Annotated in this window: 218 protein-coding genes, 1 pseudogene and 2 riboswitches (1 of these 221 only partly in view); of the genes and pseudogenes, 90 read left to right on the top strand and 129 right to left on the bottom strand. The window is 65.6% G+C overall.

All coding sequences use genetic code 11. The features are described from left to right. Positions 1-375 carry the 5' portion of a GntR family transcriptional regulator gene (locus FG94_RS10470; protein WP_036210762.1) on the bottom strand. The gene continues 24 nt to the left of window position 1, outside the view, so the window shows 375 of its 399 coding nt (coding positions 1-375); it begins with the start codon at positions 373-375; its stop codon lies beyond the left edge, outside the window. A gap of 197 nt (positions 376-572) precedes the next feature. Between FG94_RS10470 and FG94_RS28170 the strand changes: the two genes are divergently transcribed. The 4 genes from FG94_RS28170 (at position 573) to FG94_RS10455 (ending at position 3,239) form a co-directional block, all read left to right on the top strand. After that, positions 573-2,159 carry a PAS domain S-box protein gene (locus FG94_RS28170; RefSeq protein ID WP_051996428.1) on the top strand — a complete coding sequence of 529 codons (1,587 nt, stop codon included), beginning with the start codon at positions 573-575 and terminating at the stop codon, positions 2,157-2,159. Continuing rightward, positions 2,150-2,473, top strand: coding sequence for a sensor histidine kinase KdpD (locus FG94_RS28165; RefSeq protein WP_051996426.1), 324 nt, complete (start codon positions 2,150-2,152; stop codon positions 2,471-2,473). The genes FG94_RS28170 and FG94_RS28165 overlap by 10 nt, the downstream gene beginning before the upstream one ends. 106 nt (positions 2,474-2,579) lie before the next feature. Further along, entirely contained in the window at positions 2,580-3,020 is a 441-nt protein-coding gene (locus tag FG94_RS10460; RefSeq protein ID WP_036210759.1) for a hypothetical protein, read from the top strand. A gap of 3 nt (positions 3,021-3,023) precedes the next feature. Then, complete coding sequence (locus tag FG94_RS10455) at positions 3,024-3,239, top strand: helix-turn-helix transcriptional regulator (protein ID WP_229445904.1); 216 nt, start codon at positions 3,024-3,026, stop codon at positions 3,237-3,239. Positions 3,240-3,403: 164 nt separating this feature from the next. On the opposite strand, the gene FG94_RS10450 is transcribed toward FG94_RS10455, so the two are convergent. The 4 genes from FG94_RS10450 to FG94_RS10435 all read right to left on the bottom strand — a co-directional run bounded on the left by FG94_RS10450 (position 3,404) and on the right by FG94_RS10435 (position 6,496). Beyond that, positions 3,404-3,988: a TerD family protein gene (locus tag FG94_RS10450; protein WP_036210757.1), complete on the bottom strand. Its 585-nt coding sequence runs from the start codon at positions 3,986-3,988 to the stop codon at positions 3,404-3,406. Positions 3,989-4,010: 22 nt separating this feature from the next. After that, a complete protein-coding gene (locus FG94_RS10445) occupies positions 4,011-4,706 on the bottom strand; it encodes a TIGR00266 family protein (RefSeq protein ID WP_027867020.1) in 696 nt (231 codons plus the stop codon). 54 nt (positions 4,707-4,760) lie between these two features. Beyond that, positions 4,761-5,336 carry a TerD family protein gene (locus FG94_RS10440; protein ID WP_027867019.1) on the bottom strand — a complete coding sequence of 192 codons (576 nt, stop codon included), beginning with the start codon at positions 5,334-5,336 and terminating at the stop codon, positions 4,761-4,763. A gap of 113 nt (positions 5,337-5,449) precedes the next feature. Further along, positions 5,450-6,496, bottom strand: a complete 1,047-nt coding sequence (locus FG94_RS10435) for a DUF475 domain-containing protein (protein ID WP_036210752.1) — start codon at positions 6,494-6,496, stop codon at positions 5,450-5,452. 158 nt (positions 6,497-6,654) lie between these two features. Between FG94_RS10435 and FG94_RS10430 the strand changes: the two genes are divergently transcribed. The 7 genes from FG94_RS10430 (at position 6,655) to FG94_RS10400 (ending at position 13,137) form a co-directional block, all read left to right on the top strand. Then, entirely contained in the window at positions 6,655-7,563 is a 909-nt protein-coding gene (locus tag FG94_RS10430; protein ID WP_036210749.1) for a LysR family transcriptional regulator, read from the top strand. A 47-nt stretch (positions 7,564-7,610) separates the two neighbouring features. Continuing rightward, complete coding sequence (locus FG94_RS10425; protein WP_036210746.1) at positions 7,611-8,957, top strand: hemolysin family protein; 1,347 nt, start codon at positions 7,611-7,613, stop codon at positions 8,955-8,957. A gap of 113 nt (positions 8,958-9,070) precedes the next feature. Continuing rightward, positions 9,071-9,886 carry an alpha/beta fold hydrolase gene (locus FG94_RS10420; RefSeq protein WP_036210743.1) on the top strand — a complete coding sequence of 272 codons (816 nt, stop codon included), beginning with the start codon at positions 9,071-9,073 and terminating at the stop codon, positions 9,884-9,886. A gap of 4 nt (positions 9,887-9,890) precedes the next feature. Next, positions 9,891-11,483 (top strand): ATP-binding protein, encoded by a 1,593-nt coding sequence (locus FG94_RS10415; protein WP_036210741.1) that lies wholly within the window; start codon positions 9,891-9,893, stop codon positions 11,481-11,483. Positions 11,484-11,610: 127 nt separating this feature from the next. Beyond that, positions 11,611-11,826, top strand: a complete 216-nt coding sequence (locus FG94_RS10410) for a hypothetical protein (RefSeq protein WP_036210738.1) — start codon at positions 11,611-11,613, stop codon at positions 11,824-11,826. A 58-nt stretch (positions 11,827-11,884) separates the two neighbouring features. Continuing rightward, entirely contained in the window at positions 11,885-12,307 is a 423-nt protein-coding gene (locus FG94_RS10405; RefSeq protein ID WP_036210735.1) for an HIT family protein, read from the top strand. A gap of 74 nt (positions 12,308-12,381) precedes the next feature. Beyond that, positions 12,382-13,137 carry a TerC family protein gene (locus tag FG94_RS10400; protein WP_036210732.1) on the top strand — a complete coding sequence of 252 codons (756 nt, stop codon included), beginning with the start codon at positions 12,382-12,384 and terminating at the stop codon, positions 13,135-13,137. Here the strand turns inward: FG94_RS10400 and map are convergent. The 9 genes from map to FG94_RS10355 all read right to left on the bottom strand — a co-directional run bounded on the left by map (position 13,134) and on the right by FG94_RS10355 (position 20,389). Further along, a complete protein-coding gene (gene map / locus FG94_RS10395) occupies positions 13,134-13,898 on the bottom strand; it encodes a type I methionyl aminopeptidase (RefSeq protein WP_036210729.1) in 765 nt (254 codons plus the stop codon). The two genes, FG94_RS10400 and map, sit on opposite strands and share 4 nt — an antisense overlap. Next, positions 13,895-14,137, bottom strand: a complete 243-nt coding sequence (locus FG94_RS10390; RefSeq protein WP_051996465.1) for a ParD-like family protein — start codon at positions 14,135-14,137, stop codon at positions 13,895-13,897. The genes map and FG94_RS10390 overlap by 4 nt, the downstream gene beginning before the upstream one ends. 74 nt (positions 14,138-14,211) lie before the next feature. After that, positions 14,212-15,024 (bottom strand): DUF6624 domain-containing protein, encoded by an 813-nt coding sequence (locus tag FG94_RS25965; protein ID WP_051996423.1) that lies wholly within the window; start codon positions 15,022-15,024, stop codon positions 14,212-14,214. 93 nt (positions 15,025-15,117) lie between these two features. Further along, positions 15,118-16,185 carry an AI-2E family transporter gene (locus FG94_RS10380; RefSeq protein ID WP_036210726.1) on the bottom strand — a complete coding sequence of 356 codons (1,068 nt, stop codon included), beginning with the start codon at positions 16,183-16,185 and terminating at the stop codon, positions 15,118-15,120. A 73-nt stretch (positions 16,186-16,258) separates the two neighbouring features. Further along, the gene (locus FG94_RS10375; RefSeq protein WP_036210723.1) at positions 16,259-16,849 is read right to left on the bottom strand and encodes an SCO family protein; all 591 of its coding nucleotides are present in this window, start codon (positions 16,847-16,849) and stop codon (positions 16,259-16,261) included. 2 nt (positions 16,850-16,851) lie between these two features. Next, complete coding sequence (gene cyoE / locus FG94_RS10370; protein WP_036211055.1) at positions 16,852-17,745, bottom strand: heme o synthase; 894 nt, start codon at positions 17,743-17,745, stop codon at positions 16,852-16,854. A 92-nt stretch (positions 17,746-17,837) separates the two neighbouring features. Continuing rightward, positions 17,838-18,950: a heme A synthase gene (locus FG94_RS10365; RefSeq protein WP_036210720.1), complete on the bottom strand. Its 1,113-nt coding sequence runs from the start codon at positions 18,948-18,950 to the stop codon at positions 17,838-17,840. Positions 18,951-19,005: 55 nt separating this feature from the next. After that, complete coding sequence (locus tag FG94_RS10360; RefSeq protein ID WP_036210717.1) at positions 19,006-19,617, bottom strand: cytochrome c oxidase subunit I; 612 nt, start codon at positions 19,615-19,617, stop codon at positions 19,006-19,008. Then, on the bottom strand, positions 19,604-20,389 hold the full coding sequence (locus FG94_RS10355) for an SURF1 family protein (protein WP_051996421.1): 786 nt from the start codon (positions 20,387-20,389) through the stop codon (positions 19,604-19,606). Before FG94_RS10355 ends, FG94_RS10360 begins: the two co-directional genes overlap by 14 nt. 33 nt (positions 20,390-20,422) lie before the next feature. On the opposite strand from FG94_RS10355, the gene FG94_RS10350 reads away from it, so the two are divergent. After that, positions 20,423-20,623 (top strand): twin transmembrane helix small protein, encoded by a 201-nt coding sequence (locus FG94_RS10350; RefSeq protein WP_027867006.1) that lies wholly within the window; start codon positions 20,423-20,425, stop codon positions 20,621-20,623. Positions 20,624-20,777: 154 nt separating this feature from the next. Here FG94_RS10350 and FG94_RS10345 read toward each other — a convergent pair whose 3' ends face one another. From FG94_RS10345 to FG94_RS10325, 6 genes are all read right to left on the bottom strand, one after another. Beyond that, positions 20,778-21,635 carry a cytochrome c oxidase subunit 3 gene (locus FG94_RS10345; protein WP_036210714.1) on the bottom strand — a complete coding sequence of 286 codons (858 nt, stop codon included), beginning with the start codon at positions 21,633-21,635 and terminating at the stop codon, positions 20,778-20,780. A 128-nt stretch (positions 21,636-21,763) separates the two neighbouring features. Then, positions 21,764-22,336 (bottom strand): cytochrome c oxidase assembly protein, encoded by a 573-nt coding sequence (locus FG94_RS10340; protein WP_036210711.1) that lies wholly within the window; start codon positions 22,334-22,336, stop codon positions 21,764-21,766. Between the two features lie 13 nt (positions 22,337-22,349). Next, positions 22,350-22,460 carry a cytochrome oxidase small assembly protein gene (locus tag FG94_RS28160; protein ID WP_209587845.1) on the bottom strand — a complete coding sequence of 37 codons (111 nt, stop codon included), beginning with the start codon at positions 22,458-22,460 and terminating at the stop codon, positions 22,350-22,352. 2 nt (positions 22,461-22,462) lie between these two features. Beyond that, entirely contained in the window at positions 22,463-24,058 is a 1,596-nt protein-coding gene (gene ctaD, locus FG94_RS10335) for a cytochrome c oxidase subunit I (protein WP_036210709.1), read from the bottom strand. Between the two features lie 40 nt (positions 24,059-24,098). Beyond that, the gene (gene coxB, locus FG94_RS10330; protein ID WP_081925914.1) at positions 24,099-25,286 is read right to left on the bottom strand and encodes a cytochrome c oxidase subunit II; all 1,188 of its coding nucleotides are present in this window, start codon (positions 25,284-25,286) and stop codon (positions 24,099-24,101) included. 345 nt (positions 25,287-25,631) lie between these two features. Continuing rightward, complete coding sequence (locus FG94_RS10325) at positions 25,632-26,525, bottom strand: methyltransferase domain-containing protein (RefSeq protein ID WP_051996419.1); 894 nt, start codon at positions 26,523-26,525, stop codon at positions 25,632-25,634. Positions 26,526-26,622: 97 nt separating this feature from the next. Here FG94_RS10325 and FG94_RS10320 point away from each other — a divergent pair, with 97 nt between their 5' ends. The 5 genes from FG94_RS10320 (at position 26,623) to FG94_RS10300 (ending at position 30,735) form a co-directional block, all read left to right on the top strand. Then, positions 26,623-27,357: a ComF family protein gene (locus FG94_RS10320; RefSeq protein ID WP_051996417.1), complete on the top strand. Its 735-nt coding sequence runs from the start codon at positions 26,623-26,625 to the stop codon at positions 27,355-27,357. An 11-nt stretch (positions 27,358-27,368) separates the two neighbouring features. Then, positions 27,369-27,839 carry a tRNA (uridine(34)/cytosine(34)/5-carboxymethylaminomethyluridine(34)-2'-O)-methyltransferase TrmL gene (gene trmL / locus FG94_RS10315; RefSeq protein WP_036211046.1) on the top strand — a complete coding sequence of 157 codons (471 nt, stop codon included), beginning with the start codon at positions 27,369-27,371 and terminating at the stop codon, positions 27,837-27,839. A 164-nt stretch (positions 27,840-28,003) separates the two neighbouring features. Continuing rightward, positions 28,004-28,558 carry a PEP-CTERM sorting domain-containing protein gene (locus FG94_RS10310; RefSeq protein ID WP_036210699.1) on the top strand — a complete coding sequence of 185 codons (555 nt, stop codon included), beginning with the start codon at positions 28,004-28,006 and terminating at the stop codon, positions 28,556-28,558. Between the two features lie 157 nt (positions 28,559-28,715). After that, a complete protein-coding gene (locus tag FG94_RS10305) occupies positions 28,716-30,044 on the top strand; it encodes a TrkH family potassium uptake protein (RefSeq protein WP_036210696.1) in 1,329 nt (442 codons plus the stop codon). Continuing rightward, a complete protein-coding gene (locus FG94_RS10300; protein ID WP_229413147.1) occupies positions 30,034-30,735 on the top strand; it encodes a TrkA family potassium uptake protein in 702 nt (233 codons plus the stop codon). The genes FG94_RS10305 and FG94_RS10300 overlap by 11 nt, the downstream gene beginning before the upstream one ends. 2 nt (positions 30,736-30,737) lie before the next feature. Here FG94_RS10300 and FG94_RS10295 read toward each other — a convergent pair whose 3' ends face one another. The 4 genes from FG94_RS10295 to FG94_RS10280 all read right to left on the bottom strand — a co-directional run bounded on the left by FG94_RS10295 (position 30,738) and on the right by FG94_RS10280 (position 34,274). Further along, positions 30,738-31,145: a YgiW/YdeI family stress tolerance OB fold protein gene (locus FG94_RS10295; protein WP_036210693.1), complete on the bottom strand. Its 408-nt coding sequence runs from the start codon at positions 31,143-31,145 to the stop codon at positions 30,738-30,740. A gap of 63 nt (positions 31,146-31,208) precedes the next feature. Then, positions 31,209-32,570 carry an ATP-binding protein gene (locus tag FG94_RS10290; RefSeq protein WP_036210690.1) on the bottom strand — a complete coding sequence of 454 codons (1,362 nt, stop codon included), beginning with the start codon at positions 32,568-32,570 and terminating at the stop codon, positions 31,209-31,211. Then, complete coding sequence (locus tag FG94_RS10285) at positions 32,563-33,225, bottom strand: response regulator transcription factor (RefSeq protein ID WP_027866993.1); 663 nt, start codon at positions 33,223-33,225, stop codon at positions 32,563-32,565. Before FG94_RS10285 ends, FG94_RS10290 begins: the two co-directional genes overlap by 8 nt. 83 nt (positions 33,226-33,308) lie before the next feature. Further along, positions 33,309-34,274, bottom strand: coding sequence for a fasciclin domain-containing protein (locus FG94_RS10280; RefSeq protein ID WP_051996415.1), 966 nt, complete (start codon positions 34,272-34,274; stop codon positions 33,309-33,311). Between the two features lie 237 nt (positions 34,275-34,511). On the opposite strand from FG94_RS10280, the gene FG94_RS10275 reads away from it, so the two are divergent. From FG94_RS10275 to FG94_RS10265, 3 genes are read left to right on the top strand one after another with little or no spacing between them, the layout of a single operon-like run. Continuing rightward, positions 34,512-35,723 carry an efflux RND transporter periplasmic adaptor subunit gene (locus FG94_RS10275; RefSeq protein WP_036210687.1) on the top strand — a complete coding sequence of 404 codons (1,212 nt, stop codon included), beginning with the start codon at positions 34,512-34,514 and terminating at the stop codon, positions 35,721-35,723. A 3-nt stretch (positions 35,724-35,726) separates the two neighbouring features. Further along, positions 35,727-36,929: an ABC transporter permease gene (locus FG94_RS10270; RefSeq protein WP_036210684.1), complete on the top strand. Its 1,203-nt coding sequence runs from the start codon at positions 35,727-35,729 to the stop codon at positions 36,927-36,929. After that, complete coding sequence (locus tag FG94_RS10265; RefSeq protein ID WP_036210681.1) at positions 36,922-37,644, top strand: ABC transporter ATP-binding protein; 723 nt, start codon at positions 36,922-36,924, stop codon at positions 37,642-37,644. Before FG94_RS10270 ends, FG94_RS10265 begins: the two co-directional genes overlap by 8 nt. Here the strand turns inward: FG94_RS10265 and FG94_RS10260 are convergent. Beyond that, positions 37,641-38,474 (bottom strand): metallophosphoesterase, encoded by an 834-nt coding sequence (locus FG94_RS10260; RefSeq protein ID WP_036210678.1) that lies wholly within the window; start codon positions 38,472-38,474, stop codon positions 37,641-37,643. The two genes, FG94_RS10265 and FG94_RS10260, sit on opposite strands and share 4 nt — an antisense overlap. Before the next feature lie 99 nt (positions 38,475-38,573). Next, positions 38,574-40,364 carry a S8 family serine peptidase gene (locus FG94_RS10255; protein WP_036210675.1) on the bottom strand — a complete coding sequence of 597 codons (1,791 nt, stop codon included), beginning with the start codon at positions 40,362-40,364 and terminating at the stop codon, positions 38,574-38,576. Positions 40,365-40,458: 94 nt separating this feature from the next. Continuing rightward, positions 40,459-40,544, bottom strand: a riboswitch (cyclic di-GMP riboswitch). Positions 40,545-40,956: 412 nt separating this feature from the next. On the opposite strand from FG94_RS10255, the gene FG94_RS10250 reads away from it, so the two are divergent. Continuing rightward, the gene (locus FG94_RS10250) at positions 40,957-41,715 is read left to right on the top strand and encodes a PEP-CTERM sorting domain-containing protein (RefSeq protein WP_081925913.1); all 759 of its coding nucleotides are present in this window, start codon (positions 40,957-40,959) and stop codon (positions 41,713-41,715) included. A 38-nt stretch (positions 41,716-41,753) separates the two neighbouring features. Here FG94_RS10250 and FG94_RS10245 read toward each other — a convergent pair whose 3' ends face one another. Both FG94_RS10245 and FG94_RS10240 read right to left on the bottom strand, forming a co-directional pair. Further along, positions 41,754-42,227, bottom strand: coding sequence for an adenylyltransferase/cytidyltransferase family protein (locus FG94_RS10245; protein WP_036210669.1), 474 nt, complete (start codon positions 42,225-42,227; stop codon positions 41,754-41,756). Between the two features lie 14 nt (positions 42,228-42,241). Then, the gene (locus FG94_RS10240; RefSeq protein ID WP_036210666.1) at positions 42,242-43,429 is read right to left on the bottom strand and encodes a PilT/PilU family type 4a pilus ATPase; all 1,188 of its coding nucleotides are present in this window, start codon (positions 43,427-43,429) and stop codon (positions 42,242-42,244) included. Positions 43,430-43,573: 144 nt separating this feature from the next. On the opposite strand from FG94_RS10240, the gene FG94_RS10235 reads away from it, so the two are divergent. Beyond that, complete coding sequence (locus FG94_RS10235) at positions 43,574-44,515, top strand: hydrogen peroxide-inducible genes activator (protein WP_036210663.1); 942 nt, start codon at positions 43,574-43,576, stop codon at positions 44,513-44,515. Between the two features lie 12 nt (positions 44,516-44,527). On the opposite strand, the gene FG94_RS10230 is transcribed toward FG94_RS10235, so the two are convergent. From FG94_RS10230 to FG94_RS10220, 3 genes are all read right to left on the bottom strand, one after another. Then, entirely contained in the window at positions 44,528-45,001 is a 474-nt protein-coding gene (locus FG94_RS10230; protein WP_036210660.1) for a YaiI/YqxD family protein, read from the bottom strand. A 71-nt stretch (positions 45,002-45,072) separates the two neighbouring features. Continuing rightward, on the bottom strand, positions 45,073-45,642 hold the full coding sequence (locus tag FG94_RS10225) for a PEP-CTERM sorting domain-containing protein (protein WP_036210657.1): 570 nt from the start codon (positions 45,640-45,642) through the stop codon (positions 45,073-45,075). Between the two features lie 28 nt (positions 45,643-45,670). Next, positions 45,671-47,185, bottom strand: coding sequence for a PhoX family phosphatase (locus FG94_RS10220; protein WP_036210654.1), 1,515 nt, complete (start codon positions 47,183-47,185; stop codon positions 45,671-45,673). Between the two features lie 206 nt (positions 47,186-47,391). Here FG94_RS10220 and ubiA point away from each other — a divergent pair, with 206 nt between their 5' ends. Genes ubiA through FG94_RS10200 form a run of 4 tightly spaced genes read left to right on the top strand, consistent with a single transcriptional unit; the run spans position 47,392 to position 49,281 of the window. After that, positions 47,392-48,246, top strand: a complete 855-nt coding sequence (gene ubiA / locus FG94_RS10215) for a 4-hydroxybenzoate octaprenyltransferase (RefSeq protein WP_036210651.1) — start codon at positions 47,392-47,394, stop codon at positions 48,244-48,246. A gap of 43 nt (positions 48,247-48,289) precedes the next feature. Next, positions 48,290-48,610, top strand: a complete 321-nt coding sequence (locus FG94_RS10210) for a YqjD family protein (RefSeq protein WP_051996413.1) — start codon at positions 48,290-48,292, stop codon at positions 48,608-48,610. Between the two features lies 1 nt (position 48,611). Then, the gene (locus FG94_RS10205; RefSeq protein WP_036210648.1) at positions 48,612-48,989 is read left to right on the top strand and encodes a phage holin family protein; all 378 of its coding nucleotides are present in this window, start codon (positions 48,612-48,614) and stop codon (positions 48,987-48,989) included. Next, the gene (locus tag FG94_RS10200; protein WP_036210642.1) at positions 48,979-49,281 is read left to right on the top strand and encodes a hypothetical protein; all 303 of its coding nucleotides are present in this window, start codon (positions 48,979-48,981) and stop codon (positions 49,279-49,281) included. The genes FG94_RS10205 and FG94_RS10200 overlap by 11 nt, the downstream gene beginning before the upstream one ends. Positions 49,282-49,392: 111 nt before the next feature. Here FG94_RS10200 and proC read toward each other — a convergent pair whose 3' ends face one another. Both proC and FG94_RS10190 read right to left on the bottom strand, forming a co-directional pair. Further along, entirely contained in the window at positions 49,393-50,223 is an 831-nt protein-coding gene (gene proC / locus FG94_RS10195; RefSeq protein WP_036210640.1) for a pyrroline-5-carboxylate reductase, read from the bottom strand. 12 nt (positions 50,224-50,235) lie between these two features. After that, on the bottom strand, positions 50,236-50,940 hold the full coding sequence (locus FG94_RS10190; protein ID WP_036210637.1) for a YggS family pyridoxal phosphate-dependent enzyme: 705 nt from the start codon (positions 50,938-50,940) through the stop codon (positions 50,236-50,238). A 55-nt stretch (positions 50,941-50,995) separates the two neighbouring features. Between FG94_RS10190 and FG94_RS10185 the strand changes: the two genes are divergently transcribed. The 4 genes from FG94_RS10185 to FG94_RS28560 all read left to right on the top strand — a co-directional run bounded on the left by FG94_RS10185 (position 50,996) and on the right by FG94_RS28560 (position 55,457). Next, positions 50,996-52,039, top strand: coding sequence for a type IV pilus twitching motility protein PilT (locus FG94_RS10185; RefSeq protein ID WP_036210635.1), 1,044 nt, complete (start codon positions 50,996-50,998; stop codon positions 52,037-52,039). A 19-nt stretch (positions 52,040-52,058) separates the two neighbouring features. Further along, positions 52,059-53,195, top strand: a complete 1,137-nt coding sequence (locus FG94_RS10180; protein ID WP_036210633.1) for a PilT/PilU family type 4a pilus ATPase — start codon at positions 52,059-52,061, stop codon at positions 53,193-53,195. A 220-nt stretch (positions 53,196-53,415) separates the two neighbouring features. Continuing rightward, on the top strand, positions 53,416-53,745 hold the full coding sequence (locus FG94_RS10175) for a chemotaxis protein CheW (protein ID WP_051996410.1): 330 nt from the start codon (positions 53,416-53,418) through the stop codon (positions 53,743-53,745). A gap of 20 nt (positions 53,746-53,765) precedes the next feature. Further along, positions 53,766-55,457: a methyl-accepting chemotaxis protein gene (locus FG94_RS28560; protein WP_036210631.1), complete on the top strand. Its 1,692-nt coding sequence runs from the start codon at positions 53,766-53,768 to the stop codon at positions 55,455-55,457. 78 nt (positions 55,458-55,535) lie between these two features. On the opposite strand, the gene FG94_RS10165 is transcribed toward FG94_RS28560, so the two are convergent. Then, a complete protein-coding gene (locus FG94_RS10165; RefSeq protein WP_051996459.1) occupies positions 55,536-56,222 on the bottom strand; it encodes a pentapeptide repeat-containing protein in 687 nt (228 codons plus the stop codon). 88 nt (positions 56,223-56,310) lie between these two features. Continuing rightward, a complete protein-coding gene (locus tag FG94_RS10160; RefSeq protein ID WP_081925912.1) occupies positions 56,311-58,620 on the bottom strand; it encodes a TonB-dependent receptor domain-containing protein in 2,310 nt (769 codons plus the stop codon). A 158-nt stretch (positions 58,621-58,778) separates the two neighbouring features. Here FG94_RS10160 and FG94_RS10155 point away from each other — a divergent pair, with 158 nt between their 5' ends. After that, positions 58,779-59,261: a glutathione peroxidase gene (locus FG94_RS10155; protein WP_036210629.1), complete on the top strand. Its 483-nt coding sequence runs from the start codon at positions 58,779-58,781 to the stop codon at positions 59,259-59,261. Between the two features lie 129 nt (positions 59,262-59,390). Here the strand turns inward: FG94_RS10155 and FG94_RS10150 are convergent, their stop codons facing one another. From FG94_RS10150 to FG94_RS10130, 5 genes are all read right to left on the bottom strand, one after another. After that, complete coding sequence (locus FG94_RS10150) at positions 59,391-61,439, bottom strand: glycoside hydrolase family 97 protein (RefSeq protein ID WP_036210626.1); 2,049 nt, start codon at positions 61,437-61,439, stop codon at positions 59,391-59,393. Positions 61,440-61,535: 96 nt separating this feature from the next. Continuing rightward, positions 61,536-61,850 (bottom strand): hypothetical protein, encoded by a 315-nt coding sequence (locus FG94_RS10145; protein WP_036210623.1) that lies wholly within the window; start codon positions 61,848-61,850, stop codon positions 61,536-61,538. 79 nt (positions 61,851-61,929) lie between these two features. Next, positions 61,930-63,156, bottom strand: a complete 1,227-nt coding sequence (gene glcF, locus FG94_RS10140; protein ID WP_036210620.1) for a glycolate oxidase subunit GlcF — start codon at positions 63,154-63,156, stop codon at positions 61,930-61,932. A gap of 1 nt (position 63,157) precedes the next feature. After that, positions 63,158-64,204: a glycolate oxidase subunit GlcE gene (glcE, locus tag FG94_RS10135; protein WP_036210617.1), complete on the bottom strand. Its 1,047-nt coding sequence runs from the start codon at positions 64,202-64,204 to the stop codon at positions 63,158-63,160. 3 nt (positions 64,205-64,207) lie between these two features. Beyond that, complete coding sequence (locus FG94_RS10130) at positions 64,208-65,689, bottom strand: FAD-linked oxidase C-terminal domain-containing protein (RefSeq protein WP_036210614.1); 1,482 nt, start codon at positions 65,687-65,689, stop codon at positions 64,208-64,210. 91 nt (positions 65,690-65,780) lie between these two features. Between FG94_RS10130 and FG94_RS10125 the strand changes: the two genes are divergently transcribed. Continuing rightward, the gene (locus tag FG94_RS10125) at positions 65,781-66,335 is read left to right on the top strand and encodes a cob(I)yrinic acid a,c-diamide adenosyltransferase (protein ID WP_027865747.1); all 555 of its coding nucleotides are present in this window, start codon (positions 65,781-65,783) and stop codon (positions 66,333-66,335) included. A gap of 16 nt (positions 66,336-66,351) precedes the next feature. Then, entirely contained in the window at positions 66,352-67,053 is a 702-nt protein-coding gene (locus FG94_RS10120; protein WP_036210611.1) for a 2OG-Fe(II) oxygenase, read from the top strand. A gap of 161 nt (positions 67,054-67,214) precedes the next feature. On the opposite strand, the gene dxs is transcribed toward FG94_RS10120, so the two are convergent. The 3 genes from dxs to FG94_RS10105 are packed head-to-tail and all read right to left on the bottom strand — an operon-like array spanning position 67,215 to position 70,219. Then, complete coding sequence (dxs, locus tag FG94_RS10115; RefSeq protein ID WP_036210607.1) at positions 67,215-69,086, bottom strand: 1-deoxy-D-xylulose-5-phosphate synthase; 1,872 nt, start codon at positions 69,084-69,086, stop codon at positions 67,215-67,217. Beyond that, positions 69,087-69,977, bottom strand: a complete 891-nt coding sequence (locus FG94_RS10110; RefSeq protein WP_036210603.1) for a polyprenyl synthetase family protein — start codon at positions 69,975-69,977, stop codon at positions 69,087-69,089. Beyond that, a complete protein-coding gene (locus FG94_RS10105) occupies positions 69,974-70,219 on the bottom strand; it encodes an exodeoxyribonuclease VII small subunit (protein WP_027865751.1) in 246 nt (81 codons plus the stop codon). The genes FG94_RS10110 and FG94_RS10105 overlap by 4 nt, the downstream gene beginning before the upstream one ends. A 334-nt stretch (positions 70,220-70,553) precedes the next feature. Between FG94_RS10105 and FG94_RS10100 the strand changes: the two genes are divergently transcribed. Genes FG94_RS10100 through FG94_RS10080 form a run of 5 tightly spaced genes read left to right on the top strand, consistent with a single transcriptional unit; the run spans position 70,554 to position 74,452 of the window. Then, entirely contained in the window at positions 70,554-71,654 is a 1,101-nt protein-coding gene (locus FG94_RS10100; RefSeq protein WP_036210601.1) for an aromatic ring-hydroxylating dioxygenase subunit alpha, read from the top strand. A gap of 14 nt (positions 71,655-71,668) precedes the next feature. Beyond that, the gene (locus tag FG94_RS10095) at positions 71,669-72,595 is read left to right on the top strand and encodes a DMT family transporter (protein ID WP_036210598.1); all 927 of its coding nucleotides are present in this window, start codon (positions 71,669-71,671) and stop codon (positions 72,593-72,595) included. An 8-nt stretch (positions 72,596-72,603) separates the two neighbouring features. Further along, a complete protein-coding gene (locus FG94_RS10090; RefSeq protein WP_036210595.1) occupies positions 72,604-73,470 on the top strand; it encodes a sulfurtransferase in 867 nt (288 codons plus the stop codon). A gap of 16 nt (positions 73,471-73,486) precedes the next feature. Continuing rightward, a complete protein-coding gene (locus FG94_RS10085; protein WP_152570937.1) occupies positions 73,487-74,071 on the top strand; it encodes a hypothetical protein in 585 nt (194 codons plus the stop codon). 6 nt (positions 74,072-74,077) lie between these two features. Then, complete coding sequence (locus FG94_RS10080) at positions 74,078-74,452, top strand: Fur family transcriptional regulator (RefSeq protein ID WP_036210592.1); 375 nt, start codon at positions 74,078-74,080, stop codon at positions 74,450-74,452. A 126-nt stretch (positions 74,453-74,578) separates the two neighbouring features. Here the strand turns inward: FG94_RS10080 and FG94_RS10075 are convergent, their stop codons facing one another. The 7 genes from FG94_RS10075 to FG94_RS10045 form a co-directional block, all read right to left on the bottom strand. Then, a complete protein-coding gene (locus tag FG94_RS10075) occupies positions 74,579-74,962 on the bottom strand; it encodes a MerC domain-containing protein (protein WP_036210589.1) in 384 nt (127 codons plus the stop codon). Then, positions 74,962-77,046 carry a TonB-dependent receptor domain-containing protein gene (locus tag FG94_RS10070; RefSeq protein WP_036210583.1) on the bottom strand — a complete coding sequence of 695 codons (2,085 nt, stop codon included), beginning with the start codon at positions 77,044-77,046 and terminating at the stop codon, positions 74,962-74,964. The genes FG94_RS10075 and FG94_RS10070 overlap by 1 nt, the downstream gene beginning before the upstream one ends. A gap of 129 nt (positions 77,047-77,175) precedes the next feature. Next, positions 77,176-77,913: a ZIP family metal transporter gene (locus FG94_RS10065; protein ID WP_229445903.1), complete on the bottom strand. Its 738-nt coding sequence runs from the start codon at positions 77,911-77,913 to the stop codon at positions 77,176-77,178. 113 nt (positions 77,914-78,026) lie between these two features. After that, positions 78,027-78,908, bottom strand: coding sequence for a dienelactone hydrolase family protein (locus FG94_RS10060; RefSeq protein WP_036210575.1), 882 nt, complete (start codon positions 78,906-78,908; stop codon positions 78,027-78,029). 74 nt (positions 78,909-78,982) lie between these two features. Then, complete coding sequence (locus FG94_RS10055; protein ID WP_036210572.1) at positions 78,983-80,185, bottom strand: DUF4382 domain-containing protein; 1,203 nt, start codon at positions 80,183-80,185, stop codon at positions 78,983-78,985. Positions 80,186-80,344: 159 nt separating this feature from the next. Continuing rightward, positions 80,345-80,998, bottom strand: coding sequence for a uridine kinase (gene udk / locus FG94_RS10050; protein WP_036210569.1), 654 nt, complete (start codon positions 80,996-80,998; stop codon positions 80,345-80,347). Between the two features lie 46 nt (positions 80,999-81,044). After that, positions 81,045-82,184, bottom strand: a complete 1,140-nt coding sequence (locus FG94_RS10045) for a DUF5700 domain-containing putative Zn-dependent protease (RefSeq protein ID WP_036210566.1) — start codon at positions 82,182-82,184, stop codon at positions 81,045-81,047. Between the two features lie 162 nt (positions 82,185-82,346). Between FG94_RS10045 and FG94_RS10040 the strand changes: the two genes are divergently transcribed. Continuing rightward, positions 82,347-82,766: a hypothetical protein gene (locus FG94_RS10040; RefSeq protein WP_036210563.1), complete on the top strand. Its 420-nt coding sequence runs from the start codon at positions 82,347-82,349 to the stop codon at positions 82,764-82,766. Between the two features lie 26 nt (positions 82,767-82,792). On the opposite strand, the gene FG94_RS10035 is transcribed toward FG94_RS10040, so the two are convergent. Beyond that, a complete protein-coding gene (locus tag FG94_RS10035) occupies positions 82,793-83,779 on the bottom strand; it encodes an aldo/keto reductase (protein ID WP_036210560.1) in 987 nt (328 codons plus the stop codon). A gap of 25 nt (positions 83,780-83,804) precedes the next feature. Then, a complete protein-coding gene (gene polA / locus FG94_RS10030; RefSeq protein WP_036210558.1) occupies positions 83,805-86,579 on the bottom strand; it encodes a DNA polymerase I in 2,775 nt (924 codons plus the stop codon). Between the two features lie 146 nt (positions 86,580-86,725). On the opposite strand from polA, the gene FG94_RS10025 reads away from it, so the two are divergent. Genes FG94_RS10025 through FG94_RS10015 form a run of 3 tightly spaced genes read left to right on the top strand, consistent with a single transcriptional unit; the run spans position 86,726 to position 89,009 of the window. Then, positions 86,726-87,214 (top strand): hypothetical protein, encoded by a 489-nt coding sequence (locus tag FG94_RS10025; protein WP_036211024.1) that lies wholly within the window; start codon positions 86,726-86,728, stop codon positions 87,212-87,214. A gap of 56 nt (positions 87,215-87,270) precedes the next feature. Then, the gene (locus tag FG94_RS10020) at positions 87,271-88,230 is read left to right on the top strand and encodes a homoserine kinase (protein WP_036210555.1); all 960 of its coding nucleotides are present in this window, start codon (positions 87,271-87,273) and stop codon (positions 88,228-88,230) included. After that, positions 88,227-89,009, top strand: coding sequence for a BPSS1780 family membrane protein (locus FG94_RS10015; protein ID WP_036210552.1), 783 nt, complete (start codon positions 88,227-88,229; stop codon positions 89,007-89,009). Before FG94_RS10020 ends, FG94_RS10015 begins: the two co-directional genes overlap by 4 nt. 118 nt (positions 89,010-89,127) lie before the next feature. Here FG94_RS10015 and FG94_RS10010 read toward each other — a convergent pair whose 3' ends face one another. Next, the gene (locus FG94_RS10010) at positions 89,128-91,440 is read right to left on the bottom strand and encodes a UvrD-helicase domain-containing protein (RefSeq protein WP_036210549.1); all 2,313 of its coding nucleotides are present in this window, start codon (positions 91,438-91,440) and stop codon (positions 89,128-89,130) included. A gap of 154 nt (positions 91,441-91,594) precedes the next feature. Between FG94_RS10010 and FG94_RS10005 the strand changes: the two genes are divergently transcribed. Further along, positions 91,595-92,092, top strand: coding sequence for a hemerythrin domain-containing protein (locus tag FG94_RS10005; RefSeq protein ID WP_036210547.1), 498 nt, complete (start codon positions 91,595-91,597; stop codon positions 92,090-92,092). Between the two features lie 28 nt (positions 92,093-92,120). Here FG94_RS10005 and FG94_RS10000 read toward each other — a convergent pair whose 3' ends face one another. Beyond that, positions 92,121-92,525, bottom strand: a complete 405-nt coding sequence (locus tag FG94_RS10000; protein WP_036210544.1) for a GFA family protein — start codon at positions 92,523-92,525, stop codon at positions 92,121-92,123. Between the two features lie 221 nt (positions 92,526-92,746). On the opposite strand from FG94_RS10000, the gene FG94_RS09995 reads away from it, so the two are divergent. After that, complete coding sequence (locus tag FG94_RS09995) at positions 92,747-93,295, top strand: SRPBCC family protein (RefSeq protein WP_081925909.1); 549 nt, start codon at positions 92,747-92,749, stop codon at positions 93,293-93,295. 107 nt (positions 93,296-93,402) lie between these two features. On the opposite strand, the gene FG94_RS09990 is transcribed toward FG94_RS09995, so the two are convergent. Together FG94_RS09990 and FG94_RS09985 are read right to left on the bottom strand one after the other, a co-directional pair. Continuing rightward, positions 93,403-95,223: a M56 family metallopeptidase gene (locus tag FG94_RS09990; RefSeq protein WP_036210541.1), complete on the bottom strand. Its 1,821-nt coding sequence runs from the start codon at positions 95,221-95,223 to the stop codon at positions 93,403-93,405. A 384-nt stretch (positions 95,224-95,607) separates the two neighbouring features. Beyond that, positions 95,608-96,714 (bottom strand): S-(hydroxymethyl)glutathione dehydrogenase/class III alcohol dehydrogenase, encoded by a 1,107-nt coding sequence (locus FG94_RS09985; RefSeq protein ID WP_036210538.1) that lies wholly within the window; start codon positions 96,712-96,714, stop codon positions 95,608-95,610. Positions 96,715-97,043: 329 nt separating this feature from the next. On the opposite strand from FG94_RS09985, the gene FG94_RS09980 reads away from it, so the two are divergent. Beyond that, complete coding sequence (locus tag FG94_RS09980; RefSeq protein ID WP_036210535.1) at positions 97,044-98,606, top strand: S8 family serine peptidase; 1,563 nt, start codon at positions 97,044-97,046, stop codon at positions 98,604-98,606. Between the two features lie 48 nt (positions 98,607-98,654). On the opposite strand, the gene FG94_RS09975 is transcribed toward FG94_RS09980, so the two are convergent. The 10 genes from FG94_RS09975 to thiC all read right to left on the bottom strand — a co-directional run bounded on the left by FG94_RS09975 (position 98,655) and on the right by thiC (position 106,625). Beyond that, positions 98,655-99,176, bottom strand: coding sequence for a GNAT family N-acetyltransferase (locus FG94_RS09975; RefSeq protein WP_036210532.1), 522 nt, complete (start codon positions 99,174-99,176; stop codon positions 98,655-98,657). Further along, entirely contained in the window at positions 99,173-100,612 is a 1,440-nt protein-coding gene (locus FG94_RS09970) for a M28 family metallopeptidase (RefSeq protein WP_036210529.1), read from the bottom strand. Before FG94_RS09970 ends, FG94_RS09975 begins: the two co-directional genes overlap by 4 nt. A gap of 60 nt (positions 100,613-100,672) precedes the next feature. Beyond that, positions 100,673-100,918 (bottom strand): hypothetical protein, encoded by a 246-nt coding sequence (locus FG94_RS09965; RefSeq protein WP_036210526.1) that lies wholly within the window; start codon positions 100,916-100,918, stop codon positions 100,673-100,675. A 24-nt stretch (positions 100,919-100,942) separates the two neighbouring features. Further along, the gene (locus tag FG94_RS09960; RefSeq protein WP_036210523.1) at positions 100,943-101,437 is read right to left on the bottom strand and encodes a hypothetical protein; all 495 of its coding nucleotides are present in this window, start codon (positions 101,435-101,437) and stop codon (positions 100,943-100,945) included. 124 nt (positions 101,438-101,561) lie between these two features. After that, entirely contained in the window at positions 101,562-102,275 is a 714-nt protein-coding gene (locus FG94_RS09955) for an ion channel (protein WP_036210521.1), read from the bottom strand. Between the two features lie 39 nt (positions 102,276-102,314). Further along, complete coding sequence (gene thiE, locus FG94_RS09950; RefSeq protein ID WP_036210519.1) at positions 102,315-102,929, bottom strand: thiamine phosphate synthase; 615 nt, start codon at positions 102,927-102,929, stop codon at positions 102,315-102,317. A gap of 25 nt (positions 102,930-102,954) precedes the next feature. Further along, a complete protein-coding gene (locus FG94_RS09945; protein ID WP_036210517.1) occupies positions 102,955-103,698 on the bottom strand; it encodes a hydroxymethylpyrimidine/phosphomethylpyrimidine kinase in 744 nt (247 codons plus the stop codon). Next, positions 103,698-104,492, bottom strand: a complete 795-nt coding sequence (locus FG94_RS09940; protein WP_081925908.1) for a thiazole synthase — start codon at positions 104,490-104,492, stop codon at positions 103,698-103,700. Before FG94_RS09940 ends, FG94_RS09945 begins: the two co-directional genes overlap by 1 nt. 16 nt (positions 104,493-104,508) lie before the next feature. Then, positions 104,509-104,712, bottom strand: coding sequence for a sulfur carrier protein ThiS (gene thiS / locus FG94_RS09935; RefSeq protein WP_036210512.1), 204 nt, complete (start codon positions 104,710-104,712; stop codon positions 104,509-104,511). After that, positions 104,712-106,625, bottom strand: a complete 1,914-nt coding sequence (gene thiC, locus FG94_RS09930) for a phosphomethylpyrimidine synthase ThiC (RefSeq protein ID WP_036210509.1) — start codon at positions 106,623-106,625, stop codon at positions 104,712-104,714. Before thiC ends, thiS begins: the two co-directional genes overlap by 1 nt. Before the next feature lie 68 nt (positions 106,626-106,693). Next, positions 106,694-106,799: riboswitch (TPP riboswitch) on the bottom strand. A gap of 91 nt (positions 106,800-106,890) precedes the next feature. Here thiC and FG94_RS09925 point away from each other — a divergent pair. The 4 genes from FG94_RS09925 to FG94_RS09910 all read left to right on the top strand — a co-directional run bounded on the left by FG94_RS09925 (position 106,891) and on the right by FG94_RS09910 (position 111,195). Then, complete coding sequence (locus FG94_RS09925) at positions 106,891-109,689, top strand: valine--tRNA ligase (RefSeq protein WP_036210507.1); 2,799 nt, start codon at positions 106,891-106,893, stop codon at positions 109,687-109,689. Between the two features lie 148 nt (positions 109,690-109,837). Continuing rightward, positions 109,838-110,284, top strand: coding sequence for a DUF2147 domain-containing protein (locus FG94_RS09920; protein WP_036210504.1), 447 nt, complete (start codon positions 109,838-109,840; stop codon positions 110,282-110,284). A gap of 58 nt (positions 110,285-110,342) precedes the next feature. After that, positions 110,343-110,684 (top strand): SMR family transporter, encoded by a 342-nt coding sequence (locus tag FG94_RS09915; RefSeq protein ID WP_036210501.1) that lies wholly within the window; start codon positions 110,343-110,345, stop codon positions 110,682-110,684. A gap of 88 nt (positions 110,685-110,772) precedes the next feature. Beyond that, positions 110,773-111,195 (top strand): hypothetical protein, encoded by a 423-nt coding sequence (locus tag FG94_RS09910; protein WP_036210498.1) that lies wholly within the window; start codon positions 110,773-110,775, stop codon positions 111,193-111,195. 6 nt (positions 111,196-111,201) lie between these two features. Here the strand turns inward: FG94_RS09910 and FG94_RS09905 are convergent, their stop codons facing one another. From FG94_RS09905 to tyrS, 14 genes are all read right to left on the bottom strand, one after another. Beyond that, entirely contained in the window at positions 111,202-111,807 is a 606-nt protein-coding gene (locus tag FG94_RS09905) for a response regulator transcription factor (RefSeq protein WP_036210495.1), read from the bottom strand. Then, a complete protein-coding gene (locus FG94_RS09900; protein WP_036210492.1) occupies positions 111,804-112,913 on the bottom strand; it encodes a sensor histidine kinase in 1,110 nt (369 codons plus the stop codon). The genes FG94_RS09905 and FG94_RS09900 overlap by 4 nt, the downstream gene beginning before the upstream one ends. Positions 112,914-112,931: 18 nt before the next feature. Continuing rightward, the gene (locus FG94_RS09895; protein ID WP_051996404.1) at positions 112,932-114,749 is read right to left on the bottom strand and encodes a CIA30 family protein; all 1,818 of its coding nucleotides are present in this window, start codon (positions 114,747-114,749) and stop codon (positions 112,932-112,934) included. 101 nt (positions 114,750-114,850) lie between these two features. Continuing rightward, a complete protein-coding gene (locus FG94_RS09890) occupies positions 114,851-116,272 on the bottom strand; it encodes a right-handed parallel beta-helix repeat-containing protein (protein ID WP_161783961.1) in 1,422 nt (473 codons plus the stop codon). Between the two features lie 313 nt (positions 116,273-116,585). After that, positions 116,586-117,653 (bottom strand): Holliday junction branch migration DNA helicase RuvB, encoded by a 1,068-nt coding sequence (ruvB, locus tag FG94_RS09885; protein WP_036210486.1) that lies wholly within the window; start codon positions 117,651-117,653, stop codon positions 116,586-116,588. Further along, positions 117,650-118,228 carry a Holliday junction branch migration protein RuvA gene (gene ruvA / locus FG94_RS09880; protein ID WP_036210484.1) on the bottom strand — a complete coding sequence of 193 codons (579 nt, stop codon included), beginning with the start codon at positions 118,226-118,228 and terminating at the stop codon, positions 117,650-117,652. The genes ruvB and ruvA overlap by 4 nt, the downstream gene beginning before the upstream one ends. Before the next feature lie 20 nt (positions 118,229-118,248). Then, positions 118,249-118,785 carry a crossover junction endodeoxyribonuclease RuvC gene (gene ruvC, locus FG94_RS09875; protein ID WP_036210481.1) on the bottom strand — a complete coding sequence of 179 codons (537 nt, stop codon included), beginning with the start codon at positions 118,783-118,785 and terminating at the stop codon, positions 118,249-118,251. Positions 118,786-118,984: 199 nt separating this feature from the next. Continuing rightward, positions 118,985-120,571, bottom strand: coding sequence for a bifunctional phosphoribosylaminoimidazolecarboxamide formyltransferase/IMP cyclohydrolase (gene purH, locus FG94_RS09870; RefSeq protein WP_036210478.1), 1,587 nt, complete (start codon positions 120,569-120,571; stop codon positions 118,985-118,987). Between the two features lie 91 nt (positions 120,572-120,662). Next, a complete protein-coding gene (locus FG94_RS09865) occupies positions 120,663-120,896 on the bottom strand; it encodes a helix-turn-helix domain-containing protein (protein ID WP_027865797.1) in 234 nt (77 codons plus the stop codon). Between the two features lie 98 nt (positions 120,897-120,994). After that, positions 120,995-122,020, bottom strand: a complete 1,026-nt coding sequence (gene dusB, locus FG94_RS09860) for a tRNA dihydrouridine synthase DusB (protein ID WP_081925906.1) — start codon at positions 122,018-122,020, stop codon at positions 120,995-120,997. A gap of 130 nt (positions 122,021-122,150) precedes the next feature. After that, positions 122,151-122,813, bottom strand: coding sequence for a histidine phosphatase family protein (locus FG94_RS09855; protein ID WP_036210473.1), 663 nt, complete (start codon positions 122,811-122,813; stop codon positions 122,151-122,153). 29 nt (positions 122,814-122,842) lie between these two features. Next, positions 122,843-123,508 carry a YbhB/YbcL family Raf kinase inhibitor-like protein gene (locus FG94_RS09850; protein ID WP_036210471.1) on the bottom strand — a complete coding sequence of 222 codons (666 nt, stop codon included), beginning with the start codon at positions 123,506-123,508 and terminating at the stop codon, positions 122,843-122,845. A 48-nt stretch (positions 123,509-123,556) separates the two neighbouring features. Further along, positions 123,557-124,024 carry a D-aminoacyl-tRNA deacylase gene (gene dtd, locus FG94_RS09845; protein WP_036210468.1) on the bottom strand — a complete coding sequence of 156 codons (468 nt, stop codon included), beginning with the start codon at positions 124,022-124,024 and terminating at the stop codon, positions 123,557-123,559. Further along, the gene (gene tyrS / locus FG94_RS09840; protein WP_036210465.1) at positions 124,021-125,298 is read right to left on the bottom strand and encodes a tyrosine--tRNA ligase; all 1,278 of its coding nucleotides are present in this window, start codon (positions 125,296-125,298) and stop codon (positions 124,021-124,023) included. The genes dtd and tyrS overlap by 4 nt, the downstream gene beginning before the upstream one ends. A 159-nt stretch (positions 125,299-125,457) precedes the next feature. Here tyrS and FG94_RS09835 point away from each other — a divergent pair, with 159 nt between their 5' ends. From FG94_RS09835 to FG94_RS09825, 3 genes are all read left to right on the top strand, one after another. Further along, positions 125,458-126,822 carry a peptidoglycan DD-metalloendopeptidase family protein gene (locus tag FG94_RS09835; RefSeq protein ID WP_036210463.1) on the top strand — a complete coding sequence of 455 codons (1,365 nt, stop codon included), beginning with the start codon at positions 125,458-125,460 and terminating at the stop codon, positions 126,820-126,822. A gap of 189 nt (positions 126,823-127,011) precedes the next feature. Continuing rightward, positions 127,012-128,175, top strand: coding sequence for a dienelactone hydrolase family protein (locus FG94_RS09830; RefSeq protein ID WP_051996402.1), 1,164 nt, complete (start codon positions 127,012-127,014; stop codon positions 128,173-128,175). Between the two features lie 28 nt (positions 128,176-128,203). Beyond that, a complete protein-coding gene (locus FG94_RS09825) occupies positions 128,204-128,731 on the top strand; it encodes a nuclear transport factor 2 family protein (RefSeq protein ID WP_051996400.1) in 528 nt (175 codons plus the stop codon). A 62-nt stretch (positions 128,732-128,793) separates the two neighbouring features. On the opposite strand, the gene FG94_RS28555 is transcribed toward FG94_RS09825, so the two are convergent. Beyond that, positions 128,794-130,422: a methyl-accepting chemotaxis protein gene (locus FG94_RS28555; protein WP_051996398.1), complete on the bottom strand. Its 1,629-nt coding sequence runs from the start codon at positions 130,420-130,422 to the stop codon at positions 128,794-128,796. Between the two features lie 326 nt (positions 130,423-130,748). Here FG94_RS28555 and FG94_RS09815 point away from each other — a divergent pair, with 326 nt between their 5' ends. Next, complete coding sequence (locus FG94_RS09815; protein WP_036210461.1) at positions 130,749-131,846, top strand: anhydro-N-acetylmuramic acid kinase; 1,098 nt, start codon at positions 130,749-130,751, stop codon at positions 131,844-131,846. Between the two features lie 229 nt (positions 131,847-132,075). Here the strand turns inward: FG94_RS09815 and erpA are convergent, their stop codons facing one another. The 4 genes from erpA to FG94_RS09795 form a co-directional block, all read right to left on the bottom strand. Next, positions 132,076-132,444, bottom strand: a complete 369-nt coding sequence (gene erpA / locus FG94_RS09810) for an iron-sulfur cluster insertion protein ErpA (RefSeq protein WP_027865807.1) — start codon at positions 132,442-132,444, stop codon at positions 132,076-132,078. Between the two features lie 74 nt (positions 132,445-132,518). Next, positions 132,519-132,923 (bottom strand): polymer-forming cytoskeletal protein, encoded by a 405-nt coding sequence (locus FG94_RS09805; protein WP_027865808.1) that lies wholly within the window; start codon positions 132,921-132,923, stop codon positions 132,519-132,521. A gap of 186 nt (positions 132,924-133,109) precedes the next feature. Further along, positions 133,110-134,147 carry an N-acetyl-gamma-glutamyl-phosphate reductase gene (argC, locus tag FG94_RS09800; protein WP_036210458.1) on the bottom strand — a complete coding sequence of 346 codons (1,038 nt, stop codon included), beginning with the start codon at positions 134,145-134,147 and terminating at the stop codon, positions 133,110-133,112. 148 nt (positions 134,148-134,295) lie between these two features. Further along, entirely contained in the window at positions 134,296-134,874 is a 579-nt protein-coding gene (locus FG94_RS09795) for a TetR/AcrR family transcriptional regulator (protein WP_036210455.1), read from the bottom strand. Positions 134,875-134,994: 120 nt separating this feature from the next. On the opposite strand from FG94_RS09795, the gene FG94_RS09790 reads away from it, so the two are divergent. Then, the gene (locus tag FG94_RS09790) at positions 134,995-135,753 is read left to right on the top strand and encodes an SDR family NAD(P)-dependent oxidoreductase (RefSeq protein ID WP_036210452.1); all 759 of its coding nucleotides are present in this window, start codon (positions 134,995-134,997) and stop codon (positions 135,751-135,753) included. A 90-nt stretch (positions 135,754-135,843) separates the two neighbouring features. Here the strand turns inward: FG94_RS09790 and FG94_RS09785 are convergent, their stop codons facing one another. Next, the gene (locus FG94_RS09785; RefSeq protein ID WP_229445902.1) at positions 135,844-136,614 is read right to left on the bottom strand and encodes a helix-turn-helix domain-containing protein; all 771 of its coding nucleotides are present in this window, start codon (positions 136,612-136,614) and stop codon (positions 135,844-135,846) included. 143 nt (positions 136,615-136,757) lie between these two features. Between FG94_RS09785 and FG94_RS09780 the strand changes: the two genes are divergently transcribed. Beyond that, positions 136,758-137,030 (top strand): hypothetical protein, encoded by a 273-nt coding sequence (locus FG94_RS09780; RefSeq protein ID WP_152570936.1) that lies wholly within the window; start codon positions 136,758-136,760, stop codon positions 137,028-137,030. 93 nt (positions 137,031-137,123) lie between these two features. Here FG94_RS09780 and rpsI read toward each other — a convergent pair whose 3' ends face one another. Further along, a complete protein-coding gene (gene rpsI, locus FG94_RS09775; protein WP_005667904.1) occupies positions 137,124-137,516 on the bottom strand; it encodes a 30S ribosomal protein S9 in 393 nt (130 codons plus the stop codon). Positions 137,517-137,525: 9 nt separating this feature from the next. Then, positions 137,526-137,954 carry a 50S ribosomal protein L13 gene (rplM, locus tag FG94_RS09770; protein ID WP_036210443.1) on the bottom strand — a complete coding sequence of 143 codons (429 nt, stop codon included), beginning with the start codon at positions 137,952-137,954 and terminating at the stop codon, positions 137,526-137,528. A gap of 293 nt (positions 137,955-138,247) precedes the next feature. Between rplM and FG94_RS09765 the strand changes: the two genes are divergently transcribed. From FG94_RS09765 to FG94_RS09750, 4 genes are all read left to right on the top strand, one after another. Beyond that, the gene (locus FG94_RS09765) at positions 138,248-139,708 is read left to right on the top strand and encodes an alpha/beta fold hydrolase (RefSeq protein ID WP_036210440.1); all 1,461 of its coding nucleotides are present in this window, start codon (positions 138,248-138,250) and stop codon (positions 139,706-139,708) included. A gap of 12 nt (positions 139,709-139,720) precedes the next feature. Then, positions 139,721-140,452: an ATP-binding cassette domain-containing protein gene (locus tag FG94_RS09760; protein ID WP_027865817.1), complete on the top strand. Its 732-nt coding sequence runs from the start codon at positions 139,721-139,723 to the stop codon at positions 140,450-140,452. Continuing rightward, the gene (locus tag FG94_RS09755; RefSeq protein WP_036210438.1) at positions 140,449-141,633 is read left to right on the top strand and encodes an ABC transporter permease; all 1,185 of its coding nucleotides are present in this window, start codon (positions 140,449-140,451) and stop codon (positions 141,631-141,633) included. The genes FG94_RS09760 and FG94_RS09755 overlap by 4 nt, the downstream gene beginning before the upstream one ends. Before the next feature lie 94 nt (positions 141,634-141,727). Beyond that, positions 141,728-142,150 (top strand): OsmC family protein, encoded by a 423-nt coding sequence (locus tag FG94_RS09750; RefSeq protein ID WP_036210435.1) that lies wholly within the window; start codon positions 141,728-141,730, stop codon positions 142,148-142,150. Between the two features lie 30 nt (positions 142,151-142,180). On the opposite strand, the gene coq7 is transcribed toward FG94_RS09750, so the two are convergent. Both coq7 and FG94_RS09740 read right to left on the bottom strand, forming a co-directional pair. Then, a complete protein-coding gene (gene coq7, locus FG94_RS09745) occupies positions 142,181-142,825 on the bottom strand; it encodes a 2-polyprenyl-3-methyl-6-methoxy-1,4-benzoquinone monooxygenase (RefSeq protein WP_036211006.1) in 645 nt (214 codons plus the stop codon). Positions 142,826-142,878: 53 nt separating this feature from the next. Next, complete coding sequence (locus tag FG94_RS09740) at positions 142,879-143,310, bottom strand: hypothetical protein (RefSeq protein ID WP_036210432.1); 432 nt, start codon at positions 143,308-143,310, stop codon at positions 142,879-142,881. A gap of 206 nt (positions 143,311-143,516) precedes the next feature. Between FG94_RS09740 and FG94_RS09735 the strand changes: the two genes are divergently transcribed. From FG94_RS09735 to FG94_RS09720, 4 genes are all read left to right on the top strand, one after another. Beyond that, entirely contained in the window at positions 143,517-144,413 is an 897-nt protein-coding gene (locus FG94_RS09735; protein WP_036210431.1) for an ABC transporter ATP-binding protein, read from the top strand. 3 nt (positions 144,414-144,416) lie between these two features. After that, entirely contained in the window at positions 144,417-148,016 is a 3,600-nt protein-coding gene (locus FG94_RS09730) for a M1 family aminopeptidase (protein WP_036210429.1), read from the top strand. Positions 148,017-148,058: 42 nt separating this feature from the next. Further along, positions 148,059-148,265, top strand: coding sequence for an addiction module protein (locus tag FG94_RS09725; protein WP_027865824.1), 207 nt, complete (start codon positions 148,059-148,061; stop codon positions 148,263-148,265). Positions 148,266-148,351: 86 nt separating this feature from the next. Further along, complete coding sequence (locus tag FG94_RS09720) at positions 148,352-149,569, top strand: serine hydrolase (RefSeq protein WP_036210426.1); 1,218 nt, start codon at positions 148,352-148,354, stop codon at positions 149,567-149,569. On the opposite strand, the gene FG94_RS09715 is transcribed toward FG94_RS09720, so the two are convergent. The 9 genes from FG94_RS09715 to FG94_RS09675 form a co-directional block, all read right to left on the bottom strand. Then, positions 149,526-150,059, bottom strand: coding sequence for a hypothetical protein (locus FG94_RS09715; protein WP_036210423.1), 534 nt, complete (start codon positions 150,057-150,059; stop codon positions 149,526-149,528). The genes FG94_RS09720 and FG94_RS09715 overlap by 44 nt on opposite strands. Beyond that, a complete protein-coding gene (locus FG94_RS09710; RefSeq protein WP_081925903.1) occupies positions 150,056-150,373 on the bottom strand; it encodes a Dabb family protein in 318 nt (105 codons plus the stop codon). Before FG94_RS09710 ends, FG94_RS09715 begins: the two co-directional genes overlap by 4 nt. Positions 150,374-150,395: 22 nt before the next feature. Continuing rightward, complete coding sequence (locus tag FG94_RS09705) at positions 150,396-151,160, bottom strand: alpha/beta hydrolase (RefSeq protein ID WP_036210417.1); 765 nt, start codon at positions 151,158-151,160, stop codon at positions 150,396-150,398. Positions 151,161-151,182: 22 nt separating this feature from the next. Beyond that, on the bottom strand, positions 151,183-151,569 hold the full coding sequence (locus FG94_RS09700; RefSeq protein WP_036210416.1) for a hypothetical protein: 387 nt from the start codon (positions 151,567-151,569) through the stop codon (positions 151,183-151,185). An 86-nt stretch (positions 151,570-151,655) separates the two neighbouring features. After that, positions 151,656-153,359: a methyl-accepting chemotaxis protein gene (locus tag FG94_RS09695; RefSeq protein ID WP_051996394.1), complete on the bottom strand. Its 1,704-nt coding sequence runs from the start codon at positions 153,357-153,359 to the stop codon at positions 151,656-151,658. Between the two features lie 242 nt (positions 153,360-153,601). Next, the gene (locus FG94_RS09690; RefSeq protein WP_036210415.1) at positions 153,602-156,268 is read right to left on the bottom strand and encodes a DNA topoisomerase III; all 2,667 of its coding nucleotides are present in this window, start codon (positions 156,266-156,268) and stop codon (positions 153,602-153,604) included. Between the two features lie 257 nt (positions 156,269-156,525). Next, on the bottom strand, positions 156,526-156,984 hold the full coding sequence (locus tag FG94_RS09685) for a DUF494 family protein (protein ID WP_036210414.1): 459 nt from the start codon (positions 156,982-156,984) through the stop codon (positions 156,526-156,528). A gap of 227 nt (positions 156,985-157,211) precedes the next feature. Further along, positions 157,212-158,345, bottom strand: coding sequence for a DNA-processing protein DprA (gene dprA, locus FG94_RS09680; protein WP_229445901.1), 1,134 nt, complete (start codon positions 158,343-158,345; stop codon positions 157,212-157,214). Positions 158,346-158,537: 192 nt separating this feature from the next. Continuing rightward, complete coding sequence (locus tag FG94_RS09675) at positions 158,538-159,647, bottom strand: LysM peptidoglycan-binding domain-containing protein (RefSeq protein WP_036210413.1); 1,110 nt, start codon at positions 159,645-159,647, stop codon at positions 158,538-158,540. A gap of 276 nt (positions 159,648-159,923) precedes the next feature. Here FG94_RS09675 and def point away from each other — a divergent pair, with 276 nt between their 5' ends. After that, positions 159,924-160,463 (top strand): peptide deformylase, encoded by a 540-nt coding sequence (def, locus tag FG94_RS09670; protein ID WP_036210412.1) that lies wholly within the window; start codon positions 159,924-159,926, stop codon positions 160,461-160,463. Positions 160,464-160,474: 11 nt separating this feature from the next. Continuing rightward, on the top strand, positions 160,475-161,422 hold the full coding sequence (gene fmt, locus FG94_RS09665; protein WP_036210411.1) for a methionyl-tRNA formyltransferase: 948 nt from the start codon (positions 160,475-160,477) through the stop codon (positions 161,420-161,422). A gap of 30 nt (positions 161,423-161,452) precedes the next feature. Here the strand turns inward: fmt and FG94_RS09660 are convergent, their stop codons facing one another. After that, positions 161,453-161,686 (bottom strand): BrnA antitoxin family protein, encoded by a 234-nt coding sequence (locus FG94_RS09660; RefSeq protein ID WP_027865836.1) that lies wholly within the window; start codon positions 161,684-161,686, stop codon positions 161,453-161,455. Positions 161,687-161,929: 243 nt separating this feature from the next. Here FG94_RS09660 and metH point away from each other — a divergent pair, with 243 nt between their 5' ends. Together metH and FG94_RS09650 are read left to right on the top strand one after the other, a co-directional pair. Then, positions 161,930-165,700, top strand: a complete 3,771-nt coding sequence (metH, locus tag FG94_RS09655) for a methionine synthase (protein ID WP_200879964.1) — start codon at positions 161,930-161,932, stop codon at positions 165,698-165,700. 110 nt (positions 165,701-165,810) lie between these two features. Further along, positions 165,811-166,185, top strand: a complete 375-nt coding sequence (locus FG94_RS09650) for an SPW repeat protein (protein ID WP_036210995.1) — start codon at positions 165,811-165,813, stop codon at positions 166,183-166,185. A 126-nt stretch (positions 166,186-166,311) separates the two neighbouring features. On the opposite strand, the gene FG94_RS09645 is transcribed toward FG94_RS09650, so the two are convergent. The 7 genes from FG94_RS09645 to rsmB all read right to left on the bottom strand — a co-directional run bounded on the left by FG94_RS09645 (position 166,312) and on the right by rsmB (position 174,485). Continuing rightward, entirely contained in the window at positions 166,312-167,580 is a 1,269-nt protein-coding gene (locus tag FG94_RS09645; RefSeq protein ID WP_036210409.1) for an EAL and HDOD domain-containing protein, read from the bottom strand. A gap of 100 nt (positions 167,581-167,680) precedes the next feature. Then, a complete protein-coding gene (locus tag FG94_RS09640) occupies positions 167,681-168,457 on the bottom strand; it encodes a class II glutamine amidotransferase (protein WP_036210407.1) in 777 nt (258 codons plus the stop codon). Between the two features lie 75 nt (positions 168,458-168,532). Further along, positions 168,533-168,790, bottom strand: a complete 258-nt coding sequence (locus FG94_RS09635; protein WP_027865841.1) for a DUF3567 domain-containing protein — start codon at positions 168,788-168,790, stop codon at positions 168,533-168,535. Positions 168,791-169,344: 554 nt separating this feature from the next. Next, positions 169,345-170,088 carry a response regulator gene (locus FG94_RS09630; RefSeq protein ID WP_036210405.1) on the bottom strand — a complete coding sequence of 248 codons (744 nt, stop codon included), beginning with the start codon at positions 170,086-170,088 and terminating at the stop codon, positions 169,345-169,347. A gap of 51 nt (positions 170,089-170,139) precedes the next feature. Continuing rightward, complete coding sequence (locus FG94_RS09625; RefSeq protein WP_036210403.1) at positions 170,140-172,458, bottom strand: ATP-binding protein; 2,319 nt, start codon at positions 172,456-172,458, stop codon at positions 170,140-170,142. After that, entirely contained in the window at positions 172,455-173,018 is a 564-nt protein-coding gene (locus FG94_RS09620; protein ID WP_036210401.1) for a DUF4390 domain-containing protein, read from the bottom strand. Before FG94_RS09620 ends, FG94_RS09625 begins: the two co-directional genes overlap by 4 nt. Before the next feature lie 57 nt (positions 173,019-173,075). Then, positions 173,076-174,485: a 16S rRNA (cytosine(967)-C(5))-methyltransferase RsmB gene (gene rsmB / locus FG94_RS09615; protein WP_051996453.1), complete on the bottom strand. Its 1,410-nt coding sequence runs from the start codon at positions 174,483-174,485 to the stop codon at positions 173,076-173,078. Positions 174,486-174,805: 320 nt separating this feature from the next. Here rsmB and argS point away from each other — a divergent pair, with 320 nt between their 5' ends. From argS to FG94_RS09580, 7 genes are read left to right on the top strand one after another with little or no spacing between them, the layout of a single operon-like run. After that, positions 174,806-176,545, top strand: coding sequence for an arginine--tRNA ligase (gene argS / locus FG94_RS09610; RefSeq protein ID WP_036210988.1), 1,740 nt, complete (start codon positions 174,806-174,808; stop codon positions 176,543-176,545). Positions 176,546-176,573: 28 nt separating this feature from the next. Beyond that, complete coding sequence (locus FG94_RS09605; protein ID WP_036210399.1) at positions 176,574-177,266, top strand: SPOR domain-containing protein; 693 nt, start codon at positions 176,574-176,576, stop codon at positions 177,264-177,266. A 28-nt stretch (positions 177,267-177,294) separates the two neighbouring features. After that, the gene (locus tag FG94_RS09600) at positions 177,295-177,960 is read left to right on the top strand and encodes a thiol:disulfide interchange protein DsbA/DsbL (RefSeq protein ID WP_036210397.1); all 666 of its coding nucleotides are present in this window, start codon (positions 177,295-177,297) and stop codon (positions 177,958-177,960) included. After that, positions 177,957-178,742: an SDR family oxidoreductase gene (locus FG94_RS09595; protein WP_036210395.1), complete on the top strand. Its 786-nt coding sequence runs from the start codon at positions 177,957-177,959 to the stop codon at positions 178,740-178,742. The genes FG94_RS09600 and FG94_RS09595 overlap by 4 nt, the downstream gene beginning before the upstream one ends. After that, positions 178,739-179,512, top strand: coding sequence for a biotin--[acetyl-CoA-carboxylase] ligase (locus FG94_RS09590; RefSeq protein WP_036210393.1), 774 nt, complete (start codon positions 178,739-178,741; stop codon positions 179,510-179,512). The genes FG94_RS09595 and FG94_RS09590 overlap by 4 nt, the downstream gene beginning before the upstream one ends. Before the next feature lie 7 nt (positions 179,513-179,519). Then, on the top strand, positions 179,520-180,260 hold the full coding sequence (locus FG94_RS09585) for a type III pantothenate kinase (RefSeq protein WP_036210391.1): 741 nt from the start codon (positions 179,520-179,522) through the stop codon (positions 180,258-180,260). Positions 180,261-180,276: 16 nt separating this feature from the next. Then, positions 180,277-180,990 (top strand): SPOR domain-containing protein, encoded by a 714-nt coding sequence (locus FG94_RS09580; protein WP_036210389.1) that lies wholly within the window; start codon positions 180,277-180,279, stop codon positions 180,988-180,990. Between the two features lie 69 nt (positions 180,991-181,059). On the opposite strand, the gene FG94_RS09575 is transcribed toward FG94_RS09580, so the two are convergent. From FG94_RS09575 to FG94_RS09550, 6 genes are all read right to left on the bottom strand, one after another. After that, positions 181,060-182,058, bottom strand: coding sequence for a septal ring lytic transglycosylase RlpA family protein (locus tag FG94_RS09575; protein ID WP_036210387.1), 999 nt, complete (start codon positions 182,056-182,058; stop codon positions 181,060-181,062). A 17-nt stretch (positions 182,059-182,075) separates the two neighbouring features. Continuing rightward, positions 182,076-183,191: a rod shape-determining protein RodA gene (gene rodA / locus FG94_RS09570; protein ID WP_036210386.1), complete on the bottom strand. Its 1,116-nt coding sequence runs from the start codon at positions 183,189-183,191 to the stop codon at positions 182,076-182,078. A gap of 3 nt (positions 183,192-183,194) precedes the next feature. Beyond that, entirely contained in the window at positions 183,195-185,177 is a 1,983-nt protein-coding gene (gene mrdA, locus FG94_RS09565) for a penicillin-binding protein 2 (RefSeq protein ID WP_036210385.1), read from the bottom strand. A gap of 25 nt (positions 185,178-185,202) precedes the next feature. Next, positions 185,203-185,721, bottom strand: coding sequence for a rod shape-determining protein MreD (mreD, locus tag FG94_RS09560; protein ID WP_027865857.1), 519 nt, complete (start codon positions 185,719-185,721; stop codon positions 185,203-185,205). After that, positions 185,721-186,818 carry a rod shape-determining protein MreC gene (gene mreC, locus FG94_RS09555; RefSeq protein WP_036210383.1) on the bottom strand — a complete coding sequence of 366 codons (1,098 nt, stop codon included), beginning with the start codon at positions 186,816-186,818 and terminating at the stop codon, positions 185,721-185,723. The genes mreD and mreC overlap by 1 nt, the downstream gene beginning before the upstream one ends. Before the next feature lie 122 nt (positions 186,819-186,940). Continuing rightward, positions 186,941-187,984, bottom strand: a complete 1,044-nt coding sequence (locus tag FG94_RS09550) for a rod shape-determining protein (RefSeq protein ID WP_027865858.1) — start codon at positions 187,982-187,984, stop codon at positions 186,941-186,943. A 312-nt stretch (positions 187,985-188,296) separates the two neighbouring features. On the opposite strand from FG94_RS09550, the gene gatC reads away from it, so the two are divergent. Genes gatC through gatB form a run of 3 tightly spaced genes read left to right on the top strand, consistent with a single transcriptional unit; the run spans position 188,297 to position 191,609 of the window. Then, complete coding sequence (gene gatC / locus FG94_RS09545) at positions 188,297-188,596, top strand: Asp-tRNA(Asn)/Glu-tRNA(Gln) amidotransferase subunit GatC (protein WP_027865859.1); 300 nt, start codon at positions 188,297-188,299, stop codon at positions 188,594-188,596. 42 nt (positions 188,597-188,638) lie between these two features. Beyond that, the gene (gene gatA, locus FG94_RS09540) at positions 188,639-190,114 is read left to right on the top strand and encodes an Asp-tRNA(Asn)/Glu-tRNA(Gln) amidotransferase subunit GatA (RefSeq protein WP_036210381.1); all 1,476 of its coding nucleotides are present in this window, start codon (positions 188,639-188,641) and stop codon (positions 190,112-190,114) included. A gap of 34 nt (positions 190,115-190,148) precedes the next feature. After that, entirely contained in the window at positions 190,149-191,609 is a 1,461-nt protein-coding gene (gene gatB / locus FG94_RS09535) for an Asp-tRNA(Asn)/Glu-tRNA(Gln) amidotransferase subunit GatB (RefSeq protein WP_036210379.1), read from the top strand. 117 nt (positions 191,610-191,726) lie between these two features. On the opposite strand, the gene pyrE is transcribed toward gatB, so the two are convergent. Beyond that, positions 191,727-192,386: an orotate phosphoribosyltransferase gene (pyrE, locus tag FG94_RS09530; protein WP_036210377.1), complete on the bottom strand. Its 660-nt coding sequence runs from the start codon at positions 192,384-192,386 to the stop codon at positions 191,727-191,729. A 138-nt stretch (positions 192,387-192,524) separates the two neighbouring features. On the opposite strand from pyrE, the gene FG94_RS09525 reads away from it, so the two are divergent. Further along, on the top strand, positions 192,525-193,295 hold the full coding sequence (locus tag FG94_RS09525; RefSeq protein WP_027865864.1) for an exodeoxyribonuclease III: 771 nt from the start codon (positions 192,525-192,527) through the stop codon (positions 193,293-193,295). Between the two features lie 14 nt (positions 193,296-193,309). Here FG94_RS09525 and FG94_RS09520 read toward each other — a convergent pair whose 3' ends face one another. The 12 genes from FG94_RS09520 to FG94_RS09465 form a co-directional block, all read right to left on the bottom strand. Beyond that, the gene (locus tag FG94_RS09520) at positions 193,310-194,284 is read right to left on the bottom strand and encodes a pseudouridine synthase (protein WP_051996392.1); all 975 of its coding nucleotides are present in this window, start codon (positions 194,282-194,284) and stop codon (positions 193,310-193,312) included. A 12-nt stretch (positions 194,285-194,296) separates the two neighbouring features. Continuing rightward, complete coding sequence (locus tag FG94_RS09515) at positions 194,297-195,202, bottom strand: M48 family metallopeptidase (protein ID WP_036210375.1); 906 nt, start codon at positions 195,200-195,202, stop codon at positions 194,297-194,299. 131 nt (positions 195,203-195,333) lie between these two features. Beyond that, positions 195,334-195,951 carry a methionine biosynthesis protein MetW gene (metW, locus tag FG94_RS09510; protein ID WP_036210373.1) on the bottom strand — a complete coding sequence of 206 codons (618 nt, stop codon included), beginning with the start codon at positions 195,949-195,951 and terminating at the stop codon, positions 195,334-195,336. Beyond that, positions 195,948-197,102: a homoserine O-acetyltransferase gene (locus FG94_RS09505; RefSeq protein ID WP_152570935.1), complete on the bottom strand. Its 1,155-nt coding sequence runs from the start codon at positions 197,100-197,102 to the stop codon at positions 195,948-195,950. Before FG94_RS09505 ends, metW begins: the two co-directional genes overlap by 4 nt. A 23-nt stretch (positions 197,103-197,125) precedes the next feature. Continuing rightward, entirely contained in the window at positions 197,126-198,901 is a 1,776-nt protein-coding gene (ptsP, locus tag FG94_RS09500; protein WP_036210981.1) for a phosphoenolpyruvate--protein phosphotransferase, read from the bottom strand. A gap of 41 nt (positions 198,902-198,942) precedes the next feature. Further along, on the bottom strand, positions 198,943-199,212 hold the full coding sequence (locus tag FG94_RS09495; RefSeq protein WP_027865870.1) for an HPr family phosphocarrier protein: 270 nt from the start codon (positions 199,210-199,212) through the stop codon (positions 198,943-198,945). Positions 199,213-199,264: 52 nt separating this feature from the next. Continuing rightward, a complete protein-coding gene (locus FG94_RS09490; protein ID WP_036210366.1) occupies positions 199,265-199,672 on the bottom strand; it encodes a PTS sugar transporter subunit IIA in 408 nt (135 codons plus the stop codon). A gap of 1 nt (position 199,673) precedes the next feature. After that, the gene (gene gshB / locus FG94_RS09485; RefSeq protein WP_036210363.1) at positions 199,674-200,624 is read right to left on the bottom strand and encodes a glutathione synthase; all 951 of its coding nucleotides are present in this window, start codon (positions 200,622-200,624) and stop codon (positions 199,674-199,676) included. A 205-nt stretch (positions 200,625-200,829) separates the two neighbouring features. Then, entirely contained in the window at positions 200,830-202,131 is a 1,302-nt protein-coding gene (gene gshA / locus FG94_RS09480; protein WP_036210361.1) for a glutamate--cysteine ligase, read from the bottom strand. 141 nt (positions 202,132-202,272) lie between these two features. Then, positions 202,273-203,673 (bottom strand): ammonium transporter, encoded by a 1,401-nt coding sequence (gene amt / locus FG94_RS09475; RefSeq protein ID WP_036210358.1) that lies wholly within the window; start codon positions 203,671-203,673, stop codon positions 202,273-202,275. Positions 203,674-203,684: 11 nt separating this feature from the next. Beyond that, on the bottom strand, positions 203,685-204,023 hold the full coding sequence (gene glnK, locus FG94_RS09470; RefSeq protein ID WP_027865875.1) for a P-II family nitrogen regulator: 339 nt from the start codon (positions 204,021-204,023) through the stop codon (positions 203,685-203,687). Between the two features lie 31 nt (positions 204,024-204,054). Further along, the gene (locus tag FG94_RS09465) at positions 204,055-204,786 is read right to left on the bottom strand and encodes a TorF family putative porin (RefSeq protein ID WP_036210353.1); all 732 of its coding nucleotides are present in this window, start codon (positions 204,784-204,786) and stop codon (positions 204,055-204,057) included. A 296-nt stretch (positions 204,787-205,082) separates the two neighbouring features. Between FG94_RS09465 and FG94_RS09460 the strand changes: the two are divergent. Then, positions 205,083-205,310 (top strand): annotated as a pseudogene (locus tag FG94_RS09460) (accessory factor UbiK family protein); the annotation flags it as partial. Between the two features lie 136 nt (positions 205,311-205,446). After that, a complete protein-coding gene (locus FG94_RS09455) occupies positions 205,447-207,912 on the top strand; it encodes an adenosylcobalamin-dependent ribonucleoside-diphosphate reductase (protein WP_036210349.1) in 2,466 nt (821 codons plus the stop codon). Between the two features lie 106 nt (positions 207,913-208,018). On the opposite strand, the gene FG94_RS09450 is transcribed toward FG94_RS09455, so the two are convergent. Further along, a complete protein-coding gene (locus FG94_RS09450; RefSeq protein ID WP_051996390.1) occupies positions 208,019-209,188 on the bottom strand; it encodes a hypothetical protein in 1,170 nt (389 codons plus the stop codon). A gap of 346 nt (positions 209,189-209,534) precedes the next feature. On the opposite strand from FG94_RS09450, the gene FG94_RS09440 reads away from it, so the two are divergent. Genes FG94_RS09440 through FG94_RS09430 form a run of 3 tightly spaced genes read left to right on the top strand, consistent with a single transcriptional unit; the run spans position 209,535 to position 212,866 of the window. Then, positions 209,535-210,812 carry an MFS transporter gene (locus tag FG94_RS09440; protein ID WP_036210343.1) on the top strand — a complete coding sequence of 426 codons (1,278 nt, stop codon included), beginning with the start codon at positions 209,535-209,537 and terminating at the stop codon, positions 210,810-210,812. After that, the gene (locus FG94_RS09435; RefSeq protein WP_036210340.1) at positions 210,809-212,449 is read left to right on the top strand and encodes a glycoside hydrolase family 43 protein; all 1,641 of its coding nucleotides are present in this window, start codon (positions 210,809-210,811) and stop codon (positions 212,447-212,449) included. Before FG94_RS09440 ends, FG94_RS09435 begins: the two co-directional genes overlap by 4 nt. Before the next feature lie 36 nt (positions 212,450-212,485). Continuing rightward, positions 212,486-212,866 (top strand): SirB2 family protein, encoded by a 381-nt coding sequence (locus tag FG94_RS09430; RefSeq protein ID WP_036210337.1) that lies wholly within the window; start codon positions 212,486-212,488, stop codon positions 212,864-212,866. A 55-nt stretch (positions 212,867-212,921) separates the two neighbouring features. Here FG94_RS09430 and FG94_RS09425 read toward each other — a convergent pair whose 3' ends face one another. After that, the gene (locus tag FG94_RS09425) at positions 212,922-216,503 is read right to left on the bottom strand and encodes a M1 family aminopeptidase (RefSeq protein ID WP_036210334.1); all 3,582 of its coding nucleotides are present in this window, start codon (positions 216,501-216,503) and stop codon (positions 212,922-212,924) included. A 9-nt stretch (positions 216,504-216,512) separates the two neighbouring features. Continuing rightward, the gene (locus tag FG94_RS09420) at positions 216,513-217,445 is read right to left on the bottom strand and encodes an ABC transporter ATP-binding protein (RefSeq protein WP_036210331.1); all 933 of its coding nucleotides are present in this window, start codon (positions 217,443-217,445) and stop codon (positions 216,513-216,515) included. 319 nt (positions 217,446-217,764) lie between these two features. On the opposite strand from FG94_RS09420, the gene FG94_RS09415 reads away from it, so the two are divergent. The 7 genes from FG94_RS09415 (at position 217,765) to FG94_RS09385 (ending at position 223,878) form a co-directional block, all read left to right on the top strand. Next, entirely contained in the window at positions 217,765-218,277 is a 513-nt protein-coding gene (locus FG94_RS09415) for an adenine phosphoribosyltransferase (protein ID WP_051996388.1), read from the top strand. A 98-nt stretch (positions 218,278-218,375) separates the two neighbouring features. Further along, positions 218,376-219,890, top strand: a complete 1,515-nt coding sequence (locus FG94_RS09410) for a YifB family Mg chelatase-like AAA ATPase (protein WP_036210328.1) — start codon at positions 218,376-218,378, stop codon at positions 219,888-219,890. Between the two features lie 45 nt (positions 219,891-219,935). Further along, the gene (locus tag FG94_RS09405) at positions 219,936-220,448 is read left to right on the top strand and encodes a hypothetical protein (RefSeq protein WP_051996386.1); all 513 of its coding nucleotides are present in this window, start codon (positions 219,936-219,938) and stop codon (positions 220,446-220,448) included. After that, a complete protein-coding gene (locus tag FG94_RS09400; protein WP_229445899.1) occupies positions 220,445-221,182 on the top strand; it encodes an ABC transporter ATP-binding protein in 738 nt (245 codons plus the stop codon). Before FG94_RS09405 ends, FG94_RS09400 begins: the two co-directional genes overlap by 4 nt. Before the next feature lie 10 nt (positions 221,183-221,192). After that, positions 221,193-222,743 carry a hypothetical protein gene (locus tag FG94_RS09395; RefSeq protein ID WP_036210325.1) on the top strand — a complete coding sequence of 517 codons (1,551 nt, stop codon included), beginning with the start codon at positions 221,193-221,195 and terminating at the stop codon, positions 222,741-222,743. A gap of 72 nt (positions 222,744-222,815) precedes the next feature. Continuing rightward, entirely contained in the window at positions 222,816-223,157 is a 342-nt protein-coding gene (locus tag FG94_RS09390) for a DUF1840 domain-containing protein (RefSeq protein ID WP_036210321.1), read from the top strand. Positions 223,158-223,353: 196 nt separating this feature from the next. Beyond that, positions 223,354-223,878 carry a YbhB/YbcL family Raf kinase inhibitor-like protein gene (locus tag FG94_RS09385; protein WP_051996384.1) on the top strand — a complete coding sequence of 175 codons (525 nt, stop codon included), beginning with the start codon at positions 223,354-223,356 and terminating at the stop codon, positions 223,876-223,878. The last annotated feature ends 96 nt before the right edge of the window (positions 223,879-223,974 follow it).

Genomic DNA, 223,974 nt, shown 5'->3' with positions numbered 1-223,974 from the left:
GGTGAAAAGGGAAAGGACGGTGTCGGAGTCGAGTTCGAGTTCGCGTGCCTCGCGCGCGGCGCGCTCCAGGGTCGGGCGCAGCAGCGCGATCCGCTCGGCCCTGCCCTGCGCGGCGCGCGGACGCTCGGCCACCAGCATTCCGAGGCCGCGCCGGCGCACCAGCAGGCCCTCGGCCTCGAGCAGGCAGTAGGCCTTGGACACGGTCATCGGATTGACGGCAAGCGTTTGCGCTACCTCGCGCACCGAGGGCAGTTCGTCGCCGGGCGCCATCTGGCCGCCGGCCACCAGGCGGCGCACCTGCTCGACGAGCTGCCGGTAGATCGGTTCGGTCGAGCCGGGCGTAATCGAAAACAGCTGGGGTGGATGGATCGGCATGGGCGGGGTTCGTTGACGCTGCGTATATGTGTATTAATTGAGTAATACACTATCCGCGCCAGTTTTTCCTGTCAAGCGACTGGCGCAAGTTATGCCCTATGTATATTTCCCGTCTTAAACAAATCTATGACATGATGCGCACGCCGAGGCCGCGTGGATGCCGCTTCCATGCACCGAAAAGAGACGAACAAGGAACCATGTCCCCCACTGCAGAAACAGGCGCCGGCGCCGCATCCCAGGCCTATCCCGAAGTCCGCTTCCGGGAACTGTTCGAGCAGGCGCCCGTCAGCTTGCAGATCCTCGACCCGCAGGGCTACACGATGCGGGTGAACCGGGCCTGGGAAGCGCTCTGGCACATCCACGAAGGCAGCGCGCTGAAGCGCCACGTGATGAGCCGCGACTACAACCTGCTGCGTGACCCCCAGCTGGTCGCCACCGGCGTCGCCGCCTGCCTGGCGCGCGCGGTGGCCGGCGAATCGGTCGAGATCCCCGCGATCCATTACGACACCGCCGCGCTCGGGCAATCCGGCCGGGCGCGCTGGGTCACCGCGCGCGCCCATCCCATCAAGGATGAACAGGGCCGGGTGGTCGAGGTCATGCTGATGCACGAGGACATCACCGAACGGATCCAGGCCGAAACCATCCTGCGCGAACGCGAGGAACGCTTCCGCACCCTGGCGATGGCGACCTCGCAGATCGTCTGGAGCAGCACCGCCAATGGACAGATCCTCGAGGATTCGCCGTCGTGGCGCGCCTTCACCGGCCAGCGCTATGAAGAGTGGCGTGGCTACGGCTGGCTCGATGCCGTCCACCCCGACGATCGCGAGCGTACGCGCCAGGCCTGGGACGCTTCCATCGCCAGCCACGCCGCCTACGAAACCGAATACCGCCTGCGCCGTGCCGACGGCAGCTACCGCTGGACGGCGGTCAAGGGCATTCCCCTCCTCTCGCTTGACGGCAGCGTGCGCGAATGGGTCGGCGCCAACCGCGACATCCACGACAGCGTGACCCAGCAGGAAGGACTGCTGCAGCGGCTGGACAGCGAGCGGCGCCAGTCGGCCCTGCTGGCCAAGGTGGCGAGCGCCGCGCGCACCCTGCACACGGCGCTGTCCAGCGAAGACATCGCCGATGCCTTGAGCCAGGAAGTGCGCGCCATCCTCGGCGCGGCCGAGGTCGACGTCGCGCTGGATGGCGATACCGGCGACGCCTCCGCGGCCGCGCCGGGCGCAGCGCCCGGCGCCAGCCTGGCGCTGCCCCTGCTCGACCGCAAGGGACGGCGGATCGGCCACATCCGGGTTGCCGGCAAGGCTGGCGGCTTCGACGAGCAGGACGAAGCCATCCTGGCGCAGCTGGCCGCGCTGGCGGCCACCGGTTTCGCCAACGCCCGGCTGTATCGCTCCTTGCGCGAGCAGGACCGGCGCAAGGACGAGTTCCTCGCGATGCTGTCCCACGAGCTGCGCAACCCGCTGGCGCCGATCGCCGCCGCCGCCGAGGTGCTGAGAATCGCCGCCGATCCCGGGCGCGTCCGCGTTGCGAGCGAGGTGATCGCGCGCCAGGTGCGGCACATGACGTCGCTGGTGAACGACCTGCTCGATGTGTCGCGCGTGACGCGCGGGCTGATCAAGCTGGACAAGACCCTGGTCGGCATCGGGACGGTGGTGGCCAGCGCGGTCGAGCAGTCGCGCCCGCTGGTCGAAGCGCGCGGTCATGCATTGACGCTCGAGATGGCGCCGGACCTGGGCGCGGCCCGGGTGCATGGCGATGCACCCACCTGGTGCAGGTGATCGCCAACCTGCTGGGCAATGCCGCCAAGTACACCCCGGACGGCGGCAGGATCGCCCTCGGCGCCGCCCGTGACGGCATGCGCGTGCGGCTGTGCGTGGAGGACAACGGCATCGGCATCGATGGCGGGCTGCTGCCGCAGGTCTTCGACCTGTTCACCCAGGCCGAGCGCACGCCCGACCGTTCGCAGGGCGGCCTGGGCATCGGCCTGGCCTTGGTGCGGACCATGGTGGCGCTGCACGGCGGCGAGGTGCAGGCGCACAGCGATGGACCGGGCAATGGCTGCAGGTTCACTGTCTGGCTGCCTTTGGCCTGATCGGCTCAAAAAAGCCACCCAAGCGACTCTTTGTGTAACTTATCGGTTTCTTTTTGTCCATCTTGTGTTACAGTGCTCCATATCAACAAATAAAGGAGACACTGTCATGAAAACCGCCGTTCACGATCACCAGGACGAGCTCGTCGCATTTTCGCGCCGCCAGTTGTGGTTTGCGCTGGGAGCCGTACTCGTGCTCGCCGCCGCCGCTGTCGGCCTGCTGGCATTTCCCGGTGCAGAAGCGCCGGCGCGCCTGTTCTCCCTCCTGCCGATCGCGATCGTGCTTGCCCTGGCCGCCCTGAAGACGGGCGGCGGGCGCGGCGCCCCGACCAGCGCCGAGGTCCGCGCGCTGGTGGACGACGAGCTGCGCCAGGCAAGCCAGCAGAAGGCCAGCCGCAATGGCTTCCTCGCCGTGCTGGCGGCGCAGGTCGTGCTGGCGCCCGGCCTGGCCTGGCTGTCCACGCCCTACCCGGTCGCGCTGATGGCGGTCCTGACGATCGCGACCGGTCTCACCGTGTTCCTCGGCAGCTTGCTGTATCACGACCGCTGAACCATGACGGAACACTTGAAGACGACGATGAAAGTGCAGCGCGCCAGGCTCGACCTGACCCAGGCCGGGCTGGCAGATCGGGCGGGCGTCACGCGCAAATCCATCAACGCCATCGAGACCGGGGCCATGGTGCCCTCGACGATCCTGGCGCTGAAGCTGGCGCGGGCACTCGGCGTCAGCGTCGAAGAACTGTTCTCGCTGGAGGAAGCCCCGGACTGAGCCCACCTCATAGGGGTCAGGTCTGACATTCGGACACGAGCTCGAGCATTAGCGTGCTGTACTGCTCAGTCCGTGTCTAAATGTCAGACCTGACCCCGGTAAGAAGAAGCGGCGTAAACGAAAAGAGCCGGGCAAGCCCGGCTCTCCAATACATCAAGCGATGATCACAGGTGCGGCGTGATCAGCGGCATCAGGTCGTCGAAGGTACGGCCCGAGCCGTTTTCGCCGATCGCATGCATCTTCCACTCGCCGTTGTGGCGGTACAGCTTGGCCATGATCTGGGCCGTGTGCGAGCCCTGCACCGACAGGTTGAAGCGCGCCACTTCCTGGTTGTTGCCGGCGTTGAGCAGGCGGCAGTAGGCGTTTTCCACGGTCGAGAAGTTCTGGCCGGTGAAGCTGTTCACGGTGAACACCAGCGACTTCACGCTGGCGGGCACGCGCGACAGGTCGACCTGGATCTGCTCGTCGTCGCCATCGCCGGCGCCGGTGCGGTTGTCACCGGTGTGGGTGATGCTGCCGTCCTTGCTCTTGAGCTGGCGGAACCAGACCACGTCGATCGGACGGTTCGATTCGTCGAACATCACGACCGATGCGTCCAGGTCGACCGGCTGGCCGGCGCCGCCGCCGAAGCCGAAGAAACCCTTCGACTTGGCCACGTCCCAGCCCAGGCCCATCGTCACGCGGCTCAGTGCTCCGCCGGCTTCCTTGTCCAGCGAGATTTTCTGGCCCTTGCTCAGATTTACTGACATATCGTTCTCCCTAATTTAAACTTCAGCGCGCCGGCGTCTGCATCCAGGCCTTGAATGCCATCCGGTTGCGCGAACATACATACACCCGACCCTTGCCCGAGAAGCGCAATACCATGCCCTCGCCGCTGGTCTGGCTGTTGATCAGGTTGCCCAGGAAGCCGCCACTCTGGCCGGTCGTGATCGAGATCTCGTAGCGCAGCCCGCTGTCCCAGCAGACCACGTGCGAGTTGTCGATGATCGCGTCCTTGCCCGGTTCCACCTCCAGCATCGACATCGAACCGAAGCCCGACACCACCACTTGGCCGCTGCCGGTCGTCTCGGTGACGAAGAAGCCGCCGCTCTGCGCGAACAGGGCGTTGCCGAGACTCTGGGTGCGCACCTTCAGGTCCACGCCCGAGGTGGCGGCGACAAACGCGCCGTCGCTGATGATGTACTGGTTCGGACCGCAGTCGATGGTCTGCATCGCGCCCGGCAGGGTCGGCGACAGCAGGCAGTCGCCGTCGCCGCGGGTCGCCTCGATGTGCTGCTGGAAGAAGGACTCGCCGTTGGCGAAGGTGCGCATCAGCGCGCTGCCCAGGCCGCCCTTCATCTTGCCTTTCAGGTCGAGCGTCGACTCCATCATCACCATCGCATCCGATTCGCAATAGATGGTTTCGCCGCGCCGCATCGAGACATGCAGGAAGGGATCGACGTCCCCGGTCACGGTAAATACTGGCATGTGGACTTCCTTTCGTAAGCGGCCCGCACCTGGCGCGGGCCGCGAGCATGGTAATTAAACGTTGACGCCGTAGTTCTTGGCGAGAGGCCCCAGGCCGCCCGCGAAGCCCTGGCCGATCGCGCGGAACTTCCAGTCGGCGCCGTTACGATACACCTCGCCGAAGATCATCGCCGCTTCGGTGGAGCTGTCTTCCGACAGGTCGTAGCGCGCGATCTCGCTGTTGTTGGCGGCGTTGATGCAGCGGATGAAGGCCTTGCCGACCATGCCGAAATTCTGGCGGCGCGCTTCGGCGTCGTGGATGGTCACGGCCAGCACGACCTTGTCGACGTCGGCCGGCACCTTGCTCAGGTCGATCGACACGGTTTCGTCGTCGCCCTCGCCTGCGCCGGTGGTGTTGTCGCCCGAGTGGACCACCGAGCCGTCGGCCGACTTCAGGTTGTTGTAGAAGATGAAGTCGCCATCCGAACGCACCTTGCCCGACGAGTTCAGCAGGAACACCGCGCCGTCGAGGTCGAACGCTGCGCCGTCGGTGGCGCGGGTGTCCCAACCGAGGCCGACCTTCAGCTGGGTCAGGCCGGGAGCTTCTTTCGACAGGTTGACGTTGCCGCCTTTTTGCAGACTGATTGCCATGATTGTGACTCTCCTAAAAATGACTTCTTGAACACCGGGGGTATGAGCACAGCGAGCTGGTGTTCTGCCACTTGCCGTGCGGTTCTTGCAGGGCAGGCCAGGCCTGCCCTTGTTTATGCTTCGATTGCCGCGTGCTTCTTCTTGTGCTGGATCGAGCTCCACAGCGAGGCCAGGATGAAGGCCAGACCAACGCCGCCGGTGATCAGCTCCGGCACGTGCATGTGCATGCTGACCAGCATAATCACGGCCAGGATACCGATCGCATAGTGCGCGCCGTGCTCCAGGTAGACGAACTCGTCGAGCGTGCCCTGGCGCACCAGGTAGACCGTCATCGAACGCACGAACATCGCGCCGATCGCCAGGCCCAGCATGATGATCACGACGTCGCTGGTGATCGCGAAAGCGCCGATCACGCCGTCAAAACTGAACGATGCATCCAGCACTTCGAGGTACAGGAAGCCGCCGATACCGCCGCGCTTGACCATCTCGCCCACGTCGCTGCTTGCGTCCGACTCGCTCTTTTCGAGCAGGCCGGAAATCATGTCGACACCGATGTACACCAGGATGCCCCACAGGCCGGCGATCAGGACGATCATCTTCTGCCCTTCGGCGATCCAGCTGGTCGAGTACATCAGCGCAGCCAGCGCCACCAGCACCGAGATCGAGGACACCTTGCCGAGCGAGCCGATCTTGCGCTCGATGTTGCCGAGCCAGTGCACTTCCTTCTCGTCATCCAGCATGAAGTTCAGGAACACCAGCAGCAGGAACATGCCGCCGAAGGCCGCCACTTCCGCATGGTGCTCGGTCAGGTGACCCGAAAACTCCTTCGGATTCGTCAAGGCCAGGTTCCAGACCTCCATCATGCCCAGGTCGGCCGCCACGGCGACGATCACCAGCGGGAATACCAGGCGCATGCCGAACACGGCGATGATCATGCCCAGGCCCAGGAACAGCTTGAGCCAGAACTCGTCCCAGCCTTTCAGCACCGAGGCGTTCACCACCGCGTTGTCGAAAGACAGTGAGACTTCCATGACCGAGAGGATGGCCGTCACGCCCAGCGCCGTTATCATGCCGGCGACGCCGCCATGGTCGTAACCCCACCAGCCTGCCAATGCCATACAGACTGCGGTCACGATGAATGACCACGTAAAGTGCTTCATGTTGTCGTTTCCCCTTATTTTTCAGTTAAGTTTTTGAATATGCGATGAGTTGTTGTGTCAGTATCATTTTTCGTCCAGAAGACCCACGCAGTATGAGGCCTGGCCGAATATTGAAAAAGCGAAGATAATCGAAGAGTTACTTCGCAAAAACAGAAGATATGAACCATACGCCTCCGAATTTCCGCCACCTGTACTACTTCTGGGTCGTCGCCAAGGAAGGCAGCATCACGCGTGCCGCCGAACGCCTGGGCCTGGCGATCCAGACCGTCAGTACCCAGCTGGCACAGCTCGAACTGTCCCTCGGCAAGTCCCTGTTCACCCAGCAGGGCCGGAGACTGACTTTAACCGAGGCCGGGCGCCTGGCCTTGTCCTACGCCGACCAGATCTTCCTTCTGGGAGAGCAGATGCAGGAAGCGCTGGCCGAGTCCGACAGCGCGCGCACCCGCCTGACGGTCGGCATTTCCGATTCGTTGCCCAAGCTGACCGCCTACCGGCTGCTGGAAATCGCCACCCAGCTGCCGCGCCCGGTGCGCCTGGTCTGCTACGAAGGCGAGTTCGACGAGCTGCTGGCCGACCTGGCCCTGCACAAGCTCGACGTGGTGCTGACCGACCGCGCGGTGCGCTCGGGCACGACGCTGCGCGTGTTCAGCCATCTGCTGAGCGACAGCGAGACCATCGTGGTCGGCGCGCCCGGCCTGGTGAAGGACTGGGGCGCGGACTTCCCGCGCTCGCTGAACGGCGCGCCCTTCCTGCTACCGACCCGCAATAATGCCTTGCGCGGCAAGATCGACGAATGGTTCGAGCTGCAGGGCGTGCGCCCCGACATCGTCGGCGAGTTCATGGACAATGCCCTGCTCAACACCTTCGGCCGGCGCGGACTGGGGCTGTTCTTCGCTCCGGCCGCCCTGGTGCACGACCTCGAGGAGCAGTTCAACGCGCTGCTGGTGGGGCGGGTGCCGCAGGTGCGCGAGCACTTCTATGCGATCTCGAACGAGCGCAAGATCAAGCATCCGGCCGTCGAAGCCATCCTGTCGGCGGTCCATAAGGGCGTGCTCGCGGGTACATAGCGGTACAATGATGTCGGCTATTGCCATTTTTTAACTAAATCTCTTCAATGGAAAACTTTCTGTTCGTCGTTCTCGCCCTGTTCCTGGTGGCGCTGAACGGCTTCTACGTGGCGGCTGAATTCAGCATCGTCACGTTGCGCAAGACCCGCGTCCATGCCATCGCCAAGACCACCGGCCTGCGCGGACGCATCCTCGGCAAGGTCCACGGCCAGCTCGACGCCTACCTCTCGGCCTGCCAGCTCGGCATCACCCTGGCTTCGCTGGGCCTGGGCTGGGTCGGCGAACCGGCCTTTGCCAGCCTGCTCGAACCGGTGTTCGCCATGCTGGGCGTCACCTCGCCCGAGCTGATCCACGGCGTCTCCTTCGTGGTGGCCTTCTCGGTCATCTCCTTCCTGCACATCGTGGTGGGCGAACTGGCGCCCAAGTCGCTCGCGATCCGCCTGCCGGAAGCGGTGGCGCTGTGGTGCGCCATCCCGCTGTACGCCTTCTACTGGGCGATGTATCCGGCGATCGCCCTGCTCAACGCCAGCGCCAACATGGTGCTGCGCGTGGCAGGCCTGGCCGGCGCCGGCAGCCACGACACCCATTACTCGACCGACGAGCTGAAGATGATCCTGCGCTCCAACACCAGCGCGCCGGGCGAGAAATTCACCAACGACGAACGCAACATCCTGGCGCAGTCGCTCGACTTCAGCCAGCTGGCCGTGTCCGACCTGATGCGGCCGATCAACGAGGTCAGCGCGCTGTACGCCAGCCGCTCGCTCGAGGAAAACATGGAGACGGTGCGCCGCAACCGCTTCTCGCGCTACCCCTACTTCGACGAGGAAGGCGAGGAAGTGCTGGGCGTGATCCACCTGAAGGACCTGTTCTTCGCCCAGCAGGCCGGGCGCACCATCACCGACCTGACCCAGCACCTGCGCCCGGTCGAGACCATCTCGGCGCGCACCAAGGCGCAGGACATCTTCCGGCGCTTCAAGAGCGGCGCCCCGCACTTCGCCCTGATCGGCGAAAAGGGCAAGCGCCCGGTCGGCTTCATCACGCTCGACAACCTGCTGGGCGCCATGGTGGGCGAGATCCGCGACGAGTTCCGCATGAACGAGAACGACTGGATGTCCCAGCCCGACGGCACCTGGATCGGCAAGGCCAGCCTGCCGATCTTCTCGCTCGAGCGCCTGCTCGGGATCGACATCGACAACGAGGAGATGGGCCTGGACGACGTCGAATCGGTGGGCGGCCTGCTGATGGCCAAGCTGGGCGACATCCCCAAGCAGGGGCAGCGCATCGGCTTCCCGCAGTTCGACGTGGTGGTCAAGAAGATGAACGGTCCGCGCATCCTCCTGGTGAAGGTCTTTCCAAAGGGAGAGCGCGAGGACGGACACGACGAACGCGACTGAAGGATTGAAACCTTTCCAGCATTGAAATATACAAAGTTGTTGCGCTTGCAATACTCCTGACGCATACTCGTGGACGACGGGATTCCCGGCGGTAGCGACCACGAGGAGCCATGATGTCCCTGCAAGTCCGCAACAACGTGCATGTTTCCGGCCAGGGCGGGGCCACCATGCTGTTTTCCCACGGCTTCGGCTGCGACCAGACCATGTGGCGCTATCTGGCGCCCGCCTACGAAGACCACTTTCGCGTCATCACCTACGACCTGGTCGGCAGCGGCCGCTCCGACCTCTCCGCCTATGACCTAACCCGCTACGCCAGCCTGCACGGCTATGCCGGCGACCTGCTGGAGATCCTCGACGAATTCGCGACCGGGCCGGTAATCCTGGTCGGCCACTCGGTGAGCGCCATGATCGGCATGCTCGCCGCCATCGAGGATCCGGGCCGCTTCGTGGCCCAGGTGATGGTGGCGCCCTCGGCCTGCTATATCAATGACCTGAGCAAGCATCCCGGCTATGTCGGCGGCTTCGAGCGCGAGGACATCGCCGAACTGCTCGAGACCATGGAAGCGAACTACATGGGCTGGTCGAGCAGCCTGGCGCCCGCCATCATGGGCGCGCCCAACCGCCCTGCCCTGCGCCAGGAACTCACCGACAGCTTCTGCCGCAACGATCCCGACATCGCCAAGCACTTCGCGCGCGTCACCTTCCTGTCCGACCACCGCGCCGACCTGCCCCGCTCCGCGACGCCGGCTTTGATCCTGCAGTGCAGCGACGACCTGATCGCCCCGCGCAGCGCCGGCGAGTACCTGGCGCGGCACCTGCCCCGCTCCCAGCTGCATGTGATCGACAACATCGGGCATTGCCCGCACATAAGCGCGCCGACCGCCAGCTCGCGCGCGATCGACGCCTTCCTGGCCGCCACCCTGGACTGAAGCCATGGACAGCGCCGCCACTTCCCTTGACGCGCTGTACGACGACGCCCCCTGCGGCCTGCTGCTGGCCGACGCCGACGGCCTGCTGCTGCACGCCAACGCGACCGCCTGCGCCTGGCTGGGCTTCACGCTGCCGGAGCTGGCCGGGATCGTGCGCATCCAGGACCTGATGACCGTCGGCGCGCGCCTGTTCCACCACACGCACTGCGAGCCGGTGCTGCAAGCGCGCGATTCGGTGGCGGAACTGCAGATCGACCTGCGCCACCGCGACGGCACCCGTCTGCCGATGCTGGTCAACATCGTGCGGCGGCGCGAAGCCGGCCCGATGGGCGATGCCGTCCGCGACCAGTGGGCCCTGTTCATGGCCACCGAGCGCCAGTCCTACGAGCGCGAGCTGCGCAACGCGCGCCGCGCCGCCGAGGAAGCGCTGGAAGCGCGCCGCGGCGCCGAACTGCAGCTGCAGGCCCTGAACGCCGCGCTGTCCGAGGCCGACCGGCGCAAGGACGAATTCCTGGCCACGCTCTCGCACGAGCTGCGCAACCCGCTGGCGCCGCTGCGCAGCGCCCTCGAGGTGATGCGCCATTCCGCGATGGCGGAGGACACCAGCGCGCGCCTGCTGCCGGTGTTCGACCGCCAGCTGCACCACCTGACCCACCTGGTCGACGACCTGATGGAAGTCTCGCGCATCACCCAGGACAAGATGGAACTGCGGCGCGAGACCGTGGACCTCGCCCTGCTGGCGCGCGCCGCCGTATGCGACACCGCCGGCCTGATGGAGCAGGCCGGGCACCGCCTGTCGGTCGAGTTGCCGCCGCATCCGGTCACGGTCGACGCCGACCCCACGCGCATCAACCAGGTGGTCGTCAACCTGCTCACCAACGCCGCCAAGTACACCCCCGACGGCGGGCGTATCGCGCTCTCGCTCGCGGTCGACGAGGGCACGGCGCTGCTGTCCGTGCGCGACAACGGCATCGGCCTGCCGCGCCACGCGCTGGCGACCGTGTTCGACATGTTCTCGCAGCTGGAACCGGCGCTGCAGCGTTCGCGCGGCGGCCTGGGGATCGGGCTGTCGCTGGTGCGCGGCATCGTGGACCTGCATGGCGGCAGCATCGCCGCCGAGAGCGAGGGCGAAGGCCGGGGCAGCTGCTTCACGGTACGCCTGCCGCTGGCCCAGCTTGCCGCACTGCCGGAACCGGCGGCGGCGCCCGCGCCGGCGCCGGCGCGCATCCTGGTAGTGGACGACAATGCCGACGCCGCCGAGATGCTCCTGATGGCGCTGGAAACCTTCGGCTGCGAGGTGCGCGCGGCCCACAGCGCCAGTGCGGCGCTGGCCATGGCCCAGGAATTCGCGCCGGAAGTCGCCTTACTCGACATCGGCCTGCCGGACCTGAACGGCTACGAGCTGGCGCGGCGCCTGCGCGCTACCGATACGGGCCGGCACATGCGCCTGATCGCCGCCACCGGCTGGGGCCAGGAAAAGGACCGCCAGCGCGCCTTCGACGCCGGCTTCGACCACCATCTCACCAAGCCGATCGACTTCGACCGGCTGCGCAGCGTGCTGGGGTCGAACCAGCATGGCCAGAACCTGTCCGGCTGATTCCGGCCGGCGCTCGGATCGTATGCGAGGCACGCGAACAGTAGCAGTGACAATGTGCAAATTTTGGCCTGCCTCCACGGTGCTATGCTCAGCGCTTCTGCGTTGACATGGATTTCCCGAGGCTCCCTTGAAAATTTTTGCGCTTTCCTTACGCGTCCAGCTGGCCTTCTACGCCTTCGCCCTCACACTGCCGACAGCAGGAATCTGGGGTTTTTCCCTGGCGAGCGGCATTTCGGTTCCGGGCGGCTTTTACTTCCTTGGCGCCGTCGTCAGCGTCCTCGTCTTCTGGACCTTTTTCGTCTTCATGTGGAACGTGATGTCCTGGGACCGTGAGTTAACATAACGAAGGCCTGGCCGGACCTTGTCCGTCGGGCGCCGATCGACTTCGACGGAGCAAGCAAATGGAATACGATCCCAACAACCCCTTTGCCCGCATCCTGCGCGGCGAACTCCCCTGCATCAAGGTCTACGAAGACGAGCACACCCTCGCCATCATGGACATCATGCCGCAGGCCCCCGGCCATGTGCTGGTGCTGCCGAAAGAGGCGGCCGTCGAGCTGTTCGGCCTGTCCGACGACGCGGCCGCGGCCTGCATCCGCAGCACCAAGAAGGTGGCGGCCGCAGTCAAGGCCGCGATGGGCGCGCCGGGCATCATGGTTGCCCAGTTCAACGGCAGCGCGGCGGGCCAGACCGTCCCGCACGTGCACTTCCATATCGTGCCGCGCGAGCAGGCGGCGGCGCTGCGGCCGCACGCCGCGGTACCGGCGGATACCGGGCAGCTGCAACAGATCGCCGCCCGTATCGTGGCCGCCCTGCACGCCTGATCGGGTGTCGCCGCGGCTGTGCTCTGCATAATGCCGGAGGCTGCTACCATGGCCTTTTTCACAATGGAGCGGCCATGGAACTGCTAGCGGACCCGAACGTCTGGATCGCCTTCCTCATGCTGAGCGCCCTCGAGATCGTGCTCGGGGTCGACAACATCATCTTCATTTCGATCCTGGTCGGCCGCTTGCCGCCCGATATGCGCGACAAGGCAAGGCGCCTGGGCCTGGGCTTTGCCATGGTCTCGCGCCTGCTGCTGCTGTTCTCGCTGAGCTGGGTAATGGGGCTCACCGCGGACCTGTTCAATGTATTCAATCAGGGCATTAGCGGGCGCGACCTGGTGCTGCTGTTCGGCGGCCTGTTCCTGCTCTACAAGGCCTCGCACGAGATCTTCGTCGAGGTGGAAGCCAAGGACCAGGCCGGGCCGCAGGACGTGGCCGGCACCGCCGCCGCCGCGGCGGCGACCAACAAGCTGTTCTGGAGCATCATCGGCCAGATCGCCGTGATCGACATCGTGTTCTCGCTCGACTCGGTCATCACCGCGGTCGGCATGGTGGACCAGATCAGCGTGATGGTGGCGGCCGTGATCTTCTCGGTGCTGGTGATGCTGGTGGCGGCCAAGCCGATCGGCGACTTCGTCGACCGCCACCCTTCCGTCAAGGTGCTGGCGCTGGCCTTCCTGGTGATGGTCGGCATGGCGCTGACGGCGGAAGCCTTCGAAGCGGACATTCCGAAGGGCTATATCTACGCCGCGATGGCGTTCTCGCTGGTGGTGGAAGCGCTGAACATCCGGGCCCGCGCCAAGCGCAAGGCCCTGCCGCCGAGGATCTAGAGCATCGTCTCGCCGGGGCGCAGGGTCAAGACCCGCACGCCCTGGCGCGTGACCGCGACGGTGTGCTCGAACTGCGCCGACAGCTGGCCGTCGCAAGTGACGACGGTCCAGCCGTCGTCTTCGGTACGCACGGCATGCCGGCCCTGGTTGAGCATCGGTTCGATGGTGAAGGTCATGCCTTCGCGCAGTACCAGCCCGGTCTGCGGCCGTCCCCAGTGCAGCACCTGGGGCGGCTCGTGCATCTCGCGCCCGATGCCGTGGCCGCAGTAGTCGCGCACCACCGTATAGCCATGCTTGCGCGCGTGGCGCTCGATGGCGTGGCCGACGTCGCCCAGGCGCGCGCCGGGACGCACGGCCCGGATGCCCTTCCACATGGCCTCATAAGTCACCTTCACCAGCCGCCTGGCGGCGGGCGACACTTCGCCCACCAGATAGGTCTTGCTGGAGTCGGCGATGTAGCCGTTCTTCTCGAGCGTGATGTCGAGGTTGACGATGTCGCCGCTCTGCAGGATCTCGGTGTGCGAGGGCATGCCGTGGCAGACCACGTTGTTGCGGGAGGAATTCAGCGCATAGGCATAGCCGTACTGGCCCTTGCTGGCCGGACGTGCGCCCAGCGCATCGACGATGAAGCGCTCGACCAGGTCATTGACCTGCATGGTCGACATGCCGATCAGGTTCAGGCTGTCCAGGTGGGCGAACACGCCCGCCAGCAGCCGGCCCGATTCGGCCATCAGCACAATTTCTTCAGGCCGCTTGGTCATGCCGCCGCTGCCTTGACGGCGTCCGGCGGTCCTCCCGCTACCCGCACGCTTTCCGGCGCCACCCCGGCGGCCTTCAGTTCGCGCGCGACGATCTCATTGAAGCTCATCGTCGGGTTCATCTCGCACAGCATGCCGATCTTGATCCAGAAGGCCGCCTGCGCGTTGATCGAGCGGCAGGACACACTGCTCGCCTTGCGGATCTGGTCATGTACTTCGTCGTCGATGTTTACGATGCCCACCATATTCTCCATATACGTTCCATATATGTATTATATACACATCAGGTACGAGCGCAAGTGACGCCGGTCAATCCTTACTTGCCCTTGGGCGTGTAAGCCAGCCCGAAACGCTTGGCGTAGTCGGCCAGCGGCTCCAGGCCGATGCTGCGCCGGCGCTCGTCGACACGGGCTTCGTCCTCGATCGGGTCGAAGCGCAGCGGATCGCCGCTCAGCTGGCTGCCGTACAGCTGGGGCTTGCCCTCCCTGATGCGAACGCGGTCCTCGAGCATTGCCAAGTGACTGCCGAGTGCGTCGCTGCGCCCGACCGCATCGCGCAGCAGCGGCAGGTATGTGCGCTGGCTGGCCGGATCGGCGTGCTGCAGCACGGCGAACGCGGTCTGCGAGGCCGCGCCGGCAAAGCGCAGGCCGGGCCAGCCGAAGCTGTCGATGATCTCGGCCAACCGCTTCATGTTGGCCACGTCGATGGCCGTCTGCTGCTTCCATTCGTCCGCACTGAGCTGGCCGGTCAGCGAACGGCCGCGGTACAGCTGGTCGGAGGCCGCCATCGCTTCGAGGTCGCGCACGGCGCGATGCCGTTCGGCGCTGATCGCTTCGCTGCTGAACACCAGTTCGTCGCCGAACAGGATCACCTCCCCGGCCGGGACCGTGATCCGGCCCTGCACGTTGCCTGCATAGCGGACCTGCCTGTCGTCCGTGTCGATAAGGTTGGCCACGGCCGAGGTCTTGACCTTGGCGCCGATCGGGAAGATCAGCCCGCCGACCGGTTTGCCGCCGGCATGGACGGAGATCGTGGTCTGGGTCAGTCCATCATCCGCTTGGGCCATCTGGGCCATTTGGGCGATGCAGGCAAGGATGGCCAGGTGCAGGCAATGCGCGCGCAGTCTCATTCGAAGCTTCTCCAGCTAAAGTACGGGCGAGGAGTCTAGCAGCTGCGAATGACGGGAAATCTCACGCAATGCCACGGCTTGCACGGGCAGGGTTCAGGTGCCGGCATCCTGGCGGATCACCCGGTCCGGCGTACCGGTCCAGTCAGTCATCAGGGAGTAGCCGACCGCCAGCAGGGTCGGCCCGATGAACATGCCGACGAAGCCGAAGGCGATCACCCCGCCCAGCACGCCCAGCAGGGTGAGCAGGAAAGGCAGGCTGCTGCCGCGGCTGATCAGCATGGGGCGCACGACGTTGTCGACGCCGCTGATCAGGAAAGTGCCCCAGATCACCATGAAGATCGCCCAGCCGGTCTCGTGATGCATGAACAGCCAGAAAGCCGCGCCGCCCCAGATGAGCGGCGGGCCGACCGGGATCAGGGACGAGATGAAGACCATCACCGACAGCAGCGGCACCGCCGGCACGCCCGCGATGGTGAAACCGATCGCCGCCACCACCGCCTGCGCCAGCGCGGTGCCGAGCAGGCCGTACATGACGCCGCGCACCGTCTGGCTCACCGTGTTGGCGACCGATTCGGCGCCCTCGCCCATCACGCGCCGCATGGTCACGGCGATCACCTCGAGCAGGGCCTTGCCGTCGCGGTAGAAGAAGAAGCTGACGAAAGCGGCCAGGCTGAGCTGGATCACGCCGGTGCCCAGCATCAGGCCACCGGCGATCAGGTAGCGCCGCGCCGGCTCCAGCATGCGCTGGGCCAGTGCGATCATCTGCTCGCGGCTGGCGACGAGCTCGCGCAGGTAGTTGTCGATCGTTGCGCCCACCAGCGGCAGTTCGCGTATCCAGGACGGCGGAATCAGTTCACGGTGCTCGACCGCCGTGCGCAGTTCGCTGAAGCCCCTGGCGACGTCGTCGGCCAGGTTGTAGGCGACCATCGACAGCGGGATGATGACGAGCAGGGTGAGCGACAGCGTCATGGTCAGCGCCGCCAGGGTGCGGTGCCCGCGCATCGCGTACTGCAGGCGCAGGTAGAGCGGCCAGGAGGAGATCACGACGCAGGCCGCGAACAGGATCGCGGCCAGGAAAGGCTTGAGGACGTAGAGGCAGCCCAGCGTCAGCAGGACGACAATGGCGATGCGGGTGTAGTTCCTGCCCTGGCGTTGTTCCATGCCGTCCCTGTCGAGTAGTCTTTACCTCATCATAACAGCAGACTTGTTAAGGATGGCTTAGAGGAACGGACGCTTACAGGAGCTGGCGCAGGTCCGATGCGATTGCACCCGGCTCGGCCTCGTGACGCACCAGCAGGCGCACCCTGCCCTCGCGGTCGAACACATAGCTGCCGGTCATGTGGTCCACTGTGTAGTTCTTGGGATCGTCGCCGGACGGGGTCTTGGCGTAGAACACCTTGAATTCCTTGGCCGTGCGTGCGGTGGCCTCGGCGTCGCCGCGCAAGCCGATAAAGCTCGGGTGGAAGGCCGGCACGTAGGCATTCAGCAGTTCCTGGGTGTCGCGCTCCGGGTCGAGCGTGATGAACAGCACTTGCACGTCCTTGCTTGCCGGGCCGAGTTCCTTCATCACGGTGGCCATCTTGGCCATCGTGGTCGGGCACACGTCCGGGCACTGGGTATAGCCGAAGAACACCACGACCAGCTTGCCGCGGAAGTCCTGCAGCGTGCGCGGCTTGCCGGTATGGTCGGTCAGCGAGAAGCCCTTGGCGTAATCGAGGCCGGTGATGTCGGTATTGACGAAGGCCGGGGTCTTGTTCGACAGCTTGTCACAGCCGGCGGCCAGCACCGCCGCGGACAGCATCAGGGCGGTCAGCAGTTTTTTCATGGTCAGAACTTGAAGTAATGGTCGACCAGCAGCGCGGCGAACAGCAGCGACAGGTAGACGATGGACCAGGTAAAGGCATTACGCGCAGCCATGTCGCTGTAATGCTTGTGCACGCGCCACGAGTGGCGCAGGAAGACCGCGTTCAGCACGACGGCCGCGGCCAGGTAGATCAGGCCGCTCATGCCGACCGCGAACGGCAGCAAGGTGGTCGCCGCCAGCGCGATGGTGTACAGCCACACCTGCAGGCCGGTGTACTGCATGCCGTGGGTAATCGGCAGCATCGGCAGGCCGGAGCGGGCGTAGTCCTCACGGCGGTACATGGCCAGCACCCAGAAGTGCGGCGGGGTCCAGACGAAGATGATGAGCACCAGCAGCCAGGCTTCCATCGGCACTTCATTGGCGACGGCGGCCCAGCCCAGGGCCGGCGGCATGGCGCCCGACAGGCCGCCGATGACGATGTTCTGCGGCGTGGCCGGCTTGAGCAGCATGGTGTAGATGAAGGCATAACCGACGAAGGTGACGAAGGTCAGCCACATGGTGAGCGGATTGACGAGGAAATACAGCACGCCCATGCCCAGGCCGCCGATGATCGTCGAGAAGATGATCGTCTGGGTGCTGGTGAGCTCGCCCATGGCGGTGGCGCGGCGCGCCGGGCGCGCCATGCGCGCGTCGATCTCGGCCTCCACCAGGCAGTTCACGGCGAAGGCGGCGCCCGCCAGCAGCCAGATGCCGGCGGTGCCGGCAACCAGCACCTGCCAGCCCGGGAAACCGTCGGTGGCAAGGAACATCCCGATCACCGCGCAGAACACGGCCAGCTGCGTGACCCGTGGTTTGGTCAGGGCCCAGTACTGGGCAACGCGGCTCGGGGGTTTATGGAGGGCTGTCTGGGTCGTCATCGATGGGGTGCGTGGGGACTCGAACCGCGGCAAGGCCGGGGTCGCGGTGGCGCCGGCCAGGTCGCGGCTCTCGTCGAGGCTCAATTCGCTGCTCATCCGGCGCGGTTCACTTCAAGTTGCTGTCTCACCCGATAGTTTAACATGGTCACCAGCAGGACCAGCAGGGCCGCCCCCGCGTTATGCATTACGGCAATGGCGAGCGGGAAGTCGAAGTAGACCGTGGCCACCCCGGTCAGCAGCTGGACGACCAGCACCCCGGCCAGCCATTTGGCGTGTTTTGCCAGATAGGCATGGCGCAAGGCGCGCCACACCAGCAAGCCGACGACGGCGACCACCAGGATGGCGAAGTTGCGGTGCACCCAGTGGATCGCCACCAGGGCCGAGAACGGCAGGTAGTGGCCGGCCGCCGTCTTGCCCAGCTCGCGCCACAGGTGGAAGCCGTGCTCGAAATCCATGTCCGGCACCACTCGGCCGTCGCACAGCGGGAACTCATCGCAGGCCAGGGTCGCGTAGTTAGTGCTCACCCACCCGCCCAGCGCGATCTGCACGGTGATGACGACCGCCGCCAGCAGCGCCAGCGTGCGGATGTTGCGCAGCGCGGCGTCGTCGCCGGCGCGTGGCGGCTTGTGCATGAGGTAGTCTTCACGCCCGCCGAGCCAGGTCAGCAGGGCCAGCAGGCCCATGCCCAGCAGCAGGTGGATGGTCACGATCACCGGCTGCAGCTTCAGGGTGACGGTCCAGGCACCGAAGGCGCCCTGGATGCACACGAAGATGAACAGCGCCAGCGGGATGCCCGGCTTGAAGGCCTGCATCTTCGTTTTGCGCCACTGCACGGTGGCGGTGATGAGCAGGGCCATGATGATCACGCCGATGCCCATCGCCAGGTAGCGGTGGATCATCTCGATCCAGGCCTTGACCACGGTGACCGGCCCGGTCGGCATGGCCGCCTCGGCCGCCGAGATCTGCTCGTGCGCCAGGAAGGGGTTGGCCATGCCGTAGCAGCCCGGCCAGTCCGGGCAGCCCAGGCCCGAGTCGGTCAGGCGGGTAAAGCCGCCGAAGACGATCAGGTCGAAGGTCAGGAAGACGGCGACCCATACCAGCTTGCGGAACTTGTTGGGGTCCGAGGACATCCAGACCATCGACAGTGGCAGGATGGCCACGAGCACGCCCATCAGGGCCAGTTGGATCAGGGAAGAAGCTTGCATTATCTATCAGGGTGTCGCGGGCCATGCGCATGGCCCTGGATGGGATCGGGCCTGGTCAGCCGATCGCGGAAGCCTTGAGCAGCTTGGCGATATCCTTGTGTACCTTGCTCGGATCCGGATTGACGGGGAAGCGCATCATCAGGTTGCCGAGCGGGTCGATCAGGTAGATGTGGTCGGACGGCTGCGTGCCCTTGTCGGACGGCAGCCACTTGTCGACGGCCTCCTTCGGCGCGCGCAGCAGGTGCATGCCGTCGTATTGGCGGATCGTCATCGTGTCGAGCGGCTGATTGTCGGTGACGAGCCAGACGCGTTCGACGCGGTCCATGTTCTTGCCCTGCATGGTGCGCCACTGGCGCATCGCGAACAGCTGCTTCTGGCAGGCTTCCAGGCATTCGCCGCCGCCGACCTTCAACATGATCCACTTGCCCGCGTACTGCTCCAGCGTTTCGGGGCGGCCGTCGAGCGTGGTACTGGCCATGGCCGGGATCGGCCTGCTGCGCGGGTCGATCAGGGTGCCGTAGTTGGTGCGCCCGGTCGGCTTGATGACGTAATAGGTGAGATAGGACAGGATCATCGGCGCCGCGCAGACCAGCAGCACGGCGAACAGTTTCCAGCGGCCCGTGCGGCGGGCCTTCACCGGATCCTTGGCGGGATCAATTGCCTGCATCACTGGTTTCTGCTTCAGGTTTTCCTGCATCGGCTTGTTTTGCTCCACTCTTTGCTCCACTTCGGAACCCTGTTATCACAAAAAATAGGATGGCCATGACCGCCAGCGCATACCACTGGAAGGCGTAGCCGCGGTGCTTGTCGATGCCGCTCGAGGGCGAGGGCCAGACCCGCAGCAGCATGTCGTCCAGCTCGCCCGGCTGGTCCGGCCCGGTCTGCTGCACAAAGAAGGGCTGCAGCACCAGTCCGGTGGCCTTGGCCACCAGCGCCGGATCGATGTTCTGGACGATCGCCTTCGGCGCCAACGGCGCGGCGTCGCCCAGGTCCATCACGTGCCCGGCCGAGGCCACGACGATGCCTTCGACCGTGACCGTGCCCGAGGGCGTGGTGAAGGCCGGCAGCTTGCCGTATTCCGCTTCGCGTGGCAACCAGCCGCGCATTACGAGCACATGTGTGTTCGATCCCGCGATTTTAAACGGCATCACGAGGTAGTAGCCAGGACGGCCGGCCATCGGGCGGTTGGCCAGGAACAGCGGCCAGCCGGCGACGAACTCGCCGCTGACGCTGACATGCCGGTATTCGAGTTGGGCGGCGGGCGTGAGGGCGCTGCCGAGCGCCATGGGTGCTTCGGTGGCGAGGGTGGCCAGCTTTTCCTGCACGGCCAGCTTGTATGCGGCCCTGCCCTGCTGCCAGTTACCCAGCGCAATACCTACCAGGGCAACAAGCAGTGCGGCGATGAAGGGAATGAGGCGAAAATGGAAGGGGAAGCGCATTACAATGATGCCTCAACCTTGACTGGGCCAACCATGAAACTGCTTGTTGCGATTGCCTTCATCCTAATCCTAGCCAGCCTTGCGTCGGCCCTTTTCTTCCTGATGCGCGACAAAGGCCAGAGCAACCGGACGGTGCATGCGCTGGCGCTGCGGGTCGGGCTGTCGATTACCCTGTTCCTGTGCCTGCTCGGCGCCTACAAGATGGGGTGGATTGCCCCGACCGGGATTCGCTGAACGCCATCCGAAATACCACACAAAACGTAGCGTGGGCGGGTTCCCCGCCCACGCGGTCAACGGACGGGAAATAATTGCAACGCCAGCCCGCCAACGTTATTTGACCGCGTGGGCGGGAGACCCGCCCACCCTACCTGTTACCTTGAAGCTGCGGTTACAGCCAGTACACGACGACGTACAGGCCCAGCCACACCACGTCGACGAAGTGCCAGTACCAGGCCGCGCCTTCGAAGCCGAAGTGGTTGTCCGCCGTGAAGTGGCCCTTGAGCACACGGTACAGGATCACCGACAGCATGATCGCGCCCATGGTCACGTGGAAGCCATGGAAGCCGGTCAGCATGAAGAAGGTCGAGCCGTAGATGCCCGAGGTCAGCTTCAGGTTCAGGTCCGCGTAGGCGTGCATGTATTCATAGACCTGGAAGCCCATGAAGATCGCGCCCAGCAGGATGGTGGCGAACAGCCAGAACGCCGTCTTGGAACGGTGGCCGGCGCGCAGGGCGTGGTGCGAAATCGTCAGGGTGACGCCCGACAGCAGCAGCAGCGCGGTGTTGATGGTCGGGATCGGGAACGGACCCATGGTCTGGAACTGGTCCACCACGCCGGCCGGGCCGGTGTTGCCCCAGGTCGGAGCGAAGTCCGGCCAGATGATCTTGTGGTCGAGGTCGGAGAGCCAGGGCATGGTGACCGCGCGCGCGTAGAACAGCGCGCCGAAGAAGGCGCCGAAGAACATCACTTCCGAGAAGATGAACCAGCTCATCGACCACCGGTAGGACAGGTCGATGCGCCTGCCGTACATGCCCGACTCGGATTCCTTGATGGCGTCGCCGAACCAGAAGTACAGCACCACCAGGGTGGCGGCGATGCCGCCCAGGCACACTGCCGGGCCCCAGGGGGCGCTGTTGACCCAGCCGGACGCGCCGGCCATGGTGACCAGCATCGAAATGCCGGCGCACATCGGCCAGCGCGACGGGCCTGGCACGAAATAGTAGGGCGCGGTTTGTGGCGAACTCATTTTCATCTCCTCATCTACTCTTTGTGTTATCGGGTGATTCTTTTGTGTCGCTAAGAGCGCCAACAATTCCCCCGATGGCTTGCCTCGGGGTTTTGTTAGGCGCTCCACTCCTGTTCTACTGCGCTTGCTTATTGTGCCACCGCCGCTTTCGCCGACGCCGTCTGCACCGCGCCGCCGATCTCGAAGAAGGTATACGACAGGGTGATGTTCTTCACCTCGCGCGGCAGCGCCGGGTCGATGAAGAAGACCACCGGCATCTGGCGCGCTTCGTTGGCGGCAAGCGTCTGTTCCTGGAAGCAGAAGCATTCCACTTTCTTGAAGTGCGGCGCGACGACCTGGGGTGCGTAGCTCGGGATCGCCTGCGCCTTGACCGCCCTCGCCTGCGTGTTGACCACCTCGTAGGTGACGGTGGTCAGCTCGCCGGGATGCACTTCGATGCTGCGCTGGACCGGGCGGAAGCGCCACGGTCCCTGCGCATTGCCATCCAGCTCGACGACGATCTTGCGGCTCTTGTCGATCTGGGTATTCTTGGGCGCTTCCACGAACTCGCCCTGGGTCAGCACGTTGATGCCGAGTACCTCGCAGATCTGGCGGTACACCGGCACCAGCGCGTAACCGAAGCCGAACATCACCACCGCCACCACCACCAACTTCATCAAGGTGGTGCGGTTCAGTTGCAGCAGCCGTTTGCTCGCGCTCATCTCGACGCTACCTTCAGCTCAGCCAGGTGAACTTGACGAACACGCTGGCGAAGAAGAACAGCGCGATCCCGCCCAGGATCAGGGCGGTGCGCAGGTTGCTGGGCTTGCGTGGTTCCTGGACCATGATCACTTCACCAGCGGCGGGGTTTCGAAGGTGTGGAACGGCGCCGGGCTCGGCACGGTCCACTCCAGGCCTTCCGCACCTTCCCACGGCTTGGCCGGGGCCTTGGCGCCGCCGCGGATGGTCGGCAGCACGACCGCGAACAGGAAGTAGACCTGCGACAGGCCGAAGCCGAAGGCGCCGATCGAGACGATCATGTTGAAGTCGGTGAACTGGGTGGCGTAGTCCGCATAGCGGCGCGGCATGCCGGCCAGGCCCAGGAAGTGCATCGGGAAGAAGGTGACGTTGAACGTAATCAAGGAAAGCCAGAAGTGCACCTTGCCGCGGAATTCCGGATACATGTGGCCGGTCCACTTCGGCGCCCAGTAGTAGAAACCGGCGAACAGGGCGAACAGCGAGCCCGCCACCAGCACGTAGTGGAAGTGCGCCACCACGTAGTAAGTGTCGTGCACCTGGATGTCGATCGGGGTCACCGCCAGGATCAGGCCGGTGAAGCCGCCCATGGTGAACACGAAGATGAAGCCCACCGCGAACAGCATCGGGGTTTCGAAGGTCATCGAGCCCTTCCACATGGTGGCGACCCAGTTGAACACCTTCACGCCGGTCGGCACCGCGATCAGCATGGTGGCGTACATGAAGAACAGCTGCGAGGTCACCGGCATGCCGGTGGTGAACATGTGGTGCGCCCACACGATGAAGGACAGGATCGCGATCGAGGCGGTCGCGTAGACCATCGAGGCGTAGCCGAACAGGGGCTTGCGTGCGAAGGCCGGGATGATCTGCGAGACGATGCCGAAGGCCGGCAGGATCATGATGTAGACCTCGGGGTGGCCGAAGAACCAGAAGATGTGCTGGTACATCACCGGGTCGCCGCCGCCGGCCGCGTTGAAGAACGAGGTGCCGAAGTGGCGGTCGGTCAGGGTCATGGTGATGGCGCCTGCCAGCACCGGCATCACGGCGATGAGCAGGTAGGCGGTGATCAGCCAGGTCCAGCAGAACATCGGCATCTTCATCAGGGTCATGCCCGGTGCGCGCATGTTCAGGATGGTGACAATGATGTTGATCGAGCCCATGATCGACGAAGCGCCCATGATGTGCATGGCGAAGATCGCCATGTCCATGCCCGGGCCCATCTGGGTCGACAGCGGTGCGTACAGGGTCCAGCCGGCCGCGGTGGCGCCGCCCGGCGACAGGAAGGACGCGGCCAGCAGGATTGCCGCCGGCGGCAGCAGCCAGAACGAGAAATTGTTCATGCGGGCGAAGGCCATGTCCGAGGCGCCCACCTGCAGCGGCAGCATCCAGTTGGCGAAGCCCACGAAGGCCGGCATGATCGCGCCGAACACCATCACCAGGCCGTGCATGGTGGTCAGCTGGTTGAAGAACTCGGGGCGGAAGAACTGCAGGCCCGGCTCGAACAGTTCGGTGCGGATCATCAGCGCCAGCACGCCGCCCGAGAGCAGCATGATGAAGGAGAACCACAGGTACAGGGTACCGATGTCCTTGTGGTTGGTGGCGAACAGCCAGCGGCGCCAGCCGTGTGGGTGGTCGTGCGCGTGGTCGTGGCCGTGGTCGTGTGCGTGATCGATGGTGCTGGTAGTCATGTCGATTCCCTGAAGCTTAGATAGCTAACACAGTGCTACGTTATTTGCTGCGGGCAGCCAGCACTTCCGCCGGTTGCACGATGTTTTCCGCAGCCTTGTTCGACCAGGTGTTGCGGGTATAGGTGATCACGGCGGCGATCTCGGTGTCCGACAGCTGCTTCCAGGCCGGCATCGCCGACGGGTAGGCCGGGGTGTCCTGGCCGTTGAGCAGGATGTCGATCTGGTGCGCCTTGGCGCCCAGCACGTTCGGCGAGCCGTCCAGCGGGGCAAAGGCGTTCGGCACGCCCTTGCCGTTGGCCTGGTGGCAGGCCACGCAGTTGGCGGCGTAGACCTGCTCGCCGCGGGTCTTCAGTTCGTCGATGGTCCAGACCTTGTTCGGGTCGTCGGCCAGGGCGGCCATGCGCTTCTTCTCGCCGGCGACCCAGGCGGTGTAGTCCTCGGCGGACACCACGCGCACCACGATCGGCATGAAGGCGTGGTCCTTGCCGCACAGTTCGACGCAATTGCCGCGGTAGACGCCGATCTTGTCGGCCTTGAACCAGCCGTCGCGCACGAAGCCCGGAATCGCGTCCTGCTTGATGGCGAAGGCCGGGATGGTCCAGGCGTGGATCACGTCGTTGGCGGTGAACACCATGCGGATCTTCTTGCCGACCGGGACGACCATCTCGTTGTCCACTTCGAGCAGGTAGTTCTCGCCCTTTTTCTCGGTGGCAGCCTGGCCCGGCAGGCCGATCTGGGCGCGCGGGGTGGCCAGGTTGGACAGGAAGGAAATGCCCTCGCCTTCGCCGTTCAGGTAGTCATAGCCCCATTTCCACTGCATGCCGGTGGCCTTGATGGTGATGTCGGCGTTCGAGGTGTCCTTCAGGGCGACCACGGTCTTGGTGGCCGGCAGGGCCATGCCGATGACGATCAGGAAGGGAACGATGGTCCAGGCGATCTCGACGGCGGTCGATTCGTGGAAGGTGGCGGGCTTGTGGCCGAGCGACTTGCGGTGCTTGAACACCGAATAGAACATGACACCGAACACGCCGACGAAGATCACCAGGCAGACGATCATCATCCAGTTGTGCAGGTCGTAGATATCGGCGCCGACGCCGGTCACGGGGGGCTGCATGTTCAACTGGTGTTCCACCGGCCGGCCCGTGATTTCCGGAGCCGCCCATGCTGGGATGCCGGCCGTTGCTGCGAGGCCGAACATCCAGGCCCCAAGTCGCGATGCGTATGTCATGTTGTCCCCAACCACCCAAAATAAAAATATTTTTTAACGGTCGACAGCTCCATGAACGAACTGGCGCCGCTCCGAAACGTAATTCGCAGAACGGTTATACCAGTACCGCGAAATTGCGCTGCGGAATCGGTGGGAACCTACACGCTGGGGGCCGGTCGCTTTGCGCTACCCGCCATCAGCGGCTCTGCTGATGCTGCAATTCATTTCTCGTTGTATTTCTATTTTTGCGCCTGGCTTGCTGCTTTTTTCAGCGTTTTCCTCGTCCAGACGACAAAAATAGCTACTGATTATAATCAAATCAGTAATTTTTATTCAAGGAAAATCGGGCGTCGTTGTTGCCGGCAGTTATTGAGACTTGCGTGGCTGGAAACGCACGATCGCCTCCCCTGCCGCGGTGGTGCGCGGCGCCGGACGGAAGGCGTGACCATAGATGACCTCGAAGCTGAGGCCGAGCTTGCCGTCGGGGCGGCGCTGGGCCTCGAAGGCATCGAGCATGCGCCGCCACGCCGCGCGCCCGACCAGGCCGCGCCGGCGCGTATCGAGCGGGTTGCCGCCGAAGGCGCGCACGTCGCGCAGCAGGCTCTCTGCAGTGTCGTAGGTGACGGTGATGCGCTCCATGTCCATGACCGGGGTGGAAAACCCCGCCTCCACCAATTGGTCGCCGAAGTCGTGCATGTCGACGAAAGGCAGCGTGTGCGGCGTTTCATCCATGGCGGCAAAGGCGCTGCGCAGCTCGGAGAAGGTGTCCGGGCCGAAGTTCGAGAACATCAGGAGGCCGTCCACCCGCAAGACCCGCCGCCATTCCGCGAACACGCGGTCCGGCTGCGGATGCCAGTGCAGCGCCAGGTTCGACCACAACAAGTCGAGCGAGTTCGTCCCGAAAGGCAGCTTGCCGAAGTCGCCGCACACGATGTCCACGCCGGCCTTCGCCGGCAGCAAACGGCTGAGCATCTGGTTCAGCGAGCGGGTGGCCGGCGCCGGCGCTTTCGCGGCCGTGGCCATGGCGGGGATGGCGTCGATGCCGAGGATCTGGGCGGCCGGATAGGTCTTCTGCAGCAGCGCCAGGTCGGCGCCCGTGCCGCAGCCGGCATCGAGCACCTGCTTCGGCGCGATCTTCACGAGCTGCAGGCGCTCGTGCATGCGCTGGGCGATCTCGCGGCGCAGGAAATCGGAGGCCTGGATGCGGCCGGGCTGGGCGAACAGGGTACGGACGCGCTCGAGGTCGATCGGCGCGCTCATGCGGGAAGGTTGCGGTGAAGCCATGGTGGTGAAGCGCTCAGTGCGATAACTTGGTGAGATAATGGCGGAGTGTACATGCTCCCGTGGATTCGAGTAGATGCCCCTGCTTTTCCACTCCATGCTGCCGCGTGTTCTTCATGTGCTGTTGCCATCCAGCTGCGTGTTGTGCGGCAGCCTGGGAGAGCAAGCGGTCTGCCCGGCCTGCACGCAGGCGCATGCGCGGGACCTGCACACGCGCTGCCCCTGCTGCGCCAACCCGGTCGGCACCGCCGACGGCGCCCGCCGCTGCGGCGCCTGCCTGGCCGATGCGCCGGCTTTCGATGCCACCGTGGCGGCCTGCGACTATGGCGCGCCGGTCGACCGGCTGGTGCTGCAGCTGAAATTCGCCAGCCGGCTGGCGCTGGCGCCGTGGATGGCGGGCCGCTTGCGCGAGGCCGTTCAGGCGCGCGACGCGGACTTGCCGGAGCTGCTGTGCCCGGTGCCGCTCGGGCCGCGCCGCCTGGTCGAGCGCGGCTATAACCAGGCGCTCGAGCTGGCCCGGCCGCTGTCCAGCGCGCTCGGCGTTCCGCTGGCGCCGCGTCTGCTGGAGCGGCAGGTGGAAACGGCTGCGCAGTCGGGCGTGGCGCCGGGCGAGCGCCGCCGCAACGTGCGCGGCGCCTTCGTCCTGGCCGAAGGGCATCCGGCCCTGGAAGGCGTGCACGTCGGCGTGGTCGACGACGTCATGACCAGCGGCCACACACTCGATGAACTGGCCGGCGTGCTCAAGCGCGCCGGCGCGGCACGCGTCACCAACCTGGTGTTCGCGCGTACGCCGCCCACCTATAGAAATTGAAGGAGAACATGTTGTTCCACGTCGTCCTGGTCGAACCGGAAATCCCGCCGAATACCGGCAACGTCATTCGCCTGTGCGCCAACACCGGCGTCCAGCTGCACCTGATCGAGCCGCTCGGCTTCCCGCTCGACGATGCCAAGATGCGCCGCGCCGGCCTGGACTACCACGACTACGCCACCATGAAGGTGCACAAGAACTGGGACGCCTTCCTGCTTGACGTGAAACCGGATCCTTCGCGCATGTTCGCGCTGACCACCCACGGCTCCTCGCCCTTCGCCGACGCCGGTTTCCGGCCTGATGACGTGTTCGTGTTCGGCGCCGAATCGCGCGGCCTCGACCCAGCCCTGCGCGAGACCTTCCCACCGGCCCAGCGCATCCGCCTGCCGATGATGCCGGACAACCGCAGCCTCAACCTGTCCAACACGGTGGCGGTGGTGGTCTATGAGGCCTGGCGCCAGAACGGCTACGCCGGCGGAGTCTAGGAACGAGCTTCAAGCATTCCTATCGGCAATGTTACTTATTGTCGCGAAGTTACGACACAATGTAGAAATATCTACAATTTAACGCGACAGTATCTGGCGAACAGGAGTACGCTGGCCACGTGGCGTTGTCGATCGGCGCCCCCTGTTTTTGCTTGAGGTTTCAAATGAAGAAGTTACTTTCCACCGGCGCCCTGCTCCTGTGCTGCACTGCCGCCCATGCGGCCCCCGGCGACACCATTTCCTGGGGCTTTTCCTTCAACGGTTTCTACGACAGCGTGTCGGACAGCTTCCTGCCCGAGGAAGTCATCTCCGGCTCGTTCAAGGGCCATGATCTGAACAGCAATGGCCTGCTGGAAAAGGACGAGCTGCTGGCCCTGGTCGTCGGCGAACTCGACTACATCGCCTGCGCCGCCACCAGCAACGCCTTCTACCAGTGCGGCGCCACCAGTTTTTCCTTTTCCCAGGATGCCGGCCTGCATTTCAGCGTCGGCAGCTACGGCCAGGATCCCGAAGGCTGGGTCGGCGGCGGGCGCCTGATCACCACCGGCGACCAGCACTACGCCTACGAATTCAATCCAAGCATGACCCAGGAGCGCCACCTGTACTGGACCAGCGACACCCGGCTGACCATGATGTCGCAGGCCCCGGAACCGTCGACCTGGGCGATGCTGGCGGCCGGCCTGGCCGGGCTGACCTGGCGCGCACGGCGCCGCCGATAGCGGCATGGCCGCAGTTTTGCGGCGTCGCTCCCGCTCCATGTGTTAGGGTTCGGGTGATTCAAGGCAACGAGTGCCGCCGACAAGCGGCCAGGCCTCACGATACCATGGACTTTCGAACCCTTAGCGCCCTGCCGCGCGCATCGACACGGATGCGCGCATGAAAACACTCATCCATCCCGCACGGGCCGTCGCCCTGGGCTTCCTGCTGGCCATCGTGGCCGGCACGCTGCTGCTCATGCTGCCGGCGGCGCGCGCCGACGGCCTGCCGGCGCCGCCCCTGGTCGCGCTGTTCACCTCGGTCTCGGCGGTATGCGTGACCGGCATGGCCATCGTCGACACGGGCAGCTACTGGTCCGGCTTCGGGCAGGCCGTCATCATGTTCCTGTTCCAGCTCGGCGGCTTCGGCCTGATGACCGCCGCCACCCTGCTCGGCCTGATGGTCAACCGTTCGCCCAGGCTGCGCACCCGCATGATGACGCAGACCGAGACGCGCCTGCTCGGGCTGGGCGACATCACGAGCGTGGCAAAGATCGTGTTCAAGGTCGCCCTGATCTGCCAGCTGCTGCTGTTCGCGGTCCTCACGCTCAGGCTGCACCTCGGCCATGGCCTGGATTGGGGCGATGCCGCCTGGAGCGGGCTGTTCCATGCCGCCTCGGCCTTCAACAATGCAGGCTTCTCGACCCATGCGGACAGCCTGGTGCGCTACGCTGGCGACGCCCTGGTGCTGGGGCCGATCATGATCGCCATCGTCATCGGCGGCATCGGCTTCCCCGTGCTGCACGACCTGCGCCACCGCTGGCGCGACCCGCGCCACTGGTCGCTGCACACCAAGCTGACGCTGACCGGCTCGCTCATCCTGGTGCTGGGAGGCTTCCTGGCGATCGTTATATTGGAATGGAACAATGTGCGGACCATCGGGCCATTTTCCCTGTTCGACAAGCTATCGAACAGCATGTTCATGTCGGTTGCGGCGCGCACCGCCGGTTTCAATACGGTGGACATCGGCGCCCTCACCCCGGAAACCTGGGCCGTGCACTACTTCCTGATGTTCATCGGCGGCGGCAGCGGCGGCACCGCGGGCGGCGTCAAGGTCGGCACCATCGCCATCCTGGCCCTGCTGGTGATCGCCGAAGCAAAAGGACATACCGATACCGAAGCTTTCGGGCGCCGCGTCGGCGCCTCGGCCCAGCGCCAGGCCATCACGGTGCTGGTCCTGGGCTCCATCATCGTCGCGGTAGGCACGGTGATCCTGCTGCGCATCACCCACTTCCCGACCGACCAGATCATCTTCGAGGTGATCGCCGCCTTCGGCAGCGCGGGACTGTCGACCGGCATCACCCACCAGCTGCCGCCGAGCGGCCAGCTGCTGCTCGCCGTGCTGATGTTCATCGGCCGGGTCGGCACCATCACGCTCGCCACCTCGCTCGTCCTGGGCGAACGGCGCATGCCTTATCGTTATCCGGAGGAACATCCAATTGTTGGGTAGGATTTTTACAGAGCAGTTCGCCTTTTCGGCGAGCGACAGCGTCGTCGTCATCGGCTTGGGGCGCTTCGGCGGCGCCGTCGCCCAGTCCCTGATGCGCCTGGGTCACGACGTGATGGGCATCGACAACCGTGAAGACCTGGTCCAGTTCTGGGGCGACCGCCTCACCCACGCGGTGCAGGCCGATTCCACCAACGAGAGCATCATGCTCCAGCTGGGGGTGGCCGACTTTTCCCATGCCATCGTGGCGATCGGCTCGAACCTGTCCGCCAGCCTGATGACGCTGATGGTCCTGACCGAGCTCGGCATCAAGGACATCTGGGTCAAGGCCCAGACGCCGGAGCACGGCCAGATCGCCCAGCGCATCGGCGCCCACCACGTGATCTTCCCGGAAGCGGACATGGGCGCGCGCGTGGCGCACCTGATCACCGGGCGCATGATGGACTTCATCGAGTTCGAGGACGGCTTCGCCATCGCCAAGATCCATGCGCCGCTCGACACCCACCACCAGACCCTGGCCGAGTCGCATGTGCGCTCGCGCCACGGCGTCACGGTGGTCGGCGTCAAGCGCGCCAACGAGGACTTCCAGCATGCGCAGCCGGAAACCCGCATCCTGCCGAACGACCTCCTGATCGTCTCCGGCCCGACCAAGAAGATCGAGGTGTTCGCCAGCAGCGGGCGCAAGCGCAAGTAAGCTTATTTGCCTACGACCTTGATCTGCTTGACCTCGAAGCTGGATTCGCCGAAGGTCTCCTTGTCGAATTCGCCGCTCAGCTCGACCACGGTGTTCTGGTCGATGCTCACGCCCGCCGGAAAGTGTTCGGGCTCGATCTCGACCGTGATCTTGCCGCTCTGGTCGGCGAACTCGTAGTCGTCCCCGCCCTTGTGGCTGAGCAGCTTGCCCTGCAGGCGCGCGTGCTGGTCGTCCTTGCCCTTGTCGAGCAGCTCCTTGGCGGTCGTCAAGGGAACGCTCGACGGCCCCGTGTAGCCAGAAGTCGCGGCCGGCTTGGCGGACGGCCCGGTATAGCCGGCCGGCTGGCCGATGGCGAAGGCCGATGCGGCCAGCAGGGTGGTAATAGCGGAAATCTGGACAATGCGTTTCATGTTGGCTCCTGGTGTGAATGATGGGACACAGGCGCATTACACCGGCCGGACATTAAACCGATCTTAAGATTGCGTCGCAGGCCAGTCGAGCGTCACGCCCAGCCCACGCCCACCCAGGCCCGGCCCGAAGGCGAGCTTGACCCCATGCAGGTCGGCGATGCGCTGGACGATCGACAGGCCAAGCCCGCTGCCGCCCTCCTCCTGCCCCAGCACCCGGAAGAAGCGTTCGGTCAGGCGCGCCCTGCTGGCGGCGTCGACGCCCGGGCCGTTGTCGCGCACGGCGATCCGGTCGCGACCCGCATGGCGCAGGGCCTCGACCTCGACCCGGCTGCCGGCCGGGCAATAGCGCAGCGCATTCCCAACCAGGTTGCGCAGCACGATCTCCAGCATCTGCGGGTCGCCCTCGACCTGATCGATCGCGCTGTGCAAGGCGAGGTCGATGCCGCGGCGCGCCGCCTCCGGCGCATAGTCGGCGCGCAGCGCCGCGAACAGGGGCGGCAGCGCCACCGCCTGGCTCACCAGTTGGGTACGCGCCAGCGGGTCCAGGCGCGCCAGCGCCAGCAGGCTGTCTACCAGCGCGGTCAGGCGCCCGATGTCCTGGCGCAGCTTGTGGAAAGACGCCGCCAGGCCGGGATGCTGGCGTTGCAGCAGCTGCACGTGCATGTGCAGGCCCGCCAGCGGCGTGCGCAGTTCGTGGGCCGCATCGGCCGTGAAGCGGCGCTCGGCCTGCAAGGCCTGGTCGAGGCGCCCCAGCACCTCGTTCAGGGCGCCGACGATCGGCAGCAGTTCGCGCGGCTGGCCATCGAGCGCCACCCGCGCCAGGTCGTCCGGGGTCTTGGCGGCGATGCTGGCCGCGGTGCGGCGCAGCGGCGCCAGCACGCGCCCGGTCAGCCACCAGCACACCAGCCCCAGGAGCAGGAGGATGCCGAGCGCCGGCAGCCACAGGGCCTCGGCCAGGTCTTCCAGTATCTCGAAGCGCTTGTCGGCGCGCTGGCCGACCTGCACCTCGAAGCGCCGCACCCCGTCGCGCACCACGAACACGCGCCAGTCGTCGCCTTCCACCCGCAGGTCGGCAAAGCCATGCTCGTCGCCGAAGCCGCCCACGAAAGGATGCGCCGGGGCGCCGGCGCTGCGCTGCACGACGCGGCCGCCGGCCACCACCTGGTATTGCATGTCGACCCGGCGCACCCCGTCCCCCTCCATCGGCGGCAAGGGAGCCAGCAGGCCGCGCGCATCGAGGTCGGTGGTAGCCGCCATCAGCATATAGGCCGATTCTTCGAGCGCATCGTCGAACACCTCGCCGGTCTCCTGCCAGGCGATCGCAGTGAGGGTCCCGAGGCCGGCCAGCCACAGCACGCTGCTGGCGGCGAGGATGGCCGCCAGCAGGCGCCGGCGCAGCGACCACGGCCCGGCAGGCTTATGCATGTTCCTTCAGCCGGTAGCCGAGGCCGCGCACCGTGACGATGCTGTCGCTGCCGAATTTCTTGCGCAGGTTGTGGATGTAGACCTCGATGGCATTGCTCTCGACTTCCTCGCCCCAGCCGTACAGGCTTTCCTCGATCTGGGCACGGGTGACGATGCCGTTCCTGCGCTGCAGAAGCGCGAGCAGCACGTGGTACTCGCGCGCCGTCAGCGCCACCGGCTGGCCATGCAGGCTGGCCTGGCGGGTCTCCAGGTCGAGCGCGATGCCGGCGTGCGCCAGCAGGTTGCTGGCCTGGCTGGCGCCGCGCCGCACCGCCGCCCGGATGCGTGCCGACATCTCTTCCAGCTCGAAGGGCTTGACCAGGTAGTCGTCGGCGCCCAGGTCGAGGCCCTCGACCCGGTCGGACAGCGCATTGAAGGCGGTGATCAGGATCACCGGCACGGTGTCGCCGGCCGCGCGCAGGCTTGCGAGCAAGTCGTCGCCCGACAAGCCCGGCAGCCCGCGGTCGAGCAGCACGCAGTCGTAGCGGTGGGTCGCGAGCGCGGTGCGGGCCGAGTCGCCGCGGCGGACCCAGTCGACCGCGTGCCCGTCGAGCCGCAGCCAGGCCTGGATGGTGTCGCCGAGCGAACTGTCGTCTTCGGCCAGCAGGATGCGCATCGATGCCCTCTATCCATGTCGATATCCGGCATCTTGCCACGGATAAGGGGCGCCATGCGCACGGCGCCCCGAGGACGAGCTGCTTACAGGGCCGGGATCAGGACCTTGTCGACCACGTGGATCACGCCGTTGCTGGCCCTGACGTCGACCGCGGTGATGCGCGCCGGGGCCGCGGTGGTGTCGCGGATGGTCGGCGGCGTGCCGGCGGAGATCACGATGTTCTGGCCGGCGACCGTGGCGACCGGCGTGCCGAAGGGAATCTGCGTCGACAGCACTTGGCCCGACACCACGTGATAGGTCAGGACGGTGCGCAGCTGGGCCGCAGTCAAGCCTTGCGGCGCGGCCGCGAAGGCGGTATCGGTCGGTGCGAACACCGTGAACGGGCCGGCGCCGGCGAGCGTGCCCTGCAGGTTGCTCGCGACCACGGCAGTGACGAGCGAGCTGAAGACAGGATTGGCCTGGGCCATCTGCACGATGTTCAGCACCCCGGGCGGCACCAGCACCTTGTCGACCACGTGGATCACGCCGTTGCTGGCGCCGACGTTGGGGGTGGTGACGGTGGCGCTGGTGAGGGCGGCGTCGGTGATCTTCACGCCGCTGCTGAAGTCGAAGTTCAGGCTGCTCGGCGCGCCGGCATAGGAATAGGCGGTCTGCTGGGTGGCGCCGCCCGCGGCCAGGTCGGACGAGGCCTTGCGGCTGGTCAGCACGTGGTAATTCAGGATGTTCTGCAGCGCGCTGGCCGGCAGGGCATCGACCATCGCCGTCGCGCTGGCGAAGCCGAGCCGGGTCGCCAGGTCGCCGAAGGCGCGGTCGGTCGGCGCAAACACGGTCAGCTGGGCATTGGGGTCGGCCAGCGTGGTGGCGATGCCGGCCTTGCTCGATGCCGCCAGCAGCGCAGTAAAGCCCTGCTCGCGCGCGACGTCGGCAATGTTCTTCTGCACCGGAACCGGCGCCATGTCGTCATCGTCGTCGCTGCTGCCGCATCCGGCCAGGGTGCCTGCGAAGGCAAAGACCACCAGCCCGTATTTGAGGAAACCTTGCAGTGTCATGTCAGTTCTCCGGTGAAGTGATACATCATGGTTGAGTTGTATACGCAAGCGGTTCACTACGGTGTTCTGACATTAAATATAGGTTCAACCACGCGACGCACGTTTAAAATTTCATATGAAACCGGGTCAGCGAAGGGACATTGCTTGTCTATACCGGCTTTTATCGGACAGGCTGCCCGCCTCCCCAGCGGTCCTTCGTTTACAATAAAGCTCATCAATTCCAACAAAAAGAATGCCGTGAAACGACATCGACTGCTCGCGATTGCCTCCGTCCTGATCCTGGCTGCGCTGGCCTGGTGGCTGTTCCACGGCCTGCGCGGGCCGGAACTGGCCGCCTACCAGTTGCGCGAGCGGCCCATGGTGCAGACCGTGGTGGCCACCGGCCGGGTGGCGGCGGTCTCGCGCGCCCAGGTCGGCAGTCCGCTGACGGCGGTGGTGCTGGAGCGGCGCGTGCGCGAAGGCGACGCGGTGCGGCCGGGCGACGTGCTGGCGATCCTGCGCGCCGACGACCTCGAGGCGGCGGTGCGCGAAGCCGAGGCCGAGCTGGCCCAGCTGCAGCAGTCGACCCGGCCGCAGGCCCAGGCCAGCCTGCGCGAAGCCGAAGCGCGGCTGGCCCAGGCCAGCCGCGAAGCGGCGCGCCGGCGCGACCTGTTCGAGCGCCAGATGATCACGCGCGAGGCCATGGAACAGGCGGCACAGGCCGAAACCGTGGCCCGCATCGCGGCCGAGCAGGCACGCCTGGCCGCGCGTGCGCTGGTGCCGGGCAATCCGGGCGAACAGGCGGCCCGCGCGCGGCTCGCCAATGCCAGGGCGCAGCTGGCCAAGACCACCATCCGCGCCGAAGTCGCCGGCACCGTCCTGACCCGCAACGCCGAACCGGGCGACCTGGTGCAGCCGGGCCGCATCCTGTTCGAGATCGCGCGCGCGGGCGCTACCGAGATCCTGGTGCCGGTGGACGAGAAGAACCTCGAGGTGCTGGCCGTCGGCCAGGGCGCGGTCTGCGTCGCCGACGCCTATCCGCTGCAGCCTTTCAAAGCCCGGGTCGATTTCATCGCCCCCGCCGTCGATCCCCAGCGCGGCACCGTGGACCTGCGCCTCGCCGTCGATCCGGCGCCCGCCTTCCTGCGCCAGGACATGACCGTCTCGGTGAACGTGGAAACCGGCCGGCGCGAGCGCGCCATCGTGGTCCCGAACGACGCCCTGCTGGCGGTGCAGGGCAGGCAGGCCGAGACCTGGGTGGTGGCGGCCGGCCGGGCCGAGCGCCGCCGCGTCCAGCTCGGCCTGCGTGGCCTGGTCCAGACCGAGGTCACGGCCGGCCTGCGCGCCGGCGACTGGGTGCTGGCCGATCCGCCCGCCACACTGCGCGCCGGAGACCGGGTACGGCCGGCGCCGGCCGCCATGCCGGCCGACTCGGCCACCCGCAGGGAACTGCCGGCCAGGCTGGACTGACCCATGTGGCTCGAGTGGACCATCGCCACCCGCTTCCTGCGCGAAGGCCGGACGCAGAGCATCCTGATCCTGGTGGGGATCGGCGTCGGCGTCGCCGTCATCGTGTTCCTGACCGCCCTGATCAACGGGCTGCAGGCCAACATCATCGACCGTACCCTGGGAACCCAGGCCCATATCAAGGTCCAGCCCACCGAGGAGCACAACCGGATACTGCCGCCGGCGGCCGGCACCACCCAGCTGGTACTGGAGAGCAAGCGCGCCCAGCGCCTGCGCTCGATCAACAACTGGCAGGAGGTGCGCGACGTGCTCGACACCCTGCCGCGCATCACGGCGGTCTCGCCCCTGATCTTGGGACCGGCCTTCGCGCGGCGCGGCGATGCGCTGGAGTCGGTGGCGCTGGTGGGCATCGATCCGCCGCGCTACCAGCGCATCATCCCGATCCAGCAGGACATCGTGGAAGGCGCCTTTCGCATCGGGGCGGGCGACGCCGTGATCGGCAGGCAGCTGGCCAGGGACCTCGGCATGCGGGTCGGCGACAAGCTGCGGCTCGATGGGGGCCAGGGGCGCGAGAGCGTGGTGAACGTGGCCGGCATCTTCGAGCTGGGCGTGCGCGAGCTGGATGCGCGCTACGTCTACCTGGACATGAAGCAGGCCCAGTCGCTGCTTGACCTGCCGGGCGCCGCCACCGTGATCGACCTGACCGTGGACGACATCTTCGCGGCGCGCGAGATCGCCGCGCGTACCGCCCGCCTGACCGGCCTGAAAGTGGAGAGCTGGATGGAGACCAATGCGCAGCTGATGAACGCGCTGCGCTCGCAAAGCCTGTCGACGCGGATGATCAGCACCTTCGTGGCCCTGAGCGTTGCCCTCGGCATCGCCAGCGTGCTGTCGGTCAGCGTGGTCCAGCGTACCCGCGAGATCGGGATCCTGCGCGCGATGGGCATCACGCGCGGGCGGATGCTGCGCGTGTTCCTGGTGCAGGGCGCCCTCCTCGGGCTGGCCGGTTCGCTGCTGGGCGGCGCCGCCGGCTACGCCCTGGTGGGCGCGTTCAATACCTTCGGGCCGAAGCTGTTCACCATCCCGCTCGATCCCACGCTGCTGGCGGGCGCGGCGGCGCTGGCGACCGTGACCGGGATCGTGTCGGCGGCGGTGCCGGCGCGGCGAGCGGCGGCCCTCGATCCGGTGGAGGCGATTCGCCATGTCTGAACGCGATTCCGGGCGCGACGCCGGCCAGGAAGTGCTGCGCCTGGACGGCCTGCGCAAGAGCTACAACGTCGGCAAGCCGACCGAAGTCGAGGTGCTGCACGGTATCGACCTGCGCCTGGAGCGGCGCGACTTCGCCGCCCTGGTGGGCGCCTCGGGGTCCGGCAAGAGCACGCTGCTCAACCTGATCGGCCTGCTCGACCGGCCCACCGCGGGCGAGCTGTTCCTGCTCGGCGAGCCGACCAGCGCCATGGACGACGCCCGCCGCACTGCCCTGCGCGGCGGCAGCATCGGCTTCGTGTTCCAGTTCCACCACCTGATCCAGGCCTTCACCGCGCTGGAAAACGTGCTGATGCCGCTGATGGCAGTGGGCGGCAAGCCGACCCGCGCGCAGGCCGATCACGCGCGCGCCCTGCTGGAGCAGGTGGGACTGGCGGGCATGGAAGCACGCAAGCCCGACCAGTTGTCGGGCGGCCAGCAACAGCGCGTGGCGGTGGCGCGCGCCCTGGTGACCCGTCCGGCCCTGCTGCTGGCGGACGAACCGACCGGCAACCTCGACAGCAAATCCGCCGCCGAAGTGTTCCAGCTGTTCCGCCGTTTCAACCGCGAGTTCGGTTGCGCGGTACTCTTGGTGACGCACGACCCGCGCCTGTCGGAGCAATGCGACCGCACCATCACCCTGGTGGACGGCCGCATCGAGAGCGACAGGATCGCCTAGGCCTGTTTTTCGGCCAGCATGGCCGCCACCATGGGCTGCGTGCCCGCATCCCAGCGCGCCAGCAAGCGCTGCGGGCAGCGGGCGAAAAACGTCGCCAGGGCGCCGTCTTCCCAGCGGTGCAGCGCGAAGGCCGGCTCGCCCTGCTCCACCAGCGCCCGTCCGTCCGGCTGCCCGGCCGCCATGGGCGAGAAAGCCAGGCTCAGGTCCGAGGACGAGGACGGACAGGTCACGACCTGGCGGCCGCGCCAGGGAAACATGCCGGCCAGGTGAACGTGGCCGGTGCAGATGCCCGCGACCTGCGCGCCCTGCAGCGCGGCGTCGAGGCGGGCGATCCAGTCCTGGCCCGGCCCCGGGTCGATCCAGGGGATGCCGACGTCGACGGGCGGATGGTGCAGGAAGACCAGCAACGGCGCACCCCGGCTGTCCTGCACGGCCTGGCGCAGCCAGGCGGCGCGCGCCTCGCAGAAGGCGCCGCCGTGGCGGCCCTGCTCGAGGCTGTCGAGGACCACGACCTCCAGTCCGCCGAACTCGGCGCGGCCCTGCACGAAACCGTCCGCGTCGTGGCTCTCGCCGAACACGGCGCGGAAATGCCCACGATGGTCGTGGTTGCCCAGCGCGAAACGCAGCGGACGCGGCCAGCGCGCCAACGCCCCCTGCAGGTGCCGGTAGCTCTCGGGCGCGCCGTCGTCGGCCAGGTCGCCGCTCAGGACCAGCAATCCGGGCTGCGGCTGCAGGGACAGGAGGTGATCCAGCACCCTGTTGAAACGCGCCAGGTTTGGATGGCCGGGGTCCGCGTGCAGGTGCAGGTCGGTGACTTGGGCGATCAGCATGCGGACTCCTGTCTGTCTAAGATCCGACAATCTTGCCACGAAATGAAAAACGCCCGGGTCGATGCACCGGGCGCTGGAAGGACAAGCGACGATCGACGCTCAGCGGATCGCCACGCTCACGCTCGCGCTGCCGATGTTGCCGGCGGCATCGCGCACCACCGCCTTGAGCGTGTGGGTTCCCACCGCCAGCTTGCGGGTGTTCCAGGTGTACGACAGGCTGCCGCCGCTGCCCTGCGCCACCACGACATTATTCACCAGCAGTTGCTGGGACAGCGCCGCGGCGCCCAGGTTGTCGCTCGCGCTCACGCTGACCTTGACGTTGCCCGAGACCGCGCCGGCCACCGGATTGAGGATGCTGACCGTCGGCGCGGTGGTATCCGCGCTCGAGGCTGGCACCGTGGTGGCGTTGGCGACGTTGACGGCCACGCTGGCCGAGCGGCCGGCATTGCCGGCGGCGTCGTAGGCGACGGCGACCAGGTTGGCCATCCCGTTCGGCACGCCAGCCGAATTCCAACTGAAGCCGTAGGGCGCGCTGGTGTCGCTGGCCACCGTGGTGCCGTTGACCTGCAGGTCGACGCGCGTCACGCCGACATTGTCGCTGGCGCTGGCATCGACGGCCACCAGGCCGGAGACCGTGCTGCTGCCGAGCGGGGCCTGGATGGCGACGCTGGGCGCGCTGCTGTCCACGACCGGGGCGGCGGCCAGTGCGGCCTGCACCGCGGCGGCGGCATTGACCCGGCCATGGCCGAAGTAGTTGTCGCGGCCGACCGCGCCCAGGTCCACGGCCGTCGAGTAGAGCAGGCTTTCGATGCGGCTGTTGGAGACGGTCGGCGCGGCGGCCATCATCAGCGCGGCCACGCCGGCGGCCACCGGGCTCGCATACGAGGTGCCGTTGACGGCGGCGTAGCTGTTGCCCATGCGGGTGGTCCAGATGCCGCTGCCGGGTGCGGTCAGCGTCACGAAGCTGCCGTAGCTCGACCAGCTGGCGCGGTTGTCGTTGCTGTCGGTGGCGCCGACCACGATCATGGCGCTGTTGGGAGCATAGCCCTGGTCGGTGCCGGTGTTACCGGACGAAACGAAGACCAGGCCGCCCTTCGACTTCATGTAGTTCGCCGCGCTGGTCACCGAGGAGCTGGTGGTCACGCCGCCGTAGCTGACGTTGGCGACGCGGGCGCCGTTGTCGGCGGCGTAGATCAGACCGCTGGCGACGGTGCTGTAGGCGGCATAGCAGCCGCCGTCGGTGGCTTTCTTGTAGGCGACACGCACCGGCATGATGCGCGCGCGCCCGGCGATCCCGGCCACGCCGATGGCATTGTCGTTGACCGCCGCCGCGGCGCCCGCGACCGAGGTACCGTGGCCGCAGACGTCGGCCAGGTTGGTGTTCGCATCGTAGACGTTGTAGCCGCCGACGAGGTTCGGCGCCAGGTCCGGATGGGCGGCGTCGATGCCCGAATCGAGGATCGCGATCGTCACGCCGCTGCCCTGCGCCAGATCCCAGGCGGCGTTGGCGCCGATCTTGCCGACGTGCCAAGCGCTGCCGATGTAGGGGTCGTTCACCGCGAGCGTGCTCAGCACCAGACGATCCTGCTCGGCCGATTTCACGTGCGGATTGTTCTTCAGGCGCGCCAGCACGGCCTTTTCGGAGGCATTGGCCGGCAGGTCGACGATGTAGATGCCGCTCTGGCCGAGCTTGTAGCGCTTGTGGCCGGGCGTCTCGATCATCTTGCCGAGCGCATCGGTCGTGACGCCGTCGCGGACTTCGACCAGCATCCGGCCCTTGACCAGCAGCTCATCGACGGGTTGTGCGGCGACGGCGGAAAAGGCGGCGCTGGCGCCGAGCACGGCAAGCGCCAGGGCGCGCAGTGCGAATGGGGTATGAATGAAGCTCATGGCATTTCCTGTTAAGTGTTCTCAACAGGACTGCCGCATGAACGGCACGCCTCCACACCGGACCGCACGGCGGAGTCCGGGAAGCGTACTTGCGTCTGGCAGTCCTGCCGTCATGGAGCTTGCGCTCGGTAGACCGTGACTTTGCGTCCCGTGCTTTCGCGCGGTTTGCCTTTTTCAGAAACCAAATGTTATTACCCTTGATTCCTAAACGCAACTAAATTTACTACTCTTCGTAAACTTTTCTTTCGAGAAAGGTCAAGCTGATCAGAACTTTCAGAAATATTAAACACTTAACATGTTGATTTCATTTACATAAATTATTTCCATTAAGATATTTTTTTACCGACATGTACATTCATACCAATATTGTCGATGAATTTGACAGTGACGGCCTCCCCGCCATAGTAAATACACACAAGTGTTTGATTTCAATGCGCTTTGTAACTCCTGGTATGAATCATGCATGAACACTACTGCCTCTGAAGAATGATCATTATTAATTACCAACTGAAACTTCAGAGGATGCCAAAACTAATAGAAATTAGTTCTTTAGGGGTTTAAATTTTGGGAAAGCTTCCCTGAAAGGAATTTTATGAAACTCAAGACTTGTCAGTGGCCGCTTGCTGCAGTACTGCTTGGGGTCTTGTCAACACCTAGTCATGCCTCACTTGTTTCAGCCGGCAACGTCACCGATTCCGGGTCCGGGATCGGTAATGTGAACACTGTGTTGACCCTGAAGAACGACAACCGTAAAAACCTGCCTGGCGGGGTCGACAACCCTAACTATGGAAAGTCGTCGGGTTCGGTGTTTCGCGACACCGATGGGACTGACGGCACGACCGGCGACGTCCAGGCCAATGGGAACTCCAACGTGCTCGCCTCGACCTGGTCTTTCAGCCAATTGAACGTCACCCAGACCAGTCAACTGTATTTCATCTTCAACCCTGTCGAACCTGGTGGAGACAGTATCAGGCTCGAGTCACTGGTCCTGACCATCTATTCCGACGGTGGAGCGTCTCTATGGAATTCAGGCGCCTTCGCACCGATCACCTTCGAGGAATCAGTAGAGGGTGAGAATACTGACGCTGGCACGGGCAAGTCGGGCTATGCCTTCAAGCTCGATGCTGCCCAGGCCCTGGCTTCACAGGACTTCTGGGCTTCTTCCAACCGGATCGGCCTCGCAGCATCCTTGTCCAGCGCGAACGGCGGCCACGACACCTTCTTCGTGCAAGTTCTCCCCGATGATGGCGAAGGCGGCGGCAGCGAAGTGCCGGAACCCGGTAGTATCGTACTGCTGGGCCTGGGCATGGCAGGCATGACGGCACTGCGTCGCCGTCAACGCAAGGCCTGAGCCGCTTGTACCCGGGCAGCCAGCCCTGCCCGGATTACTCAGCCTCTGATCTTGGCCACCAGCTTGGTCGTCGAGCGGTCATGCTCGAAATCGACCGCCATCGCCCGCCCGCCATAGGCCAGCACCGCCTGCCCTTCCGGAATCTTCGTCATGTCGTAGTCGCCACCCTTGGCATAGATGTCCGGGCGGCTTTCGAGCACCACCTCGAGCGCGGTGTCCTCGTCGAAGTCCACCACCAGGCTCACCGATTCCAGTGCCGCTAGCACCGCCATGCGGTCCGCCAGGGTGTTGTGCGGGCGGTCGTCGCCCTTGCCGAGGCGCTTGACCGAGGCGTCGGTGTTGGCGGCCACCACCAGCGAGCCCCCCAGTTCGCGCGCCTGTGCCAGGTAGGTCACGTGGCCGCGGTGCAGGATGTCGAATACGCCGTTGGTCAGCACCACCGGCTTCGGCAGTTGGGCGATACGCTGCGCCAGCTCGGCGCGCGTGCAGATCTTGTTCTCGAATGCAGGCATAAGGCTTGTAAAAATCAGGTGGTAGTGGGTGCGTCGTCTTCCGGTTCTTCCTCGATCGCCATGGACAGCTCGGTGGACCTGGCGCCGGCACCAATCGGTCCCTTGCGCTCGCCCGAGAGCTTGATCTGCAGGCGCAGGCCGTTGGCCGAGTCGGCGTTGCGGATCGCTTCATCGTAGCCGATGTAGCCCTTGTTATAGAGTTCGTACAAGGCCTGGTCGAAGGTGCACATGCCGAGTTCGCGCGACTTGTGCATGATCTCCTTGATGTTCTGGAAGTTCCCTTTCAGGATCATCTCGCCGATGGTCGGGGTGTTCAGCAGGATCTCGATGGCCGCCTTGCGGCCCTTGCCGTCCTCCGTGCGGATCAGGCGTTGCGAGACCACCGCGCGCAAATTGGACGACAGGTCCATCAGGAGCTGGTTGCGGCGCTCTTCCGGGAAGAAGTTGATGATGCGGTCCAGGGTCTGGTTGGCATTGTTCGCGTGCAGGGTGCCCAGGCACAGGTGACCGGTCTCGGCGAAGGCGATCGCGTGTTCCATGGTCTCGGTGTCGCGGATCTCGCCGATCAGGATCACGTCCGGCGCTTGGCGCAGCGTGTTCTTCAGGGCGTTGTGCCAGGAATGGGTGTCCACGCCCACCTCGCGGTGCGTGACCAGGCAGTTCTTGTTCTTGTGGACGTACTCCACCGGGTCTTCCACGGTGATGATGTGGCCGGCAGAGTTGCTGTTGCGGTAGTCGATCATCGCCGCCAGCGTGGTGGACTTGCCGGAACCGGTGCCGCCGACCACCAGCACCAGGCCGCGCTTGGTCATGACGACGTCCTTCAGCACGTCCGGCAGGTCGAGCTTCTCGAAGTTCGGGATCTCGGAGGCGATCGTGCGCACCACCATGCCCACGCTCTGCTGCTGCACGAAGACGTTGACGCGGAAGCGGCACACGCCGGGGAGCGAGATCGCGAAGTTGCACTCCATCTCGGCTTCGAATTCAAGACGCTGGCGCTCGTTCATCAGGGACAGGGCCAGCGCGCGCGTGACCTCGCCGGACAGGCGCTGCTGGCTCAGGGGCTTCATCGCGCCCTGGTGCTTCATGCTGGGCGGGAAATCGCTGGAGATGAACAGGTCGGAGCCGCCCTGGTGATGCATGACCGTCAGCAGCTTGTGGATGTAGGCCTGGGCTTCCGCCGGACCGAAGGTGGACGACATGGGTACCTCGCGTAAACGCAGGCGGAAATCCTGCCCGGCAATTATATCGACTATGATGAGGGGGTGATGAAATCCTGGCTGACTAAATGCCAACATTGTGTCAGGATAAACGGCATACCAGCCGTGACATCGTGGAAAAAACCTATGACACTGACCGAGCTGAAATACATCGTCGCCGTGGCGCGCGCCAAACACTTCGGGCATGCCGCCGAAGCCTGCTTCGTCGCCCAACCCACCCTCTCCGTCGCCATCAAGAAACTCGAGGACGAGCTCGGAGTGACGCTGTTCGAGCGCGGTGGTTCCGAAGTCTCCGTCACGCCGCTGGGCGCGCAGATCGTGGCCCAGGCCGAACGCGTGCTGGAGCAGACCGCTGCCATCAAGGAACTGGCGAAACAGAACAAGGATCCGCTGGCCGGGCCGCTGCGCCTGGGCGTGATCTACACCATCGGCCCCTACCTGCTGCCGCCGCTGGTAAAACGCCTGATCGACACCGTGCCGCAAATGCCGCTGGTGCTGCAGGAGAACTACACCCACAAGCTGCTCGAACTGCTGCGCCAGGGCGAGCTCGACGCCGCCATCGTGGCCCTGCCCCTGCCGGAACACGGCATGTCGATGCAGACCCTGTACGACGAGCCCTTCGTGGTGGCGATGCCGCGCTCGCATCCCTGGGCCAAGCGCAAGGAAATCCCGGCCGACGACCTGAAGCTGGAAACCATGCTGCTGCTGGGCGCGGGCCACTGCTTCCGCGACCAAGTGCTGGAAGTGTGCCCGGAGATGGCGCGCTATTCGTCGCCGGGCAACGGCATGCAGCGCACCTTCGAAGGCTCCTCGCTGGAGACCATCCGTCACATGGTGGCGAGCGGCATCGGCCTGACCGTGCTGCCGCGCGCCTCGGTGGCCGACATGCACGACCCCAACGGCCTGCTGACCTACGTGCCCTTCTCCCATCCGGCGCCCTCGCGCCGGGTCGTCATCCTGTGGCGCAAGAGTTTTACCCGCCGCGCGGCGATCGACGCGGTGGCCGCGGCGGTGGGCGAGTGCAAGCTGCCCGGCGTGGACATGGTGGCGCTCGAAGCCGCTGCCTGACCGGCTCGCGCCTTACTGCTGGCCGGTTTTCGGCGCAGGCGCGCGCGAGCGCGCCAGCTGCCGGTCCAGCGCATTCGCAAAATTCCGGCTGTTGGCCTGGCTGAAGGCGGCCGGCCCGCCGGTATCGACGCCGCTGCCGCGCAGCTCTTCCATGAAGGCGCGCATCGTGAGTTGCTGGGCGATCGTGTCCTTGGTGTACCACTCGCCGCGTGGATTGAGCGGCAGCCCGCCCTTCTCCAGCACCTGCGCCGCCAGCGGGATGTCGCCGGTGACGACGATGTCGCCCGCGTTCACGCGCGCGACGATCTCGGCGTCGGCCACGTCCGGTCCGCTTGGCACCTGCAGGGCGCGGATGAAGCGCGAACCGGGCACCCGGATCAACTGGTTGGCCACCAGCGTGACGTCCAGCTGCAGGCGCTCGGCCACGCGAAAAAGAATGTCCTTGATGACGCCCGGGCAGGCGTCGGCATCGACCCAGATATGCATGATGAAGAAGAGCTTGTCGGCAGGAGACCGATTGTACCGGCAAGCCCTTCCCTTCACACCTGGATAAGTGCTCAGTCCTTCCTGCGGCGGCGCGCGGCAGCCAAGCCAGCCATGCACAGCATCGGCAGCACCAGCGCGGCGGTCGAGGGTTCCGGCACGGTGGCGGTGATGCTGAAGCGGTCGCCCGCCTGCAGGCCGGCGGTGTCGAGCAGCCAGTCCTGGCCGGCAGCGCCGAACACGTCGCCGAACTGGAACTCGGCGTACTCCGGCGTGGCGAAGTGGATCACGGCGGTGGTGGCGCCCGCATCGATCGCCCTGATGCTGCCGAAGGCCGGCGTGACGCTGCCGGCGCCGGCGAAGCGGATGCCCTGCAGGTTAAAGCTGAAGCGGCTCAGGTCGGCGCCGGCCAGGTTGCGTACCAGCGCATCGAAGCTGAGCGGCCCCTGCAGGTCCTCCGCTTCCAGCACGAAGTTCAGCGTGCTGCTGCTGAAGTTCCGCAGGTCGAGGTTGAAGGCCACGCTGCCCGCCCCGCTGAAATCCTCGACGGGGTTGGCGCCGGCGCTGCCGGTCAGGAGGGCGGCATTGGCGGCGCCGGACAGCACCAGGGCGCCGGCGAATGCACACAGTTTGGTCAATTTCATGGGGTTCTCCGTTTGGTCTGGAATGCGCTCATAAGGGGCCCAGGGCCCACGGACCGGTAATCGCGAACGTGATGCCCGGGGTCTGGATGTTGACGAACAGGTAGCGGCCGGTCGGGTCGAAGCAGGCGCCGGCGAATTCGTTGCCGCGCTGGTCGCCGGCGAGCGAGGCCAGCTTGCCTGCGCCCGTCAGCTGGGCGGCGCTCAGGTTGATGTTGTTCTTGGCGAAGATATAGGCGTCGCCCGCGCCGGTCAGGCCCATCAGGCGCTGGCCGAAGCCGAATGGGTCGGTGGCGGCGGTCGAGGCATCCTCGCAGATCAGGATGGCGTTGCGCGGGCTGACGGTCAGGTTGTCGCCCATGTTGCCCACCAGGGCGCTCGGGCTCGAGTAGATGCACTTGAGCACCTGCGTGGCCAGGTCGAGTTCCCAGATAGTGCCGCGCGACACGGCGCCGCCCGCGGTGTCCATCACGTAGACCTTGCCCTGCGCGTACCAGATGCCCTCGCCGCGATTCATGCGCGCGGCGCCCTGCACCCAGCCCTGCACGAAAGGACCGGCGGCATTCGTGATGCGCACGCCGCTTGGCCCGGTGGCGTCGCCGCGGTTGGCGTCCGGGTCGGCGATGTTCACCCACTCCAGTTCCACGGTGGCGTCGACCGGCATGGTGGCCAGGTTGACGTTGTTGACGCCCTTGACCTTGGCCATCTGCAGCACGCCGCCCAGGGCCAGGCTGCCGTAGGCGCCGGTCCGGATGTCCGGGACGTAGCGGTAGAAGCCCGACTTGCCCGAGGAATCCTCGGTCTGGTAAACCATGCCGGTGGCCGGATCGACGGCGGCGGCTTCGTGCGCGAAGCGCCCCATGCCCTTGATCGGCTGGCCGGTGGTGAGCGCCGGGTCCGCATGGACTTCGAACACGTAGCCGTGCTTCTTGCCGGCGGCGCTGACATTGTCCGAACCGACTTCCTCGCAGCTGAGCCAGGTGCCCCAGGGAGTGATGCCGCCCGCGCAGTTGGTCTGGGTGCCGCCCAGGCTGGGCGTCATGCTGACCCAGTTCCCGTCGCGGAACAGCAGGTTGGTGGTGCCGCCGCCGAAGCGGTTGCTCACGCCCGTACTGACGGCGCCGCTATCGTAGACACCGACCGCATCCAGGAAGTTGCCGGGGGAAGTGCCGCCGATTTCGTGGTTACGCACCAGCACCAGCTCGGTACTGCGGCCCAGCTTGCGCGACAGGACCACGCCCATGCCGTCATGGCCGCCCGGACAGGTCTTCCCGTCGCTCATCCGGTCGCCGCGCCAGCCGAAGCTTTTATACGTGAAGCCGGCCGGCAGCTGGAGCAGCGGCAGGCCGGTCGCCAGGTCCTTGACCGGGGCGATCGGGCCGTAGGGGCTGTCGACCAGGGTGGTGGCGCCATTGGCCGCCATGGCCTGCTGCGCCTGCAGTGCGGCAAAGGCGCCGATGAAGGGCAACGCTGTCGAGCCGGCCAGGCCCTTGAGCAGGTTGCGCCTCAGCGGCGAATTCGGTGGGGGGAGGTCCTTGTCGGTCATGCTTGCTTCTCCAATGGGTGGTGAACGGCGGGCTGGTGCTCATCCGTGCGTTGCGAGCCAATGCATTAAAACAAACAAAAATGTCGGTTCGATGACAACAAAATGGCAACTTTCAGGATTGGAGACGCGCGCCGGCCGCTTCCGCCAAAAGGCTTTAGAATCCCTGTCTTCTGCTCAACAGTTCTTGCTCGACAAGACGCAACATCATGAACAAGCTGGCGCTCTATTTCCGCCTGATCCGTGCCGACAAGCCGATCGGCATCCTCCTGCTCCTGTGGCCGACCCTGTGGGCCCTGTGGATGGCGTCCGACGGGGTGCCGGACATGACCGTGCTGGCGATCTTCGTCGTCGGCACCGCCTTGATGCGCTCAAGCGGCTGCGCCATCAACGACTATGCCGACCGCGACTTCGACAAGCACGTCAAACGCACCGTCGACCGCCCGCTCACCAGCGGCAAGATCCGCGCCTGGGAAGCGCTGATGGTGGCGGCGGTGCTGGCGCTGCTCTCCTTCCTGCTGATCCTGCCGCTCAACACGCTGACCAAGCAGCTCTCGGTGCTGGCCCTGATCGTGGCCGGCACCTACCCCTACTTCAAGCGCTTCTTCGCGATCCCGCAGGCCTATCTCGGGATCGCGTTCGGCTTCGGCATCCCGATGGCCTGGGCCGCCGTGCAGGACACGGTGCCGGCGGTGGCCTGGTGGCTGCTGGTGGCGAACGTGTTCTGGGCCGTCGCCTACGACACCGAATACGCCATGGTCGACCGCGACGACGACCTCAAGATCGGCATGCGCACCTCGGCCATCACCTTCGGGCGCTTCGACGTGGCCGCGGTCATGCTGTGCTACGGCGCGGCGCTGGCCATCGACCTGGTGTGCGGCTGGTACCTGGGCCTGCGCTGGTGGTTCGTGGGCGGCGTCGTGGTCGCGGCCGGCATGGCGCTCTACCACTACACCCTGATCCGCGATCGCGAACGCATGGCCTGCTTCAAGGCTTTTCGTCACAACAATTGGCTTGGCGCCGCACTGTTCATTGGTGTCGCGCTAGACTATGCATTCAGGTAATATTGCAGAAAAAGCATTCAACCCTTCTTTGACGAGGCCTATCATGATGGAAAAGATCCCTACCCAAACCGGTACCCGCGACCAGCTGCTGTCCGACCTGAAGACCGTGATCCAGGACGCCGAAGCCTGGCTGCGCAACGGTGGCCAGCTGACCGGCGACGAGCTGAAGGCCGCCAAGGCCAAGTTTGAGCAGACCCTGTCGACCGCCAAGGAAAGCCTGGGTGAATACCAGCAGACCGTGGTCGAAAAGACCAAGGAAGCGGCGCGCGTCACCGACGAATACGTGCACGAGAACCCGTGGAAGTCCGTGGGCCTGGGCGCCGCCGTCGGCGTCGTGATCGGCATGCTGATCGCCCGCCGCTAAGATGAGTATCACGGCGGCGGTGAGAAGGATCGGGGCCAATGTGCTCGACCTGGCGCGCACGCGCCTCGAGCTGGCCGCCATCGAGCTGCAGGAAGGCGCCCAGCGCCTGTTCGGCTACCTCGCCTGGGCCGTCGCGGCCGCGGTGCTGGGGCTGTTCGCGCTGGGCCTGGTCATCCTGTTCGTGCTGGTGCTGTTCTGGGACACCCACCGCCTGGCTGCGGTCGGCGGCATGGCCGTGCTGTTTATCCTGGGTACCCTGTTCGCTGTCATGAGGCTGCGCGCCGGCCTGGCCGCGCGTCCGCCGATGCTGCCGGCCACCCTGGCGGAACTGCGCAAGGATGCGGCGGCCTTGAAGGGAGACGACCTCCATGGCGTCTAAATCCCTGCAATTGGCGCAACGCCGCGAGGCCCTGGTTGCCCGCTGCGCCGACCAGCGCGCCCAGGTGGCGCAGGAAGTGGCCATGCTGTCCTCGCCGCAGACGCTGGGTTTGATCCCGGCCTATGCGGCCAGGCACCAGAAGACGGCGCTGATCGTGGCCGGCGTGGCTGCGGGGCTGTTCCTCACCAAGCCGAAATGGGCGGTGGGCACGGTGACGGCGGTCGTTTCGGCCTACAAGTTCGCGCAGAAGCTGCTTCCGGTATTACGCTGGAAGGGCTTCGAGGTCCACTGACCCGTAGGGTGGGCGGGTCTCCCGCCCACGCGGTGATCGTTATCGGCTCCGGTTTCGGGCTCGATGATCTTGCTGATCACTATCACCGCGTGGGCGGACAAGCCGCCCACCCTACGAATCCTTGCCCAGCTCGTCCCCGAGTTCGCGGCCGCGATCCGCCGCCGCCTTCATCGCCGCGACGATCGCGTCCTTCACCCCCGCCGCTTCCATGCTGGTAATCGCCGCATGCGTCGTGCCGCCCTTGGAGGTCACGCGCTGGCGCAGCACCTCGACCGGATCGCCCGACTGCGCCGCCAGCTGCGCCGCGCCGGTAAAGGTGGCCAGCGCCAGCTGCCTGCCCTGCTCCGCGTCCAGTCCCATCTCCAGCGCCGCCTGCTGCATCGCTTCGAGGAAGTAGAAGACATAGGCCGGGCCGCTGCCCGACACCGCCGTCACCGGATCGATCAGGCTCTCGTCCTTCAGCCACACGGTCTGGCCGACCGCGCGCATCACCTTGTCGGCCGCCGAGCGCTGGGCCTCGTCGACTTCGCTGGCGGCCACCATGCCGGTAATGCCCATGGCGATCAGCGCCGGGGTGTTCGGCATCGAGCGCACGATGCGGGTGTAGCCGCCCAGCCAGCGCGACAGGTCGGCGATGCGGATGCCCGCCGCGATCGACAGCACCAGGGGCTGCTTATCTGGAACATTCGCGAGCAGCGGCTTGAGGCTGGCCGCGACTTCGCGCATCTGCTGCGGCTTCACGGCCAGCACGACGACGTCGGCGGCGCCTACCTGCACGTCGATGCCTGCCGCCGTGCTCACGCCGTACTGGCTGGCCAGGCGCTCGAGCGCCTCGGTATTGGGGTCCGCCACGTGCAGGCTGCCGGCGCCGGTGAGTTGTCCGGCCAGGCCGGCGATCAGGGCCGTGGCCATGTTGCCGCCGCCGATGAATGCAATCTTCATGCTGTTCCTTTTTTATTGCTCGTAATGGCGGGCGCCGAAAATGGCGCTGCCGATGCGGACGATGGTCGCGCCTTCCGCGATGGCCGCTTGCAAGTCGCCCGACATGCCCATCGACAGGGTGTCGAGCGCCAGGCCGTCGGCGCGCAGATCCTCGAACAGGCCGCGTAGGCGGGCAAACGCGGCGCGCTGCTGCGCCGGGTCATTGCTCGCTTCGGGAATCGCCATCAGCCCGCGCAGGCGCAGGTTCGGCAAGGCGGCCACCTGGCGCGCCAGCTCCGGCAGTTCCGCTTCGCCGGCGCCGCTCTTGCTGGCTTCCCCGCTGATGTTCACCTGCAGGCAGATGTCGAGCGGGCCCTGTTCCAGCGGGCGCTGTTCGGACAGGCGCTGGGCGATCTTCAGGCGATCGACCGTGTGCACCCAATTGAAATGGGCGGCGATCGGGCGCGTCTTGTTGCTCTGGATCGGACCGATGAAATGCCAGCTGACCGGGGCATCCGGTTGCAGGCGCGCCACTTCCTGCATCTTGTCGAGCGCTTCCTGCAAGTAGTTTTCGCCGAAGGCGCGCTGGCCCACGGCCATCGCTTCGACCACGGCTTCCGCAGGGAAGGTCTTGGAAACGGCCAGCAGCTGGACCTCGTTCCTGCCCCTTCCGGCAGCGCTACAGGCGGCCTGGATTGTCGCTTCGACAGCTTGCAAGTTCCCAGCGATTATGGACATAATGATTTTCTACAGGAAATATTTTGAGTGCTTCGCACACGCCACAGGATTATAAATGGACATCTCGGAACTGCTTGCCTTCTCTGTTAAGAACAAGGCATCTGACCTGCACCTCTCGGCCGGCCTGCCGCCGATGATCCGGGTGCACGGCGACGTGCGCCGCATCAACCTGCCGCCGCTGGAGCACAAGGACGTGCACGACATGATCTATGACATCATGAACGACGGCCAGCGCAAGCAGTACGAGGAAGTGCTGGAGTGCGACTTCTCGTTCGCGATTCCCGGCCTGGCCCGCTTTCGCGTCAACGCCTTCAACCAGGAGCGCGGCGCGTCCGCGGTGCTGCGTACCATTCCATCCAAGATCCTGTCGCTGGAAGAGCTGAACGCGCCGAAGATCTTTAGCGAGCTGGCATTGAAGCCGCGCGGCCTGGTCCTGGTGACCGGCCCCACCGGCTCGGGCAAGTCGACCACGCTGGCGGCGATGGTCAACCACCTCAACGAAAACGAATACGGCCACATCCTCACCATCGAGGACCCGATCGAATTCGTGCACGATTCCAAGAAGTGCCTGATCAACCAGCGCGAAGTCGGCCCGCACACACTGTCCTTCAACAACGCGCTGCGCTCGGCGCTGCGCGAAGACCCGGACTGCATCCTGGTGGGCGAACTGCGCGACCTGGAAACCATCCGCCTGGCGCTGTCGGCGGCGGAGACCGGCCACCTGGTGTTCGGCACCCTGCACACCTCCTCGGCCGCCAAGACCATCGACCGTATCGTCGACGTGTTCCCGGCCGAAGAAAAGGAGATGGTGCGCGCGATGCTGTCGGAGTCGCTGCAGGCCGTGATCTCGCAGACCCTGCTCAAAACCAAGGACGGCTCCGGCCGCGTGGCCGCGCACGAGATCATGATCGGCACCCCGGCGATCCGCAACCTGATCCGCGAAGCCAAGATCGCGCAGATGTACTCGAGCATCCAGACCGGCAGCAGCGTCGGCATGCAGACGCTCGACCAGAACCTGACCGACCTGGTGCGCCGCAACGTGATCTCCAGCGCCGCCGCCCGCGCCGCCGCCAAGATCCCTGAAAATTTCCCGGGTTAAGAAAAAGCGAGGAGCAACGATGGAACGCGACCAGGCATCCAAGTTCATGTTCGACCTGCTGCGCCTGATGACCAGCAAGGGCGGGTCGGACCTGTTCATCACGGCCGGCTTCCCGCCGGCGATCAAGATCGACGGCAAGATGACGCCGGTCTCGAGCCAGGCACTGAGCGGCACCCATACCGCCGACCTGGCGCGCGCCATCATGAACGACAAGCAGGCTGCCGGCTTCGAGCTGACCAAGGAAGCGAACTTCGCGATCAGCCCGGGTGACCTGGGACGCTTCCGCGTCTCGGCCTTCATGCAGATGGGCTGCGTCGGCATGGTGCTGCGCGTGATCACCACCACCATCCCGAAATTCGAGGATCTCGAGCTGCCGGAAACCCTGAAGGACGTGATCATGACCAAGCGCGGCCTGGTCATCATGGTCGGCGCCACCGGTTCGGGCAAATCGACCACGCTGGCGGCGATGGTCGGCTACCGCAACGAGAACAGCTACGGCCACATCATCACCATCGAAGACCCGGTCGAATTCGTCCACCCGCACAAGAACTGCGTGATCACCCAGCGCGAAGTGGGCGTCGACACCGACAGCTTCGAGGCCGCGCTGAAGAATTCGCTGCGCCAGGCGCCGGACGTAATCCAGATCGGCGAGATCCGCGACCGCGAGACCATGGAGCACGCAATCGCGTTTGCCGAGACCGGCCACCTGTGCCTGGCCACCCTGCACGCCAACAGCGCCAACCAGGCGCTGGACCGCATCATCAACTTCTTCCCGGAGGAGCGCCGCCAGCAGCTCCTGATGGACCTGTCGCTCAACCTGAAGGGCCTGATCTCGCAGCGCCTGATCCCGAAGAAAGAAGCCAAGGGCCGCGTGGTGGCGATGGAGATCCTGCTGAACTCCCCGCTCATTTCCGACCTGATCTTCAAGGGCGACGTCCACGAGATCAAGGAGATCATGAAGAAGTCGCGCGAGCTCGGCATGCAGACCTTCGACCAGGCCCTGTTCGACCTGTACGAAGCGGACAAGATCTCGTATGAGGATGCGCTGCGCAATGCGGATTCGGTGAACGACATGCGCCTGAACATCAAGCTCAATTCCAAGCACGCGAAGAACCGCGATTTCTCGACCGGGATGGACCACCTCGGCATCGTCTGAGCGCCAGCACCTCTCCTCGACCAAGAAGGGGCGACACGCGTGTCGCCCCTTTTCACTTCCTCAAAACAGCAACCAATACGATGAATTCATCAAAAATAGGAGTTGTCCTACAGAAATACTGACTAAATTGATGGATAATTCGCATGCGCAATGATTCCCATATGAAACATATGTGTCGTTTTATATAACATTGCTGCAGTTTTTATTGCGAAGCCATAGTATGAATACAGAAAACAAGCCTCTGGAAGCACTCGCCTTCCGCCTGGGTGGGGAAGAGTACGGTGTCGATATCCTGAAAGTCCAGGAAATCCGCGGACACGATCCCCTCACCCGCATCGCCAATGCGCCCGACTTCATCCAGGGAGTCGTCAACCTGCGCGGCAGCCTCGGCCCCACCGACATCCGCCCCGCGCCCGAGATGGGCAGCCGCTTCGGCGCCGACTTCCTGCTCGGCCTCGGCACCATCGACGAACGCATGCTGATCCTGCTCGACATCGAAGCACTGATGTCATCGAGCGAACTCGACATGATTGAGCGCCTCGCGGCCTAACCCTATTTCTACCGAATCCCATGTTCAAGCAAATGAAGGTCGGCACCCGCCTGATCGCAGGCTTCCTGACCCTGTCCATCCTCGGCGCCGTGGTGGCCGCCATCGGCATCTACAACATGTCGCAGATGAATGCGCGCACCGATCGCCTGTACACCCGTGAACTGCTCGGCATCTCCTACGTCAAGGAAGCCAACATCAACCTCGTCGTCATCGGCCGCGCCTTGCGCAACGTGCTGCTGGCCTCGAGCGACAAGGACCGCGACGCGGCCATCGCCAGCATCGCGCAGGCACGCACCGGGCTGCACGCCAACCTGGACAAGGCGCGCGGGCTGTTCTTCTCGGAGCAGGGCAAGCGCAACTTCGCCGAAGTGGACCGCGGCATGCAGGAATACGAAGCGCTGGTGGAAGAGGTCACCCGGCGCGCCCTGGCCGATGGCCTGCAGCAGGAACGCAGCGCCGTCGACTACCTGCTGTTGACCGTCGCGCCCAAGGCCAACGAGCTCGACACCCGCATGAGCAGCCTGACCCGCATCAAGGAACGCAATGCGGAGGAAGCGGCGCAGGATGCGGCCGCGCTTTATGAATCGAGCCGCGCCATGATGCTGATGCTGGTGCTGGGCAGCGCCGTCTTCGGCGTCGGCCTGGGCGTCGTGATCACCCGCAGCCTGACCCGCCAGCTGGGCGGCGAGCCGGCCTATGCCAGCGACATCGCCAGCCGCATCGCTGCGGGCGACCTCAGCGTCGACGTGGCGCTGCGCCAGGGCGACCGCTCGAGCCTGCTGTTCGCCATGAAGAGCATGCGCGATAGCCTGGCGCAGATCGTCGGCGAAGTGCGCAACGGCACCGACGCCATCGCCTCGGCATCGCGCCAGATCGCCAGCGGCAACCTCGACCTGTCCTCGCGCACCGAGGAGCAGGCCAGCTCATTGGAAGAAACCGCCTCCTCGATGGAAGAGCTGACCTCGACCGTCCAGCAGAACGCCGACAATGCGCGCCAGGCCAACGGCTTGGCGACCTCGGCCTCGGAAGTGGCCGGACGCGGCGGCGCCGTGGTGGCGCAGGTGGTCGACACCATGGCCTCGATCAACGACTCCTCGAAGAAAATCGTCGACATCATCGCCGTCATCGACGGCATCGCCTTCCAGACCAACATCCTGGCCCTGAACGCCGCCGTGGAAGCGGCGCGCGCCGGGGAACAGGGCCGCGGCTTCGCGGTGGTGGCCTCCGAAGTGCGTACCCTGGCGCAGCGTTCGGCAAGCGCGGCCAAGGAGATCAAGCTCCTGATCGACGATTCGGTGGAGAAGGTCGACGCCGGCGCCAAGCTGGTGAACCGTGCCGGCGCCACGATGGACGAGATCGTCGACAGCGTGCGTCGCGTGACCGGCATCATGGGCGAGATCTCGTCGGCCAGCCTGGAGCAGACCGAGGGCATCGAGCAGATCAACATGGCGATCAGCCAGATGGACCAGGTGACCCAGCAGAACGCATCGCTGGTGGAAGAAGCGGCGGCAGCGGCCGAGTCGCTGCAGGACCAGGCCGGCAAGCTGGCCGAACTGGTGTCGGTATTCAAGCTCGATGCGCGGGCGCCATCGGTGGCTGCGCCTGCCGCGCAGGCCAGGCCGGCAACGCGCCTGGCGGCGCCTGCCCTGAGGGCGGCCCACCCGGCGCCACGCAAGGCCGCCGTGCGCGAGGAGGAATGGGAAACCTTCTGACGCCGAATCCGATCTTCGACGCCCTGCACCGCGCCGGCCAAGACCTTCAGGCCGGACTTCACGTAGCGCCGGCCCCGTTCAGGCCACGTTCAGCCCCATCTCCCGCACCATCTCGGCCGCCTGGCGCGCCGAGATGGTCGCACCCGCGAACTGCTTCGCATTCGCCAGCTTCAAGCCGCCGATATCGGCTTCGCGCAGGTCCGCGCCCTCGAAGCGCGTGTCCCTGATGTGGGCGTCGCGCAGGCTGCCGCCTTCGAACACCGCTTCGCGGAAGTCGCAGCCCGCTAGGTCTGCATCCGCGAAATCCAGCCCCACCAGTTTCGCCTTGCGGAAGGACATGCGGCGCAGGTCGGCGCCGACCAGCAGCGTGTCTTCGAAGCTGAGCGCCAGGTGGCTGGTTTCCTCGAACTGCGCGCCGGTAAGCTTGCAGCTGCGGAAGGAGGCGGACGCCAGGCGCGCGCGGCGCCAGCTACTGTTGTTCAGGTCGGAGGATGCGAAGAGCGCGTCGACCAGCTCGGCGGACTCGAAATCGGCGTGCCCGCCACGGCAGCGTTGCCAGCGCGTGCGCGCCAGCTTGGCCGCGTAGAACGAGGTTTCCGCCAGTTGGCAGGAGCGGAACACGCAGTCTTGCAGGTCGAGGCGCGACAGGTCGAGGCTTGATAAGTCGCAGTCCTCGAACACGAGGAGGCTGCCGGAAGCGAGGGAGGATTCGATGCGGGCGCGGTCGAGGGCTTCGCCGCCGAGGGTAATGGTGGTGCGGGACATGGCAAGGATGCGGTGGTTCGGCCGGACAGCATACACGTCCGGCCGCCCCGCCGCATCCCTGTTTGAAGCGCTTCTCTAAAGGCCTTGATCAGCCGGGGCCGGGGCCGCCAGGACCGCGGCCGCCGCCCGGACCGCCGAACATCATCTGGCGGCGCTGCCCGCCAGGGCCGCTGAAGCCGCCGAAGCGGTAGCTCAGGCCGATGAAAGCGGTGCGTCCGTTGTTGCGGTTGACCCTGTATTCGCGCAGGCGGTCAGTTTCGGTGATCATCTCCGACTTCTGCGAATCGAACAAGTCGTTGATGTTGAGGTTCAGGGTCAGCGCAGGCGTCAGCTTGCGGCTGTAGTTGAACATGGCCCAGTAGCTCGGCTCGCGGTAGCCTTCGCCGAACAGGGTCTTGCCCTGCCCGGTCAGCATCAGCATGAAGTTGTTGCTCGGGTCCAGCTGGTAGGTCATGTGCCCGCGCAAGGTGAGCGAGGTAGCGCTGCGCTTGTCATCCCTAACGCTGCCCAGCACGGTCTGTTCCGAATAGCCGACGTTGCCGTTGAGCCTGAGTGTCAGCTGGGGAGTGGCGCGGCCGCTGAAGCTGAATTCCAGCCCGCCGGAACGGGCGCTGCCAGCGTTTTCCCGGGTAGTCAGGAGCACATCGTTGGCCAGCACGAAGCGGCGTTCGGAAATCATGTCGGCGTCGCGGCGCGCGTACAGGCGCACGTTGGTGTCGACCTTGCCCAGCTTGGTCTCGAGGCCGAGCTCCAGCGAATCGGTATTGGTCGGCTGGAGGTCCGGATTACCAGACGAGACATTCTGCTCGTCGCGGTACACCACGAACGGGTTCAGGTCGCCAGCGCCGGGACGACGGATGCGGCGCGCATAACTCAGGCGCAGCGTGGTGTCGTCCGACAGGCCATAGGTCACGAAGGCGCTCGGGATCGCATCGAAATAATGATTGGTCGCGCGCATGCCGGTGGTGACCTGGTTCATGTCGAGCTCCGCGTACTCGGTGCGCAGGCCGCCCAGCACACCCCAGTCCTCGTTGACGCGCCACTGGTAAGTGCCGTACAGCGCGTAGGTCGTGTCGTTCAGCTCGAAGCGGTTGGTGCGGGACGTGCTCACACGCTCGGCGCCGGTGACCGGATCGAGATCGAAGAACACATTGTCGAACACGTTCTCGTTGCGCGCCACCTTGTAGCCCACCTTCAGCACGCCGTTCTCGCCGGGCAGCTCGTAGTCGCCGGTGAAGTCGGCGATGCGGGTCTCGGTCGCGCCGGTCTGGTGGACGACGGGCGTGCCGACCCGCGCCGGACGCACGGTGTAGGCATAGTTGTTGCGCGACGCGCTGTCGGCGTCGCTGCCCGACAGGCGCAGGTCCATCTGGAATTTTTCACCCGGGGCGTCGCCCTTGTGGTCGAGGCGAGCGCCCAGGCCGTAATTACGCGACTTGCTGTTGCGCAGGCTGCTCTGCACATATTCGGAGACGACGACGCCGGCTGCGTTGGTGTCGCTGTAGCGATTGTTCGATTCGCCTGTCCTGTCGACTTGCGAATAGTTAGCGGTGAGGCCAACGACGTCCTTGTCGCCCCAGTTGTAGGTCAGACCGCCGTTGGCGCTGGTGTTCTCGTCTTCGTTCAAGCCGTTCGAGAACGAGGTGCTGCGCGCGATCGCGCCGGTGACGGGGTCGATGCGCTCGCGCTGGAGCTCGCCGCTGTTCTCGTTCCTTCCCTTGCTGCGGCCCAGGTTGCCCTGCACGCTGTAGCGGCCTTGCGTGTAGTTGCCGAAGACATTAGTCCGGTAACGGCCCTCAGTGCCGACGTTCGCACTCACGGTCGCGAAACCGCCGGGGCTGCGCTCGCGCCGCATCACCAGGTTGATGATCGGTCCGCCGCCGCCTTCGTTGCCGAACTGCGCGCCCGGGTTGTTAATGACCTCGACCGAGTCCAGGTCGCCCGCCGGCAACGCATTGATCGAGGCCGCGCGGTTCTCGCCCTGCATCATCGCCGAGGGCTTGCCGTCCACCAGAATCTGCACGCTGCGGCCACGAAGCGTCACGTTGCCTTCGCCGTCCACGGCCACCGACGGCACCTTGTTCAGGGTGTCGGCCACGGTGTCGACCGAGGTGGCCGGATCGGCCTTGACGTCATAGCTCTGGCGGTCGATGCGGTTCTGGCTGCGGGTCGCGCTGACTGTCACTGTGGATTCGACCGGCGTTTGCGCCGGCGGCGCAGCAGTTGCCTGGGCTGGCTGGGCCTGGACCGGCGCCTGCTGCTTCGCTTGCTCCTGCACGGCAGCGGCCTGCTGCGCGCTCGCCGCGAACGGGGCGAGCAGCGTACCTGCGACGAGATGCGCGATCAGCGAACGACGCGGATGACGGGAGTGGCTGGCGAAGTGTGAATTGGTAGGCATGGAAGCGGCTCTGCAATATAGGCGAGCGCGATTGTCGCATGCCAAGTTCTTATCGTTTGTAACAAAAGATAACAAGCACGGACTTGAGCGATCGGCGCATGCATACGTGTTGCGCCGCCATGACATACACTTCTGGTTTTCCAGACGAGGGCTCAACCATGAACGTATTCGATTTCAGCGCCACCACGCTCGACGGCAAGCCGATGGACTTGAGCGCCTACCGCGGCAAGGTGCTCCTGGTCGTCAATACCGCCAGTGCCTGCGGCTTCACGCTGCAGTACAAGGGCCTGGAAGAGCTGCACCGCCAGTACGGCGAGCGCGGGCTGGTGGTGATGGGCTTTCCCTGCAACCAGTTCGGCAAACAGGAGCCGGGCACGGAAGCCGAGATCGGCGCCTTCTGCGAGAAGAACTACGGCGTGAGCTTTCCGATGTTCGCCAAGGTCGACGTCAACGGCGACGGCGCCCACCCGCTGTTCAAGCACCTGAAGGGCGAGAAGCCGGGCGTGCTGGGCACGGAGGCGATCAAGTGGAACTTCACCAAGTTCCTGGTCGGGCGCGACGGCGAGGTCGTGAAACGCTATGCGCCGCAGACGGCGCCGAGCGAAATCGCCGGCGACATCGAGAAGCTGCTGGCGCAATAGCGGATTGCAGTTGTAGGGTGGGCAAGTTTCTTGCCCACGTGGTGATAGCTATCGGCTTCGCTCTCGTGCGAAATGATATTGCCGCAAATGATCACCGCGTGGGCGGGAGACCCGCCCACCCTACGAAAATCAAGGCTGTGGGGTCAGGCGGATCGCCTGGCCGCCGCCGGGCGCGAGGCGCAGCTGCAGCGTATCCGCCGCGGTGACGGTCTTCGTCTCCGTCACCAGGTCGAAACGGCGCTCGCTGCGGTAGTCGGCCGCGTCGCCGTCGCGGTAGATCTCGGCGGTATAACGCTTGCCCTTGTCGAGGAAATCGAGAGGCAGCGGCAAGCTACGCGCTTCACCGTCGGTCACCGCGCCGACATACCAGTCGTCGCTCGCGCGGTCCTTGCGCGCGATGGTGGCAAAGGAGCCCACTTCGCCGTTGATCACACGGGTGTCGGCCCAGTCGGTCGGCACGTCCCTGATGAACTTGAAGGCCGCCGGATACTTGGCGTAGTTCTCCGGCAGGTCGGCCGCCATCTGGATCGGCGAATAGATCACGACGAAATTCGCCAGCTGCTTGGCCTGGGTCGAGTTGAAGACCTTGTTGTCCGCGCCCACCAGGCTCAGCACGCCCGGCGTGTAGTCCATCGGGCCGCTCAGCATGCGGGTGAACACCAGCTTGGCCTCGTGGTCGACGCTGTTCGGCGGATTGCCCCAGGCGTTGTACTCGACGCCGCGCGCGCCTTCGCGCGTGAGCCAGTTCGGGTAGGTGCGACGCAGGCCCGTGTCCTTGACCGGCTCGTGGGTGTCGATCGACAGCTTGTATTTCGCTGCCTCGGTCACCGCCTTCAGGAAGTGGTTCACGCCTTCCTGCGAATCATAGTGGCCGTAGCGCGGCTTGCCGTCGCGGCCCGTGAACAGGGCGCTGCCGGCTTCGTGCACATAGCCCGACTTGATGCTGTCCACGCCCAGCTTCGCATACAGCTTGTACGCCGCATCCATCTGCTTTTCATAGGCGACGATGTTGGCGCCGGTTTCGTGGTGGCCGATCAGGCGCACGCCTTTCGACTTGGCATAGGCGGCCAGGCCCGGCAGATCAAAATCCGGGTAAGGCTGGGTGAAGCTGAAGTCGGCGCCGCCGTGGCCCCAGTCGCTCTCCCAGCCCTTGTTCCAGCCCTCGACCAGCACGCCGCGGAAGCCGTTCTGGGCGGCGAAGTCGATGTACTTCTTCGTGTTGGCGGTGGTGGCCGCGTGCTTCGGGCCGGCGTTCCAGGTGCCGCTCTGCAGGTGCATCTGCCACCAGACGCCGACGAACTTCGAGGGCTTCACCCAGCTGACGTCACCGAGCTTGTTCGGTTCGTTCAGGTTCAGCACCAGGTCGGACATGTACAGGCCGGCCGCGTTGTCCGCGATCTGCATGGTGCGCCATGGCGTGGTGAAGGCGCCCTTGCGCACCACCGCCGGGCCGCTCGGCGACGGGGCCAGCATGGCGCGCAGCTTCTGGCCGTCGACCTTGCGCAGCCACATGGTGGCATAGTCGACCAGCGCCGCTTCGTGGAAGGCGATGTGGGTGCCATCAATCAGGCGCACGGTGAGCGGCGTATTGGCGATGCCGATTTCCTTGAGCGGCGCCTTGCGGATCTCTTCTTCGAGTCCCGGCAGTTCGGCCGCCGGAATCCACCAGGCTGTGGCTGGCTGAGCCACCGTGAATTCGGTCAGCTCGTCGATGATCTCGGCTTCCTTCAGCTGCGGCTGGGCCGGGAATTCGTAGCGGAAGCCGACGCCATCGTCGTAGATGCGGAATACCACCGCCAGCTGGCGGCCGGCGCGGTTCTTCTGCTCCAGGTCGACGCGCAACTCGCGGTAATGGTTGCGCACGAAGCGACGCTCGCCCCAGGGCTGTTCCCAGGTGCTGTCATGGTCGCTCACGGCTTGCTTGCGCAGGCTGAAGCCGCCGTCGAGCTTGTGTGCATTGGCCAGGTTGAAGCCTAGGCGCGAGGGGGCGATGAGCTCCTTGCCCTTGCGCTTGACGCCATAGGCGAGCTTGCCCATGCCGTCGACCTGCACTTCCACGCTGATGACCTTGCCCGGGGAGTCGGCGCTGGCGATCAGTTTCTGGGCCCAGGCCGGCAGGGCCAGCAGGCAGGATGCTGCCACGGCAGCGGCCGTGGCAAATGTGCGGTGGAAGTGCATCGGGTCTCCTTGTCGTGTAATGCGCCGTAGGAAAACTACCTTTACTACGGCTGAGCATCACATAGTACGACAAAAAGATGTAACTCGACTACCAAATCAACGCGTCCGGATCCAGGCGGCGCCGTGGGTGATGCAGGCGCGGTTGACGTTCTCGAGGAAGCGGATGGCCTCTCCCTGCGAGACGCCCGGCGGCATCAGCTGGGCGAGCGAGGTGTCTTCGGTGACGCGGTCGAGGCCATAGGAAATGGCGCGCGATACGTCGCGTGCCAGTCTGCCGTCGCTGTTGTACAGCGCATCATAGACGCCGGCTTCTTCCCATACGGGCACGAGGCCGGGCGTGGTGGAATCCTCGAAGACGACCATGGGCGGCAGGCCTTCGTCTTCACGGATAAGTTGGAAAATGAAACTCAAGATCGATCCTTTGCATGCAAAACGAGGCGATCCTAGCACGGTGGGGCCGGTACACGGCGCGTGCCGTGCCGCCCGCGAATCAGTCCAGCGCCCGGTCGATCAGCTCGATCCAGTGCGTGACCGGCGTCTGCGTCCCCGACTGCAGGTGGGTCATGCAACCGATGTTGGCGGACACGATTTCGTCCGGCTTGCAGGCCTGCAGATTGGCCAGCTTGCGATCCCGCAGTTCGTGCGCGATCTCCGGATGCAGCACCGAATAGGTGCCGGCCGAGCCGCAGCACAGGTGGCTATCGGCGCACAGCGTGACGTCGACGCCGGCGGCGCGCAGCACGCCCTCGACCTTGCCGCGGATCTGCTGGCCGTGCTGCAGCGTGCAGGGCGGGTGATAGGCGACGCGCTTGGCGATCTTCCCTTGCAGCTTCGCGGCGATCTGCTCCTCGAACTCCGGCAAGATTTCGGACAGGTCGCGCGTGAGCATCGAAATGCGTCCAGCCTTGGCCGCATAGGCCTCGTCGTGCGCCAGCAGGTGGCCGTATTCCTTGACGGTGACGCCGCAGCCGGAAGCGGTCATGACGATCGCCTCGATGTCTCCCTGCTCCACCCAGGGCCACCAGGCGTCGATGTTGCGGCGCATGTCGTCCAGGCCGGCCGCCTGGTCGTTCAAATGGTAGCGCACGGCGCCGCAGCAGCCGGCCTTCGGCGCTGTGATCAGCTGCACGCCGAAGGCGTTGAGCACGCGCGCGGTGGCGGCGTTGATGTTGGGCGCCATCGCCGGCTGCACGCAGCCCTCCAGCACCAGCATCTTGCGCGCATGGGTCCGGGTAGGCCAGGCGCCGGCGCTGCGTGCGGGCTGCAGCTTGTCCTGCAGCCCTTTGGCGAGCACCGGGAGGGCGAGCTGCCCTGCCCTGAAGGCCGGCTTGAACAGTGCGCCACGGGGCAGGAACTCCTTGAGCGTGCTGCGCTTGACACGGTCCTTCAGGGGGCGCGGCACGCGTTCCTCGACCACGCGGCGGCCGATGTCCACCAGGCGGCCATACTTGACGCCCGACGGACAGGTGGTTTCGCAGTTGCGGCAGGTGAGGCAGCGGTCCAGGTGCAGCTGGGTCTTGCGGGTCGGCTCCGCGCCTTCCAGCACCTGCTTGATCAGGTAGATGCGGCCGCGCGGGCCGTCGAGTTCGTCGCCCAGCAACTGGTAGGTCGGGCAGGTGGCGGTGCAGAAGCCGCAGTGCACGCAGGCGCGCAGGATGCTTTCCGCTTCCTTGCCGTCCGCGGTGTCCTTGATGAAATCGGCCAGGTTGGTTTGCATATCAGTACAGTCGTCCCGGATTGAAGATGTGCGCCGGATCGAAGGAATTCTTCAGGCGTTCGTGGATGCGCGCGACCGCCGGCTGCAAGGGCTGGAACACGCCCACGGATTTGTCGCCGCCACGGAACAGGGTCGTGTGGCCGCCGGAGGCGGATACCGTAGCGCGGATCGTGGCGGCATCGCGGTCGGTACGCAGCCAGCGCTGGGCGCCGCCCCACTCGATCAGCTGCACGCCGCCGAGCTTGAGCGTATCCGTCGTGGAGGGCAGCGACAGGCGCCACAATGCCTCCTCGCCGCCGAAGAAGGGCAAGCGCTGCTCGCGCAGCTCTTCCCAGAAGCACGCCGAGTTGGGCATGGTCTCGCCGCCGATCAGGCGCACGGCCGCATCCACGGCCGCCTGGGCGCCCGACAGGCGCAGCCACAAGCTGCCGTTGTGCCAGCAGCTGGCGGACAGCGGCAGCGGCTGGCCGCCCCATTCGTTCAGCTTGCGGATGGCCTCTACCTCGGACAGTTCCAGGCACAGCGTGGTTTCGGCAAAGGGCTTCGGCAAGACCTTGACCGACACTTCCAGCAGCAGGCCGAGGGTGCCGAGCGAACCGGCCAGCATGCGCGAGACGTCGTAGCCTGCCACGTTCTTCATCACCTGGCCGCCGAAAGTGAGCACGTCGCCCTTCCCGTCCAGCAGCTTCGCACCCAGCACGAAGTCGCGCACGCCGCCGCTGGTGGCGCGGCGCGGACCGGCCAGGCCGGCGGCGATGGCGCCGCCCAGGGTGGCTCCATCGCCGAAGTGCGGCGGCTCGAAGGCCAGCATCTGGTTGCGTTCGGCCAGCACCGCCTCGATCTCGGCGAGCGGCGTGCCGCAGCGCGCCGTGATCACCAGTTCGGTCGGCTCGTAGTCGACGATGCCAGTATAGCCGCGCGTGTCGAGGATCTCGCCCTCCAGGCGCTGGCCGTACCAGTCCTTGCTGCCGCCGCCACGGATGCGTAGGGACTGTTTATCGGCTGCGGCGGCGCGCACCCGTTGCTGGAATTGTTCGATCGATTGCATGTGTTAAAAACGCGGGAGGTCGGGGAACGGCAGCTCGCCGCCATGCACGTGCATCTTGCCGAATTCGGCGCAGCGGTGCGGGGTCGGGATGGCCTTGTCCGGATTGAGCAGCATGGGCGCATCGAAGGCGCGCTTGACCTCGAAAAAGGCGTCGAGCTCCTTGCGGCCGAACTGCACGCACATGGAGTTGATCTTCTCCATGCCCACGCCGTGTTCGCCGGTGATGGTGCCGCCCACCTCGACGCACAGCGCCAGGATCGCCGCCCCGAAGGCCTCGGCGCGATCGAATTCGCCCGGCTGGTTCGCATCGAACAGGATCAGCGGATGCATGTTGCCATCGCCCGCATGGAACACGTTCGAGCAGCGCAGGCCGAAGGTCGTTTCCATCTCCTCAATGCCCTTCAATACGCGCGCCAGCTGCTTGCGCGGGATGGTGCCGTCCATGCAGTAGTAGTCCGGCGAGATGCGCCCTGCCGCAGGGAAGGCGTTCTTGCGGCCGGACCAGAAACGCATGCGCTCGGCCTCGCTCTGCGAGACGGCGATCGCCGTGGCGCCGGCGCCTTCGAAGACCGCCTTCATGCGTTCGATTTCTTCCGCCACCTCCAGTGCGGTGCCGTCGGCCTCGCACAGCAGGATGGCAGCGGCATCGGTATCGTAGCCGGCGCGCACGAAAGGCTCGACCATGCGCACCGAGGTGCGGTCCATCATCTCCAGCCCGGCCGGGATGATGCCGGCGGCGATGATGCTGGCCACCGCATTGCCGGCGGTGATGACGTCGTCGAAAGAAGCCATGACGACCTGGGCCACCGCAGGTTTCGGCACCAGTTTCACGGTCACCTCGGTGACGATGCCCAGCATGCCTTCCGAGCCGATGAACACGGCCAGCAGGTCCAGGCCGGGCGCGTCCAGCGCTTCGCTGCCGAGTTCGATGATCTCGCCTTCGATGGTGGCCACGCGCACGCGCAGCACGTTGTGCACCGTCAGGCCGTATTTCAGGCAATGCACGCCGCCCGAGTTCTCGGCCACGTTGCCGCCGATGGTGCAGGCGATCTGCGACGAGGGATCGGGCGCGTAGTACAGGCCGTGTTGAAAGGCTGCTTCGGAGATGGCGAGGTTGCGCACGCCCGGCTGGACCACGGCGGTGCGCGCGTACGGGTCCACCCGCACGATGCGGTTCAGGCGCGCGGTCGAGATCACGACCCCGTCCGCGATCGGCAGCGCCCCGCCCGACAGGCCCGTGCCGGCGCCACGCGGCACGATCGGCACGCCGAGCTCGCGGCAGGTGTTCAGGATCGCCAGCACCTGCTCTTCGCTGGTGGGCAGGGTGACGATCATCGGCAGCTGGCGATAGGCCGCCAGGCCGTCGCATTCGTAGGGACGGGTGTCTTCGGGGTCGGACAGGACGCAGCCGTCAGGCAGGCGCGCACGCAGGCTTGCCGCGACCTGGTCGCGCCGTCCGGCGAGAGTGGATGGTATGGCGCTCATGGTTGAATTGTAGGCAGAATCGGGCACAAGCGCTGCGTTTTATCGTATGCTCGCCCTATCGTTTTTTTACTATATTGCATAAGGCTGCATCATGGGCAATCGACTTTCCAAAATCGCCACCCGCACGGGCGACGACGGCACCACCGGCCTGGGCGACGGCAGCCGCACCGGCAAGGACAGCGCGCGCATCCATTCGCTCGGCGAAGTGGACGAGCTCAACTCCTTCGTGGGCCTGCTGCTGTGCGAAGAGATGCCGGGCGACCTGCGCGAGGAACTCATCTCGATCCAGCACGACCTGTTCGACCTGGGCGGCGAGCTGTGCATCCCGGGCTACGAGATGATCAAGGACGAGCACGTGGCGCGCCTGGACGGCCTGCTCGAGAAGTACAACGCCGACCTTCCGGTGCTGAAGGAATTCATCCTGCCGGCCGGCTCGCGCGCCGCTTCCCTCGCCCATGTGTGCCGCACCGTGTGCCGCCGCGCCGAGCGCAGCATCGTGGCGCTGTCGCACGCCGAGCAGATCCGCCCGCATCCGCGCCAGTACGTGAACCGCCTGTCGGACCTGATGTTCGTGCTGGCGCGCGTGCTGAACCGCTTCGCCGGCGGCAGCGACGTGCTGTGGCAGCACGAGCGCAAGCGCGGTTGAGGCAGGAAACCGGCGTATGGAAGACTTCATCGGCATCTACGACAATGCCCTCACCGCCGAGCAGTGCGACGCGATCCGCGCGCGCTTCGATGCCAGCGGCAAGGTCGCACGCGGCCGCACCGGCAATGGCGTGGACGTCAGCAAGAAGGACAGCTACGACCTGACCATCAACGGGCATGCGGAATGGGACGACGTCGGCGCCCTGCTGACGCAGACCATGGCGCGCCACCTGGCGCAGTACATGGACAAGTACCGCATGCTCCTGATCGGCGCGCTGTCGCCGCAGGTGGCGCATCCGCAGACGGGCGAACCGGTGACGCTGTCACTCAGTAATTTCGACGAGTTCGGCACGCCGAACGTGGTGGCGCTGATGCAGTCGATCTACCGGGTCGGGAACATCAACCTGCAGAAGTACCTGGAGGGGACCGGGGGCTACCACCACTGGCATTCCGAGATCTATCCGCAGAACGCCGGCTGCGAGACCCTGCACCGGGTGCTGCTGTGGCAGTTCTACCTGAACGATGTGGAAGATGGCGGGGAGACGGAGTTCCTGTACCAGGGGCGCAAGGTGGAGGCGCGCAAGGGACGCCTGATCATTGCGCCGGCGGGGTTTACGCATACCCACAAGGGGCATGTGTCGCGGAGCGGGGACAAGTATATTGCGACCTCATGGATTTTGTTCCAGAGGGCGGAGGCCTTGTTTGGGCAGCCGGGGTAAGGCTGCTGTATAAGACTTCGGATGGAAAATTGGGTTCCGGCCTTCGCCGGAACGACGGTCTTTAGGCTAACTCAACGTCATAGGTAACGTGTGCTTTAACCGTTAGCTTTAAAACCGTCATCCCGGCGCAGGCCGGGATCCAATTTTCGCAAGCACACCGATCAGGTGTTATTCACCACCAGCCGCGGCTCACCCACGGCAAACCTCGCACGAATCGAAGCAGCAATCCCCTTGGCATCCAGCCCCACCGACGCCAGCAGCGCCGCCGGATCCCCCTGGTCGATGAACTTGTCCGGCAAGCCGAGATTGAGCACCGGCTTGGCAATCCCTTCCGCCGCCAGCGCTTCCATCACCGCGCTGCCCGCGCCACCCATCACGCAGCCCTCTTCCACCGTCACCAGGCAGTCGTGCTCCTTCGCCAGGCGCTTGACCAGTTCCGTATCTAACGGCTTCACGAAGCGCATGTTGGCCACCGTGGCGTTCAGCTCTTCGCCGGCCGCGACGCTCGGCGCCACCATCGAACCGAAGGCCAGGATGGCGATGCCCTTGCCTTCGCGGGCTACTACCCCCTTGCCGATCTCGATCGAGCTCAGTTCTTCCTGGATCGCCGCGCCGACGCCGGCGCCGCGCGGATAGCGCACCGCCGCCGGGCCCGGGTAGTGGTAGGCGGTGGTCAGCATCTGGCGGCATTCGTTCTCGTCCGACGCGGCCATGACGACCATGTTCGGGATGCAGCGCAGGTAGGCCAGGTCGTAGTTGCCGGCGTGGGTGGCGCCGTCGGCGCCGACCAGGCCTGCGCGGTCGAGCGCGAAGGTCACGTCCAGGTTCTGCAGGGCCACGTCATGGATCAGCTGGTCGTAGCCGCGCTGCAGGAAGGTCGAATAGATCGCCACGACGGGTTTCAAACCTTCGGTGGCCATGCCGGCCCCGAACGTCACCGAATGCTGCTCGGCGATGCCGACGTCGAAGTAACGCTCCGGGTACTGCTGGTGGAAGCGCACCATGCCCGAACCTTCGCGCATCGCCGGCGTGATGCCGACCAGGCGCTTGTCGACGGCCGCCATGTCGCACAGCCAGTTGCCGAACACTTCGGTGTAGGTGATCTTGCTCGGCGCGGTGGCCGGCTTGATGCCTTCGGTCGGGTTGAACTTGCCGGTGCCGTGGTACAGGATAGGCTCGGCCTCGGCCAGCTTGTAGCCCTGCCCTTTTTTCGTCACCACGTGCAGGAACTGCGGGCCCTTGAGCTTCTTGATGTTCTCCAGGGTCGGGATCAGGGAATCAAGGTCGTGGCCGTCGATCGGGCCGATGTAGTTGAAGCCGAACTCCTCGAACATCGTGGCCGGGACCACCATGCCCTTGGCGTGTTCCTCGAGCTTGCGCGCCAGGTCCAGCACCGGACCCGGCAACACGCTTTTGCCCACGTTCTTGGCCGCGGCATAGAACTGGCCGCTCATCAGGCGCGCCAGGTAGCGGTTGAGCGCGCCCACCGGCGGCGAGATCGACATGTCGTTGTCGTTCAGGACCACCAGCAGGTTGCAGTCTTCCTCGACGCCCGCATTGTTCAGGGCCTCGAAGGCCATGCCGGCGGTCATGGAGCCGTCGCCGATCACGGCGATCGCGTGGCGGTCTTCGCCTTTCAGCTTGGCCGCCTGGGCCATGCCCAGGGCCGCCGAGATCGAGGTCGACGAATGCGCGGTGCCGAAGGTGTCGTAGATGCTTTCGTCGCGCTTCGGGAAGCCCGACAGGCCGTTCAGCTGGCGCAGGCTGGGCATGCGGCCGCGGCGGCCGGTGAGGATCTTGTGCGAATAGGTCTGGTGGCCCACGTCCCACACGATGCGGTCGTGCGGGGTGTTGTAGACGTAGTGCAGCGCGATGGTCAGTTCCACCGTGCCCAGGTTCGAGGACAGGTGGCCGCCGGTCTTCGACACCGAGTCGAGCAGGAACTGGCGCAGCTCGGTGGCGAGCGGGATCAGTTGCGTGCGCGGCAGCTTGCGCAGGTCCGCGGGGTCGTTGATGGTCTCTAGCAGGTTCATTTATGCCTTCCGCTGCACGATGAGGTCCGCGAGTTCGCGCAGCCGCAGTGCTTGTTCTCCGAATGGCGCCAGCGCATCGTGCGCTTCACGCCGCAGTTGCTCGGCCAGTTCCTTCGATTGGTCCAGCCCAAGGATCGACACATAGGTCGGCTTGTTGTCGGCCGCGTCCTTGCCCGCGGTCTTGCCCAGCGTGGCCGAATCGGCCGTCGCATCCAGCACGTCGTCCACCACCTGGAAAGCCAGGCCGATCGCCTTCGAATAGGCGTTCAATGCTTCCAGTTCGGTGGGCGACAAGTCACGGCCGGCCAGCGCGCCCAGGATCACCGAAACGCGCAGCATCGCTCCGGTTTTGAGCTGGTGCATGCGCTCCAGTTCCTCGCGCTGAAGCGCCAGGCCGACGCTGTCAAGGTCGATTGCCTGGCCGCCGCACATGCCGCTCGAGCCCGCCGCTTCGGCCAGCAGGCGCAGCATGGTGACCTGGCGCGCGGGCGGCACGGTAGCGATGCCGGCCAGGGTCTCGAACGCCTGGGCCTGCAGGGCGTCGCCGACCAGCAGCGCGGTCGCTTCGTCGTAGGCGACGTGCACGGTCGGCTTGCCGCGGCGCAGGTCGTCGTCGTCCATGCAGGGCATGTCGTCGTGCACCAGCGAGTACACGTGGATCATCTCGACGGCACTGGCCACACGCGCCAGCGCGTCGGTGTCGCCGCCGAACAGGGCGCCGCTGCCGTAGGCCAGCAGCGGACGGATGCGCTTGCCGCCGCCGAGCGTGGTGTAGCGCATCGCTTCGTGGAGCTTGTGCGGGATGGTGGTGGCAGCCGGCAGGAAGGTCTCGAGCGCATGCTCGACGTCCTGCTGTACCTGCTGCATCCAGTCCTGGAATGGCTGCGTCATTGCTCGCCCTCGCCTTCGGCCGAGAAAGGCTTGAGCATGTCGCCTTCGAGCACCTTGACCTGGGACTCGACCTTTTCCAGCTGGGCAGCGCAATACTTCACCAGCTCGGAGCCGCGTGCATAGGCGGCCACCGAGGCTTCGAGCGGAAGCTGGCCGGATTCCATCTGCGACACGAGCTGGGCCAGCTCGGCCATCGCGCCCTCGAAGGATTCCGGCGGCGCGCCATTTGTCATATTTGCCATAGCTATTTAATAGGGACGGCGCAAGGGTGCGCCATGGGACAGTCCAATCGCGTATTTTAGTCCAATCCTTCCCGTCAAGGGGCGCACATTGCATCGAACGCAACTTGCTCCGATGGAAGCTTTTAACGCGATTGCGCCTGCCTCGATGAAACCCGTGATTATTCAACAACTTATTTGCGCGGTTTCGTCTCTTCCACGTGACGGGCCCTGACCCTGAGCCTGTTTCCACGGTATAATCTTCGGTTCTGTCCGAAATACCGTAATCCTCATTCCAAGATACTGGTCTTTGGATTCTTTCTCTTCTTTGGTACTGCTAAATTAAAGGGGGGTTGGGATGTCCGATCTGGCTACCCACGCCAAGCTGGCGCGCTCGTGCGCTCAGCTTCCGGTAAATGTCTACTTTGACAATATGCTGATGCAGCGCGAGCTGCAGCAGCTGTTTCACAAGGGCCCACGCTACGTCGGCCACGAATTGATGGTGCCTGAGGTAGGCGATTTCGCGACACTTGCATCCGAAAACGAAGGTCGCATGCTGGTCCGCAACGCGGGCGGCATCGAAGTGCTGTCCAACGTCTGCCGTCACCGCCAGGCGCTGATGTTCAATGGCCGCGGCAATGCGAACACCATCGTCTGCCCGCTGCACCGTTGGACCTACGACCTGAAAGGCCAGCTGATCGGCGCTCCGCACTTCCCGGAGACGCCCTGCCTGAACCTGTCGAAGACGCCGCTGCAGAACTGGAACGGCCTGCTGTTCGAACAGAACGGCTACGACGTCATGGAAAAGCTGAAGAACATGGAGGTCACCAAGGACCTCGACTTCAGCGGCTACATGTTCGACCACGTCGAGATCCACGAGTGCGACTACAACTGGAAGACCTTCATCGAGGTCTACCTGGAGGATTACCACGTCGAGCCCTTCCACCCGGGCCTGGGCAACTTCGTCTCGTGCGACGACCTGAAGTGGGAATTCGGCCGCGACTACAGCGTCCAGACCGTGGGCGTGAACCGCGCGCTGCAGAAAGCGGGTTCGCCGGCTTATAAAAAGTGGCAGGAACAGGTCCTGAAGTTCAACAACGGCCAGCCGCCGAAGTACGGCGCCATCTGGCTGACCCTGTACCCGAACATCATGGTCGAGTGGTATCCGAACGTGCTGGTGGTATCGACCCTGTGGCCGATCGGCCCGCAGAAGACGCGCAACGTGGTCGAGTTCTACTACCCGGAAGAGTTCGTGCTGTTCGAGCGCGAATTCGTCGAGGCCGAACGCGCCGCCTACATGGAAACCGCGGTCGAGGACGACGAGATCGCGCTGCGCATGGATGCCGGCCGCAAGATCCTTCTCGAGCGCGGCGTCAACGAAGTCGGCCCCTACCAGTCGCCGATGGAGGACGGGATGCAGCACTTCCACGAGTGGTACCGAAGCAAACTTGAGCTGTAATTACCGGTAATGTAATGGCTTCACTCTGGATGCTGTTCGCCAGCTTCGCGTTCGCCGCCATGGGCGCGGGCGTGAAGCTGGCCTCCGAGTTCTACTCCACCTCCGAACTCCTGATGTACCGCGGCCTCATCGGCACGCTGGTGCTGCTGGCGGCGGTGCGCCACCAGGGCGGCACCTTCAAGACTCCTTTTGTGGCAGCCCACGTCTGGCGCAGCGTCGTCGGCGTCGTCTCGCTATGGCTGTGGTTCTTCGCCATTTCGCGCCTGCCGCTGGCCACCGCGGTCACGCTCAACTACATGGCGCCGATCTGGATCGCGGCCTGGATGTTCGCCCACGGCTGGTGGAGCGGCACCAAACTGCCCGAATGGCCGCTGGTGCTGGCGATCGCCATGAGCTTCTTCGGCGTGACCCTGGTGCTGCAGCCGGCGATCGAAACCAAGCAGTGGATTGGCGGCCTGGCAGGCATCGCCTCGTCGCTGATCTCGGCGGCGGCCTACATGCAGGTGCGCAGACTCGGCCAGATGGGCGAACCGGAATACCGCGTGGTGTTCTACTTCTCGCTCAGCACCACCATTGCCGGCCTGTTCGGCACGCTGGCGGGCGACAGCGGGGCCGGCCCGGGCGCCGTGTTCCAGAGCCATACCCTGTACAGCGGCGCCCTGCTGCTGGCGGTCGGCATCTTCGGCCTGCTGGCCCAGATCGCGATGACGCGCGCCTACCGCGTCGGCAAGGTGCTGGTGGTGGCCAACCTGCAGTACACGGGCATCGTGTTTTCCAGCCTGTGGGGCCTGGCCCTGTGGAACGACAGCTTCGACTGGCACGTCTGGCTGGGCATCGCCGTGATCCTTGCATCCGGCATCGCCGCGACGTTCTACAATACACGCAGCACGGCCAAGGGTGCCGTGGTCAAGGACACCGATCCGATCGCCAGCGAGACTTGAGGAGCGACATGTATACGACACTGATTTCGGCGCAAGACCTGGCCGCGCACATCGACAATCCCGACTGGGTGGTGGTCGATTGTCGCCACGACCTGATGAACCTGGCGGCCGGCCGCGAAGGCTATGCCGCCGGCCACCTGCCGGGCGCGGTCTTCGGCGACATCGAAACCCAGCTGTCGGGCGCCAAGCGCGGCCCGGACGGCGTGTTCCGCGGCCGCCACCCCTTGCCGGAAAAAGAAGCACTGCGTGAAACCCTGTGCGGCTGGGGCATCGACGACGACTCCCAGGTCGTCGCCTATGACGCCCACGGCGGCATGTTCGCCGCGCGCCTGTGGTGGCTGATGCGCTGGCTCGGCCACGAGGCGGTGGCGGTGCTGGACGGCGGCATGGCGGCTTGGCAGGCTATCGGCAAGCCGCTCACGACCGAGACGGTATCGAAGCCGCGCGGCAGCATCAGCGTCCGCGCGCCCTTCGTGCCGACCGTGTCCGTCGCGGAAGTCATGGAGAACGTGGACAAGGGCGAGCGTATCGTCATCGATGCACGCGCCTCCGACCGCTTCCGCGGCGAGAACGAAACCATCGACCCGATCGGCGGCCATATCCCGGGCGCCCGCAACCGCTTCTTCAAGGACAATCTGCAGGCGGACGGCCGTTTCAAGGATGCGGCCACGCTGCGGGACGAATTCGCGCCGCTGGTCGACGACCCGGCACGGGCCATCATGCAGTGCGGCTCGGGCGTCACCGCCTGCCACAACCTGCTGGCACTGGAAGTCGCCGGCATGCCGGGGGCGGCGCTGTATCCGGGGTCGTGGAGCGAATGGGTGGGCGACGGCCAGAACGATACCGGCCGCCCTGTTGCCAAAGGCGAGGCTTGAGCCGGGAGCCATCCTGATGAAAAAAGCAGCAACGAAAGAGCATGCAGCAATGTCGAACGAAGACAAGATGAACGCAGGCGCCCCGGCGCTGGAGATTCCCGAAGCCGTTGCCGTCGCCCTGAGCGGCTGGGTGCAGCAGGTGGCCGAACAGACCGCCGCGCCGGTGCGCGACGCGCTGGCCGCCCTCGAAGCCGATGCGGCCGCCCTGCGCGAGACCGGCGCCGAGCTCGAGGCCGCACGCGACCAGGCACTGGCTGCCTCCAGCGAACACCAGGCCGAGATCGAACGCCTGACGGCGGAGCTGCGCGATGCGCGCCAGGTCGCCACCGAGGCGCTGGTGAGCAAGGCCAAGGACCAGCTGGCGATCGACGGCAAGGACCGGCAACTGGCCGACCTGCGCGCCCAGCTCGAGCGCAACGTCGCGGCCCAGGCAAGCGAATCGGATGCGCGCCTGGCCGCCGAGATGGAACTGGTGGGCGCCACTACCGCACGCGACAACTTCGAGAACGAAGTGAAGACCCTGCGCGCGCAGCTGGACAAGTCCTACGCCGAGCGCAGCGCCCTGCGCGCCGAACTCGAATCGCTGCGCGCGAAGAAGTAAGCCGCCATGGAACAACGCAATACGCGCCAGCGCAAGGCGATCCACCAGTGCATGGAAGACGCCGGGCGTCCGCTGGCGCCGCAGGAGATCCTCGAGCAGGCCCAGGCCGTGGTGCCGGGCATCGGCATGGCGACCATCTACCGCAACATCAAGTCGATGCTGGAAGCGGGCGAGATCACCACGGTGTCCCTGCCGGGCGGAGGCGACCGCTACGAGATCGCCGGGCACGGCCACCATCACCACTTCCATTGCCGCTCGTGCGACAAGGTGTACGAGGTGCACGCCTGCCCGGGCGACATGCAGAAGCTGACGCCGGAGGGCTTCGTGCTCGAATCGCACGAGCTGACCTTGTACGGACTTTGTAGTTCTTGCCGTTCGTAGGGTGGGCGGCTCGTAATCCTGGCCACAGGTCAGGATTACCCCACGCGGTGATCGTTATTGGCTCCGCTCTCGTGCTCGCTGATCTTGCTGCTAACTATCGCCGCGTGGGCAGGAAACCTGCCCACCCTACGAGCGACAGTCTTTGCAATAACGGTGGTTGCGCAGGTGCGCTCCCAGCAGCAGCACGCTGCTCAGCACCGCCGCCACCGTCTCCGCCATGTCCCCCAGCTGCGGCCCGACGACGAACACCGCCAGCAGGAAGGCACCCAGCCCCACCAGCCCCAGTGACAAGGCAACCGGATCGCGGTGCTTGAGGTAGCCCGGCACCAGCGCCAGCAGCACCGGCACCGTCACACCCAGCAGCAAGGCGTCGTGCAGCGCATGGTGCTCCCCGCCCAGACCCAGCAAGGGAAATGCCGCGATCAGGAGCGGCATCGCCAGGCAGTGCACCAGGCACAGGGCCGACGCCGCCATGCCGGCGTAGTCGGCGAACCGGATCAGGGTTTTCATCAGAAGATGAAGCGCAGTCCGGCGGTGATGTTACGACCAGGCAGCGGCGCCGCTTCCTTGATGAAGGAGGTATGGCTGAAGGCCAGTTCGTTCGTCAGGTTGTTGATGCGGGCGTAGAGCTGGGCCGGCACGCCGCCGATGCGCGTGGTGTAGTGGGTGCCGAGATTGAGCATGTTGTAGCCGCCGGTCGTTCCTTCGAAATCCGCCACCTTGTCCTGCTTGCCGACGCGCACCAGCTCGGCCATGCCATGCCAGGCCTGCCAGTCAGCATTCAAACGCACGCCGATGCGGTGCGCCGGAATGCGCGGGATGTTGCGGCTGCCCTCGCTGGCGCCGTCGAAGCGGGCGCGCACGTAGTCGCCGAACAGCGTGCCTTCCACGACCTTCGAGAACTTGTGGCGCAGCTCCCCTTCCAGGCCGGTAAAGGTGGCATCGCGCTGGGCGTACTCGACCAGCTGGAAGCCTTCATGGTTGTCCAGCGTGTGCGCGTAGATGTAGTTGTCGACGCGGTTGTGGAAGGCGCTCAGCGAGAAGGTCGTATTGCCTTCGAACTTGCGCAGGGTGAGGTCGATGTTGTTCGAGGTTTCCTTGCCCAGGTTCTGGTTGCCGATTTCGTAGGTCGCGGTGGCCAGGTGCACGCCGTCCGCATACAGTTCTTCCGAAGTCGGCAGGCGGTGGCTGCGGGCGATGCCGGCACGCAGCGAGTACTGCGGCTGGAACTTCCAGACCGCGCCCAGCGCCACCGACGTGCCGCGGGCGTCGGTGTCCCTTTGCGTCGCGCTGTCGACGCGGATGTCCTGCCACTCGTGGCGGGCGCCGGCTTCGAAGCGCCAGTTGTCCAGCTTGTATTCCTCGGTGACGAACACCGCGTGCTTCTTCGTGACGGTCGGCGGCACATAGGCTTCGTCGCCCTCGGTACGGAAATCGCGGCGCGTGGTCTGCGCGCCGACGACGCCGCGCCAGCCGGCGACCGGATTGTGCTCCAGCTCGACGCGGGCGTCGTGCGCCTTATTCATGAAGCTGGTGGCGACCACGCCCTCTTCCAGCTCGTCGTGGCGGTAGTCGGTGAGCGAGGCGCGCAGACGTGCCTTGGCGAAGCCCGGCAGCGGATTGCGGTACTCGCCGCGCAGGTCCCAGCGGTCGCTGTCCAGCTTCACGACCGGCACCTCTTCGTGGCCATGTTCGTGATCGTGGTCATGACCGGCGTGGTCATCGTGGTCGTCGTGGCCGCCGCAATGGAGGTGGTCGCCGTGCGGGTGGCAGCTTTCGAATTCGTGGTTGTGGCCGGGGATGCCGTATTCGGTGCGCTCCTTGGTGTAGGCCGCGCCCAGGTAGCCGCGCTCGCCGACCCAGGACAGGCCGACGGTGCCGCTCTCGGTGTCCTTGTAGCTGCCGGGGACACGCTTGCCCTCATCCCATCCCTTGCCGACGCGGTATTCGCCGGCGTCGCGCTTGACGCCCTCGGCATGGACGGCGAAGTTGCCGCTGCCGCCGGTGACTTCGAAGGCGCCGGTCTTCTCGCGCGCCACCGAATTGGCGCGTACTTCGGCGCTGCCTTCGACGCCCTTTTCCGGCACCCGGGTCGGGATCTTGCGGTCCAGGATGTTGACCACGCCGCCGACCGCGCCGCCGCCATAGGCCAGTGCCGACGGACCGCGCAGCACTTCGATGCGCTCGGCCAGGACAGGCTCGAAACCGACGGCGTGGTCGGGGCTGATGGTGGAGGCATCCTGCACTTCCGCGCCGTCCGACAGGATCTTCACGCGCGGGCCGTCCATGCCGCGGATGACCGGGCGGCTGGCGCCGGCGCCGAAGTGGCTCGAATTGATGCCCGGCTGGTTGGCCAGGGTCTCGCCCAGGGTCGACTCGCGCACGCGCACCAGTTCACCGCCGCCGAGCGAGGTCACCGGCGTGATCATGTCGTCGCTCACCACGCCGAGGGCGCTGGCGGAGACCACCACGGTCGGGACGGTGTCGGGGTCGGCCTGCAGGCGGCTGTCGGTCTGCGCGTGCGCCAGCGGGGCGCCGAAGGCAAACAGGATCGCCAGCGCGAGCGGCGTGCGGGGGAAGGTCGAAGTGGACATGGCAAGGCTTCCTTTGTTGAGTTCTGCGGTAATGATAAGTCATTATCATTAGCAACGCAACAGGCGAACGCATGCATGCGCACTCCCCTTGCGGGGAGTCGCGAGCTTCAGGAGAAAGGAAGATGTCGCCTAGTAAGCGTGGTTCAGCATCACCACGATCGCCACGCCGAGCGCGATCAGGGCCACCTGCGGCACCGACTCGCGCACCGTGGCGCGGCGCTGCATCTGCGGCATCAGGTCGCTCACCGCGATGTAGATGAAGCCCGAGGACGCGAACACCAGCACGTAGGGAATCAGGCCGCTGGCCTGGTCCAGCGTGAAGTAGCCGAGCAGGCCGCCCACCACCGCCATCAGGCTGCACAGGAGATTGAAGACATAGGCGCGCAGGCGCGAGAAGCCGGCGTTGAGCAGCACGATGAAGTCGCCGATCTCCTGCGGGATCTCGTGGGCGACGATGGCCAGCGCGGTGACGATGCCCAGTTCCGGGTTGGCAAGGAAGGCCGCGGCGATCAGGATGCCGTCGGTGAAGTTGTGCATCGCGTCGCCCAGCAGGATCATCCAGCCGGATTTGCCGGCCTGGTGGGCGTCATGGCCGTGCGCGTGGTGGTGGCCGTCGCCCTCGTGGTGGTGCGAGTGGCGCAGGATCGCCAGCTTCTCCAGCACGAAGAAAGCCAGCAGGCCGCCCAGCAGGGTGGCGAACAGGCTGCGTGGGTCGGCGCCCGATTCGAAGGCTTCCGGCAGCGCGTGCAGCAACGAGGTGGCCAGCATGATGCCGACCGACAGGCTGACCATCCGTTCGACCACCTTCGACAGCAGCGCGAACGAAAACACGGCAGCGCCGGTGATGCTGGCGACGCCGGCGATCACGGTCGCCAGCAGGATGGAAGATAGGACGGGGTCGATTTGAGGCCTCTAGTTCTGGTCTTGCGCAGAGCAGCAAACCGGGCATTGTACCCTGCCCGGTCCGTGCCCGTGCAAGATCAGGCCACGCCGTGCTTCGAGAACCAGTCCAGCGCCTTGGCCCAGCCGTCCTTGGCGTCGGCCGCATTGAAGCTCGGGCGGTAGTCGGCGTGGAAGGCGTGGCCCGAGTTCGGGTACACGTGGATCATCGAGCGGCTGTTGCCGGCGTCGAGCGCCTTGCGCATGCGCTCCACCGAGTCCAGCGGGATGCCGTTGTCCTTGGCGCCGTACAGGCCGAGCACCGGCACCTTGAGGTTCTGGGCGATGTCGATCGGGTGCTTCGGCTGCAGCGGGTTGGTCTCGCCCACCAGGCGGCCATACCAGGCCACGCCGGCCTTGACGTCCGGGTTGTGCGCCGCGTACAGCCAGGTGATGCGGCCGCCCCAGCAGAAACCGGTGATGCCCAGCTTGGCGGTGTTCCCGCCGCGCTGCTTGGTCCACTTGACGATGGTGTCGAGGTCGCTCATGACCTGGGCGTCCGGGACCTTGGCGATGATGTTCTTCATCAGGTCCGGCATCGGGGTCTTGGTGGCATCGCCCTGGCGCACGAACAGGTCCGGGGCCACGGCCAGGTAGCCGGCCTTGGCGAAGCGGCGCACCACGTCCTTGATGTGCTCGTGGACGCCGAAGATCTCGGAGATGACCAGCACCACCGGCAGGTTGGTACGGTCCTTGGGCTGGGCGCGGTAGACCGGCACGTCCTGGCCGTTGACGACGACGATGTGGTCGGCGGCGTCCAGGCCCTCGGTACTGGTCTGGATCTGGGTCTGCGCCACCACCGGCAGCGCGGCGACGGCGAATCCGCCGCCCGCGGCGGCTTTCAGGAAGACGCGGCGGTCGACGCCCTCGCTGAAGGAACTGGCGGACAGCAGGCTTTCGGCATCGCGAATGAGATCTTTCATGTGGCCCCTCCGGTTGTGTTGGACAGGCTTGCTATCTTAACAAAGTCTGGAGGGGCGCACGTTTCACTGTCGAGTTAGCGAGTCAGTGAAAAATTGACGTTCGACTGGTTGGCGATGCCGATGTCGACGTTGTCGACCGACTTGCTTACATAGCCGGTGGCTGCCGCTTCGACGCGGAACTTCCCGGCCGGCGCCGCGGTGCTAGCGCTGAAGGCCAGCGGCAGCGTGCTGGTATAGGTCGCGAACTGCGGCGCCGTCACCGGCAGCTTGTCGATCGTGTAGGCGCCGCTGGCCAGGTCGGCGCCCTGGTACTTGATGGTGACGGTTGGACCGGCCGCGAAGCTCTGCTTGGCCGACACGTAAGCGGCTTCGGTACCGGCCGGCGTCATGGTCACGGTGCCGCCGATCGAACCGGTGCTGCCCGGCGCCAGCAGGATCGGCGCTGCCGCGGTACTCAAGACCGTGGTGCTGCTGGTTGAGGCCACCGGCACGCCCGCCACCACGCTGGCCGCGCTGTCGTTGGCGGTGATGACGACGTCGTAGTTGCCCGGCGCGAGACGCGAGAGCACGAATTCGCCGGTGCTGGGGTTCGGCGTGGTGGCGCTGACGATCTGGCCGTTCTGCTGCGCCGAGACCTGCACGCTGCGGCCCAGCAGTGCGGTGCTGACGACACCGGAGATGCCGTTCAGGGTCGCCGGCACCACCTTCACCACGGGCTTGAGCGCATAGCTGCCCTTGCCGCGGGTGAGCACCGACTTGCAGGCGTCGAAGTCGAGCACGACGTCGGTCTTCTGGCCGGCCGTCACCTCGACATTCCCGACCAGCTTGATGCCGCTCTGGATGCCGCTTGGCGTCTCGAGTGGCTGCTCGGTCTTGCCGGCGCTCGGCACTACGGTGTTGCCATTGCTGTCCAGGACCAGGCGCAGCTGGGTGTAGCGCCCTGCTTCGAGCGAGGTCTGGCCGAGCGCTTCGAGCACGCCGTTGCTCAGGTTCAGCAGATTGATCTTCTTCGCCGGGTTCAAGCTGATGTCGGTCCAGCCGGTATCAAGCTCCGACGCGCCTTCGCTGCGGTGCACGCGCACTTTGGAGACGGTGACATTGACGGCGTCGAAGCCGCAGGCCGGGGCGTCGGTCATCGACACGGCCAGGGTGCCGAGGGTGCTGACGGGAGTACTGGGCGAGGCATCGCTGCCGCCACCGCCGCCGCAGGCGGACAGGACGGCGGCGCTGAGGGCGGTGGCGCCGACGAGGGCGAGGCGGGATCTGGTCTGGAACATGTTAGGGATTACCTTTCTTGGTCTGCCAAAAGCAGCTTTGAAAGGATCCTAGCATTCCAAAAAGCAACTGTTACGTGGCTTCGCGCACTTTGAAACAGTTGCTTACAGTCTTTACAGATGAGCAGCGTTTGGCTGTCCGAAATGCAACGGAACAGGCTGTCAGTGATCGGTCGAACGCCGCTTCAACTGGCCGATGACGCTCGCCACCTTGGTGGTGATGACATCGACTGCCGGACCATTCGCGCCGTGCGGCAGGATGACGTCGGCATTGCGCTTGGTCGGCTCGATGAACTGCTTGTGCATCGGGCGTACCGTTTCCAGGTACTGGTTGACGATGCTCTCCACCGAGCGTCCGCGTTCGGCCACATCGCGCTGCATGCGGCGGATGAAGCGCACGTCGGCGGCGGTGTCGACAAAGATCTTCAGCGACATCATGTCGCGCAAATCGGCGTCATACAGGGCGAACAGGCCTTCGATCACGATCACCGGGGCCGGCTTGACGGGGATGGTCTTGTCGGAACGGTTGCTGACCGTGAAATCGTATACCGGCATCTGGATCGTTTCGCCATTGCGCAAGGCCCCGACGTGATCCACCAGCAGGGGCCAGTCGAAAGCGTCCGGATGGTCGTAGTTCTGCTTGCGGCGCACTTCGGGGGTAAGGTCGGACTGGTCGCGGTAGTAGTCGTCCTGCATCACCACCGACACCATCTCGGCGCCGAACGAGGCCAGTACTTGCTGAGTTACCGTCGACTTGCCGCTGCCGCTGCCGCCGGCGACACCAATCACGAACGGTTGGGAGGAAATAGCATTCATCCCCGCATGATACCGGAGCGGAGCGCGTGCCGACAGGGGCGCTTGGCTAGCGCGCGCCCTCCGCACAGGCCGCAAGCTGTTCCGCAGCTTGCAATGTTGCAGGAAACAGCACCGGAACATCCTCCGATTTGCCGTAGTTTTTCAGCTTGCGGTAGCGCTGCACGAAGAGCGCGCCGGGCCGTCCGGTCAACGCGGCAATCGCGCCCTTTCCTTCCTCGGCGGCGATGGCGCGGGCCATGACGTAACCGAGGGTATAGAGCACCTCGTCGCCATAGAAGCCCAGCGCGTAGATGTCGCCGTAGCTGACCTGCGCCCCGGTCCGTAGCCCATGGGTCGACAGCTCCAGCAGCGTGATGCTCTGGCCGACCTGGTCGATCCTGCGAAGCGTCTGTTTGCGCACCTTGTCGCTTTCCTCGTCGATTCCTGCGGGGATGGCGGGGACATCGCCAACCAGGCTGGCACTGCCTTCCATCTCGAGGGACATGAATAGCCGCGACAGCTCCTCGCTGTGCGGGATCTTCGCCAGGCAGGCGGCATCTGCCGGCGGCGACGATGCCCGGGCAATGCCCTGGATCGCGTGGAACAGCTCATGCTCCATGATCGTGGCGGCGAGCGCCGCGGACGGGAACCTGTCCAGGTTGAGGAAAAACTCCGGCCCGCCGAAGGCGAAGCCGCCCGAGGTGCCGCCAACGATCAGATAGCCCGTCACATGTCCGCCGAGGCTGGACGGGGTGAACTCGGCAATCCTGGCCTTGACGCGTGCCAGCAGATTGGAAGCGGGATCCTCCAGCTTCGCCAGGGTGGCCCTGATCTGCGCAGCATGCTCGCGTGCCGGCCCGAAGCGAAACTTCCCGGGATCCTCCGCGGCATCGTCGCGCTGTGCCGCGGCCACCAGCGCTTTCGCGAACAGCTCGTCCGTGCCTGGCCGCCCATAGGAACGGGCCTTGCGGATCAGCCCCTGGTTGCCGGGCAAGGCGGCGATGCGCAGCGCTTCCGCCATGGTGAGCGCAGGGTTCAGGACCGCGTCGAGCACGGCTTTTGTGGAATCGGTGTCGACGGTCACCGTCACCGCTTGCGTCACACCGGCCGGCCTGGCCGAGGGTGGGCTGTTGCCGGCCGCCGGTGCTGCCCGGAGCGGATGGACGATGGCGAGCGCCGCGATTCCAATCAAGATGAGTTTGCGCATATCAGTTCCCGGGAGCCGACGGCCGAGCCCGGCCGTTGAACCCAGCATAGCATCTTGCCACGCAGGAAAAGTCACGGAAGCTCACTTTGCCGCTAACCGTGCGCACCCGTCGCACGCAGGCGCTTCATACTGCTTCCTCCGACTACTCGCACAGGATTAGCCATGTCAATAGTCAATCTGGATGAACTCGAAGGAGCGGCCATGATGGTCGAGGATGGCGGCGGGTCGGTCACGGCCATGGTGTCGCGCGAAACAGGCATGATCCACCTCCTGAACGACGAGTACATGGACGAGGAGGCGCCAACGCCCTCGGCGTCCGGCGACGACGCGCGCTACGTTTCCGTGCCGCCCGCGGGCACGCTCGGCATCGGAGACGGGCTGGTGCTGCGCTTTGCGGCTACCCACCTGGCCGACGAGCAGGAGGCCGTGCGCGACATGTTCCGCGACCGTAACACCGAAGGCTTCGCCCGCCTGCTGGAGGAGCGCGGCGCGGGCGACGCCTGGGAACGCTTTCACGCGGAAGCCACTCGCAGCGCGCTGCGGCGCTGGTGCGAAGAGAACGGCCTGCAACTGGCCGAATGAAGCTGCCGGCCTGGGCGAAGGCCTGGCTACCAGAGATGATGAACGTGAGGCGCGATCATCTCGCGGTAGAGTGCACGCAGTTCGGACATGACTTCCGGCGCGAGCGGCGCCAGCGCGGCCGCTTCGGTGTTCGACCTTGCCTGCGTGGCGTTCCTGGCTCCCGGGATCACGGTGCTGACGCCCTCTTCCATCAGGATCCAGCGCAGGGCGAATTGCGCCATGGACGCGTCGCCGGGGACCAGCTTGCGGATGTGTTCCACCGCTTCCAAGGCCAGCGGGTAGGGAACGCCGGCGAAGGTTTCTCCCTTGTCGAATGCCTCGCCATTGCGGTTGAAGGCGCGATGGTCGTCGGCGGCGAATGCGGTGGCCCCGCTCATCTTGCCGGTCAGGAGTCCCGACGCCAGCGGCACCCGCACGATCACGCCGATATCGCGCTTCTTCGCTTGCTCGAAGAACAGCGTGGCGGGACGCTGGCGGAAGATGTTGTAGATGATCTGCACGGTCGCCACGTTCGGGTATTCGATGGCCTTCAGCGCCTCTTCCACCTTTTCGACCGAGACGCCGTAGTGCCGCACCTTGCCCTCGGCAACCAGCTCATCCATCGCCTGGAAGACCTCGGGCCGGTAAAACACCGCGGGCGGCGGGCAATGCAGCTGCACCAGGTCCAGGCAATCGACGCGCAAGTTGCGCAGCGAGCGCTCCACGAAGTCGCTCAGGTTCGCCTTGGTATAGCCTTCCGCCACATGGGGGGCCAGGCGGCGGCCCGCCTTGGTCGCCACAAACGGCCTGTCGCCGCCGCGTTCCGCCAGGACCTCCGCGATGATCTGTTCCGAGCGGCCGTCGCCGTAGACATCGGCGGTGTCGATGAAGGTACAGCCCCCGTCCAGGGCCGCATGCAGTGCGGCCTTGGCATCTTCCATGCTGACGTCGCCCCAGGCGCCGCCGATGGCCCAGGCGCCGAAACCGATTTCAGAAACCTTGACGCCGGTACGGCCCAGTTTTCGTTCTTGCATATGTCGATCCTTTGTTAGCGCAAGCTCAGTGAGCTTGCTCCCAGTTCGGTCCCACGCCGGTCTCGGCGACCAGCGGCACGTTCAGCGTGGCCACGCCCGCCATCAGTTCCGGCAGCTTCACGCGCACCAGTTCCAGTTCGGCTTCCGGCACTTCGAGCACCAGTTCGTCGTGCACCTGCATGATCATGCGGGTGCCGAGCTTGTCGGTTTCCAGCCAATTCTGCACCGCGATCATGGCGAGCTTGATCAGGTCGGCCGCCGTGCCCTGCATCGGCGCATTGATCGCCGCGCGTTCGGCGCCGGCGCGGCGCGGGCCGTTCGGCGAGTTGATCTCGGGGAGCCACAGGCGGCGCCCGAACACGGTCTCCACGTAGCCGCGCGCCTTGGCCTGCAGGCGGGTTTCGTCCATGTACTGCTTCACGCCGGCGAAGCGGGCGAAGTAGCGCTCGATGTAGTTGGACGCCGCGCCGCGCTCGATGCCCAGGTTCTGGGCCAGGCCGAAGGCGCTCATGCCGTAGATCAGGCCGAAGTTAATCACCTTGGCGTAGCGGCGCTGCTCGCTCTGCACTTCTTCGGGCGGAATGCCGAAGATCTCGGCGGCGGTGGCGCGGTGGATGTCCTCGCCTTCGGCGAAGGCCTTCAGCATGGCCGGGTCGCCCGAGATGTGCGCCATGATGCGCAGTTCGATCTGCGAATAGTCGGCCGAGACGATCACGCTGCCGGGCGGCGCGATGAAGGCTTCGCGGATGCGGCGGCCTTCGGCATTACGCACCGGGATGTTCTGCAGGTTCGGCTCGTTCGAGGACAGGCGGCCGGTGATCGCCACCGCCTGCGCATAGTTGGTGTGCACGCGGCCGGTCTTCGGATTGACCATCTTGGGCAGCTTGTCGGTATAGGTCGACTTGAGCTTGGACATGCCGCGGTGCTCGAGCAGGATCTTCGGCAGCGGGTAGTCCTCGGCCAGCTTCTGCAGCACCTCTTCGTCGGTGGACGGGGCGCCGGTGGCGGTCTTCTTGATCACCGGCAGGCCGAGCTTGACGAAGAAGATCTCGCCGATCTGCTTGGGCGAAGCGAGGTTGAAGGGACCGCCGGCCAGTTCATAGGCCTGCTGTTCCAGCTCCAGCATGCGCGCGCCCAGCTCGCCCGACTGCACCGCCAGCAGTTCCGAGTCGATCAGCACGCCGTTGCGCTCGATCTTCTGCAGCACTTCCATGGTCGGCATCTCGATCTCGCGGTAGATGCGGGTGAGTCCGGCGTCGCTCTCGACGTGCGGCAGCATGGTCTGGTGCAGGCGCAGGGTGATGTCGGAATCCTCGCCGGCGTACTCGGTGGCGCGGCCCAGCTCGACCTGGTCGAAGCAGATCATGTTGGCGCCCTTGCCGCACACGTCGACGAATGGAATCGTGGTGTAGCCGAGGTGGCGCATCGCCATGGTGTCCATGTCGTGCGGCTTGTGCGACTCGAACACGTAGGACTGCAGCAGGGTGTCGTGCACGATCCCCTTCAGCCTGATGCCGTGGTTCTCGAAGATGTGCATGTCGTACTTCAGGTTCTGGCCGAGCTTGGGCTTGGCCGGGTTCTCCAGCCAGGACCGCATGCGCTCCAGGACGTGCTCGCGACCCAGCTGGTCGGGCGCGCCGGCGTAGCGGTGCGCCACCGGGATGTAGGCGCCCTTGCCGGCCTCCACCGACAGCGAGATGCCGACCATCTCGGCGCTCAATGGGTCGAGCGAGGTGGTCTCGGTGTCGACCGAGGTCAGTTCGGCTGCATCGATCAGCGCCAGCCATTTGTCCAGCTGCTCGTCGGTGAGGATGGTCTCGTATTCGCCCTTGATGATGGCCATGCCGGGCAGCGTGCCGGATGCCCCTTCGGGGGAATTGAGCGGTGCGCCGCCGGGACCCGCGCCGCGCGCCGGCGCCACCGCGCCATCGGCACGGGCTGCGCCGCCCAGGTCGCGCAGCATGGTCTTGAAGCCGTAGCGCTGGAAGAAGTCGCGCAGCGCCTCGGCGTCTTCGGGACGGCCGACCAGGGTTTCCTCGAACGACACCACGTGGCTCACCAGGTCGCAGTCGGTTTTCACGGTGATCAGCTCGCGGCCCTTCGGCAGCCATTCGAGCGCGGCGCGCAGGTTCTCGCCGACCGCGCCGCCGATCGCATGGGCGTTCTCGATCACGCCGTCGAGCGAGCCGTGCAGGGTCAGCCACTTCACCGCCGTCTTGGGACCGCACTTGCTCACGCCCGGGACGTTGTCGACGGTGTCGCCGATCAGGGTCAGGTAGTCGATGATGCGGTTCGGCGCCACGCCGAACTTGGCCAGCACGCCGGCCTCGTCCAGCTTCTCGTTGCTCATCGTATTGACGAGCATGACCTTGTCGTTGACCAGCTGGGCCAGGTCCTTGTCGCCGGTCGAGATGATGGTCTTCATGCCGCGCGCGGCGGCCTGCACGGCCAGGGTGCCGATCACGTCGTCGGCCTCGACGCCCTCGACCATCAGGATCGGCCAGCCGAGGTGGCGCACCACTTCATGGATCGGTTCGATCTGCTTGCCCAGGTCTTCCGGCATCGAGGCGCGGGTGGCCTTGTATTCCGGGTAGAGGTCGTCGCGGAAGGTCTTGCCCTTGGCGTCGAACACGCAGGCGATGTAGGCCGCCGGGTAGTCGGCGCGCAGGCGGCGCAGCATGTTGACCATCCCGTGCATGGCGCCGGTCGGGAAACCGTCCGGGCTGCGCAGGTCGGGCAGCGCGTGGTAGGCGCGGTAAAGGTAGCTGGAGCCGTCAACGAGCAGCAGGGTATTTTCCATAGGGAGACATCTCAAAATAAGGCCGGCGCGACCGCGCCAAAGTGTCCGGCATTATCGCAGAATCGGCCTGGCCGAACTTCCACACACTTTTCACAGGGAAGCGTGTCTGTTTGTTACAATGAACCAAACGACACAAGGTGACCATCATGTTGCGCACATCTTCCCGCCTGAAACTTCTGACGCTGTGCCTCATCGCGCACTCCGGCCTGGCCGCGGCGCAGGCACAACAGCAGGCTCCCGCCCAACAGCGCCCGGCGCAAACCCCGCCCCAGCTCGAGCGTATCGAGCCGGGCAGCGACACGCCGGCGACCACCATTCCGCCGAAAGAACGCACCCGCATCACCGAAAAGCGGGGCAACGACGGTTCGGTCACCGAAGTGGAAGTGCAAAGCGGCAAGAGCCGCTACATCATGAAACCCAACGTTGCACCAGGAAACGCCCAACCCGGCGACGCCCAGAGCAGCGCGATCCGCGCCCCACAATGGCAGGTCATGGAATTCGACTTCGGCAATCCGAAAAAGCAGCAGACCGACCAGGCCAACGCGGCCCCGTCGCCGGCGCCGGCCAAGGCAGGCGTGCCCGCGCGCGCCGATGTGCCGCCCCCGCCACCACTGGAACCAGTCGAAAAAAAATAATCCTGACGCTGCGGCCTTCGACGTCCGCAGCCGACCCTCACCTTTGTTGCTAGCTCATGGCAGTTTTTACCGCGGTCTCGCTGGACGACCTTTCCCAGTGGATCAAGCAGTTCCCCCTCGGCGACGCCCTCGCGCTCCAGGGCATTTCCTCCGGCATTGAAAACAGCAATTTCTTCCTCACCACCGAGCGTGGGGAATTCGTGCTGACCATTTTCGAGAACCTCCGCTTCGAACAACTGCCCTTCTATGTGCAGCTGATGCGCCACCTGGCCGAGCGCGGCATTCCGGTGCCGGCGCCGGTGCCGACGATCGACGGCGAACTGGTCGTCACCCTGCAGGGCAAGCCGGCCATCATCGTCAGCCGCCTGAGCGGCGCCTCGCAGCTCGATCCGCAGCCGGCGCATTGCGCCGAAGTCGGCGGCATGCTGGCGCGCATGCACCTGGCGGCGCAGGATTTTGCCTTGCACCAGCCCAACCTGCGCGGCCTGGACTGGATCACGGCGACCGCGCCCACCGTGCTGCCGCTGATCTCGCAAGCCGAAGCGGACCTGCTGCGCAATGAAGTCGGCTTCCAGAGCGACTTTGCGCGCACCGCCACCTATGCCGCGCTCACCCGCGGCCCGGTGCACGCCGACCTGTTCCGCAACAACGTGATGTTCGAAGGCGAGCGCCTGACCGGCTGCTTCGACTTCTACTTTGCCGGCGTCGACACCTGGCTGTTCGACGTCGCCGTGACCGTCAACGACTGGTGCGTCGACCTGGCAAGCGGCGTGCTCGATGAGGCACGCGTGCGCGCCCTGCTCGAGGCCTATCACGCCGTGCGCCCGTTCACCCAGGAAGAACAGGCTGCCTGGCTGCCGATGCTCCGTGCGGGCGCGCTGCGCTTCTGGCTGTCGCGCCTGTATGATCTGCATATTCCGCGTGAAGCAGAACTGCTCACGCCCCACGACCCCACCCACTTCGAACGCATCCTGCGCGCCCGCATCGAGCGCGGCGCGCCCCAACTGCCTACATGAACTCTATTCCTGCAATCACCGGCTGGCACTGGCTCAAGCAAGGCGCCGGTCTGTTCCGCAAACAACCGGCCGCGCTGACCACGCTGCTGTTCGCGAACATCCTGATCAGCATCGGCATCAGTGCCGTGCCGCTGCTCGGGCCGATGATCGCGGTGGTCCTGATCCCGTCGTTCTCGATGGCCTTCATGAAGGCCTGCCTGATGATCGAGAACGGCGAACGGGTCACGCCCGGTGTGCTGCTGACGGGCTTCCGCCAGCCGGTGGTGAAGGATTTGTGCAAGGTGGGCCTGATCTACCTGGCCGTGTCGCTCCTGATGGCCTTGATCACGCGCTTCGCGGTCGATCCGGGCTTCTGGGAACAGGTGGCGCGCCAGGGACGCGAAGGGGGCCAGCCGCAGGTGGCGGGCTCGGACATCCTGGCGATGTTCATGATTTTCGGGCTGGACGTGGCGGCCCTGATGTCGCTGTGCTTTGCCGCCCCGCTCACCTACTGGCAGAAGATGACGGCCGGTAAGGCGGTGTTCTACAGCTTCTTCGCCGTGGTGCGCAGCGCGCGCGTGTTCATTGTGCTGCTGCTGGCCTGGTTTGCGATCTTCTTCGGCATCTGCATGGTGATCACCCTGCTGCTGGGCGCCTCGAACATGACGCGCGTGGTGATCATGTGGCTGATCTTCCTGTTCATCCTGCTGCTGCAGTGCGCGATGTATGTGGGGTATCGGCAGATTTTCGGGAAGCCGGTGGATGGTGTGCAGACCGGGCCGGTCAATCTCAGCAAATAGCGCTAGCCCGTCGTTCCGGCGAAGGCCGGAGCCCAAGTTCTGCTTGAGCTATCGGGACGCAAACAAAATTGGATCCCGGCCTTCGCCGGGATGACGACTCACACGCTAACTCAATAAGTTAACGCCCCACCCGCTCCAGCTTCGCCACCGACAGGTCCAGCACCTTCATCCCGGCCGCGCCGAAATTGATCTGGGCGCGCGCCGCGCCCGCCCCGCCCTCGATATTCACGATCACGCCCTCGCCGAACTTGGCGTGGGAAACGCTCTCGCCCACGCGCCAGCCCGAACCGTTGCCGGACTTCTGGGTGATCTGCTGCGCGATCTTGTTGTCCGAGCCGTCGCGGAAGGCGGCGTCGTCCCAGGCCGTGGTCTGCTTGCGGCCGGCGAACCAGTTGGTCTGGACGCGCGGCGACAGCCACTTGATCGATTCTTCCGGCAGCTCGTCGAAGAAGCGCGACTTCATGTTGAAGCGGGTCTGGCCGTGCAGCATGCGCTGCTGGGTAAAGCTCATGTACAAACGCTTGCGCGCGCGCGTGATCGCCACGTACATCAGGCGTCGCTCTTCGTCCACGCCATCGAGTTCGCGCGCGCTGCTCTCGTGCGGGAACAGGCCTTCTTCCAGGCCGGTGATGAACACAGCGTCGAATTCCAGGCCCTTGGCCGAGTGCACGGTCATGAGCTGCAGGGCGTCCTGCCCGGCCTGGGCCTGGGCGTCGCCCGCTTCCAGCGATGCGTGGGTGAGGAAGGCCGACAGCGGCGACATCACGCTGGCCAGCGGGGCGTCGGAATCGAGGATCTCGATGCCGTCCTGGTTGACGATGGCTTCGCCGATCTGGGGCAGCGCCTGCGGGCCGAGGTGGGCCGGGGCGCCCTGGCCGAAGCCCTCTTCCTGCACGAACTGGGTGGCGGCATTGACCATCTGCTCCAGGTTCTCGATGCGATCGGCGCCCTCTTTTTCGTTCTGGTAGTGCTGCAACAGGCCGCTGCGTTCCAACACCACGCTCACCAGTTCCGGCAGCGGCAGCTGCTGGGTCTCGAAGCGCGCCGATTCGATCAGCTTCACGAAATTCCCCAGCGCGCCGCCGGCCTTGCCGGTCATGTAGGGCACCGCCGCGTAGAGCGAAATACCGTAGGAGTCGGCCGCCATCTGCAGCTGCTCGATCGAGCGCGCACCGATGCCGCGGGTGGGGAAGTTCACCACGCGCAGGAAAGCCGAATCGTTGTGCGGGTTGTCCATCAGCTGCAGATAAGCGATGGCGTGCTTGACCTCGGCGCGCTGGAAGTAGCGCAGGCCGCCGTACACGGTGTAGGGCAGGCCGGCCGCGAACAGCGCATGCTCGATCACGCGGCTTTGCGCGTTGGAGCGGTACAGGATCGCGATCTCGCTGCGCGACAGGCCGTCCTTCATCAGGCTCTTGGCTTCCTCGATGATCCACTGCGCTTCTTCGAGGTCGCTGGCCGCTTCGTACACGCGCACCTGCTCGCCCTGCCCCGCGTCGGTACGCAGGTTCTTCCCCAAACGCTTGGTGTTGTTGGCGATCAGGTAGTTGGCGCTGTCGAGGATGTGGCCGAAGGAGCGGTAGTTCTGCTCCAGCTTGATCAGGTTCTTGACGCGGAATTCGCGCTCGAAGGCCTGCATGTTGCCGACGTTGGCGCCGCGGAAGGCGTAGATGCTCTGGTCGTCGTCGCCCACCGCGAAGATGGCGCCGCCGCCCTCCTCGTCATGCCCGGCCAGCAGTTTCAGCAGGTTGTACTGCAGGTCGTTGGTATCCTGGAACTCGTCGACCAGGATGTGGCGGAAGCGCATCTGGTAGTGGTGGCGCAGCGGGCCGTTGCGGGCCAGCAGTTCGTACGAGCGCAGCAGCAGCTCGGCGAAATCGACCACGCCCTCGCGCTGGCACTGGCCTTCGTACAGTTCGTAGAGCTCGATCATGCGGCGCTCGATCGGGTCGTTCGGTTCCAGGCGATTGGCGCGCAGGCCCTGCTCCTTGGCGTTGTTGATGAAGTACATCAGCGCCTTGGCCGGGTATTTTTCATCGTCCACGTTGGCCGCCTTCAGCATGCGCTTGATGAGCGAAAGCTGGTCCTGCGAATCGAGGATCTGGAAGGCTTGCGGCAGCGCGGCGTCCTTGTAGTGGGTGCGCAGCAGCCGGTTGCACAGACCGTGGAAGGTGCCGATCCACATGCCGCGCGTATTAATCGGCAGCATCGAGGACAGGCGGGTCAGCATCTCCTTCGCCGCCTTGTTGGTGAAGGTCACCGCCATGATGCCGGCGGGCGACACCTGCCCGGTCTGGATCAGCCAGGCGATGCGGGTCGTCAGCACGCGCGTCTTGCCGGAACCGGCGCCGGCCAGGATCAGCGCGCTCTGCGACGGCAGGGTGACGGCGGCGAGCTGTTCGGGATTGAGGTTATGGAGGAGATTCTGCATCCGGCCATTATAACGCCGTGATTACTGTATGCCCATCCAGCTATGCAGCGAAAACCACGCGATCCTTGTTTTATCCATCGCCTGTACTAGCCTGAAAGGCCACGGCGGCGGCAGGACGCCGTCGCCCAAGAGCGAACACGAGACGGAGGATGGTATGGCAAGCGACAAGGCAGCAGGCACGTTTCCGGTCGACCAGCCGGTCAAGGCATTGATTCGCGACCACGACATGGTGCGCGCGCTGGCCGACAAGTATCTCAACAGCGACAGCCAGGAAGTGAAAAAGCAGGCCGGGACCCAGATCCTGCAAGCCCTGCACATGCACTCGCGGCTGGAGGAATCGATCTTCTACCCGGCGGTGCGCAACATCGACGCATCCCTGATCGGCCACTTCGAGCAGGACCACCTGAAGGTGGACGACCTGGTCGCGACGCTGGAAGGCATGTCGCTCGACGACAGCCACAGCGACACCCTGATGCGCGAACTGCTCGGCGCCGTCACGGCCCACATCCAGGAAGAGGAAAACGATTTGTTCCCGCGCATCGAAAGCTCGGGCATGGACCTGACGCCGGTCGGCCTGCAGATGCAATCCTTCGAGGCCAACCTGGTGCACACGCAGGCCCAGATCAGCGACGGCAGCATCCGGCGGCGCTAGGGCTGCAGGCCCGGCGATATGGCGGCCGCTATTTTCCGGCCGACCGTGTCGTCGGGTACGCGGGCAGGCCGTCGTCCAGCTTCATCCAGCTCAGGCGGCTGCGCACGAAAGTGTGGTCGTCTGGCGGCGCCTGTTCGGGGTCGTCGAGGCTGGCGCTGGCGATGTCCAGTTCTTCCGGCCAGCAGGCGTCTTCGAAAGTGAGGGTGGTGCCGCACTGCGGGCAAAAACTGCGCAGCACGTGTTCGCTCGAAGCGAAGCGCTGCGGCTGAGCATGCGTGAAGCGGAAGTCGGCGCGGCGCGCGCTGAACCAGGCCGTGGCGGGCGCGCCCGATACCCGACGGCAATCAGTGCAGTGGCACAGTGTACTGTTGAAAATTTCGCCCCTTACCGTGTACCGAACTGCACCGCAGAAACATCCTCCCTGCAAGTTCATCCTGGTCTCCTTTCTGGCGGCCAACAACAGACTCATCAGTATAAGTGTCCCATCGTTTCGCGCGCCGCCCAATTGTCTTTTCGCTTATTTTAACCAGAGATTCGCGACAGTTCGCGTGGCCCGTCAGACCGTTACCTTACGAAGCAATCAGTCTCGCATCCCGTGTTTCGGGCCAACACTTTGCAGATGCGAGCGGCTTCCCAGCACAAAGGAGAATACTTATGCTGAACCGCGTAGTTACCGTTGCCGCACTTGCCGTCGGCGGCATGATGCTGTCCAAAAAACTCAAGCAAAACCGCAGCGGCTATGGCGCCAGCTCGTCGGTCTCGGAATCCATCGAGATCAACGTTCCGGTCAAGACCGCGTATAACCAGTGGACGCAGTTCGAGGACTTCCCGCAGTTCATGAAGAGCGTTAAGGAAATCCGCCAGCTCGACGACAAGCACCTGCACTGGCGCGCCAACGTGGCCGGCGAAGAGAAGGAGTGGGATGCCGAAATCACCGAACAGATCCCGGACAAGCGCATCGCATGGCGCAGCGTCACCGGCGTGAAGAACGGCGGTGTCGCGACCTTCCACAAGATCTCGGACAACTGCTGCCGCGTCATGGTTCAAATGGACTATGAACCGGAAAACGCGATCGAATCCGTCGGCGACGCCATGGGCGCCGTTCGCATGGAACTGCGTGGCAACCTGCAGAACTTCAAGGAACTGCTGGAAAAGCGCGGCTCGGAAACCGGTGCATGGCGCGGCAAGATCGCGCAGCAGTAAGACCGGTCGCGGCGCCGCTGCACTGCTGAGGCAGCACGCCGGCGTTTTTTGACCAGTTGGTAACATTGCGGCCTGTCGCTCCGAGCGCCAGGCCGTTTTCTTGATTGTCAGCCCGCCTGCGGCACCGGCTTTGCCAGCCCCTTTTCGCGCGCTTCGCGGATCAGGGCGCGCACCGTCTTGTCCGCCGCCTTGCTCTCGCGCTCCATCTCCTTGCCGAGCGCGCCCATCTTCTTGCCGATCGCATCCATCGGCTTGCCGGCTTCGCTCATGCGGCGCCCGATCGCGTCCATCGACTTCTGCGCCTCGCGCATGCCCGGCCCATTGTGCAGCTGGCTGATCTCCTGCCCCGCCGCCGACATCTGCTGGCCGACTTCGCTCATGCGGCCCTGGATGCGCTCGCGCTCCCTGACGCTGTCGGTCGCGCCCAGCTGCTTGCCGAGCTTCTCCATTTCTTCGCCCAGGGCTTCCATGCGCTCCTCGACCACGCGCAGCTTGTCCTCGTCCGGCTTGAAGCCGCGCGCCGCGACGTCCATGTCCTTGCCGAGCGCATCCATCTTCTTGCCGTGCACGTCCATCTCCTTGCCGTACACGTCCATCTGCGCCCCCAGCCGGTTCATCGGCGCCCAGGCGGCATCGACCTTCGCCAGCACGCCGGCATCCTGGATGTACCAGGCCTGGCCGCCCTCGCGGAACCACAGGAAGTCGCCGCCAATACGCCGCTTGGCTTCCTTGATGTCGTCCCAGTCGTCGCTGCTGCCGGTCATGCTCGTGTTCTTGTCGTTGGCGCGCACCACGGCATAGGGTTCCTCCCTGCCCTCCTTGCGCACCACGCGGCGCTCGGCCGGCGCGGCTTGCGGACGGGGCGCGGGCTCGGCACGCGGGGCTGGGGCCGGGGCCGGCTGCGCGGCCTCGGCATGGGCCGGCGCCGACCAGGAGTAGAAGGCGGCCGCGGTGGCCAGGCCCAGGATCGGAAGCGCCAGCTTCCAGTTCAGCGGTTCGGCTTCGGGACGAACCAGGCGTTTGATGCGGGACATAAGATTTCCTCCATGTGCTGCTGGGGCAAGTTGCGGGGTGAACTGGAACAGGTCCAGTTCGGACAATGCAAGTGCCAGGCGCCGCGGTTCGCCGAGCGTGCTTGCGGCTACATCATCTGCAATCTGTTCGCGCTCTTCGCGGATCCGGTTCGACAGCCACCACACGGCCGGGTGGTAGAACAGCAGGATCTCGATCGCGCTCTGGATCAAATTCACTACGTAGTCACAGCGGCGCACGTGCGCCAGTTCGTGCGCCAGCAGCGCTTCCAGCAGCTGCGGCGGCATGCCCGACACCAGCGCCGCCGGCACCAGCACCACCGGGCGCCACCAGCCGGCCGTCACCGGACTGGCTAGGTCGTCAACCAGGCCCAGGGTGACGCGGCGGGCGATGCCCATGCCCCGCGCCATCCTGTCGAGCCGCGCCTGCCAGGCGGGGTCGAGCCGGTACTGCCCCGCCCGGGTCCGCCGGCGCACCCAGGCCAGCCCGAGCACCATGCGCAGGGCCAGCAGGCCGGCGCCCAGCGCCCAGAGCAGCAGCACGAGGGGCAGGCGCTCCTGCAGGATGGATTCCCAGCCTGCGAACTTGCCGGCATCGATGGCGGTTAACGGCAGCGCCGACACGGCGCCCGCCACCGCGCTCGCCGCCGGCACGGGCAGCACGGAGCTGGCCGCGCCGGCGTCCGCTTCGGCCATGCGCGCGACCATTCCGGCCAGCGGCAGGGCCGCGCACAGCAGCAGCGCGCCGCAAGCCACCAGGTAGCGCGCCTGCGGCCGCGCCTTGCGCATCAGCGCCAGCAGCAGCGCGACGGCCCAGCCGACCAGCAGGCCCTGCCACAGGAAATCGATCAGCGCCCAGGCCAGGCTGCTTGCTGCCGTACCGAACCATTCGTCCATCGGGTGTGCCCCCTCATCGTTAGCAACTAGATTAAAAGTTCTAGATAAAATTGTCTAGAACTTTTTTTCTACTTTGGGCCGGACCTGTCCGGCAATGCAGATACTCTAGGCGTGTGCGGGGATGAAGGCCAGCCCGGTGCGACAGGCGGCTGAAATGGCGGAACAGAATGAAAAAACGCCGCCCGGGGTCAGCCGCCCGGGGTCAGGTCTGACATTCGGACACGGACTGCGCCGCCCGGGGTCAGGTCTGACATTCGGACACGGACTGAGCAATACAACGCATCAATGCTCGAGCTCGTGTCTAAATGTCAGACCTGACCCTCGGTGTGCAGAATGAAAAAAAACGCGGCCCGGAGGCCGCGTCAGGATGCCGGACAGCGGGTATCAGTAGACCACGACCGAGCGGATCGACTCGCCCGACTTCATCAGGTCGAAGCCTTCGTTGATGCGCTCGAGCGGCAGGTGATGGGTGATCAGGTCGTCGATGTTGATCTTGTTTTCCATGTACCAGTCGACGATCTTCGGCACGTCGGTGCGGCCGCGCGCGCCGCCGAAGGCGGAGCCACGCCAGGCGCGGCCAGTCACCAGCTGGAACGGACGGGTCGAGATTTCCTGGCCCGCCGCCGCCACGCCGATAATGATCGACTGGCCCCAGCCCTTGTGGCAGCACTCCAGCGCCTGGCGCATGGTGGTGACGTTACCCACGCATTCGAAGCTGTAGTCGGCGCCGCCGTCGGTCAGCTGGACGATGGAGTCGACCACGTTCTCGACCTTGGTCGGGTTGATGAAGTGGGTCATGCCGAACTTGCGCGCCATGGCTTCGCGTTCCGGGTTCAGGTCCACGCCGATGATCTTGTCGGCGCCCACCATCTTGGCCGCCTGGATCACGTTCAGGCCGATGCCGCCCAGGCCGAACACGACCACGTTGGCGCCCGCCTCCACTTTCGCCGTGAAGATCACCGCGCCGATGCCGGTGGTGACGCCGCAACCGATGTAGCAGATCTTGTCGAAGGGCGCGTCCGAACGCACCTTGGCCAACGCGATCTCCGGAACCACGATGTAGTTCGAGAAGGTCGAGGTGCCCATGTAGTGGTACAGCGGCTTGCCGTCCAGCGAAAAACGGGAAGTAGCGTCAGGCATCAGGCCACGGCCTTGCGTGGAGCGGATCGCCTGGCACAGGTTGGTTTTTTGCGACAGGCAGAACTTGCACTGGCGGCATTCCGGGGTGTACAGCGGAATGACGTGGTCGTCCTTGCGCAGGCTGGTGACACCCGGGCCGACGTCCACCACCACGCCCGCGCCTTCATGGCCGAGGATGGCTGGGAACAGGCCTTCCGGATCGGCGCCGGACAGCGTGTAGTAGTCGGTGTGGCAGATGCCGGTCGCCTTGACCTCGACCAGCACCTCGCCGGCCTTCGGGCCTTCGAGTTCGACTTCTTCGATCGTGAGCGGATGGCCCGCCTTCCATGCAACTGCAGCCTTGGTCTTCATGTTTCCCTTCCTGAACCGAGCGTTGGACGCCGCGGATTGCAACGCCGTAAAGTTTGAAATGATAGCAAGGAGTGAGGGTAAGCGTAGCGCGCCGCTGCGTTTTCTGCGGGTATTTGGAAAAAACGATAACACGTAGTAAAGACAGTGTGTATGGACAATCGGTAGCGAGCTGTGCCTGATCAAGTGTTTCCTGCGCACAGTTGAATCCGGTGTGCATATATACAAGTTTTTGAAATACACTATTTTCACCACCCATGAGGTGGCACAAAAAGCGTACGAGGCCTACAGAGCCAAGGCGCAATAACTTTGTTTTCAAACGGAGAAGATTCATGGTAGACAAAAACACTCGCGCATCCTCCCTTCGCGTTTGCCTGGCAGCCCTGGTCGCTGCCGGCGTGTTCGGCAACGCGCAGGCCGCAGCTCCCGACACCACCCGCGTCATCGTCGCCTTCAAGCCGGGTGCCGCTGCCAAGGTGAAGTCGGTGGTGGCAGCGTCCAAGGGCTCGGTCAAGCACGACATCTTCGGCATGAACGCCATGGCCATCGAGGTCCCGGCGGTCGCGCTGAAAGGACTGGAGAACAACCCGAACGTCGAATACATCGAAGAAGACGTGATCCGCAAGCCCTTCGCGCTTACCTCGCCGTCGACCGGCACCCCGTACGCATCGGGCCAGCTGGTCCCGTACGGCATCAAGCAGGTGCAGGCCGACCTGCTGTCGGACGCCAGCGCCGCCAACCGCAAGGTCTGCATCATCGACTCGGGCTACGACCGCAACCATGAAGACCTGTCGGCCAACCCGGTCACCGGCGAATACGACGCCGGCACCGGCTGGTGGTACACCGACGAGAACAGCCACGGCACCCACGTGGCGGGCACCATCGCCGCCATCAACAACGCCGGCACCGGCGTGGTCGGCGTGGCCGCCAACAAGCAGCTCAAGCTGCACATCGTGAAGGTGTTTGGCGCCAACGGCTGGGCCTATTCCTCGACCCTGGCCTCCGCCGCCAACAAGTGCGGCGCCGCCGGCGCCAACGTGATCAGCATGTCGCTGGGTGGCGGGCGCAAGAGCACCACCGAGCAGAAGGCATTCGACAGCCTGTACAGCAAAGGCGTGCTGAGCCTGGCCGCCGCGGGCAACGATGGCAACACGGTGGTCTCCTACCCGGCCGGCTACAGCAGCGTGGTCATGGTCGGCGCGGTCGACGAGAACAAGCAGTGGGCCACCTTCTCGCAGTACAACAGCAGCGTCGAACTGGCAGGTCCCGGCGTCAGCGTCCTGTCGACCGTCCCGATGGGCACCGGCCAGGAAGCCGTCCTGACCGTTGGCAGCAGCACCTACGCCCCGGGCGCGATGGAAGGCTCGCCGGTCAAGACCGCCACCGCACCGCTGGCCGACTTCGGCATCGGCGACAAGGTCAACACCGCTGTCTCGGGCAAGGTCTGCCTGATCCAGCGCGGCACCGTGGACTTCGCGGTCAAGGTCAGCAACTGCCAGAACAGCGGCGGCGTCGGCGCCGTGGTGTACAACAACGTGGCGGGCGCGTTCGGCGGCACGCTGGGCACCACCGTGACCAGCATCCCGTCCGTCACCGCGACCGATCTTGACGGCGCCGCGATGAAGCAGCAGCTGGGCCAGAGCGCGACGGTCGGCATCCGCGCCAGCAACTACGCCTACTTCGACGGCACCTCGATGGCGACCCCGCACGTGTCGGCCGTTGCTGCCCTGGTGTGGAGCTACTTCCCGACCTGTACCGCTGCGCAGATGCGCGCGTCGCTCACCAAGAGCGCGCTCGACCTGGGCACCGCGGGCCGCGACACCAAGTACGGCTTCGGCCTGGTGCAGGCCAAGGCCGCACGCGACCGCATCGCTTCGCTGGGCTGCGGTAACTAAACCCTGGCGCTGCAATGAAAATGGGACGCCTCCGGGCGTCCCATTTTTTCATGCTGGCCCGGATAGATCCAGGCGCATTTCCTGCTCCATGTGCGCGGCCCCCTCGCGCATCAGATAGGGCTCGCCGATCGGCTGGAAGCCCGCGCGCTCATACAGCCTGAGCGCGCCTGCATTCTCGCTGTTCACGCCCAGGTGCACCACCCGGGTCCCACGCGTTCTCGCCCATCCGAGCGCCTCGTCCAATAAAGCAGCGGCCACGCCGCGGCCGCGGCATTGCGGCGCCACCCACATCTGGAACAAATTCATCCTGCCAGCATCCTGCGCATCGACCTTGGCCCACAGCAGGCCGGCGAGCTGGCCTTCCACTTCCGCCACCAGCGCGCAATCGATGCCGGAGACCGCCGACTTCGCCACGCGCGTTGCCCAGCTATCGTCCGGCAGCGCTTCTTCCCGCGCCAGCGTGCTGCCGAAGGCCTCGGGCGCATCCGCCAGCGCGCGCAGGCGGATCGCGCGGTAGGCCTGCCACTCGTCCGCCAGCAAACGCCGCACCAGGACCGCGCCGCCGCTCACTTGGCCGCCGCCTCGCCGGCCGTGAGCGCGCGTCCCTTGGCGGCGTAGTTGGCCGCCTTCGGCGCCGCCGTCCAGGTCGGGCGCTCGGTCGCGTTGGCGATGTCGTACACGCCTTCGGTCAGCATGCGCGTGACGCGCGCCATGTTGTCGTAGTCGAGCTTGTCCCAGGTGTCGTCCTTGCCGTGGTAATCCGAGAAGCCGTAGGCCACCGACAGGGTGTGCGCCGGCACGCCGGCGTCGGCCAGCGACTGGTTGTCGGCGCGCGAGAAGAAGGCGTCGCTGAAGGCCGCATGCTTCCACAGGCGCACTCCCGTGCGTTCGGCGGATTTCTTGAGCATGTCGCCGAGGGTCGAGAAGTCATAGCCGGTCATGGCGATCGAGTTGAGCTGCTTGCCTTCGCTGTCGTCGGTGCGGCCGGTCTGCTCGAGGTTGATGTTCACCACCGTGTCCTTCAGCGGGAACACCGGATGGCGTGCATAGTACTTCGAGCCCAGCATGCCGAGTTCTTCGCCGAAGAAGGTCATGAACACGATGCTGCGGCGCGCTCGCTCCTTGCGTGCGGCCAGCACATTCGCCGCTTCGATCAGCGACACCACGCCGCTGGCGTCGTCGTTGGCGCCGTTGTAGACCTCGCCGTCGCGGATGCCCACGTGGTCGTGGTGCGCCGTCATCAGGACGTAGGTGTTCTTCAGCACCGGATCGGAACCGCGCAGCACGCCGACCACGTTGCGCAGCTTGACCGGGCGGATGCTCGGGGCGGCCACGCGTGCCGTGACGCTTGCCCCGCCCTTCTCCAGCGCCGCTGCGGCGTCAGGCGCATGCAGCAACAGCACCGGCACCGCGCCCTGCGGCGCAGCCTGCTCCGGATCGATCAGCCAGCCGCCGGTGCCGGCACCATGACGGCGCTCGCGGTCGATCATGACGACCAGCAGCGGCTTGCTCTTGAGTTTTTCCTGCAGCTGGCGCGCGGCGCGCGGCACCGGCGGGGCCGGCACCACCAGCACCTTGCCGTTGGCCGCATCGCTGTTGTCCAGCGCATCCTTCCAGCTCATGAACACTGCCGGCGTGGCCGCCAGGGTGACCGGATCGAGGAAGTTGCCGGTCGCGCCGCCGGCCGGCACGGTGACGGTGCTGCTGCCGGCCAGCACGCTCAGGCTCACGTCATCCGCCTTGCGCTCGGCGTATTGCCAGGTCGCGGTCTGGAAGTAGCCGTCGTCGCCGGCCGGCTCCAGGCCCGCCTTGCGGAACTGGGCCGCGATGTAGTCGGTGGCGAGGTCCTGTCCGCGCGAGGGCGTGCCGCGGCCTTCGAGCTGGTCGGAGGAGAGGTATTGCACGTGGGTGCGCAGCGCCTCCGGCGAGATGGTGGCGGCGGTGGGGACCTGGGCGCAACCGGCGCTGGCCAGTGCGAGGACAAGGGCGGTGACGTAAAGACGCATTGCGGATGCTTTCGATGGAAGTGGCTAGAAAGGCAATATCGCATGCTCCGCCGCGGCCGGTCAATCCACGGCAGGCGCAAATTGATACATATGTGGGCGCTGCGCGCGCAGGCGGGCGTCCAGTTCTTCCTCGTCGGGCGGATTCGCGAACACCTGCTCCAGGGTCCAGCCGTTCTTGTCGAGCAGGTAGGCGACCTTCGGGTGGAATTCGCGGTACAGGCCGCTCCTGTCGCGATCGAGGGCGCCGGCGCCGGCGGCGAACAGCGCGTGGTTGTCCTCGAAATCGAAGTCGCCCGCCTTGCCCACGTAGTCGGCATAGCCTTCCAGCAGTCATTCCGGATAGCGCAGCATGACCGTGCGCCCGAAATGGCGCGACACGTCGTTGTGGGTGATCTCGTGCGCGATGAAGTAGGACAGCGGGCGCTGCGCGGCATCGGCCAGCGGGCCGCCATTCGGTGTATGGATCCGGTTGGCCGGGATGTCGGAAGCGCGGATGAAAACCTGCCGGGTCAGCCAGACGTCGGCCGCCCCGCCCAGGCGGGTGCTGAAAGCGCGGCCGTAGAGCCACAGGCGCCAGGGCTCGTTGCAGAAGAAAATCTCGACCGGCGTTTCGCGCTGGTTCAGGGTCGAGGTGCGCAGGCGCCGCGTCACGTCGTCCAGCACCGCGGTGATCTCGCCCGGGATGGGTCGATCCGACCAGATCCGGTAGTTCTCGTAGCGGTAGTCGAACATCGGCTTGGGAGAGGCGGCGGCAAGCGCATACGCGGCGAGCGGCGCCAGCAGGACGGCAAGGAAGGTTCTCAGTATCCGGGCTTTCGGCATCATGCAGGCAAACGTGGCGCAGCGATGGCGGGATGCCGGTGCTGCAAACGGCGCCAAGTTAAGGCATGCGTCTTATTGAAGACTTAACACGGCACGTGCGGGCCGCACTTTATTCACCACGGATGCACTAGTCTTCTTCCCAGGGTTCGCGCGGCGCATCCGGGCGGCGCCGGTAGATCTTGCCCTGGGTGGTGAAGCCGATCAGGCGCGCCACCACCGCCGCGAGGTACATCACGCCGACCAGCATCTCGATGCTGCACAGGGCGCGCGCATGCACGGTGAGCGGAATCACGTCGCCGATGCCGGTGCTCGACAACAGCGCGAAGCTCAGGTAATTCAGCTCGCTCCAGGTACGCGGAGCGGAGGCGTTGACGGCGGCCGCGAAGGTGCCAGGATGCAGTTCCTGCACCATCAGGTACAGGTGGGTGAAGCCCCAGGCCAGCAGGGTGAAGGTGGCGCCGGCGGCGAACAGCTCGTCGGTGGTGGCCCGGCGGTCTTCCATCATGTAGGCGATCAGGCTGCCGGCGGCGTAGAAGTAGAACAGCGCTTCCAGCGCCGAGGACCAGGGCAGCAGCGTGCCGCGCAGGTCGTAGAAGGTCTGCAGCGCCAGCAGGATCACGATCGGCACCGCCAGCGCCACGCTGATCCGGGTCTCGCCCGGCGTGCGCCGCACCATGCGGATGGTCAGCGACAGCACCAGAATGCCGAACACGTTGAAGGCCGTATGCCCGGCGGGTTCGTGCTCGATAAAGGGGTACAACAGCATGCCGAGCAGCTGTACCAGCAGCAGGATGGCCGAGGGGTGGCGGCTGGTATGGATGAGCAGGCGCAGCGGTCGCATGGTCGGTATGGCAAGAGTGGCAACGCTGCCATTGTAAGTTCAGGCGAGCCGAAACAGCGCGCAGAAGTCGCGCACGGCCGCCGCCGGGTCGGCCGCCACGTACACGCTCGTGATCGCCGCCACCATCGAGGCGCCGCGCCGCACCAGCGGCGCCGCATTCAGCGGGGTCATGCCGCCGATCACCACCATCGGCAGGGCCACGCGGTCGCGCCAGACCTCGACCAGTTCGGGCGGCGTGACGAAGCTGTATTTCTTGACCGGGGAGGGATAGAAGCCGCCGAAGGCTACGTAGCTGGCGCCCGCCTGCTGGGCGTTCTCGGCCAGTTTCAGCTCGCCGTAGCAGGAGGCGCCGACGATCTTGCCCGGTCCCAGCAGGGCCCGCGCCTGCGCCACCGACATGTCCGTGCCGCCGACGTGCACGCCGTCGGCGTCGAGGTCGCGGCACAGGTCGATGTGGTCGTTGATCACGAGCGGCCGGTTGTGGCTGCGGCACAGCGCCAGCAGGGCCGCGGCTTGCTCGGCGCGCAAGGCCGGGCTGGCGCTTTTATGGCGGTACTGCACCAGGGATGCGCCAGCAGTCAAGGCGAGGTCGGTGACCGCGAGCAGGCGTTCGGTGTCGTCCCAGTCCGGGGTGACGAGGTAGAGCCCGCGCATGAAGTGTTGTTTCACGATGTTCCTTTCAGTGTGTATGCAGGATGCGGCGCGGGATGCGCTGTCCGGGCGCAATCCGGAAGGCGTGCGCCAGCGTCTGGTGACAGTAGTCCTGGGCATGCTCGAGCGCTTGCGCCATCGGGTCGCCCAGCGCGAGGCGCGCCGCGATGGCGGCGGCCAGCGTGCAGCCGCTGCCGTGGTAGCTGTGCGGCAGGCGCGGCATGCGCCAGCTGCGCTGCTCCATCCCGCCCTGCAGCCAGCGGTTGACGACGACGTCCCCCTCGCCATGTCCGCCGGTGAGCAGCACGTGCTCGCAGGGCAGCGCCCCCAGCGCCGCCGCCTCCGGCAGGTTCGGCACCAGCACGGTGGCCAGCGGCAGCAGCTCGGCCAGCGCGGCGATGGCGTTGCCCTTGCCGAGCGCGTCGCCGTGGCCGCTGGCCAGCACCGGGTCGAGCACGACCGGCAGCTCCGGGGCGGACGCGCGCAGCCGGCGCAGCAGCCGGGCAATCGCCGCCGCGTTCTCGCGGCTGCCGGGAATGCCGATTTTCACCGCGTCGATGCCGAAGGAATCGACCAGCGCTTCGGCCTGGCGCAGGACCAGGCCGGCGTCGATCGGGTGCACCTCGTGCACCCGGTTGTTGTCCTGGACGGTCAGGGCCGTCGCCACCGGCAGCGCGTGGCCGCCGAGGGCGCCGATGGCGGCAATGTCCGCCGCCAGCCCTGCCCCGCCGCCGGGGTCGAGCCCGGCGAACACGAGCACGGTCGGCACCATCAGGTGGCCATGCCCTGCAGCGGCGACGAGGGCGAGGCCGCGAAGCGCTTCGGCATGCGCCCCGCCAGGCGCGCCTCGCGCCCGGCGATGACGGCGTGGCGCATCGCGCGCGCCATGCGCACCGGATCGTGGGCAGCCGCGATCGCGGTGTTCATGAGCACGCCGTCGCAGCCGAGCTCCATCGCGATCGCCGCATCCGAGGCCGTGCCGACGCCGGCATCGACCAGCACCGGCACCGATGCCTGCTCGATGATGAGCGAGAGGTTCCAGGGATTCAGGATGCCCATGCCGGAACCGATGAGCGAGGCCAGCGGCATCACGGCGACGCAGCCGATCTCCTGCAGGATGCGGGCCTGTACCGGGTCGTCGCTGCAATAGACCATCACGTCGAAACCGTCGCGTACCAGGACCTCCGCCGCCTTGAGCGTTTCGGGCATCTGGGGGAACAGGGTCTTCTCGTCGCCCAGCACCTCCAGCTTGACCAGCTTGCGTCCGCCCAGCAGTTCGCGCGCCATCTGCAGCGTGTACACGGCGTCTTTCGCCGTGTAGCAGCCGGCCGTGTTGGGCAGGATGGTGAATTCGTCCAGGGGCAGCACGTCGAGCAGGCTGGGGGCATTCGGGTCCTGGCCGATGTTCACGCGGCGGATCGCCACGGTGACGATCTCGGCGCCGGCTGCCAGCGTGGCCTCGCGCGTCTGCGCCAGGTCGCGGTACTTGCCGCTGCCGACCAGCAGGCGCGAAGCGTACTGGCGCCCGGCGATGGTCAGGAAGTCGTTCTCTACGATTGCATTCATTGTCATCTCCTTGTTTTCAACCGCCGCCGATGGCGCGCACGATGTCCACCTTGTCACGGGCCTGCAGCCGGCGCTGCGGCCACTGCTGGCGCGGCACCACTTCGCGGTTGACCGCCACCGCCACCGCCTGCTCGGCCAGGCCAAGTTGGCCAGCCAGGTCCAGCAGCGAGACGCCCGCCGGCACCTGGTACGGGGCGCCGTTCAGTTCGATCTCCGTCATCAGACCTCCCGGTACAGCCTGGCGCCGCCGCGCACGAACTCGATCGCCTTTTCTTCCATGCCCTTCGCCAGCGCGGCCCCTTCGGCCACGCCGCTGGCGGCGGCATACTCGCGCACTTCCTGCGTGATCTTCATCGAACAGAAATGCGGGCCGCACATCGAGCAGAAGTGCGCCACCTTGCTTGACTCCTTGGGCAGGGTCTCGTCGTGGAAGGCCCGCGCCTTGTCCGGGTCGAGGCCGAGATTGAACTGGTCTGCCCAGCGGAATTCGAAGCGCGCTTTCGACAGGGCGTTGTCGCGCAGCTGGGCGCCAGGGTGGCCCTTGGCCAGGTCGGCCGCGTGGGCCGCGATCTTGTAGGTGATGATGCCGTCCTTGACATCGTTCTTGTCGGGCAGGCCCAGGTGCTCCTTGGGCGTGACGTAGCACAGCATGGCGGTGCCGTACCAGCCGATGGTGGCGGCGCCGATGCCCGAGGTGATGTGGTCGTAGCCGGGCGCGATGTCGGTGGTGAGCGGCCCCAGGGTGTAGAACGGCGCTTCGCTGCACTGTTCCAGCTGCAGGTCCATGTTCTCCTTGATCAGGTGCAGGGGCACGTGGCCGGGGCCCTCGATCATGGTCTGCACGTCGTGTTTCCAGGCGATCTGCGTGAGCTCGCCCAGGGTCTTCAGTTCGGCCAGCTGGGCTTCGTCGTTGGCGTCGTAGATCGAGCCGGGACGCAGGCCGTCGCCCAGGCTGAAGGAGACGTCGTAGGCCTTCATGATCTCGCAGATCTCCTCGAAATGCGTGTACAGGAAGGATTCCTTATGGTGCGCCAGGCACCACTTGGCCATGATGGAACCGCCGCGCGAGACGATGCCGGTCAGGCGCTTGGCCGTCATCGGCACGTAGGCCAGGCGCACGCCGGCGTGGATGGTGAAGTAGTCGACGCCCTGCTCCGCCTGCTCGATCAGGGTGTCGCGGTAGATTTCCCAGGTCAGTTCCTCGGCCTTGCCGCCGACCTTTTCCAGCGCCTGGTAGATCGGCACCGTCCCGATCGGCACGGGCGAATTCCGGATGATCCACTCGCGCGTCTCGTGGATGTGCTTGCCGGTCGAGAGGTCCATCACGTTGTCGGCGCCCCAGCGGATCGCCCAGGTCATCTTTTCCACTTCCTCGCCGATCGAGGACGTCACGGCGGAGTTGCCGATGTTGGCGTTGATCTTCACCAGGAAATTACGGCCGATGATCATCGGCTCGATTTCCGGGTGGTTGATGTTGGCCGGGATGATGGCGCGGCCACGCGCCACCTCGTCGCGCACGAACTCGGGCGTGATCTCGGCGGGGATGCTGGCGCCGAAGGACTGGCCCGGATGCTGGCGCGACAGCAGGCTGGCCACGCGCGCGCCCATCGGGCCGGAATCGACCAGCGAAGCCAGGTATTCCTTGCGGCGCAGGCTTTCGCGCAGGGCGACGAATTCCATCTCGGGCGTCACGATGCCCTGGCGTGCATAGTGCATCTGGGTGACGTTGCGCCCGCTGCGGGCGCGGCGCGGGGTGCGCTGCAGCTCGAAGCGCAGGGCCGCAAGGGCCGGGTCAGCCAGGCGCGCCTTGCCGTAGTCGGACGTGGGTCCCGCCAACTCCTCGGTATCGCCCCTTTCGAGGATCCACGGCGAGCGCGGCGTACCCAGGCCGCGGCGGATGTCGATGCTGGCTGCCGGGTCGGTGTAGGGTCCGGAAGTGTCGTAGACGAACAGCGGCGGATTCGCCTCGCCGCCGAAGCTGTCGGGTGTCGGGGATTGCGAAATCTCGCGCATCGGCACGCGGATGTCAGGCCGGCTGCCTTCGATGTAGACCTTGCGCGAGTTGGGGAAGGGTTCGATGGCCGCCTGGTCGACCGTGGCGGTCGCGGCTTCGAATTTGAGCGGTGCGTTCATGTGGCTCCTTTGCGGAGCCAGCAAAGGAGTGTGCCAGGATCGGCCAGGCAGGCGCGTGCGCGCCCTGGGCCGTGTTCTGACTGCTTCCCTTCGCTGGCATTATCCAGATCAGGTTCGGAGGGTATTTCTCACCCGCGTGTCGCGTTTGCGACAGCAGGACCCCTAGCGTGTGCCGCGCCCGGCTTTCCGGAACGCAGCGGGGCGGATTATAGCCGCATCTACTCTATAATGGTTCTTTTCGCACAATTTTTTAGTTGACCACATCATGGAACTTGCCAAGTCTTTCGAGCCCGCAGACATTGAACAATACTGGCGCACCGAGTGGGAACAGCGCGGTTACTTCACCGCCACCATGGAAGACGGCAAGCCGTCGTTCAGCATCCAGCTGCCGCCGCCGAACGTCACGGGCACCCTGCACATGGGCCATGCCTTCAACCAGACCGTGATGGACGGCCTGACCCGCTACTACCGCATGCGCGGCTACAACACCGCCTGGATCCCGGGCACCGACCACGCCGGCATCGCTACCCAGATCGTGGTGGATCGCCAGCTCGACGCGCAGAAGATCTCGCGCCACGACCTCGGCCGCGAAGCCTTCGTCGAGAAGGTCTGGGAATGGAAGGAAAAGTCGGGCAACACCATCACCGGCCAGATGCGCCGCATGGGCACCTCGCCAGACTGGAAGCGCGAATACTTCACGATGGACGAAAGCCGCAGCAAAACCGTGGCGGAAGTCTTCGTGCGCCTGTACGAACAGGGCCTGATCTACCGCGGCAAGCGCCTGGTCAACTGGGATCCGGTGCTGGGCACCGCCGTGTCGGACCTGGAAGTCGATTCGCAGGAAGAAGACGGCTCGATGTGGTACATCAAGTATCCGCTGGCCGACGGCTCGGGCCACCTCACGGTCGCCACCACCCGTCCGGAAACCCTGCTGGGCGACGTCGCCGTGGCGGTGGACCCGACCGACGAGCGCTATACGAGCCTGGTCGGCAAGCTGCTGAACCTGCCCCTGACCGGCCGCCAGATTCCGGTGATCGCGGATAGCTACGTCGACAAGGAATTCGGCACCGGCTGCGTCAAGATCACCCCGGCCCACGACTTCAACGACTACGCGGTCGGCCAGCGCGCCAACCTCGCGCCGATCAACATCTTCACCCTGGACGCCAAGATCAACGAGAACGGCCCGAGCCAGTACCAGGGCCTGGACCGCTTCGCCGCGCGCAAGCAGATCGTCGCCGACCTGGAAGCGCAAGGCCTGCTGGCCGAAGTCAAGCCGCACAAGCTGATGGTGCCGCGCGGCGACCGCACCGGCGTCGTCATCGAGCCGATGCTGACCGACCAGTGGTTCGTCGCCATGAGCAAGCCGGCGCCGGAAGGCACCTTCAACCCGGGCAAGTCGATCACCGACGTGGCGCTGGAAAAGGTGGCCAACGGCGAGATCAAGTTCGTGCCCGAGAATTGGACCACCACCTACAACCAGTGGCTGGGCAACATCCAGGACTGGTGCATCTCGCGCCAGCTGTGGTGGGGCCACCGCATCCCGGCCTGGTACGGCGAGAACGGCGAGATCGTGGTCGCCCGCACCGAGGAAGAAGCGCAAGCCAAGGCCGCGGCCCAGGGCGTCGTTGGGGCGCTGCGCCGCGACGACGACGTGCTCGATACCTGGTTCTCCTCGGCCCTGGTGCCCTTCTCGACCATGGGCTGGCCGGAAGAAACCCGGGACATGAAGCACTTCCTGCCCTCGTCGGTGCTGGTGACCGGCTTCGACATCATCTTCTTCTGGGTTGCCCGCATGGTGATGATGACGACCCACTTCACCGGCAAGGTGCCGTTCGAGACCGTGTACGTGCACGGCCTGGTGCGCGACAGCCAGGGCCAGAAGATGTCCAAGTCGAAGGGCAACACGCTCGACCCGATCGACCTGATCGACGGCATCGACGTCGAGTCGCTGGTGGCCAAGCGCACCACCGGCCTGATGGACCCGCGCGCCGCCGAGAAGATCGCCAAGGCCACCCGCAAGGAATTCCCGGAAGGGATCCCGGCCTTCGGCACCGACGCCGTGCGCTTCACCATGGCGAGCTACGCTTCGCTGGGCCGCAACATCAACTTCGACCTCGGCCGCTGCGAGGGCTACCGCAACTTCTGCAACAAGCTGTGGAACGCCACCCGCTTCGTGATGATGAACACGGAAGGCAAGGACTGCGGCCAACCGAATCCGGAAGACCTGTCGCAGGCCGACCGCTGGATCATCTCGCTGCTGAACCGCGTCGAACTCGATATCGCCAAGGGCTTTGCCGACTACCGCTTCGACAACATCGCCAGCAGCATCTACAACTTCGTCTGGTACGAATACTGCGACTGGTACCTGGAACTGGCCAAGGTCTCGGTCCAGCAGGGCACCGAAGCGCAGCAGCGCGCCACCCGCCACACCCTGCTGCGCGTGCTGGAAGTGGTGCTGCGCCTGGCGCACCCGATCATCCCGTTCGTGACCGAAGCCCTGTGGCAGGCGATCGCGCCGCTGGCCGGCAAGACCGGTGACAGCATCATGCTGCAGCCCTACCCGCTGGCCGATACCTCGTTCGTGAGCGAAGAGGCGGAAGCCTGGATGGAGCAGCTCAAGACCCTGATCGACGCCACCCGCAACCTGCGCGGCGAGATGTCGCTGTCGCCGTCGGTGCGCGTGCCGCTGATCGTCGAGCCGGGCAACGCGGAAGACCGCGCCCGCATGGCGGTGTTCGCCCCCTACATCCAGGCACTGGGCAAGCTGCAGGAGGTGCAGGTGGTCGACGCGCTGCCGGAATCGCCGGCCGCCGTGTCGATCGTCGGCACCACCAAGCTGATGCTGAAGGTCGAGATCGACGTCGCCGCCGAGCGCGAGCGCCTCTCGAAAGAGATCGCGCGCCTGCAGGGCGAGATCGCCAAGGCCAGCGGCAAGCTGTCGAACGAAAGCTTCGTTGCCCGTGCCCCGGCCGCGGTGGTGGAGCAGGAGAAAGAACGCGTGGCGAACTTCTCAGCGACGCTGGCCAAGATGCAGGAGCAGCTGGCGAAGCTGCCGGCGGCCTGATTCGGCATCGCCAAACCAAAAACGCGGCTTCGGCCGCGTTTTTTGTTGGAACCCATCCAATTCGAATACTTCCTCGGATTTCGATGACCCGGCCGTGAATACAGTTTGCTACACTGGTCCCGTCAGACAACAACAATGGAGACCCACAATGCGTAAACTGATGCAGGCAAGCCTGATTGCCCTGATCCTCGCCGCACCGGCTGCCATGGCCCAGAACACCTCGCCCGCAGGCACCTGGAAAACGATCGACGACGAAACCGGCAAGCCGAAGTCCCTCGTACGCATCACCGAAGAGAACGGCGTCCTGACCGGCAAGATCGAAAAGCTGTTCCGCCCGGCCGACCAGGACCAGAACCCGAAATGCACCGCCTGCGAAGGCGCGCGCAAGGACCAGCCGATCATCGGCATGACCATCCTGTCCGGCCTGAAGAAGGACGGTAACGAGTACACCGGCGGCGAGATCCTCGATCCGTCCAAGGGCAAGACCTACAAGAGCAAGGCGGCCCTGAAGGACAACGGCAGCAAGCTGGAAGTGCGCGGCTACATCGGCGCGCCGATGTTCGGCCGTTCGCAGACCTGGGTCCGCGAGCAGTAATTCCCAGGCAGCGGCCCGTGCCCACAGGCGCCGGCCGCTCGCCCTGTATGATGGGCGCATGACCCAGTCCCAAGCCTATCTCTACCTCGCCTTCGCCATTGTCACGGAAGTCATCGGCACTACCGCGCTCAAGGCTTCCGACAGCTTTACCCGGCCGATTCCCAGCCTGGTCACGGTGGGCTGCTATGCCCTGTCCTTCTACCTGCTGACCTTCAGCCTGCGCGTGCTGCCAACGGGAACCGCCTATGCGATCTGGTCGGCGGTCGGCATCGTGCTGATCTCGCTGATCAGCTGGTTCGTCTACGGTCAGCGCCTCGACCTGCCCGCCATCGCCGGACTCGGACTGATCATCGCAGGGGTGGCCGTGATCAACCTGTTCTCGAAAAGCGTCAGTCACTGAACTTCATTCGCGCGCCGCAACAATTGTAAATTCGATATCGTCTCGTATTGCTGAGTTGTTATTACAACGAATTTACGAGGAAAGTCGAATGATCTTCTTGCGTCTGGCCTGCCTGATGGCCGGGATCCTGGTGCTGGTGGCGCCTCCGGTGGTGTTGTTCCCGAACGGCGCTTCCGCGCCTGAAGTGTCGCGCTCCGCCGCCCTGCTGGCGGCCATGCTGCTGGCTGCGTCGGGCTTCTTCTTCATCGGCATGACCGGCCACCGCATCAAGCGCTCGCCCGCGCTGGGCCGGATGTCGGCCGCGGCGCTGCTGCTCACCTTCGTGGCAGGCAGCGCGATCCTGTGGGACAGCGCCGAACCGACCGCCATGTGGCTGAGCGGGGCGCTGCTCGGCTTCACCCTGATCGTGTCGCTCGCGCTGACCCTCCTGATGCTGCAGGGGCCGAGCGCGGGCCGCGTGCGCGCCCGCGAAGGCCGCCAGTCGCGCCTGTCCGTCGTGCACCACCTTTGAGAGCGGCTACAGCCAGCCGGCGTCGCGCGCCATGCGATAGGCGTCGACCCGGTTGGCGGCGCCCAGCTTGCTGATCGCCTCGGACAGGTAGTTGCGCACCGTCCCTTCGGACAGGTGCACCTGGCGCGCGATGTCGCTGCTGCTGCGCCCTTCCCCGGCCAGGCGCAGCACCTGGCGTTCGCGCTCGGTGAGCGGATCGGCCCCGCCGCTCCAGCTTTCCAGCGCCAGCTCGGGCGCGATCGCGCGCCCGCCGCCGTGCACCGCGCGGATCGCCGCCGCCAGGGAATCCACCGACGCATCCTTCAGCAGGTAGCCGCGTACCCCCGCCTCGAGGGCGCGACGCAGGTAGCCGCTGCGCCCGAAGGTGGTCACCACGATCAGCTTCGGCGGCAAGCGGCGCTCCTTCAGCTCGGCCGCCAGTTCCAGCCCGGTCATCAGGGGCATCTCGATGTCGGTCAGGACGATGTCGGGCTGGAGCCGCTCGCACATGGCGAGGGCTTCCCTGCCGTTGGTGGCGGCGCCGACCACCTCGAAATCCGGCTCGAGCCTGAGCAGCGCGGCCATCGCGCCCAGGACCAGGGCCTGGTCTTCGGCCAGCAGGATGCGAATCATGAGGATACTCCGGCAGGGACGCGCAGTTCGAGTTCGAGACCGGTGCGCGCGCGCAACGCAAGGCGGCCACCGAGCGAGTGGGCGCGCTCGCGCATGCCGCACAAGCCGTTGCCGTGCCGGATGTCGGCCTCGCTGCGCGCCTTGCCGTCGTCCTGGATGCGCAGCACGGCCACGCCGTGTTCCAGTCCGAGCGACACGCTGCAACGGCGCGCGCCGGCGTGGCGCACCACGTTGGTGACCGCCTCGCGCAGCGCCAGCGCCAGCACGTTCTCGGCGGCCGGCGCCAGTGCGAAGCGCTCCACGCTTTCTTCCAGCCGGACGTCGGCCGCCGCCAGGCTGGCCCGCGCGCTCGCCAGCGCATGTCCCAGGCCCTTCTCGCGGTAGCCCGTCACGGCGGCGCGCACTTCGGCCAGGGCCTGGCGCGCGCTGGTTTCGATGTCGCCCACTTCGCGCGCGCAGGCATCCGCGTCGCGGTGCGCCAGCTTGCGCGCCAGCTCGGCCTTCAGCGCGATCAGCGACAGCGAATGCCCGAGCAGGTCGTGCAGGTCGCGCGAGATGCGCTCACGCTCGGCGATGGTGGCCAGGTGCTCGACCTCTTCCTGCTTGCGCATCAGCTCCTGGCGCGAGCGGCGCAGGCGCGCATCCATGAAGGCGCCCATGCCCACCGGCAGGCCGACGGTCAGGATCGGCATCAGGAACATGAAGCGCATATTCCCGCTCGTCTGCAGCGAGGCCAGCAGCGCCAGCACGATGACGGCCACGATCGCGGCCACGGCGTATTTCATTGTCGCGATCCCGGCCGCCATGGCGCAGGCGAAGATGAAGAAGGTGGCTGCGCCCGGGTTCCAGGGCACCCAGGCGGCGCCGAGCAGGCAGGCAGCCAGCATGAAGACGAATACCTGCCGGCCGCGCGCCCGGAAGCTTGCAAGGTAGAGCGGCACGAACACGGCCAGCGTCAGCACCAGCAGGGCCAGCTCCCCGGCACCAGGAGGGACATAGGCGTACTTCCAGCCCATGTAGGCCAGGCTCAGCAGCCAGAAGTACGGCATCCTGCCCTGCTCCGGCGGGAGCCACGGCCCCGCCAGCACCTGTCTGATCTTGTTCATGTCGTGAAGCGGGTCGGGTTAGCGGTCCAGCAGGCGCACGTCGGCGATCTCGAAACGGTAGTCGCCAGGCTCGGGGCCGGCATTGAATCCTATCATGGTCAGCAGGGATGGATCGATGCCGGGAAAGCTGCTCAGCGGGACCGACACTTCTTTCCAGTCGGCGCCGGCGGTGAAGGGCACGGTGGCCGGAATGGTGGTACCACGCGACATCATGCTGAGGGCATAGCGCTTGCCGTCGCCACGCCCCCGGAACGCAATCGTCTTGGCCGCACTGAGGTTGGCCGGCTGCATCGGCCCGGCGCCCGGCCCGAAAGCCAGTCCCGCCCATGGATAGGGGAAGTTCGCCTTCACCACGCGCGCCGTCACCGCCAGCGCCGCCGGAGCGCCGGCTTCGACCGGAAGCAGTTCCAGCGTCGCGCTCGAGGCGCCGCCCATCATGCCGTCGTGGGTCGCGGACCAGCCCATGCCGAAGGGACTGGCAAGCTTCTCCTTGCTGAACAGGCTGATGCGCCCATCCGCCGGCAGCGCTACCGGCGCGAGACCGGGCGCCGCGTTTTCCCGGGCCACCCGCTCGCGCTGGCGCGCACGCAGCGGCTCGGCGCTTTCGCCGTCCTTCCAGACCTCGACGATGCGGCGGGTGCTGGCGATGTCCGCCAGCGGGTTGCCCTCCACCAGCAGCAGGTCGGCCTTGTAGCCCTTCGCCACCTGCCCGCGCTTGCCGAGGCCGAAGGCGCGCGCCGGCGCGCTGGTGGCGGCCGCCAGTGCCGCACCCGGGCTCATGCCGGCCGCGACCAGCGCCGCCAGCTCATGATGCATGCTGATGCCGTACTGGGTGCCCGCATTGCCGGCATCGGTGCCGGCCAGCACCGGCACCCCGGCACGGTGCATGGCAGCGATGACGGCCCTGGGCGTCGCCAAGAGGTCGGGCTTGGGCGACTGGCCATAGCTGGATCGCATCGGCTGCCGCTGTTCCTTGTCCAGCAGTGCCGCCAGGGTCGGGTCGGCCAGCAGTCCGTCCGTCTTCACGCCCGCCATGCTCTCGAGCACCACATAGGTCGGGATCACGAAGGCGCGCCTGGCCTTGGCCAGTTGCGCCAGCGCCTGCGCGTCGCGCGCCGCGATGTCCGTGCCGATAAAGAGGTGCACCAGCCCATCCGCGCCGGCCTCGAGCGCGGCACGCGCGTTCTCGAGCGTGCTGACATGCACGACGGCCCGCTTGCCGCGCCGGTGTGCGGCCTCGATCAGGGCCTTGGCGGTGGCGATATCCAGGCTGTTCATGCGCTGGGCGCCGTGGCCGTCCTCCAGCACGATCTTGATGAAGTGCGAGCCTTCGGCGATGCGCGCATCCACGAAGGCCTGGGCTTCGGCCGGCGTGGCGAGCGTCGGGATCGGCATGCCGAACTGGGTGCCGTGCCCCCCTTTCGCGGTGGCCAGCGTGCCGGCCGAGAACATGTCGGCGCGACCGCTGTTCTTCCCGGCCGCTATGGCGGCGTTCAGGTCCCGCATGATCTGCACGTCGTTGAACATGTCGACCTGGGTGGTGACACCGAACAGCAGCGGCAGCTCCAGGTAGCGGAAGGCGTGCACGTGCGCGTCGATCAGGCCCGGCAGCAGCGTGCGCCCTGCCCCGTCGACCACGCGCGCGCCGCTTGGGGCCGAACCGCGGAAGTCGGCGTCGACGATGACGCCCTTGTCGAACAGGACCGAGCGGCGTTCGTGCACGCGCTCGCCGTCGAAGACGCGCACGTCCTGGACCAGGGTGGGGGCGGCAGAGGCGGCGCCGGCCAGCATCAGGATCGCGGCGGCGGAGACTGCTTTCAGGGCGGTGGACTTCATGTGTTCCTCGCATGGGTTGGTGTGCAGCCAGTGTGCGAAAAACACGATGGCGCCTGTAGATGCAGGCGCCATCACATTGGCATGACAATTGTCATACTTCATCAACCCGTGCCGACCACCTTGACGTTCGAATCCGTACCGTCGGTGTACACCCGCATGCTCGTTTTCCCCAGGAAGATGTTTTTGGAAACGACAGTCGGGCTGCCATAAATGTAGGCCAGCGCGATATGTGCCTGGAACGGGCTGGGAGTTTTTCCTCCACTACGCCGGTTCAGCACGGAAAAACTGCAGTTCGAATCGAGCCAGTTGGCCTGGATCGTGTGGCCGCCCGTGTCCGGCCACCTGGCACGGTCGCCGCCACCGTACATCTGGATGCCGTTGCCTTCGTTGTTCGAGACGACGTTCCCGTAGATCGAACACTTGCTGGCCCCATCGTCTACTCCGATGCCGACGCCTTCCGAACCGTTGTCCAGTGGACCGCCGTAGTTATAGTTGAACCTGCAGGTGTTGTAGCGGATCGTATGCCCGGATACTGCACCCTGGCCGACCTTGGACGACAATTCGATACCTCGGCCGTAATAGGTGCCGGTCAGGATTCCACCATTGGCATTGCAAACGTTGCGCTCGATGATGTAAGCCTTGGCAAGGCCGCTGATATGAATTCCGAAATTCATATTGTTGCTGCAGTTATTGTTGCCCACATAGCTGCGATCTCCACCGTTGATGAAGATCCCGGTGAGCATACCGGTCACGATATTGCTATCCACTGTGGCAGCCTGAGCCTGGACGAGATAGATGCCGATCGCCCGGCGGTTCAGGTTGTAGGGGACACCCGGTGGTGGCGAGACGCGATTCCCGCGGATCAGCAGACGCGTGAGAAAGCTGGCGCTGTTGTAGGTCTCACAGCGAATTCCGTACGACGCAGGCGAGCCGCCCCCGCGATGCCGGATCGTATTGTTGAGCAGGCGTATATCGTCCATATTCGTATTCCCGGCGGCCAGAATCCCCTGGTTGCCATAGGCCGGGCCGTTGCTGATGACGTCGAGCACGCAGTTGGATACGGTGATGCGATTTTTCTCGTAGATCACCACGCCGGCGCTGTTCGACGTCACGTTGCTGTTCTCGAAAACGCAGTCATTGCCAAGCCAGATGATTGCCACGTCGCTCCCATCCGGCAAGCCAGTATTCCGGATGTCCAGGTGACGGTAGGTGATGAAGTCGCGCTCTTGCCGGTAGGCGGCAATCGATGCGCCGCCGGCGGGCGTGGCCGGCGCACCCGGCAGGACGATCACCGGTTTCGGCCGCGAGCTGTCGTCGCTGCCATCGGAGCGATAGTAGGCGCCGATGGTGATGCGCTGCAAGGCAGTGCCGCTTGCCGCCAGCTGAAAAACGCCTGAGTACGTCGTGCCGCGCTTCTGCAGGTAAGTATGGCCGGGTGTCCAGGTAACACTGGCCCATGAGCGGTAAGGATTGGCGAGCGTTCCGTCGCCCGGACCGGCAACGCTCGGATCGATGTAATGCACGTTCGCGTTGAGTCCTGACTGGGCCCGCGCGCGCCTTGGGAGCGCGCTCCCTGCACACGCGAGGATACCCATACTGGAAGCAATCCGAAGGAATGTTCTTCTCTTGCTCATCACGGCTCCTTGTATCGGGATTCGACATGCATGGCGCCGATCGTATCGCCCACGACCAGCCCACATGCGCTCGGGCTGTCCTGTCCAGGGCCGTGCCCGCCAGACGATGCTACGCCTGGCGGTCGCAAGAGCACAACGACTTTTTGTTAAATATCTTTCAGTCGAGTGGTGACAATGCCACTGACCTGCTCGGCAGCTCGCCTCAGGCTGGCGGCAGGTTGTCCCACAGGTCGCCCGTGGGGCTGATGCGCGGCGCGGTGACGCCGAAGTGCTGGTAGGCCAGCGGCGTGGCGATGCGGCCGCGCGGGGTGCGCTGCAGGTAGCCCTGCTGGATCAGGTAGGGTTCGAGCACGTCCTCGATGGTGTCGGCCGCCTCGCCGATCGCCGCCGCCAGGTTGCCGATGCCCACCGGACCGCCGGCGAACTTGAACAGCACGGCCTCCAGGAGTTTACGGTCCATGACATCGAAACCGACGGTGTCGACATCGAGCATCTTCAGCGCGCGGTCGGCCATCTCCACGGTGATTTCGCCGGTGCCCTTCACTTCCGCGTAGTCGCGCACGCGGCGCAGCAGGCGGTTGGCGATACGCGGGGTGCCGCGCGCGCGCTTGGCGACCTCGCGCGCACCGGCCTCGTTGATCGGGGCGTCGAGCAGCGCGGCGCTGCGGGCGACGATCTTGGTCAGCTCGTCGACGTTGTAGAACTCGAGGCGCGCGACGATGCCGAAGCGGTCGCGCAGCGGGTTGGTCAGCATGCCGGCGCGGGTTGTGGCGCCGACCAGCGTGAAGGGCTGCAGGTCGAGCTTCACGGAACGCGCGGCCGGGCCCTCGCCGATCATGATGTCGATCTGGTAGTCCTCGAGCGCCGGGTACAGGATCTCTTCGACCACGGGCGACAGGCGGTGGATCTCGTCGATGAAAAGCACGTCGTTCGGCTCGAGATTGGTGAGCAGCGCGGCGAGGTCGCCGGGACGCTCCAGCACCGGGCCGGAGGTCTGGCGCAGGTTCACGCCCATCTCGCGCGCGATGATGTGCGCCAGCGTGGTTTTACCGAGACCCGGCGGGCCGAACAGCAGCGTATGGTCGAGCGCTTCGCGGCGCTTGCGCGCGGCGGAAATAAAAATTTCGAGCTGGTCGCGGATCTTCGCCTGGCCGACGTATTCGTCCAGCTGCTTCGGCCGCAAGGCGCGCTCGATTGCCTCCTCGTTAGGCGAGGCCGGCGCCGCGTCGATGACGCGCTGCTCGGTGAAATTGTCGGTCTGGATGCTCATGCTTTAGAAAGTGCTTTGAGTGCGAACTTGATGCCGTCGGAGACGCTGCTACCTGCCGGCATGTTCTTGATCGCCAGTAGCGCTTCCTTGTCAGAATACCCCAATGCGAGCAGCGCATTGAGCACGTCGGCCTGGGCGTCGTCGCGCACCGCGCCGCCGACCACGCCGATGTCGGCGCCGAGTTTACCCTTCAGTTCGAGCAGCAGGCGCTCGGCGGTCTTCTTGCCGATGCCCGGGATCTTCACCAGGCGGCCGGCCTCCTGCAGCGTGACGGCTTGCGACAGGTCGGCCACCGACATGCCCGACAGGATCGCCAGGGCCATGCGCGCGCCGATGCCGGTAATCTTGATCAGCTGGCGGAACAAGGCCCGCTCGGAAGCGCTGCCGAAGCCGAACAGCAGGTGCGCGTCCTCGCGCACGACCAGGTGGGTGAACAGCACCACCTTTTCGCCGGTATGCGGCAGGTTGTAGAAGGTGCTCATCGGCACGTCGACTTCATAGCCGACGCCGTTGCAGTCCACCAGCACGTGCGGCGGCGCTTTTTCGAGCAGGATTCCGGAGAGACGACCGATCATGTGTTGTTGTCCTATTGTTCTTAGACGAGGCGGCTGCGTTTCATGCGCAGCGTGCTGGTCGTAGGAGCCAACGCCCCCACCAGCGACAGCGTGTCCATGCTGTGGGCGTGGCAGATCGCCACGCCGAGCGCGTCGGCGGCGTCGGTGCCCGGCAGGCCGGGAAGCTTCAAGAGGCGCGACACCATGTCCTGCACCTGGGCCTTGGCGGCCTTGCCGGTGCCGACCACGGCCTGCTTGACCTGCACCGCCGTGTATTCGGCCACGTCGAGGTCGGCGCCGACCAGGGCCGTGATGGCCGCGCCGCGCGCCTGGCCCAGCAGCAGCGTGGACTGCGGGTTGACGTTCACAAAGACTTTTTCGATGGCCGCGCAAGTCGGTCCGTAGGCGGAGACGATTTCGCCCACGCCGTTCAGGATCACCTTGAGCCGCGGCGGCAGTTCGCCCTCGGTACCGGTCTTGATGGTGCCGGACGCGATGTAGCGCAGCTTGCTGCCGTGTTTTTCAATGACGCCGAACCCCGTCGTACGCAGGCCCGGGTCGATGCCGAGAATAATCATTGTGGAATGATATACGGCTGCGGGGTGTTCGTGGGAAAAATACTGTGCAAAAACACAGTGCGTGGTTAATGTTACCACGTAGGGTGGGCAGGTTTCCTGCCCACGCGGCGATAGGTCAGCTATGAAAAATCGCGGTGGTTCCGGCGTTCGCTGACCGCGTGGGCGGGAGACCCGCCCACCCTACAAATGCAGCAGCAAATCAATGACGGAAGTGACGGGTACTCGTGTACAGCATCACCACACCACGCTCATCCGCCGCATCGATGACTTCCTGGTCACGCATCGAGCCGCCCGGGTGGATCACGCAGGTCGCGCCCGCATCCACCACCACGTCCAGGCCGTCGCGGAACGGGAAGAAGGCATCCGAGGCCACTGCCGAACCGCTCAGGGACAGGCCGGCATTCTGCGCCTTGATCGAGGCGATGCGCGCCGAGTCGATGCGGCTCATCTGGCCGGCGCCGACGCCCAGGGTCATGCCGTTGGCGCAGAACACGATGGCGTTCGACTTGACGAACTTGGCCACGCGCCAGGCGAACATCAGGTCCTGCAGCTGCTGCTGGGTCGGCTGCTTCTTGCTGACCACGCGCAGGTCACCCAGGCCGACGTTCTTCGCGTCCGGCGCCTGCACCAGCACGCCGCCGCCGACGCGCTTCAGGTCATAGGCGTTCTGGCCTTCGCCCAGCGGGATTTCCAGCAGGCGCACGTTCTGCTTGGCCGACATGATCTGGCGCGCCTCGGCGGTGAAGCCTGGCGCGATCAGCACTTCGACGAACAGCTTGGCCAGCGCTTCCGCGGCGCGGCCGTCGACCTCGACGTTGAAGGCGATGATGCCGCCGAAGGCCGAGGTCGGGTCGGTCTGCAGCGCGCGGGTGTAGGCGTCCAGCGCATCGACGCCGATCGCCACGCCGCATGGATTGGCGTGCTTGACGATCACGCAGCCGGCCGGCTGGCCGAGGCCGCCGAGCGTCTTGACGCATTCCCATGCCGCATCGGCGTCGGCGATGTTGTTGTACGAGAGTTCCTTGCCCTGCAGCTGGCGGTAGTTGGCCAGCGCGCCCGGCGTGGTGACGAGGTCGCGGTAGAAGGCGGCGCCCTGGTGCGGGTTCTCGCCGTAGCGCATGTCCTGGACCTTCTCGAAGCTCATGTTCAGGGTCTGCGGGTAGCTCGAGCGGGTCGCGTGCGCGCGGTCTTCGCCCAGGCTGGTCAGGTAGTTGGTGATCGCGCCGTCGTACTGGGCGGTATGGGCGAACACTTTTTTCGCCAGGCGGAACTTGGTCTCGTAGCTGACCGGGCCAGCTTCGGTACCGGTGCCTTTCATTTCCGCCAGCACCACGCCGTAGTCGGCCGGGTCGACGATCACGACCACGTCGCGGTGGTTCTTGGCGGCCGAGCGCAGCATGGTCGGGCCGCCGATGTCGATGTTCTCGATCGCGTCTTCCAGCGAGCATTCCTGCTTGGCGACGGTCTGCTGGAACGGGTACAGGTTGACCACGACCATGTCGATCTGCGGGATGCCGTGCTCGTCGAGCTTGGCGACGTGCTCCGGCAGGTCGCGGCGCGCCAGGATGCCGCCGTGCACCTTCGGGTGCAGGGTCTTGACCCGGCCGTCGAGCATTTCCGGGAAACCGGTGTAGTCGGCGACTTCAGTGACTTGCACGCCATTTTCCTGCAGCAGCTTGGCGGTGCCGCCAGTGGACAGGATGTTGACGCCGAGGGCAGCCAGGGCCTTCGCGAAGTCGAGGACGCCGGTTTTGTCGGAAACGGAAATCAGTGCTTGTTTGATCATGGTGAGGCCTGTGGTTGAGAATTCTGACGCCCGGGCGCACGGACGGTGTACCGGCCGCGCCCAGACGCACGGCCACGCCATGCAAAGAGCTTTAGAGGAGCCCGTGCTCCTGGAGTTTCTTGCGCAAAGTATTCCGGTTGATGCCCAGCATCTGCGCCGCGTGCGACTGGTTGCCGTCGGCGCGCGTCATGACCACTTCGAGGACCGGCTTTTCGACCGTCAGGACCATCATGTCGTAGATGTTCGTCGGCTTCTGCTCGCCGAGATCGTTGAAATAGTCCTCGAGGCTTTTCTGGACGACTTCCTGGATACTTTCTTTGCTCATGTTCTCTGCTGCTTCATCCTGGTTAATGATTGCTCACCGCGTTTTTGGCGCAGCGTGTCCCCGTTTTATTCTGATTCTTATATGTGTATTACGACTACCTATGCTGCCAACGCCACATCGGCCGGATGAGCGGGTCGGTATTGTAACCGCTCGCCATGCCCGAGCTGCGATTTGAAAAACGCGTCGACCGCCGCCAGCTGCTCGGCGGTCGATTCCAGCAGGTTCATGCGCTGGCGGAATTCTTCCCCGCCCGGCAAGTCCTGCACATACCACCCGATGTGCTTACGGGCGGTGCGCACGCCGACATACTCGCCATAGAAGGCATAGTGCGCCGGCAGGTGTTCGTTCATCAGGCCGCGCACTTCCTCGACCAAGGGGGCCGGCAAATGTTCGCCGGTGCGCAGGTAGTGGTCGATTTCGCGGCAGATCCAGGGCCGGCCCTGGGCGGCGCGGCCGATCATCACCGCGTCGGCGCCGGTGTAGTCGAGCACGTACTTCGCCTTTTCCGGCGTGGTGATGTCGCCGTTGGCGACCACCGGGATGCCCACCGCCGCCTTGACGGCGCGGATGGTGTCGTATTCGGCCTCGCCCTTGTAGCCGTCGGCGCGGGTGCGGCCGTGCAGGGTCAGCATCGCGATGCCGGCCTGTTCGGCCATGCGCGAGATGCGCAGGGCGTTCTTGTTCTGGCGGTCCCAGCCGGTGCGGAATTTCAGGGTGACGGGAACGTCGACCGCCTCCACCACGGCGTGCAGGATGCGCTCGACCAGGTCTTCGTGCTGCAGCAGGGCCGAACCGCACCAGCTGTTGCAGACTTTCTTGACCGGGCAGCCCATGTTGATGTCGATGATCTGGGCGCCGCGCTCGACGTTGAATCTGGCGCAGTCGGCCAGGTCCTTCGGATCGGCGCCGGCGATCTGCACCGCCTTCGGCTCCATTTCCCCGGCATGGTCGGTGCGGCGCGCGGTTTTTTCGCTGGCCCACAGGCGCGGATTCGAGGCCGCCATTTCGGACACCGCGTAACCGGCGCCCAGCTGCTTGCACAGCTGGCGGAACGGGCGGTCCGTCACCCCGGCCATGGGGGCGACGAAGACATTGTTACGCAAAATGTAAGGACCGATTTGCACAGCGGAAAAGTCTCGAAAGTTTCTCGGGGAACCTAGTATTTTACCTCATTCGCTGCTCAAAATAGCGGCAGAATTTTTGGCGATTGTTGCGTGTGTGATATTGGCAGGGGTGAAGAGTGGGGGTAGGCGACTAGCCCAGGTCGTCCAGCACTGCCGGCTGCAGGTGCGCAACCTCCCCCCAGCTGACCAGCTTCAGCACGCCCTCCTCCACCACGAACCGGTTCACGCTCGCATTGAGCACCTTGAAATCTCGCGGCGTCTCCAGCGACAAGCCGAGCGCGGCCCGGTATGCACACTCGAGCACCCCGCCATGCGCCACCAGCGCGATGGTCTTGCCCGGATGCGCCGCCGCATGCCGGGCGATCGCCGCGGTCGTCCGCTCGTAGAATTCGCGGAAACTCTCACCCCGGTTCGCTCCCGGGGGCAGCACGCCATCCACGTCGCGCGCCTGCCAGGCCGCGAACTCGAGCGGAAAACGTGCCGCGATCTCGCTGTACAGCAAGCCTTCGAATCCGCCGTAGCAGCGCTCGCGCAGCGCCGGGTCGATGCCCACCCCCATCCCGCGCACGCGGGCAAGGGCCTCGGCGGTCTGGCGCGCGCGCTGCAGGTCGCTGGAGACGATGTGGTCGATCGGCTCGGCCGCGAGCGCGGCGCCCAGCAGGGCAGCCTGGCGCTCGCCCTCGGCATTGAGGGCGATGTCGAGGTGGCCCTGGAGGCGCTTCTCGGCATTCCAGGCGGTTTCGCCATGGCGGATCAGGAGGATGGTCGTTGCTGTGTTCTTATTCGAAAGCATGAGGTTCGTTTGCCCCGAACCTCGCGGGCTCAGGTCGGAAGTAAGGCTGTTATGTCGGGATTCAGCGAATACACGCCGAAGGTGCGCGCCTCGTCCAGGATATGCCCGCGGATGGCCAGGCGCAGTTCGGCGCCGCTGAAGCGGCCGACCAGCGGCAGACGCGGGATGTCGAGGGCATACAGTGTAAACACATAAGTATGCGCGCGCTCGTCATTCCAGGGCGGGCACGGGCCATCATAACCGTAATACTCGCCCGCCATGGTCGGGTCGTTCGCAAACCAGCCGGTGTAGTCGTTGATGCCCTGGCGCAGCTGATGCTCGGTGCCGTTCTTGATCGTGAAGGGCAGCAGCGGGCCAGGCTTGCCGTGCGGCGTCACCATGTCGGAGAACATGCCTTCGGCCAGCGATTTCAGGCAGACCGGAATATCCACCAGCGACCAGTGGAAGAAGTCCACCCGCGGCAGCGAGGCGGGCACGGTCTTGCCTTCCTGGTTGACGTCGTCGCCGACGGAGGGCACGTCGGGGTCGTGGCAGATCAGTACCAGGGACTTGGTACCGGCGGGCACGTCGTCCCAGGCGAGATGCGGGCTGCGGTTGCTGGACAGCTTGACGTGGCTGTCGGGATCGGCCACCGCAAACGCGCATTGCGGCGGGATCGGCCCGCCCTCGGTGAATGAATCGCTCCAGATTCGCATATGCCCTCCCAGCCCTCTCCCTATTGACCCTTGTTGACGGCAGGGGTTTCAGCGCTGGGCACCACCTATCGCGACAGGATCAACCTGCAGCCAGAAAGTGACGGGACCATCGTTGATGAGTGAAACTTTCATGTCCGCGCCGAATCTGCCGGTCTCGACGATGCCATGGCGTTCGCGGGCCTGGCGCACGAGATGATCGAACAGGCGTCGCCCGTCTTCCGGCGCGGCTGCTGGCGAGAACGAGGGACGCGTGCCCGATTTCGTATCGGCGGCCAGCGTGAACTGCGGCACCAGCAGCAGGCCGCCAGCCGTGTCGGTGATGCTGCGGTTCATCTTGCCGGCCTCGTCGGAGAACACGCGGTAGCTGAGGAGCTTGGCCAGCAGGGCCTCGGCTTCGCGCTCGGTGTCGCCCTTCTCGGCGCACACCAGCACCATCAGGCCGGCTTGAATCGCGCCGACGGTGTCGCCGTCGACGCGCACGCTGGCTTCGCTGACGCGCTGCAGAAGACCAATCATCGCTGCGGCGAACCGGCCAAGGTCACGCGCGCAAACTTGCGCTTGCCCACCTGCATCACGAAAGTGCCGGCCTCGACCTGCAAGCCCTTGTCGCTGACCACGGCGCCGTCGATGCGCACCCCGCCCTGGTCGACCATGCGCATGGCTTCCGAGGTCGAGGCGCACAGGCCGGCCGCTTTCAGCAGCTGGGCCACGCCCAGCGGCGCGCCGGACAAGGCAACTTCCGGCACGTCATCCGGGATGCCGCCCTTCGAGCGGTTGACGAAGTCGGCCAGCGCGTCGTCGGCGGCCTGGGCCGAGTGGAAGCGTGCGACGATTTCCTTGCCGAGCGCCACTTTCGCATCGCGCGGGTTGGCGCCGCCAAGCACCTCGGCCTTGATGTTCTGGATCTCGGCGATCGAGCGGAAGGACAGCAGGTTGTAGTACTTCCACATCATGTCGTCCGAAATGCTCATCAGCTTGCCGAACATGGTGTTAGGGGCTTCGGTAATGCCGATGTAGTTGTTCTTGGACTTGGACATTTTCTCGACGCCGTCCAGGCCTTCGAGCAGCGGCATGGTCAGGATGCACTGCTGTTCCTGCCCATAATCTTTCTGTAACTCACGGCCAACCAGGAGGTTGAACTTCTGGTCGGTGCCCCCAAGTTCGAGGTCCGCGTGCAAAGCGACCGAATCATAGCCCTGCATCAAAGGGTAGAGGAACTCATGCACCGCGATCGGGGTCCCACTCTTGTAGCGCTTGGTGAAATCGTCGCGTTCCATCATGCGGGCCACGGTATAGCGCGAGGCGAGCTGGATCATGCCGCGCGCGCCCAGCGGGTCGCACCATTCGGAGTTGTAGCGGATTTCCGTGCGCGCGGCATCCAGCACCAGGGAAGCCTGACGGAAGTAGGTCATGGCATTTTCCTCGACCTGCTCACGGGTCAGCGGCGGACGCGTGGCATTGCGGCCCGACGGGTCGCCGATCATCGAGGTGAAGTCGCCGATCAGGAAAATCACCTGGTGCCCCAGGTCTTGCAGCTGGCGCATCTTGTTCAGCACCACGGTATGGCCAAGGTGCAGGTCGGGCGCGGTCGGGTCCAGGCCCAGCTTGATGCGCAGCGGCTTGCCCGACTGTTCGGAACGCGCCAGTTTCTGGGCGAATTCGCTTTCGATCAGCAGTTCATCGACACCGCGCTTGGCAATGGCCAGCGCCTCGAGCACCTTGTCCGTCAACGGCAGGGGGGCGGAAGAATTTACCGGAGCGCCGCTACCGGACGAGACATTCGAATTCATATGCGTATGGGATTTTCGTGTAGGAAATTTGCTAAGGCGGTTGTAGGACCACTTCTTTTGGTATAATTCACGATCGTTTTTCAGTTTCCTGTAGAAAACTTTGCAGATCGATAAGAAACTGGATCCCTAGAAGTTCAGCCGCAAATTTTAACTGATTGCATGAACCCTATACATAAAATCACTAGCAAGAGCCTGCTCCAGCTGCTGCCGCGAACGCGCAAAACGCGCATCGTGAGCGCCGGCGCCGCACTCCTGAGCGTGTTTGCATTCGGCGCAGTGGCAGTGGCCCCGATCGCTCCCGACGCGGCAGACATGCCGGTCACGTCGATCGAACAGAACCTGGAACTGCCGAACCTGGCAGACCAGATCGCCGCCCTCCAGCAGAACGAGCAGCAATTCATCCACGAGGAACGCATCCGTCCGGGCGACTCGATCGGCTCCCTCTTCACCCGCCTTGGCGTCAACGACGCCGACGCCCAGAAATTCCTCCGCACCGACAAGACCGCCCGCCGCCTGCTGTCGCTCAAGACCGGCAAGCGCATCCAGGCCGAAACCGATGAACATGGCCTGCTGCAGTCGATGCGCGCCACGATCACCGACGGCAAGGCTGGCGATGCCCGCCAGATCACGGTCGAGCGCAAGGGCGAGAAATTCGTCGCGATGGAAGCCCCGGCCAAGCTGGAGCGCCGTGTCGAGATGCGTTCGCGTGAAATCACCACCTCGCTGTATTCGGCGACCGACTCCAACGTGGACGGCGGCAGCATGCCGGACTCGGTGGTCGGCCAGATGATCGAGATGTTCTCGACCAACATCGACTTCCGCTCCGACCTCAAGCGCGGCGACCGCTTCAGCGTCGTCTACGAAACCTTCTGGCTCGACGGCGAACTGGTGAAGACCGGCCGCATCCTGGCAGGCGAATTCGTCAACCGCGGCGTCGCTTACCAGTCGGTCTGGTACGAAGACCCGGTCACCAAGCAGGGCGGCTACTACAGCCTGGACGGCAAGGCACTGAAGAAAGCCTTCCTGAAATCCCCGCTGCAGTTCTCGCGTATCTCCTCGGGCTTCTCGATGCGCGTGCACCCGATCTCGGGCAAGTGGAAGGCGCACAAGGGCGTCGACTACGCCGCCTCGACGGGCACGCCGATCCGCGCGGTCGCCGACGGCGTCATCGATTTCGCCGGCAACAGCGGCGGCTACGGCAACCAGGTCGTCCTGAAGCACTGGTCGAGCTACAGCACTGCCTATGCCCACATGAGCCGCATCGCTCCGGGCATGCGCAAGGGCGCCAAGGTCAGCCAGGGCCAGGTGATCGGCTATGTCGGCTCGACCGGCTGGTCGACCGGCCCGCACCTGCACTACGAGTTCCGCGTGGCAGGCCAGGCCCAGAACCCAGAGAAGTTCAAGTCGCTGGCCCAGCAGCCGCTGAGCCAGGCCGAACTGGCCCGCTTCCGCATGGCCGCCGCCGAAATGAATCACCGCTTCTCGCTGCTCGCACCGAGCGGCAACGCGATGGCCGCGCGCTAAGCCATCCCGCTCGTCCCAACGCCCCGCCGCATCGAGCATGCCGCGGGGCGTTTTCTTTTCCTGCTTCGCTATGCACCCGTCATGAATTCCATGAAATAGCAGTTATTTTGCTATCCACGAGAAGTTTTATTGCCATCTCTTTAGCTTTCAATGCTAGAGTGAAAAGAGATCAACAATAACGGAGGCAATATGCTCAAGTTTCTCGCGTTCATCCTGCTCGTGCTGGTAGGGGCGCCATCGGGCGCCCAGCAGGCTTTTCCCTTCCTGAACAAGCCGGGCAGTTTCGCAGTCGGTTTCCGCGTGGTCGAGCAGGTGGATCCGAGCCGCAGCTATCCCGCCAACGCGCCGGAAGGGGCACGCAAGCCGCGCCCGATCCAGACCGCCATCTGGTATCCCGCGGTCAAAGGCGGGAAGCCGATGCGCTACGACGACTACCTCCAGCTGCTGGGCTGGGACGACGATTTCACCCGCTCTCCTGCGGAACGGGACAAGGTGCTGGCAGATTGGCTGAAATTCGTCAGCGAAGGCGGACGTGACGCGCAGCTCGCTGCGGAGCGCAAGGATGTGTGCTGGGCGGTGCGGGATGCGCGGGCGCTGCCGGGCAAGTATCCGGTGGTGATCTATTCGCCGAGCATCAGCAGCAATGTGTTCGAGAATGCCGAGATGATGGAATTCCTGGCCAGCCATGGCTATCTCGTGATCGCCAGCCCGGCCCTGGGTGTCGACGAGCGCTGGCAGAAGGACGACCTGGCGCACGCCGAGGCGCAGGCGGCCGACATCCGCTTCCTGGTGAACTACGCGCAATCGCTGCCGCAGGCCGACGCCGGCCGCCTGGCCGTGGCAGGCTTTTCCTGGGGCGGCATGGCCAATGTGCTGGCCGCGGCCCAGGACGAGCGCATCAAGGCCCTGGTCTGCCTGGACGGCACGGTGCGCTACCGCCACGCCATGCTGGAGAAAGTGCCCTACCTGAAGCCGGAACAGCTGCGCACGCCCCTGCTCTATCTGGCGCAGCGGCCGCCGCCCTTCGAGCGCGGGCTGAAGTTCAAGCCGGACCACTCGGGCAGCATCCTGCAGAAAATGACGGGCGCCGACGTCTACCTGCTGACGATGTACGCGATGGAACATGTGTATTTCGTCACCAGCTACCTGCGCCTCGATCCGCTCGACTTCGGCGACTACACCCGCGACGAAATCGCCCAGTCCTATGCCCAGAGCGCGCGCTATGTCCTCAACTTCCTGAACGGCGCCCTGAAGGGCGAGCGAAGCGGCTTCGACTACCTGATGAAGAAGCCAGAACAGCTCGGCATGCCGCGCCACAGCGTCGACAGCCAGTTTTTCGCGGCCCGTCCGTGATCGCAAGTTGATATAGACAGGAGACTCGATGAAACCCGTTCTCGCCACCGCCGCGCTGTGCCTGACCCTGTTCGCAGGCGCGCCACAGCGTGCCCATGCGGAAAACCCGGCGGAAAGCCGGCAGAAAATCGAAGGCGTGATCAAGGCCTTCGCCAAGGCCCTCGTCGACAAGGACAAGGAGGGCTTCATGCGCCTGTTCCTGCGCGAAGACATCACCTGGGTCGGCGTCTACACCGACGGCAGCCTGGCGCGCTACCGCGCCAGCCTGAAGGATCCGAAGGAGCCCTCGCCCAAGACAGAAAGCAGCACGCCACGCAAGTTCATCGAAAAAATCGTCCGCGCGCCGGAAGCGCGCACCGAAACCTTCGAGAACGTGCGCATCGATACCGACGGCGAGATGGCGCAAGTGCTGTTCGACTACAGCTTCATGGTCGGCAACTATCGCAACAACTGGGGCAAGGAAAGCTGGCAAATGGTCCGCACCGAGAACGGGTGGAAAATTGCCGGAGTGATCTGGTCGGCGGAAGAGAATCCTGAGCCTCCGCCGAAGAAGTAAGCCTCACCCGCTGTTTCATCAATCCTTGCGCCGGGCAGCGCATCGATAGCGCTGCCCGCCCCTCAAGCAGCTGCCAGGCCCAGGCGCAGCGAGGGCTCGACGCCGCGCTCGCCAGGAGACGCCGGGCGCGCATGACGGGAAACAGCGTCCACCTTGAACGTATTGACCAGTTCGGCAAGCGAGCTGGCTTGGTCCTGCATCGATGCCGCTGCGGCGGCCGCTTCTTCGACCAGGGCGGCATTCTGCTGCGTCACGTCATCCATCTGCGTGATCGCGGCATTGACCTGCTCGATACCGAGCGCCTGCTCGGCGCTGGCCGAGGTGATTTCAGCCATGACGTCGGTGACACGCATGATGCCCTGGACGATCTCCTGCATGGTGGCGCCGGCCTGGTCGACCAGGCGCCCGCCGGCATCCACTTTACCCACCGAATCCGCGATCAGGCTACGGATTTCCTTGGCCGCCCCTGCCGAACGTTGCGCAAGATTGCGCACCTCCGATGCGACGACGGCAAAGCCCCTGCCCTGCTCCCCGGCACGCGCGGCCTCGACCGCGGCATTCAGTGCCAGGATATTGGTCTGGAACGCAATCCCGTCGATCACTGCAATGATGTCGCCAATTTTCTTCGACGAAGCGTTGATCGATTCCATGGTCGTCACCACTTCCGATACCACCTTGCCGCCACGAACCGCGATCTCGGAGGCTGCCTGCGCCAGGGTATTCGCCTGACGGGCGTTGTCGGCATTCTGGCGAACCGAACTGGTCAGCTCCTCCATCGACGATGCCGTCTCTTCCAGCGAACTGGCCTGCTGCTCGGTACGGGACGAGAGGTCGAGGTTGCCGGAAGCGATCTGCTGCGAAGCGCTGACGATGGTCTCGGTGCCGGCGCGCACTTCGTTCACGGTCATCAGCAGGCTGTCGTTCATGCGCTTGAGTGCGGAAAGCAGATGACCGACCTCATCGCGGCTCGATACCTGGATGTCGGCGGTCAGGTCCCTGGAAGCGACCTGCTCGGCAAGCGCGACAGCGTGGGCCAGGGGCCGGGTAATGCTACGGGTCAGGAACAGTGCGAACAGCCCGCCGCAGACCAGTGCGGCGACGCCGGTACCGATCAGCAGCTTTTGTGCGCTTGCCTGTAGTGCGTCGATGCGCGCGTTGGCATCACGGAACAATTGTTCCTGGTTAGCCACCACCTCTTCCACGGTATGCACATACTGCTTCATTTCAGGCGCTACCTTGTCGCTCACGAAAGCCTTGAGTGCCGCATCAGCTGCGCCAAACTCCGCTTTACGGCGGAAGGCCTCGTCGCGGATGGCGGAATACTGCTTGCGCTGATCGGCCACGGCCTTCAGCAAGGCTTTGCCGCGCTCGCTTAGCACCAGGACCTCCAGTTCTTTCTGGACCTTGCTCACGTTCGCACTGACGGCCTTCATTTCCTGCTCATAGAAGGCGTCGTCAGCCGGATCGGTGCTTTTCAGCTTTGCCATGGTGCGCACACTATTGGTTGCAATGCCCTGCAGCCACTGGTCTGCGAGGGCGACTTTCGTCGTGGTGGCCGTCATGACCTCCTTGGCCTCGCCAATACGGCCGAGCTGCCATAAGGCGGTCGCCAGCATGAGGGCGGCGAGGAGAAGGATGGCGGCGAAAGCGACGCCGAGCCGGGTACCGATTTTTAAGTTATTAAATTTCATGTCGATCTGGCAAAAACGGAGCGGGGGGGGGGTGGTTCCGGATGCGTTGGCCGATTGTCAAGCTTTCGCTTCCAGCCCTAGAGAATTTACTCTAAACAACAAGTTTTGCCGTGAGTACATAAACAAAATATCGAAAAGGTGGGCGTTTAGATAAGAAAAAGACGTTAATAAACAACGATTTAATAACTGTTCATTATCTAAGTAGACGAACTAATAAGCCGTTTACGCTTCCGTCAAGCGGCTCCAGCGTTTAGTATGCTGGCGGCGCACGAGCTGAAGCAGCGCCCAGCACACCGCTGTCCGGTTACCCTACAAGGAGAATGCACATGAGCGAGACTTCGTCCCTGGCCATCGGCCTGATGTCCGGCACCAGCCTCGACGGCGTGGACGGCGTGCTAGCCGATTTCGCCGACGGCGGCATCCGCAGCATCGCGGCAGCCTTCACGCCCTTCCCCGCTGCACTGCGCAGCGAACTGATGGCCCTGCAGGCCGCCAGCGAGAACGAACTCGAGCGCGAGGCGCTGGCCGCCAATGCCCTGGCCCTGTGCTACGCCGACTGCGTGCGCCAGCTGCTGCCCCAGGCAGCCGGGCCGGTTGCGGCGGTGGCCGTGCATGGCCAGACCATCCGCCACCGACCGGAACTCGGTTTTACGCGCCAGACCAACAACCCCGCCCTGCTGGCCGAACTGACCGGGATCGACGTGATCGCCGACTTCCGCAGCCGCGACATCGCGGCCGGCGGCCAGGGCGCGCCGCTGGTGCCGGCCTTCCACGAAGCCGCCTTCGGGAAGCCGGGCACTGCGCGGGTCGTCGTCAACATCGGCGGGATCGGCAACATCAGCGTGCTGCACGGCGACGGCCGCGTCACCGGTTTCGATACCGGTCCGGGCAATGTCTTGATGGACCTGTGGATCGGCCGCCACCTCGGCAAGGCCTACGACGAGGACGGCGCCTGGGCCGCCGGCGGCAGCGTGCAGCAGCCGCTGCTGGATGCGCTGCTGGACGAGCCCTTCTTCCGCCAGCCGGCCCCGAAGAGCACCGGCCGCGACCTGTTCCATGACCGGTGGCTCGATGCCAAACTGAAAGACTTCAGCGGACTCGCGGCACAGGACGTGATGGCAACGCTCACCCGCCTGACCGCGGTAACGATCGCCGACGCCATCCGCGGCGAGCACGCAGCTGTGGATGCGGTGTACGTCTGCGGCGGCGGCGCCTACAACGCCACCCTGCTGCGCGAGATCGGCGCGGCGCTGGGCGGCGCAAGCGTGGAATCGACGGCCGCGCTCGGCATCGCGCCGAACCGGGTCGAGGCGCTGGCCTTCGCCTGGCTGGGCTGGCGTTTCCTGCAGCGCGAGCCGGGCAATTTGCCGGCCGTTACCGGGGCACGCGGCCCGCGCATCCTCGGCGCGCTCTACCCCGCGTAAGCACCCCTGGAGCACCCCTGGGGTCAGGTCTGACATTCGGACACGAGCTCGAGCCTTACGCTGCCGTATTGCTCAGTCCGTGTCTAAATGTCAGACCTGACCCCGATAAAGGGCACGATAAAGGGCAGGCGTAAACGACAAAGGGCTGGCAAACGCCAGCCCTCAAAAGGAACGGCCCGGATGAACCGGGCCGTCGACTGCCCGGGTCACCGGGCTGCCTGGGGGAAGATCACGCGGAGAACGAGGAGCCGCAGCCGCAGGTCGAGGTGGCGTTCGGGTTCTTGATCACGAACTGGGCGCCTTCGAGGTCGTCCTTGTAGTCGATCTCGGCGCCGACCAGGTACTGGTAGCTCATCGAGTCGATCAGCAACTGGACACCGTTCTTTTCCATCGTGGTGTCGTCTTCGTTGACGATTTCGTCAAAGGTGAAGCCATACTGGAAGCCGGAGCAACCGCCACCCTGCACGAACACGCGCAGCTTGAGGTCGGGATTGCCCTCTTCCTCGATCAGCTGAGCAACTTTCTCTGCGGCGCTGTCGGTGAAGTTGATCGGAACGGGGATCGTGTCGTGCTCTTGCACTTCGGCGACTGCGGTCATGAAACACTCCTGGTGAATATACGAATTGCGCCCATTATAGACCGTTGCCGCAACTGATGCTGGTGGCAGGCCGACTATCCGGCCGTCAGGGAAGGCTCGGCGTCGGTAAACTGAAACACCGGCTCGCCCGCAGGTTCGTGGGTCAGTTTCCCGGTCACGAGGGCGCCGCCGTGCATTTCGAGCAAACGGTAATGTACATCACCATGTATGCGGCCTTTCGGCTGTAATTCAAGGAGTTCTGACGAATATACCGACCCGGCGATGTAGCCGTTGACCACCAGGCTGGCGCAGCGCACCTCGCCCTCGATCCGGGCATGCTCGGAGACGATCAGCATGCTGTCGGCGCCTTCCGCCGCGACCACGTTGCCGTGCACTTCGCCGTCGATGCGCAGCCCTCCGGTGAAGCACAGGTCGCCCTCGATCCGGGCCGAGATGCCGACCAGGCTGTCAATCTCGCTTTTTACTTGTCGACCAAACATGTTCCACCCCTTCCAGTAGGACGCCGGCGGCGATGCGCCGCGCGCTGAAATCAACCTGTGCATCGGTCAATTTACCGTTCTCAACAAGAGTGGCCTTGATCTAGATCGCTTGGGCGGCGTGTTGCCGTTTTGTAGGAAAAAAGGGAGATGCCGCGCGGGAAAATTCCGCGCGGCGGGGAGAATGGATTAGGGCAGCAGCGCGACCTGCTTCAGGCCGGTCGCCTCATCCAGGCCGAACATCAGATTCATGCACTGCACGGCCTGGCCCGAGGCGCCCTTGACCAGGTTGTCCTGCACCACCAGGATGACGACGGTGTTGCCGCCTTCCGGACGATGCAGCGCCAGGCGCAGCATGTTCGAGCCGCGGGTCGAGCGGGTTTCCGGGTGCGAGCCGAACGGCATCACGTCCACGAAAGTGCTGTCCTTGTAGGTGTCCTCGAACAGGGCTTGCAGTGCCGCATCGTCGATGTCCTTGGTCAGGCGCGCGTACAGGGTCGCGTGCATGCCGCGGATCATCGGCACCAGGTGCGGGGTAAAGATCAGGCCGACCTTCTGGTCGGTGTAGCGCGCCAGCTGGGCCGAGGTTTCCGGGGTGTGGCGGTGGCCGTGCACGCCATAGGCCTTGAAGTTGTCGCTCGCTTCCGAGAACAGCGTGCCGATCTCGGCCTTGCGGCCGGCGCCCGAGACGCCCGACTTGCAGTCGGCGATCAGGCTGCCCGCGTCGACCAGGCCGGCCTTGAGCAGCGGGACGAAGCCGAGCTGCATGGTGGTCGGGTAGCAGCCCGGGTTGGCGATCAGGCGCGCGCCGCGGATGTCATCGCGGTTCAGTTCCGGCAGGCCGTACACGGCTTCCTCGATCAGTTCCGGCGCGGTGTGCGGGATCTTGTACCACTTCTCGAACGTGGCTTGATCCTTCAGGCGGAAGTCGGCCGCCAGGTCGATCACCTTGACGCCGGCCGCCAGCAGCGCCGGGGCCTGGGCCATGGCGACGCCATGCGGGGTGGCGAAGAACACCACGTCGCACTGGGTCAGGTCGGCCTTGTCCGGGCTCGAGAAAGCCAGGTCGACGACGCCGCGCAGCGAGGGGAACATGTCGGCGACCGGCAGGCCGTCTTCCTTGCGCGAAGTGATCGCGGTCAGCTGCACGTCGGGGTGCACGGCCAACAGCCGCAGCAATTCCACGCCCGTGTATCCGGTTCCGCCAACGATGCCAACTTTGATCATGTTCTGTTCCTTCGTGATGTAAGAATGACCTTTTCAGGACGAGGCTGCATTTTAACAGCCATGAAAAATGCCTGCGCCGGAGGCGCCATTCAGCATGCAAAGGATATTTGCCATTTAAGCAATAAATGCAAATATTCTTTGCATGGCATCAAGGCCAGGCCAGCAGCGCCTGCCCGGCCACGGCCTGCAGCTTGTCGCGGCTGAACCCGGCCTTGGCCTGCACGGCGATGCCATGGGTTACCGCCAGCAGGAAGCCGGCCAAGGCCGCAGGGTCGGCCGTCTCCCGCAAGTCTCCTTCCACGCGGGCGCGCTCGAAGCGCGCGCGCAGGGCGGCTTCGCCCTCGGCGCGGAAGTCGATCAGGGCCTGGCGGATCGGCTCGGCATCGTCCGATCCGGCCAGCACGCCGTTCACGCCAAGGCAGCCGCGCTGGTCCTCGAACATGGTGTTGAGCTCGACCGCCCGCGTGAGGATATGGGCGGCGACTTCGCGCGCGGTCGGCAGGGCCAGCGCTTCCGGGATATAGGCGAGGAAGCGCTCGCTATAGCGTTCCAGGGCGCGGCGGAACATCGCTTCCTTGTTGCCGAAGGCGGCGTACAGGGCCGGCCGTTCGACGCCTGCGGCTTCGGTCAGGTCGGCGTAGGACGCGCCTTCATAGCCCTTGCGCCAGAACACGCAGAGTACGGCGTCGAGCGCCTGGTCCACGTCGAATTCGCGACGTCGCCCCATGGAATCCCTCTTTTCATAATGGTTGTTACGAAAAAGCCTTGACAGGCTCATAGGTCAAAATTATATACTGATCGTTATCGTAACAGTCATTACTAAATAACGGACACAGAAAGGGATGTCATGTCACCAGTATTGAAGGGAAAAGTCGCACTCGTTACCGGCGGCTCGCGCGGCCTGGGCGCCGCCATTGCCGAAGCGCTTGCGGACCAGGGGGCGGATGTCGCGATCAGCTATGTCGCCTCCGCCGGCAAGGCCGAGGCGGTGGTCGCGAAACTGCAGGCCAAAGGGGTGCGCGCACTGGCCATTCGCAGCGACCAGGCCGACATGGCCGCCGCCGCGCCGCTGGTCGAGGTGGTGATCGCTCGCCTCGGCCGTCTCGACATCCTCGTCAACAATGCCGCGATCGCGGTGTCGGGCAAGCCGGTCGACGCGCCGGACCTCGACACCGTCAACCTGGACCGCCAGTGGCAGGTCAATGTGATGGGCCCCGTCGCCCTCACCCGGGCCGCCGCCCCGAAACTGGCCGAAGGGGGGCGCATCATCTACATCGGCTCGCGCCTCGGCACCGTGGTCCCCTGGCCGGGCACCGCGGACTATGCCGGCAGCAAGGCGGCCCTGATCGGCTACGCGAAAGGCGTCGCGCGCGACCTGGGCGGGCGTAACATTACCGCCAACGTGATCCAGCCCGGCGTGATGCCGACCGATATGTCGGCCGAGGTGCTGGGCGAGAGCGTGCCCGACGCCGTCCTCGACCAGCACCCGATCCGCCGCATCGCCACCCTCGAGGAAGTCGCGGGCCTGGCCAGCTTCCTGGCTGGCCCGCAAGGCGGCTATATCACGGGCGAAGTCATCAGCGTATCCGGCGGCATCGGCGTCTAGGGCGCTTACGAGCCAGGGGTAATGGACTTCGTGACCTTGCCCTGCTCGTCCAGCATCCGGATCTCCGCCTTGCCGTCGGCGGAGACCAGCTTATTTTGCTTGTTTGTTTTTGAGGCGACGCAGGCGCCATTCGATGAACAGGCCGACAAAGCCGCAGGCGAACACGATGGCACCGATGTATTGCAGGATGCGGTTACCGTTTGCCTCCACATGCCTGGTCGTGACCAGCTCGAAGCGGCGCCGTCCGTTCTCCACCGGCTCGTAATACACCGTGCCGCGGCTGTCCGGCCACTCCACGGTCAGCGGCCGGTTCCGTGTCGCCATGAATTCCGCCGACTGTTTCGCCATCTCCTCGATCGTGATCTGCTTGGCGAGCAGTTGGTTCCCCAGGACTTCCCGGTAGGTGGAAAAGACATTTTCGGCTTCGCCGGGGCGGATCACTCCGGGGGAGCTGTAGGTGTACAGCTTGTTCGGGAAGAAGATGCCGTCGTTCGCCGCCAGCATCATGGCAAACCCGAGTACCCAGGCCGCCGCCGAGCCGAACAACCAGCGCTTGGTATCGTGAACCTGCGCGGCCGCCACCCCATTGGTGAACTGGGTAACCGCGGGGATATGACGCAAGCTCGTCGCCAGCACGTCGCTGTCCACGTCTTGCAGAAAAGTCGCCGCATCCATCTCCAGCGCGGTAAGGATGGTGGAAAACATCTCGGCCGACGGCACCGACTTGTCGTTTTCCAGCTTGGACAGGTAGGATTGTTCGATTCCTGCAACCTGCGCGAACTGGGTTGGGTCAGGCCTTTGTCGGTCCTGATCTGCTTGAGTCTCTCGCCAAAAGTCATGTGAACCTTTCCTGAACGTCAATGGAATAGCTGTATTCTTTGCTATTCATGCATGACTTGGAAGATGAATATCGGCGAATATCGGTGAATGGGGCAGGAATATGAGATTCCCATATGCACGGCGCATGGATAAGGTCGATACGGCTGGGCCAAGGACAAAAACGGATGCATCCCGAACTGAAGCAAACCCGCAATGAAGCCAGGTTCACATGGCAACCAAGGAAGTCCAGCTCGACGGCCGAACTGGTTGCACGCGTACTCCATGTCCTCATCGGCCTTGCCCTGCTCTGCGCTTCCGTCTGGGCCGCCACCTACATCGACAGCCCGTACCAGGTGATCTACATCGTCACGATGCTGCTGAGCCTGCTCATGATCGGAAGCGGCCTGTACGCCAGAAGGGAAACGGTGTTCAAGGCTTTCCTGGGATATTGGTGCTGAGGCATAAGCCAAAAAACAAAAAGCCGCCCACCTTGCGGAGGACGGCTTTCGCGACAGCGGCTTGGCGCCGCTGCCAGCAAGCAGGGAAACGAATTAACGCTTCGAGAACTGCTTTGCGCGACGTGCTTTACGCAGGCCGACTTTCTTACGCTCGACTTCACGGGCGTCACGGGTGACGAAACCGGCACGTGCCAGGTCGCCCTTGAGGCCTGCGTCGTAGTCGATCAGCGCGCGGGTGATGCCGTGACGGACGGCGCCAGCCTGGCCCGATTCGCCACCGCCGTGCACGTTGACCTTGATGTCGAAACGCTCGACGTTGCCGGTCAGTTCCAGCGGCTGACGAATGACCATCAGGCCGGTTTCGCGCGAGAAGTATTCCGAAGCCGGCTTGCCGTTCACGATGATCTGGCCGGTGCCGGCCTTGATGAACACGCGAGCGACTGCACTCTTGCGACGGCCGGTGCCGTAGTTGTAGTTACCGATCATGTCAGTTCCTTAGAGGGTCAGTGCTTGAGGTTGCTGTGCTGCGTGCGGGTGGGTGCCTTCCGCGTACACTTTCAGCTTCTTGATCATGGCGTAGCCCAGCGGGCCCTTCGGCAGCATGCCTTTGACAGCCTTTTCCAGGGCACGGCCCGGGAAGCGCTGTTGCATTTTCAGGAAGTTGGTTTCGTAGATACCGCCCGGGTAGCCCGAGTGACGGTAGTAGGTCTTCTCGGTGGCCTTGGTGCCGGTCACGCGGAGCTTGCCTGCATTGACGACGATGATGTAGTCGCCGGTATCGACGTGCGGAGTGAACTCCGGCTTGTGCTTGCCGCGCAGTCGGAGTGCCACTTCGCTGGCAACACGTCCGAGGACCAAGTCCGTCGCGTCAATCACAAACCAGTCGCGCTGGACTTCATGGCCCTTAGCGGAAAAAGTTTTCATGTTGACTTCCTAATAGTTAAATGCTCACTGTGGTGGTTCCGCCCTTGTTGCAGCGGACTCTTCCTTATTATCTTCCCCGAGCAAAGGGAAAGCCCATGATGATAGCCGAACAGCGGCCAGCCCGTCAATGCGGCCGGCACCTCCTGTCGCATTTTCCACCGGCGCGTCTGATCTACTTCTTTCCTTCCAATCAAAGCCTTCCCTCCTCGCATAATTTCATGCGATGGTGCAACAATACGTTGACCATCAAAACGATGCCAATCTACTATGCAGGGGTCCTTAGAGGAGATTGTGTGAAGACAAGATCGTTACTCCCCGCCTTGCTGCCTGCCGCCGCCCTGTGGCTGGCGGCAAGCTCCCTGGCCAGCGCATCGACGCCACCCGCCAAGACCGCGCCCGCCGCCGTCGCCCGCAACTGTCACCTGCCCGGCGTGACCGACATCCTGCAATGCGTCACGCTCGACGTTCCGCTGGACCACGCCAACCCGGCCGGCAACAAGCTCAAGCTGCACGTCACGGTCGCCCCGGCGCACCGCAAGGGCGTGCGCAACGATCCCCTGTTCGTGCTGGCCGGCGGTCCCGGCCAGGCCGGCAGCGACGTCGTGCAAATCCTGAAGACCGCGCTCAGCCGTGTGCAGGCGACCCGCGACATCGTGTTCATCGACCAGCGCGGCACCGGGCTGTCGGGCAAGCTCGATTGCAAGAGCAAGCCGGAACACGAGCGCATGACCGAAGACCAGCTGGAAGCGGAAGTGCGCGCCTGCATCGCTGCCACCCGCGCCCCGTTCAAGGCCTACACCACCGAGGCGGCCGCCCGCGACACCGAACTGGTGCGCCGCGCGCTCGGCTACGGCGCCGTCAACGTGTTCGGCGGCTCCTACGGCACCCGCCTCGGCCAGGCCTATGCGCGCCTGTACCCGTCCAGCGTGCGCAGCCTGGTGCTCGACGGCGTGGCCGCGCCCGACCAGGTGATCCCGGCCGGCGCCCGCGACGGCCAGGCCGCGCTCGACAAGGTGTTCGAACACTGTTCCAGGGACGCCGGCTGCAACAAGGCCTTCCCGAACCTGCGCGCCCAGTTCGACGGGCTGCTCGCCAGGCTCGAAGCTGCGCCCATCAAGCTGTCCCTGCCCGACCCGCGCACCGCCAAGCCGATCGAGATGAGCATGACCGCCACGCGTTTCCTCGGCACCGTGCACAACATCCTGTATTCGCCGGCCGACGCGCGCCGCCTGCCCTTCCTGATCCAGAGCGCGGCGCAGGGGCGCTGGCAACCTTTCGTGGCGCGCCAGAACCTGGCCAGCGATTTCGGCGGCGACAGCCAGATGGCGCTGCTGCTGCACCTGGCAGTAGTGTGCGCCGAGGACGTGCCGCGTATGACGCCGGAGTTGCTGGCGTCGGATGCCGGCAAGCTGACCAAGATGCTGGCCGACATGATGCCGGCCCTGTGCAAGTCGATCGATGTCCCGGTCGTGCCCTACAAGGAACCGACCCGCATCGAAGCCCCGGCCCTGCTGTTGTCCGGCGCGCTCGACCCGGTCACGCCGCCGCACCGCGCGGTCACCGCCGCCAAGTACATGAGCCGTGCCCAGCACGTGGTGGTCGACAGCCTCGGCCACGGCGTCTCGCAGCTCGGCTGCGCGCCGCGCCTGCTGCGCACTTTCCTCGACAAGCCGCAGGACAAGCTGGATGCCAGCTGCCTGAAACAGATCCCGCTGCCGACTTTCCAGCTCGGCAGCGCCGGCCCGCAACCCTGAAGGCGTCAGAACATGATTGAAGTCCACGATGTACGCAAGAGCTTCGGCGCCGTGAAGGCGCTGGGCGGCGTCAGTTTCACCGCGAACGACGGCCAGATCACCGCGCTGCTCGGCCCCAACGGCGCCGGCAAGACCACCCTGCTGCGCACCCTGGTCGGGCTGCTCAAGCGCGACCACGGCAGCATCGCGATCGACGGCGTCGATCCGGAAAAGGACCCGATGGCGGTACGCCGCAGCATCGGTTTCCTGACCGACCAGTTCGGCCTGTACGAGCGCCTCAGCACACGCGAATACCTCACCTATTTCGGTGAGCTCAACGGCATGAGCCGCCCCGCCATCGCCAAACGCATCGAGGAAGTGTCCGCGCTGCTTGGCATGGACGACATCCTGACCCGCCGCAACAAGGGCTTCTCGCAGGGCCAGCGCATCAAGGTGGCGCTGGCGCGCACGCTGCTGCACCGGCCGCGCCACCTGCTGCTCGACGAGCCGAGCCGCGGCCTTGACGTCATGAGTACGCGCGCCCTGCGCACCGCGCTGGGCGCGCTGCGCGCCGAAGGCTGCTGCGTGATCATGGCCACCCACGTGATGCAGGAAGTGACAGCCCTGTGCGAGGACGTGATCGTCATCGCCGGCGGCCACACCGTGGCCCAGGGCTCGCCCGATGAACTGTGCCGGCGTACCGGCATCGCCAACCTGGAAGACGCGTTCGTGCACCTGGTCGGCACCGAGGAAGGAATCGCATGAAATCCAGGCTGTTGGTCGTCTACCTGAAAGAACTGCTCGAGACCCTGCGCGACAAGCGCACGCTCGGCATGCTCGCCATGTTCACCCTGCTCTACCCGATCCTGTTCGGCTTCATGCTGAACCAGGCGATCGAGAAAAGCACCAAGTCCGAGCGCGAAGGCATCGAGCTGGCGGTCATCGGCGGGGCCAAGGCGCCGACCCTGATGTCCCAGCTGGGCCAGAAGAACATCACCGTCAAGGACACCCCGGCGATGGACGAGGAAGCCATCGCTGAGCTGCTGCGCAGCAAGAAGGTAGCGGCGGTGCTGCGCCTGCCGGACGACTTCGTCGAGCAGTACTACGCGATGCGCCCGGCCCGGCTCGAGATCTGGTACGACTCCGCGACCGAAAGCGGTGGCCAGCGCCGCGACGTCGAGGACGTGCTGGAAGCCTATGGTTCCAACGTGGCCGGCGCGCGCCTGCTGGCGCACGGCGTGTCGCCGGCTGCGGTGACCCCGATCATGGTCCAGCGCTACGACACCGGCACCAATGCCTCGCGTTCGGCGATGGTGGTGGGCAGCATCATGGGCTTCCTGTTCTTCCCGGCGTTCATGCTGTGCCTGTCGGCCAGCGTCGACAGCACCGCGGGCGAACGCGAACGCCGCTCGCTCGAGGTGCTGATGGCGCAGCCGGCCAAGACCTGGGAACTCATCGGCGGCAAGTGGCTGGCTGCCAGCACCCTGAGCATCGTCGGCGTGACCCTCGAGCTGCTGCTGGCGCACGCGGTCTTCAAATGGCTGCCGCTGGAGGAGATCGGCATGTCCTGGAGCCTGGGCTGGGGCCAGATGCTGATGATCTGCCTGGTCACGGTGTCGCTGTCGCTGCTGGCCGGCGCCTTGTTCATCGCCCTGGCGATGAACTCCAAGACCTTCAAGGAAGCGCAGACCATCCTCAGCATCGTCGCCGTCCTGCCGCTGGTCCCGACCATGGTCATCTCCTTCCTGGAACTGAAGACCGCGGACTGGATGTACCTGGTGCCGATGCTGTCGAACCAGACCCTGATCAAGGAAGCGTCCAAAGCAGGCGACATCGGCGCCATGCCCTACCTGCTGACCTTCCTGTGCTCGGCGATTCCGGCCCTGCTGATCGTGGCCTTCGCCAGCTGGCGCATGAAGAGCGAGCGCTACGTGCTGGCGGTCTGAACTCGCCTTGAGGTCAGCGTAAAGAGGGGCGCCGGCAAGGGCGCCCCTTCTGTTTTACAATGCAGCGGCAACAGACCTGAGCGGAGAAAAATACATGGAAGTGAAAGTCAGCTGGAACGGCCCGTCGGGCATGAGTTTTCGTGCCGAGACCGGCAGCGGCCACATGGTCATGATGGATGGCGCACCGGAAGGCGGCGGCCACAACCTGGCGCCGCGCCCGATGGAGATGGTGCTGGTCGGCACCGGCGGCTGCACCGCCTATGACGTGGTGCTGATCCTCAAGCGCGGCCGCGAGGACGTGCGCGGCTGCGACGTGACGCTGCAGGCCGAGCGCGCGGAGACCGACCCGAAGGTCTTCACCAAGATCAACTTCCACTTCACGGTCACCGGGCGCAACCTGAAGCCGGCGGCGGTGGAGCGCGCGGTCAGCCTGTCGCACGACAAGTACTGCTCGGCGTCGATCATGCTGGCCAAGACGGCCGAGATCACGCACACGGTGGAGATCGTCGAGGTCTGAGCGGCCGGCGCCCGGCCGCGGCGCCTCTCTTCAAATACGATACGCGGTGGTCGTCATCACCTTCGACATCGCCGTCATCAGCATCCGCACCGGCAGCGGCGTCTCGGCCGCTCCCAGCGCCTGCGCCGAGGCGCCGTGGGCGATCTCGTCGACCCGCATCTGCTCCACGATCGCGCGCGACTTGGCGTCCTGCGGCGGCAAGTCCTCGAGGTGGCGGTTCAGGTGCGCCTCGACCTGGCGCTCGGTCTCGACCACGAAGCCCAGGCTGTGCGGGTCGCCCAGCTTGGCCGCGATGCTGCCCAGCACGTAGGAACCCGCATACCACAGCGGATTGAGCAGGCTCGGCTGCGAACCCAGCTCGGACAGGCGCTCGGCGGTCCAGGCCAGGTGGTCTTCTTCCTCGCGCGCCGACTTTTCGAACTGCTTGCGGATCGCCGGGCTCTTGCCGAAGCGCGCCTGCGAGTCGTACAGCGCCTGCGCGCACACTTCCCCGACGTGGTTCACGCGCATCAGGCCCGCGCTGTGGCGGCGCTCGTCGTCGCTCAGTTCGCAGTCGGTGGCATGCGTGCCCGGGTTCGGGCGCGAGGACGAGGCGACGCCGCCGACCACGCGCAAGGCCTTGTCGAAGCCGGCGATCAGGTCGTCGAGGGAGGAGTTGGAACGGTATGCGCTCATGATGTTGTCAAATGCGATATTCGAAAACACCATTATAGGCCCAGCTGCGGGGCTCAGGCGCCCGGCGCCCCCGCCTCGGCTTTCCTGCGCGCGATCCAGTCGGCCAGCGGACCCGCCGCCTCCAGCCCGGAGATGTTCTTCGCCACGCCCAGGTTCAGCTCGAGCAGGAAAGGAATCGATGCGATCGGGATTTCCGGGCAGTGGCGCCGGAAGGCGTCCATGAAACGTCCGGATTCGACGGTCGGCATCACCTTCGCGCCGCTCATGTACTGCAGCACGCTGGTGATGGTATGGCCCTTGCCGAGGGTGTGGTAGATGAAGCGGTTGAACTCGCGGTCGACCTTCTTGAAGTCGATCGTCTCCTCGGTCATCAACGCCGCCAGGTAGAACAGGCCCAGCGACACCCGGAACCAGTCCAGCGACTCGGTCCGGTCGCGTCCTTCGCGCATCAGCGCCAGCAGCTTGTCCTGGATGGCCTTGTTCATCCTGTCATTATCCATGTTTCCCGGCTTTACGCGAGCAATGTTTATTTAAGGAAATTATCGCTGCGCTTTGTCATCCGTTCTGTCATCGGATTATGCAGTCTGGACCATCAAAGCGCCCGTGCGTCGCGAAGTCGCCACAAACCTCAAGACAATTTAATACAATGCAAGTGTTGAAAAAGGTTTATATGCACGCTTGAGGATATGGCATGGAATTGAAAATCCGCAATTTGTCGAAGACTTACGCCAATGGCGTGGTCGCGCTCGACCGTGTCACCCTCAACATCCCGGCCGGGATGTTCGGGCTGCTCGGTCCGAACGGCGCCGGCAAATCGACGCTGATGCGGATCCTCGCCACCCTGCAGGAATGCGATTCCGGCTCGGTCTTCCTGGACGACATCGACGTCCTCGACGAAAAGGACGAGGTGCGCCGCATGCTCGGCTACCTGCCGCAGGATTTCGGCGTCTACCCGAAAGTGACCGCTTACGAGCTGCTCGACCATTTCGCCCAGCTCAAGGGCCTGTCGCACAAGCACCGCCGGCGCGAGGTGGTCGACGGACTGCTCCAGCAGACCAACCTCTGGGAAGTGCGCAACCAGCGCCTCGGCACCTTCTCGGGCGGCATGCGCCAGCGCTTCGGCATCGCCCAGGCCCTGCTCGGCGATCCACGCCTGATCATCGTCGACGAGCCCACCGCCGGCCTCGACCCGCAGGAGCGCGTGCGCTTCCATAACCTGCTGTCCGAGATCGGCGAGGACAAGACCGTCATCCTGTCGACTCACATCGTGTCCGACGTGGCCGACCTGTGCGCCAACATGGCGATCATCCACAAGGGCCACGTGCTGCTGTGTGGCGACCCGCAGGACCTGACCTACGAAATCGAAGACTACATCTGGGCGCGCATCGTCACCAAGCAGGAACTGCCGGTGTTCCAGAAGCGCCACCAGGTCATCTCGACCCGCCTGCTCACCGGCCGCACCCTGATCCACGTGTATGCCGAGACCGACCCGGGCGACGGCTTCGAACCGGCCCGCGCCAGCCTGGAAGACGTCTACTTCGCCACCATCGCCGGCAAATTCACCGCCGCCGCCACGGGAACCTGCTAGGCCATGCATCCGCTGTTCGCCATCGCCGGTTTCGAGGCGCGCCAGCGCCTGCGGCTGCTGTCGACCTGGATCTACTTCGGCATCTTCCTGGCGTTGGCAATGCTGTGGATGGCGGCGGCGGGCGGCGCCTTCCGCGACGCCATCGTCACCTTCGGCGGCCGGGTCCTGATCAATGCGCCGCGCCAGATCGCGCTGACCGCATCCTTCCTCGGCTGCTTCGGCGTGATCGTGGTGGCGGCCGTGATGGGCCGCTCGGTGCAGCAGGACTTCGAATACGAGATGCAGCACTTCTTCTTCAGCGCGCCGATCCGCAAGGCGGACTACGTGCTGGGACGCTTCCTCGGCGCCTTCGCCACGCTCGCGGTGATCCTGTCGAGCATCGTGCTGGGCGCCTGGCTCGGGACCTTCATCCCCGGCATCCAGCCCGACCGCCTGGGACCCGGCGGACTGCCGAACTACCTGCTGCCCTACCTGCTCACGCTGCTGCCCAACACCTTCATCTTCGGCGCCCTGTTCTTCGTGCTGGCCGCGCTGTCGCGCCGCATGCTGCCGGTCTACGTGGCCAGCATCGTCATGATGATCGGCTACATCGTCGCCCCGTCGCTGGCGCGCGACCTCGACTACAAGACCCTGGCCGCGCTGATGGATCCCTTCGGCACCACCGCCCTGATCCGCCTCACCGAATACTGGCCGATCGCCGAGCGCAACACGCGCCCCGTCATGTTGGAAGGCGTGTACCTGGTGAACCGCCTGATCTGGGTCGGCTTCGGGCTGGTGGTCCTGCTGTTCGGCTACTGGCGCTTCCACACCACCGGCAACGTCGACGCGCGCCACAAGAAGGCCCAGGGCCAGGGGCTGGCCGATACGCTGGCCGACCTCGCCCCGCAGCAGCTGTCGCATGCAGCCGTCGACACCCGCGAGCCGCCCGACTTCGAGCGCCGCAGCCTGGCCGTCCTGCTGGGGAAATCGGTGCTGTACAACCTGCGCGAGTCGAGCCGGAACATCTATTTCCTGGCCCTGACGGTCGCCGGCGCCCTGATCCTGGTCGCCAGCGCGCTCGACCTCGGCTCGATCTACGGCACCAATACCTATCCGGTCACCTACATGGTGCTGGACCTGATCCGCGACGTGTTCGCGCTGTACATGCTGGTGGTCACCACCCTGTTCGCCGGCGAGATGGTGTGGCGCGAGCGCGAGGCGCGCATGGCGCAGATGCTCGATGCGATGCCGGCGCCGACATGGCTGCCGCTGGTGGGCAAGACGCTCGCCCTGGTCGGCCTGCAGGCCCTGCTCCTGGTGATGGCGATGCTGGTCGGGATGCTGATCCAGCTGTTCAAGGGTTATTTCGGGCTCGAGCCGGGCCTCTACCTGCGCTTCCTGTTCACGGTGCTGCTGCCGCAGTACGCGCTGCTGGCGGTGGCGGCGATCGCGATGCAGGTGATCGTCAACAACCGCTACCTGGCCTACTTCATCCTGATCGCCCTGTACCTGGTGCTGGGGACCGCGCAGGGTTTCGGCTTCGACCACCCGATGCTGGTGTACGGCAGCACGCCGTCCTTCACCTATTCGGCCATGAACGGCTTCGGCCATTACCTGGTACGCGAGCACCTGTTCCAGCTCTACTGGGGCGGCATGGCGCTGATGCTGATGGTGGCGGCGCGCGTGCTGTGGGCGCGCGGCGTCGACAGCGGCTGGCGCGAGCGCCTGCGCCTGGCGCGCCGCAACCTGTCCAGGCCGGTGCTGGCCGGCTTTGGCGCGGGTCTCGTGATCTTCGCGGGCGCAGGTAGCCTGCTGGCCTACGAGCTGCACGCCGGCGGCTACCTGACCAGCGCGCAGCAGGAAAACCTGCGCGCCGACTACGAGCTGCGCTACCGCCGTTTCGCCAGGCTGCCGCAGCCGCGCATCACCAATGTCGACCTGCAGGTCGACATCCGTCCCGAGGCGCGCAGCCTGACCGTGAAGGGTTTCTACCAGCTGGAGAACCGCACCGGCGCGCCGCTGCGCGAGGTCGTCCTGTACCAGCAGCGCGGCGCCGAACTCGCCGCCCGTTTCTCGCAGGCGGCGCGGCAGGTGACGGCCGATCCGGAGCACGGCTTCTACCTGTACCGCCTGGCCGAGCCCCTGGCGCCCGGCGCGCGCATGGCGCTCGAGTTCAGCGTGCGCTACCAGCCGGGCGGCCTGCTCGGCATCGGCCGCGACACCCCGGTCATCCAGAACGGGACCTTCTTCACCAACGAGGTCATGCCGCGCATCGGCTACCAGCCTTCGGTGGAGCTTGTCGACGACCGCGACCGCAAGCGCCGCGGCCTGGCGCCGAAGGACCCGCTGCCGGCGCGCGAGGACCCGGCGGCACGCGCCAACAACGTGCTGGGCATGGACGCCGACTGGATCGGCTTCAGCGCCGTCGTCGCCACCTCCCCCGACCAGATCGCGATCGCCCCGGGCACGCTGGAGAAGGAATGGATCGACAAGGGGCGGCGCTACTTCCACTACCGGATGGACAAGCCGATCCTCAATTTCTACGCCATCCAGTCGGCGCGCTACGAAGTGCGGCACGACCGCTGGCAGGACGTGACCATCGACGTGTTCTACCATCCGGGCCACGACGCCAACGTCGAACGCATGATCCGCGGCGCCCAGGCCAGCCTGGAATACGCGTCGCGCCGCTTCGGCCCCTACCAGTTCAGCGAGCTGCGCATCGTCGAGTTCCCGCGCTATGCGTCGTATGCGCAAGCCTTCCCGGGCACCATCCCGTTCTCGGAAAGCGTCGGCTTCATCGCCCGCATCGACGACGATTCGCCCAAGGACATCGACTACCCCTTCTACGTCAGCGCCCACGAAACGGCCCACCAGTGGTGGGGCCACCAGCTGGCCGGCGCCCACGCGCGCGGTTCCAGCGTGCTGTCGGAGAGCCTGTCCGAGTACACCGCGCTGATGGTCATGAAGCGCGCCGTCGGCGGCCAGAAGATGCGCCGCTTCCTGCGCTACAACCTGGATGGCTACCTGATGGGCCGCGCCACCGAGCGCCGCAAGGAACTGCCGTTGGCGCAGAACGAGAACCAGGACTACGTCCACTACCGCAAGGGCAGCCTGGCGCTCTACCTGCTTGCCGACCTGCTGGGCGAGGACGTCGTCAACCACGTCCTGAACAGCCTGCTGCAGGAACACGGCTTCAAGGGCGCGCCCTACCCGACCGTGCTGGCGCTGGTCGACCGGCTGCGCGCCGTGACGCCGCCCGACAAGACGTATTTGATCGACGACCTGTTCGAGCACATCGTGCTGTACGAGAACCGCGCCGACAGCGCCAGCGCGCGCCAGCGCCCGGACGGCAAGTTCGAGGTAACGATCCGGGCGCATGCGGGCAAGGTGCGCGCCGGGGAACTGGGCGACGAGAAGCCGGCGCCGCTCAAGGACTACATCGAATTCGGCGTCGACGACCGCAACGGCAACCCGCTGGCGCGCGAACGGCGCCTGGTCGACAGTGCCAGCCAGACCGTGACGCTGGTGGTCGGCGGGCGTCCGGCACGGGCCGGCATCGACCCGGACAATAAATTAGTTGATAGAAAACCAACGGACAATATGGTTCCAGTCGACAACCTATAAAACCCAAGTTATTATTTCAAAAATATTACCGGAAGGAGCATCATGTCAAACCTGGTTGCCGAGATCGCGGAAAAGATCCAGATGCTGAGTGCTGAGGAAAAGCACGCCCTGGTGCGCCTGCTGCTCCAGGATATCGATGGTCCTGACGAGGATGCCGACGAAGCCTGGCACAATGAAGTCGTACGCCGCGTCAAGGCGATCCGCAACGGCGAGACGGCCATTCGCGCGCTGCAGGAATGGCAGGAGTAAATCCGGGGCCTCACGATGCGACACGAGAAACCGCGGCCTGGCCGCGGTTTTGCATTTCAGCCCGCGCCCCTGTACGTACGAGCCCGATGAAGCAGCTGCTCGCGCCCTTCCTGCTGGCCCTGCTGGCTGCCGCCCCGGTGGCGCAGGCAGCCGAAGAGCGGCCCGCCCTCACCCACAAGCTCGCCAAGCTGCAGCAGGCCTCGAGCCTGCCGGGCTTCGCGGTGGCGGTGGTGTCGGGCAATGCCGTGCTGTACCAGCGCGGCTTCGGCCATGCGGACCTGCAGGCCAGGCGCCCTTACACCGAGGAGACGCTGCAGAACGTCGGCTCGGTCAGCAAGACCGTGATCGGCGTGGCGATCGTGAAGGCGATCGAACTCGGCTACTTCGGACTGGACACCGAGATCAACGGCATCCTGCCCTTCAAGGTAGAGCATCCGCATGGCGGCGCAGCGATCACGGTGCGCCACCTGGTCACCCACACCTCAAGCATCGTCGACGACGACGAGATCTACGGGCACTCCTATTACGTGCTGCCCGATGCCGATACCGGCGGCCCGCTCTACCAGCAATTCAGGCGCGACTTCACCCAGCCGGGGCGCCAGGACCTGAGCCTGGGCGGCTTCTTGAAGAACTACCTGGCGGTGGGCGGGCGCAGCTACCGGAAAACCAACTTCGCCAAGGCAGCGCCGGGCGCCGCCTACCATTACTCGAACATCGGCGCGGCGCTGGCGGCCTACCTGATCGAAGTGAAAAGCGGCCAGAGCTTCGAGGCCTTCACCCGCAAGCATATCTTCGAGCCGCTGCAGATGCGCTCCACCACCTGGCGCGCCGACCCAGCCCAGGCGAAGCGCCAGGCGCTGGCCTACAACCGCCGCCACCAGGCCTATCCGCGCTACGCCCTGGTCACCTACCCGGACGGCGGCCTGACCACCTCGGCGGCCGACCTGGCGCGCTTCCTGATGGCCATGGTGAAGGGTTACAAGGGCGGCGAAGGCGTGCTGACCAAGGCCGGCTTCACCCTGCTGTTCGACCCGGAGTTCGCGCCCGACGCCCTCCCTAGCGCCAGCCCGGCGGCAGAACCGAACAGCGGCGTGTTCTGGCGCATCCGCAAGAACGGTCTGGTCGGGCATTCGGGCAGCGACCCGGGCGTCACGGCCTTCATGTTCATCGACCCCGCCAGCGGCACCGGCCGCATCCTGATGACCAACATCGAAGCCGGCGGCAAGGGCGAACAGGACGATCCGAAGATCGTCCAGCAGTTCAGGGAAGTGTGGAAGACCCTGGGCGAGGTGCGCCAGCCCTGATGGTCGTGGCGGAAGCCTCGGCAAAGACGCCGCCGATCGCCGCCACCGCATCAGGCGGCAGGGTGCTGCTACGCCGCTTCATCAGCATGTCACGCCTGTCGCTACCGACGCAAGCCAGGGCCGGTCCCTGCGCCAGGTAGCGGCAGCTGAACCTTGCCTGTTCCGTCCCCGGCCCCATGCCCTTCCAGAACGGATGCAGGGTCAGCGCATCTGCATCCGCCACGGCGCGCAGCGGCAGGCCCAGGACGGCGCGCATGTTTGGCGCTGCCGTGCCGTGCTCCGGCCCGTCCAGGCGCACCAAGGGCGGCGCCGAACCGATGATCATGCCGCTCCCGTCCGCCTGCAAGTACAGCTCGCTCTGGGCGGTCGTGCCGGAATACAGCGAATCGGCCGTTGCCCAGACGCCCGCCAGGTGTGGCGGGATCGGGTCTGCTCCAAGTGCCGGCATCTGCCATGCGATGGCCAGCCCCAGAAGGAGCCTGCGTTTCAAGGCCGCGTCCAGTAATCGACTACCAGCGAACGTTCCAGGCAGCTGCCCAGGGTGGAGACAAAACGCTGGTGCGCCGGGTGCACCAGGTAGGCGTCGCGGTCGGCGTCGCTCGCGAAGGTCAAGGTGAAGCAGTGGGTGAAGCCCTGGTTCAGGCCTTCCGGACTCACGTTGGTGCCCCACTCGTAGGCGGCGATGACCGGGATCTCGGCAGGCAGCCGGCCGAAATCGGCGACGACGGCATCGACCGCTTCCTGGCTGGCATCGCTCTTGAACGCGAACAGCACGACGTGACGCAGGGATGGTGTGGCTGGCATAAGACTCCTTTTCCTTGTTTGTTTACTTCGCCCACTGGAGCGAAGGGATGTAGTCGGGATGTTCCGAAATCGAATTGTGCTGCGTTCCTTCGATCACGCGCAGCCGCGCCACCCCGGCAGGAAAACGCGCCAGCAGCCGCTCGGCGCTGTCCGCCGGGATGATCTCGTCATGCTGGGCAGCGATCAACAGCGTCGGCGCCTGCACCCGCGGTGCATACGCCGACGAGGCATAGCGGTCGCGCAGCAGCCAGCGTACCGGAAAATACGGAAACTGTCGGGCAGCCAGTCCCGCCAGGCTGTCATAGGGCGTGACCAGCACCAGCTTACCGACTGGCCGCTGGCTGGCCACCTGCACCGCCACGCCGGTGCCGAGGCTGCGCCCGATCAGCACCACGTCCCGGTGCTCGCGCGCCACCCGGTCGAACAGGGCCAGCGCATCGCCGACCAGGGTCTGTTCGGACGGATTGCCGGTGCTGCCGGTGTAGCCGCGGTAGTGCAGGAGGTAGAGGGCGCGCCCGGGAAAGGCGCGCTCGAGGATGGGCAGGCTGCCTGTCACGTCCTCGGCATTCCCGCCGAGGTAGATCAGGGCCTGCTCGCCCGCCAGTGGCCGCTCGGAGACCAGGACCCTGGCCCCGTCCACCGCAAGGATCGAGTTCTTCGGCGCCGCGTAGGCGGCGACCGGCGGCGGATAATAGATCAGCGAGCGCTGCAGGAAAAACAGCGCCAGACAGGCTGCGACATAGGCGCCCACGGCCAGCAGCAGGAGAACGACGAGGGCCTGCTTCATGCAGCCGCGTGTCCTTGGGTGATTAGTTGAGTTTGGTGAGCTGGAGCGTGAATTCCTGCGCCTTGCCGTCCGCCGTCCAGTGCTGCCGGGCTTCCAGGGTGGCGTCGTCGACCCGGCGCCAGACGAACTGGCTCGGCGCATTCACGGGCTCGAAGGCGGCCGAGTCGGCGCCGATGCTGGACGCCTTCCAGGTGTACTCCCCCCACTGCGAGATCACCTCGCCGTCCTTGAGGCTGATGGTGGCGCCGTCCGTGTGGCCGGTGAAAGCGCTGTCCGGGAAGCGATGCGACTGGAACACCGCGGGTTCCGGCCGGGTATATTCTTCGAAGAATTCCTTGCCGTACGGCGCGACGCCCTTCCAGCGGCCTTCCAGGAACTGCAGCTGCGCGAAATCGTCGAGGCTGAACATGGCGGTCTCCTTGTCGGGTGAAGTCCATCGATCTTACACCTCGACGCCGCGGCATCCGCGTCTTCCTCGAGACAAGTCCGGGAAGCTTATTCCACTTCAGCTGTTTCAACCGCCTCGGCTGGCGCCTTGGCAGGCCGCTTGCCGGCGCGCGCCGCCTGGCGGCTGCGCGGCAGTGCCGCACGGGCTGGCGGACGCGGCAGGGCTTGCACGGGAGTGTGTGGATTGGCCTGCGTGGTTGCCGAGGCTGCGAGCTGGAAGGTATCCACCAGCTGCGCCAGCCCAGCGGCCTGCTCGCGCATCGCGGCCGCCGCGGCGGCGGCCTGCTCGACCAGCGCCGCGTTCTGCTGGGTCACCTGGTCCATCTGCACGATCGAGCCGTTCACCTGCTCGATGCCCTCGCGCTGCTCGTCGCTGGCCGCTGCGATCTCGCCGATGATGTCGGAGACGCGCTTCACGCTCGCCACCACTTCATCCATCGTGCGGCCGGCCTGGTCCACCAGGCGCGAACCGGCTTCCACGCGCGACACCGAGTCGCCGATCAGGCCCTTGATCTCCTTGGCGGCTGCGGCCGAGCGCTGCGCCAGGTTGCGCACCTCGCCCGCCACCACCGCGAAGCCGCGGCCCTGCTCGCCGGCGCGCGCCGCTTCCACGGCCGCGTTCAGCGCCAGGATGTTGGTCTGGAAGGCGATGCCGTCGATGACGGTGATGATGTCGGCAATCTTGCGCGAGGCTTCGTTGATCGAGCCCATCGTGGTCACCACCTCGGCCACCACTTCGCCGCCGCGCGCGGCGGTGTGGGCGGCGCTCGCGGCCAGCTGGTTGGCCTGGCGTGCGTTGTCGGCGTTCTGCTTGACGGTCGAGGTCAGCTCTTCCATCGACGACGCGGTTTCCTCGAGCGACGCAGCCTGCTGTTCGGTACGGCTGGAAAGGTCGTGGTTGCCGGCCGAAATCTCACTGGCCGCGGTCGCGATGGTGGCAGTCCCGGCGCGCACCTTCGAGACGATCGCCACCAGGGAAGCGTTCATGTCCTTCAGCGCGGCCATCAGTTCGCCGGCTTCGTCCCGGGTGCGGACCTTGACCTCGGCGGTCAGGTCGCCCTGCGCCACCCTGCGCGCCAGGCCGACCGCGCGGCCCAGCGGGATGCTGATGTTCCGGTCCAGCTGGTAGGCCATGAAGACCGCCAGCACCGCGGCGATCAGGCCGCCGCCGATCAGGGTGCGGCGCATGGCCGAACGGGCTTCGCCGATCTGCGCCGCGCGCTCCACCAGCAGCGTGTCTTCGGCGGCCCTGATCTGCGCCACCGTCGCGCGCATGGCATCCATGCCTGCCCTGCCCTTGCCCTCCCTGACGGTCGCGACAACCTGCGACAGGTCGTCGCCGACGGCGGCGCGGCGCTGGGCAATCACCGGCTCGATGGCCTGCGCCATCCAGTCGCGCTGGTGCTGCGCCAGCTGCTTGAGGCGTCCCTGCTGCGCCTCGTTGTCGGCGGTGAGCGCCAGCGCCCGCTCGAGGTGCTGCTGGAATTCCTGCTGGCCGGCCGTGTAGGGCTGCAGCGAAGCCTCCTGGCCGGTCAGGGCATAGCCCCGCTCGCCCGTTTCGATGTTCACCAGCGCTTCCATGGCGCCGTCGACTTCGGCCAGCACCTTGTAGGTGTGCACGTTGGCGTCATTGGCGGAATCGAGCGCGGTGACGTTGCCGTAAGCGATGGCGACGACGATGGAGGTGATGCCGATCAGGATGCCGTAGCCGAGGTACAGGCGGGTCGCGATTTTCAGGTCGGAGAGCTTCATGGGGTCAGACGGGTCTCGATATCGTTGTAGGTGTTGTGCCTGCGGGCAGGCGACCGAATGATGAAACTTGGGTGTATTGCTTGTTCGATTATTACCGGAACAAGAGCTTAATGAAAAGCAAATTTTTATGATGTGAGGAATGGATGCGACAGGACTATGCGGGGTAAATGGAGGAGGCCTTCAGGGCAAAAAAAAAACGCGAACCCACAGGTTCGCGTTTTTCGTTATCGGAAGTGCTGCGCTTACTTCTTCGCCGCCGTCGCGATCTTCTTCGCCGCCGGCTTGCGCGCCGCGGTCTTGGCCGGAGCTTTGGCCGCGGTCTTCGTCGGCGCCTTCCTGGCGGCCGGCTTCACCGCCTTCACCGCCGGTTCAGCCGCGCCATCGGCGCCATCCGCGGCGCCGTCGGCTGCAGCGGCTTTGCCTTTTGCCGCCGGCTTGGCCTTGCGCTCCTCGAACTCGAAGCTGATCTTGCCGTCCTTGCCGCGCACCAGGAAGGCCTTGAAGGCACGGCGCGTGCGCTGCGAAACGAAGCCCGGCAGCAGGTCGGTCTTGCCGTCGTTAAGCAGCTTGGCCATCTGTTCCGGCAGGATCTCCTGCTGCAGGATGATGCGGCCGCTACGGAAGTCGCAGGCCTTGGGCTTGGCGACCGTCTTCTCGCACACGTAGGCCAGGCCCATCTCGTACACGCCGCTGGCGCACTTCGGGCAGGGGCCGAGCGCGGTCTGGCCGGTGAAGTCGACGCCCTCGCCTTCCTCGCCATCGTCCTGGTCCTGGCCGAAGTCGAATTCGAGCTTGAAGTTCTGGATGTCCTCGTCGCGCACGATGCGCAGGATTGCCGCGAACGGACGGCCCATCTTCGAGCGGAAGCCCTGCAGCGGGCCGATGGTGCGCTTCTCCAGCAGCTCCTCGACCTCATTGATCTCGAACTGGCGGCTGCCCGGCGTCTTCGACATCGAGAAGTCGCACTTGGTGCAGGCGAAGCGGCGGTAGTTTTCCTTGACCACGCCGGCGCAGTTCGGGCACGGGGTCTTCAGGGTCGCGTAGTCGCCCGGGATGGTCTCGTTGTCGTATTCCTTGGCGCGCTTGACGATAATCTGCGTCATCTGCGCGATCTCGCGCATGAATTCGTCGCGCGAGATCTTGCCCTTCTCCATCTGCGAGAGCTTGAACTCCCACTCGCCGGTCAGCTCGGGCGCGGTCAGTTCATTAACGCCCAGGCCGCGCAGCAGCGTCATCAGCTGCGACGCCTTCGCGGTCGGGATCAGTTCACGCCCTTCGCGCACCAGGTATTTTTCGGTCAAGAGGCCTTCGATGATGGCCGCACGCGTCGCCGGCGTGCCCAGGCCCTTGCCGGCCATGGCGTCGCGCAGCTCGTCGGAGTCGACCAGCTTGCCCGCGCCTTCCATCGCCGACAGCAGCGTCGCTTCGGTATAGCGCGCGGGCGGCTTGGTCACCAGGCCGTTCGGCGTGACCTTGTCGGCCAGGACCTTCTCGCCCTTCTGCACCGGCACCAGGTTGGCGCCGTCCTTGTCGTCGCCGGTGGTGTCCTTGCCGTACACGGCCAGCCAGCCGGGGTTGGTCATCACCTTGCCCTCGGTCTTGAACTGGTGGCCCGAGACTTCGGTGAAGCGGGTCGTCACCAGGAACTCGGCCGGCGGGAAGAACACGGCCAGGAAGCGGCGCGTGACCAGGTCGTACAGCTTCTGTTCCGGCTCGGTCAGGTTCTTCGGGATGACGCCGGTCGGGATGATCGCGAAGTGGTCCGAGATCTTGGTGTTGTCGAAGATGCGCTTGTTCGGCTTGACCCAGCCGTTCTTCAGCACCTGCTTCGAGAACTGCTGGTAGTTGTTGGTCTCGTTCAGCGACTCCAGCGTGTTCTTGACGGTCGCGATGTAGTCTTCCGGCAGGTGGCGCGAATCGGTACGCGGATAGGTCAGCACCTTGTGCTTCTCGTACAGCGCCTGGGCCAGGCCGAGCGTGTTCTTGGCCGAGAAGCCGAAGCGGCCGTTGGCCTCGCGCTGCAGGCTGGTCAGGTCGAACAGGGCCGGCGCCATCGAGGTGGTCGGCTTCGACTCCTCGGTGACGATGCCCTGCTTGCCGCGGCAGGCGGCGACGATCGAATCGGCGGCGGCGCGGCTCCACAGGCGCTCGGCGCGCTTCTCCGGATCGTTCTCGTCCTTCTTGAAGTTCGTATCCAGCCAGCGCCCTTCGTAGACGCCGGCGGCGCATACGAACTCGGCGCGCACTTCCCAGTAGTCGCGCGGAACGAATTTCTTGATCTTCTCTTCGCGCTCGACCACGATCGACAGGGTCGGGGTCTGCACCCGGCCAACCGTCGTCAAGTAGAAGCCGCCCTCTTTTGAATTGAAGGCGGTCATGGCGCGGGTGCCGTTGATGCCGATCAGCCAGTCGGCCTCGGAGCGGCAGCGCGCGGCGTCGGCCAGCGGCAGCATCTCTTCGTCGCTGCGCAGGTGGGCGAAGCCTTCGCGGATCGCGTTCGGCGTCATCGACTGCAGCCACAGGCGCTTCACCGGCTGTTTGGCTTTCGCGTTTTGAGCGATCAGGCGGAAGATGAGTTCTCCTTCGCGTCCCGCGTCACATGCGTTGATCAGGGTGGTGACGTCCTTGCGCTTGATCAGCTTGTTCAGCACCTTGAGGCGCGACTCGGTCTTGGCGATCGGGTTCAGCGCGAAGTACGGCGGGATCACCGGCAGGTGCGTGAAGCTCCATTTGCCGCGCTTGACGTCGTACTCCTCGGGCACCGTGATCTCGAGCAGGTGGCCGACGGCGGACGACAGGATGTATTCGTCGGATTCGAAATACTCATCGTGCTTGGTGAAGCCGCCCAGCGTCTTCGCGATGTCGTTCGCGACCGACGGCTTCTCTGCGATGATGAGGGATTTGGTCATAGTGTTTCTCGGGTGCTCTATATATAAGTGGCTTTTGCCCGCGCATCATACATGCTCCCGGGCTGGACGGTTGTGAAAGCCGTAGTGTCTGTATGGTAACAATCTGGATTGAGCGGCCAATGATAAGCGCGATGCCGCGCCGACCGCAAGTGCACGTTCGGCTGGCGAAGCGCACCCTGGCGGCGCAGGGATGCCCAAAAATGGTGACGCAGAAATGAAAAACGGGCCTTGCGGCCCGTTTGTTCTCGATGCGCTGCTCAGTGCAGCAGGCGCGGTTCCTGGTCGTCGTCGTCGCCGAAGAGATCGTCGAACATGAGCGCATCGGGTTCCTTGCCCTGGCTCCACAGGACCATCAGCACGATGATCTTGAGCTTGCCGAGCGCCACCGGCGACTCGTCGCAGGCCAGCGCGCGTTCGATGACGATCTCGCGCTGCACGGGGCTGAGCACCTTGGCGCTCTCGAGGAACTGGATGAAGCCGATCGCGGCGCTACCCAGTTCGATATATTCTTCGTCCACGTAGTAGCGGATGCCGGTGCAGGCATCGATGGCGTCGGAAACTGCCACTTCGGTCAGCCCGGAGAGCCAGTCCAGCGCCTCGGAAATCTCGATGTCATCGAAACCGACGGCGGACAGCTTGCGTGCCAGGGCCGCCGGCTCGGGGCAGGCGTCAGGACGATAGTACGTCTCGTAGAGGTAGACCAGGATGTCGAACATAGTGACGCTACTGTAGCAGCTAAGCTCGCCGAGGCACAAGCCTGGCACGCCAGGTGGCGCCCTCTACGTAAAAAACGTTGTTTCGTGGCCTTATCCGTTCATTCAGTTTTGTCGATTTTTAACAAATTTCAGGCCAAGCATTTCACAAAAATATCGCAAGAAGAATACTCTTTTTCGCACCGCCTTCATGCATCGTGCATGACGAGAACAGCCATACTTTCTCGTATTCACGCGGCACGCACCACGCGCTGGACACGGCCATCGGGCAAGCGTTCGAGCAGCCCGGCCAGTTCGAGCGCCAGCAGTTCGCCGGCCAACGCACCGGCGTCAAGACCGAGGCGCGCCAGCAGCGCATCGGGTTCCACCGGATCGTGTCCCAGCGCGGCCAGCAGCGCATCGTCGCCGGCAGCGACGGGTAGCGCTGCAGCCTGCCGCACGAGCGGCGAGACCCGCAGCGCGGCCAGCACCTCGTCCACGGTCTCGACCAGCTGCGCTCCTTCGCGGATCAATTGATGGCAACCCTTGGCCAGGGCCGAATGGATCGACCCGGGCAGCGCGAAGACTTCGCGCCCCTGCTCGGCCGCCACCTGCGCCGTGATCAGGGAACCCGACTGCGCCGCCGCCTCGACCACCAGCACGCCGGCCGCCAGGCCGCTGATGATGCGATTGCGGCGCGGGAAGTTGCCGGCGACCGGCGGGGTGCCGAGTGCATACTCGCTGAGGATGCAGCCTTCGTCCGCAATGCGGTGCGCAAGCGGACGGTTGCGCGCCGGGTAGACACGGTCTGCTCCGGTGCCGATGACGGCGATGGTGGAACCCGGACCGCGCAAGGCGCCTTCGTGCGCTGCCGTATCGATGCCGAGCGCCATGCCCGACACCACGCACAGGCCCGCATGCGACAGGCTTTCCGCGAAGCCTGCCGCATTGGCCCTGCCCTGCGTGCTGGCATTGCGGCTGCCGACCACGGCGATCATGGGCGAGGACAACAAGGCTCGCTGTCCGTGTAGATAAAGGAGAAGCGGCGGATCGGGGATGTGCCGCAGGCTTGGCGGATAATCGGGGTCGTGCAGCGTGAGGAGGTGGCGGTTCGCTCCCGACAGCCAGGCCAGCGTGAGCTCGATCTGCCGCGCGAGTTCGGACGAGACCGGCGCACACAGCGCCGCGGCCTGCGCGGCCGGCACATGGGCGGCCAGGGCCGCATGCCCGGCGCGGAAGATGGCCGCAGGCGAGCCGAAGACGTCCAGCAGCAACCGGCCGGTGCGGCACCCCACGCCCGCCGTTCCTTCCAGCCGGATCCAGTCGGCGATGGCGCGGGAATCCGGTGGGCTGGGAATAGCAGTGTGGGTGGCCGTGTCCTGCACGGTAGGATTCAGAACCTATCCCAGCAGGGAATGAGTCGTTGCTGGCGCGCCTGACAAGCGGGTGCTGTGTAGCATGGCACCCCATGCCATGCTACCTCGTCGTTGCATGGCGCGCGCCATGCGGCCTCCTCGCGCCTTGCCCGCGCTTGTCATGCATCGCCATCAACTTCCTCCTCCCTACTGGGATAGGTTCTACTCCGGTGAGCGCGCCACGTCGCCGACTTCCACCGGCGCCGTCACTTGCATGATCAGTCCGTACGAGACATTGCTGAACACGCGGAAAATGAACAGGCTGCCATATTGCTCGTCGGGCAGCTTGATCGTCCGTTTGCCGAAGCCGAGCACGCCTTTGCCCGCCGGGTCCGGCACCGTCTTCCCGAGATGATAGAGCTGGAGCACGGAACCGACATCGAGTCCGTCAACTGTGCCACGATTGACAGTCACCACCTGGCTCTGGCCGGCGTAGCTGACGCCCCCATGGATCGACATCACGCGCGCATCGACCGGCTGGGCCGGCGCATGCGGCATGTAGTTGCGCACCGGCGTCGGCGGCATCGGGATCAGGAGGTCGCCCACGCCCATTTCCTGGCGCGTCTCGGCAACGCGGAAGGTATGCGCATCCACGCCCGGCGCCGCTTCGCGGTCGAGCGTGACGGTGCCCAGGTAGGCGGCCTCGTGCGCCAGCACCTTGCGGGTCTGCGGATCGCGCAGCGGGCCGCTCGGACGGAACACCTGGAAGGTCTTGCCGCCCTGCAGCTCGCCCTTGACATAGACGCGGTCGCCCGTGCCCAGGTAGACGCGGCCTTCCTGCGACGCGACGATGCGCGGGGCGCCGGCCAGGGCATTGGCTTCGACCACCAGCGGCTGGGTCAGGTAAGGCTCGATCATGCCGGCCGGGATCGACTGCACGGCGTCGCGCTCGAGCGACTCGCTGCGCAGCTGCGGCGACAGTTTGGTAATCGGCGGCTCGCCCCTGCCGTCGCCGCTTCCCGGGCGGCTCAGGGACAGGCGGCCGCGCGTGCGGTCGAAATAGATGACCTGGCCGGGATAGATCCAGTGCGGGTTGCGGATCTCGTCGCGGTTCATGCCCCACACCTGCGGCCAGCACCAGGGGTTCTGCAAGAAAGTGCCGGAAATATCCCAGAGGGTGTCGCCCTTGACCACGACATGCTGGTCGGGAGCGTTGGGGCGGAAAGCGCAAGCGGCGGACGATGCTGGAGCGGCCTGGACCGGGCCGGCCACGGCACACGCGACGAGGGCCGCCGCAGCAGCGCGGGTCACGACTGTGCTAAAATTTTTCATTGCTTGTTTCCGTCATTGTGTCCGTCGTTGCGTCCGCTTGGCGCACATGGATTGCGGCTTTGACACCGAAGGGCTGGCAGCGCGCATCGTCTGCTGGAAAGAGACAGCACGATGACCCGCTCTGATCGACAAAAGGTTGCCGTACTGAATCAAATTCTGCACATAAATCCCTGAACTAGCAAGACAAACCGCGTCTTGCAGGATCGGGGATGTGTTGCATTTCTGTACGCGCGCAACAATCTTATTGAACACCTATCTCCTCTTACTTTTTCGACCATGGCCTTACTGAAGATCCTCCGCTACCCTGATCCACGCCTGCACAAGATTGCCAAGCCGGTCACCGAATTCGGCACCGAGCACCTGCGCCAGCTGGTCAAGGACATGGCCGAGACCATGTACGACGCACCGGGCGTCGGCCTGGCCGCCACCCAGGTCGACGTGCACGAGCGCGTGGTCGTCATCGACGTCAGCGAAACCACCGACCAGCTGCTGGTCTTCGTCAATCCGGAAATCACCTGGGCCAGCGACGAGAAGCAGGTCTACGACGAAGGCTGCCTGTCGGTGCCCGGCATCTACGACGGCGTCGAGCGCCCGGCGTGCGTCAAGGTCAAGGCCTACGACGTCGAAGGCAAGGAATTCGAGCTCGAGGCCGACGGCCTGCTGGCCGTGTGCATCCAGCACGAGATGGACCACCTGATGGGCAAGGTCTTCGTCGAGTACCTGTCGCCGCTCAAGCGCAACCGCATCAAGGCCAAGCTGCAGAAGGAAGAGCGCGGCATGGAGCGCGACGCCGCCCTGCGCAGCGCCCGCCGCTGACAGGGGCCCCGATGAGGCTCGTTTTTGCCGGCACGCCCGAGTTCGCCGCTGTCGCCCTGCGTGCCCTGCACGAGGCCGGCTTCGAGATTCCCCTGGTCCTGACCCAGCCCGACCGCCCGGCCGGGCGCGGCATGCAGCTGCAGGCCTCGGCAGTGAAACAGTATGCGCTGGCGCACGGCATGCCCGTGGCGCAGCCGCTGTCGCTGCGCATGGACGCCAAGGACCCGCAACGCGCCGAGGAAGCGCGCGCCGCCCACGAGCGCCTGCTGGCGCTCGATTACGACGTGATGGTGGTGGCGGCCTATGGCCTGATCCTGCCGCGCAGCACGCTCGATATCAAGCCCTGCATCAACATCCACGGCTCGCTGCTGCCGCGCTGGCGCGGCGCGGCGCCGATCCACCGCGCGATCGAAGCCGGCGACCTTGAGACCGGCGTCACCATCATGGGCATGGAAGAAGGCCTCGACACCGGGCCGATGATGCTGATCGAACGCGTCGCCATTGAAGACACGGACACCACCGGCAGCCTGCACGACAAGCTGGCAGACCTGGGCGGACGCATGATCGTCGAGGCGCTGCGCAAGATGGAAGCCGGCCAGATCGAGGCGGTGCCGCAGCCGGAAGCCGGCGTGACCTATGCCGCCAAGATCAGCAAGGAAGAAGCGAAGCTGGATTTCGCCCTGGACGCCGAGGTGCTGTGGCGCCGGGTGCGCGCCTTCAATCCCTTCCCGGGTGCGCACGGGCTGGTCGACGGCGTGACGGTCAAGGTGTGGAATGCGGAGCTGGCATCCGGAAATGGGTCGCCGGGCCAGGTGCTGGCGGCGGATGCGGGGGGCATCGTGGTCGCCTGCGGCAGCGGTGCACTGCGCATGACCGGACTTCAAAAGCCTGGCGGCAAACGCTTGGCTGCGGCGGACTTCCTCAAGAGTTTCCCGCTGGGCGGAAAAATCTTCTCCTGAAAAGAAAATCGGGGCATTCGCCCCGATACATCACTTCTCTTGCGACCCAGCCGTGCGCTGGGCGTCCATGTACTCGCGCAGTACCTGGTTGATACGGGTCTGGTAACCCGGACCCGCCGACTTGAACCATTCGAGCATGTCCACGTCCAAACGGATCGTCACGATCTGTTTCACGCCGTTGATCGTTTGGGGCTTCACGGCGACAGCCGGTTCTTCGATGCGGTTCACCGGCTGGTCCCAATCCGGCTCATATTCTTTGTTCATGCAATCATCCCGTTAAAAGCTTCGCCAACCTGTGACGACGCGTTAATTGTCGTCCGTGTATGTAACGTAAAGATTGCGGATGTGTTAGGTTTTGTAACGTCATGTAACAGCCGGCGAAATCAATACATAAAGATACATACGCGGATCGCATTTTCGCCCTCCGCAGAGCGAGCCGGCGTCCTGACGTATAATCGTAGACCGCCCAATAGTAAACGGCCTGTAAAGCCGTAGAAAGACGACACCATGAACGCCCCACTTCGCTCCATTTCCCCGATCGATTCCCAGCTGCGCGACATCCTGAAGCGCCGCATCATGATCCTGGATGGCGCGATGGGCACCATCATCCAGCAGTACAAGCTCGATGAAGCCGCCTACCGCGGTGAGCGTTTCAAGGACTTCAGCGCGCCGGAAGGCGCCGGCCAGCGCGAGCTCTTCGTCAAGGGTAACAACGAGCTGCTCACGCTCACCCAGCCGCACATCATCCAGGAGATCCACGAGCGCTACCTCGCCGCCGGCGCCGACCTGATCGAAACGAATACCTTCGGCGCCACCGGCGTGGCGCAAGACGACTACCACATGGCGCATCTCGCCTACGAGATGAACGTGCAAGCCGCCAAGCTCGCGCGCGCCGCCTGCGACAAATACAGTACCCCGGACAAGCCGCGCTTCGTGGCCGGCGCCCTCGGCCCTACCCCGAAGACCGCCTCGATCTCGCCCAGCGTGACCGACCCGGCCTTCCGCAACATCACCTTCGACCAGCTGGTCGCCTCCTATCATGAACAGGTGCGCGGCCTGGTCGACGGCGGTTCCGACGTGCTCCTGGTCGAGACCATCTTCGACACCCTGAACTGCAAGGCCGCGCTGTTCGCGATCGACCTGTACTTCGAAGAGCATCCGGAAATTCCGCGCCTGCCGCTCATGATCTCGGGCACCGTCACCGACGCCTCGGGCCGCATCCTGTCGGGCCAGACCGTGGCCGCCTTCTGGAACTCGGTGCGCCATGCCAAGCCGCTGACCGTCGGCCTGAACTGCGCACTGGGCGCCGCGCTGATGCGCCCGTATGCCGAAGAGCTGTCGACGATCGCCGATACCTTCGTGTGCATCTACCCGAACGCCGGCCTGCCCAACCCGATGAGCGACACCGGCTTCGACGAGCTCCCCAGCGACACCTCGGCCCTGCTGCGCGAATTCGCCGACGCCGGCTTCATCAACATCGCGGGCGGCTGCTGCGGCACCACGCCGGACCACATCGCCGCCATCTCGAAGATTCTCGAAGCATCCCCGCCGCGCCAGGTGCCGGACGTGCCGGTCGCAATGCGCCTGTCGGGCCTCGAGCCCTTCACCATCGACGACAGTTCGCTGTTCGTCAACGTCGGCGAGCGCACCAACGTCACCGGCTCCAAGGCTTTTGCGCGCATGATCCTGAACGAGCAGTTCGACGAGGCGCTGTCGGTGGCGCGCCAGCAGGTCGAGAACGGCGCCCAGGTCATCGACATCAACATGGACGAGGCGATGCTCGACTCGCAGGCCGCGATGACGCGCTTCCTGAACCTGATCGCCTCCGAACCGGACATCTCGCGCGTGCCGATCATGATCGACTCCTCGAAGTGGAGCGTGATCGAAGCGGGCTTGAAGTGCGTGCAGGGCAAGGCCATCGTCAACTCGATCTCGATGAAGGAAGGCGAAGAGGAATTCATCCGCCAGGCCAAGCTGTGCCGCCGCTACGGCGCCGCGGTCATCGTGATGGCCTTCGACGAGCAGGGCCAGGCCGACACCTTCGCGCGCAAGACCGAGATCTGCGGTCGCGCCTACAAAGTGCTGACCGAGCAGGTGGGCTTCCCGCCGGAAGACATCATCTTCGACCCGAACATCTTCGCGATCGCCACCGGCATCGAAGAGCACAACAACTACGCGGTGGACTTCATCGAGGCCACCGCCTGGATCCGCAAGAACCTGCCGCACGCGAAGGTCTCGGGCGGCGTGTCGAACGTCTCGTTCAGCTTCCGCGGCAACGACCCGGCGCGCGAAGCGATCCACACCGTGTTCCTGTACCACGCGATCAAGGCCGGGCTCACCATGGGGATTGTCAACGCCGGCATGGTCGGCGTCTACGACGACCTGCCCGCCGAGCTGCGCGAGCGCGTCGAGGACGTGGTGCTGAACCGCCGCGAGGACGCCACCGAGCGCATGATCGAATTCGCCGGCACCCTGAAGGCCGGCGCCGGCAAGCAGGAACAGAACCTGGAGTGGCGCGAGGCGAAGGTCGAGAAGCGCCTGGCGCACGCGCTGGTGCACGGCATCACGCAGTGGATCGTCGAGGACACCGAAGAGATGCGCCAGCAGGTCCTGGCCTCCGGCGGCCGTCCGATCCACGTGATCGAAGGCCCGCTGATGGACGGCATGAACATCGTAGGCGACCTGTTCGGACAGGGCAAGATGTTCCTGCCGCAGGTGGTCAAGTCGGCGCGCGTGATGAAGCAGGCCGTGGCCCACCTGGTGCCCTTCATCGAAGAAGAGAAGGCGGAAGAAGAACGCCGCACCGGCATCGTCGCCAAGCCGAAGGGCAAGATGGTCATCGCGACCGTCAAGGGCGACGTGCACGACATCGGCAAGAACATCGTCTCGGTGGTCCTGCAATGCAATAACTTCGAGATCGTGAACATGGGCGTGATGGTCCCGGCCGCCGACATCCTGGCCAAGGCCAAGGAAGAGAATGCCGACATCGTCGGCCTGTCGGGCCTGATCACGCCTTCGCTGGAAGAGATGGCCCACGTGGCGCGCGAGATGCAGCGCGATCCCTACTTCCGCGAGAAGAAGATCCCGCTGCTGATCGGCGGCGCCACCACCAGCCGCGCCCACACCGCCGTCAAGATCGCGCCGCACTACGAAGGCCCGGTGGTCTACGTGCCGGACGCCTCGCGTTCGGTGTCGGTGGGCCAGTCGCTGCTGACCGACGACACGCGCGACGCCTACATCATCGAGCTCGCGGAGGATTACGAGCGCATCCGCGTGCAGCACGCCAACAAGAAGGCGCTGCCGATGCTCACCCTCGAACAGGCGCGCGGCAACAAGGCGAAACTCGCGTACGCACCGGTCAAGCCGAAATTCATCGGCCGCCGCGTGTTCAAGAACGTCGAGCTGGGCGAACTGGCGCGCTACATCGACTGGGGTCCCTTCTTCCAGACCTGGGACCTGGCCGGCCCCTACCCCGCCATCCTCACCGACGAGGTGGTGGGCGAAGCCGCCACCAAGGTGTTCGAGGAAGCCCAGGCGATGCTCAAGAAGATCATTGAAGGCCGCTGGCTGACCGCCAATGGCGCCATTGCGCTGCTGCCCGCCAACGCCGTCAATGACGACGACATCGAGATCTATACCGACGAATCGCGCAAGGAAGTCGCCTTCACCTGGTACGGCCTGCGCCAGCAGGGCGTCAAGCCGGTGGTGGACGGCGAGCAGCGCCCGAACCAGTGCCTGTCCGATTTCGTGGCGCCGAAGGATTCCGGCATCGCCGACTACATCGGCATGTTCGCGGTCACCGCCGGCCTGGGCATCGAGAAGCACGAGCAGCGCTTCGAAGCGGCCCTCGACGACTATTCCTCGATCATGCTCAAGGCCCTGGCCGACCGCCTGGCCGAGGCCTTCGCCGAATACCTGCATGAGCGCGTCCGTACCGACCTGTGGGGTTACGCGGCGGGCGAGGACCTGTCGAACGAAGCGCTGATCAAGGAAGCTTACCAGGGCATCCGTCCTGCGCCAGGTTACCCGGCCTGCCCGGAGCACACCGTCAAGGCCGAGCTGTTCCGCACCTTGCAGGCGGAAGAGATCGGCATGGAGCTGACCGAGTCCTTCGCCATGTACCCGGGCGCCGCTGTATCGGGCTTCTATTTTGCCCACCCGGACTCGAAGTACTTCGTGGTCGGCAAGATCGGCGAAGACCAGCTCGAGGACATGGCGCGCCGCCGCGGCATGGACAAGAGCGAACTCGAGCGTTACCTGGCGCCCAACCTGTCCTGATCCTCCCCTGCGCCGCCGGTCGATGCCGGCGGCGTTTCCCTGCCCTCCGCAAACTTCCACGCTGCAGCATTGTCCAAGCACTGCAACGTCCACGCATGGAGGATCACATCATGGCAATGCATCCGTCGTCCCGGCACTGGCAGGACCAGCTCATGGTCGTGATCGGCGTCTGGCTGTTCATGTCGCCCTGGGCGCTCGGCTATCCTTCCTATTCGCCCCCGGCGATCAACGCTTACATCGCGGGCGCGATCATCGCGCTGCTGGCCGCATTCGACCTGGTCAGGACCTATGTCTGGGCCGTGCTGCTGAATATCGTCGTGGGGGTGTGGGTGGCGGTCTCGCCCTGGCTGGTCGGCGTCGTGCGCGACCCGGCCATGACCTGGAGCCTGGTCCTCGCGGGCATCGCGACGGTCGTACTGGGGGTATGGGAGCTGCGCACGGATCCGGAGCTGCACAGCCAGTGGACACGTTCCGGTGCCACGTAGGGTGGGCGGGTTTCCCGCCCACGCGGTGATCGCTCAAGGCTCCGATTTCACACGCGATGATCTTGCTGCTAACTATCATCGCGTGGGGTAATCCGGGCCAGTGGCCCGGATTACGAGCCGCCCACCCTACATCGCGTAGCGAACGACCTTGTCGCTCCACTCGAAGGCCGAGATCTCGAGCTCGGCCAGGTCGTCGCCATCCATCGACAATTCGTGCAGCGCCGGCGCCACCTCGTCCTGCGCATCGTCCATGCGTTCGATCGACTCGGCCAGGCGCAGCAGCTCGCCGAAGAAGCCGCGGCGCACCAGCAGCGCATGGCGCACTTCGTCGATCACCGGGATCTGTTCCACGATGTCCTGCATCGGGATGCAGAACAGGGTGTCCATCAGCGACATCATGCCCACCGTGAAGGCGATCTCCGCCACGTTGCGCTGGCCGGGACGCAGGCGCTGCGCCAGCAGTTCCATCAGGCGCGCGCGGGTAGTGGCCAGCATCAGGAGCGGGCTGAGGTTGTGGCCGCGCACGCCAGGCTCGGCGTACAGCAGGATCTGCAGCCAGCGCTGCAGCTGGCGGCGCCCCAGCAGCATCAGGGCCTGGCTGACCGACTCGATCTTGCGCCCTGCCCCGGCCGCCGGCGTATTCACCAGGCGCAGCAGGTTCAGGCCGAGCGTCACGTCCTTCTTCACGGCGCGCTCGATCTCGGCATTGTCGGCGTCCGATGTCACCAGGTTCAACAGGTCCAGCACCGCCGCCTGCGACGGCGACAGCTTGCGGCCGGCGATCACGGTCGGCTTGGCAAAATAATAGCCCTGGAAATAATCGAAGCCGATGTCCAGGCAGGTGCGGTATTCGCTGTGGGTCTCGACCTTTTCGGCCACCAGGCGCTTGCCGGTGCCGCGCAGGCGCGGCGCCAGCGACAGCAGGGTCACCACCGGCAGTTCGCGCAGGTCCATCTTGACGTAGTCGATCACCGGCAGCAGGCGGGACAAAGCGGCGCCATGGGCCGAGGCTTCCGCCGCGAAGCGAAAGCCGTGCTGCGACAATTCGGTCATGCGCCCGATGACGGCGTCGTTCGGCTCCACCGAGCGCACGATCTCGAGCACGGTGCGCTCGCGCGGCAGGAAGGCGAACATGTCGCTGTGAAGCACGTCGGTGTCGACGTTCAGGAAGGCGGTGGCGTCGCCGATCGCGCGCGGCAGGCCCAGTTGCGAAGCATGGTGAATCACGCCGGCGCTGGCGGACAGGCCGGAATCGATCTCTGCCTTCCCCTGGGCGTTGCCGCGGAACAGCAGCTCATAGCCGAACAGCGCCTGGTTACGGTCGAGCACCGGCTGGCGCCCGAGGTAGAAGTTGCGCAGTTTCAGCGGCTGGTCATGGCTGGCGGTATCGGTCATGTCGTCTGGATGGGCTCGCGAACATGGCTACTTTACCGTATCCGCCCCTGTTAGTGGATTATTGGCATTAACTTATCAATGGAATGATAGCTTTTTGCCATTATTGTGGCAGCCCATCCACGAACAGCTTGAGTTCGCCGGGTGCGAAGGGAGTCCAGGTCTCGTTGTTGGTCAAGGGCTCGGTCACGATGATGGCGACCCGGTCGTTCGGCGTGGTCACCTGCGAGAAGTCGACCGAGAGGTCTTCGTCCGACAGGTGCGCCGCGGCAAACGGATACTGGCGCACGATGTAGCACAGCTTGGTCGAGCAGTGGGTGAACAGCGCAGTGCCGTCCGAGAGCATCATGTTGAAAGTACCATGGGCAGCGATCTGCGGCACCAGTTTTTCGAGCGCGGCGCGCAGTTCGGTAAGCGAGGGCGCGCTGCGCGATGAACCGTCGCCGAACTCGTCGCGCAGGCTCTGCATCAGCCAGCAGAAGGCCAGCTCGCTGTCGGTCGTGCCGACCGGGCGGAACGGACCGTGCAGCACTGGGGCGAAGTCCTTCAGGTCGCCATTGTGGGCGAACACCCAGTAGCGTCCCCACATCTCGCGCACGAAAGGATGGCAGTTCTCGAGCGCGACCTGGCCCTGGGTGGCCTTGCGGATATGGGCGATGACGTTGGTGGACTTGATCGGGTAACGCTTGATCAGTTCGGCGATCGGCGAAGCGACGGCGGCCTGGTGGTCGACGAAATGGCGTACGCCCTTGCCTTCGAAGAAAGCGATGCCCCAGCCATCATGGTGGGTATCGGTGCGTCCGCCGCGATGGGCGAAGCCGGTGAAGGAGAAAACGATGTCCGTGGGGACGTTGCAGTTCATTCCGAGGAGTTGGCACATGGCGCGCAGCTTAACACGCCCAGAGGTGCCGGTGGAGCTACTACGTCCCGGAACCGTAGTAGCCCTTCTGATGAATTAGTGCAGCACGACCGGCTGGCTCATCAGGGTGTCGTAGGATCCCAGGAAGTCGTCGATTTCTTCCATGGTCGGCTCGCTGGCGATGAGGTTGTTCACATCGCGGCGGAAAGATTGAGCCAGTTTGCCGCCGATGAACGCTTCGCGCCGGCCGGCCTTGTCGACGATCTCGTATCCGCCGAAGCGCAGGGCTTCGAGGTCGCGATCCACGCCAAATTCGACGACGCTGTACTGTTCGCTGTTATAGATCATGTTCATGATGACTCCTTCTCTCGATCAGAGTGAGGGGTGTCTCGGTTTTCCGAGCCACCCGATAGTGAACCAACCGCTTGGCGGCAGGCAGTTGGCTGATCACTTCGGTTAAGAGGTGGGGCTTGCTGAACCGATTTCAAGGACACGCTGTGTAAGCAAAGATGTCAAGCTTGCAGGGTCGGGTTCAGTGCCAACAGCTGATCGTATGGCGCTGCTTGCAGCCACGATCGCAACTGATCAAGATGCTCACTGCTCGCCACACCGATGAACAGGCGTTCCGGGCCTTGGCGCAACAGTCGATTTAATGTTACACGCAAAACCAGGTTGCCGGTACAGCACACGCACCCGGGTGCGAGTCGGACAAGTCTGACAGAGGACAAGTCGGGGATGGGTGAGCTGCCTGAAGCAAGCCCTTCGAGGATGACGGCGCTGAAGGGGCCGGTCCGTGCCGCGCCGGCAGGGGCAGCAGGCGATGTGGCGTCGAGCAGCGAGGCGATGGCCGCCTCGCGTGCGCCGGCACTGGGACCGGTGACCAGGGTGACCGGAACGGGTCCGGCCAATCAGACGCCCTTCTTGGCGAGCTTGCCCGGCTCGACGCCGAGCTGTTTGAGCTTGCGGTACAGGTGGGTGCGTTCCAGGCCGGTCTTCTCGGCCACGCGCGTCATGCTGCCGCCTTCGCGGCCCAGGTGGTGTTCGAAGTACATGCGCTCGAAGGCGTCGCGGGCTTCGCGCAGCGGCAGGTCAAAGGACAGCGTGTAACCGGTGCCCTCGCCTTGCGAGATCGCATGGACCAGGCGCGAGCCGTTGGCCATCTGCTGCGGCGCCTGCGCGAACATCGGGGCGGCCGCGACGCTGGCTGCGCCGGCGCCGTTGTCCGACACGGGAACGGCGGCGGCTGCGACCGGGCGCGGCGGGGCCATGGGCGCGCGCGCCACTTCCTGCGCGCGGGTCAGGCCCTGCTGCACGGCCTTGAGCAGCTTCTGCAGGGCGATCGGCTTCTCGAGGAAATTCAGGGCGCCGATGCGGGTCGCTTCGACGGCGGTGTCGATGGTGGCATGGCCGGACATCATGATGACCGGCATGGTGAGCAGGCCATCGCGCTGCCATTCCTTGAGCAGGGTGACGCCGTCGGTATCCGGCATCCAGATGTCCAGCAGGACCAGGTCGGGAGCGCCGGCGGCGCGCGCCTCGCGGGCCTGCTGCGCGTTCTCCGCCAGCGTGATGGCGTGGCCTTCGTCGCCAAGGATTTCCGAGAGTAACTCCCGGATGCCCATTTCATCATCAACTACGAGTATGTTCGCCATCGTTCTATCTTCCTGATCTCTTACCCGTCATACCGCATTTTATGCCGTCTTTTATATTTCGGACAAGTTCGCCTCGGGAGCTAACTTTAACAGCAAAATGAATACTGACGCGCCACATCCGTCCGGACGGTTCCCGATATCGATCCTGCCACCGTGTTCGTCGATGATCTTCTTGACCATCGGCAGGCCCAGGCCGGTGCCGCGCGCCTTCGAGGTGACGTAGGGCTCGAAGGCGCGCGCCAGGATGCGCGGCGAGAAGCCGGGGCCGTTGTCGGTGATCGCCAGGCGCACCGCGGTCCCGGCGGCGCCGTCCGCGCCTTCGTAGTGGATGGCCTCGGTGGTGACGTCCACCCGCGGGGCCGGGGCATCGGGGCCGCGGTCGACCAGCGCGTCCTGGGCGTTCTGCACCAGGTTGTGGATCACCTGGCGCAGCTGGGTGGCGTCACCCATGACCTTGGGCAGGCCAGGCGCCAGCGCGGCGTGGATGATGTCCGACCCGTCCTCGGACAGGTAGAGCTGCAGGATCTCGTCGATCAGGCCGTTCAGGTCGAGCGGCTCCAGCACCGCCGGCGGCGTGCGCGCGTAGTCGCGGAAGTCGTCGACCATGCGCTTCATGGCGTCGACCTGGTTGACGATGGTGGTGGTGCTCTTCTTCAGCAGTTCGGCTTCCTGCGGCGGCAGGCTCGATTCCAGCTTCATCTGCAGGCGCTCGGCCGACAGCTGGATCGGGGTGAGCGGGTTCTTGATCTCGTGCGCCAGGCGGCGCGCCACCTCGCCCCAGGCCACCGAGCGCTGGCCCGCGATCACGTCCGAGATATCGTCGAACACCACGATGAAGCCGCTGCCGGTGCCCACCGGCAGGCGCGAGCCGCGCGCCAGCAGCGTGATGTCGTGCTCCTGCTCGTCGCTGCTGCCGCGGCGCGGGATCTCGATCTGCTGCTGCCAGTGGGCGCGCCGGCGCCGGTCGGTGCTGGCCGCGCTCTGCGCGCTCTGTGCCGAGATCGCGCGCGTGATGCAGTTGTAGAAGGTCTCCAGGCCCGGAATGCTGGCCAGCGGACCGGCCAGCGCCCCCGGCTCGACCTGCAGGATGCGGTAGGCGGCGTCGTTCGAGTTCACCACCCGCCCCTCGGCATCGAGCACGATCACGCCCGCTGACATGTTGGCCAGCACCGACTCCAGGTGGGCCTTGGCGTTCTGCAGCGCCATGCGGTTGCGCTCGACCGCGCTGCGCGCCTCGAACAGCTGGCCGGTCATGGCATTGAAGGAGCGCGTCAGGGTGCCCAGTTCGTCGTTGGTCTCGACCGTCGGGCGCGGCGACAGGTCGCCCTCGGCCACCGCCTGCGTGCCCTCGGCCAGCACCAGCAGCGGCTGCGCCAGGTTGCCGGCGATGAGGAAGGCGGAGCCGATCGCGCCGAAGATCGCCAGCAGCAGGGTCAAGGTCAGGGTCTCGATGTACATCTTGCGCAGGCCGCGCCGGGCCTGGTCGCGCGAGCGGTACTCCTCGGAGGCGCTGCGCAGCACCACCGCATTCGAGGCCAGGTTGACCGGCACCGACTGCAGCAGCTGCAGGTAGCGCGGCTCCATGCCGGCCGCCTCGGGCACCGCCAGCACCACGCGCAGGCGCAGGCCGGTGGCGGCATCGAGACCGTTCTGGTCCGGCCCGTCCGGCTGCGCGGAGGCGTCGCGGTCCATGGTGCCTTCCGGGCGCGCATAGCCCCCCGGCAGCGCGGCCGACTTGAGCATGTCGGGCGTCGGTCGGTCCAGGTCGAGGTTCAGGTTGCGGTCCTGCGCGCTCGATGCCAGCACGATGCCGTCGGAGGTGAGCAGCATGGCGCTTTGCAGCCCGCTGATGTCGTTCACCAGGCCGCTCAGGACGCCCTGCACCATCACCGCGTCCTGGCCCGCCAGCGTGGCGGCGGCGGTCTGGCCGGTGGCGCCCAGTTCGGCCACGGCTTCGTCGAGGGCGGCGCGGCCGAGGTTCAGGCCGGATTCGATCGCGGCCTCGATCTTGACGTCGAACCAGCTGTCGATCGAGTGCGAGACGAACTGCACCGACACCATGAAGATCACCAGCCCCGGCAGGATGCCGATGCCGGCGAACAGCAGCACCAGCCGCGCCACCAGGCGCGAGCCGAACTTGCCGGCCTTGTAGCGCGAATACAGGCGCGCCAGCGCGACCACCACGAGGATCAGGAGCAGCACGGCCATGCCGGCGTTCACGCCCAGCAGCCAGACGTAATAACGGTCGAAGAAGCCGGAGTTGTCGGAGGCCGAGGCCAGCAGGAACAGCAGGATCGACGCGATCGCACCGCCCACCACCAGCGCGTAGCGCAGCGCCCGGTTGAACGATTTACCGCGTACCTGGATCATTCTGCACGGTAGGTGAAGGTCTTCCTGTTGGAGCTCAGGCGCCAGCTCGAATCATTGATGGCGTTGACCTGCAGCGGCTTGGACAGGAAGTCGCGGTCCATGAACATGCGCACCGAGACGTTGTAGACCTCGCCCTTCTTGAGGGCGTCTTTCGGGGCGATCAGCCAGCGCGCCGGCCGCCGGATCAGCGACAGCGCATCGTCGAGGGTATTGAAGGGCTGCGGCACGCTGCCGCCGGTGGTGACGATGTACTGACGCGTCAGCATGTCGTAGGAGATGCCGATGGTGCGCTTGGAGAACACCGCCTTCTCGTCGCGCCACCACCAGCGCGGGCGCGTCATCTCGATCTCGGTGGTGAAGTGCAGCTTGATGCCGTGCTGGACCGCGTCCTGCAGCTCGTGGTTCAGGTCGAAGGCGAACGCGGTATTCAGGCGGTAGCCGTCCTCGCTGGCCTGGATCTCGACCTTGGTGATGTCGATGACCTCGGCCGCCCGTGCCTGCGAACACGCGAAGACCAGCAGCAGCTGGCAAGCGAGGAGGCAAAGAAAACGTAAGGTCACAGGTGCGCCGGAGCCAAAAAATTGAAAGCCGAGGTTGTCTAATGGATCATCGCGCCGTTACTTCTTCTGGAACAGCGCATAGAACAAGCCGTCATGATCCTGCCCGGCACCGCTGGCTGGCAGCAGCTGGCCCGGCGCGTCGAGGCGGATGGCGTCGTGGCGGGCCGCAAACGCGGCAGCCTGCGCCTCCGATTCCTGGGGCCAGAGCGAACATGTCACAAACAACAATTTACCATTGGGCAGCAGCATCTGCCAAAGATTGTCGAGTATTTTGGTAGAAAGTGTTGCAAGTTGGAGCGTGTCGGACTTGCGGCGCAGCCAGCGGATGTCCGGGTGGCGGCGCACGATGCCGGACGCGGTACAGGGCACGTCGGCCAGGATGCGGTCGAACTGGCGGCCATCCCACCAGTCCGTATCCTGGGCCTGGGCCGCGACCAGCCGCGCCGTCAGGCCCAGGCGGCCCAGGTTGTCGCCCACGCGCGCCAGGCGCTGCGGATCGGCGTCGACCGAGGTCAGGTCGACGTCGGCGGCCTCGAGGATATGGCCGCTCTTGCCGCCCGGCGCCGCGCAGGCGTCCAGCACGCGCATGCCGTCCTGCAGGTCGAGCAGCGGCGCGGCCAACTGGGCGCCGGCGTCCTGGACCGACACCACGCCCTCGTGGAAGCCCGGGATCTGGCTGACGTTGACGGCCTGCGCCAGGCGCACGGCCGTGGGCCCTACCTGCTCGGCCGCGAAGCCGGCCTGCGCCAACGTCTCCAGGTAAGCCTCGACACCCGTGCGGCGGCGGTTTACGCGCAGGGTCAGCGGCGGGTGCGCGTTGCCGGCCGCGAGGATGCTTTCCCACTCGGACGGGTAGGCGGCGCGGGTACTGTCGACCCACCATTGCGGGTAGTTCCAGCGCGCCAGCGGCTGCTTCAGGGCTTGCTCCAGCAAGGACTCGCGCTCGCGCAGGAAGCGGCGCAGCACGGCATTGACCATGGCCTTGGCATGGGCGAAATCGGGGTGGCTGGCGGCGGCGTTGACGGCCTGGTCCACCACGGTGAAGGCTTCGTAGGGCGCCTGCGTTCCCGGCGGCGGATCGAGCAGGGTCAACGCGGCCGACAGCAGGCCGCCCAGCATCGGCAGCTCGGGCGCCTTGGTCGTCATCAGGCCCAGCAGGGTGTCGCTGCGGCCCAGCTGGCGCATGCTGCGGTAGGCGATGTCCTGGATCGCCCCGCGTGCCTGCGGCGTCACGTCATAGGCCGTAAATACGCCGGCAAGCGCCTGCGGCAGCGCGGCGCCGCCGCGCACGCGCGCGATCGCATTGGCCGCGCCCAGCAGGGCCAGGGCCAGCGAATCGGCTTTCAGGTCGGGGCGGTAGTCGCGCTGCGGCGCCACCTTCGCTTCATGGCTCTGGCGCAGGCGCGGCTGCGCGGCTGCAAGCTGGTGCGCATGCTCGCGCTGCGGCGCCCGCGCGGGTTCGCGCATGGCTTCACGCTCGGCCGACGGACGGTAGGACGGCTTGGCGGCCGCTGCCTGGCCGGCGCCCTGGGGCCGCTCCCTGCCCTGCGACGACGCGGAACGTGCCGGCTTGGCTTTCGGTTTCAGGGTGAGCGTCGGGCGCTTGTCGGTCATGGCGGGGTCGGTGCAGTGAAAAATGGCCCTCATTGTAACGGCTTAGGCTTTGGTGCCGCTTAACGAAGCTGACAACTTGCCGCGGTGAACATATTGCGCGATGCGCCAAACCAGTATAATGATTGCTGTTTGCCTGTCCGCAGGCCCGCCATTTTTATCAGATCGACATCCCCATGCTCGCCCAACAAAAACAACAGATCGTTGCCCTGTTCCAGGCCGCCCTCGCGCCGATCGTCGCCGGCACCGACCTCACTCCCAACGTCGTATTGGAACGTCCACGCGATCCGAGCCACGGCGACATCGCCTGCAACATCGCCATGCAGCTGGCCAAGCCGCTCAAGACCAACCCGCGCGAACTGGCCACCCGCCTGGTCGCCGCCCTGCTCGCCGAGCCCGGCGCCGCCGGCCTGGTCGACTCGGCCGACGTGGCCGGTCCCGGCTTCATCAACCTGCGCGTGGCCGCAGGCGCCAAGCAGTCGGTCGTGCGCAGCGTGCTCGAACAGGGCGCGGCCTTCGGCCGCGGCAGCGCCGGCAAGGGTCACCACGCCATCATCGAATTCGTCTCGGCCAACCCGACCGGCCCGCTGCACGTGGGCCACGGCCGCCAGGCCGCGCTGGGCGACGCCCTGTCCTCGTTGTTCGAAGCGCAGGGCCACGACGTCACCCGCGAGTTCTACTACAACGACGCGGGCGTGCAGATCGCCACCCTCGCCACCTCGGTACAGGCGCGCGCCAAGGGCTTCAAGCCGGGCGACGCCGAGTGGCCCGAGTCGGCCTACAACGGCGACTACATCGCCGACATCGCCGCCGACTTCCTGGCCAAGAAGACCGTCTCGGCCAGCGACGGCGAGCCGGCCACCGCATCGGGCAATGTCGACGACATCGAATCGATCCGCCGCTTCGCCGTGACCTACCTGCGCAACGAGCAGGACCAGGACCTGCAGGCCTTCGGCGTCAAGTTCGACAACTACTACCTCGAGTCCTCGCTGTACGCGGACGGCAAGGTGGAAGCGGCCGTGCAGGCCCTGGTCGACGCCGGCAAGACCTACGAGCAGGAAGGCGCGCTGTGGCTCAAGACCACCGACTACGGCGACGACAAGGACCGCGTGATGCGCAAGTCCGACGGCAGCTACACCTACTTCGTGCCGGACGTGGCCTACCACATCCAGAAATTCCGCCGCGGCTTCGACCAGGCCATCAACGTGCAGGGCAGCGACCACCACGGCACCATCGCGCGCGTGCGCGCCGGCCTGCAGGCGGTGAACATCGGCATCCCGCAGGGCTATCCCGACTACGTGCTGCACAAGATGGTCACCGTCATGAAGAACGGCGAAGAGGTCAAGATCTCCAAGCGCGCCGGCTCCTACGTCACGGTGCGCGACCTGATCGAATGGTCGGGCAACGGCGACGTGACGCGCGGCCGCGACGCGGTGCGCTTCTTCCTCATCTCGCGCAAGGCCGACACCGAATTCGTGTTCGACGTCGACGTCGCGCTCAAGACCTCGGACGAGAACCCGGTGTACTACGTGCAGTACGCCCACGCCCGCATCTGCTCGGCGCTCGCCAACTGGGGCGGCGACGAATCGCAATTGCCTGGCGCCGACCTGTCCCTGCTGACCGAACCGCACGAAGCGAGCCTGTTGGCCAAGCTGTCCGCCTACCCGGAAATGCTGGAGCGCGCGAAGCTCGAGCTGAGCCCGCACCACGTCGCCTTCTACCTGCGCGAACTGGCCGGCGAGCTGCACAGCTACTACTTCGCCCACAAGTGGCTGCTGGACGACAACGAGTCCCTGAAGCTGGCGCGCCTGGCCCTGGCCCTGGCTACCCGCCAGGTGCTGCGCAACGGCCTGGCCCTGATCGGCGTGTCGGCCCCAAGCAAGATGGAGCGCGCTCCGACCGAAGGACAAGAGTAATCATCGTTTTATCACTACCAAGCGCAACATGACCGCCATTCGTAAGTTCTCTCCGCTGCGCCAGCGCGGCAGCACCCTGACCGGCATCATCATCGGCCTGATCATCGGCCTCGGGATCGCGGTGGCGGTCGCGCTCGTGATCACCAAGGGCCAGTCGCCCTTCACCGACCGTTCCAACAAGATGGGCCGCCCGGCCGACCTCGCGCCGAGCCAGGCGAGCGATCCGAACAAGCCGCTGTACGGCAACCGCGACGCCGCGCGCGAAGCGAACCGCGAGATCGCCGAACGCGCCAACCGCCCGGCCCCGGCAGCAGCGCCAGCACCGGCACCGGCACCCGCGCCGGCGGCCGACGCCGATCCGCTGGGTCAGGCCATTGCCGGCATGCAGGGTGCGGCGCCGGCTGCGCCGGCAGCCACGCCAGCGGCGCCTGCCGCTCCGGCCACCGCTGCCGCCCCTGCCCCTGCCCCAGCCGCCGGCGGCGACGGCTATATCTATTACCTCCAGGCCGGCGCCTTCCGCGACATGTCCGATGCGGAAAGCACCCGCGCCAAGCTGGCCCTGCTCGGTTTCGAAGCGGCAATCACCGACCGCACTACCGACAGCGGCGTGCTGCATCGCGTGCGCGTGGGCCCGTACACCGGACAGGAAACCGTGAACAAGGCGCGCGCCAAGCTGCTCGACAGCGGCATCGTCGTCGACGTCGTCCGCAGCCAACGCTAGGCCTCTCTACCCCGACCGAAGGAACCGCATGAACCCGCTTCGCCGCCTGATCTGCTCCGCCGCCCTGCTTGCCGCTCCTGCGCTCACCGCAGCCTCGCCTGCCGCGCCCAAGGAAGGCGCGGAGTACCAGGTCCTGCCGGAAGCCCAGCCGACCGACAGCGGGCGCAGAATCGAGGTGATCGAGTTCTTCGCCTATTACTGCCCGCACTGCTATTCCTTCGAGCCCTACCTGGCCGACTGGGTCAAGAAACAGGGCGACAACATCGTGTTCCGGCGCGTGCACGTGCCGCGCGGCGCACAGGTGGCGGCGCAGCAGCGCCTGTTCTTCACGCTCGAATCGCTCGGCCTGCTCGAGCAGTTCCACGGCAAGGTCTTCAATGCCTACCACGTCGAGCGCGTCGGCTTCACCCAGGACGAGCAGGTGTTCGACTGGGCCAGCCGCGCCGGCATCGACCGCGCCAAGTTCATCGACACCTACCGCTCCTTCGGCGTGCAGGCCAAGCTGCGCCGCGCCCAGGCAATGATGGAAGCCTACCGCATCACCCACTGGCCGATGATCGCGATCGACGGCCGCTTCCTGACCTCGCCCGGCATGGTCGGCGAATCCGGCAACGTCAGCGGCAACGACGCCCTGCAGGGCACCCTGCAGGTGATGGACACGCTGGTCGCGCGCGCCAAAGCAGACAAGAAGTGAGCTTGCCGGCAGACCGGGTATTCATCACCGGCGCCTCGAGCGGCATCGGCGCGGCGCTGGCGCGCGAATACGCGGCGCGCGGCGCATCCCTCGGCCTGCTGGCGCGCCGCCGCCCGCTGCTGGAAGAACTCGCCGCCAGCCTCCCCCACCCCGAACGCCACCGCATCTACGCGGCCGACGTCACCGACCATGACGCCGTGGCCGCCGCTGCCGCCGACTTCATCGCGGCCAAGGGCGGCGCCGACATCGTCATCGCCAGCGCCGGCATCTCGCACGGCACCCTCACCGAGCGCCCCGCCGACCTGGCGGTGTTCGACGCCGTGTTCGCCACGAACGTGAACGCCACCGTCGCCACCTTCGCACCCTTCATCGCTTCCATGAAAGCCCAACAGGGCCCGCGCCGCCTGGTCGGGATCGGCAGCGTGGCGGGCATCCGCGGCATGCGCGGCGCCGGCGCCTACTGCGCCTCCAAGGCCGCGGTGCACAGCTACTGTGAATCGCTGCGCCTTGAACTACGTGCCTCCGGCATCAAGGTGGTCACCATTGCCCCCGGTTATATCGACACTCCCATGACCCGCAAGAACCGTTTTCCCATGCCCTTCCTGACGCCCGCCGAGCGCTTCGCCGCCCAGGCGCTTGATGTCATCGCGCGTGGTTCCAGCTACCGCGTGCTGCCCTGGCAGATGGGCGTCGCGGCCAAGCTGCTGCGCCTGCTGCCGAATCCCTTGTTCGATCTCGCGTTCTCGCGCGCTCCGACAAAACAGCGCCAGGGGGAAGCATGAACGCCGCGAATATCTTTTCCTTGTCCCGCGCCGGTGTCGCGGTGGAGGTCGTGCCGGAGACCGGTTCGACCAACGCCGACCTGCTGGCGCGCGCCGCGCAGCTCAGCGAGCCGGTGCTGCTGGTCGCCGAGCACCAGAACGCCGGCCGCGGACGCGCCGGCCGCAGCTGGCTCTCTTCCAGCGAGAATTCGCTGACCTTTTCGCTGGCCTGGAGGTTCGAAGGCGGCCTGCAGGGGCTCACCGGCCTGCCGCTGGCCATCGGCGTGGCGCTGGGCGACGCGCTGGGGCAGCTCGGCGTGCAGATCCAGCTCAAGTGGCCGAACGACGTGCTCAAGGACGGCGACAAGCTGGCCGGGATCCTGATCGAGACCCAGTCGGCGTCAAGCGACAGCGGCGGCGGCACCTGGGCCGTGATCGGCATCGGCCTGAACCTCGTCATGCCGGACGAAGTGGAAGCGCGCCTCGGGCGCAGCGCCGCCGGCGCGCCCTGGCTGGCGCGCATGGACCGCGACCAGCTGATGGCCGCCCTGCTCGACGCCCTGGCCGACGCGCTGCGCCTGTTCGCCAGCCAGGGCTTCGCCGCCTTCAGCGCGCGCTGGAACCTGCGCCATGCCTGGCAGGGCCGCGCCGTCGTCATCCTCGACAACGGCAAGGTGCTGCAGAAAGGCCTGGCGGCCGGCGTCGACGATGCCGGCCGCCTGCTGCTGGACACCGCCGAGGGACGCACGAGCGTACTGGCGGGCGACGTGTCGCTGCGGCTCAGCGAGTGAGACGGGCATGAACCTGCTGCTGATCGACGCGGGCAATACCCGCATCAAGTGGGCTATCGCGGCGCCCGGCGCGGCGCTGGGCGCCTGGACGCTGACCGACGCGGTCTCGCATGCCGGACTCGATGGCGCCGCCGATACGTGGCGCCGGGCCGGCGTGGCGCGCGCCATCGTCTCGAACGTGGCCGGCGCCGCCGTGCGCGAACGCATCGCGCAGGCGCTGCCGACCGGAATCGCGGTCGAGTGGTTCGCCTCCACTCTGGAACGCGCCGGCCTGCAGAACGGCTACCGCAACCCGGGCCAGCTCGGCTGCGACCGCTTCGCCGCCGCCATCGGCGCGCGTGCGCTGGCGCCCGGGCAGGACCTGATCGTGGCGACCTGCGGCACCGCGACCACGGTCGATGCCGTGACGAAGGACGGCCGCTTCATCGGCGGCATGATCCTGCCGGGCCTGGCCCTGATGGCCGGCTCGCTGGCCCGCAATACGGCCCAGTTGCCCCAGGTGAGCCCGGGCGAAGGCCCGGGCGGCGCCGCCCCGCCGCCGGTCTTCGGCGACAACACCGACGACGCGATCGTCTCCGGCGTGCTGTCGGCCCAGGCCGGCGCCATCGAGCGCGCCTGCGCGGCGCACGCCGCCACGGCATGCATCGTTTCCGGCGGCGCGGCGCCTTATATCGCGCCGGTCCTCAAGTTCTCCTGCCTGCTGGTCGATAACATCGTGCTGGTCGGCTTGCACGCGGCAGCCGCCTGAGGATGGAGGAGCGCACTTGTTGAAATTCGTATTCTGGGCACTGCTGGCGCTGAACGCCCTGCTGCTGGCCTACGGCCAGGGGTATCTCGGCACGCTCGAGGGTGGCGAACGCGAGCCGCAGCGCCTGAAGAACCAGCTGGCCACCGAGCGCATGTCGATGCTCAGCGCGCTTGAAGCGCGCGCGGCCGCCGAGACCGCAGCGGCGCCGGCCGCGCCGGAAGCGCCGCCCGCCGCACCCGCTCCAGCGCCCTCGCCGCAGGTGGAGACAGTGGCCTGCACCCAGGCCGGCGCCTTCGCGGCCGCCGACGCGCGCCGCTTCGAAACCCGCATCGCCCGCCTCGACCTGGGCGCACGGGCCGCACGCACCAGCGTGCCCTTCCAGGAAATCACCAGCCACCTGGTCTACCTGCCGCCGAACGGCGGCAAGGAAGGCGCCGAGCGCCGCGTGGCCGAGCTGAAGGAAAAAGGGGTGCAGAACTTCTTCGTGATGCAGGGCGACTCGCCGCTCAGGTGGGCGGTGTCGCTGGGCGTGTTCAAGACCGAGACGGCCGCGCAGGGCCTGGTGGCGACGCTCGGCAAACAGGGCGTGCGCGGGGTGCGGGTGCTGCCGCGCGGGCCGCAGGGCACGCGCGCGGCCTGGCAGTTCCGCGACCTGACGCCGGACGAGCGCGCCCGCGTGGCGGGCATTGCCGACGATTTCGCCGGGGTGCAGCTGCGTCCGTGTCGTTGACCGGTCCGGCACGTACTGGTGACGAACAGTGCAGGCGTTCCGTAGGGTGGAAAGATGCCCTGGAAGCGCTTATCGCTTGACGACGATCGGCTTGAGTCCGAACGAGGACGGCACCGCGCGCGCCGCCGCCGCCGCATCCTCGCGGCTGCCGAACGGCCCGCCGTACAGGCGGTTTACCGAACCCACCTTCACCACTTCGAGCTTGCCGACTTCGATGCCGGCATCGATCAGCTTTTCGCTCATGGCTTCCGCGGTGCCCGAGCGGCTGTAGGCGCCGAGCTGGACATAGAAGCTGCCGCGCGGGACCAGCTTGGGCACCACCTCTGCCACGGCCGCGCTGTCGGTGCGCACGCGGTCTTCCAGCATCAGCGTCGTGATTTCCGGCGGCGCCGATTGCGCTTCGGAAGTGGCGACGCGACGCTCCGAGGCCATGCGGATCGGATCGTCCGGGAACAGGCGCTCGACCTGGACTTCGTGGCTGCCCTTGCCCAGCAGGCCGAGCTTGAGCGCCGCCGTGTAGGACACGTCGACGATGCGGCTGGCGTGGAAGGGACCGCGGTCGTTGATGCGCACCACCACCGACTTGCCGGTTTCGACGCTGGTGATGCGTGCGAAGGAAGGAATCGGCAGCGTCGGATGCGCCGCCGTCATCTTGTACATGTCGTAAAGTTCGCCGGACGAGGTCTTCTGGCCGTGGAACTTCACGCCGTACCAGCTGGCGACGCCACGCTGCACGAAGGGATCCTGGTGCAGGATCGGGGTATAGGTCTGGCCGAACACCGAGTAGGGACGGTTGGCCCAGCGCGAATAGGGTTCGGCCTTGACCACCGCATCGGGCAGGTCCATCAGGCCCGCCGGCGGATTCAGACCGGGGCCGTCGTCCTTGTAGTAGCCGCCGCGGCCGGAATTGGCGGGCGGCAGCTTGGGCGGTTCGCCAAGCTTCGCCTTGGGATGCTTCCACGGCAAAGGAATCAAGCTTTTGCGCTCGCCGGTGTCGGTGGTGCTGCAGCCGGTGGCGAAGATGGCCAGTGCGATGACCGTGGCAAGTTGTTTTCTTGGAACGGCCATGCGCGGTCCTTGTTAAATTACGTCTGCACTAGTTTACGATGTCTTTGAATACTCATCAATATACCAGCGCCGAGGCCGAGCGTAATAAAGGCTGTTCCGCCGTAGCTCATGAAAGGTAAGGGAACTCCGACGACGGGCAGGATACCAATCACCATGCCCATGTTGACGAAAGCATAAGTGAAGAACATCATCGTGATCGCCCCGGCCAGCAGGCGCGTGAACGTGTTCGGCGCATTCGCGGCGATCATCAGTCCGCGCCCGATCAGCAGCAGGTAGACGAACAGCAGGAACAGGTTGCCGACCAGGCCGAATTCCTCCGAATACACGGCGAACACGAAGTCGGTGGTCTGCTCGGGAACGAACTCCAGCGCGCCCTGGGTACCCTGGCCGTAGCCCTTGCCGAACAGGCCGCCGGAACCGATCGCGATCTCGGACTGGATGATGTGGAAGCCCTTGCCCAGCGGGTCGGAGGTCGGATCGATCAGGGTCATCACCCGCTCGCGCTGGTAGTCGTGCAGCATCGACCAGGCGATCGGCATCGCCGCCGCGGCCGACACGCCAAGTCCGATCAGCGCCTTCCAAGGCAGGCCGGCCAGGAAGATCACGTAGAAGCCCGAAGCGAACACCATCAGGCCGGTGCCCAGGTCGGGCTGCTTGGCGATCAGCGTGAACGGGACCAGCAGGATTACCGCCGCGATGAGGTAGTTCTTCCAGGTGCCGGCATTGGCGCGCTGCTGGAAGTACCAAGCCAGCATCAGCGGCGTCGCGATCTTCAGGATCTCGGAGGGCTGGATATCGACGCCCACGTGCAGCCAGCGCCGCGCGCCCTTCTTGATGATGCCGAACATCGCCACCGCGATCAAGAGCGCGACCCCGAAGGTGTAGATCGGCACGGCGAGCCGCATCAGGGTTTGCGGCGGCACGTTGGCGGCGATCCACATGACGGCGAAGGACAGCAGGAAGTTGCGGATCTGGTGCTCGACGCGATCCGGGTACTCGGCGCCGGCCGAGGCCATGGTGATCAGGCTGGTCATCATCAGCACGAACAGCACCAGGCCGAGCGGCCAGTCGAAGACCGCGAAATAGGGACGCAGGCGGCGCCGCAGCGAGCGGCGTTCTGGAATGTGCGCCATGGCTTATTCCTTTCGTGTGGCGGGTACGCCGGGCGCGCCCGCGGCGGCGGCCTGGATGACCGGGCCCGGCGCGGCGGCCGGTGCGGGCGGTGCGGCTTTCGGCGCCGGCGCCGTCTTCGAGGCCGGCGGCGCCGGACGCTTGCCCAGCAGGTAGTAGTCGAGCGCCTTGCGCGCGATCGGGGCCGCGGCCGCGGCGCCGAAGCCCGCGTTCTCGACGATCAGCGCCAGCGCGATCGTCGGCTTGTCGGCCGGGGCAAAGGCGACGTACAGCGCGTTGTCGCGGTGGCGCTCGTCGATCGCGTGGGCGTTGTACTTGCCGCCCTTGAGGCCGATCACCTGCGCGGTGCCGGTCTTGCCGGCCGAGACGTAGCCGGCGTTGGCGAACACGCGGCGGCCGGTGCCGTTGGAATCCTGGGTCACGCCCACCATGGTTTGCTTGATGAAGTCGATGTTTTCCTGCTTGAGCGGGATGCGCCGGGTTTCCTTCGGCACGGTCTGGGTGCGCTGCTTGGTGGCGCCGTCCTCGATCAGCTTGACCAGGTGCGGCTTCATCACGATGCCGTTGTTGGCCAGGGTCGAGACCGCGTGGGCCAGCTGGATCATGGTGTAGTTGTTGTAGCCCTGCCCGATCGAGATCGAGATGGTGTCGCCGCCCTGCCACCTGCCGGCGGCGCGGCCCTTGAAGCGGTTCGCCTTCCACTCCTTGGACGGGCGCACGCCCGCCTTCTCGTGCTCGAGGTCGATGCCGGTCAGTTCGCCGAAGCCGAACTGCTTCATGAAGTTCGAGATGTTATCGATGCCCATCTCGTTGCCGAGCTGGTAGTAATAGGTGTCGCAGGACTCCACCACCGACTTGTACATGTCGACCACGCCGTGGCCGCCCGGCTTGTCGTCGCGGAAGCGGTGCCCGCCCAGCACATAGAAGCCGGCGTCGCGGATTGCGTCGGACGGCTTGCGGAAGCCCATTTCGAGCGCGGCCAGCGACATGAAGGGCTTGAAGGTCGATCCCGGCGGGTAAGCGCCCGACAGCGGGCGGTTCATCAGCGGGCGGTCGAGCGAGGTGTTCAGCTCGTTCCAGCTCTGGGTGTCGATGCCGTCCACGAACAGGTTCGGGTCGTAGCCCGGGCGCGACACATAGGCCAGCACGTCGCCGGTGGCGGGCTCGATCGCCACCAGCGCGCCGCGCTGCTCGCCGAAGGCTTCCTCGACCACCTTCTGCAGCTCGATGTCGATCGACAGGATCAGGTTGCTGCCCGGCGTCGGCGGCGTGCGCGACAGCGTACGGACGGCGCGCCCGCCGGCGGTACGCTCGACCTGCTCGTAGCCGGTGATGCCGTGCAGGTGGTTTTCGTACTTCTTCTCCACGCCTTCCTTGCCGATATGCTCGGTGCCGTTGTAGTTGGCATCCAGGCCGTCTTCCTCGAGCTGGGCCTGCTCCTTCTGGTTGATGCGGCCGATGTAGCCGATCACGTGCGAAGCGGTCTCGCCCAGCGGATACTGGCGGAACAGGCGCGCCTGCACTTCCACGCCCGGGAAGCGGAAGCGCTGCGCGGTGAAGCGCGCCACTTCGTCGTCGGTCAGGCGGGTGCGCAAGGGCACGCTGGCGAAGCTGCGCGACTCTTCCAGCAGGCGCTTGAAGCGGCGGCGGTCGCGCGCGTCGATCTCGACCAGCTTGGACAGCTCGTCGATGGTCGATTCCAGGTTGGCCTGCAGCTTGGACGGCGTGATCTCGAGCGTATAGGCCGAGTAGTTGCGCGCCAGGACCACGCCGTTGCGGTCGACGATCAGGCCGCGGTTGGGCACGATGGGCACCAGCGCGATGCGGTTGCCCTCGGCCTGCGCGGCGAACTGGTCGTGGCGCAGCACCTGCAGCCAGACGAAACGCGCCACCAGCAGGCCAAAGCAGATGAAGACGAGCACCACCAGCGCCGTGAGGCGCATGCGGAACAGGTGGATCTCGCGGTCGTTGTCCTTGAATTCGGTCACAGCGCAGAAAACTCGGTTCGGTCGGTCAGATCGGGCGGGTATGGTCGCGGTCGACCGCGCGGCGCTGCGGCGCCAGCAGCAGCCAGGTAATCACCGGCCACAGGGCGACGGCGACGATGCTCTCGGCGAAGTACAGCACGCCGGGAAAACGGCCCGAGGCGGTGAAGTGGACGAAGAACTGCACCGCCTGCGCCAGCAGCAGCAGCGGCAGCACGTGCATGGCCTGGGTCGTCAGGCGGAACCACAGCACGCGGCGGTGGATCATGATGGCGAGGTAGGACAGCAGGGTATAGGCAAGCGCATTCTCGCCCAGCAGGCTGGCGTCGTGCACGTCCATCAGGAGGCCCATGACGAAGGCGACCCCGATGCCAACCTTGCGCGGCTGGTGGATGCCCCAGAACACCAGCACCAGCGCGACGAAGTCGGGCGCGCCGACCCAGCGGCCCATCGGCAGCAGGTTGAGCATGAAGGCGCACACCAGGCTGAAGGTGATGAACAGCGGGCTGACGGGCAGCAGGATGTAGTGCGGACGGTTACCGGGCATTATTGGCCCTCCCTGTTGGCCGGGTTGACGGCGGCGGATTGGACCGCCGGAGTACCTGCCTGCGCCGGCGCGGTGGCCGCAGGCGCGGCGCCGGCCTGCTGGGCAGGAACGGCCGCGGGCGGCCGGGCGGGCTGCGCGGGCACGCCCTGCGGCGGCAGCGGCGCGGGCGCCAGCGGCGGCGCCGGAATCGGGGCCATGTCCGGCAGCTTGCGGCGCGCGGTGGTGGCGGCCGGCTTCGCGTCGGGCGCGGGCTTGGGCGGCAGGTTCGACTGCGACATGATGACCAGCAGCTGGCGGTTGCGGTCGATGCCGCCCAGCGGCTGGCCGACCACGCGCCCGAAGGTGCCGCCGGCCACGCTTTCGACCTGCACCACCTTGGCCACCGCCAGGCCGGCCGGGTACATGCCGTCCAGGCCCGAGGTCACCAGCACGTCGCCCACCTGGATGTCGGCATTGGCCACCACGAAGCGCAGGTCGAGCAGGCCGGACTGCCCGCGGCCATAGGCGATGCTGCGCAAGCCGCTGCGCAGCACCTGCACGGGAATCGCCTGGTCGCGGTCGGTCAGGAGCGTGACCTCGGAAGTGAACGGAAACACGCGCGTGACCTGGCCGACCACGCCCGCATGGTCGATCACCGGCAGACCGGGCACGACGTCGTGGCGCGAGCCGCGGTCGATCACGATGCGGCGCGTCGACGGGTCGCGCGCGTCGTACAGGATCTCGGTCATCTGGGCCTGGACCGGCAGGTGCTGCTTCGCATCCATCAGGCGGCGCAGCTGCGCGTTCTCGGCCATCTGGAGCTGCGCCTGCTGCAGCAGGCGCGACTGCGCCAGCTGCTGGGTCTTGAGCTCGTTCACTTCCTTCTGGAGCGAGGAAATCGAGGAGAAGTAGCCGACCATGTTGCCGAGCGCCTCGCGCGGCATCAGGGCGGCCATCTGCAGGGGATAGAGGACGGTGGCGGCCACCTGCCGCACCGAGCTCAGGGTCTGGTAGCGGGCATCGACGACCAGCAGCACGACCGAGATCAGGGCGAAGACGATCGCCTTGACCCGCGCCGGGGCACCCTGTTTGAAAAGCGGCGGAGGACTGTATTCCATGTCCTGGTTGGCGTCCTGTCTAGACCGGGCGGCATGCCAACGTCAAGGCGGGCAGAGGCGCACGATGCTTCCGTACGCCCTGCCCGCCAAGACGCTGTTGGCGTCGCCCCTGTCCCGTATTCTTATTCGTAGGAGAAGATCGAGCCCAGCTTGTCCATGCGCTCGAGCGCCATGCCCGAGCCGCGCACCACGCAGGTCAGCGGGTCTTCCGCCACCAGCACCGGCAGGCCGGTCTCTTCCATCAGCAGGCGATCCAGGTCGCGCAGCAGCGCGCCGCCGCCGGTCAGCATCATGCCCTTCTCGGCGATGTCGGCGCCCAGTTCCGGCGGAGCCTGTTCCAGCCCGTTCTTGACGGCCGAGACGATGTTGTTGAGCGGGTCGGTCAGGGCTTCCAGGATCTCGTTCGAGGAGATCGTGAACGAGCGCGGGATGCCTTCGGACAGGTTGCGGCCCTTGACTTCCATTTCCTTGACTTCCGAGCCCGGGAAAGCGGAGCCTATTGCCTTCTTGATCGCTTCGGCGGTCTGCTCGCCGATCAGCATGCCGTAGTTGCGGCGGATGTAGTTGACGATGGCTTCGTCGAACTTGTCGCCGCCGACGCGCACCGAACCCTTGTAGACCATGCCGCCCAGCGAGATGATGCCGACTTCGGTGGTGCCGCCGCCGATGTCGACCACCATCGAGCCGGTAGCGTCCGAGACCGGCAGGCCGGCGCCGATCGCGGCCGCCATCGGCTCTTCGATCAGGTAGACCTGCGAGGCGCCGGCGCCGAGCGCCGATTCACGGATCGCGCGGCGCTCGACCTGGGTCGAACCGCAGGGCACGCAGATGATGATGCGCGGCGACGGGCGGAAGAATTTCGAATCGTGCACCATGCGGATGAACTGCTTCAGCATCTGTTCGGTGACGGTGAAGTCGGCGATCACGCCGTCCTTCATCGGGCGGATGGCTTCTATGTTGCCCGGCACCTTGCCCAGCATCTGCTTGGCTTCCTTGCCGACCGCCTGGATCGTCTTCTTGCCGTTCGGGCCGCCCTCCTGGCGGATCGCGACGACCGACGGCTCGTCCAGGACGATGCCCAGGCCGCGCACGTAGATCAGGGTGTTGGCGGTACCGAGGTCGATCGCCAGGTCATTCGAGAAGTAGCTGCGTAAAGAACCAAACATGTGTGTCCTGATTGCGCGCGGGGCGCGCGTCGAAAATTGATCGGGATTGTCCTCGCCGCACAGGCATTGTGCCTCGCGGTCTTTCCTGCGGCGGGCGGTCTCGCAGCCCGACAGCGCATTAGCCCGCCATTCTACCTTATAATTTGTCGATTAAATGCTGAAAACGGGTGGTTTTACCCCCCATTTCCAACGCGAGATCGGCGGTGTTACCAAGGTTTTATCGGACGTAGCAGACCGTTCGCTGACCGCTTGCCAACTTTCGTTATTAGCCCAACCACATTTTGCACGCGGCTTGACGCCGCGCCCTTTGCCATGTCCCTGACACTTTCAGACGTAAAACGCATCGCCAACCTGGCCCAGCTCGAAATGGACGAAGCCCACGCCGAAACCGCGCTGGCCGAGCTGAACGGCATTTTCGCCCTGGCCGAGCAGATGCAGGCGGTGGACACGACCGGTGTTGCGCCGTTGTCGCAGCCCTTAGCAAGCATCATGGCGCTGCCGCTGCGCCTGCGCGACGACGTGGTCACCGAGGAGAACCGCCGCGAGGACTACCAGGCGCCGGCGCCGAAGGCGCAGGACGGCCTGTACCTGGTGCCGAAGGTCATCGAGTAATTCGGCACACTCGCACGCAACCGCTTTTCACAAGACACGCACATGCACAACAAGACCATCAAAGAGCTGTCCGCGCTCCTGCAATCGAAGCAGGTTTCGAGCGTCGAACTGACCAGGCACTACCTCGACCGCATCGAAGCGAGCAGCCACAACGCCTTCCTGCACCTGGACCGCAAACGCACCCTGGCGCAGGCCGCCAGCGCCGACGCCCGCATCGCCGATGGTTCGGCCGGCCCGCTGACCGGCGTGCCGATCGCGCACAAGGACATCTTCGTCACCCGTGGCTGGCGCACCACAGCCGGCTCGAAGATGCTGGCCAATTATGAAAGCCCCTTCGACGCCACCGTGGTCGAGCGCTTCCAGCGCGCCGGCATGGTCACCCTGGGCAAGGTCAACCTCGACGAATTCGCGATGGGCTCGGCCAACGAGAACTCGGCCTTCGGCGCGGTGAAGAACCCCTGGGATCCGCTGGCGGTGCCGGGCGGCTCCTCGGGCGGTTCGGCCGCCGCGATCGCCGCGCGCCTGGCGCCCGCCGCCACCGCCACCGACACCGGCGGCTCGATCCGCCAGCCGGCCGCCTTCTGCGGCGTCACCGGCATCAAGCCGACCTACGGCCGCGTGTCGCGCTTCGGCATGATCGCCTTCGCTTCCTCGCTCGACCAGGGCGGCCCGATCGCCCAGACCGCCGAGGACTGCGCCCTGCTGCTGAACGAAATGATCGGCTTCGACGAGCGCGATTCGACCAGCCTGACGGTCGAACAGGGCAACGTCGCCGAAGACTACACCCGCGACCTGAACAAGCCGCTGAACGGGCTGCGCATCGGCGTGCCGAAGGAATACTTCGGCGAAGGCCTGGCGCAGGACGTGGAAGCTGCGGTACGTGGTGCACTGGACGAATTCGTCAAGCTGGGCGCCACCCTGGTGGAGATCTCGCTGCCGAAGACCGCGCTGTCGATCCCGACCTACTACATCATCGCCCCGGCCGAAGCCTCGTCGAACCTGTCGCGCTTCGACGGCGTGCGCTACGGCCACCGCGCTGCCGAGTACAAGGATCTGCAGGACATGTACCGCAAAACCCGCGCCGAAGGCTTCGGCCGCGAGGTCCAGCGCCGCATCATGGTCGGCACCTACGTGCTGTGCCACGGCTACTACGACGCCTACTACGTGCAGGCGCAGAAGATCCGCCGCCTGATCGCGGACGACTTCCAGGCCGCGTTCGCCGACAAGTGCGACGTGATCATGGGCCCGGTGGCGCCGACGGTGGCCTGGGATCTCGGTTCGAAGGCGAACGACCCGGTGGCGAACTACCTGGCCGACATCTATACCCTGTCGACCAGCCTGGCGGGCCTGCCCGGCATGTCGATCCCGGTCGGCTTCGGCCAGGGCGAGAAGAACGCCAAGCGCCCGGTCGGCCTGCAAATCATCGGCAACTACTTCGCCGAAGCCAAGCTGCTGAACATCGCGCACCAGTACCAGCAAGTCACCGACTGGCACCAGCGCGCGCCGGAAGGCGTTTGATCCCTGACCGCACAGAACACAGAGAGAACACACTATGCAATGGGAAGTCGTCATCGGTCTTGAGAACCACGTGCAGCTCACGACCAATTCGAAAATCTTCAGCGGCAGCTCGATCCGCTTCGGCGCCGAGCCGAACACCCAGGCCAGCCCGGTCGACCTGGCGCTGCCGGGCGTGCTGCCGGTATTGAACCGCGGCGCCGTCGAGCGCGCGATCCGCTTCGGCCTGGCCGTGGGCGCTAGAATCGCGCCGCAATCGGTCTTCGCCCGCAAGAACTACTTCTACCCCGACCTGCCGAAGGGCTACCAGATCAGCCAGTTCGAGGACCCGGTGGTCCAGGGCGGCACCATCAGCTTCGCCTACGAGAAGGACGGCAAGCTGGAGACCAAGACCGTCAACTTGACCCGCGCCCACCTCGAGGAAGATGCCGGCAAATCGCTGCACGAAGACTATGCCGGCATGAGCGGCATCGACCTGAACCGCGCCGGTACGCCCCTGCTCGAGATCGTGTCCGAGCCGGAGATGTGCAGCGCGAACGAGGCCGTGGCCTATGCCAAGGCCCTGCACTCGCTGGTCGTGTGGCTGGGCGTCTGTGACGGCAACATGCAGGAAGGCTCCTTCCGCTGCGACGTCAACGTCTCGGTGCGCCCGGTCGGCCAGAAGGAATTCGGCACCCGCTGCGAGATCAAGAACCTGAACTCCTTCCGCTTCATGGAAGAAGCGATCCACTACGAGGTGCGGCGCCAGATCGAGCTGATCGAGGACGGCGGCAAGGTGATCCAGGCTACCCGCCTGTGGGACCCGGACAAGAAGGAAACCCGCTCCATGCGCACCAAGGAAGACGCGCAGGACTACCGCTACTTCCCGGACCCGGACCTGCCGCCGCTCGTCATCCAGCAGGACTGGATCGAGCGCGTGAAGGCCGAGATGCCGGAACTGCCGGGCGCCCTGCGCGCGCGCTTCACCGGCGAATACGGCCTGCCGGAATACGACAGCCTGGTGCTGACCTCCTCGAAAGCGATGGCGACCTACTACGAGGCCGTGGTGCTTGCGGCCGGCAAGGAGAACGCGAAAGCCGCTGCCAACTGGATGATGGGCGACGTGTCCTCGACCCTGAACCGCGAAGGCGTCGAGCTGGACGACTCGCCGGTATCCGCCGCCCAGCTGGCCCTGCTCCTGAAGCGCATCGCCGACGGCACCATCTCGAACAAGGCCGGCAAGGAAGTCTTCGCCGCCATGTGGGAAGCCAAGTCCAGTGACGAGAACCTGGCCGACGCCGTGATCGAGCAGAAGGGCCTGAAGCAGATCTCGGATACGGGCGCGCTGGAAGCGATCGTCGACGAAGTGCTGGCAGCCAATGCCAAGTCGGTCGAGCAGTACCGCGCCGGCAAGGAAGCCGCGATCAACGCCCTGATCGGCCAGACCATGAAGGCCTCGAAGGGCAAGGCCAATCCGGCCCAGGTGACCGAGCTGCTGAAGAAGAAGCTGGCCGGCTGAGTTTTCCAGCTTGCCGAGCAAGAACCGGAGCTGCGGCTCCGGTTTTTTTTGTAGGGTGGGCGGCTCCACTGGCGCGCAGATTAGCTCCTGGCTTCGATGCCGCCCACCCTACATCTGTCAGACGCCGTAGCGGGTGCGGTAGGCGGCGACGGCCTCCTTGTGCGCGCCGAGTTCGGCACCGCCCGCGTTCGAGAGATAGGTGAACAGATCGTCCAGGTTGGCGATCGAGATCACCGGGATGCCGAATTCCTGCGACACCTGCTGCACCGCCGAGTGTTCCGACAGCGCGCCGTCCTTGCCGGAACGCTCCATGCGGTCGAGCGCGATCAGCACGGCGGCCGGTTCGGCGCCGGCGGCGCGGATCATGTCGACCGATTCGCGCACCGAGGTGCCCGCCGAGATCACGTCGTCGATGATCACGACCTTCCCTGCCAGCTTGGCGCCGACGATGGTGCCGCCCTCGCCGTGGTCCTTGGCTTCCTTGCGGTTGTAGGCGAAGGAGGTGTTGCGGCCCTTGGCGGCCAGCGCCACCGCGGTCGCGCTGGCCAGGGTGATGCCCTTGTAGGCCGGGCCGAACAGCATGTCGAACTGCACGCCCGAGTCGAGCAGGGTCTGGGCGTAGAACTGGGCCAGCTGGCCCAGCGTCGCGCCGTCGTGGAACAGGCCGGCGTTGAAGAAGTACGGCGACTGGCGCCCGGCCTTGGTGGTGAATTCACCGAAGCGCAATACCTCGGCCTTCACCGAAAACGAAATAAACTCCTGGCGCAGATCGCTCACGTGCTTCTCCCAAAATTTCGAAAGCACGTATTGTAACGTCCTTGCCGCGCCATTCCGGCGTCCGGCAAAACACGCTACACTGTCGCGCTCCCGCGCCGCCCTGCCGCGTCGCTCCGCATTGTTACCTTGACCAGATCCATGCCACGAATTATCTCCGCGAACCTGAACGGTATCCGTTCCGCCCACAAGAAAGGTTTCTTCAACTGGCTCGCCACCCAGTCCGCCGATTTCATCTGCGTACAGGAACTGAAGGCGCAGCAGGCCGACATGACCGAGGAATTCCTCGCGCCCCACGGCTACCACGGCCACTTCCACTACGCGGAGAAGAAGGGGTATTCGGGCACCGGCGTCTACAGCCGCGTCGCGCCGGACAACAAGCGCATCGGCTTCGGCTGCATGGAATTCGACGCCGAAGGCCGCTACACCCGCTGCGATTTCGGCAACCTGACCGTGATTTCGGTGTATTGCCCGTCCGGCTCCTCGTCGCCGGAGCGCCAGCTGGCCAAGTTCCGCTTCATGGAGGTGTTCCTGCCCCACCTGCAGGAGCTGAAAGCGGAAGGCCGCGAAGTCGTGATCTGCGGCGACTGGAACATCGCGCACAAGGAGATCGACCTCAAGAACTGGAAGAGCAACCAGAAGAATTCCGGTTTCCTGCCGGAAGAGCGCGCCTGGATGACCCGCATCTTCGACGAAATCGGCCTGGTGGACGTACACCGCAGGGTGGCGCCGGATGCCGCCGATTACACCTGGTGGAGCAACCGCGGCCAGGCCTATGCCAAGAACGTGGGCTGGCGCATCGACTACCACGTCGCCACCCCGGGCATCGCGGCGCGCGCCAAGTCGGTGTCGATCTACAAGGATGAGAAATTCAGCGACCACGCCCCGCTCATCATTGATTACGATCTCTAATAGTTAGGCGCGATTCATAAGCCAAGCTTCTGAATCCGCGCCCCACCTGCAGCTTCAGGCCAGTCGAGCCGGAAGCCGCTCTCGAAGCGGCGCGGCCGGCCGTCCAGCGGATCCTCGAAAGCGATCGAGCGCGCCAGCAGCTGCAGCGGCGCGCTGAAATCGTCGCCCTTGCAGGGCAGCGCCACCGGGTAAAAGGCGTCGTTCAGGATCGGCGCGCCGAGCGCGGACAGGTGCAGGCGCAGCTGGTGCTTGCGGCCCGTGTGCGGGTGCAGCCGGTAGTGCGCCACCTCGCCGCGCCGCTCGATCAGCTCGACCAGGGTTTCCGAATTCGGCTCGCCCGGCACTTCCGCGCTCACGAAGAATTGCTCCGCGTCCTGCATGCGGCTGCGGTAGGTGAAGGGGAATTCCCGGCCCTCGATCGGGCCTGCCAGGGCCTCGTAGACCTTCGTCACCACGCGTTTCTGGAACATCGACTGGTAGGCGCCGCGCGACGCCGGATTGTGCGAGAAGATCACCACGCCCGCGGTCTCGCGATCCAAGCGGTGGATCGGCACCAGGTGCGGCAGATCGAACTGCTTCTTCAGGCGCACCAGGAGGGTCTCGTGCAGGAAGCGCCCGGTCGGGATGGTCGGCAGGAAGTGCGGCTTGTCGGCCACCAGCAGGTGCTCGTCCTGGAACAGCACCCGTTCCTGGAACGGGATCGGGGTTTCGGCCTGTTCCAGCTCGCGGTAGTACCAGATGCGCATGCCCTGGCGCACCTGGCTGTCCGCCTGCAAGGATGTCCCTTTCGCATCGACGATCTCGCCGCGCGCCAGGCGCCGCGCCCAGGCGGCTTCCGGCACGTCGGGAAAGCGTTCGGCGAGAAAGCGCAGTATGCCGCCGGCCCGGGTCTCGGTGATCCACAGGTAGCTGGGCGCGACGCCGTCGCGGGTCGGCAAGGGAACGTAGGCGTTGGCTTCGGCCTGGTGCCCTTTCCTGCCTTTACTCATGCACTCCAGCCATCAACGCAGGGCGACATTGGTCTGGTAAGGCGGCAGCTTGGCGACCGAGGTGCCCTTGGCGCGCGCATACACCGGCAGCAGCACGTTCATGTGCCTTTCCATGTCCTTGATGCGGCTCTCGCCGCCCGGGTGGGTCGAGAACACCTCGATCGGCGCGCGCTGGTTCAGCGCGGCCATCTTGCGCCACAGCGCGATGCCGGCGCGCGGGTCGTAGCCGGCGCGCGAAGAGATGTCCAGGCCGACCAGGTCGGCCTCGCGCTCGTCGTCGCGCGAGAACTTCAGGCCGGCGAACTGGGCGCCATAGCTGGCGATCGTGCCGGTGATGCCCGGATCGATGCCGAAGATGCCCGAGATCAGGGCGCCGCCAACCCGCGCGCCCATGTTGGTCAGCCCCTGCTTCGCCATTTTTTCGCGGCTGTGCTCACGCAGGGCGTGGGCGATTTCGTGCCCCATCACGGCCGCCACTTCGTCGTCGGTCAGCTTCAGCGAGCTCAGGATGCCGGTGAAGAAACCGATCCGGCCGCCCGGCATGCAGAAGGCGTTGACGTCCTTCGAGTCGATCAGGTTGACCTGCCACTGCCACTGGGTCGCGTCCTGGTTCCAGCGCGCCGTGTGCGGGATGATGCGCTTGGCGATGGCGCGCAGGCGCTGGACTTCAGGATGCGAGGCCGGCAGCAGCACGCCTTTCTGTTGCGCCTGGCTCATCATTTCCGTGTATTGCTGCGCCGCCGCTTCGTTGAGTTGTTCTGCCGGAATGAACTTGCTCAGGCGCGACAATGGGCGGACCTGTATGCCGTCCTGGACCGTCGTGTTGCGGCTATCCTGCGCGATGGCCAGGTCGACGCCGGCCGTGCCGAATGCGGCGAGCAGGGCAAAGCTGGCGGCCAAGTGTTTAAGTTTTTTCATTCGTCACCGATAGGCTGTTCTTAGCAGCACTATCTCCAAGGAAAGTAACGGGTTGGAATCTGTATAGCGCAGATCATCGCGGATGGCGGCCGGCTCGACAAGCCGCCACCGCACATAAGAAACCTATCTGTTCACGCGACCACGCCGGTTTTCTTGCGCAAACGAAATACCGCCAGGCTGCCGCGCAGGTTGGGCAGGAAGCTTACCGGCCGGCCTTCGGCCAGTGCCACGAATTCCAGCACTTCCAGCCCGCACTTCTCGGCCAGGTCCTTGAAGTCGTGGATGGTGGCATAGCGTACGTTGGGCGTGTCGAACCACTGGTAGGGCAGCGTGCGCGAGACCGGCATCCGGCCGCGAATCAGCGCCACGCGGTGCGGCCAGTAGGCGAAGTTCGGGAAGGAGACGATGGCTTCCTGGCCGACCCGCACGATGTCGCGCAGGCGCGCCTCGACGTGCTGCATCATCTGCAGCGAGGACAGGCACAGCACCACGTCGAAGGCGTTGTCGCGGAACAGGTCCAGGCCCTGTTCCATGTCGTGCTGGATCACGCTGATGCCGCGCTGGGTGCTCTCGAGCACCTTGTCGTCGGCGATCTCGACGCCGTAGCCGGTGCAGCCCTTGCTCAGCTCGAGGTAGCGCAGCATGGCGCCGTCGCCGCAGCCGACGTCGAGCACGTGGGCGCGCTCGCGCACCCAGTCGGCGATGAAGGCCAGGTCGGGACGCAGGGCGTTCAGGTCATTCAGGTTCATGCGGCCTCCTTGCCTGCGAGTTCGAGGGCAATGCGGTCGTAATAGGCGCGCACCACCGCCATGTAGCGCGGGTCTTCCAGCAGGAAGGCGTCGTGGCCGTGCGGCGCGTCGATCTCGGCATAGGTGACCTTGCGCCGGTTCGACAGCAGCGCCTCCACGATCTCGCGGCTGCGCTCGGGCGAGAAGCGCCAGTCGGTGGTGAAGGACGCGATCAGGAACTGGGCCTTGGTGCCCTCGAGCGTCTTGGCCAGGTCGCCGCCGTGGACGCGCGCCGGATCGAAGTAGTCGAGCGCCTTGGTAATCAGGAGGTAGGTGTTGGCGTCGAAGTATTCCGAGAACTTGTCGCCCTGGTAGCGCAGGTAGGACTCGATCTCGAAGTCGATGCCGAAATCGAATTTGTAGTCATTGGTCTCGGCCGCGTTGCGCAGCTTGCGGCCGAATTTCTCCGCCATGTCGTCGTTCGACAGGTAGGTGATGTGGCCGACCATGCGCGCCACCTTCAGCCCGTTCCTCGGCACCACGCCGTGCTCGTAGAAGTCGCCGCCGTGGTAGTCCGGGTCGGTCAGGATGGCCTGCCGCGCCACGTCGTTGAAGGCGATGTTCTGGGCCGACAGCTTGGGGGTGGAGGCGATCACGATGCAGTGGCGCAGGCGCTCGGGGAACATGATGCTCCACGACAGCGCCTGCATGCCGCCGAGCGAGCCGCCCATCACTGCCGCGAAGCAGTCGATGCCGAGGCGGTCGGCCAGGCGTGCCTGCGCCGCCACCCAGTCCTCCACCGTCAGCAGCGGGAAGGCTGCGCCATAGGGCTTGCCGGTGGCCGGGTTGGTGTGCATCGGCCCGGTCGAGCCGAAGCAGGAGCCGAGGTTGTTCACGCCGATCACGAAGAAGCGGTTGGTGTCGAGCGGCTTGCCGGGGCCGACCATGTTGTCCCACCAGCCCTGGCTCTTGGGCTGGTCGGCATAGGTGCCCGCCACGTGGTGCGAGGCGTTCAGCGCGTGGCAGACCAGGACCGCGTTCGACTTGTCGGCGTTCAGGGTGCCATAGGTTTCATACATCAGCGTGTAGTCGCCGATGCTGGCGCCGCTTTGCAGGCGCAGAGGCTCGGCGAAGTGCATCGCCTGTGGTGTGACGTTTCCGATCGATCCCATGGAAGCTGTGGAGGTGTTTCTTGTCAGAGTGTTTGGAGCTGCTCGACCGCGCTGGCGATGTCGTTCGGCTCGATCGAGCGCAGGATGCGGCGCGTGCGGGTGGTGATCGCGGACAGGTCGCTGTTCAGGATTTCCTGCTTCACCGACAGCAGCTGCGCCGGGTGCATCGAGAATTCGCGCAGGCCCATGCCCAGCAGCAGGCGGGTGAGCTTGGTGTCGCCCGCCATCTCGCCGCACACGGCGACGTCCAGGCCAGCCTTCTGGCCGGTGGCGATGGTCTGGGCGATCAGCATCAGGACCGCCGGGTGCAGCGGATTGTACAGGTGCGCCACTTCGTAGTCGACGCGGTCGATCGCCAGCGTGTACTGGATCAGGTCATTGGTCCCGATCGACAGGAAGTTCATGCGCTTGACGAACATCGGCAGCGCCAGCGCGGCGGCCGGGATCTCGATCATGGCGCCGACTTCCACGCCTGGGTCGTACTTGACGTTCTCGGCGCGCAGCTGGGCCTTGGCCTGCTCGATCATGGCGAGCGTCTGGTCGATCTCGAAGGCGTGCGCCAGCATCGGGATCAGGATCCGCACCTTCCCGTAGCATGAGGCGCGCAGGATCGCGCGCAGCTGGGTCAGAAACAGCTGGGGTTCGGCCAGGCAGTAGCGGATCGCGCGCAGGCCCAGCGCCGGGTTCAGCGCCGTGTGCTCGGTCGGGTCGAGCGGCTTGTCGGCGCCGACGTCGAGGGTGCGGATGGTGACCGGGCGGCCCTTCATCGCCACCACCGCCTTGCGGTACTGCTCGAACTGCTCGTCCTCGCTCGGGATGCGCAGCGCGTTTCCGAGTCCGCCGCGGCCCATGAACAGGAACTCGGAGCGGAACAGGCCAACGCCCATCGCGCCGGCATCCAGCGCGGCCGGGCAGTCGTCCGGCAGCTCGATGTTGGCCAGCAGCGTGACCGGGGTGCCGTCCTTGGTCACCGCCGGGGTCTTCTTGAGCTTGAGCAGGCGCTTGCGCGCCTTGATCAGGGCGGCCTGGCGTGCGCGGTACTGTTCCAGCACCAGCTGGCTCGGGTTGCAGATCACCACGCCGGCGTCGCCGTCGATGATCACCCAGTCGTCCTGCTCGACCAGGCGCGAGGCCTGGCTCATGCCGACCACCGCCGGGATGTCGAGCGAGCGCGCGACGATCGCGGTGTGCGAGTTCTGGCCGCCGACGTCGGTGACGAAGCCGACGAAGGCCTGGGCGTCGCCGGCCCGGTCGCGGAAGGCCAGCATGTCGGCCGGCGAGATGTCGTGGGCCACCACGATCATCTGCGGGGGCGCGTGATCCTCGCCCGCCAGCGGCGGCGGAATCTCCAGCGCGGTGCCCATCAGGACCTTCAGCACCCGCTCGGCCACCTGCTGGATGTCGTGCTTGCGCTCGCGCAGGTACTCGTCCTCGATCTCGTCGAACTGGGCCGAGAGCTCGTCGATCTGGGTCACCAGCGCCCATTCGGCGTTGTAGTGGCGTGTGCGGATAATGTCGAGCGGCGCTTCCGAGATCATCGGGTCCGACAGGATCAGCGCGTGCACGTCGATAAAGGCGCCCAGTTCGGTCGGGGCATCCTTGGGCAGCTCGGTCCACAGGGCCTGCAGGCCGCGGTGCACTTCGGCGATGGCATGCTGCAGGCGCGCGACCTCGGCCTCGACCTGTTCTTCCGGGACCAGGTAGTGCTTGACGTCGAGCGCGGCCGGCGTGAGCAGGTGCGCGCGGCCGATCGAGATGCCGCGCGAAACCGGAATGCCGTGGAGCGTGAACGATGCCATCGAGGGTCCCGTGTGGCGGGGAGCTGCCGCTTCGCGCGGCATTACTCGCCTTCGCCGAACTTGTCGTTGATCAGGCCACCCAGGGCGGCGATGCATGCTTCTTCGTCGGGACCGTCGGCCTCGAGCAGCACCTTGGCGCCCTTGCCGGCGGCGAGCATCATGACGCCCATGATCGACTTGGCATTGATGCGGCGGCCGTTACGGGTGAGCCAGACGTCGCTCTTGAACTTGGCGGCCAGCTGGGTGAATTTGGCGGAGGCGCGGGCGTGCAGGCCCAGCTTGTTGATGATCTCGAATTCCTGTTGAATCATGTTCTCGCTTATTGTCTCGTTTTATGCGCGTGGCCAAAAAGGGATGGGGTGTTCAGCTCGATCCGACGCGGATGCGGTTATCCACCCGCACGGCGCCGTTCTGGGCGCCGGCCAGGGCCATTTCCACGACCACGTCGAGGGTGTCGCGGCGGTAGGTGATCGCACGCAGCAGCATCGGCAGGCTGATGCCGGCGATGACTTCCACGTGGCCGGCGTCGGCCAGCGAGTTGCAGCAGTTGGACGGGGTGCCGCCCTTGATATCGGTGATGACCAGCACGCCGTCGCCCTCGTCCAGGCGCGCGATCGCCTCCTTGGCCAGGGCATTCACCTGGGCCAGGTCCTGGTCGGCGGTCACGTCGATCGCCTCGAAGCGCTCGGTGGGGCCACGGAATACGTGGGCCACCGCGGAGATGAATGCCTGGCCCAGCGGAGCGTGGGTCATCAGCAGGATGCCTACCATGTCAGTGCTTCTCAGTTGCCTTCAGTTCGACCGCGTCGATGAACATCGCGGCCACGTCGAATCCGGTCTGGTCGGTGATCTCGTGGAAGCAGGTCGGGCTGGTGACGTTCACTTCGGTCAGGAAATCGCCGATCACGTCCAATCCTACCAGCAACAGGCCGCGCGCCGCCAGTTCCGGGCCGATGGCCTCGGCAATCTCGCGCTCGCGCGCGGTGATCGGCTGCGCCACGCCCAGGCCGCCGGCAGCCAGGTTGCCGCGCACTTCGTTCCCCTGCGGGATGCGCGCCAGCGTGAACGGCACCGGCTTGCCGTCAATCACGAGCACACGCTTGTCGCCCTGCTTGATGGCGGGGATGAATTTCTGCGCCATGATCGTATGCTTGCCGTTGCCGGTCAGAGACTCGATCACCGAACCCAGGTTCATGCCGTCGTCCTTGACGCGGAAGATGCCGGCCCCGCCCATGCCGTCGAGCGGCTTGAAGATCACGTCGCCGTGCTTCTCGTGGAAGGCGCGCAGCCGCGCCGCGCTCGAGCTGACCAGGGTCGGCGAGGTGTACTGGCTGAACTGGCCGATGGTCAGCTTCTCGTTGTGGTCGCGGATCGCGCCCGGGCGGTTGAACACGCGCGCGCCCTGGCGCTCGGCCAGCTCCAGCAGGTAGGTGCCGTACACGTATTCCATGTCGAAGGGCGGGTCCTTGCGCTCGATCACGGCGTCGAAGAACGAGAGCTCCACGCTTTCCGGCCGGTCGGCGCGGTACCATTCGTCGGCCTCGCCGGTAAGGTGGATGCGCGTGACGACCGCCGTCACCACGCCCTCTTCCAGCACCATGTCGCGCTGTTCGAAGGCGTAGACGGCGTGGCCGCGCCTGGCGGCTTCGCGCATCATCGCGAAAGTCGAATCCTTGTAGATCTTGAACGTGGAGAGCGGGTCGGCGAGGAAAGCGATTTTCATGGGGCATCCATGGCAGGAGATACCCCGATTTTAGCCGGAAACGCGAAAGCTCGCGGACGAGCCCGCCGGAATGCCGTCCAGCCGCCCCGAAGCTACCCATACTGCGAGGGTCAGGTCTGACATTCGGACACGAACTGAGCAATACAACTTTGTCCATGCTCGAGCTCGTGTCTAAATGTCAGACCTGACCCCGGTGTGTTTCGGATTAATAAACTTCCGGGTTCGGATCGGTGCGCTCGAGCTCGAGCGAGGCTGCCAGCAGGCCCAGGCGCGCCACCACGCCGTACACGTAGAAACGGTTCGGCGCCGCCGTGCCCGGCTTGGCTTTCAGGTCCGGCACCGCGTGCTGCTGGGCGAAGGCCAGCGGCACGTACTGCGAGCCCGGGGCGTTCAGGTTCTGGTCGATGCCGCGCTCGGCGTGCACGCGGTAGAAGCCGCCCACCACGTAGCGGTCGATCATGTACACCACCGGCTCGGCCACCGCGTCGTTGATGGATTCGAAGGTCGGCACGCCCTCCTGCACGATCATGTCGGTGACCGCCACGCCATCCTTGATGACGGTCATCTTGTTGCGCTGGGCGCGGCTCAGGTCGCGCACCTCGCTGGCATCCTTCACCGTCATGACGCCCATGCCGTAGGTGCCGGCATCGGGCTTGACGATCACGAAGGGCTTCTGCTCCTTCATGCCGTATTCCTTGTACTTCTTCTTGATTTTCGAGAGCAGGGCCGAGACGGCATCGGCCAGCTGCTCGGTGCCGACGTCCTGCTGCAGGTCGATTTCGCCGACCTTGCTGTGCAGCGGGTTGACCAGCCAGGGGTCGATCTCGATCAGCTTGCCGAACTTCTTGGCCACTTCGTCGAAGGCCTTGAAGTGGTTGCTCTTGCGGCGCAGCGCCCAGCCGGCGTGCAGCGGCGGCAGCAGCGACTGCTCGTGGATGTTTTCCAGGATCGAAGGGATGCCGCTCGAGAGGTCGTTGTTCAACAGGATGGTGCAGGGATCGAAATCGGCCAGGCCGACGCGGCGGCCGTTCGGCGAACGCACCAGCGGCTCCACCACCAGCATGTTGCCGTCAGGCAGCGCCAGCGGCGTCGGCTGGGTCACGTCCGGCGACAGCGAGCCGAGGCGCACGTGCAGGCCGGTCTGGCGGAAGATCTGCATCAGGCGCGCCACGTTCTGCAGGTACATCGGGTTGCGCGTGTGGACTTCCGGAATCATCAGCAGGTTGCGTGCGTCCGGGCAATATTTGTCGATCGCGGCCATCGCGGCCTGCACCGTCAGCGGCAGCATCTCGGTGGACAGATTGTTGAAGCCGCCCGGAAACAGGTTGGTGTCGACCGGTGCCAGCTTGTAGCCGGCATTGCGCAGGTCTACCGAGCAATAGAACGGCGGCGTATGCTCCTGCCACTCGAGGCGGAACCAGCGTTCGATGGCGGGCGTGGCTTCGAGAATCTTCTTTTCCAGGTCCAGGAGGGGACCGGTCAGGGCGGTGGCGAGGTGCGGAACCATGGTGTGGACGTCCTAGTAGTGGCTTATTCGAATTATATCGGTAGCCTTAGGTATGGACGAATATCCTTATTTAAAGTCCGCATACTTGTCGTAAACGTAAAAAGGCGCCCATGCGGGCGCCTCCCTTGGAACGTCGCGCGCTTACAGGTGGTAAGCCGACTCCCCATGGCTGGTGATGTCCAGCCCTTCGCGCTCGGCATCGGCCGGCACGCGCAGGCCCACCACCACGTCCACCAGCTTGAAGGCGATGAAGGCCACCAGCGCCGACCACACGATGGTCACGCCGACCGCCTCGGCCTGCACCAGCAGCTGCCCGGCGATCGAGTAATCCGGCGAGGCCTTGTTGGCGACGTAGTCCCAGACGCCCTGCCCGCCCAGCTGCGGCGCGGCGAACACGCCGGTCAGCAGCGCGCCCAGGATGCCGCCCACGCCGTGCACGCCGAACACGTCGAGCGAGTCGTCGGCGCCCAGCAGGCGTTTCAGGCCGGTCACGCCCCACAGGCAGACCACGCCGGCCAGCAGGCCCATCACCAGCGCACCCATCGGGCCGACGAAGCCGGCGCCCGGGGTGATCGCCACCAGGCCCGAGACCGCGCCCGACACCGCGCCCAGCAGCGAAGGCTTGCGCTTGAAGGCCCACTCGCCGAACATCCACGACACGGCCGCCGCGGCGGTCGCCAGCAGGGTGTTGATGAAGGCCAGCGCGGCCACGTCGCCCGCTTCCAGCGCCGAGCCGGCGTTGAAGCCGAACCAGCCCACCCACAGCAGCGAGGCGCCGATCATGGTCATGGTCAGCGAATGCGGAGCCATCGATTCGCGGCCCAGGCCGATGCGCTTGCCGATCACATATGCGCCGACCAGGCCGGCCACCGCCGCGTTGATGTGCACCACGGTGCCGCCGGCGAAGTCGAGCGCGCCGTGCTGCCACAGGAAGCCGGCATTCTCGGTGACGCTCGCTAGGCTGGCGGCATCGGAAATCGCATCCGGGCCGGCCCAGAACCAGACCATGTGGGCCACCGGCAGGTAGCCGAAGGTGAACCAGATCACCATGAACAGCAGCACCGCCGAGAAGCGCACGCGCTCGGCGAAGGCGCCGACGATCAGGCCGCAGGTGATGGCGGCGAAGGTGCCCTGGAAGGCCACGAAGATGAACTCGGGGATCATGGTCTCCTTGCTGAAGGTGGCGGCCTGGCTGAAGGTGCCGGCCGCGGCGTCATAGATGCCGTTCAGGAAGACGCGGTCGAAGCCGCCGATGAAGGCGTTGCCCTGGGTGAAGGCCAGCGAGTAGCCGTACAGGCACCACAGGACGATGATCAGCGAGAACACCATGAACACCTGCATCAGCACCGACAACATGTTCTTGGCGCGCACCAGGCCGCCGTAGAACAGGGCCAGGCCCGGGATCGACATCATGATGACCAGCAGCGTGGCGACGAACATCCACGCGGTGTCGCCCTTGTTGACGGTGGGCGCGGCGAGCGCCGGCAGCGCCAGGCCGGCGCTAGCTACGCCGGCGAGGACTTTGGTAACGGTATGCTTCATTCGGCTTCCCCTTAGAGTGCGTCGTTGCCGGTCTCGCCGGTACGGATACGGATGACCTGGTTGAGGTCGGCCACGAAAATCTTGCCGTCACCGATCTTGCCGGTGCGGGCAGCGCCCGAGATGGCGTCGATCACCTGCTCGACCACGGCGTCGTCGACGGCCGCTTCGATCTTGATCTTCGGGAGGAAGTCGACCACGTACTCCGCGCCGCGATACAGCTCGGTGTGGCCTTTCTGGCGGCCGAAGCCCTTCACTTCGGTCACGGTCATGCCCTGTACGTTGATCTCCGACAGCGCTTCGCGGACTTCGTCCAGCTTGAAGGGCTTGATGATGGCGGTAATCATTTTCATGGTGATACCTCTGTCTCGTTCAAAATGCGTTTCAGAAAGTTTTGGACACGGTCAGCACGGCCGAGGACTTGCCCAGGTTCTCGCCTTCCGGGCTGCGGTAGGCCTTGGTATTGCCCTTGACCCAGGCCAGCGAGACGGTGGCCAGGCCGAAGTCCTTGCTCAAGCCCACCTTGTAGTCGGTGTACGAGTACATGCTGTTGTTGTTCACTTCCTGGCGCCCGGCATGCAGGTTCAGGAACACGCCTTCGTAGACGTCGATGTCGGCGCCCAGGTCGAGGTAGCCGCTGCGCTTGCTGTTGGCGGTGCCGAACAGGTTGGTGGTCGAGTGCGAATACTTGACGTAGGCCGGACCGAATCCCAGGCGCGCATACAGTTCGAAGGTGTTGGCGCGCGGGCTCAGGTCGTTCGACGGATACCAGTAGTACAGGCCGCCGACGTCATAGGTGAGGTTCTCGCTGAGGTTGCCGCGCTTGCCGCCGTAGACGTCCCATTCGATGTCGCCGTCGCCGCCGAGGTCTTTCGTCCATTTGATGGTGGACAGCCAGGTGCCCACGTACAGGCCGGTCGGGCCGTGCACGTAGTCGACGCCGCCCTGCAGCGCCGGATCCAACCGGGTTTGCGACAGGCCGCGGTAACGGTAGTCGCTGGTGATGGCGGCGTTGTAGCTGATTTGATGCTCAGGAGCAGCTTCTTGCGCAAACGCAGGAACACTCGACAAGGCCAGCACGGCCAGGCTTGCTGCTGCAATGGTGTTGCACTTCATGACATTCCCCTTATTTTCAACAGCTGCGTTCGACGGCTGAACCGTGGCGCGCGCTGTTGCGGTTTACAATCTGGTTTGCTACACGCCTGCCCACTCTTTAGCAGGATGCGTGCCAGCTTGAAAAACCATCGAAACGGCGACGGAGTGCTGCTGGAATGCTTGTTTTCTCAGCCATCCGCCCCATTTGCGATTCGAATAACGGGGGAAACCCCAGCGCCAGGCATCCGCCGCGGCGCGGCGCACCAAAGCGGAGTGCAACGCACTGTCGTGGTGCAGTGCGATCCGACTGAAAGGAAATGGACATGAACAGCTTCTTCAATGACATCCAGGGCAAGATCAACCAGGCGCTGGAAAGCTCGCCGGCCAAGGACATCGAGAAAAACGTCAAGGCGATGATGACCCAGGGCTTCTCGAAGCTCGACCTGGTCACCCGCGAAGAGTTCGACATCCAGGCCCAGGTGCTGGCCAAGACCCGCGCCAAGCTCGAAGCGCTCGAGCTGCGCGTGGTGGAACTGGAAGCGCGCCTGGCCGCGCAGGGCGGCACCGTCAGCACGGCGGCCTCCTCCACGCCGGCCACGCCGGCTGCCGGCGATGCGCTCCCCGGCGCCACCGATCCGTCCGCGCCGCACGTGATCCTCGACAAGCCTTGACTCCCGTGCCATGAACGCGGTCGACCAGCCGGCAGGCGCTGCGATGGCGCCGCAGGAGGTCTCGCTCGACGTCCTGCGCGAGAAATACGCCAAGGGTGAGGAAAGCAGCATCCTCGACGTGCGCCGGCGCGTGGCGCGCGCCCTGGCGGCGCTCGAACCTGAGGAATGGCGCGCCGATTTCGAGGAGCGCTTCCTCTGGGCCCAGGAACAGGGTTTCGTTCCGGCCGGGCGCATCAACTCGGCCGCCGGCCTGGGACTGCAGGCCACCCTCATCAACTGCTTCGTCCAGCCGGTGGGCGACTCCATCTCTGGCAGCGAAGACGGTTTGCCGGGCATCTATACCGCCCTGTCCGAGGCTGCCGAGACCATGCGCCGCGGCGGCGGCGTCGGCTATGACTTCAGCGCGATCCGCCCGATGGGCAGCAAGGTCCACGGCACCCGCTCGCGCGCCTCGGGACCGGTCTCGTACATGGAAGTGTTCGACGCCTCCTGCCGCACGGTGGAATCGGCCTGCGCCCGGCGCGGCGCCCAGATGGGCGTGCTGCGCATCGACCATCCCGACATCGAACGCTTCATCGCCGCCAAGGACGAAGGCGGGCTCACCAACTTCAACATCTCGGTCGGCGTGACCGACGCCTTCATGCGCGCGGTGGAAAGCGACGAGCTGTTCGAGCTGGTGCACCGCGCCGAGCCGGGCGACGAGGATGCGGCCAATGCGTACCGCCGCGAGGACGGGCTCTGGGTCTATCGCCAGATCCGCGCGCGCGAACTGTGGGACCGGATCATCGCCTCGACCTACGACCACGCCGAGCCGGGCGTGCTGTTCGTCGACCGCATGAATCTTGAAAACAACCTCTGGTACGCAGAAGAGCTGCGCGCCACCAATCCCTGCGGCGAGCAGCCCCTGCCGAGCTACGGCTGCTGCGACCTCGGTTCGGTCAACCTCACGGCTTTCGTGCTGGACCCGTTCGGCGCCGATCCGCAATTCGATTTCGAGCGCATGTGCGAAGTGGCCTCGGTCGGCGTGCGCATGCTCGACCTGGTGCTGGACGCGACCGAATGGCCGCTGCCGCAGCAGGCCGCCGAGTCAAGGGACAAGCGCCGCATCGGCCTCGGCTTCCTGGGACTGGGCAGCGCCCTCGTCATGCTGGGGCTGCGCTACGACTCCGATGAAGGACGGGCCATGGCGGCGCGCATCGCCGAGACGCTGCGGGACGCCGCCTACGCGACCTCGGTCGCGCTGGCGCGCGAGAAAGGCGCTTTTCCCCTGTTCGACGCGGAGCAGTACCTGGACGGCCAGTTCGTCGAACGCTTGCCCGACTGGCTGCGCGAGGCGATCCGCAGCCACGGCATCCGCAACTCGCACCTGCTGTCGATCGCGCCGACCGGCACCATTTCGCTGGCCTTCGCCGACAATGCCTCGAACGGCATCGAACCGCCCTATTCCTGGACCTACCAGCGCAAGAAGCGCATGCCCGACGGCGCCATGCGCAGCTACGACGTCGAGGACCATGCCTGGCGCCTGTACCGCCAGATGGGGCATGACATGGCGTCGCTGCCGCCGCAATTCGTGACGGCGCTCGAGATGCGCGCGATCGACCACCTGCGCATGGTGCAGGCGGTCCAGCCTTTCGTCGACACCGCGATCTCGAAGACCGTCAACGTGCCGGAAGACTATCCCTTCGAGGATTTCCGCGACCTGTACAGCCAGGCCTGGCATGCGGGCCTGAAGGGACTGGCGACCTACCGTCCGAACACGGTGCTGGGCAGCGTGCTGTCGACGGCGCCGCAAGCGCCACAGGCCTCCCTGCCGGACGAGGACCCGCTGCAGATGCGCTTCGAGCGCCGCCCGCTGGGCGAGCTGGAATCGGTCACGTCCAAAATCGAATACTCGACCCAGGAAGGCCGCAAGACCGCCTACCTCACCGTCAGCTTCATCCGCGCCGACGGCATCTTTGAGGGCCGCAAGGTGACGGTGGAGCGGCCCTTCGAATTCTTCATGCCCTCGAACCAGCGCACCGGCGGCCAGCAGTGGATCACGGCCTCGATGCGCCTGCTGTCGATGGTGGCGCGCGCCGGCGGACCGATCGCGCGGGCGCTGGCCGACATGCGCGACGTGGTCTGGGAAAAAGGCCCGGTGCGCTGCGGCTACCTCACCCGCGAGGACGGCACCCAGGTGCCGGTCTACCACGATTCGGAAGTGGCGGCGATCGCCTTCATGCTGCAGCGCGTGCTGATCCGGCGCGGCTTCCTGGACGCCTGGGGCAACCAGGTGCCGGTGCCGGAGCTGGCGCGCCGCTTCGCCAGCCGCGGCGAGGGCGTGGCGCTCGAGGCCGAACCGCAGCCGCCGACCAGCTCGGGCGCCCTGCCCGCGGTCAGCGGCGCCAGGTGCCCGGAATGCGGCGCGCGGGCGCTGCGCAAGGTGGACGGCTGCACCCGCTGCGACGAGTGCCACTACGTCGGGGAATGCGGCTGACGCTTCCGACTTGGAACCTATCCTGGTAGGGAATGAGTCGTTGCTGGCGCGCCTGGCAAGCGGGTGCTGTGTAGCATGGCACCCCATGCCATGCCGAGATAGGTTCTTAGCGCGCCGGCAGCACCCGCAGGACCATGTTCTGCGAGGTCGTCGCCAGGCTGCCTTTTCCCAGCACCGTGATGCCGCGCGGCGTGTTCAGGCTGCCCGGCAGGGGGCCGAGCACGACGTTCTGGGTACCGGCCACTCCGGCGACGGTGTCGACCTGGCCTAAGGTGGCGATGCGGCGGATGTTGCCGTTGCCGGTATCGGCCACGAACAGGTTGCCCGCACCGTCGATCGTCAGCGCGGCCTGGCGGCAGAAGCGCGCGTTCGTTCCCTGGCCGTCTGCGCTGCCGCATTGTCCGGCGGCGCCGGCAATGGTGCGCACCTCGCCCGAGGGCGAGATCCGGCGGATGGTCGAGTTGGCGGTATCGGCCACGTACAGGTTGCCGTCGTAGTCGGCCCGGATGTCCTGCGGTTCGCAGAAGCGCGCCTGCGCGCCGCGTCCGTCCGCGCTGCCGCAGGCGCCAGCCACGCCGGCGACGGTGGTAACGTTGTTGGTGCGGTCGATGCGGCGGATCGTGTGGTTCATCGTGTCGGCGACGTAGAGGTTGCCGTTGCGGTCGAGCGTAATACCCTGCGGCTTGCAGAAGCGCGCGTTGCCGGCGTTGCCGTCCACGCTGCCGCATTCGCCGGCGCGGCCGGCAAGGGTGGAGACGGCGCCGCTGGCGCTGACTTCGCGGATCGTCGAGTTGCCGGTGTCGGTCACGTACAGGTTGTTGTCGATGTCGATCTCGAGCCGGGTCGGCTCGTTGAATCGGGCGGCGCCCCCGGCGCCGTCGGCGCTGCCGGGCGTCCCGGCGTTGCCGGCGAGGGTGACCGCAACGCCCTGCTGCGAGACCTTGCGGATGGTGGCACTTCCCCGTTCCGCAACGTACAGGTTGCCGTCGGAGCCGAGCACGATGCCTTCGGGCGCGTCGAAGCGCGCGGCGGAGCCGGAGCCGTCGAGCGAGCCGCCGCAGGTCGGACACAGGCCGCCGGCGACCAGGAAGATTCCCGGGTCGCCGCGCGGCGCGCCGTGGTCCGGGCCGTCCGGCTTGTCGGGATGGTCGTAATCGACGTAGCCGAATCCGAGCGCGACCCCGCCGCCGCAGCCGGCCAGCACAACCGACAGCAAGAGCGCGCCGAGACGCAACGCGGGTTGGTGCCGCATGCGGGAACTGATGGGGAAGGCCATGGCGTCTCCTGAGGGCTTCGTGACCGCATCGAGGTTAATTATTGGGATCACGGCAGACATGACGAAGATCAATCGTGTGCTGGTGCAGGTGAGCGCCGAGTGTGCCCCTATCCGCCCTGTGCAAGATGACCATCCCATCCGTAGGAACACCATGAGAATGCCCGGAATGCGGCGCGGGCCTGCGTAAGGTGGACGGCTGCATCCGCTGCGACGAGTGCCGCGCAGCCGCCGTGCCGTTCCGGCAATGCCGACGGTAAAGAAACGATTTCCCATCCAAAAGTTTGCGCTAACATTTCGCTGAAATAATGTGATATTGTTGGCAAACCAACATAATGGTTGCGCAAACATGTTCACTCGGAAGATCAAAGGACTGCGCTGGTGGATGATCGGCCTGGTCATGCTGGGGGCGGTCATCAACTACCTGACCCGCAGTTCGCTGGCCGTCGCCGCGCCTACCCTGCTGAAGGAACTGGACATCAGCACCGCCGAATATTCGTACATCACGGCGGCCTTCCAGGGCGCGATCATGCTGCAGCCGCTGTGCGGCTATGTGCTGGACGTGATCGGCCTGAAGTTCGGCTATGCGATGTTCGCGGTGGCCTGGTCGATCATCTGCATGCTGCACGGCTTCGCCACCAACTGGCAGACGCTGGCAGTGCTGCGAGGCTTGCTGGGCCTGGCGGAAGGCTCGGCCAACCCGGCCGGGATGAAGGCGGTGTCCGAATGGTTCCCGGCCAAGGAGCGCGGCATGGCGGGCGGCATCTACAACATCGGCGCCTCGTTCGGCTCGATGCTGGCGCCGCCGCTGGTGGTGTGGGCCATCCTGCATTACAACTGGCAGTCCGCCTTCGTCATCACCGGCGCGCTCGGCCTGGTGTGGGTGGCGATCTGGCTGCTGCTCTACGATGCGCCGGCGCGCCACCGGCGCTTATCGAAAAGCGAGGCGCAGCACATCGCCGCCGGCCAGGAGCAGCACCTGGAGGGCGACGGCAAGCGCCCTTCCGTGTCCAGCATCATCAAGCAGCGCAACTTCTGGGGCATCGCGCTGCCGCGCTTTCTCGCCGACCCGGCCTGGGGCACGCTGGCGTTCTGGGTTCCCCTGTACCTGACGACGGTGCGCGGCTTCGACCTGAAGCAGATCGCCATGTTCGCCTGGCTGCCCTTCCTCGCCGCGGACCTGGGCTGCCTGTTCGGCCCCACCGTGGTGCTGTGGCTGCAGAAGCGCGGGGTGCGCCTGATCAACGCGCGGCGCGGCGCCTTCACGCTGGGCGCGATCATGATGATGGGCGTGGCTTTCGTCGGTTTCGTGGACGACGCCTATGCGGCGATCGCCCTGCTCAGCCTTGCCGGCTTCGCGCACCAGACCCTGTCGGTCACCGTAATCACCATGTCTTCCGACCTGTTCCGCCGCAACGAAGTGGCCACCGTGGCCGGCATGTGCGGCACCTTCGGCAACCTGGGCCTCCTGATCTTCTCGCTCCTGATTGGCGGCTTGATGAGCAGCGTGGGCTACACGCCCTTCTTCGTCAGCCTGGCGGTGCTGGACCTGGTCGCTGCCGTGCTGCTCTGGACCCTGGTGCGCGAGCCACGCCACGTCGACCTTCCCGTCAAGGAAACAGCATGATCCAGAATCCGATTCTGCCCGGCTTCAACCCCGACCCGTCCATCGTGCGCGTGGGCGAGGATTACTACATCGCCACCTCCACCTTCGAGTGGTATCCGGGCGTGCAGATCCACCATTCGCGCGACCTGGCCAACTGGCGGCTGGCAAGCCGCCCATTGAACCGCGCCAGCCAGCTGAACATGCTCGGCGCGCCCGACTCCTGCGGCGTGTGGGCGCCCTGCCTCACCTATGCCGACGGCCTGTTCTGGCTGATCTACACCGACGTCAAGCGCTACGGCCGCACCTCCACCGGCGGCGCGACCGGCAGCGCGTCCTTGCGCGACTTCCACAACTACCTGGTCACCAGCCCCAGCATCGACGGTCCCTGGTCGGACCCGGTGTACCTGAACAGCAGCGGCTTCGATCCTTCCCTGTTCCATGACGACGACGGGCGCAAGTACCTGCTCAACCAGTTGTGGGACCACCGTCCCGGCGGCAAGCGCTTCGCCGGCATCGTGCTGCAGGAGTATTCAAGCGAGGAGCGCAAGCTGGTCGGACAGCGCGAGAACATCTTCAAGGGCACGGCGCACGGCCTGACCGAGGCGCCGCACCTGTACAAGCGCGCGGGCTACTACTACCTCTTGACCGCGGAAGGCGGCACCGGCTGGAACCATGGCGTGACGATGGCGCGCTCGCGCGCCTTGCGCGGACCCTACGAGCTGCATCCGGACGTGACCATCTTCACCTCGCGCAACCGGCCGGACGCGCCGCTGCAGCGCGCGGGCCATGCGGACCTGGTGGATACGCCGGACGGCGGCACCTGGATGGTCTACCTGTGCGGCCGTCCGCTGCGCAACCGCGGCACCTGTACGCTGGGACGCGAGACGGCGATCCAGCCGATGATCTGGGGCGAGGACGGCTGGCTGCGCACCCGCGACGGCCGCGGCATGCCCGAGTTGCAGCCGGAGGCGCCGCAACTGGCGCAGCATCGCTTCCCGCCCGAACCGGAGCGCGAAGACTTCGACGGCCCGCAGCTGCCGCTCGCCTTCCAGTGGCTGCGCACCCCGTGGCCAGACGAAATTTTCAGCCTGGACGCACGCCCGGGCCACCTGCGCCTGTTCGGCCGCGAATCCATCGGCAGCCAGTTCCGCCAGGCCCTGGTGGCGCGCAGGCAGACGGCGCACTGCTACAGCGCCGGCACGGTCGTCGAGTTCGAGCCGCAGCACTACCAGCAGGCGGCCGGCCTGGTGTGCTACTACGGCGCGGCCAAGTTCCATTACCTGTACCTGAGCCACGACGAGGACCTGGGCAAGCACCTGCGCGTGATGAGCAGCCTGCCGAACCACATGCAGTCCGATGCCTTCAGCGCGCCGATTCCCGTGCCGGCGGGCGTGCCTGTGGAGCTGCGCGTGGAGGTCGACGAGGAGCGGCTGCTGTTCGGCTATCGCCTGCCCGGAGGTGAATGGCAATGGCTGCCGCAGGGCTTCGATGCCAGCATCCTGTCGGACGAGGCATCGGCGCCCGGGCAGCCCAATTTCACCGGGGCCTTCGTGGGCATGGCCTGCCAGGACATGGCCGGAACCGGTCTGCATGCCGATTTCGACTGGTTCGATTATCGCGAACGTGCGCTCGTGGCCGACCCGCGCGCCTCGACCTGAGGCATACTGGGCAGCTCATCAATTCCTGAACCTGCCATGCCTTACATCGCACTCAAGCACCTGCACGTCACCTTCGTGGCCCTGAGCGGCCTGCTGTTCCTGGTCCGCGGCATCTGGATGCTGCGCGCCTCGCCGCGCCTGGAGCAGCGCTGGGCCAGGATCGTGCCGCACATCGTCGACACCCTGCTGCTCGCCAGCGCCATCGGCCTGGCGGTGGTGAGCCATCAGTATCCGGGCCAGATGCCGTGGCTGACGGCCAAGGTGGTGGGCCTGGTGGCCTACATCGTGCTCGGCACCATTGCGCTCAAGCGCGGCCGGACCCAGGGCCTGCGTACAGCGGCTTTTGTGGGCGCACTGGCCTGCTTCGCCTATATCGTGGCGGTGGCGGTGACGAAGAATCCGCTGCTCGTCATGTAAATGAAGCAGCCCTCGCTCGAGAGGGCTGCTCGGCCATCGCGCCTCAGCCCTGCCCTCAGTCGACGCTGACCGCCTTGCGGTTGTCGCGCGACACGCGGTCGATCATCTTGTTGTACGGGTCGACCCCGACCTCGAAAGGCTTTTCCTTGACCGTGACGGTCACGACCGGCTTGTCGCCCGTGAGCATGCGTTTTTCCAGCAGCAGCACCCGTTCGTCCTGCTCCTTGGCGCCGGGGGCTCGTGCGAACACGCCGATCTCCACCGGCTCGTCGTAGGCGCGCGGCGTTTCCTTGCCGCGGCCGTCGGCTTCCATCTTTGCCAGGTGGAGCTGCATGGTCACGTCCCACTGGCCGTCGGCGCGCTTGACGGCCTTCGCATCGAGGATGCGGTTATCGTAGAAGACGATCTTCTCGAACAGGTCGGCAATCAGGGCATGCTTGTCCGCCGGCGCTTCGGCGCGGATATACCCGAGCAGCTCGGCGGAGGTGGTGAACGGCGACTCCTGGTAGCCCTTGTCCTGCAAGAAGCGCTTCAGCGCGCGGTTCAGCGCCGCCTCGCCGATCTCGTCGCGCAGCCGGTAGAACACCAGGCTGCCCTTGCGGTAGTGGATGTAATCCTGGTTCTCCACCTTGTACAAGGGCAGCTCCTCGATCCGTTCGCTGCCGCGCGAGCTGAGGTAGCGGTCGAGCTCATAGCGCAGGAAGCGGCGCATCTGGTGGCGTCCGTATTCCTTTTCCATCACCATCAGCGCCGAGTACTGCGACAGCGACTCGATCAGCATGCTCGCGCCCTGCACGTTGGCGGCAGTGACCTGGTGACCCCACCACTGGTGCGCCATTTCATGCGCCGTCACGTAGAACACATAATCGATGGCCTCCTTGTCGCGCAGGTCGGCGATGAAGCCGATCGACTCCGAGAACGGGATGGTGTTGGCGAACGACTGCGCGAAGGTCTGGTAGTTGGGGAACTCCAGGATGCGCACCTGTTTGTGCTGGTAGGGCGTGAACTGGCTGGTGAAGTAATCCAGCGACTTCCGGGTGGCCATGATCATGCGGTCCACGTTGTACGCATGCTTGCGGTCGTGGTAGACCTCGATCGGGATGCCGCGCCAGTCGCCCTTTTTCACCTGCCAGTCGGCCGAGAGATAGGCGAAGAAGGGCATCATCTTCTGGTCCATCTTGTACTGGTAGTAGTTGCGGCCGTTTTCCTTCCACGACTTCTGCAGGTAGCCCGGCGCCAGCGCGATCTGGTCGCCGCTGGTCGAGACCGTGGTCTCGAAACTGATCCAGTCCGCTTCCGGTCCGAACATCGAGTGCTGGCGCGCCGCCGTGTTTTCCAGCTTGGCCATGCGCTCGGGTTCGCCGAGGCCGCGCTTGCGGCGTTCGTTGCGGTCCTGCAGTTCGACGCCCGGCTGGTAGCCCAGCTGCGGGAAGAAGGCGCGGTTGTTGAAGAAGGTCCCGTTCAGGTTGATCACATCGGCATCGCCACCGTTCGAGAAGCCGGGCCGGCGCACGTCGACGACGAATTCCAGCGGCAGGCGCGCGCCGGGCTGCATTGGCTGCGCCAGCTTCAGGATGCTGAAGCCGGACTCCTTGTCGTTCACCACTACCTGGTGGGCCGGCAACTTCCCCCAGGTGATCACGACGTCGGGGTTGACCTGCAGCGGCAGGGAGTCGACCGGCTTGCCGGTCTTGTTCTCCAACAGGTAGCTGCCCCGGATCATGACGCGGCGCTGTTCCGGGTAGATGTCCACCTCGGCGCGCACGTCGGTCACCTTGGCATGCGGCAGGTCCTTGTACTGGCGATAGGCCTTCTCGTAGCGGGCCTGCTTGTCCATGCGGACGTCGCCCGCTTCGTACCTGGCCAGGGTATTGGTGTTATGGAAGATCCATCCGCCCAGCGCGACGACCCCGACGGTGCAGATGGCCAGCGCCACGCCGGCGCTGCCCATCAAGCGTCGCCCCGCTTCGCGTACGCGATCGCGCCACGCAAAGGACAGGCCGCGTACCCAGAAGGCCTGGGCCACGATCAGCAGCGCGACGGTGAACAGGCTCCAGTACGCGGCGAACCAGGCCCACCCTTCGATGAAGTGGCCGAAGCCGTTCATGTCGGAGTACGGGGTGCGCGGCATGCCGGCGAAGTCGTACAGGTTGTGCTCGAAGTGCATCACGCTGGCCACGAGCTGGAACACGATCAGCAGGATCACCAGCAGGTAGCCGATGAACTTGTTGTTCGACACGACCTGCAGCACCACCGCGAACAGTCCCAGCAGGACGAAAGGAAGCCCGCCGATCAGCATGCCCTTCAGGTAAACCATCGGTTCGACCGGCGCCCCGCCCTTGACCAGCTGGATGACGATCGCCGCCAGCACACCGGTGAGCAGGAAGGCCAGCACCACGCCCGCCAGGGCCAGGCTCTTGGCCACCAGCGGCGCCCAGTTCGGCATCGGCATGGCGTCGCTCACGTCGGCGATCCTGGCCTGGCGCTCCTTGAAGATCAACTCGCCCGCGTAGAAGGTGACGATGATGAGTAGCATGAAGGTGAAGCTGCCGTTGAGCAGCTCGACCATCAGGTGGGTCATCGGATAGACGGTGGTGCCGAAGATCTCGCCCATCTGGCTCGCCGCGCCCACCAGGTTGAGCACGCTGAACAGCAGCATGACCAGGAAGGGCACGCTCTTGAACACGGCGGCCGCGTCAAAAGCGAGGATGTGCCAGCACTGGATCCAGCGCGTGGAGGCCTTGAAACGTGGCTCGATGCGCGGCAGCTTCATGTGTGCGGGCGCCTGCGCCGCCTGGGACAGCGCCTTGGCCTTGCCGAACAGGCGCTTGCCGGTGCCGGCGCGCTGCGGCTTGAACAGTGCCAGCGTCAGGCCGAACAGGACCAGCGCGACTGCGCTCCACAGTAGCCGGTTGGCCAGCACGTAACCGCCGATGTCCGGCAGGCCCGCGTTGCGCTCCGCGGCGGAGAAGTAGCGCGTGGCGCGCGACAGCGCCCTGCCGCCGAAAGGATCGGACAGGACGGCGACCCACTCGTTGTTGATATCCGAGGTGAAGTTGCCGGCCACGATATACAGGACGAGGAAGGCCAGCACGCCAACGTAGACCAGCATGATCGAACGCGTGGTCGCGGCCAGCAGCATCAAGAGGGCGCCGATCAGGAGCAGGTTCGGCAGCACCAGCACAGCCAGTCCCCACAGGTAGGCGTGGCCCGGGAAGGGGCCGACACGCTGCGCATCGACCCAGGGCATCAGGGGGCCGAGCATCATGCCCACGAGGATGCCGGCGAAGATGACCAGGCAGGCCAGCAGGCCGGCGGCGAAGCGGCCGACCAGGTAGTCGCGCTTTTTCATCGGCGTGGCGAACAGCATGTCGGAGATGCCGACCTCGCTGTCGCGCAGCACGGAGCCCGAGATGAAGATGGTGACGACGAACATCGACATCAGGCTGAAGACGCCGAGCATCTGGGCGACCACGACCGGTGCATTGCGGTTGACGTTGCCGATGGCGCCGCCGACCTGGATCGCGTCGGTGGTGGAAGCGCCGAAGGCCAGCGCGCCGAAGATCAGCGCGCAGACCCAGAGCAGCGGCTGGCGCAGCTGGGTCGCCAGTTCGAACTTGAAGAATTCCCTCAACATGATGTCCCCTCAGGCCGCGACGGTGGGTGCGTCCACGGCTGCCGGCGATGCCGCGCCAGCAGCCGGCGCCGTGCGGCTGGCATTGCGGATCTGCAGGAAGTACACGTCTTCGAGGTCCGGCTCGACGCTGACGAAGCCATCGTCCGGCTGGGATTCGGCGAACACGTTGATTTGCGGGCGGCCGCCCACCAGGCGGGTGGAGAGGACGTTGAAACGCTCCTGATACAGCGCCAGCTCGTCCTGGCTGACGGTGCGGCGCCAGACGTGGTTCTTGAGCGTATCGATGGCCGCCTGCGGTTCGCCCTGCAGCAGCACGGTTCCCTTGGCGATCATGGCCATGCGCGGGCACAGGTCGGTGACGTCCTCCACGATGTGGGTGGACAGGATGACGACCACCTGCTCGCCGATCTTGGCCAGCAGGTTCAGGAAGCGGTTGCGTTCGTCCGGATCGAGGCCGGCCGTGGGCTCGTCGACGATCACCAGGCGCGGCGCGCCGAGCAGCGCCTGGGCGATGCCGAAGCGCTGGCGCATGCCGCCCGAATAGGTGCCGAGTGCGCGCTTGCGCGCATCCCAGAGATTGGTCTGCTGCAGCAGCGCTTCGACGGCTTCCTTGCGCTCGCCCTTGCCGGTCAGCCCCTTGAGGACGGCGAAGTGGTTCAGCAGCCGTTCCGCACTCACCTTCTGGTAGACGCCGAAATCCTGGGGCAGGTAGCCGAGCTGGCGGCGCAAGCCTTCCTTGTCCTTCAGGACGTCGAGGCCGTGGAAATGGATGCTTCCGCTATCGGGATCCTGCAGCGTGGCGATGGTGCGCATCAGCGAGGACTTGCCGGCGCCGTTCGGCCCCAACAGCCCGAACATGCCGTTGGGGATGTCGAGGCTGACATCGTTGATGGCCCTGACGCCATTGGCATAGGTCTTGTTGAGCTGCTTGATCGATAGCATCTGCTGGTCTCCAGGTTCCGTTGATGAGTTCGCTGCCTTGCCGCCGGCGGGACGAAGCAAGGGAAGTATTGCCGTGCAGATAATGTACAGATACTAGAATGCAATGACAGATTTTTTGCGACCAGCGACGGGAAACCGGGGACGAATGACGTTTTTTTGTCGTAGGCGAACATCGAAAAGGCGGCCTTGATCCAGGCTGCATAGGCATACGCGCCACGCTCCTGCCAGGCAATGCGAACGAGGACGGCGCTGCCTTGGCCCAGACCGGCGATAATCCTGGCATGCGATCCCATTCGCCTCAACCACACAATCACTTCACATGAACAATTTCAACGATGTTCCACTGGAATTCTTCCAGGACTATCCAGAACCGGGCGTCAATTTCATCGACGTCGGCTGCATTTTCGATAACCCGGAACATTGGCGCATCGCGATCGACACCCTGCACGCGCAGACCGATGACTTGCACTTCGATTTCATCCTGGCCATGGACGCGCGCGGATTCATGATCGCCGGCGCGCTCGCGCTGGAGCACAAGGTCGGCTTCGCCATGGCGCGCAAGGCAGGTAAATTGCCCGGCAAGTCGATCAGCATCGATTACAAGCGCGAATACGGCAGCGCGACCATCGAGATCCAGCCGGAGCGGATCAAGGGCCAGCGCGTGCTGATCGTCGACGACGTGCTGGCCACCGGCGGCACCATCGAAGCGGCAGCCTCCCTGCTGCGCCAGATCGGCAAAGAGGTGGTCGGCGCGGCCGCCCTGTTCGACATCGCATTCTTCAAGGACAAGCGCGCGCTGACCATGCCGGTCGTGACCCTGCGCGACGTCTGAGGCCTGCGCGGTGAAATGAGCGCACGCTTGGGTGCGCTCAACGAAGTTTGTTCGAAGCGGTGACACCATCCTGCGAGTCCCCACTTATCAGGAAACCCATGAGCCTCGCCGTGTTACGAAGCCGTGCCCTCGCCGGCATGGACGCGCCCGCGGTCAACGTCGAAGTCCACCTGGCCAACGGCCTCCCCGCCTTTACCATCGTCGGCCTGCCCGATGCCGAGGTACGCGAAGCCAAGGACCGCGTGCGCGCGGCGCTGCAGAACTCCGGCTTCACGATTCCCCCGCGCCGCATCACCGTCAACCTGGCGCCGGCCGACCTGCCGAAGGAATCCGGCCGCTTCGACCTGGCGATCGCGCTCGGCATCCTGGCGGCATCGCAACAGCTCCCGGGCGAGGCGCTGGCGCGCTACGAGTTTGCCGGCGAGCTGTCGCTGTCCGGCGAACTGCGGCCCATCCGCGGCGCGCTGGCGATGAGCTTCGCCATGCGGCGCGAGAGCGAAGACCGAGCGCGCGCCTTCGTACTGCCGCTGGCCAATGCCGACGAGGCCGCACTGGTGAGCGACGCCGCGATCTACCCGGCGCGCACCCTGCTCGAGGTGTGCGCCCACTTCGTGCGCGGTGCGGGCGCTGCCCCGCTGGCGCGCCACCGCGGCCAGGCGCCCGCAAGCGCCATCGACTATCCCGATTTCGCGGAAGTGAAGGGCCAGCAGACCGCCAAGCGCGCGCTGGAGGTGGCGGCCGCGGGTACGCATTCGGTGCTGCTGATCGGGCCGCCGGGCGCGGGGAAAAGCATGCTGGCCTCGCGCTTCGCCGGCCTGCTGCCGCCGATGAGCGAGGAACAGGCGCTGGAGTCGGCCGCGGTACAGTCGATCGCCGGCAGCTTCTCGCCGCAGCGCTGGGGCCGGCGGCCGTTTCGCAGTCCGCATCACAGCGCCTCGAGCGTCGCACTGGTGGGCGGCGGCAGCCCGCCGCGTCCGGGCGAGGTCTCGCTGGCCCACCACGGCGTGCTCTTCCTCGACGAATTGCCGGAGTTCGACCGGCGCGTGCTGGAAGTGCTGCGCGAGCCGCTCGAATCGGGCCAGATCACGATCTCGCGCGCGGCGCACCAGGCCGACTTCCCGGCGCGCTTCCAGCTGGTGGCGGCGATGAACCCCTGCCCCTGCGGCTGGCTCGGACACGTGTCCGGCAAATGCCGCTGCACGTCAGAAAGCGCGCAGCGCTACCAGGACCGCGTCTCCGGCCCCCTGCTCGACCGCATCGACATCCAGCTGGCGGTGGCGGCCATGCCGGCGGAGAGCATCGGCGCCCAGGCCGACGGAGAGAGCAGCGCCGCGATCGCCGCACGCGTGGAGCAGGCGCATGCGCTGCAGCTGACGCGCCAGGGCAAGCCGAACCAGGGCCTGGCGCCGCGCGAGATCGACCGCTACTGCCGCCCGGACGCGGCCGGCGAACGCCTGCTGCGCGCCGCGATGCAGCAGCTGCACTGGTCGGCGCGCGCCTACCACCGCGTGCTCAAGGTGGCGCGCACGGTGGCCGACCTGGGCGGCGCGCAGCACGTCGCGGCCGAGCATATCGCGGAAGCGATCCAGTACCGGCGCGCCTTCAAGGCGTGACGGCAGGGAGTATCCGCGGGGCGCGCCTCCTGTTACCATCGTGGCATGCACATCAAACAACTTGTCCTCGCTTCGCTGTCCGCGGTCCTGCTGGCGGGCTGCTCGCCCACCTATAACTGGCGCGACTACACCAGCGCCGAAGGCGCCTTCAAGGTGCTGTTCCCGGCCAAGCCGGCGACGCACACGCGCGGCATCGACCTGGGCGGCATCAAGGTCGACATGACGATGACGGCCGCCGAGGTGGAAGGCACGACCTTCGCCGTCGGCACCGCGGTCGCGCCGGATGCGGCCCTGGCCCAGGCCACCCTGCCCGCGATGCGCCAGGCCCTGCTGCGCAATATCGGGGCCAGCGATGCCGCGGAAACGAACGGCGCGGCGCCCGCCGGCGCGACGCTGGACGTCGACGCGGTCGGCAAGGGCAACAGCGGCCCGGTGCGCCTGGTCGGGCGCTTCGTCGCGAAAGGCACGCGCGTGTACCAGGTGATCGTGGTGGGCACGCCGGGCGCGATGCCGCCCGAGCACACCGAGCAGTTCCTGTCCTCGTTCAAGCCGCAATGATGGTGGACACTGCCCCGGCATTGCGGACCAGCAGCCTGTCCAAGTCCTTCGGCCGTCCGGCGGTTGATGGCCTCGACCTGGAGGTGCGCCGCGGCGAGCTGTACGCCCTGCTCGGCCCGAACGGCGCCGGCAAGACCACGACGCTGCGCATGGTGACCGGACTGGTGGCGCCGGATGCCGGCCGCATCGAGGTGCTCGGCATCGACCTGGCGCAGGCGCCACTGGATGCCAAGCGCCGGATGGCCTACCTGCCGGACGATCCCATGTTGTACGGGAAGCTCAAGCCCACCGAATACCTCGAGTTCGTGGCCGGCCTGTGGGGCGTGGAGGCGCGCGCCGCCGAGCCGCGCGCACGCGAGCTGCTCGACTGGCTCGACCTGAGCCCGCACGCGCACGAACTGACCGAAGGGTTTTCGCGCGGAATGAAGCAGAAGCTGGCGCTGGCCGGCGCGCTGATCCACGAACCGGAACTGCTGATCCTCGACGAGCCGCTGACGGGGCTCGACGCGGCCGCCGCGCGCCAGGTCAAGGACCTGCTGCTGTCCCATGTGGCCAAGGGCGGCACCGTCATCCTCACCACCCACATCCTCGAGGTAGCGGAACGACTGGCACAACGCATCGGGATCATCCGCGAGGGGCGCCTGATCGCCGAGGGCACGCTGGCCGAGCTGCGCGAGCGCACCAGCGGCGGCAGCCTCGAGGACGTGTTCCTGCAGCTCACCGCGCAGCCATGAGCGCATGCTTATGAGTGCACAAGCGGGCAGCATCCCCTGGCTGTTCCGGCACGAGCTGCGGCTCATGTGGTTCAGCGCGGGCTCGAGCAAATCGGAGAAGTCGCAACGGCGTCCCGGGCTGGCCGGACTCGCCGTCGTCGGGCTGGCCTGGCTGGCCCTGCACGCGATTGCCTTCTTTGTCGTGTGGCGCACCGCCGGCATCGATCTGCGCGATCCGCGGGTGCTGGTCGCGGTGAGCGCCCTGCTGTACGGCAGCATGACCTTCATGCTCTCCAGCGCCCTGAAGTCGAGCGTGCTGGTGCTGTTCGAGCGGGGCGACCTCGACCTGCTGCTGTCCTCGCCCCTGCCCTCGCGCAGCATCTTCACCGTCCGCCTCGGCACGGTGGCTGCAGGTACTGCCGCCCTCTACCTGTTCTTCCTGGCGCCCTTCGCCCATGCGGGCGCACTGCTCGGTCACGTGGGCTGGCTCGCCGTCTATCCGGTCCTGCTGGGAACTGCGACGATCATCGCCTGCGCCGCCATGCTGATGACGCTCGGGCTGGTGCGGCTCATCGGCGCGCGGCGCACGCGCATCGTCGCGCAGGTGATCGGCGCCCTGGCCGGCGCGCTGATCTTCATCCTGTCCCAGCTGTTCGCGCAGTTTTCGCGCTCGATGGAGACGCGCGCCGCGGCCGCGTTCGCGCGTGCCTTCGCCGAGGACGGCGCACTGGGGGCCGGAAGTCCGGTCTGGCTGCCGGGCCGTGCGCTGCTGGGCGAGCCACTGCCCCTGCTGGGCCTCGTGGCCCTGGCGGCGGCAGTCTTCGTGTTCACCGCGGCGCGCACCCACGGGTTCTTCGTCCACGGCCTGCAGCAGGCCGCGTCGTCCAGCCGCGCGGCGCGCCGGCCTGCGGGCGGACCGCGATTTCGCTTCGGCCGCAGCCTGTTCACGACGATGCTGCTCAAGGAATGGCGCCTGATCCTGCGCGACCCGCAGCTCATCTCGCATGTCGCGCTGCAGCTGATCTATCTGCTGCCGCTGTTCTTCATCATCTTCAAACGCAGCGAGGTGCAGCTGCCTGCCATGGCGGCCGGGCTGACGCTGCTGTGCAGTTCACTGACGGCGTCCCTGGCCTGGATTATCTTGTCGGCGGAAGACGCGCCCGACCTGTTGCGCCTCTCTCCCGCGCCGCCAGGGACGGTACGCAATGCCAAGCTGGCGGCGGCGGTGCTGCCCTGCCTGGTCCTGGTGCTGGCGCCACTGGCCTGGCTGATCGTGCGTGCGCCGCTTGCCGGACTGGGCGCGGCCGGGGCCGTCATCGGCGCCGTGTGCGCAGCGGCGGTGATCGTTCACTGGTGCGGCCGCCCGGGTTTGCGCAGCGATTACGTGGCGCGTGGGAAGGGCGATCTCCTGAGCTCGATCCTCGGGATGTTCAACAGCCTGTCCTGGGGCGCGCTGGCCTGGTGCCTGGCTTCGATCGCAGCCGGTCCGACCGATCGCACCGTGGTCGGCGCAGCCTTCGCTGCCATGGGCACACTGGCGACGCTGGGCATGTCCCGGCTCTTTCGCCGGCCACGCCCCTGAGTGCGTGCGCGGGATGAAAGCATTTCCAAGACGTGTTATCGTTTAGTCACTAACAAATCAATGGGCACAGCTATGTTGATTACATTCAAATGTAAATCCTATCCTGAGGTTCTGATGTACCAGGAACACGCCAAACGTATCCTGGACCTGCTGCACAAGGATACGGAACGCGGGGTCATCACCGCGGAAGAAGCGCCTCGCGCGGTCGCGCTGCTCGAGGGCGAAATCGAGGAAAGCCGCAAACACCAGATTTCCGAACAAGTCGAGCGCGACGTGCAGGCCCACCATGGCGAAAACGAAGATAACGAGCACGAACCGATCGAAATCGTGACCTTCTCGACGCGCGCATTCCCGCTGCTGGAAATGCTGCGCTCCGCCCGCGACCAGCATACCGATGTCCTCTGGGGCGTCTAGACGCGCTGCCGGCAGGCCGATGAGCGGGGCGCAGCCCCGCTTTTTTTATGTCTGCCCGCCATGCGTGCAATGGCGTGTAACGCGCAGGGTCCGGGGCTGTCAAACGACATGGGGAGAACGTCACCGCGATCAATGACACCTTCCCCTTGGCGAAGCGGCGCCGCACAGTGCGCCGTCATCGAAGACGGAGACGACCATGAGCCTGGTCCTTGCCTCGTCCGATTTCAGCGCGGGAAGCAGCATTCCTGTGGAGCATACCTGTGACGGCGCCGACCGTTCGCCCTCACTGTCCTGGTCGGGCGCACCGGCTGCTGCCAAAAGCTTTGCGCTGGTGATCGACGATCCGGATGCGCCCGACCCGGCGGCACCCAAGATGACATGGGTACACTGGGTTCTCTATAACATTCCGCCCGAAGCGAACGGGCTGAGCGGCGGCGTTTCCGAAGCCGAACTGCCGAGGGGGACACGGAGCGGCCTGAACGATTGGAAAAGAACGGCTTACGGGGGCCCCTGTCCGCCGGTGGGCAGGCACCGCTACTTCCACAAGCTGTATGCATTGGATGTAGTGCTGCCGGATCTCGGACACCCGACGAAGAAGCAACTCGAGCAGGCCATGCTGGGCCACATCCTGGAGCAATGTGAGCTGGTGGGAACGTATGAGCGCGCGCTGCCTCCCGTTAGGCAGCGCAGAAAAGCAAAAAGCCCGCTCAGACTTAACTGAGCGGGCTTTGCATATAACTAGCCTGACGATAACCTACTTTCACACTGGTTGCAGCACTATCATCGGCGCAAAGTCGTTTCACGGTCCTGTTCGGGA

The organism is Massilia sp. LC238, from assembly GCF_000735635.1.
In the GTDB taxonomy this organism is placed as follows: Bacteria; Pseudomonadota; Gammaproteobacteria; order Burkholderiales; family Burkholderiaceae_D; genus Telluria; species Telluria varians.
This window is presented reverse-complemented; position numbering and strand designations above follow the sequence as displayed.

What these genes read in the sequence shown, in the direction of transcription:
- FG94_RS28170 (WP_051996428.1), top strand. Translation starts at nt 573, where the DNA reads ATGTCCCCCACTGCAGAAACAGGCGCCGGCGCCGCATCCCAGGCCTAT.
- FG94_RS10460 (WP_036210759.1), top strand. Translation starts at nt 2,580, where the DNA reads ATGAAAACCGCCGTTCACGATCACCAGGACGAGCTCGTCGCATTTTCG.
- FG94_RS10455 (WP_229445904.1), top strand. Translation starts at nt 3,024, where the DNA reads ATGACGGAACACTTGAAGACGACGATGAAAGTGCAGCGCGCCAGGCTC.
- FG94_RS10450 (WP_036210757.1), bottom strand. Translation starts at nt 3,988, where the DNA reads ATGTCAGTAAATCTGAGCAAGGGCCAGAAAATCTCGCTGGACAAGGAA.
- FG94_RS10445 (WP_027867020.1), bottom strand. Translation starts at nt 4,706, where the DNA reads ATGCCAGTATTTACCGTGACCGGGGACGTCGATCCCTTCCTGCATGTC.
- FG94_RS10440 (WP_027867019.1), bottom strand. Translation starts at nt 5,336, where the DNA reads ATGGCAATCAGTCTGCAAAAAGGCGGCAACGTCAACCTGTCGAAAGAA.
- FG94_RS10435 (WP_036210752.1), bottom strand. Translation starts at nt 6,496, where the DNA reads ATGAAGCACTTTACGTGGTCATTCATCGTGACCGCAGTCTGTATGGCA.
- FG94_RS10430 (WP_036210749.1), top strand. Translation starts at nt 6,655, where the DNA reads ATGAACCATACGCCTCCGAATTTCCGCCACCTGTACTACTTCTGGGTC.
- FG94_RS10425 (WP_036210746.1), top strand. Translation starts at nt 7,611, where the DNA reads ATGGAAAACTTTCTGTTCGTCGTTCTCGCCCTGTTCCTGGTGGCGCTG.
- FG94_RS10420 (WP_036210743.1), top strand. Translation starts at nt 9,071, where the DNA reads ATGTCCCTGCAAGTCCGCAACAACGTGCATGTTTCCGGCCAGGGCGGG.
- FG94_RS10415 (WP_036210741.1), top strand. Translation starts at nt 9,891, where the DNA reads ATGGACAGCGCCGCCACTTCCCTTGACGCGCTGTACGACGACGCCCCC.
- FG94_RS10405 (WP_036210735.1), top strand. Translation starts at nt 11,885, where the DNA reads ATGGAATACGATCCCAACAACCCCTTTGCCCGCATCCTGCGCGGCGAA.
- FG94_RS10400 (WP_036210732.1), top strand. Translation starts at nt 12,382, where the DNA reads ATGGAACTGCTAGCGGACCCGAACGTCTGGATCGCCTTCCTCATGCTG.
- map (WP_036210729.1), bottom strand. Translation starts at nt 13,898, where the DNA reads ATGACCAAGCGGCCTGAAGAAATTGTGCTGATGGCCGAATCGGGCCGG.
- FG94_RS25965 (WP_051996423.1), bottom strand. Translation starts at nt 15,024, where the DNA reads ATGAGACTGCGCGCGCATTGCCTGCACCTGGCCATCCTTGCCTGCATC.
- FG94_RS10380 (WP_036210726.1), bottom strand. Translation starts at nt 16,185, where the DNA reads ATGGAACAACGCCAGGGCAGGAACTACACCCGCATCGCCATTGTCGTC.
- FG94_RS10375 (WP_036210723.1), bottom strand. Translation starts at nt 16,849, where the DNA reads ATGAAAAAACTGCTGACCGCCCTGATGCTGTCCGCGGCGGTGCTGGCC.
- cyoE (WP_036211055.1), bottom strand. Translation starts at nt 17,745, where the DNA reads ATGACGACCCAGACAGCCCTCCATAAACCCCCGAGCCGCGTTGCCCAG.
- FG94_RS10365 (WP_036210720.1), bottom strand. Translation starts at nt 18,950, where the DNA reads ATGCAAGCTTCTTCCCTGATCCAACTGGCCCTGATGGGCGTGCTCGTG.
- FG94_RS10360 (WP_036210717.1), bottom strand. Translation starts at nt 19,617, where the DNA reads ATGCAGGCAATTGATCCCGCCAAGGATCCGGTGAAGGCCCGCCGCACG.
- FG94_RS10355 (WP_051996421.1), bottom strand. Translation starts at nt 20,389, where the DNA reads ATGCGCTTCCCCTTCCATTTTCGCCTCATTCCCTTCATCGCCGCACTG.
- FG94_RS10350 (WP_027867006.1), top strand. Translation starts at nt 20,423, where the DNA reads ATGAAACTGCTTGTTGCGATTGCCTTCATCCTAATCCTAGCCAGCCTT.
- FG94_RS10345 (WP_036210714.1), bottom strand. Translation starts at nt 21,635, where the DNA reads ATGAGTTCGCCACAAACCGCGCCCTACTATTTCGTGCCAGGCCCGTCG.
- FG94_RS10340 (WP_036210711.1), bottom strand. Translation starts at nt 22,336, where the DNA reads ATGAGCGCGAGCAAACGGCTGCTGCAACTGAACCGCACCACCTTGATG.
- FG94_RS28160 (WP_209587845.1), bottom strand. Translation starts at nt 22,460, where the DNA reads ATGGTCCAGGAACCACGCAAGCCCAGCAACCTGCGCACCGCCCTGATC.
- ctaD (WP_036210709.1), bottom strand. Translation starts at nt 24,058, where the DNA reads ATGACTACCAGCACCATCGATCACGCACACGACCACGGCCACGACCAC.
- coxB (WP_081925914.1), bottom strand. Translation starts at nt 25,286, where the DNA reads ATGACATACGCATCGCGACTTGGGGCCTGGATGTTCGGCCTCGCAGCA.
- FG94_RS10325 (WP_051996419.1), bottom strand. Translation starts at nt 26,525, where the DNA reads ATGAGCGCGCCGATCGACCTCGAGCGCGTCCGTACCCTGTTCGCCCAG.
- FG94_RS10320 (WP_051996417.1), top strand. Translation starts at nt 26,623, where the DNA reads ATGCCCCTGCTTTTCCACTCCATGCTGCCGCGTGTTCTTCATGTGCTG.
- FG94_RS10310 (WP_036210699.1), top strand. Translation starts at nt 28,004, where the DNA reads ATGAAGAAGTTACTTTCCACCGGCGCCCTGCTCCTGTGCTGCACTGCC.
- FG94_RS10305 (WP_036210696.1), top strand. Translation starts at nt 28,716, where the DNA reads ATGAAAACACTCATCCATCCCGCACGGGCCGTCGCCCTGGGCTTCCTG.
- FG94_RS10295 (WP_036210693.1), bottom strand. Translation starts at nt 31,145, where the DNA reads ATGAAACGCATTGTCCAGATTTCCGCTATTACCACCCTGCTGGCCGCA.
- FG94_RS10290 (WP_036210690.1), bottom strand. Translation starts at nt 32,570, where the DNA reads ATGCATAAGCCTGCCGGGCCGTGGTCGCTGCGCCGGCGCCTGCTGGCG.
- FG94_RS10285 (WP_027866993.1), bottom strand. Translation starts at nt 33,225, where the DNA reads ATGCGCATCCTGCTGGCCGAAGACGACAGTTCGCTCGGCGACACCATC.
- FG94_RS10280 (WP_051996415.1), bottom strand. Translation starts at nt 34,274, where the DNA reads ATGACACTGCAAGGTTTCCTCAAATACGGGCTGGTGGTCTTTGCCTTC.
- FG94_RS10270 (WP_036210684.1), top strand. Translation starts at nt 35,727, where the DNA reads ATGTGGCTCGAGTGGACCATCGCCACCCGCTTCCTGCGCGAAGGCCGG.
- FG94_RS10265 (WP_036210681.1), top strand. Translation starts at nt 36,922, where the DNA reads ATGTCTGAACGCGATTCCGGGCGCGACGCCGGCCAGGAAGTGCTGCGC.
- FG94_RS10260 (WP_036210678.1), bottom strand. Translation starts at nt 38,474, where the DNA reads ATGCTGATCGCCCAAGTCACCGACCTGCACCTGCACGCGGACCCCGGC.
- FG94_RS10255 (WP_036210675.1), bottom strand. Translation starts at nt 40,364, where the DNA reads ATGAGCTTCATTCATACCCCATTCGCACTGCGCGCCCTGGCGCTTGCC.
- FG94_RS10250 (WP_081925913.1), top strand. Translation starts at nt 40,957, where the DNA reads ATGAAACTCAAGACTTGTCAGTGGCCGCTTGCTGCAGTACTGCTTGGG.
- FG94_RS10245 (WP_036210669.1), bottom strand. Translation starts at nt 42,227, where the DNA reads ATGCCTGCATTCGAGAACAAGATCTGCACGCGCGCCGAGCTGGCGCAG.
- FG94_RS10240 (WP_036210666.1), bottom strand. Translation starts at nt 43,429, where the DNA reads ATGTCGTCCACCTTCGGTCCGGCGGAAGCCCAGGCCTACATCCACAAG.
- FG94_RS10235 (WP_036210663.1), top strand. Translation starts at nt 43,574, where the DNA reads ATGACACTGACCGAGCTGAAATACATCGTCGCCGTGGCGCGCGCCAAA.
- FG94_RS10230 (WP_036210660.1), bottom strand. Translation starts at nt 45,001, where the DNA reads ATGCATATCTGGGTCGATGCCGACGCCTGCCCGGGCGTCATCAAGGAC.
- FG94_RS10225 (WP_036210657.1), bottom strand. Translation starts at nt 45,642, where the DNA reads ATGAAATTGACCAAACTGTGTGCATTCGCCGGCGCCCTGGTGCTGTCC.
- FG94_RS10220 (WP_036210654.1), bottom strand. Translation starts at nt 47,185, where the DNA reads ATGACCGACAAGGACCTCCCCCCACCGAATTCGCCGCTGAGGCGCAAC.
- ubiA (WP_036210651.1), top strand. Translation starts at nt 47,392, where the DNA reads ATGAACAAGCTGGCGCTCTATTTCCGCCTGATCCGTGCCGACAAGCCG.
- FG94_RS10210 (WP_051996413.1), top strand. Translation starts at nt 48,290, where the DNA reads ATGATGGAAAAGATCCCTACCCAAACCGGTACCCGCGACCAGCTGCTG.
- FG94_RS10205 (WP_036210648.1), top strand. Translation starts at nt 48,612, where the DNA reads ATGAGTATCACGGCGGCGGTGAGAAGGATCGGGGCCAATGTGCTCGAC.
- FG94_RS10200 (WP_036210642.1), top strand. Translation starts at nt 48,979, where the DNA reads ATGGCGTCTAAATCCCTGCAATTGGCGCAACGCCGCGAGGCCCTGGTT.
- proC (WP_036210640.1), bottom strand. Translation starts at nt 50,223, where the DNA reads ATGAAGATTGCATTCATCGGCGGCGGCAACATGGCCACGGCCCTGATC.
- FG94_RS10190 (WP_036210637.1), bottom strand. Translation starts at nt 50,940, where the DNA reads ATGTCCATAATCGCTGGGAACTTGCAAGCTGTCGAAGCGACAATCCAG.
- FG94_RS10185 (WP_036210635.1), top strand. Translation starts at nt 50,996, where the DNA reads ATGGACATCTCGGAACTGCTTGCCTTCTCTGTTAAGAACAAGGCATCT.
- FG94_RS10180 (WP_036210633.1), top strand. Translation starts at nt 52,059, where the DNA reads ATGGAACGCGACCAGGCATCCAAGTTCATGTTCGACCTGCTGCGCCTG.
- FG94_RS10175 (WP_051996410.1), top strand. Translation starts at nt 53,416, where the DNA reads ATGAATACAGAAAACAAGCCTCTGGAAGCACTCGCCTTCCGCCTGGGT.
- FG94_RS28560 (WP_036210631.1), top strand. Translation starts at nt 53,766, where the DNA reads ATGTTCAAGCAAATGAAGGTCGGCACCCGCCTGATCGCAGGCTTCCTG.
- FG94_RS10165 (WP_051996459.1), bottom strand. Translation starts at nt 56,222, where the DNA reads ATGTCCCGCACCACCATTACCCTCGGCGGCGAAGCCCTCGACCGCGCC.
- FG94_RS10160 (WP_081925912.1), bottom strand. Translation starts at nt 58,620, where the DNA reads ATGCCTACCAATTCACACTTCGCCAGCCACTCCCGTCATCCGCGTCGT.
- FG94_RS10155 (WP_036210629.1), top strand. Translation starts at nt 58,779, where the DNA reads ATGAACGTATTCGATTTCAGCGCCACCACGCTCGACGGCAAGCCGATG.
- FG94_RS10150 (WP_036210626.1), bottom strand. Translation starts at nt 61,439, where the DNA reads ATGCACTTCCACCGCACATTTGCCACGGCCGCTGCCGTGGCAGCATCC.
- glcF (WP_036210620.1), bottom strand. Translation starts at nt 63,156, where the DNA reads ATGCAAACCAACCTGGCCGATTTCATCAAGGACACCGCGGACGGCAAG.
- glcE (WP_036210617.1), bottom strand. Translation starts at nt 64,204, where the DNA reads ATGCAATCGATCGAACAATTCCAGCAACGGGTGCGCGCCGCCGCAGCC.
- FG94_RS10130 (WP_036210614.1), bottom strand. Translation starts at nt 65,689, where the DNA reads ATGAGCGCCATACCATCCACTCTCGCCGGACGGCGCGACCAGGTCGCG.
- FG94_RS10125 (WP_027865747.1), top strand. Translation starts at nt 65,781, where the DNA reads ATGGGCAATCGACTTTCCAAAATCGCCACCCGCACGGGCGACGACGGC.
- FG94_RS10120 (WP_036210611.1), top strand. Translation starts at nt 66,352, where the DNA reads ATGGAAGACTTCATCGGCATCTACGACAATGCCCTCACCGCCGAGCAG.
- dxs (WP_036210607.1), bottom strand. Translation starts at nt 69,086, where the DNA reads ATGAACCTGCTAGAGACCATCAACGACCCCGCGGACCTGCGCAAGCTG.
- FG94_RS10110 (WP_036210603.1), bottom strand. Translation starts at nt 69,977, where the DNA reads ATGACGCAGCCATTCCAGGACTGGATGCAGCAGGTACAGCAGGACGTC.
- FG94_RS10105 (WP_027865751.1), bottom strand. Translation starts at nt 70,219, where the DNA reads ATGGCAAATATGACAAATGGCGCGCCGCCGGAATCCTTCGAGGGCGCG.
- FG94_RS10100 (WP_036210601.1), top strand. Translation starts at nt 70,554, where the DNA reads ATGTCCGATCTGGCTACCCACGCCAAGCTGGCGCGCTCGTGCGCTCAG.
- FG94_RS10095 (WP_036210598.1), top strand. Translation starts at nt 71,669, where the DNA reads ATGGCTTCACTCTGGATGCTGTTCGCCAGCTTCGCGTTCGCCGCCATG.
- FG94_RS10090 (WP_036210595.1), top strand. Translation starts at nt 72,604, where the DNA reads ATGTATACGACACTGATTTCGGCGCAAGACCTGGCCGCGCACATCGAC.
- FG94_RS10085 (WP_152570937.1), top strand. Translation starts at nt 73,487, where the DNA reads ATGAAAAAAGCAGCAACGAAAGAGCATGCAGCAATGTCGAACGAAGAC.
- FG94_RS10080 (WP_036210592.1), top strand. Translation starts at nt 74,078, where the DNA reads ATGGAACAACGCAATACGCGCCAGCGCAAGGCGATCCACCAGTGCATG.
- FG94_RS10075 (WP_036210589.1), bottom strand. Translation starts at nt 74,962, where the DNA reads ATGAAAACCCTGATCCGGTTCGCCGACTACGCCGGCATGGCGGCGTCG.
- FG94_RS10070 (WP_036210583.1), bottom strand. Translation starts at nt 77,046, where the DNA reads ATGTCCACTTCGACCTTCCCCCGCACGCCGCTCGCGCTGGCGATCCTG.
- FG94_RS10060 (WP_036210575.1), bottom strand. Translation starts at nt 78,908, where the DNA reads ATGAAAGATCTCATTCGCGATGCCGAAAGCCTGCTGTCCGCCAGTTCC.
- FG94_RS10055 (WP_036210572.1), bottom strand. Translation starts at nt 80,185, where the DNA reads ATGTTCCAGACCAGATCCCGCCTCGCCCTCGTCGGCGCCACCGCCCTC.
- udk (WP_036210569.1), bottom strand. Translation starts at nt 80,998, where the DNA reads ATGAATGCTATTTCCTCCCAACCGTTCGTGATTGGTGTCGCCGGCGGC.
- FG94_RS10045 (WP_036210566.1), bottom strand. Translation starts at nt 82,184, where the DNA reads ATGCGCAAACTCATCTTGATTGGAATCGCGGCGCTCGCCATCGTCCAT.
- FG94_RS10040 (WP_036210563.1), top strand. Translation starts at nt 82,347, where the DNA reads ATGTCAATAGTCAATCTGGATGAACTCGAAGGAGCGGCCATGATGGTC.
- FG94_RS10035 (WP_036210560.1), bottom strand. Translation starts at nt 83,779, where the DNA reads ATGCAAGAACGAAAACTGGGCCGTACCGGCGTCAAGGTTTCTGAAATC.
- polA (WP_036210558.1), bottom strand. Translation starts at nt 86,579, where the DNA reads ATGGAAAATACCCTGCTGCTCGTTGACGGCTCCAGCTACCTTTACCGC.
- FG94_RS10025 (WP_036211024.1), top strand. Translation starts at nt 86,726, where the DNA reads ATGTTGCGCACATCTTCCCGCCTGAAACTTCTGACGCTGTGCCTCATC.
- FG94_RS10020 (WP_036210555.1), top strand. Translation starts at nt 87,271, where the DNA reads ATGGCAGTTTTTACCGCGGTCTCGCTGGACGACCTTTCCCAGTGGATC.
- FG94_RS10015 (WP_036210552.1), top strand. Translation starts at nt 88,227, where the DNA reads ATGAACTCTATTCCTGCAATCACCGGCTGGCACTGGCTCAAGCAAGGC.
- FG94_RS10010 (WP_036210549.1), bottom strand. Translation starts at nt 91,440, where the DNA reads ATGCAGAATCTCCTCCATAACCTCAATCCCGAACAGCTCGCCGCCGTC.
- FG94_RS10005 (WP_036210547.1), top strand. Translation starts at nt 91,595, where the DNA reads ATGGCAAGCGACAAGGCAGCAGGCACGTTTCCGGTCGACCAGCCGGTC.
- FG94_RS10000 (WP_036210544.1), bottom strand. Translation starts at nt 92,525, where the DNA reads ATGAACTTGCAGGGAGGATGTTTCTGCGGTGCAGTTCGGTACACGGTA.
- FG94_RS09995 (WP_081925909.1), top strand. Translation starts at nt 92,747, where the DNA reads ATGCTGAACCGCGTAGTTACCGTTGCCGCACTTGCCGTCGGCGGCATG.
- FG94_RS09990 (WP_036210541.1), bottom strand. Translation starts at nt 95,223, where the DNA reads ATGGACGAATGGTTCGGTACGGCAGCAAGCAGCCTGGCCTGGGCGCTG.
- FG94_RS09985 (WP_036210538.1), bottom strand. Translation starts at nt 96,714, where the DNA reads ATGAAGACCAAGGCTGCAGTTGCATGGAAGGCGGGCCATCCGCTCACG.
- FG94_RS09980 (WP_036210535.1), top strand. Translation starts at nt 97,044, where the DNA reads ATGGTAGACAAAAACACTCGCGCATCCTCCCTTCGCGTTTGCCTGGCA.
- FG94_RS09970 (WP_036210529.1), bottom strand. Translation starts at nt 100,612, where the DNA reads ATGCGTCTTTACGTCACCGCCCTTGTCCTCGCACTGGCCAGCGCCGGT.
- FG94_RS09960 (WP_036210523.1), bottom strand. Translation starts at nt 101,437, where the DNA reads ATGATGCCGAAAGCCCGGATACTGAGAACCTTCCTTGCCGTCCTGCTG.
- FG94_RS09955 (WP_036210521.1), bottom strand. Translation starts at nt 102,275, where the DNA reads ATGCGACCGCTGCGCCTGCTCATCCATACCAGCCGCCACCCCTCGGCC.
- thiE (WP_036210519.1), bottom strand. Translation starts at nt 102,929, where the DNA reads ATGCGCGGGCTCTACCTCGTCACCCCGGACTGGGACGACACCGAACGC.
- FG94_RS09945 (WP_036210517.1), bottom strand. Translation starts at nt 103,698, where the DNA reads ATGGTGCCGACCGTGCTCGTGTTCGCCGGGCTCGACCCCGGCGGCGGG.
- FG94_RS09940 (WP_081925908.1), bottom strand. Translation starts at nt 104,492, where the DNA reads ATGAATGCAATCGTAGAGAACGACTTCCTGACCATCGCCGGGCGCCAG.
- thiS (WP_036210512.1), bottom strand. Translation starts at nt 104,712, where the DNA reads ATGACGGAGATCGAACTGAACGGCGCCCCGTACCAGGTGCCGGCGGGC.
- thiC (WP_036210509.1), bottom strand. Translation starts at nt 106,625, where the DNA reads ATGAACGCACCGCTCAAATTCGAAGCCGCGACCGCCACGGTCGACCAG.
- FG94_RS09925 (WP_036210507.1), top strand. Translation starts at nt 106,891, where the DNA reads ATGGAACTTGCCAAGTCTTTCGAGCCCGCAGACATTGAACAATACTGG.
- FG94_RS09920 (WP_036210504.1), top strand. Translation starts at nt 109,838, where the DNA reads ATGCGTAAACTGATGCAGGCAAGCCTGATTGCCCTGATCCTCGCCGCA.
- FG94_RS09915 (WP_036210501.1), top strand. Translation starts at nt 110,343, where the DNA reads ATGACCCAGTCCCAAGCCTATCTCTACCTCGCCTTCGCCATTGTCACG.
- FG94_RS09910 (WP_036210498.1), top strand. Translation starts at nt 110,773, where the DNA reads ATGATCTTCTTGCGTCTGGCCTGCCTGATGGCCGGGATCCTGGTGCTG.
- FG94_RS09905 (WP_036210495.1), bottom strand. Translation starts at nt 111,807, where the DNA reads ATGATTCGCATCCTGCTGGCCGAAGACCAGGCCCTGGTCCTGGGCGCG.
- FG94_RS09900 (WP_036210492.1), bottom strand. Translation starts at nt 112,913, where the DNA reads ATGAACAAGATCAGACAGGTGCTGGCGGGGCCGTGGCTCCCGCCGGAG.
- FG94_RS09895 (WP_051996404.1), bottom strand. Translation starts at nt 114,749, where the DNA reads ATGAAGTCCACCGCCCTGAAAGCAGTCTCCGCCGCCGCGATCCTGATG.
- ruvB (WP_036210486.1), bottom strand. Translation starts at nt 117,653, where the DNA reads ATGAGCATCCAGACCGACAATTTCACCGAGCAGCGCGTCATCGACGCG.
- ruvA (WP_036210484.1), bottom strand. Translation starts at nt 118,228, where the DNA reads ATGATCGGTCGTCTCTCCGGAATCCTGCTCGAAAAAGCGCCGCCGCAC.
- ruvC (WP_036210481.1), bottom strand. Translation starts at nt 118,785, where the DNA reads ATGATTATTCTCGGCATCGACCCGGGCCTGCGTACGACGGGGTTCGGC.
- purH (WP_036210478.1), bottom strand. Translation starts at nt 120,571, where the DNA reads ATGATCAAACAAGCACTGATTTCCGTTTCCGACAAAACCGGCGTCCTC.
- FG94_RS09865 (WP_027865797.1), bottom strand. Translation starts at nt 120,896, where the DNA reads ATGAGCAAAGAAAGTATCCAGGAAGTCGTCCAGAAAAGCCTCGAGGAC.
- FG94_RS09855 (WP_036210473.1), bottom strand. Translation starts at nt 122,813, where the DNA reads ATGCTTTCGAATAAGAACACAGCAACGACCATCCTCCTGATCCGCCAT.
- FG94_RS09850 (WP_036210471.1), bottom strand. Translation starts at nt 123,508, where the DNA reads ATGCGAATCTGGAGCGATTCATTCACCGAGGGCGGGCCGATCCCGCCG.
- dtd (WP_036210468.1), bottom strand. Translation starts at nt 124,024, where the DNA reads ATGATTGGTCTTCTGCAGCGCGTCAGCGAAGCCAGCGTGCGCGTCGAC.
- tyrS (WP_036210465.1), bottom strand. Translation starts at nt 125,298, where the DNA reads ATGAATTCGAATGTCTCGTCCGGTAGCGGCGCTCCGGTAAATTCTTCC.
- FG94_RS09835 (WP_036210463.1), top strand. Translation starts at nt 125,458, where the DNA reads ATGAACCCTATACATAAAATCACTAGCAAGAGCCTGCTCCAGCTGCTG.
- FG94_RS09830 (WP_051996402.1), top strand. Translation starts at nt 127,012, where the DNA reads ATGCTCAAGTTTCTCGCGTTCATCCTGCTCGTGCTGGTAGGGGCGCCA.
- FG94_RS09825 (WP_051996400.1), top strand. Translation starts at nt 128,204, where the DNA reads ATGAAACCCGTTCTCGCCACCGCCGCGCTGTGCCTGACCCTGTTCGCA.
- FG94_RS28555 (WP_051996398.1), bottom strand. Translation starts at nt 130,422, where the DNA reads ATGAAATTTAATAACTTAAAAATCGGTACCCGGCTCGGCGTCGCTTTC.
- FG94_RS09815 (WP_036210461.1), top strand. Translation starts at nt 130,749, where the DNA reads ATGAGCGAGACTTCGTCCCTGGCCATCGGCCTGATGTCCGGCACCAGC.
- erpA (WP_027865807.1), bottom strand. Translation starts at nt 132,444, where the DNA reads ATGACCGCAGTCGCCGAAGTGCAAGAGCACGACACGATCCCCGTTCCG.
- FG94_RS09805 (WP_027865808.1), bottom strand. Translation starts at nt 132,923, where the DNA reads ATGTTTGGTCGACAAGTAAAAAGCGAGATTGACAGCCTGGTCGGCATC.
- argC (WP_036210458.1), bottom strand. Translation starts at nt 134,147, where the DNA reads ATGATCAAAGTTGGCATCGTTGGCGGAACCGGATACACGGGCGTGGAA.
- FG94_RS09795 (WP_036210455.1), bottom strand. Translation starts at nt 134,874, where the DNA reads ATGGGGCGACGTCGCGAATTCGACGTGGACCAGGCGCTCGACGCCGTA.
- FG94_RS09790 (WP_036210452.1), top strand. Translation starts at nt 134,995, where the DNA reads ATGTCACCAGTATTGAAGGGAAAAGTCGCACTCGTTACCGGCGGCTCG.
- FG94_RS09780 (WP_152570936.1), top strand. Translation starts at nt 136,758, where the DNA reads ATGCATCCCGAACTGAAGCAAACCCGCAATGAAGCCAGGTTCACATGG.
- rpsI (WP_005667904.1), bottom strand. Translation starts at nt 137,516, where the DNA reads ATGATCGGTAACTACAACTACGGCACCGGCCGTCGCAAGAGTGCAGTC.
- rplM (WP_036210443.1), bottom strand. Translation starts at nt 137,954, where the DNA reads ATGAAAACTTTTTCCGCTAAGGGCCATGAAGTCCAGCGCGACTGGTTT.
- FG94_RS09760 (WP_027865817.1), top strand. Translation starts at nt 139,721, where the DNA reads ATGATTGAAGTCCACGATGTACGCAAGAGCTTCGGCGCCGTGAAGGCG.
- FG94_RS09755 (WP_036210438.1), top strand. Translation starts at nt 140,449, where the DNA reads ATGAAATCCAGGCTGTTGGTCGTCTACCTGAAAGAACTGCTCGAGACC.
- FG94_RS09750 (WP_036210435.1), top strand. Translation starts at nt 141,728, where the DNA reads ATGGAAGTGAAAGTCAGCTGGAACGGCCCGTCGGGCATGAGTTTTCGT.
- coq7 (WP_036211006.1), bottom strand. Translation starts at nt 142,825, where the DNA reads ATGAGCGCATACCGTTCCAACTCCTCCCTCGACGACCTGATCGCCGGC.
- FG94_RS09740 (WP_036210432.1), bottom strand. Translation starts at nt 143,310, where the DNA reads ATGAACAAGGCCATCCAGGACAAGCTGCTGGCGCTGATGCGCGAAGGA.
- FG94_RS09735 (WP_036210431.1), top strand. Translation starts at nt 143,517, where the DNA reads ATGGAATTGAAAATCCGCAATTTGTCGAAGACTTACGCCAATGGCGTG.
- FG94_RS09730 (WP_036210429.1), top strand. Translation starts at nt 144,417, where the DNA reads ATGCATCCGCTGTTCGCCATCGCCGGTTTCGAGGCGCGCCAGCGCCTG.
- FG94_RS09725 (WP_027865824.1), top strand. Translation starts at nt 148,059, where the DNA reads ATGTCAAACCTGGTTGCCGAGATCGCGGAAAAGATCCAGATGCTGAGT.
- FG94_RS09720 (WP_036210426.1), top strand. Translation starts at nt 148,352, where the DNA reads ATGAAGCAGCTGCTCGCGCCCTTCCTGCTGGCCCTGCTGGCTGCCGCC.
- FG94_RS09710 (WP_081925903.1), bottom strand. Translation starts at nt 150,373, where the DNA reads ATGCCAGCCACACCATCCCTGCGTCACGTCGTGCTGTTCGCGTTCAAG.
- FG94_RS09705 (WP_036210417.1), bottom strand. Translation starts at nt 151,160, where the DNA reads ATGAAGCAGGCCCTCGTCGTTCTCCTGCTGCTGGCCGTGGGCGCCTAT.
- FG94_RS09700 (WP_036210416.1), bottom strand. Translation starts at nt 151,569, where the DNA reads ATGTTCAGCCTCGACGATTTCGCGCAGCTGCAGTTCCTGGAAGGCCGC.
- FG94_RS09695 (WP_051996394.1), bottom strand. Translation starts at nt 153,359, where the DNA reads ATGAAGCTCTCCGACCTGAAAATCGCGACCCGCCTGTACCTCGGCTAC.
- FG94_RS09690 (WP_036210415.1), bottom strand. Translation starts at nt 156,268, where the DNA reads ATGACCAAATCCCTCATCATCGCAGAGAAGCCGTCGGTCGCGAACGAC.
- FG94_RS09685 (WP_036210414.1), bottom strand. Translation starts at nt 156,984, where the DNA reads ATGTTCGACATCCTGGTCTACCTCTACGAGACGTACTATCGTCCTGAC.
- FG94_RS09675 (WP_036210413.1), bottom strand. Translation starts at nt 159,647, where the DNA reads ATGAAAAATTTTAGCACAGTCGTGACCCGCGCTGCTGCGGCGGCCCTC.
- def (WP_036210412.1), top strand. Translation starts at nt 159,924, where the DNA reads ATGGCCTTACTGAAGATCCTCCGCTACCCTGATCCACGCCTGCACAAG.
- fmt (WP_036210411.1), top strand. Translation starts at nt 160,475, where the DNA reads ATGAGGCTCGTTTTTGCCGGCACGCCCGAGTTCGCCGCTGTCGCCCTG.
- FG94_RS09660 (WP_027865836.1), bottom strand. Translation starts at nt 161,686, where the DNA reads ATGAACAAAGAATATGAGCCGGATTGGGACCAGCCGGTGAACCGCATC.
- metH (WP_200879964.1), top strand. Translation starts at nt 161,930, where the DNA reads ATGAACGCCCCACTTCGCTCCATTTCCCCGATCGATTCCCAGCTGCGC.
- FG94_RS09650 (WP_036210995.1), top strand. Translation starts at nt 165,811, where the DNA reads ATGGCAATGCATCCGTCGTCCCGGCACTGGCAGGACCAGCTCATGGTC.
- FG94_RS09645 (WP_036210409.1), bottom strand. Translation starts at nt 167,580, where the DNA reads ATGACCGATACCGCCAGCCATGACCAGCCGCTGAAACTGCGCAACTTC.
- FG94_RS09640 (WP_036210407.1), bottom strand. Translation starts at nt 168,457, where the DNA reads ATGTGCCAACTCCTCGGAATGAACTGCAACGTCCCCACGGACATCGTT.
- FG94_RS09635 (WP_027865841.1), bottom strand. Translation starts at nt 168,790, where the DNA reads ATGAACATGATCTATAACAGCGAACAGTACAGCGTCGTCGAATTTGGC.
- FG94_RS09630 (WP_036210405.1), bottom strand. Translation starts at nt 170,088, where the DNA reads ATGGCGAACATACTCGTAGTTGATGATGAAATGGGCATCCGGGAGTTA.
- FG94_RS09625 (WP_036210403.1), bottom strand. Translation starts at nt 172,458, where the DNA reads ATGATCCAGGTACGCGGTAAATCGTTCAACCGGGCGCTGCGCTACGCG.
- rsmB (WP_051996453.1), bottom strand. Translation starts at nt 174,485, where the DNA reads ATGCGCGAACCCGCGCGGGCGCCGCAGCGCGAGCATGCGCACCAGCTT.
- argS (WP_036210988.1), top strand. Translation starts at nt 174,806, where the DNA reads ATGCTCGCCCAACAAAAACAACAGATCGTTGCCCTGTTCCAGGCCGCC.
- FG94_RS09605 (WP_036210399.1), top strand. Translation starts at nt 176,574, where the DNA reads ATGACCGCCATTCGTAAGTTCTCTCCGCTGCGCCAGCGCGGCAGCACC.
- FG94_RS09600 (WP_036210397.1), top strand. Translation starts at nt 177,295, where the DNA reads ATGAACCCGCTTCGCCGCCTGATCTGCTCCGCCGCCCTGCTTGCCGCT.
- FG94_RS09590 (WP_036210393.1), top strand. Translation starts at nt 178,739, where the DNA reads ATGAACGCCGCGAATATCTTTTCCTTGTCCCGCGCCGGTGTCGCGGTG.
- FG94_RS09585 (WP_036210391.1), top strand. Translation starts at nt 179,520, where the DNA reads ATGAACCTGCTGCTGATCGACGCGGGCAATACCCGCATCAAGTGGGCT.
- FG94_RS09575 (WP_036210387.1), bottom strand. Translation starts at nt 182,058, where the DNA reads ATGGCCGTTCCAAGAAAACAACTTGCCACGGTCATCGCACTGGCCATC.
- rodA (WP_036210386.1), bottom strand. Translation starts at nt 183,191, where the DNA reads ATGGCGCACATTCCAGAACGCCGCTCGCTGCGGCGCCGCCTGCGTCCC.
- mreD (WP_027865857.1), bottom strand. Translation starts at nt 185,721, where the DNA reads ATGCCCGGTAACCGTCCGCACTACATCCTGCTGCCCGTCAGCCCGCTG.
- mreC (WP_036210383.1), bottom strand. Translation starts at nt 186,818, where the DNA reads ATGGAATACAGTCCTCCGCCGCTTTTCAAACAGGGTGCCCCGGCGCGG.
- FG94_RS09550 (WP_027865858.1), bottom strand. Translation starts at nt 187,984, where the DNA reads ATGTTTGGTTCTTTACGCAGCTACTTCTCGAATGACCTGGCGATCGAC.
- gatC (WP_027865859.1), top strand. Translation starts at nt 188,297, where the DNA reads ATGTCCCTGACACTTTCAGACGTAAAACGCATCGCCAACCTGGCCCAG.
- gatA (WP_036210381.1), top strand. Translation starts at nt 188,639, where the DNA reads ATGCACAACAAGACCATCAAAGAGCTGTCCGCGCTCCTGCAATCGAAG.
- gatB (WP_036210379.1), top strand. Translation starts at nt 190,149, where the DNA reads ATGCAATGGGAAGTCGTCATCGGTCTTGAGAACCACGTGCAGCTCACG.
- FG94_RS09525 (WP_027865864.1), top strand. Translation starts at nt 192,525, where the DNA reads ATGCCACGAATTATCTCCGCGAACCTGAACGGTATCCGTTCCGCCCAC.
- FG94_RS09520 (WP_051996392.1), bottom strand. Translation starts at nt 194,284, where the DNA reads ATGAGTAAAGGCAGGAAAGGGCACCAGGCCGAAGCCAACGCCTACGTT.
- FG94_RS09515 (WP_036210375.1), bottom strand. Translation starts at nt 195,202, where the DNA reads ATGAAAAAACTTAAACACTTGGCCGCCAGCTTTGCCCTGCTCGCCGCA.
- metW (WP_036210373.1), bottom strand. Translation starts at nt 195,951, where the DNA reads ATGAACCTGAATGACCTGAACGCCCTGCGTCCCGACCTGGCCTTCATC.
- FG94_RS09505 (WP_152570935.1), bottom strand. Translation starts at nt 197,102, where the DNA reads ATGGGATCGATCGGAAACGTCACACCACAGGCGATGCACTTCGCCGAG.
- ptsP (WP_036210981.1), bottom strand. Translation starts at nt 198,901, where the DNA reads ATGGCATCGTTCACGCTCCACGGCATTCCGGTTTCGCGCGGCATCTCG.
- FG94_RS09495 (WP_027865870.1), bottom strand. Translation starts at nt 199,212, where the DNA reads ATGATTCAACAGGAATTCGAGATCATCAACAAGCTGGGCCTGCACGCC.
- FG94_RS09490 (WP_036210366.1), bottom strand. Translation starts at nt 199,672, where the DNA reads ATGGTAGGCATCCTGCTGATGACCCACGCTCCGCTGGGCCAGGCATTC.
- gshB (WP_036210363.1), bottom strand. Translation starts at nt 200,624, where the DNA reads ATGAAAATCGCTTTCCTCGCCGACCCGCTCTCCACGTTCAAGATCTAC.
- gshA (WP_036210361.1), bottom strand. Translation starts at nt 202,131, where the DNA reads ATGGTTCCGCACCTCGCCACCGCCCTGACCGGTCCCCTCCTGGACCTG.
- amt (WP_036210358.1), bottom strand. Translation starts at nt 203,673, where the DNA reads ATGAAGCATACCGTTACCAAAGTCCTCGCCGGCGTAGCTAGCGCCGGC.
- glnK (WP_027865875.1), bottom strand. Translation starts at nt 204,023, where the DNA reads ATGAAAATGATTACCGCCATCATCAAGCCCTTCAAGCTGGACGAAGTC.
- FG94_RS09465 (WP_036210353.1), bottom strand. Translation starts at nt 204,786, where the DNA reads ATGAAGTGCAACACCATTGCAGCAGCAAGCCTGGCCGTGCTGGCCTTG.
- FG94_RS09455 (WP_036210349.1), top strand. Translation starts at nt 205,447, where the DNA reads ATGAACGCGGTCGACCAGCCGGCAGGCGCTGCGATGGCGCCGCAGGAG.
- FG94_RS09450 (WP_051996390.1), bottom strand. Translation starts at nt 209,188, where the DNA reads ATGGCCTTCCCCATCAGTTCCCGCATGCGGCACCAACCCGCGTTGCGT.
- FG94_RS09440 (WP_036210343.1), top strand. Translation starts at nt 209,535, where the DNA reads ATGTTCACTCGGAAGATCAAAGGACTGCGCTGGTGGATGATCGGCCTG.
- FG94_RS09435 (WP_036210340.1), top strand. Translation starts at nt 210,809, where the DNA reads ATGATCCAGAATCCGATTCTGCCCGGCTTCAACCCCGACCCGTCCATC.
- FG94_RS09430 (WP_036210337.1), top strand. Translation starts at nt 212,486, where the DNA reads ATGCCTTACATCGCACTCAAGCACCTGCACGTCACCTTCGTGGCCCTG.
- FG94_RS09425 (WP_036210334.1), bottom strand. Translation starts at nt 216,503, where the DNA reads ATGTTGAGGGAATTCTTCAAGTTCGAACTGGCGACCCAGCTGCGCCAG.
- FG94_RS09420 (WP_036210331.1), bottom strand. Translation starts at nt 217,445, where the DNA reads ATGCTATCGATCAAGCAGCTCAACAAGACCTATGCCAATGGCGTCAGG.
- FG94_RS09415 (WP_051996388.1), top strand. Translation starts at nt 217,765, where the DNA reads ATGAACAATTTCAACGATGTTCCACTGGAATTCTTCCAGGACTATCCA.
- FG94_RS09410 (WP_036210328.1), top strand. Translation starts at nt 218,376, where the DNA reads ATGAGCCTCGCCGTGTTACGAAGCCGTGCCCTCGCCGGCATGGACGCG.
- FG94_RS09405 (WP_051996386.1), top strand. Translation starts at nt 219,936, where the DNA reads ATGCACATCAAACAACTTGTCCTCGCTTCGCTGTCCGCGGTCCTGCTG.
- FG94_RS09400 (WP_229445899.1), top strand. Translation starts at nt 220,445, where the DNA reads ATGATGGTGGACACTGCCCCGGCATTGCGGACCAGCAGCCTGTCCAAG.
- FG94_RS09395 (WP_036210325.1), top strand. Translation starts at nt 221,193, where the DNA reads ATGAGTGCACAAGCGGGCAGCATCCCCTGGCTGTTCCGGCACGAGCTG.
- FG94_RS09390 (WP_036210321.1), top strand. Translation starts at nt 222,816, where the DNA reads ATGTTGATTACATTCAAATGTAAATCCTATCCTGAGGTTCTGATGTAC.
- FG94_RS09385 (WP_051996384.1), top strand. Translation starts at nt 223,354, where the DNA reads ATGAGCCTGGTCCTTGCCTCGTCCGATTTCAGCGCGGGAAGCAGCATT.